At 33.3% G+C, this 230,686-nt stretch carries 183 protein-coding genes, 7 pseudogenes and 3 riboswitches (1 of these 193 running past the window's edge); of the genes and pseudogenes, 161 read left to right on the forward strand and 29 right to left on the reverse strand.

Going from position 1 to position 230,686, the window contains the following annotated elements:
- Positions 1-28, forward strand: the 3' portion of a protein-coding gene (locus HALSA_RS00530) for an IS256 family transposase (protein WP_013404695.1). The gene continues 1,154 nt to the left of window position 1, outside the view; 28 of the gene's 1,182 nt are visible here — the last part of the coding sequence; its start codon lies beyond the left edge, outside the window; it ends in the stop codon at positions 26-28.
- A gap of 163 nt (positions 29-191) precedes the next feature.
- On the opposite strand, the gene HALSA_RS00535 is transcribed toward HALSA_RS00530, so the two are convergent.
- Positions 192-1,910, reverse strand: a complete 1,719-nt coding sequence (locus HALSA_RS00535; RefSeq protein WP_013404696.1) for a methyl-accepting chemotaxis protein — start codon at positions 1,908-1,910, stop codon at positions 192-194.
- Between the two features lie 267 nt (positions 1,911-2,177).
- On the opposite strand from HALSA_RS00535, the gene HALSA_RS00540 reads away from it, so the two are divergent.
- The 5 genes from HALSA_RS00540 (at position 2,178) to HALSA_RS00560 (ending at position 6,116) form a co-directional block, all read left to right on the forward strand.
- A complete protein-coding gene (locus HALSA_RS00540; RefSeq protein WP_013404697.1) occupies positions 2,178-3,344 on the forward strand; it encodes a transposase in 1,167 nt (388 codons plus the stop codon).
- A gap of 346 nt (positions 3,345-3,690) precedes the next feature.
- Positions 3,691-4,113: a NusG domain II-containing protein gene (locus HALSA_RS00545; protein WP_013404698.1), complete on the forward strand. Its 423-nt coding sequence runs from the start codon at positions 3,691-3,693 to the stop codon at positions 4,111-4,113.
- 28 nt (positions 4,114-4,141) lie between these two features.
- On the forward strand, positions 4,142-4,831 hold the full coding sequence (locus HALSA_RS00550) for a phosphoribosylaminoimidazolesuccinocarboxamide synthase (protein ID WP_013404699.1): 690 nt from the start codon (positions 4,142-4,144) through the stop codon (positions 4,829-4,831).
- A gap of 127 nt (positions 4,832-4,958) precedes the next feature.
- On the forward strand, positions 4,959-5,639 hold the full coding sequence (locus tag HALSA_RS00555) for a hypothetical protein (RefSeq protein ID WP_013404700.1): 681 nt from the start codon (positions 4,959-4,961) through the stop codon (positions 5,637-5,639).
- Positions 5,640-5,792: 153 nt separating this feature from the next.
- Complete coding sequence (locus HALSA_RS00560; RefSeq protein WP_013404701.1) at positions 5,793-6,116, forward strand: J domain-containing protein; 324 nt, start codon at positions 5,793-5,795, stop codon at positions 6,114-6,116.
- Between the two features lie 351 nt (positions 6,117-6,467).
- On the opposite strand, the gene HALSA_RS00565 is transcribed toward HALSA_RS00560, so the two are convergent.
- Positions 6,468-6,695 (reverse strand): hypothetical protein, encoded by a 228-nt coding sequence (locus HALSA_RS00565; protein WP_013404704.1) that lies wholly within the window; start codon positions 6,693-6,695, stop codon positions 6,468-6,470.
- Positions 6,696-6,997: 302 nt separating this feature from the next.
- Between HALSA_RS00565 and HALSA_RS00570 the strand changes: the two genes are divergently transcribed.
- From HALSA_RS00570 to HALSA_RS00600, 7 genes are all read left to right on the forward strand, one after another.
- Positions 6,998-8,359 (forward strand): MATE family efflux transporter, encoded by a 1,362-nt coding sequence (locus tag HALSA_RS00570; RefSeq protein ID WP_013404705.1) that lies wholly within the window; start codon positions 6,998-7,000, stop codon positions 8,357-8,359.
- Between the two features lie 13 nt (positions 8,360-8,372).
- A complete protein-coding gene (locus tag HALSA_RS00575; RefSeq protein WP_013404706.1) occupies positions 8,373-8,828 on the forward strand; it encodes a deoxycytidylate deaminase in 456 nt (151 codons plus the stop codon).
- A gap of 48 nt (positions 8,829-8,876) precedes the next feature.
- Positions 8,877-9,392, forward strand: coding sequence for a tRNA (N6-threonylcarbamoyladenosine(37)-N6)-methyltransferase TrmO (tsaA, locus tag HALSA_RS00580; protein ID WP_013404707.1), 516 nt, complete (start codon positions 8,877-8,879; stop codon positions 9,390-9,392).
- On the forward strand, positions 9,385-9,723 hold the full coding sequence (locus HALSA_RS00585; RefSeq protein WP_013404708.1) for a hypothetical protein: 339 nt from the start codon (positions 9,385-9,387) through the stop codon (positions 9,721-9,723). The genes tsaA and HALSA_RS00585 overlap by 8 nt, the downstream gene beginning before the upstream one ends.
- A gap of 191 nt (positions 9,724-9,914) precedes the next feature.
- The gene (locus HALSA_RS00590) at positions 9,915-11,075 is read left to right on the forward strand and encodes an ATP-grasp domain-containing protein (RefSeq protein ID WP_013404709.1); all 1,161 of its coding nucleotides are present in this window, start codon (positions 9,915-9,917) and stop codon (positions 11,073-11,075) included.
- 11 nt (positions 11,076-11,086) lie between these two features.
- Positions 11,087-11,836, forward strand: a complete 750-nt coding sequence (locus tag HALSA_RS00595; RefSeq protein ID WP_013404710.1) for an esterase family protein — start codon at positions 11,087-11,089, stop codon at positions 11,834-11,836.
- Between the two features lie 86 nt (positions 11,837-11,922).
- Complete coding sequence (locus tag HALSA_RS00600) at positions 11,923-13,251, forward strand: alpha/beta hydrolase (protein ID WP_013404711.1); 1,329 nt, start codon at positions 11,923-11,925, stop codon at positions 13,249-13,251.
- A gap of 213 nt (positions 13,252-13,464) precedes the next feature.
- Here HALSA_RS00600 and HALSA_RS13395 read toward each other — a convergent pair.
- A pseudogene (locus tag HALSA_RS13395) lies at positions 13,465-14,786 on the reverse strand (ISNCY family transposase).
- Between the two features lie 168 nt (positions 14,787-14,954).
- Between HALSA_RS13395 and HALSA_RS00610 the strand changes: the two are divergent.
- The 12 genes from HALSA_RS00610 to HALSA_RS00665 all read left to right on the forward strand — a co-directional run bounded on the left by HALSA_RS00610 (position 14,955) and on the right by HALSA_RS00665 (position 29,361).
- A complete protein-coding gene (locus HALSA_RS00610; RefSeq protein ID WP_013404712.1) occupies positions 14,955-16,112 on the forward strand; it encodes an ROK family transcriptional regulator in 1,158 nt (385 codons plus the stop codon).
- Positions 16,113-16,138: 26 nt separating this feature from the next.
- The gene (gene galE, locus HALSA_RS00615; protein ID WP_013404713.1) at positions 16,139-17,122 is read left to right on the forward strand and encodes a UDP-glucose 4-epimerase GalE; all 984 of its coding nucleotides are present in this window, start codon (positions 16,139-16,141) and stop codon (positions 17,120-17,122) included.
- Positions 17,115-18,284 carry a galactokinase gene (locus tag HALSA_RS00620; RefSeq protein ID WP_013404714.1) on the forward strand — a complete coding sequence of 390 codons (1,170 nt, stop codon included), beginning with the start codon at positions 17,115-17,117 and terminating at the stop codon, positions 18,282-18,284. Before galE ends, HALSA_RS00620 begins: the two co-directional genes overlap by 8 nt.
- 25 nt (positions 18,285-18,309) lie before the next feature.
- Positions 18,310-19,890, forward strand: a complete 1,581-nt coding sequence (locus HALSA_RS00625) for a UDP-glucose--hexose-1-phosphate uridylyltransferase (protein ID WP_013404715.1) — start codon at positions 18,310-18,312, stop codon at positions 19,888-19,890.
- A gap of 105 nt (positions 19,891-19,995) precedes the next feature.
- On the forward strand, positions 19,996-20,931 hold the full coding sequence (locus HALSA_RS00630) for an ArsR/SmtB family transcription factor (RefSeq protein ID WP_013404716.1): 936 nt from the start codon (positions 19,996-19,998) through the stop codon (positions 20,929-20,931).
- A 219-nt stretch (positions 20,932-21,150) separates the two neighbouring features.
- Positions 21,151-22,434: an ABC transporter substrate-binding protein gene (locus HALSA_RS00635; protein WP_013404717.1), complete on the forward strand. Its 1,284-nt coding sequence runs from the start codon at positions 21,151-21,153 to the stop codon at positions 22,432-22,434.
- A 73-nt stretch (positions 22,435-22,507) separates the two neighbouring features.
- A complete protein-coding gene (locus HALSA_RS00640) occupies positions 22,508-23,398 on the forward strand; it encodes a carbohydrate ABC transporter permease (protein WP_013404718.1) in 891 nt (296 codons plus the stop codon).
- Positions 23,395-24,225, forward strand: a complete 831-nt coding sequence (locus HALSA_RS00645) for a carbohydrate ABC transporter permease (RefSeq protein ID WP_013404719.1) — start codon at positions 23,395-23,397, stop codon at positions 24,223-24,225. Before HALSA_RS00640 ends, HALSA_RS00645 begins: the two co-directional genes overlap by 4 nt.
- A 23-nt stretch (positions 24,226-24,248) precedes the next feature.
- Entirely contained in the window at positions 24,249-26,021 is a 1,773-nt protein-coding gene (locus HALSA_RS00650) for a glycoside hydrolase family 2 protein (protein WP_013404720.1), read from the forward strand.
- 214 nt (positions 26,022-26,235) lie between these two features.
- The gene (locus tag HALSA_RS00655) at positions 26,236-27,990 is read left to right on the forward strand and encodes a diguanylate cyclase domain-containing protein (protein ID WP_013404721.1); all 1,755 of its coding nucleotides are present in this window, start codon (positions 26,236-26,238) and stop codon (positions 27,988-27,990) included.
- A gap of 164 nt (positions 27,991-28,154) precedes the next feature.
- A complete protein-coding gene (locus tag HALSA_RS00660; protein WP_013404722.1) occupies positions 28,155-28,718 on the forward strand; it encodes a DUF4126 domain-containing protein in 564 nt (187 codons plus the stop codon).
- Positions 28,719-28,842: 124 nt separating this feature from the next.
- On the forward strand, positions 28,843-29,361 hold the full coding sequence (locus HALSA_RS00665) for a fasciclin domain-containing protein (RefSeq protein WP_013404723.1): 519 nt from the start codon (positions 28,843-28,845) through the stop codon (positions 29,359-29,361).
- A 118-nt stretch (positions 29,362-29,479) separates the two neighbouring features.
- Here the strand turns inward: HALSA_RS00665 and HALSA_RS00670 are convergent, their stop codons facing one another.
- From HALSA_RS00670 to HALSA_RS00685, 4 genes are read right to left on the reverse strand one after another with little or no spacing between them, the layout of a single operon-like run.
- Positions 29,480-30,157 (reverse strand): fructose-6-phosphate aldolase, encoded by a 678-nt coding sequence (locus HALSA_RS00670; RefSeq protein WP_013404724.1) that lies wholly within the window; start codon positions 30,155-30,157, stop codon positions 29,480-29,482.
- A 21-nt stretch (positions 30,158-30,178) separates the two neighbouring features.
- Positions 30,179-30,964 carry an aminotransferase class IV gene (locus HALSA_RS00675; RefSeq protein ID WP_013404725.1) on the reverse strand — a complete coding sequence of 262 codons (786 nt, stop codon included), beginning with the start codon at positions 30,962-30,964 and terminating at the stop codon, positions 30,179-30,181.
- Between the two features lie 11 nt (positions 30,965-30,975).
- Positions 30,976-32,340, reverse strand: coding sequence for an aminodeoxychorismate synthase component I (gene pabB / locus HALSA_RS00680; protein ID WP_013404726.1), 1,365 nt, complete (start codon positions 32,338-32,340; stop codon positions 30,976-30,978).
- Positions 32,330-32,911 (reverse strand): anthranilate synthase component II, encoded by a 582-nt coding sequence (locus HALSA_RS00685; RefSeq protein ID WP_013404727.1) that lies wholly within the window; start codon positions 32,909-32,911, stop codon positions 32,330-32,332. Before HALSA_RS00685 ends, pabB begins: the two co-directional genes overlap by 11 nt.
- A gap of 252 nt (positions 32,912-33,163) precedes the next feature.
- Here HALSA_RS00685 and HALSA_RS00690 point away from each other — a divergent pair, with 252 nt between their 5' ends.
- From HALSA_RS00690 to HALSA_RS00795, 22 genes are all read left to right on the forward strand, one after another.
- The gene (locus tag HALSA_RS00690; protein WP_013404728.1) at positions 33,164-34,417 is read left to right on the forward strand and encodes a GntP family permease; all 1,254 of its coding nucleotides are present in this window, start codon (positions 33,164-33,166) and stop codon (positions 34,415-34,417) included.
- Between the two features lie 104 nt (positions 34,418-34,521).
- The gene (locus HALSA_RS00695) at positions 34,522-35,217 is read left to right on the forward strand and encodes a 2-phosphosulfolactate phosphatase (RefSeq protein ID WP_013404729.1); all 696 of its coding nucleotides are present in this window, start codon (positions 34,522-34,524) and stop codon (positions 35,215-35,217) included.
- 226 nt (positions 35,218-35,443) lie between these two features.
- Complete coding sequence (locus tag HALSA_RS00700; protein WP_013404730.1) at positions 35,444-37,468, forward strand: BglG family transcription antiterminator; 2,025 nt, start codon at positions 35,444-35,446, stop codon at positions 37,466-37,468.
- A 5-nt stretch (positions 37,469-37,473) separates the two neighbouring features.
- Complete coding sequence (locus HALSA_RS00705; RefSeq protein WP_013404731.1) at positions 37,474-37,956, forward strand: PTS sugar transporter subunit IIA; 483 nt, start codon at positions 37,474-37,476, stop codon at positions 37,954-37,956.
- 78 nt (positions 37,957-38,034) lie between these two features.
- Positions 38,035-38,322: a PTS sugar transporter subunit IIB gene (locus HALSA_RS00710; RefSeq protein WP_013404732.1), complete on the forward strand. Its 288-nt coding sequence runs from the start codon at positions 38,035-38,037 to the stop codon at positions 38,320-38,322.
- A gap of 25 nt (positions 38,323-38,347) precedes the next feature.
- Positions 38,348-39,706: a PTS galactitol transporter subunit IIC gene (locus tag HALSA_RS00715; RefSeq protein ID WP_013404733.1), complete on the forward strand. Its 1,359-nt coding sequence runs from the start codon at positions 38,348-38,350 to the stop codon at positions 39,704-39,706.
- A gap of 219 nt (positions 39,707-39,925) precedes the next feature.
- Positions 39,926-40,258 (forward strand): P-II family nitrogen regulator, encoded by a 333-nt coding sequence (locus HALSA_RS00720; protein ID WP_013404734.1) that lies wholly within the window; start codon positions 39,926-39,928, stop codon positions 40,256-40,258.
- Positions 40,259-40,416: 158 nt separating this feature from the next.
- Positions 40,417-43,122, forward strand: coding sequence for a sigma-54-dependent transcriptional regulator (locus HALSA_RS00725; protein ID WP_202943508.1), 2,706 nt, complete (start codon positions 40,417-40,419; stop codon positions 43,120-43,122).
- 258 nt (positions 43,123-43,380) lie between these two features.
- Entirely contained in the window at positions 43,381-43,638 is a 258-nt protein-coding gene (locus HALSA_RS00730) for an HPr family phosphocarrier protein (RefSeq protein WP_013404736.1), read from the forward strand.
- Between the two features lie 31 nt (positions 43,639-43,669).
- Positions 43,670-43,975: a PTS sugar transporter subunit IIB gene (locus HALSA_RS00735; protein ID WP_013404737.1), complete on the forward strand. Its 306-nt coding sequence runs from the start codon at positions 43,670-43,672 to the stop codon at positions 43,973-43,975.
- A 49-nt stretch (positions 43,976-44,024) separates the two neighbouring features.
- Positions 44,025-45,302: a PTS sugar transporter subunit IIC gene (locus HALSA_RS00740; protein WP_013404738.1), complete on the forward strand. Its 1,278-nt coding sequence runs from the start codon at positions 44,025-44,027 to the stop codon at positions 45,300-45,302.
- A 27-nt stretch (positions 45,303-45,329) separates the two neighbouring features.
- Positions 45,330-45,671, forward strand: a complete 342-nt coding sequence (locus HALSA_RS00745) for a PTS lactose/cellobiose transporter subunit IIA (RefSeq protein ID WP_013404739.1) — start codon at positions 45,330-45,332, stop codon at positions 45,669-45,671.
- Positions 45,664-46,977 carry a 6-phospho-beta-glucosidase gene (locus tag HALSA_RS00750; protein WP_013404740.1) on the forward strand — a complete coding sequence of 438 codons (1,314 nt, stop codon included), beginning with the start codon at positions 45,664-45,666 and terminating at the stop codon, positions 46,975-46,977. The genes HALSA_RS00745 and HALSA_RS00750 overlap by 8 nt, the downstream gene beginning before the upstream one ends.
- Positions 46,978-47,007: 30 nt before the next feature.
- Entirely contained in the window at positions 47,008-48,420 is a 1,413-nt protein-coding gene (locus HALSA_RS00755; RefSeq protein ID WP_013404741.1) for a glycoside hydrolase family 1 protein, read from the forward strand.
- A gap of 115 nt (positions 48,421-48,535) precedes the next feature.
- Positions 48,536-49,414: a Cof-type HAD-IIB family hydrolase gene (locus tag HALSA_RS12250; RefSeq protein WP_013404742.1), complete on the forward strand. Its 879-nt coding sequence runs from the start codon at positions 48,536-48,538 to the stop codon at positions 49,412-49,414.
- Positions 49,415-49,504: 90 nt separating this feature from the next.
- Positions 49,505-50,563, forward strand: coding sequence for an OmpA family protein (locus tag HALSA_RS00765; RefSeq protein WP_013404743.1), 1,059 nt, complete (start codon positions 49,505-49,507; stop codon positions 50,561-50,563).
- Between the two features lie 343 nt (positions 50,564-50,906).
- Complete coding sequence (locus tag HALSA_RS00770) at positions 50,907-51,770, forward strand: BglG family transcription antiterminator (RefSeq protein ID WP_013404744.1); 864 nt, start codon at positions 50,907-50,909, stop codon at positions 51,768-51,770.
- A gap of 197 nt (positions 51,771-51,967) precedes the next feature.
- Positions 51,968-53,374, forward strand: a complete 1,407-nt coding sequence (gene nagE, locus HALSA_RS00775) for an N-acetylglucosamine-specific PTS transporter subunit IIBC (RefSeq protein ID WP_013404745.1) — start codon at positions 51,968-51,970, stop codon at positions 53,372-53,374.
- Between the two features lie 128 nt (positions 53,375-53,502).
- Positions 53,503-53,982 (forward strand): PTS sugar transporter subunit IIA, encoded by a 480-nt coding sequence (locus HALSA_RS00780; RefSeq protein WP_013404746.1) that lies wholly within the window; start codon positions 53,503-53,505, stop codon positions 53,980-53,982.
- A 44-nt stretch (positions 53,983-54,026) separates the two neighbouring features.
- Positions 54,027-54,797 carry a glucosamine-6-phosphate deaminase gene (gene nagB, locus HALSA_RS00785; protein WP_013404747.1) on the forward strand — a complete coding sequence of 257 codons (771 nt, stop codon included), beginning with the start codon at positions 54,027-54,029 and terminating at the stop codon, positions 54,795-54,797.
- 15 nt (positions 54,798-54,812) lie between these two features.
- Entirely contained in the window at positions 54,813-55,955 is a 1,143-nt protein-coding gene (nagA, locus tag HALSA_RS00790; protein ID WP_013404748.1) for an N-acetylglucosamine-6-phosphate deacetylase, read from the forward strand.
- Positions 55,956-56,328: 373 nt separating this feature from the next.
- On the forward strand, positions 56,329-58,260 hold the full coding sequence (locus HALSA_RS00795) for an NAD(P)/FAD-dependent oxidoreductase (protein ID WP_013404749.1): 1,932 nt from the start codon (positions 56,329-56,331) through the stop codon (positions 58,258-58,260).
- Positions 58,261-58,457: 197 nt separating this feature from the next.
- Here HALSA_RS00795 and HALSA_RS00800 read toward each other — a convergent pair whose 3' ends face one another.
- Positions 58,458-59,819 carry a DDE-type integrase/transposase/recombinase gene (locus HALSA_RS00800; RefSeq protein ID WP_013404750.1) on the reverse strand — a complete coding sequence of 454 codons (1,362 nt, stop codon included), beginning with the start codon at positions 59,817-59,819 and terminating at the stop codon, positions 58,458-58,460.
- Between the two features lie 184 nt (positions 59,820-60,003).
- Between HALSA_RS00800 and HALSA_RS12255 the strand changes: the two genes are divergently transcribed.
- From HALSA_RS12255 to HALSA_RS00840, 8 genes are all read left to right on the forward strand, one after another.
- Positions 60,004-60,384 (forward strand): cupin domain-containing protein, encoded by a 381-nt coding sequence (locus HALSA_RS12255; protein WP_187323461.1) that lies wholly within the window; start codon positions 60,004-60,006, stop codon positions 60,382-60,384.
- Between the two features lie 28 nt (positions 60,385-60,412).
- Positions 60,413-61,339, forward strand: coding sequence for an AEC family transporter (locus HALSA_RS00810; RefSeq protein ID WP_013404752.1), 927 nt, complete (start codon positions 60,413-60,415; stop codon positions 61,337-61,339).
- 227 nt (positions 61,340-61,566) lie between these two features.
- On the forward strand, positions 61,567-61,842 hold the full coding sequence (locus HALSA_RS00815; protein ID WP_013404753.1) for an HPr family phosphocarrier protein: 276 nt from the start codon (positions 61,567-61,569) through the stop codon (positions 61,840-61,842).
- Between the two features lie 73 nt (positions 61,843-61,915).
- Positions 61,916-62,638 (forward strand): GntR family transcriptional regulator, encoded by a 723-nt coding sequence (locus HALSA_RS00820; RefSeq protein ID WP_013404754.1) that lies wholly within the window; start codon positions 61,916-61,918, stop codon positions 62,636-62,638.
- Between the two features lie 214 nt (positions 62,639-62,852).
- Positions 62,853-63,590: a GntR family transcriptional regulator gene (locus tag HALSA_RS00825; RefSeq protein WP_013404755.1), complete on the forward strand. Its 738-nt coding sequence runs from the start codon at positions 62,853-62,855 to the stop codon at positions 63,588-63,590.
- 141 nt (positions 63,591-63,731) lie between these two features.
- The gene (locus tag HALSA_RS00830; RefSeq protein ID WP_013404756.1) at positions 63,732-65,240 is read left to right on the forward strand and encodes a sugar ABC transporter ATP-binding protein; all 1,509 of its coding nucleotides are present in this window, start codon (positions 63,732-63,734) and stop codon (positions 65,238-65,240) included.
- Positions 65,227-66,201, forward strand: coding sequence for an ABC transporter permease (locus tag HALSA_RS00835; protein ID WP_013404757.1), 975 nt, complete (start codon positions 65,227-65,229; stop codon positions 66,199-66,201). The genes HALSA_RS00830 and HALSA_RS00835 overlap by 14 nt, the downstream gene beginning before the upstream one ends.
- Before the next feature lie 76 nt (positions 66,202-66,277).
- Positions 66,278-67,243, forward strand: coding sequence for a sugar ABC transporter substrate-binding protein (locus HALSA_RS00840; protein WP_013404758.1), 966 nt, complete (start codon positions 66,278-66,280; stop codon positions 67,241-67,243).
- Between the two features lie 221 nt (positions 67,244-67,464).
- Here the strand turns inward: HALSA_RS00840 and HALSA_RS00845 are convergent.
- Positions 67,465-68,781: pseudogene (locus HALSA_RS00845) on the reverse strand (ISNCY family transposase).
- A 341-nt stretch (positions 68,782-69,122) separates the two neighbouring features.
- On the opposite strand from HALSA_RS00845, the gene HALSA_RS00850 reads away from it, so the two are divergent.
- The 27 genes from HALSA_RS00850 to HALSA_RS12265 all read left to right on the forward strand — a co-directional run bounded on the left by HALSA_RS00850 (position 69,123) and on the right by HALSA_RS12265 (position 102,837).
- Positions 69,123-70,085: a thiamine pyrophosphate-dependent dehydrogenase E1 component subunit alpha gene (locus tag HALSA_RS00850; protein WP_013404759.1), complete on the forward strand. Its 963-nt coding sequence runs from the start codon at positions 69,123-69,125 to the stop codon at positions 70,083-70,085.
- Positions 70,086-70,115: 30 nt separating this feature from the next.
- Positions 70,116-71,099 (forward strand): alpha-ketoacid dehydrogenase subunit beta, encoded by a 984-nt coding sequence (locus HALSA_RS00855; protein WP_013404760.1) that lies wholly within the window; start codon positions 70,116-70,118, stop codon positions 71,097-71,099.
- Between the two features lie 41 nt (positions 71,100-71,140).
- Positions 71,141-72,430 carry a dihydrolipoamide acetyltransferase family protein gene (locus tag HALSA_RS00860; protein ID WP_160143034.1) on the forward strand — a complete coding sequence of 430 codons (1,290 nt, stop codon included), beginning with the start codon at positions 71,141-71,143 and terminating at the stop codon, positions 72,428-72,430.
- 84 nt (positions 72,431-72,514) lie between these two features.
- A complete protein-coding gene (locus tag HALSA_RS00865) occupies positions 72,515-73,495 on the forward strand; it encodes an ABC transporter permease (RefSeq protein WP_013404762.1) in 981 nt (326 codons plus the stop codon).
- Entirely contained in the window at positions 73,492-74,430 is a 939-nt protein-coding gene (locus HALSA_RS00870) for an ABC transporter permease (RefSeq protein WP_013404763.1), read from the forward strand. Before HALSA_RS00865 ends, HALSA_RS00870 begins: the two co-directional genes overlap by 4 nt.
- A gap of 143 nt (positions 74,431-74,573) precedes the next feature.
- Positions 74,574-75,530 (forward strand): sugar ABC transporter substrate-binding protein, encoded by a 957-nt coding sequence (locus tag HALSA_RS00875; protein ID WP_013404764.1) that lies wholly within the window; start codon positions 74,574-74,576, stop codon positions 75,528-75,530.
- Between the two features lie 120 nt (positions 75,531-75,650).
- Entirely contained in the window at positions 75,651-77,186 is a 1,536-nt protein-coding gene (locus HALSA_RS00880) for a sugar ABC transporter ATP-binding protein (protein ID WP_013404765.1), read from the forward strand.
- A 34-nt stretch (positions 77,187-77,220) separates the two neighbouring features.
- Positions 77,221-78,252 carry an inositol 2-dehydrogenase gene (gene iolG, locus HALSA_RS00885; protein ID WP_013404766.1) on the forward strand — a complete coding sequence of 344 codons (1,032 nt, stop codon included), beginning with the start codon at positions 77,221-77,223 and terminating at the stop codon, positions 78,250-78,252.
- Between the two features lie 29 nt (positions 78,253-78,281).
- On the forward strand, positions 78,282-79,091 hold the full coding sequence (locus HALSA_RS00890) for a sugar phosphate isomerase/epimerase family protein (protein WP_013404767.1): 810 nt from the start codon (positions 78,282-78,284) through the stop codon (positions 79,089-79,091).
- Positions 79,092-79,138: 47 nt separating this feature from the next.
- The gene (locus tag HALSA_RS00895; protein WP_013404768.1) at positions 79,139-79,933 is read left to right on the forward strand and encodes an SDR family NAD(P)-dependent oxidoreductase; all 795 of its coding nucleotides are present in this window, start codon (positions 79,139-79,141) and stop codon (positions 79,931-79,933) included.
- Positions 79,934-79,978: 45 nt separating this feature from the next.
- On the forward strand, positions 79,979-81,190 hold the full coding sequence (locus HALSA_RS00900; protein WP_013404769.1) for a M24 family metallopeptidase: 1,212 nt from the start codon (positions 79,979-79,981) through the stop codon (positions 81,188-81,190).
- A gap of 136 nt (positions 81,191-81,326) precedes the next feature.
- Entirely contained in the window at positions 81,327-82,688 is a 1,362-nt protein-coding gene (locus tag HALSA_RS00905) for an aldehyde dehydrogenase family protein (RefSeq protein WP_013404770.1), read from the forward strand.
- 30 nt (positions 82,689-82,718) lie between these two features.
- Positions 82,719-83,900: an ADP-forming succinate--CoA ligase subunit beta gene (gene sucC / locus HALSA_RS00910; RefSeq protein WP_013404771.1), complete on the forward strand. Its 1,182-nt coding sequence runs from the start codon at positions 82,719-82,721 to the stop codon at positions 83,898-83,900.
- Entirely contained in the window at positions 83,881-84,750 is an 870-nt protein-coding gene (gene sucD, locus HALSA_RS00915; protein ID WP_013404772.1) for a succinate--CoA ligase subunit alpha, read from the forward strand. The genes sucC and sucD overlap by 20 nt, the downstream gene beginning before the upstream one ends.
- Before the next feature lie 90 nt (positions 84,751-84,840).
- Positions 84,841-86,211: a dihydrolipoyl dehydrogenase gene (gene lpdA, locus HALSA_RS00920; protein ID WP_013404773.1), complete on the forward strand. Its 1,371-nt coding sequence runs from the start codon at positions 84,841-84,843 to the stop codon at positions 86,209-86,211.
- Between the two features lie 200 nt (positions 86,212-86,411).
- Complete coding sequence (locus HALSA_RS00925) at positions 86,412-87,638, forward strand: NAD(P)-dependent malic enzyme (RefSeq protein WP_013404774.1); 1,227 nt, start codon at positions 86,412-86,414, stop codon at positions 87,636-87,638.
- A gap of 125 nt (positions 87,639-87,763) precedes the next feature.
- The gene (locus HALSA_RS00930; protein ID WP_013404775.1) at positions 87,764-88,996 is read left to right on the forward strand and encodes an NAD(P)-dependent malic enzyme; all 1,233 of its coding nucleotides are present in this window, start codon (positions 87,764-87,766) and stop codon (positions 88,994-88,996) included.
- A 159-nt stretch (positions 88,997-89,155) separates the two neighbouring features.
- Positions 89,156-89,620: a PH domain-containing protein gene (locus HALSA_RS00935; protein WP_013404776.1), complete on the forward strand. Its 465-nt coding sequence runs from the start codon at positions 89,156-89,158 to the stop codon at positions 89,618-89,620.
- A 112-nt stretch (positions 89,621-89,732) separates the two neighbouring features.
- A complete protein-coding gene (gene larAH6 / locus HALSA_RS00940) occupies positions 89,733-90,986 on the forward strand; it encodes a nickel-dependent malate racemase, LarAH6 family (RefSeq protein WP_013404777.1) in 1,254 nt (417 codons plus the stop codon).
- Between the two features lie 44 nt (positions 90,987-91,030).
- The gene (gene ppdK, locus HALSA_RS00945) at positions 91,031-93,652 is read left to right on the forward strand and encodes a pyruvate, phosphate dikinase (RefSeq protein ID WP_013404778.1); all 2,622 of its coding nucleotides are present in this window, start codon (positions 91,031-91,033) and stop codon (positions 93,650-93,652) included.
- A gap of 41 nt (positions 93,653-93,693) precedes the next feature.
- Positions 93,694-94,482: a fumarylacetoacetate hydrolase family protein gene (locus HALSA_RS00950; protein WP_013404779.1), complete on the forward strand. Its 789-nt coding sequence runs from the start codon at positions 93,694-93,696 to the stop codon at positions 94,480-94,482.
- A 232-nt stretch (positions 94,483-94,714) separates the two neighbouring features.
- The gene (locus HALSA_RS00955) at positions 94,715-95,143 is read left to right on the forward strand and encodes a universal stress protein (RefSeq protein ID WP_013404780.1); all 429 of its coding nucleotides are present in this window, start codon (positions 94,715-94,717) and stop codon (positions 95,141-95,143) included.
- A 192-nt stretch (positions 95,144-95,335) separates the two neighbouring features.
- A complete protein-coding gene (locus HALSA_RS00960) occupies positions 95,336-95,821 on the forward strand; it encodes an inorganic diphosphatase (protein ID WP_013404781.1) in 486 nt (161 codons plus the stop codon).
- Between the two features lie 124 nt (positions 95,822-95,945).
- Positions 95,946-96,365, forward strand: a complete 420-nt coding sequence (locus tag HALSA_RS00965; protein ID WP_013404782.1) for a YlbF/YmcA family competence regulator — start codon at positions 95,946-95,948, stop codon at positions 96,363-96,365.
- A 219-nt stretch (positions 96,366-96,584) separates the two neighbouring features.
- Positions 96,585-99,485: a PAS domain S-box protein gene (locus tag HALSA_RS12260; RefSeq protein ID WP_013404783.1), complete on the forward strand. Its 2,901-nt coding sequence runs from the start codon at positions 96,585-96,587 to the stop codon at positions 99,483-99,485.
- 147 nt (positions 99,486-99,632) lie between these two features.
- A complete protein-coding gene (locus HALSA_RS00975) occupies positions 99,633-99,917 on the forward strand; it encodes an HPr family phosphocarrier protein (protein WP_041595738.1) in 285 nt (94 codons plus the stop codon).
- Between the two features lie 223 nt (positions 99,918-100,140).
- Complete coding sequence (locus tag HALSA_RS12265) at positions 100,141-102,837, forward strand: diguanylate cyclase (protein WP_013404785.1); 2,697 nt, start codon at positions 100,141-100,143, stop codon at positions 102,835-102,837.
- 101 nt (positions 102,838-102,938) lie between these two features.
- Here the strand turns inward: HALSA_RS12265 and HALSA_RS00985 are convergent, their stop codons facing one another.
- Positions 102,939-103,244: a late competence development ComFB family protein gene (locus HALSA_RS00985; protein WP_013404786.1), complete on the reverse strand. Its 306-nt coding sequence runs from the start codon at positions 103,242-103,244 to the stop codon at positions 102,939-102,941.
- Between the two features lie 169 nt (positions 103,245-103,413).
- On the opposite strand from HALSA_RS00985, the gene HALSA_RS12270 reads away from it, so the two are divergent.
- Together HALSA_RS12270 and HALSA_RS00995 are read left to right on the forward strand one after the other, a co-directional pair.
- Positions 103,414-106,017 carry a PAS domain-containing protein gene (locus HALSA_RS12270; RefSeq protein WP_013404787.1) on the forward strand — a complete coding sequence of 868 codons (2,604 nt, stop codon included), beginning with the start codon at positions 103,414-103,416 and terminating at the stop codon, positions 106,015-106,017.
- 346 nt (positions 106,018-106,363) lie between these two features.
- The gene (locus tag HALSA_RS00995; RefSeq protein ID WP_013404788.1) at positions 106,364-108,430 is read left to right on the forward strand and encodes a methyl-accepting chemotaxis protein; all 2,067 of its coding nucleotides are present in this window, start codon (positions 106,364-106,366) and stop codon (positions 108,428-108,430) included.
- On the opposite strand, the gene HALSA_RS13095 is transcribed toward HALSA_RS00995, so the two are convergent.
- The 3 genes from HALSA_RS13095 to HALSA_RS01000 form a co-directional block, all read right to left on the reverse strand.
- Entirely contained in the window at positions 108,427-108,558 is a 132-nt protein-coding gene (locus HALSA_RS13095; protein ID WP_274377467.1) for a hypothetical protein, read from the reverse strand. The two genes, HALSA_RS00995 and HALSA_RS13095, sit on opposite strands and share 4 nt — an antisense overlap.
- A 72-nt stretch (positions 108,559-108,630) precedes the next feature.
- Entirely contained in the window at positions 108,631-108,702 is a 72-nt protein-coding gene (locus tag HALSA_RS13280) for an HD domain-containing phosphohydrolase (protein ID WP_420795048.1), read from the reverse strand.
- Positions 108,703-108,719: 17 nt separating this feature from the next.
- Positions 108,720-109,334, reverse strand: coding sequence for an HD-GYP domain-containing protein (locus HALSA_RS01000; protein ID WP_049773798.1), 615 nt, complete (start codon positions 109,332-109,334; stop codon positions 108,720-108,722).
- Positions 109,335-109,570: 236 nt separating this feature from the next.
- Between HALSA_RS01000 and HALSA_RS12275 the strand changes: the two genes are divergently transcribed.
- The 4 genes from HALSA_RS12275 (at position 109,571) to HALSA_RS12280 (ending at position 116,450) form a co-directional block, all read left to right on the forward strand.
- Positions 109,571-113,131 (forward strand): PAS domain S-box protein, encoded by a 3,561-nt coding sequence (locus HALSA_RS12275; RefSeq protein ID WP_013404789.1) that lies wholly within the window; start codon positions 109,571-109,573, stop codon positions 113,129-113,131.
- Positions 113,132-113,233: 102 nt separating this feature from the next.
- Complete coding sequence (locus HALSA_RS01010; protein WP_013404790.1) at positions 113,234-114,262, forward strand: SAM-dependent methyltransferase; 1,029 nt, start codon at positions 113,234-113,236, stop codon at positions 114,260-114,262.
- Positions 114,263-114,380: 118 nt separating this feature from the next.
- The gene (locus HALSA_RS01015) at positions 114,381-115,496 is read left to right on the forward strand and encodes a cobalamin B12-binding domain-containing protein (protein WP_013404791.1); all 1,116 of its coding nucleotides are present in this window, start codon (positions 114,381-114,383) and stop codon (positions 115,494-115,496) included.
- Between the two features lie 3 nt (positions 115,497-115,499).
- Complete coding sequence (locus tag HALSA_RS12280) at positions 115,500-116,450, forward strand: GGDEF domain-containing protein (RefSeq protein WP_013404792.1); 951 nt, start codon at positions 115,500-115,502, stop codon at positions 116,448-116,450.
- Here the strand turns inward: HALSA_RS12280 and HALSA_RS12285 are convergent.
- Both HALSA_RS12285 and HALSA_RS13100 read right to left on the reverse strand, forming a co-directional pair.
- Complete coding sequence (locus tag HALSA_RS12285) at positions 116,447-116,842, reverse strand: LysE family transporter (RefSeq protein WP_049773799.1); 396 nt, start codon at positions 116,840-116,842, stop codon at positions 116,447-116,449. The genes HALSA_RS12280 and HALSA_RS12285 overlap by 4 nt on opposite strands.
- The gene (locus tag HALSA_RS13100; protein ID WP_049773801.1) at positions 116,832-117,098 is read right to left on the reverse strand and encodes a LysE family transporter; all 267 of its coding nucleotides are present in this window, start codon (positions 117,096-117,098) and stop codon (positions 116,832-116,834) included. The genes HALSA_RS12285 and HALSA_RS13100 overlap by 11 nt, the downstream gene beginning before the upstream one ends.
- 167 nt (positions 117,099-117,265) lie before the next feature.
- On the opposite strand from HALSA_RS13100, the gene carB reads away from it, so the two are divergent.
- From carB to dptG (HALSA_RS01120), 19 genes are all read left to right on the forward strand, one after another.
- Entirely contained in the window at positions 117,266-120,472 is a 3,207-nt protein-coding gene (gene carB, locus HALSA_RS01030) for a carbamoyl-phosphate synthase large subunit (protein WP_013404793.1), read from the forward strand.
- Positions 120,473-121,128: 656 nt separating this feature from the next.
- A complete protein-coding gene (locus tag HALSA_RS01035) occupies positions 121,129-123,618 on the forward strand; it encodes a sensor domain-containing diguanylate cyclase (RefSeq protein WP_041595739.1) in 2,490 nt (829 codons plus the stop codon).
- A gap of 590 nt (positions 123,619-124,208) precedes the next feature.
- Positions 124,209-125,657, forward strand: a complete 1,449-nt coding sequence (locus HALSA_RS01040; RefSeq protein WP_013404795.1) for an HD domain-containing phosphohydrolase — start codon at positions 124,209-124,211, stop codon at positions 125,655-125,657.
- On the forward strand, positions 125,650-125,970 hold the full coding sequence (locus HALSA_RS01045; RefSeq protein WP_013404796.1) for a nucleoside triphosphate pyrophosphohydrolase: 321 nt from the start codon (positions 125,650-125,652) through the stop codon (positions 125,968-125,970). Before HALSA_RS01040 ends, HALSA_RS01045 begins: the two co-directional genes overlap by 8 nt.
- A 270-nt stretch (positions 125,971-126,240) precedes the next feature.
- Positions 126,241-127,614 (forward strand): glutamine synthetase family protein, encoded by a 1,374-nt coding sequence (locus HALSA_RS01050; RefSeq protein WP_013404797.1) that lies wholly within the window; start codon positions 126,241-126,243, stop codon positions 127,612-127,614.
- Positions 127,615-127,640: 26 nt separating this feature from the next.
- A complete protein-coding gene (locus tag HALSA_RS01055) occupies positions 127,641-128,546 on the forward strand; it encodes a class II glutamine amidotransferase domain-containing protein (RefSeq protein WP_013404798.1) in 906 nt (301 codons plus the stop codon).
- On the forward strand, positions 128,534-129,265 hold the full coding sequence (locus HALSA_RS01060; protein ID WP_013404799.1) for a GltB/FmdC/FwdC-like GXGXG domain-containing protein: 732 nt from the start codon (positions 128,534-128,536) through the stop codon (positions 129,263-129,265). The genes HALSA_RS01055 and HALSA_RS01060 overlap by 13 nt, the downstream gene beginning before the upstream one ends.
- Positions 129,262-130,542, forward strand: a complete 1,281-nt coding sequence (locus HALSA_RS01065) for an FMN-binding glutamate synthase family protein (protein ID WP_013404800.1) — start codon at positions 129,262-129,264, stop codon at positions 130,540-130,542. Before HALSA_RS01060 ends, HALSA_RS01065 begins: the two co-directional genes overlap by 4 nt.
- 27 nt (positions 130,543-130,569) lie before the next feature.
- Positions 130,570-130,899 (forward strand): (2Fe-2S)-binding protein, encoded by a 330-nt coding sequence (locus HALSA_RS01070; RefSeq protein WP_013404801.1) that lies wholly within the window; start codon positions 130,570-130,572, stop codon positions 130,897-130,899.
- The gene (locus HALSA_RS01075) at positions 130,886-132,463 is read left to right on the forward strand and encodes an FAD-dependent oxidoreductase (protein WP_041595870.1); all 1,578 of its coding nucleotides are present in this window, start codon (positions 130,886-130,888) and stop codon (positions 132,461-132,463) included. The genes HALSA_RS01070 and HALSA_RS01075 overlap by 14 nt, the downstream gene beginning before the upstream one ends.
- A 50-nt stretch (positions 132,464-132,513) precedes the next feature.
- Complete coding sequence (locus tag HALSA_RS01080) at positions 132,514-132,846, forward strand: (2Fe-2S)-binding protein (protein WP_013404803.1); 333 nt, start codon at positions 132,514-132,516, stop codon at positions 132,844-132,846.
- 32 nt (positions 132,847-132,878) lie between these two features.
- On the forward strand, positions 132,879-134,000 hold the full coding sequence (locus HALSA_RS01085; RefSeq protein WP_013404804.1) for an NAD(P)/FAD-dependent oxidoreductase: 1,122 nt from the start codon (positions 132,879-132,881) through the stop codon (positions 133,998-134,000).
- A gap of 25 nt (positions 134,001-134,025) precedes the next feature.
- Complete coding sequence (locus HALSA_RS01090; protein ID WP_013404805.1) at positions 134,026-134,421, forward strand: Rid family hydrolase; 396 nt, start codon at positions 134,026-134,028, stop codon at positions 134,419-134,421.
- Positions 134,422-134,655: 234 nt separating this feature from the next.
- Positions 134,656-135,192: a hypothetical protein gene (locus HALSA_RS01095; RefSeq protein ID WP_013404806.1), complete on the forward strand. Its 537-nt coding sequence runs from the start codon at positions 134,656-134,658 to the stop codon at positions 135,190-135,192.
- Positions 135,193-135,201: 9 nt separating this feature from the next.
- Entirely contained in the window at positions 135,202-137,640 is a 2,439-nt protein-coding gene (locus tag HALSA_RS01100) for a DEAD/DEAH box helicase family protein (protein ID WP_238524764.1), read from the forward strand.
- A 10-nt stretch (positions 137,641-137,650) separates the two neighbouring features.
- On the forward strand, positions 137,651-138,028 hold the full coding sequence (locus HALSA_RS01105) for an HIT family protein (RefSeq protein WP_187323467.1): 378 nt from the start codon (positions 137,651-137,653) through the stop codon (positions 138,026-138,028).
- Positions 138,029-138,177: 149 nt separating this feature from the next.
- The gene (locus tag HALSA_RS01110; protein WP_041595740.1) at positions 138,178-138,564 is read left to right on the forward strand and encodes a hypothetical protein; all 387 of its coding nucleotides are present in this window, start codon (positions 138,178-138,180) and stop codon (positions 138,562-138,564) included.
- A 113-nt stretch (positions 138,565-138,677) separates the two neighbouring features.
- Positions 138,678-140,864 carry a DNA phosphorothioation-dependent restriction protein DptF gene (gene dptF / locus HALSA_RS01115; protein ID WP_013404810.1) on the forward strand — a complete coding sequence of 729 codons (2,187 nt, stop codon included), beginning with the start codon at positions 138,678-138,680 and terminating at the stop codon, positions 140,862-140,864.
- Between the two features lies 1 nt (position 140,865).
- The gene (dptG, locus tag HALSA_RS01120) at positions 140,866-141,594 is read left to right on the forward strand and encodes a DNA phosphorothioation-dependent restriction protein DptG (RefSeq protein ID WP_041595741.1); all 729 of its coding nucleotides are present in this window, start codon (positions 140,866-140,868) and stop codon (positions 141,592-141,594) included.
- Positions 141,595-141,648: 54 nt separating this feature from the next.
- Here dptG (HALSA_RS01120) and HALSA_RS12560 read toward each other — a convergent pair.
- Positions 141,649-142,916 (reverse strand): annotated as a pseudogene (locus tag HALSA_RS12560) (IS3-like element ISHahy4 family transposase).
- On the opposite strand from HALSA_RS12560, the gene dptG (HALSA_RS12565) reads away from it, so the two are divergent.
- A complete protein-coding gene (dptG, locus tag HALSA_RS12565) occupies positions 142,824-143,645 on the forward strand; it encodes a DNA phosphorothioation-dependent restriction protein DptG (RefSeq protein ID WP_238524788.1) in 822 nt (273 codons plus the stop codon). The pseudogene HALSA_RS12560 and the gene dptG (HALSA_RS12565) overlap by 93 nt on opposite strands.
- 309 nt (positions 143,646-143,954) lie before the next feature.
- On the opposite strand, the gene HALSA_RS01145 is transcribed toward dptG (HALSA_RS12565), so the two are convergent.
- On the reverse strand, positions 143,955-145,082 hold the full coding sequence (locus HALSA_RS01145) for an IS3 family transposase (protein WP_083789279.1): 1,128 nt from the start codon (positions 145,080-145,082) through the stop codon (positions 143,955-143,957).
- Between the two features lie 68 nt (positions 145,083-145,150).
- On the opposite strand from HALSA_RS01145, the gene dptH reads away from it, so the two are divergent.
- The 3 genes from dptH to HALSA_RS01160 all read left to right on the forward strand — a co-directional run bounded on the left by dptH (position 145,151) and on the right by HALSA_RS01160 (position 152,171).
- A complete protein-coding gene (dptH, locus tag HALSA_RS01150) occupies positions 145,151-150,043 on the forward strand; it encodes a DNA phosphorothioation-dependent restriction protein DptH (protein WP_013404813.1) in 4,893 nt (1,630 codons plus the stop codon).
- A gap of 75 nt (positions 150,044-150,118) precedes the next feature.
- Positions 150,119-150,718, forward strand: a complete 600-nt coding sequence (locus HALSA_RS01155) for an HhH-GPD family protein (protein ID WP_160143036.1) — start codon at positions 150,119-150,121, stop codon at positions 150,716-150,718.
- 22 nt (positions 150,719-150,740) lie between these two features.
- On the forward strand, positions 150,741-152,171 hold the full coding sequence (locus HALSA_RS01160; protein ID WP_013404815.1) for a Sau3AI family type II restriction endonuclease: 1,431 nt from the start codon (positions 150,741-150,743) through the stop codon (positions 152,169-152,171).
- Positions 152,172-152,297: 126 nt separating this feature from the next.
- Here HALSA_RS01160 and dcm read toward each other — a convergent pair whose 3' ends face one another.
- A complete protein-coding gene (dcm, locus tag HALSA_RS01165; RefSeq protein WP_013404816.1) occupies positions 152,298-153,518 on the reverse strand; it encodes a DNA (cytosine-5-)-methyltransferase in 1,221 nt (406 codons plus the stop codon).
- A gap of 474 nt (positions 153,519-153,992) precedes the next feature.
- Here dcm and HALSA_RS01170 point away from each other — a divergent pair, with 474 nt between their 5' ends.
- The 3 genes from HALSA_RS01170 (at position 153,993) to HALSA_RS01180 (ending at position 156,264) form a co-directional block, all read left to right on the forward strand.
- Positions 153,993-154,229 carry a hypothetical protein gene (locus tag HALSA_RS01170; RefSeq protein WP_013404817.1) on the forward strand — a complete coding sequence of 79 codons (237 nt, stop codon included), beginning with the start codon at positions 153,993-153,995 and terminating at the stop codon, positions 154,227-154,229.
- A gap of 438 nt (positions 154,230-154,667) precedes the next feature.
- On the forward strand, positions 154,668-155,741 hold the full coding sequence (locus HALSA_RS01175; RefSeq protein ID WP_013404818.1) for a hypothetical protein: 1,074 nt from the start codon (positions 154,668-154,670) through the stop codon (positions 155,739-155,741).
- The gene (locus HALSA_RS01180; protein WP_013404819.1) at positions 155,728-156,264 is read left to right on the forward strand and encodes a replicative helicase loader/inhibitor; all 537 of its coding nucleotides are present in this window, start codon (positions 155,728-155,730) and stop codon (positions 156,262-156,264) included. The genes HALSA_RS01175 and HALSA_RS01180 overlap by 14 nt, the downstream gene beginning before the upstream one ends.
- 79 nt (positions 156,265-156,343) lie before the next feature.
- On the opposite strand, the gene HALSA_RS13105 is transcribed toward HALSA_RS01180, so the two are convergent.
- Entirely contained in the window at positions 156,344-156,532 is a 189-nt protein-coding gene (locus HALSA_RS13105) for a YvrJ family protein (RefSeq protein ID WP_337998472.1), read from the reverse strand.
- Positions 156,533-156,931: 399 nt separating this feature from the next.
- Here HALSA_RS13105 and HALSA_RS01190 point away from each other — a divergent pair, with 399 nt between their 5' ends.
- A complete protein-coding gene (locus HALSA_RS01190) occupies positions 156,932-157,984 on the forward strand; it encodes a PIN domain-containing protein (RefSeq protein WP_013404821.1) in 1,053 nt (350 codons plus the stop codon).
- Between the two features lie 105 nt (positions 157,985-158,089).
- Here the strand turns inward: HALSA_RS01190 and istB are convergent, their stop codons facing one another.
- Both istB and HALSA_RS01200 read right to left on the reverse strand, forming a co-directional pair.
- Entirely contained in the window at positions 158,090-158,845 is a 756-nt protein-coding gene (gene istB / locus HALSA_RS01195) for an IS21-like element helper ATPase IstB (protein ID WP_013404822.1), read from the reverse strand.
- A gap of 14 nt (positions 158,846-158,859) precedes the next feature.
- A complete protein-coding gene (locus HALSA_RS01200) occupies positions 158,860-160,026 on the reverse strand; it encodes a DDE-type integrase/transposase/recombinase (protein WP_041595744.1) in 1,167 nt (388 codons plus the stop codon).
- 73 nt (positions 160,027-160,099) lie between these two features.
- Here HALSA_RS01200 and HALSA_RS01210 point away from each other — a divergent pair.
- Positions 160,100-161,367, forward strand: a protein-coding gene (locus tag HALSA_RS01210) for an IS3-like element ISHahy4 family transposase (RefSeq protein ID WP_095522092.1) whose coding sequence is annotated in 2 segments (ribosomal slippage) — positions 160,100-160,400 and positions 160,400-161,367 — 1,269 coding nt in all. Because the reading frame shifts where the segments join, the coding sequence is not laid out codon by codon here.
- A 32-nt stretch (positions 161,368-161,399) separates the two neighbouring features.
- Here the strand turns inward: HALSA_RS01210 and HALSA_RS01215 are convergent.
- Positions 161,400-161,915: an IS110 family transposase gene (locus tag HALSA_RS01215; RefSeq protein WP_049773804.1), complete on the reverse strand. Its 516-nt coding sequence runs from the start codon at positions 161,913-161,915 to the stop codon at positions 161,400-161,402.
- A 378-nt stretch (positions 161,916-162,293) separates the two neighbouring features.
- On the opposite strand from HALSA_RS01215, the gene HALSA_RS01220 reads away from it, so the two are divergent.
- From HALSA_RS01220 to HALSA_RS01250, 7 genes and pseudogenes are all read left to right on the forward strand, one after another.
- Positions 162,294-163,295, forward strand: a complete 1,002-nt coding sequence (locus HALSA_RS01220; protein ID WP_013404825.1) for a DUF2971 domain-containing protein — start codon at positions 162,294-162,296, stop codon at positions 163,293-163,295.
- Positions 163,296-163,339: 44 nt separating this feature from the next.
- Complete coding sequence (locus HALSA_RS01225; RefSeq protein WP_013404826.1) at positions 163,340-164,053, forward strand: DUF4238 domain-containing protein; 714 nt, start codon at positions 163,340-163,342, stop codon at positions 164,051-164,053.
- Between the two features lie 63 nt (positions 164,054-164,116).
- Positions 164,117-165,477, forward strand: a pseudogene (locus HALSA_RS13285) (DDE-type integrase/transposase/recombinase).
- Positions 165,478-165,623: 146 nt separating this feature from the next.
- Positions 165,624-166,178 carry a YecA family protein gene (locus HALSA_RS01235; RefSeq protein WP_049773805.1) on the forward strand — a complete coding sequence of 185 codons (555 nt, stop codon included), beginning with the start codon at positions 165,624-165,626 and terminating at the stop codon, positions 166,176-166,178.
- A 518-nt stretch (positions 166,179-166,696) separates the two neighbouring features.
- Positions 166,697-169,450, forward strand: a complete 2,754-nt coding sequence (locus tag HALSA_RS12295; protein ID WP_013404828.1) for a diguanylate cyclase — start codon at positions 166,697-166,699, stop codon at positions 169,448-169,450.
- Between the two features lie 229 nt (positions 169,451-169,679).
- Positions 169,680-170,804 carry a glycerol dehydrogenase gene (locus tag HALSA_RS01245; RefSeq protein ID WP_013404829.1) on the forward strand — a complete coding sequence of 375 codons (1,125 nt, stop codon included), beginning with the start codon at positions 169,680-169,682 and terminating at the stop codon, positions 170,802-170,804.
- A gap of 64 nt (positions 170,805-170,868) precedes the next feature.
- Positions 170,869-171,051 (forward strand): hypothetical protein, encoded by a 183-nt coding sequence (locus tag HALSA_RS01250; RefSeq protein ID WP_013404830.1) that lies wholly within the window; start codon positions 170,869-170,871, stop codon positions 171,049-171,051.
- Between the two features lie 355 nt (positions 171,052-171,406).
- Here HALSA_RS01250 and HALSA_RS01255 read toward each other — a convergent pair.
- Positions 171,407-172,661 (reverse strand): annotated as a pseudogene (locus HALSA_RS01255) (RNA-guided endonuclease InsQ/TnpB family protein).
- A gap of 40 nt (positions 172,662-172,701) precedes the next feature.
- Between HALSA_RS01255 and tnpA the strand changes: the two are divergent.
- The 13 genes from tnpA to HALSA_RS12305 all read left to right on the forward strand — a co-directional run bounded on the left by tnpA (position 172,702) and on the right by HALSA_RS12305 (position 200,246).
- Entirely contained in the window at positions 172,702-172,962 is a 261-nt protein-coding gene (gene tnpA / locus HALSA_RS13290) for an IS200/IS605 family transposase (protein ID WP_041595879.1), read from the forward strand.
- Between the two features lie 321 nt (positions 172,963-173,283).
- The gene (gene deoC / locus HALSA_RS01270) at positions 173,284-173,973 is read left to right on the forward strand and encodes a deoxyribose-phosphate aldolase (protein WP_013404831.1); all 690 of its coding nucleotides are present in this window, start codon (positions 173,284-173,286) and stop codon (positions 173,971-173,973) included.
- 30 nt (positions 173,974-174,003) lie between these two features.
- Positions 174,004-175,542, forward strand: coding sequence for a xylulokinase (locus HALSA_RS01275; RefSeq protein ID WP_013404832.1), 1,539 nt, complete (start codon positions 174,004-174,006; stop codon positions 175,540-175,542).
- A gap of 157 nt (positions 175,543-175,699) precedes the next feature.
- Complete coding sequence (locus tag HALSA_RS12300; protein ID WP_013404833.1) at positions 175,700-177,247, forward strand: alpha/beta fold hydrolase; 1,548 nt, start codon at positions 175,700-175,702, stop codon at positions 177,245-177,247.
- Positions 177,248-177,457: 210 nt separating this feature from the next.
- On the forward strand, positions 177,458-178,228 hold the full coding sequence (locus HALSA_RS01285; protein ID WP_013404834.1) for a sulfite exporter TauE/SafE family protein: 771 nt from the start codon (positions 177,458-177,460) through the stop codon (positions 178,226-178,228).
- Between the two features lie 124 nt (positions 178,229-178,352).
- The gene (locus tag HALSA_RS01290) at positions 178,353-180,179 is read left to right on the forward strand and encodes an ABC transporter ATP-binding protein (RefSeq protein ID WP_041595746.1); all 1,827 of its coding nucleotides are present in this window, start codon (positions 178,353-178,355) and stop codon (positions 180,177-180,179) included.
- Positions 180,176-181,996 (forward strand): ABC transporter ATP-binding protein, encoded by a 1,821-nt coding sequence (locus HALSA_RS01295; protein ID WP_013404836.1) that lies wholly within the window; start codon positions 180,176-180,178, stop codon positions 181,994-181,996. The genes HALSA_RS01290 and HALSA_RS01295 overlap by 4 nt, the downstream gene beginning before the upstream one ends.
- 48 nt (positions 181,997-182,044) lie before the next feature.
- Complete coding sequence (locus HALSA_RS01300; protein WP_420795042.1) at positions 182,045-182,329, forward strand: ArsR/SmtB family transcription factor; 285 nt, start codon at positions 182,045-182,047, stop codon at positions 182,327-182,329.
- A 249-nt stretch (positions 182,330-182,578) separates the two neighbouring features.
- Positions 182,579-183,649, forward strand: coding sequence for an IS30 family transposase (locus HALSA_RS01305; RefSeq protein ID WP_013404838.1), 1,071 nt, complete (start codon positions 182,579-182,581; stop codon positions 183,647-183,649).
- A 139-nt stretch (positions 183,650-183,788) separates the two neighbouring features.
- Positions 183,789-183,872, forward strand: a riboswitch (cyclic di-GMP riboswitch).
- An 82-nt stretch (positions 183,873-183,954) separates the two neighbouring features.
- Complete coding sequence (locus tag HALSA_RS01310) at positions 183,955-186,615, forward strand: hypothetical protein (protein WP_013404839.1); 2,661 nt, start codon at positions 183,955-183,957, stop codon at positions 186,613-186,615.
- Positions 186,616-186,666: 51 nt separating this feature from the next.
- The gene (locus HALSA_RS01315; RefSeq protein ID WP_013404840.1) at positions 186,667-197,976 is read left to right on the forward strand and encodes an Ig-like domain-containing protein; all 11,310 of its coding nucleotides are present in this window, start codon (positions 186,667-186,669) and stop codon (positions 197,974-197,976) included.
- A 177-nt stretch (positions 197,977-198,153) separates the two neighbouring features.
- Positions 198,154-198,981: an SDR family NAD(P)-dependent oxidoreductase gene (locus HALSA_RS01320; protein ID WP_013404841.1), complete on the forward strand. Its 828-nt coding sequence runs from the start codon at positions 198,154-198,156 to the stop codon at positions 198,979-198,981.
- Between the two features lie 214 nt (positions 198,982-199,195).
- A riboswitch (cyclic di-GMP riboswitch) is annotated at positions 199,196-199,285 on the forward strand.
- Positions 199,286-199,388: 103 nt separating this feature from the next.
- Positions 199,389-200,246 carry a sensor domain-containing diguanylate cyclase gene (locus HALSA_RS12305; RefSeq protein WP_049773807.1) on the forward strand — a complete coding sequence of 286 codons (858 nt, stop codon included), beginning with the start codon at positions 199,389-199,391 and terminating at the stop codon, positions 200,244-200,246.
- A gap of 128 nt (positions 200,247-200,374) precedes the next feature.
- Here the strand turns inward: HALSA_RS12305 and HALSA_RS01330 are convergent.
- Positions 200,375-201,692: pseudogene (locus HALSA_RS01330) on the reverse strand (RNA-guided endonuclease InsQ/TnpB family protein).
- A 472-nt stretch (positions 201,693-202,164) separates the two neighbouring features.
- Here HALSA_RS01330 and HALSA_RS01335 point away from each other — a divergent pair.
- From HALSA_RS01335 to HALSA_RS01420, 20 genes are all read left to right on the forward strand, one after another.
- On the forward strand, positions 202,165-202,989 hold the full coding sequence (locus HALSA_RS01335) for a response regulator (protein ID WP_013404844.1): 825 nt from the start codon (positions 202,165-202,167) through the stop codon (positions 202,987-202,989).
- A gap of 13 nt (positions 202,990-203,002) precedes the next feature.
- Positions 203,003-205,096, forward strand: a complete 2,094-nt coding sequence (locus tag HALSA_RS12570) for an HD domain-containing phosphohydrolase (RefSeq protein WP_160143038.1) — start codon at positions 203,003-203,005, stop codon at positions 205,094-205,096.
- 140 nt (positions 205,097-205,236) lie between these two features.
- Complete coding sequence (locus HALSA_RS01345) at positions 205,237-205,434, forward strand: hypothetical protein (RefSeq protein ID WP_160143039.1); 198 nt, start codon at positions 205,237-205,239, stop codon at positions 205,432-205,434.
- Positions 205,418-205,540 carry a hypothetical protein gene (locus HALSA_RS12575; protein ID WP_083789282.1) on the forward strand — a complete coding sequence of 41 codons (123 nt, stop codon included), beginning with the start codon at positions 205,418-205,420 and terminating at the stop codon, positions 205,538-205,540. Before HALSA_RS01345 ends, HALSA_RS12575 begins: the two co-directional genes overlap by 17 nt.
- Positions 205,541-205,570: 30 nt before the next feature.
- Positions 205,571-206,116 carry an RNA 2'-phosphotransferase gene (locus HALSA_RS01350; RefSeq protein WP_013404847.1) on the forward strand — a complete coding sequence of 182 codons (546 nt, stop codon included), beginning with the start codon at positions 205,571-205,573 and terminating at the stop codon, positions 206,114-206,116.
- Positions 206,117-206,226: 110 nt separating this feature from the next.
- Positions 206,227-206,847, forward strand: coding sequence for an alpha-ribazole phosphatase (gene cobC / locus HALSA_RS01355; protein ID WP_013404848.1), 621 nt, complete (start codon positions 206,227-206,229; stop codon positions 206,845-206,847).
- Between the two features lie 14 nt (positions 206,848-206,861).
- Entirely contained in the window at positions 206,862-207,887 is a 1,026-nt protein-coding gene (locus HALSA_RS01360) for a branched-chain amino acid aminotransferase (protein ID WP_013404849.1), read from the forward strand.
- A 39-nt stretch (positions 207,888-207,926) separates the two neighbouring features.
- Entirely contained in the window at positions 207,927-208,256 is a 330-nt protein-coding gene (locus HALSA_RS01365; RefSeq protein WP_013404850.1) for a hypothetical protein, read from the forward strand.
- A gap of 2 nt (positions 208,257-208,258) precedes the next feature.
- Positions 208,259-209,356: a chorismate synthase gene (gene aroC, locus HALSA_RS01370; protein WP_013404851.1), complete on the forward strand. Its 1,098-nt coding sequence runs from the start codon at positions 208,259-208,261 to the stop codon at positions 209,354-209,356.
- Between the two features lie 95 nt (positions 209,357-209,451).
- A riboswitch (cobalamin riboswitch) is annotated at positions 209,452-209,683 on the forward strand.
- A gap of 99 nt (positions 209,684-209,782) precedes the next feature.
- Positions 209,783-210,832, forward strand: coding sequence for an alcohol dehydrogenase catalytic domain-containing protein (locus tag HALSA_RS01375; RefSeq protein WP_013404852.1), 1,050 nt, complete (start codon positions 209,783-209,785; stop codon positions 210,830-210,832).
- Positions 210,832-211,944, forward strand: coding sequence for an anthranilate phosphoribosyltransferase (trpD, locus tag HALSA_RS01380; RefSeq protein WP_013404853.1), 1,113 nt, complete (start codon positions 210,832-210,834; stop codon positions 211,942-211,944). The genes HALSA_RS01375 and trpD overlap by 1 nt, the downstream gene beginning before the upstream one ends.
- Positions 211,945-211,956: 12 nt before the next feature.
- Complete coding sequence (locus HALSA_RS01385) at positions 211,957-212,160, forward strand: hypothetical protein (protein WP_013404854.1); 204 nt, start codon at positions 211,957-211,959, stop codon at positions 212,158-212,160.
- 132 nt (positions 212,161-212,292) lie between these two features.
- Positions 212,293-213,162, forward strand: coding sequence for an ADP-ribosylglycohydrolase family protein (locus HALSA_RS01390; RefSeq protein ID WP_160143041.1), 870 nt, complete (start codon positions 212,293-212,295; stop codon positions 213,160-213,162).
- Between the two features lie 238 nt (positions 213,163-213,400).
- Positions 213,401-216,010: a PD-(D/E)XK nuclease family protein gene (locus HALSA_RS01395; RefSeq protein WP_013404856.1), complete on the forward strand. Its 2,610-nt coding sequence runs from the start codon at positions 213,401-213,403 to the stop codon at positions 216,008-216,010.
- Positions 216,007-219,126 carry a UvrD-helicase domain-containing protein gene (locus tag HALSA_RS01400; RefSeq protein ID WP_013404857.1) on the forward strand — a complete coding sequence of 1,040 codons (3,120 nt, stop codon included), beginning with the start codon at positions 216,007-216,009 and terminating at the stop codon, positions 219,124-219,126. Before HALSA_RS01395 ends, HALSA_RS01400 begins: the two co-directional genes overlap by 4 nt.
- 98 nt (positions 219,127-219,224) lie before the next feature.
- On the forward strand, positions 219,225-220,289 hold the full coding sequence (locus tag HALSA_RS01405) for a metal ABC transporter substrate-binding protein (protein WP_013404858.1): 1,065 nt from the start codon (positions 219,225-219,227) through the stop codon (positions 220,287-220,289).
- A 139-nt stretch (positions 220,290-220,428) separates the two neighbouring features.
- Positions 220,429-221,175: a metal ABC transporter ATP-binding protein gene (locus HALSA_RS01410; RefSeq protein ID WP_013404859.1), complete on the forward strand. Its 747-nt coding sequence runs from the start codon at positions 220,429-220,431 to the stop codon at positions 221,173-221,175.
- 4 nt (positions 221,176-221,179) lie between these two features.
- Positions 221,180-221,992: a metal ABC transporter permease gene (locus HALSA_RS01415; protein WP_238524765.1), complete on the forward strand. Its 813-nt coding sequence runs from the start codon at positions 221,180-221,182 to the stop codon at positions 221,990-221,992.
- Between the two features lie 463 nt (positions 221,993-222,455).
- On the forward strand, positions 222,456-222,602 hold the full coding sequence (locus tag HALSA_RS12765) for a hypothetical protein (RefSeq protein WP_013404861.1): 147 nt from the start codon (positions 222,456-222,458) through the stop codon (positions 222,600-222,602).
- 10 nt (positions 222,603-222,612) lie between these two features.
- A complete protein-coding gene (locus HALSA_RS01420) occupies positions 222,613-222,798 on the forward strand; it encodes a hypothetical protein (protein ID WP_013404862.1) in 186 nt (61 codons plus the stop codon).
- A 29-nt stretch (positions 222,799-222,827) separates the two neighbouring features.
- Here HALSA_RS01420 and HALSA_RS01425 read toward each other — a convergent pair whose 3' ends face one another.
- Complete coding sequence (locus HALSA_RS01425) at positions 222,828-223,388, reverse strand: HD domain-containing protein (protein ID WP_013404863.1); 561 nt, start codon at positions 223,386-223,388, stop codon at positions 222,828-222,830.
- Positions 223,389-223,486: 98 nt separating this feature from the next.
- Positions 223,487-224,754: pseudogene (locus HALSA_RS01430) on the reverse strand (IS3-like element ISHahy4 family transposase).
- Positions 224,755-225,020: 266 nt separating this feature from the next.
- Between HALSA_RS01430 and HALSA_RS01440 the strand changes: the two are divergent.
- The 5 genes from HALSA_RS01440 to HALSA_RS01460 are packed head-to-tail and all read left to right on the forward strand — an operon-like array spanning position 225,021 to position 227,821.
- On the forward strand, positions 225,021-225,503 hold the full coding sequence (locus HALSA_RS01440) for a cation:proton antiporter regulatory subunit (protein ID WP_013404864.1): 483 nt from the start codon (positions 225,021-225,023) through the stop codon (positions 225,501-225,503).
- A 2-nt stretch (positions 225,504-225,505) separates the two neighbouring features.
- Positions 225,506-226,642: a cation:proton antiporter gene (locus tag HALSA_RS01445; protein WP_013404865.1), complete on the forward strand. Its 1,137-nt coding sequence runs from the start codon at positions 225,506-225,508 to the stop codon at positions 226,640-226,642.
- A gap of 33 nt (positions 226,643-226,675) precedes the next feature.
- On the forward strand, positions 226,676-227,074 hold the full coding sequence (locus HALSA_RS01450) for a molybdenum cofactor biosynthesis protein MoaE (RefSeq protein ID WP_013404866.1): 399 nt from the start codon (positions 226,676-226,678) through the stop codon (positions 227,072-227,074).
- Positions 227,075-227,102: 28 nt separating this feature from the next.
- Positions 227,103-227,459, forward strand: a complete 357-nt coding sequence (locus HALSA_RS01455; protein WP_013404867.1) for a putative signal transducing protein — start codon at positions 227,103-227,105, stop codon at positions 227,457-227,459.
- Between the two features lie 59 nt (positions 227,460-227,518).
- Positions 227,519-227,821: an MTH1187 family thiamine-binding protein gene (locus HALSA_RS01460; RefSeq protein ID WP_013404868.1), complete on the forward strand. Its 303-nt coding sequence runs from the start codon at positions 227,519-227,521 to the stop codon at positions 227,819-227,821.
- Positions 227,822-227,987: 166 nt separating this feature from the next.
- Here HALSA_RS01460 and HALSA_RS01465 read toward each other — a convergent pair whose 3' ends face one another.
- From HALSA_RS01465 to HALSA_RS01475, 3 genes are all read right to left on the reverse strand, one after another.
- Positions 227,988-229,415, reverse strand: a complete 1,428-nt coding sequence (locus HALSA_RS01465; RefSeq protein WP_013404869.1) for an MATE family efflux transporter — start codon at positions 229,413-229,415, stop codon at positions 227,988-227,990.
- 71 nt (positions 229,416-229,486) lie between these two features.
- Positions 229,487-230,065 carry a TetR/AcrR family transcriptional regulator gene (locus HALSA_RS01470; protein ID WP_013404870.1) on the reverse strand — a complete coding sequence of 193 codons (579 nt, stop codon included), beginning with the start codon at positions 230,063-230,065 and terminating at the stop codon, positions 229,487-229,489.
- A gap of 102 nt (positions 230,066-230,167) precedes the next feature.
- Complete coding sequence (locus tag HALSA_RS01475; RefSeq protein ID WP_160143042.1) at positions 230,168-230,521, reverse strand: hypothetical protein; 354 nt, start codon at positions 230,519-230,521, stop codon at positions 230,168-230,170.
- Between the last annotated feature and the right edge of the window lie 165 nt (positions 230,522-230,686).

A 230,686-nucleotide genomic window follows, 5' to 3' on the forward strand; every position in this document is an offset into this window, starting at 1 on the left:
CCATCAACTATTTAAAGAACGATACTGATTTATTTACACAAGATTCTTGACGTTATCGGTGATTTTAATTAATACTCTTAAATCTAATTATATTATATATCTTAAGTCTTTTTTATACAAATATTTGCAAGTTAAAAGAAAAAACTCCCTACAAAATGCAGAGAGTTTGTGAATAAAATATAAGAGATTTCTTATATTTTATAATCATCAGTTATGTCTTTTAAATCATGGGATGATTGAGCTATTGATTCAGCGAAGCTTGCTAATTCCTCTGAAGAGGCTGTCTGTTCTTCAGTAGAGGCAGAAACCTCTTCCGCATTAGCTGAGAAATCTTCACTCATTGCTGATATCTCTTTTATAATCTCATTTACTTCTTCATTATTTTTAACCATAATATCAGATCTTTTCACAATATTTTCTACTGATTCAATCAAATTATTTATTACTTCTGAAATATTATTAAAAGTTTGTCTGGTATTATTTATGGCCTGGAAGCTTTCATCTACTTTTTTATTAGAATCTTCCATTTGAACTATAGTATTATTTACTTTATTTTGAATTTCTTTGATTCGCTGGCTGATTTTTTCTGTTGAAGCTGAAGATTCTTCTGCTAATTCTCTGATTTCATCTGCTACAACACTAAAACCTCTGCCTGCCTCACCAGCTCTAGCAGCTTCAATAGCAGCATTTAAAGCCAGCAAATTGGTTTGATCTGCTATATTATTAATCGCTTCTACAATATCATCTATTTCCCTTGAAAGATCACCTAACTCATTAATATCTTCTGACATTTTAGTAAAACTATTAAATACTTTTTCTGATTTATCTTGAGATAGATTTATTGCTTTATTACCTTCTTTTATGAATCCATCAACTTCGTTTGATTTATCATTCATATTAAATATTATTTTTGTTATATTATCAATATTTTCATCCAGATTATTTATATTTTTTTCAGCTATTTTAACTAATTTAGATTGTTCTTCAGCACCTTCTGCTACCTGCTCAACTGATCTACTTATTTCTTCTGATGAAGCAGAAAACTCTTGACTGCTAGCAGCTAATTCCTGGCTGGCAGATGCTAATTTGTTTACTATCTCTACTTCGCCTTTAACAGCTTTTATTAATTCATCTCTGATTTTAATAAATGAATTTGCTATTATTCCAACTTCATCTTTTCTTTCAGAAAATTGATCCACTAGATATGCATTTTCATCAACCAGCTCAAACTCACTTAATTTATCAGCAGATATCTGGATTGTTTTAAAATCTTTAGAAATAATATTACTTAGATAATAGCCGAATCCTAATATAATTATCGATAACACCAAAAATACAATAAATATTGTTCTATATGTATCACTAACTATTGTACCAATAAACTCCTGTGAAACTCCTAAAAACCAGATACCAATAACATCTCCTTCTTGATTTCTTATCGGAGAGTACCCGGTTTGAAAATCCTCGCCAACAACGTTTGCACTGCCATAAAAATTATTACCATTAATTAAAACCTCTTCTTTTACTTCATCTGAAACTGTTGTCCCTACAACTCTTTCGCCATTCTGTCTTATACTTGTACTAACCCTGGTATCATTTTTAAATATTGTTACCTGATTTTCTAAATTTCTTTCTATATAATCTACGAGCTCATAATTGCCATCTATTTTTAAATTTCCTTTATATAAATCTCCGTTTCTGAGTGTCCAATCTCCAGGATATTTACTATCTAACATCTCATAACCTGCATCTAAATTTGTTCTTACTCTATCCATAACCTGTTCTTCAATAACCTCAGTAATAATGCTCCCTACAATTATAGATGATGCTGTTAAGAATAATAGAATACTAATTACTAATAACAAAACAACTTTTCCTTTTATAGTGATATTTTTATATTTATTCAACATCTAAATTCATCCCACCTCTGCCTTAATTTTTTAATCTTCTTAAGTTTATTATCGTTATTTTTAAAAAAATATTAAATAAGCGAATTTCATAAAAATAAGCCTTGATATACCAAAGATTTTAATGATATAAAAAGGGCTTCACCCCATCTTGTCGAATTTAATAGTAGCACCTAAAAAACCGAAAGAAGGTGAAGCCCTATTAATAATATTCGACAAGAGTGTCTTTTTCCCTTTGAAGAATTGCTAAATTTATCGGAAACAGACAAATTGATTTGTATTTTAGATCCTATTGATTTTAAACCTGTTGTTGAAAAGATAAAACCTAAGTCTAATAAAGGACCAATTGGATATAATCCAGAAGCTATTTTAAGAGCTTTTTTTGTCCAACAGATTGAAAAGATTCCCACCAGAGCAGACTTAGTAAGCAAAATTGATAGAAGTCCTTATCTCAGATATGTTTGCGGTTTTTCTACCACTGGTAGGGTGCCCAGTGAAGCAACATTTAGCCGATATTACAGTAAATTATCCGAGACTGATGGACTGGAAATACTGATGAATAATCTTTTAGATCAGAGTATAAAACTCAATTTATTGGATACTGAAACAATAGCTATTGATGCTTCAAAACTGGAAGCATATGAGCGAGCTAAACCAAGGTCAAAGATAGATAAGGAAAATAATTTTACCCCTGACTGGGGAACCAAATTTGATTCCCATAAAAATCAGATAACCTGGTATGGCTGGAAGATACATGCTGCAGTTGAAACTAAATCTGAAATACCAATAGCTTTAACTTTAACTCCAGCTAATCATGCAGATAAAACTCAGGCAATACCATTAGTTGAAAAGGTTAGTGAGTTTTTAGCTAAAAGAGATTTAATTAAACCTAAATATTGGACTATGGATTCAGGCTATGACTACACTGATATCTATGAGTATATTCTCTTTGAGCAGGAATCTCAGGCCATTACCCCTATTAACAAACGTAATGCTAAACAACCACCAGCTGGATTTTATGATTTTAAAGGAACACCAGTCTGCAGCGGTGGTTACAAAATGTATTACTGGGGTCATTACAAAGGAGTCAACAAATTCAGATGTCCACATGTATGTGGTAAAGTTGACTGTATTCACGGTACTAAGTGGTGTTCTGACAAAGATTATGGTCGAGTAACAAAAACAAGACCAAAAGATAATCCAAGGTACATATCAACTCCACATAGAGATTCTAGAACCTGGAAAAAGATCTACAACAGAAGAACTAGTGTTGAAAGAACTTTTTCTAGATTGAAAGAGCATCTGAATTTAGCCAACTTAACTGTAATGGGAGCCAAAAAAGTTAAAACTCATTTACTGTTAAGCTCAATCAGTTTGATAGCCGCAAGAATAGCAGCAGAGAAAATCAAGCTGCAAAATCAGGTTTTAGCTGCTTAAATAGCTTTTTAAAACATGATTTTAAAATACCCAAGCTAAGTGCGTCTAATTTTAGCAGTAAATCTATGGTAAATCATTAAAATCTTCAATTTTAAGTTAAAAGGCTTGTTTTTATGATTCGCAGACAATATTTTTTTGATTAAACTAAATTAAGCGTATTATGAAATTCGCTTAAATAAATAAAAAGCTCTTAAAAATTCTCTGAGACTTTTATACAGCTGAGGCTTGCTTAAACTATAGTTTTCATTAATTTGCTTGCTTATTAAATATTATTAATTTGAAGTGGTTAGTAATATCTGTGTATAATAGAAAGAGAAAAGAAAATCTAAAATATTAAGGAGCAGAAATGAGTATATTTAAAATTTTAACTATATATGATAAGATATTAATTGTTTTAATTGTAGTAGTGTCATTCTTATCTATAATATTCTTTATTATATTTGCTGGAAATAGTGTCGCTGGAGAAAAATATGCAGTTGTAAAAATTAATAATCAGGAGGTTCAAAGATATCAATTAGATGGAAGCAGTAGGACTGAGAAGTTTGAAATTGAAGTTGAAAATGAAATTTATCTAGGTGAGTTAGTTATTGATGATGAAAGTGTGAGACTTAAAAGACTTTCTAAAGAAATATTACCATTATCAATTCATTCAGACACTGGTTGGATTAACAATCAATTTCAAACTATTATAGCTTTACCTATCAAATTAACTATAGAAATAGAAACTATGGAGGAAAATGACTTAGAATATGATGGCATTGTGTATTAATATTAATAATTGAGGGGGAAAATAAGCAGTGGAAATTATTTATGAAGGTAAGACTAAAGATGTGTATAAATTAGAGAATGGGAATTATCTATTAAAATTTAAAGATGATCTAACAGGTGAAGATGGAGTTTTTGATCCAGGAGCTAACTCAGTTGCATTATCTATAGATGGAGCAGGTCAGGCAGGGCTTGGACTTACTAAGTTTTTCTTTGAAAAGCTAGCAGAAAAAGGAATACCAACCCATTATATAGATGCAGATATTGAAAAAGCAACTATGACTGTTAAGGCTGCTGAAGTATTTGGTGAAGGACTGGAAGTTATCTGTCGTTATAGAGCAGTTGGAAGTTTTTTGCGCCGTTATGGTAAATATGTTGAAGATGGGGAACAGCTTGATGCTTATGTAGAAGTTACCTTAAAAGATGATGAACGCGGTGATCCTCTGATTAATAAAGATGCTCTTGCCATGCTTGATATATTGTCTAAAGCTGAATATAAGAAATTGAAAGAGCTGACAAAAAAGACAGCAGCTGTTGTTAAAGAAGAACTAGCTAAAAAAGATATAGAATTATTTGATATAAAATTTGAGTTCGGCAGAGTTGGAGAAGATAAAGAAATTGCTCTTATCGATGAAATTTCCGGTAGTAACATGAGAGCATATAAAGATGGAGAGTATATTGAGCCTTTAGCTCTATCAAAAATAATGCTCGAAGAAGAATAGTTCAGTTATTTTTATAAATCCAACTATCATTTTGTTCTTTGATGCAGGATTATTTTAGCAAATATTCAATTATAAAATAAGAAGTAATTTAATTAAGGGCTTTATATCATTTGGAGGGGAAGCCAAAATGAAAAAAAATGCTAATATTTTAATCATCTTGTTTGTCCTATTTCTTACCCTAGCAGGTTCTTCAATCTATGCTGATAGTGGTCTTGATGAAGATATTGCTCAAAGAATTGATAATCCCAGTGATGTCTATGAACTACTTGATTCTTTTAAAATGATGGAGGGAAATTGGTTTGTAGAAAGAAATAGTGATGTTTTAGAAGAAGTCGATTTTATTTATAACTATTTAGGAAGTGAAACAATTCAGGGTAGAGAAACTGAAAAGATATCATTAGAAATAATAGATAGGAATAAAAACTCAAATCTAATGTATTTTTGGCTTGGTGATGAAGAGGTTCAGCAGATTGAAATTGAAGGTCAAATAATCCCCAAACAAATGGCTGATATGATGACAGATGATCTTTTGGCAACTGTGTTTTCTCCAATTACTTTTTTTAGTAGATCCCAAATAGATCAGATTAGTCAATTTGGAGAGGTAGACAGACTAAGTGAAAATATCGGTGGTAATGATTTAGATATAATTAGAGTAAGAGCTGATGAATTGCCAGAATATGAACTTGAATCTGCAGAAATAAAACTCGCTGATTTTGAAGATTTTCTAATAGTAGTTTTTTATGAATACTATAGATCAGATATTAATGAAAATGTTCAATTTGAAGTGACAGATTTAGAGCTTCGTTAAAACATTTACTTTACAGTCAGCTTAAGGCTGGCTGTTTTTTCTTTTCCACAGATTATAGCTGATTCTTATTTTGTTATAAATTGTAGTTTAATTCATAGTTTCTTATTTAGTCAGCAACTATAATAGATATAAAGCACGAGGGAGGAAGTAGCTATGAATGATGATCAATTGACTCCAGAAAATATCATAAAAGCTGCAGAAATATTGAAACTAAAAAATAAAGAATCAATGTTAGAGATAAAAAATAAGTACAGAAGCTTGGCTAAAAAGTGGCATCCAGATACCTGTCAAAAAAAGCAGAAAGTATGTGAAGAAAAAATTAGAGAAATCTCATGGGCCTATAATATTATTAAAAATTATTGTGATAAGTATTTATATGATTTTAAAAAAGGGGAGATAATCGATAATCTTCCCAGAGATATTCAAGCCCAGGAAAAACTAAAAAGGCAGTTCAAAAACGGTCCACTCTGGAGTTAAAGTTAAAAATATAAAGATTCTTTAAAAATGTAATGTATTATACATTAATCTTGCTCAGATTGTTTATAATGTATTTATAATATAATTAGCCTATAAGATTATAAAACTATAAGAGGTGATAAAATGATAAAAGAAATTCAAAGATTTATTTTCAAAATGGCTGAAGCAGAAATGCAGGCAAGAGGTTATAAGGTTGATCATAATAAAAACAGAGAAGAGGTATCAATATAAGATGAAAAAAACAAAAGAATTTACATTAACAATGATGCTGCTTAATCCAAGCTGGACAGTAAATGGTGCTGACAAAGATAGCTGGAATTTTTAATAACAAGCAAATAACTAATGAACTTATTAGAACTCCCTTGATGAAGAGTTTTTCTCTTTCCAAAGGGAGTTTTTAAAATTTTTACTCCCATAATAAGCCTGTACTTCTTGCAATTTTTTTAGCTTCTTCATAAGAATTTTAATCCTTTCTTCAGAACTTTTTGCCTGTTTGAACTCATCATCAGGTGATTGTTCTTCAGATATATTTTTTTCTAAATTTTTATTGTTTATTTGAATTTTTTCTTTTTTATCCATGATAATTAGCTCCTTTCTTATCTTAATATTTTTAATAAATATAATTATATCTACTTTTAAAAGGTAAAAGCAATATAATCTGAATTTATATAACGGTATACACATATTTTTCTGAAAATTAAAATTATCTTTACAGATCAGATTTTTTTAAGTGGTACAACAGTCAAGCTTTAATTGCTTTATTCGTCTAAGCTTGATAAAATTATATAAGCACTTTTTAAGATCTTAAGTTAAATAGAGTTTATAACTTTATTGAGAACAGATATTTTTAGTTTATTTATATTAGAGAAAGGATTGGTATTTTGAAATCGTCAACTAATAATCAACAGCAAATAATCGGTCAACCTATACTACCGACTTTATTGAAATTATCCTGGCCGATAATAATTGGTCAGGGGATGCACTTGATGTATCAATTAGCTGATACTTTCTGGGTAGGTAGATTAGGACCAGAATATCTTGCTGCAATTTCACTTTCATTTCCACTATTATTTATAGTTTATTCTATGGGAGCCGGGTTTTCTGTGGCTGGCGTAGCTTTGGTTTCACAATATACTGGGGCCGAAAAGCCTAAAATGGCAAGTAGAGCTACCGGACAAATATTTGTAGTGGCAATCCTTGTTTCTATTATTTTTACAGCTGCAGGACTATATTTTAGTGAGCCTTTGTTTATTTTGATTGGGGCAGAAGAAGAGGTTTTACCTCTTGCTTTAGAGTATTTTAGAATCTATGTTTCAGGTATCCCGATAATTTTCATTTATTATATTTTCTCATCAGTTTTAGAAGGAATAGGGGATACAATTACACCAATGAAGATTAAAATGTTTACGGTTGTTTTAAATATTATTTTAGATCCATTTTTAATCTTCGGTTGGAGTTTTTTCCCGGCAATGGGGATCGGCGGAGCAGCTCTGGCAACGGTTTTATCAAGGTTAGCTGCCGGAATAGCTGGAATCTATATAATGTTTTGGGATTTATCAGCAATTAAATTAAAGCTTAGAGACTTTTTTCCTGATCCAGCAATGATAAAAAAGATTTTTAAGATTGGAACTCCAGCAGCTTTGGGGGATTCAGCAATGGCTGTAGCTTTAACCGTAATGACTGCTATTGTTGCTGATTTTGGTACATTGACCCTTGCTGCCTGGGGGATAGCTAATAGGATTACTGCTGTAATAAGAATGCCAGCCTTCGGTATGGGTAGAGCTACCGGAATAATGGTGGGCCAACATCTAGGAGCTGAACAACCCTCTGAAGCTAACAAGGTATCATGGTTGGGAACCGGAGTGACCTTTGGGGTGATGTTAGTTGTGGCAGTGATGTTTTTGTTTATCTCACCCGGGTTGGTGGGCTTATTTACCGAAGATAGTTCTGTAATAAGTATTGGGGCTGAATATCTCAGAATTTCAGCTTTTGCTTTTGCCTTTTTAGGTGCCCAGATAGTTTTAAGTGGAGCTTTAAATGGTGCCGGGAAGACTATTTCCCAGACATTTTTTAGGCTTTTAACTCTATGGGTATTTCAGATACCTTTATCCTATTTATTTGCAAATCAATTTAATTTTGGGAGACAGGGTATCTGGTGGGGTATTTTTATTGCAAAAGTTGTTGGCCTACTGATTTTAATGGCCTGGTTTAAAAAAGGAAGCTGGCAGACTAAAGAAATATAAGGGAGTGATTTATTTGGAGAGACCGGATTGGCATGAATATTTTATGGAAATGGCTAAATTAGTTGCCAAACGAGCAACCTGTCTCAGGCGCAGGGTAGGGGCAGTCTTAGTAAAAGATAGAAAAGTATTAGCAACAGGATATAATGGAGCTCCAAAAGATATAACTCATTGTGAAGTTACTGGTTGTTTGAGAACAGAGCTGGATATTCCAAGTGGAGAAAGACATGAAATCTGTCGGGGTGTTCATGCAGAACAAAACTTAGTTGCTCAGGCTGCTTTTCATGGTGTTAAAACCGAAGGATCAACAGTTTATTGCACAAATCAACCCTGTATAATTTGCACCAAAATTTTGATAAATGCTGGGGTTAATAAAATATATTATGAAAATGCTTATGCTGATGAATTTGCAGAAAAACTTTTAAATGACTCAAATGTAGAGTTTATTCAGTATGAGAAAAAGAAAAGCTAATGAAGTGAACTACTTAGAAAATTAGTTAATTTAGAAAGGAGCAATTTAATGGAGATAACTTACAGAGAAATTGGAAAAGTCAGATCGGCTTTTAAAAACGCAGAGGGAACACCTATTCAGCCAACCGCAAAAGGTTCAGGAAAAGGAAGAATTGAATTAAAACCTGAATATAAGCCTGGACTAGAAGATTTAGATGGTTTTTCACATTTAATATTGCTATACCACTGTCATAAAGCTGGGAAGCCTTCTTTAACTGTTAAACCATTTATGGAAGATAAGCCTCACGGCATATTTTCTATTAGAGCTCCCAGTCGGCCTAATTCTATTGGCCTTTCTGTTGTTAAGCTAGAAAAAATTGAGGATAATATCATATATATTAAAGATGTAGATATACTTGATAAAACACCTCTGCTTGATATTAAACCCTATGTACCAGAATTTGATAGAAGAGAAAATGTTAAAATAGGCTGGTTAGAAAAAAATGTTGATAAATTATCTTCTATGGAAGATGATGGGAGATTTACAGATAAGTATAAAGATAAAGGGGATGATAAAAATGAATAAAACTGTCTTTTTCGCTTTTACTGGAAACATGATGTGTTTTCAGCATATTTTACTTAATGCTTTAGATTTGGATAGCAAAGGCAAAGAAGCGGCAATAGTTATTGAAGGAGAGGCTGTAACTTTAATGCAAAAGCTGGAAGAATCAAATAATAAGCATTATTTTGAGGCCAAAAAAAGAGCTTTAATTGATTGTATATGTAAGGCTTGTTCAGCTCAGCTTGGTGTATTAGAATATAATCAGGAGTTGGACATTCCTTTAAAGGGTAATATGAGTGGACATCCGGCAATGGAAAGTTATATTGAGCAGGGTTTCCAGGTTATAACCCTGTAAATATAATTTAATTTTATTCCCTGTCAGCTTTTAGGATTAGTCTGACAGGGTTTTGTTCTTAAAATAAAGTTTTAAGCTTAATATTGGGATTAACTGGGATATTTTATTTACAATTATTTAAATTAATGATAGAATTTAAATAATGCTATTAATAATAATTTTTAATTAGGATAAAAGAATGGAGGAGTTTTATGAATTTTGTATTTATATCGCCATATTTTCCGGGTAATTTTTATAAACTTTGTCAGGGTTTAAAAGCTGCCGGGATTAAAGTGCTTGGAATTGGAGATCTGGCATATGATGATTTAAGGTTTGAATTAAAAGAGGCACTAACAGAATATTATAAAGTGGATAATTTAGAAGATTATTCACAGCTTATTAGAGCATGTGGCTATTTCACCTATAAATATGGTAAGATAGATAGAATAGAAGCTAATAATGAGTACTGGCTGGAAACCGATGCCAGGTTGAGGACCGATTTTAATGTAGAAGGTTTAAAATTAGCTGATATTGAAAACATGAAATATAAGTCAAAGATGAAAGAGGTATTCAGAAATGCCGGGATTAATGTAGCCAGAGGTAAGGTTGTAGAGAGCATTGAGCAGGCAAAAGACTTTATTCAAGAAGTTGGCTATCCGGTTGTTGTTAAACCAGATAAGGGTGTAGGAGCAGCTGATACCTATAAACTTAATAATGAGCAAGATTTAAATGAATTTTTTGAGAATAAAGTAGATGTAGATTATATTATGGAAGAATATATACAGGGCGAGATTCACACCTTTGATGGCCTGATTGATAAAGATGGAAATGTAGTGTTTTCTTCGTCAATGGTTTATAAAGATGGAATCATGGAAACTGTAAATGAAGGACTTGATATGTTTTATTATATTCACCGTCAACTTCCAGAAGATATTGTAGAGGTGGGAATGAAAACAGTTGAAGCCTTTGATCTTAAAGAAAGATTTTTTCATTTTGAATATTTCAAAATGGATGATGGAAGTATAATAGCATTAGAGGTCAATGTAAGGCCTCCCGGTGGTTTAACCCTGGATATGTTCAATTATGCAAATGATATTAATATTTATAGACAATATGGAAATATAGTTGCTAATAATACTTTTGATGCTGATCTAAGTAGAAAATATAATTGCTTTTTTGTAGGCAGAAAGAATTTCATAGATTATAAAAACTCTATAGATGATATTTTAAACAACTATGGTGAATATATTTCTTTTCATGAACCTATAGCACCCATACTGGCTCCTGCTTTAGGAGATTATGGTTTTGTTTTGAGAACAAAAGACTTAGAAAAAGGTAAAGAAATAGTTCAATATGCGATAGAGAAAGTTTAGGAGGAAGTTTAGTGAAAATAGAATACAGAAATTTTTACAGTTCACATTTAAATAGAGATATGCCTTTTAAAATTTATGGGCATGCGGGGAAACCGATGCTTGTTTTTCCTTCATCAGGAGGAAGTTTTCATGAATATGAAGATTTTAATATGATCGATGCTATCTGGCCCTATATTGAAAATGGTAATATTACAGTTTATACAGCCAGTAGTGTGGATAATGAATCCTGGTTGAACCATGGCATGAACCCTCACGATATGGCAGTAATCCATAACAATTATGATAAATATATAATCCATGAACTACTGCCCTTTATTAAATATCATTCTGACTGGCAGGGAGGCCTAATGGCTTCCGGTTGTAGTATGGGAGCTTATCATGCTCTTAATTTTTATCTGCGCCATCCAGATGCCTTTGACACTGCAGTTGCTTTAAGTGGTATTTATGATGCAAGATTTTTTACAGGTGGGTATATGGATAAAGAAGTATATTTAAATTCACCGGTAGATTATTTAAAAGAACTAAATGATCAGTGGTATTTAAACCATTATCAGAAAAATAATCTAATAATTGCTGCTGGCCAGGGTCGTTGGGAAGAAGACACTCTCAGAGACACCCGTCTTTTGGATACGATTTTTGCTGAAAAAGGACTGCCAGCCTGGTTTGACTACTGGGGTTATGATGTTGATCATGATTGGCCTGCCTGGAGAGAGCAGATGCCCTATTTTTTAGAGAAACTTAAAGAAAATACTGTTATATAAATATTTAATAGAAAATAAAAGCCCTGGGCCAGCAAAAAGTTCAGGGTATTTTTTTAATTTTAAGCAAAAGGGGTTAAAGATAAATAATGTTAATAGATAATAGAGAGATAATATTAATCGACAACTTTTATTCCCATCTACTTGATAACTTTAGAAATATTAGGCTCTATTTACCACCTTCCTATGATAATTCTCCCAACAGAAACTATCCAGTATTATACATTCATGATGGACAGAATGTATTTTCTTCTGAGCATTCATATTCCGGTCAATCCTGGCAGCTTCACAAAACAACAGATGCTTTGATCAAAAACGATTTGATTGAAGAAATAATAATTGTGGCGATTGATAATATGGAGGAAGAAAGACTGAGTGAATATGCTCACGAGGATGGCTCATTTAAAGGAGAAGCTATCAAGGGAATAGGGGATAAATATCAGGCTTTTGTCATCGAAGAATTAATGCCTTTTATTAAAGAAAACTTAAGAGTTAAAACAGCTCCCAAAAACACTGCTTTGATGGGCTCTTCTATGGGAGGATTAATAACATTTAATATGGGTTTAAAGAGGCCGGATATTTTTGGCAAGTTAGCTGTAATGTCACCTTCTTTTTGGTGGGGTGATAGTTCACCACTGCAGAAATTAAATTTATATGATTTTGATAAACTCAAAAGCAGGATCTGGCTTGATACCGGTGATTCAGAAGGTAAGTTTATGGCTTTATCTGATAAAGAAATTGATAAACTGTTGGCAATAAGAGCCAACACCTCAGTAGACCTTTTTTATTATCTTGCTCCAGATGCGGTACATAGTGAAGAAGCCTGGGCCAGCCGGGTTCACTGCCCACTGCTTTATTTTTTCGGCAATATAGGTGAAAAAGAAAAACTTAAACTCCACGGGAGAGAAAGAATAGGTCTCAAAGGACCAGGGTTTAAAATTAATCCGGTTCTCTATTTTAAAACAGGCTTTAAACACACCATATTAGATGGGACATTTTCGTCCAGCAATAAGGATATAGTAGATATTGATCAAAAGGGTAATCTCTTGCCTCGAAAAAAAGGTAGAACCCAGATAAAGTTTAAAGCATTAGGGTTTAAGACATCTAAAAATATTGAGGTAATCGAAAAACTAAGCAGAGATGTTAAAGTTAAAATATCTCTCGAAGTAGCAAATGATTTTCAGGATGATATATATTTAGCTATTTCTGAGCCCCGGGAAATCAAATTGCAAAAAGTTAAAAAAAATAACTATAAAACAGAGTTAAAACTAAACAGAGATGAGATGATTAGCTTCAAGTTTAGTTTGGGAAGCTGGGAATTGATCGGAAGAGATGAAAACGGAGAAGAAGTAGGAGCTTTTTCTTTTAAGGCTACGAAGAATAAACGGCTTAAATTTAAAATTATAGATTTTAATTAAATAGAAATGCTATTAAACAAGTCATGACAGCAATCCTGTATAATTCCTTTATGATGGACAGATTGAATAATAAAAATCTGTTCCATTAGAAAGGGATTTTTTTTATGTTTTTCTGTCAATAACTTTTGAAAATGTCACTTTTTTATACCAATTTTATCTTGAGAAAATGTCACCCCCAAAGGGGAGATATGTTTGGGGTTTAAACCAAACATATCAGGCAATTTGAGTGAGAAATATTTTTTCCAGCATTTTCAGTATATCGTGATCACTGTCTTCAAAAGTTACTTTTGGCCAGGCTTGATGTCCATATTTATAATAATGCCCATCGTCTGGTCTGTATTTGTTATTAGAATTAGTTTTACTCTTTTTAACTTTTGATTTTTTATGTTCAGTCCAATGGATAACATCATAAATTTTTTCACCATATTGTGCTTTCACACCGAATTTAGGACTAAGAAGAACTTTGATTTTCGATTTTGGATAGACTGACATACTATTAGTAACGACCTTGAAGCGCTGATTATAAAAAGAAAAAGTTAGTCCATTATCAAGTATTCTTTCTTCCTTAACGCAAAGTATATTATCTATACAAATTTCTTCAGGAAGAGTTCTAAAAGCGCAAATGGTGTCTTCAGGTGCTACAGCAAATTTTTCATTAAATTTGATTAAGTAGTCAGCAAAAAACTCATTAGCCTGCTCGATAGTGGATATACCTGCTATCTTAAATTCAACAGGCAGTCTGCTTTGGAGAGTATCCCATAATCTTTCAATACGGCCTTTAGCTTGCGGTGAGCGTGCAGGGATCATAGTAATTCCCAAGTTCTTTCATGGCTCTTCCAAACTGAGTATCTTTAACAGTTTTACCCAGCAAGTTGTTCTTCAATTGTAAGTTTGTCTGCCTTAGGTGAACGGAAGATAGTATGTCTATCGGTATAAATACTGACGGGTATACCATAATTTAAGACCACAGATCTTAAAGTTTCAAAATATCCCTGTCGGCACTCGTTTTTAGTCATGTAAAGGCCCATTATTTTACCGGTAGAATCATCTATGGCACCATGAATGTCATATTTCTCTCCAGTACCAAACCAGTCGTGTGGACTGGCATCAATTTGGATTAATTGGCCTTCTTTTGCTTTGCGTTTACGACGGTGATGAACTTTCTTTTTGCGATGCTTTTTGGGACTTTTGACACCATTGCTGCTTAAAATAGTGTGAAGTGCGTTGTAACTAATGGTGATGTTTTCATGTTCTTCTAGTAATTCTTGAAAATGCATGAAGTTAGCACTTTGATACGAGTCTGATTTTTTCAGGGCAACAATTTTACTGACGAAATCCTCAGAAAAAGCATGACTAGGTTTACGACCTTTATTTTTATGAACTAAAAATGATGGACCTTCTTTTTTCACACCTTTCTTCAAACGAATTATTTGGCGAACACTAAGGTCTAAAGCCTGTGCAGCTTCTGAGTTGGTCATACTTTTATCAATGACCATAGAAATGACATGATACCTATTCAATTGTGTTTGGGACATAAGATAATATTTTTCTCCTCTCATAGTGACATTTTATCAAGATAATTTCACTATGACATTATCACAAGATAATCACATTTTTTTTATGTTTTTCTTTACATTTAAAATATTAAATGCTATAATATACTTAGTTAATTAAATTAATTAACAAAGATAGGAAGTGCTAAGGTGATAAAAAAAGGTAGTTTTAAAAATATGAAAAACTTAAATATGAAGAATGTTTTAACTTTGATTAAAGATCATCAGGGAATATCTAGAGCAGATATTGCTAAAAAAGTTAATCTTTCTAGAGCTGCCGTAACAAATATAGTAAACGAATTATTGGAATTAAAACTTGTTAAAGAGGTAAGAGCAGGAAAATCAAGTGGTGGTAGAAGACCAATATTACTTGATTTAAATCCTGATGGAGGCTATGTTATAGGTTTAGAATGGGGGATTTCTAGGCTTAAAGCAGTACTTTTAAATCTTGAAGCAGATATTTTAGCTGAAGAAGAAATAATCCCTATTGATAATAGTTTAAAAGAATACACTAAAAAGAGCTTTAATTTAATTGATAAATTCATATCTACTATAAAAGATGAGGATAAAATTACTGGAATAGCAGTTGGGATTCATGGTTTAGTTGATTCCCAAAAAGGAGTTTCACTTTTCACACCTCATTTTGGCTGGGGCAGAGTAGAAATTGAAGAGATTATTGCAGAAAAATTTGATTATCCAGTTTTTATCGATAATGATGTAAGGATGATGGCTGAAGGAGAGATCTGGCAGGGTAAAAAAGATTTTATTTTTATCAATACCGGTTCAGGTGTTGGGGCAGCCCTGGTTTTTAATGCTAAACTTCACTATGGGGTTAATAATGCAGCAGGAGAATTCGGTCATATTAAAATAACTGATGATGGCCCGATATGTGAATGCGGAAAAAAAGGCTGTTTAGAAACCCTCATTGCAGAAGAGAGAATTTTAAACAAATATTATAATAAATTAAATGTTGATATTAAAAGATCTGAGTTGAGTATCACCCAACTGCTTAAAGATTATAAAAAAGGTAGCATTAAAGCTGTAGAAACTATTCAAGAAACATCAGAATATTTTTCGCGGGGTATAGCAGATTTAGTAAACTTATTAAATCCAGAGGCTGTTGTAATTGGTGGTTTGTTTGCCAGTTATCCGGAAATCTTTCTAGATGAATTAAAAACCTCTGTTAGTGATAAAGCACTCGATTTAGCGGTAGAAAATTTAAATATTACAACCGCTCATTATGGTGAATACGCTGGAGCAGTTGGCGCGGCAGAAAAAGTTCTCAACAATTTTTTTGCGGTAGATTAAGATAATCGTTAAAGGAGGAAAATAAAATGAAAATTTTGCTTACTGGAGGAGCAGGTTATATAGGAAGCCATGTTTTAAAAAGGCTGCTGGATGCCGGTCACGATACTGTTACCATCGATAATTTAAAAAAAGGACACAAAGAAGCAGTTTTGGGTGGCGAATTCATTGAGGGTGATATCGGAAACAAAGAGCTTCTTCACAGGGTTTTTGCTGAGCATAAAATCGAAGGAGTAATTCATCTGGCAGCAGATAGCCTGGTTGGAGAATCAATGAAAGATCCAGGCAAATATTATCATAACAATGTTGCTAAAGCCTTAAATTTATTGGAAGTAATGGTTGAGCATGATGTAAATTATCTTGTTTTTTCTTCAACTGCAGCAGTTTATGGAGAGCCGGAATCAATTCCGATTGCAGAAGATCATCCAACTAATCCAGAAAATGTTTATGGTGAAAGCAAATTATTTTTTGAGAAAATTTTAAAAAGGTATGATCAAATCCATGGTTTGAAATATATTTCTCTGCGCTATTTTAATGCAGCTGGAGCAGATCCAGAAGCTAAAATTGGAGAAGCCCATGATCCAGAAACACATTTGATCCCAATAGTTTTAGAGACTGCCCTCGGAATCAGAGATAAAATCTATATTTTTGGTGATGATTACCCAACCAAAGATGGCAGCTGTATAAGAGACTATATTCATGTTAACGACTTAGCCGATGCGCATGTATTAGCAGTTGAAGCTTTAGCTGAAGGCAAAAATAGTGATATATATAATTTAGGCTGTGGAGATGGCTATTCAGTCAAAGAGGTTATTGCAGCTGTAAAAAAAGTTACTCAAAAAGATTTCGAAGTAGAGCTTAGTGATAGAAGAGCCGGAGACCCAGCAGTTTTAATTGCAAGTTCTGATAAAATAAAAAATGATCTTAACTGGCAGCCTCAATATCAGAGTTTAGAAAAGATAATTTCTACTGCCTGGAAGTGGCATAAATCAGGAGGTTTTGTAGATGAATAAAGAATTACTATTAGAAAAATATCACAGCAAATTTGCAGATACATCATTAGCTAAAGGAGTTTATGCAGCCCCAGGCAGGGTTAATTTAATCGGTGAACATACAGATTATAATGATGGATTTGTAATGCCTATGGCAATAGAAAAAAATATCAGAATGGTTATGCAGCTCAGAAATGATAAAAAGGTTAAAGCTTATTCTCTTGATTATGATAAATTAATTGAATTTAATATAGATAACTTACTTTATGATAAAGAAAACATCTGGGTTAATTACATTAAGGGAATTATAGATGAGTTACAAAAGTTGGGCAATAAGCTGCAGGGATTCAATTTGCTTTTTAGTGGTAATATTCCACAGGGTTCGGGTTTGAGTTCTTCTGCCGCTTTAGAGGTAGTTACTGCTATGGCTATTACTGATTTACATAATATAAAGTTAGAAGCGGTCGAATTGGCTTTATTAGCCCAGCGAGCAGAAAATAATTTTGTTAATGTACAATGTGGAATAATGGATCAATATATTTCTCGGCTTGGTAAAAAAGATAATGCCCTATTAATTGACTGCAGAAGCAATCAATATCAATTAGTGCCTTTTGCCAATGAAGACTATCAGATTGTAATCTGTAATTCAAAGGTAGAAAGGGGATTAGTTGATTCAGAATATAATAAGAGGAGAAAAGAATGTAATCAGGCAGTAGACTTTTTTGCCAAAAAACTGGATAAAAATATAACAGCGCTGCGTGATTTAGATTTAGATACTCTGCATGAATACAAAGAAGAACTTTCAGACACAGTTTATAAAAGGGCTCATCATGTAATAAGTGAAAACCAGCGAGTACTGGCTGCTAAAAAAGCTTTGGAAAAAAATGATATGAACAAATTTGGTAAATTGTTTTATGAATCACATCAGAGCTTAAGTGATGACTATGAGGTTAGCTGTCAGGAACTTGATTTATTGGTTAAGCTGGCTTCAGAAGAAAAAGGAGTTAAGGGAGCTCGAATGACCGGAGCTGGTTTTGGAGGTTGTACAGTTAATTTAGTAAAGAAAGAATTTGTCGATACTTTTGTTGAAAATATTAAACAAGCATATTATGAAAATACCGGAATCGATACAGATGTCTATATCACTAATCCGGCGGCTGGAGCAAGAAAGTTAGAGAAGTAAATAAATTTTAGAGGGAGGCTTATTAGTGAGAGAACTTAAAGCAAATCAACTGATAGAAAAACTTTTAGCCTATGGTGAAAAAAACAATTTATTGGTTGAGTGGGATAAAATAGCTGCTAGAAATGAAATTAGAGATATTTTAGAGATCAAAGAAGCACCAGCAGAAGCATTGGATTCGGAATCAGAGCTTGAATTAGCCGATAATCCCCAGCCAATCCTTGATGGTCTGCTTGATTTTGCAGTGGCTAAGTCTTTAATCAATGATAATCTGACTGAAAGAGACCTTTTAGATACCAGGATCATGGGTGCCCTAACCCCCAGACAGTCAGAAATAGCCAAGCGTTTTTATGAGACCGCTGAAGAGATCGATGTCAAAGCTGCAGCCGAGCAATATTATAATTTTGCTCAAAAAAGCAATTACATCAGGCTTAAGAGAACTTCTAAAAACTTAAACTGGAAGGCAGACAGTGATTATGGTCAAATAGAGATCACAATCAACCTCTCTAAACCAGAAAAGGATCCAGCAGAAATTGCCAAAGCCAAAGCAGAACCACAGAGCAATTACCCTAAATGTTATCTCTGTTTAGAAAATGTTGGTTATGCAGGTAGTTTAAATCATCCTGCCAGGCAGAATCATCGGGTAATCCCCTTAAAATTACAGAATGAAGACTGGTTTTTACAGTATTCTCCCTATGTTTACTATAATGAACACTGTATAGTTTTTCACCGGGAACATAAGCCGATGAACATCAACAAAAACACCTTTGCGGTTTTGATGGACTTTTTAGATCAGATACCCCATTATTTTATCGGTTCTAATGCAGATTTACCATTAGTGGGTGGATCAATCTTAAACCATGACCATTTTCAGGGGGGCAGACATATATTCCCGATGGAAGAAGCAGAAAGTGTTGCTTATTATGAACACCCCACTTTTATGGATGTTGAGATATCGAGGCTTAAATGGCCTTTATCTGTAATCAGGCTAAGGTCAGCAGAGCGGGGAGAGCTTATTAATCTGGCCGATAAGATACTGCAAAACTGGCGTGAATATACAGACCATGGTTTAAAGATCAAGGCCTACAGCAAAGAAGATGGCAAAAAAATAGCGCATAATACAGTTACTCCAATTGCCCGGAAAAGAAAGTATGGTGGTGAAGAACAGGCTGAACAGTATGAGCTTGATCTGGTACTGCGCAATAACCGCTGTAGTGAGGAATACCCTTATGGTATTTTCCATCCTCATCAAAAGCTGCATCATATTAAAAAAGAGAATATAGGTTTAATAGAAGTAATGGGAAGGGCTATTTTACCGGGGCGTTTAAAAAAAGAGCTTAACCTTATAGCTGAATATCTAAGTGCAAAGCTTAGCCTTGAGGAACTTAAGGCTGCAGAAGGAATGGCAAAACATTTAGAGTGGGTAGAAGAACTGGAAAGTACTTATGGAAATGAGCTTCAGTTTGAGCAGGCAGAAAAGATCTTAGAAAAAGAAACAGCTAAAAAATTCAGCCAGGTTTTAGAAAGGGCTGGAGTTTTTAAGAATGATCAAAAAGGAAATGATGGATTTAATAAATTCCTTCAAACAATTGGAATCAAAAGAGTATGAAGTGTTTTAAAAGCTGATTAATCCAATTACCTCTTCTTTTATTTATTTTTAATTATTGCTTTTTAATTTAATAATTGTTAAAATAAAAGTACTGGAGGGGTTAAAATGAAAGGTAATATACTTGAATTAAAAGATGAAGAACAGATTATCGATGTTTTTAAAGCATTGGGATCTGAACCAAGAATGAAAATTATCGAAGTTTTACAAAATGAAGATATGAATTTAAATCAGATTTCCCAATATATAGATATGCCTGCATCTTCTGTAACAGTTAATATTAAAAAGCTTGAAGAAGCCGGATTAATTGAAACCGAATATAAGCCGGGTAATCATGGCTCTCAGAAAATTTGCAGCCTTAATTATGACAAAATTTTGATTAATTTACCCGGCTCAAGAGATCTAAAAGATAAAAATTTAATTGAAACATCTATGCCTATAGGTAATTATAAGGATTTTGAGGTTACACCTACCTGTGGTCTGGCTTCAGAAAAAGGAGTAATTGGAGAACTTGATGATGTTAAATCTTTTTTAAATCCTAATCATACTCATGCACAGATACTCTGGTTTGGTAGTGGATATATTAAATATGTATTTCCTAATGATTTGCCAAAAGGTTCTCAGGCCAGTAAATTAGAGTTAAGTATGGAAATCTGTTCAGAGACCTCAGATTATGATGAAGATTGGCCTTCTGATATTTCTATCTGGATTAATGGGGTAGAAATAGGGGTTTGGACCTCACCAGGAGATTTCGGAGAAAAAAGAGGTATTTTAAATCCTGACTGGTGGTATTTTGATCAAACTCAACATGGCTTATTAAAAATTTGGAAGGTAACTGAAGAAGGAACTTATATAGATGGCAATAAAATTTCTGATGTAAATTTGGCTGATATCAATATCGAAGAAAATGATTTTATTGAAGTAAAAATTGGTGTAAAAAAAGATGCTAGAAATGTAGGCGGAGTTAATTTATTTGGCAGAAAATTTGGTAATTACAAACAGGATATTATGCTTAGATATAGATATAACTTTAATAAAAAGTAAAATAAATCAAAAAAATCTAAAATAAAAGCAGGAATTTTTATTTATACCAAGAACATTTTAAATAGAGAGAGTTTTCAGAATATTTTTATGTAATTTAATTCAACTTTTATTAAACTAAACTAATTATATATAAACTAAAGGGGAGGGATCAAGAAAAAAATAATATTCGCAATATTGTAAATCTAATTATTTGTAAGCAAATTAAAAGGAGGTTTTTAGATGTTATCTAAAAAAATGCTAACAGTTGTTTTGGTGTTGTTCCTAATTATCGGTTTATCATTTAGTGTCAATGCTTTTTTTAGTGGTGGAGACAGTGGAGAAGATGGGGTAGTAGAGGTTGAATTTTGGAACCTGTTTGGTGGTGGAGATGCTGACTTTATGGATGAAATGATAGAAAGTTTTAATGAGAGTCAGGATGAAATTGTTGTAAAACAGACCAGACTTGAATTTAGTGAATATTACACAGGTTTAATTACAGCTATAGCTAGTGGATTTGGACCAGATATTGCAATAACACATATTTCAAGGTTAGAAGAAATGGTAAATGAAGGATTGGTTATTTCATTAGATGACACTGCAGAAGAGATAGGTCTTAATTGGGAAGATTTTAATCAAAACATTTTAGATGGAGCTTCAGTAAATGATAATTATTATGGGGTGCCACTGGATACTCATCCCCAGGTTTTATATTACAACAAAACTTTACTGGCAGAAGCAGACTTATTAGATGAAAATGATGAGCCCATAATTGATGAGACTCCAGAAGGCTTTATGGAATTTTTGACAAAAATTCAAGCTGAATCTTCAGTTCGTTATCCAATGTCATACTGGACTAACTTTACTGAAGATGGACATTATAGATTATGGTGGGGACTTTACAGTCAGTTAGGTGGTAATCCTATAGTTTCAGATGGTGAGTTGACTATTGATGTAGATAAAGCTATTCAAGCTGCAGAATATATGAAATCACTTTATGATAATGGCTTTACACCAACTAATGCTGAATATGATGAAAGTGTTAACCTCTTTAGAAATGAGGATACCGCTGTATTGTTAACAGGTGTCTGGATTACTGGAACTTTAGAAAACACAGAAGATCTTGATTTTGGTGTTGTGCCAATGCCTAAAGTATTTGAGAATCAGGCTGTCTGGGCAGATTCTCATAGTTTAGTATTACCATATAATGATAGTGATCCAATTAAAGAACAGGCAGCATTAACCTTTGCTAAATGGTTAACTGATAATGGTGAGATGTGGGCGAGAGCAGGTCACATACCAAGCAAAAAAATGATCATTGAAAATGAATCATTTCAGGAGATGCCTTACAGGATGGATTATGTAGAAGCAGCTGATTTTGCAAGTTTTGATAGTGCAGGAGATAATACCTGGGGTATTAGAAGTGAAATCACAACAGCATTGAGTGAATACTGGCGAGATAGAACCACAGCAGAAGAAGCTTTTACAGAAGCTGTTAGAAGAATTGAAAGAACTTTAACAAGATAAATTTTTACTCAATTAATAGCGGGAAATTTTTCCCGCTATTAAAATTAAACTTCTTAAAGGAGGTTCGATATAATTGGAATTTAACAGCAACAAAAAAAAGAACTTCGTTAAAGCTTTACCTTTTATTCTGCCATTTATGATAGTTTATTTAGTTTTTTTGGTATTTCCCATTATTCGAGGTTTTTGGATGAGTTTGCATCGCTGGACAATAGTTAGAAAAATGCACTTTGTAGGTTTAAGTAATTATATAGAAATGTTTCAAGATTCGTCTTTTTGGAGTTCATTTGGCAATACTATGATCTTTGTTTTAGTGAGTACACCTACTATAGTTTTAGCGGGATTAGTTTTAGCATTAATTTGTAATCAGAAAATAAGAGGCAAATTATTTTTAAAAATTGCTTTTTTTCTTCCTTACGTTTTATCAGTGGCGGTAATTTCTTCAATAATGGTATATTTATTTCAGACTAACAATGGCTTTATTAATATGTTTTTAGAAGACATCGGAGTTATTTCTAATGGGATTCAGTGGTTGAGCCAGGATCTTTTAGCATGGTTTGTAATAGTATTTGCGACTCTATGGTGGACAGTCGGTTTTAATATGATCTTATATCTGGCAGCATTACAGGATATACCAGAATCATATTATGAAGCAGCCTCAGTTGATGGAGCAACACAATTAGAGCAGTTTTTGTATATCACCTTACCTCAATTAAAGCCGATTACCTGGGTAATAGTATTATTGCAGATCATATTTTCCTATAAGGTTTTTGCCCAGATTTGGTTGATTACAGGAGGGGGACCTGGTACATCTACCCGACCAATAATTCAATACATCTATGAAACCAGTTTTAGACAGAACAGTCTTGGCTATGGAGCTACAATGTCCTTTACAATTTTTGTGATTTTAATTATTATTTCAGTAGCTCAAATCGTGATTAGAAGAAAGAGAAGTGATGTTCAATGAAAAGAGAAAATTCACCTACAAAGAAAGCGGTAAAATATATTGTTTCTTATGGCATAGCAGTCTGCTTTTTACTGCCAATCATCTGGATGTTATTTGTTTCTTTAAAATCAGAAGGCTTTAGAGTGGTTAGGATAATAGATTGGTTTACACCACCATATTCCTTAGCTAACTATTTTTCTGTAATCCAAAGAGCACCAATCTTTAGATGGATGCTCAACAGTTTTATTGTTGCTTCTAGTGCTACTTTTCTGGTAATATTATTGAGTTCGTTAGCAGCTTTTGCTTTTTCAGTTATTGATTTTAAATTTAAGAGTGCATTATTTGTATTTGCAATGGCAGGTTTGATGGTTCCAACAGAGGCTAATGTAGTAGCTTTATTTGATATTGTTGGTAATTTAGGTTTAATCAATACTTATCCAGCCTTGATATTTCCCCAGGTAGCAATTCCTTTAGGGGTAATTATTTTAAAAGAATTTTTTGATGCAGTGCCAAGAGATCTTATCGATAGTGCACGGATAGATGGATGTGGATTATTTCGAATTTACTGGAATATTTTTATGCCACTATCTAAAGCTGCAATAGCTGCAATAGCTATTTTCACCTTTATTCAAACCTGGAATGAGTTCCTCTGGCCTTTTATCGCAGTAATGGAGCAGTCAATGTTTACTCTGCCTTTAGGTGTTCCTACCTTTACTGATGCTTATACACCAGATTATACTATACCAATGACAGTCAACATGCTAGCATCTTTGCCAGCAATAGTAATATTTTTATTTTTCCAAAAACAGATTATTAAAGGTATTAAATTTACAGGAATCAAAGGTTAAAATCAGATGACAGGAGGAGACAAATGGAGAAAAACATACCACGGCCTGAATATCCAAGGCCACAATTTAAGAGAAAGAAATGGCAAAATTTAAATGGAGAATGGAGTTTTGCCTTTGATGATAATAATCAGGGTGAAAAAGAAAGATGGTTTAAAAATGAAGGTTTTGATAAGCAAATATTAGTACCCTTTACTTTTGAAAGTAAGGCGAGTGGAATTGAAGATCGTAAAGAACATAACTATGTTTGGTATCAGAGAACTTTTAAAGTTGAAGTAGAAAAAGATAAAAAGGTAATTTTAAACTTTGGAGCAGCAGATTATATTACCAAGGTCTGGCTAAATGGCAATTTTATCGGCAGTCATGTTGGAGGATATGATGCTTTTTCCTTTGAACTCAGTGACTATCTTAACTATCAGGCTGAGAATAATCTTGTCATAAAAATTGAAGACACATTGAGCAAATTTCAGCCGCGTGGCAAACAGAGTTATAAAAAAGATAATTTTTTGTGCTGGTATACCAGAACTACAGGAATCTGGCAAACAGTCTGGTTAGAATATCTAGCTAGAGAAGCCTACTTAGAAGATGTTAAATTAACTCCTGATATAGATGCTCAGGAAATAGATATAAGATATAATTTTACAACTGGTGACTTAGAAGCAGCAGACTATAAATTATTGACCGAAATTAAATATAACGATAAAGTTATTCAAAGTTTTAAATTTGATATCAATAAAGAAAGCTATAATTTCAAAATCAATGTAAGTGACAAAAATAATGAAATTAATTTATGGAGTCCAGAAAACCCAAATCTGTATGAGATTGATTTTTATCTCTATAAAGACGAGCAGCTAATAGATAGTGTAAGTTCCTATTTTGGAATGAGAAAAATATCTATTGAAAATGGCAAAATACTATTAAATAACAAACCATTTTATCAAAAGCTAATTCTTGATCAGGGTTATTGGCCAGATACTATTGCAACACCTCCTTCTGATCAGGCCCTAAAAAAGGATATTGAATTAATCAAAGAAATGAGTTTTAATGGAGCCAGAAAACATCAAAAAATAGAAGATAACCGCTTTTATTACTGGGCGGATAAAATGGGGTTGGTGATTTGGGCCGAAATTGGCTCAACTTATGAATATGCTGATCAGGTAGTGGCTGAATTTAGCAGTCAATGGTTGAGAATTGTCAAAGAACTTTATAATCATCCATCTATAATAACCTGGGTTCCTTTTAATGAATCATGGGGAATTGAAGCTATTAAAACTAGCCGAAAAGAACAGCAGTTTACAGAAGGAGTATATTATTTAACTAAAAGCATTGATCCCGAGCGCCCTGTAATTACAAATGATGGCTGGGAACATACCATCTCAGATATTATAACTATTCATGATTATGAGGGTAGAGGTAATGATAAAGAAATAATTGAGATTTATAAAGATAACAAAGTTAATTTAGTTGAAAACAAAGAAGTTTTTAATGATGGCAAATATTTGCTGGCAGATAATTACAGCTATCAGGGACAACCAATAATTTTTAGTGAATTTGGCGGTCTTGCTTTTCAAAATAAAGATGGCTGGGGTTATGGCAAAGGGGTAGCAGACCAAACAGAATTAATCGAAAGAATAAATATTATGCTGGAAGAAATCAAAATGGTTGATTATTTTGAAGGCTACTGCTATACTCAGTTAACCGATGTTGAGCAAGAAAAAAATGGTCTTTTAGATGAAAATAGAAATTTCAAAGCTCCTCTTAAAGAAATAAAAAAAATTAATCAAATAATCAATAAATAATCCTCTTTTTTCCTAATAGAGATAGTTCTAGAAACCCTTTTTGCTGACAGACTAGATTTTAGTCTGCACAGAAAAAGGGGTTTTCTTTTTAATCTTAATTTTGATATAGAGGAAAAAATGTTTTTGTGTTGAAATAAGTTAATAATGGGAGTTATTATATTAATAAAATAAAATTTGTCAGAAATAATGCAGTGTCAATATGAGGGGGGCATAAATGTCTAATTTTGCTAAGAATAAGTTGAGACTTTTATTAACAGTTTTGAATCAAATTAAAGTGATGATCTGTTTATTTACTCCTCAGGGAGAGTTTGTATATACAAATAAAGCTGCTGCTGATATATTAGAGTACAGTCAGGAAGAAATTTTAGATTTAAATATCTGGGATATAGTATCTGCTTATGATAAAAAAAAGCAGCCAGCTCTCTGGAAGAAAGTAAAAGAAAATGAGGTATTAGAAGCCGAACTTTGGCTTGAAAGCAAAACTGGCAAAAAATATTTTTTAAATGCTTCATATCATTATATAGAATATGGAGAAGAGGAATACCAACTATTTTTCGTGAATAACATCTCAGAAGAAAAAAAGCTGGAAACAGAATACAAGAAGTTAATAAATGGAATGAATGATACTGTCTGGGTTATAGATCTGGAAGGTAGGATTATCGAAGCTAATAATAGTGCGGTCGAACTGCTTGGTTATACTCAGGAAGAATTAAAAAATATGCCTTTAGATAATATTGATTGTCAGACATCTAAGAATGATATTTTATTTCTTATCAAAAACCTACCTGAAGAAAAAAAACAAGTTTTTGAATCAGTTCACTTAAGCAGAGAAGGAGAAAAAATTCCTGTAGAAATAAGTTCCAGCCTTATTACTTATAAGGGAGAACTTGCTGTATTAAGTATAGCTCGTGATATTAGAAGACGTAAAGAAAACGAAGCAAAGATCAAATATATGACATTTCATGATCAACTAACAGGTCTTTATAATAGACATTATTTAGAAGAAGAAATACAGCGGATAAATACTAAAAGACAGCTGCCGATTAGTGTGATAATTGCTGACTTAAATAATCTAAAAAAGGTTAATGATAACTATGGTCACCAAAAAGGAGATCAACTACTGCAGAAAGCTGCAGAGCTTATCAAAACTTCCTGCAGAGATGAAGAAATTATTGCCAGGATGGGAGGAGATGAGTTTATCATCTTACTGCCCCAGACTTCTCAAGCTGCTGCTGAGATAATTAAAGAGAGAATAATTAATAATTTTAAAAATCATAAACTAGAAGAAGAGATTCCACTCTCGATTGCACTAGGAATTGCCAGTAAAAACAAAGAGTCTGAGTCTTTTGAGGCGATTATTACAAAGGCAGAAGAAGGAATGTATATCAATAAGCTGCAAAGTAAAAGTGATCAGGGTAGAAATATTTTAGCTTCAATTATGGAAAATCTTCAAGAAAAAAGTGATGAAAGCAGCTGCCATATTGAAGGTGTTCAAAAATACAGCCTGATGTTGGCTGAGAAATTAGAGCTCAGTAAAGCAGAAATAGATAAATTAAAAATGGCTGCTCATTACCATGATATAGGTAAAATAATTATTCCAGAAAAAACATATAACAAAGCAGAAAAATTGAGTGCAAAAGATTGGGAGAAAATAAAGATGCATCCAGATCTGGGAGCTAAAATAATTTCCTGGACAGAAATGTATGAAGATCTAGGAGAAGCTATAAAATACCATCACGAAAAATGGGATGGTAGTGGTTATCCAGCTGGAATAGCCGGAGATAATATTCCACTTTTTCCCAGAATCATCTCAATAGCTGACGCTTTTGAGGTTATGATCTCAGGCAGAGTATATAAAAAGAAAATGAGTTTAATAGAAGCTGTGAAAGAGCTGCAGAGATGTGCTGGAACTCAGTTTGATCCAGAGTTAGTAGAGATCTTTATTGAAATAATTAAAGAAAAACAATAATTATTTAATGAATAAATATATTTATTCCTGCTAAAAGTTCAGCAGGATATTTTTTTGTTACCAGCAATTTATAAAATATAGACTTTTTAATGAAGTTTTTATCTCTAAAATTAATGCTCAGTAGGAGATAGCTAATTAAAAAAGAGATTTAGGGGCTGATTAAGTTGGAATTATATTTAAGTGTTTTAATGGGAATAGGTTTAAGTGCTGCCAGTGGCTTTAAGCTTTTTGTGCCTCTTTTAATTATTAGTTTAGCAAGTTTGAGTGGGCATTTAGAATTAAGCAGCGGTTTTGAGTGGATTGGAACTTATCCTGCATTTATAATATTTTTAACAGCGACAGTTTTAGAAATTGCCGCTTATTTTATACCAGGGATAGATAATTTACTTGATACCCTGGAGGGACCAGCTGCTTTTGTTGCAGGAACAATTATAACAGCTGCTTTTATCGGTGAAATGAGTCCCTATTTAAGAATAACTTTAAGTATTATTGCAGGTGGTGGAACAGCTTCAGCAGTACAGTTTTCCACAGCTACAGCTAGAGGTGGATCTACTCTCACAACTGGTGGAGCAGCAAATCCATTTTTAAATATTTTTGAAATAGTATTTTCAGTTTTAATTTCAATATTTTCTTTGTTATATCCTATTTTAGTTATTGTACTTTTAATATTTATGGCTTATATTTTCATCAAAAAGTTTTATCCAAAAATCAAGCAATGGAGATTATAAAATGCAAAGTAGGATACAATTTTACAAATAGTAACAATTACTATTGCTTTTTAATAAAAATAGTGGTAGAATTAAATTAAATTAAAATATCGTAAAAAGCAAATATATCAAGGAGGTTTTTATAATGAAAAGATTAGTTTTTAAAAATGGTTCATTTTTAGTTGGGATCCTTGTTGTGGCAGTATTAATGAGTTTGGTATTTACTTCAGCTGTTTTTGCCCACGGTCATATGAATAGATCTGATGTACTGGAAGTTGCTTTAGAAGCAGATGACTTTAATACTTTAGTAACTGCTGTTATTGAAGCAGACCTAGTTTTTGCTTTAAAAGGTGAAGGACCATTTACAGTTTTTGCCCCAACAGATCAAGCTTTTGCTAATCTACCAGAAGGAGTTTTAGAAAGCTTGCTGGCAGATAAAGCAGCTTTAGCAGATGTACTACTTTATCATGTTGTAGAAGGTAAAGTAATGGCTGAAGATGTAGTGACTCTTGATGGTGCAGAAGTAGCAACCCTACTGGGTGAAAATATAAGAATTACTGTTGAAGATGGAAATGTATTTATCAATGATTCTCAAGTAATAACTACAGATATTGAAGCCAGCAATGGAGTAATCCATGTAATTGATGAGGTATTAGTTCCCTAAATATAATATTTAAGTAATTTAAAAATCAAAATATAATTTTAAAGTAAACAAACCGCATTTTGACTTATAAGCCATAGATGCGGTTTTGTGTATGTAAATATTAGCATTTAAAATGATATCATAGTTCATAAGTTAAAATATCTTTTCCATAAACAGCTTCCCAGTCTTTTATGAACTGCTCAACACTATTTTTAGTCCCTGAATGTTCCAAAAGCTTTCCGGTTAACTCTGCTCCTGCTGTAATAGCCTGAGCTCCATTAAGGGTAACTTCATGAATCTGCTGGATATTTTTAAATGAAGCAGCTAAAACATTTGTTTTTAAATTATTTTCTTTTATTAATTGGACAATTTCTCTTACCACTTTAATTCCACTAACATTTGTGTTAGCAATTCTATTAACATAGGGAGCAACAAAATCAGCACCTGCTTTAGCTGCCATCAAAGCCTGTTGAGGAGTGAAAATAGCTGTGGCAGTTATCTTAATTTTTTCGGTTTTTAAATTTTTTATCGCTTTAATTCCCTCTTTTGTAACAGGTATTTTAATAAAAAGATCTCCAGAAATTTTATCATTTAGATATTGAGCCTCTTTTATCATTTGCTCAGCTTTTTCAGCTAAAACCTGAACATGTAACATTTTCTTTTCACCAATTATATTTCTAATTTCTTTTAATAAGGGAATAAAGTCCTTATTTTCTTTGGCAATTATACTGGGATTTGTTGTTACCCCATCTAATGGATAAAGATCAAAAGCTTTTTCTATTTCTTCTATTTTTGCAGTGTCTAATAAATACAGCATTATTATCTCCTTTCAATTTAATTATATTATTTGGCTTATTTTTTCGCTAATCTTAAAATTGTTATTTTCAAATTCAGTATTTTTAATGGTTCTAACAGGCATGATTTTTAATAAAGAATTTGTTATAAAAATTTCATCAGCTTGATTAATTAAATCTAGCTTAATGTTTTTTTCTTCAACCTCAAATTTTTTTTGTAAAATCACCTGTCTTCTTAAAATTCCATTTAGCAAACCATTTTCAAGCCCGGGTGTATAAAGTTTTTTTTCTTTTACAATAAATATATTAGAAATTGCACCTTCAGCTAAATAACCTTTTTCATTAAAGAAAATCACTTCATCAAAGCCTTCGGCTTTAGCTTTTCTGAACTCCAGTATATTTTCTAGATAATTAGCAGTTTTATGTTTAATGATTTTGGAAGTTGAGTTTCTTAAAACCTGGCTTATTTTTAAATTAAAACCTTTTTGATAATCTTCAGCTTGATATTCTTTCTTCTTCATAGTGATAATTAAATCACTGGAATTTATATTTTTTGCTAATAATATTTTTAAAGCTCCATTAAAGGCATTTTTTTCAATTAATTTTTCAACATAATATTTAAGTTCTTGATCTGAATAATTTAGATTAATATTTAAAGCAGTAGAACTTTTGCGTAAACGCTGGAGATGAGCATCAATATATTCTGCTGTTAGATTTGTGACCTTTATAGTTTCAAATAGAGCATACCCGTAGTTGAGAAAGTCGCTAAAAGGATTGCTATCGAATTTATCATCATTTTTATAAAAACTATCATTATGGATATAATACATAATGTCACCCTCTATTCCATTTTTAGTGCTTCCACTAAGGCTTTGCCTTTATCTAATGATTCCTGATATTCAGCTGCAGCATCAGAATCCCAGACAATTCCTCCACCTACCTGGAAATAGGCTTTTTTATCCTTTGTTACCATAGTTCTTATAACTATATTCAAATCCATATCACCATTAAAATCAAGATAACCAATTGATCCTGTGTAAATATTTCTTTGGGTAGGCTCTAATTCATCAATGATTTCCATGGCTCGAATTTTAGGAGCGCCTGTGATTGATCCGCCCGGAAAGGTATTTCTTATACAGTCTACAGCATCATATTTTTCATCTAATTCACATTCAACCTGTGAAACAAGATGAAAAACAGTAGGATATTGTTCTAAAACAAATAATTCTGGGACCTTTACTGTTCCAGTTTTTGCAACCTTAGAAAAATCGTTTCTTTCCAGGTCAACAATCATTAATAATTCTGCCTTGTCTTTCTCACTATTAATTAATTCCTGTTTTAATTTCATATCTTCTGCTTTGTTTTTACCTCTTGGTCGAGTGCCTTTAATTGGTCTGGTAAAAAGCTTTTTATTTTTTGACCTTATAAATCTTTCCGGGGAAGAAGAAAGAATCTGATAATCTTGAAAATTAAGATAAGCAGCAAATGGAGCTGGATTAACCTGGCGCAATTTTGAATAAAGAGTTAGAGGTTCTTCTCTAAGTTCTGTTTCGAATCTTTGAGTCATATTTACTTGATAAATATCCCCGTTTTCAATGTATTTTTTTATTTTATTTATTGCTCTATGATATTCTTTTTTTGTGATATTAGATTTGATCTTAATATTGCTTTTGCTTTGTCCAGTTTTTAAATCTGGAACTTTAGCATCTTTTAGTTTTTTAATCATATAATCAACTCTTGCTTTGGCTTTACTGTTAACCTGGGCATCAGTTAGAAAATATTCTCCTGTCTGATGGTTAAATACAATTCCACCATTATAAAAACCAAGGTTAAGATCAGGTATCTTAACATCATCTACAGCTGTTCTCGGGAGTTCTTCAAAATGATGACAGAGATCATAAGAAAAATGGCCCACAGCTCCTCCGATAAAAGGCAAATTACTTTGATAATTTTTTCTATATTTAGCCAGGTATTGTTTTAAAAGTTTAATTGGTTCTGTTGTCTCAATTATTTCATTATCTTTTTCGATTATGACCTGATTATTTTTCGACTTTATTTTAATAAAAGGATTGAAACAAATAATAGAATATTCACCTAACTTTTTATATTTATCACTGCTGTCTAAAAATATTGCCTGGTCTTCCTGGGCAAAGATTTGAAAAACTTCAAATGGTTGCAAATCAATTTGCAGTTTTTTAACTATCATATTCTTTACCTACCTTCAAAAAATTATCTAGTAATTTTAAACCCTGTTCTGTTAAAACAGCTTCCGGATGGAATTGAACTCCTGCAATAGGATAATATTTGTGACGGATTCCCATTATTTCTCCCTGTTCTGTTTGGGCGCTAATCTCTAATATTTCAGGCAGATTAGTTTTATTGATAACTAAAGAATGGTAACGGGTTACTTTTAAAGGATTATTTAAATCTTTAAAAAGGCCTTTGCCATCATGTATCACTTCTGAAATCTTCCCATGGACTGGTTCAAGAGCTTTTATGATTTTTGCTCCAAAAGCTTCTGCAACAGCCTGATGACCGAGGCAGATGCCAAGAATAGGATAATCAGCTTTTAATTCTCTGACAACCTTTTTGGAAATACCTGCTTCTTTAGGTGTGCATGGGCCAGGTGAAATAACAATTGTCTCAGGATCTAGATCAATAATTTCCGAGATAGTTATTTTATCATTTCTGGCTACTTTTACTTCCTGATTTAATATTTTAAAATATTCTACTAGATTGTAAGTAAATGAATCATAATTATCTATTATTAACATCATGATATAAGATATTTCACCTTCTTTCTGCTTTTTGTAATAAAAAATATTTTTTATTACAAAAATCAAATTAAAAATACCTCTAGTTTCTAAGCTATATTTTAATATTTCAAGATTAAATAGCATTGTCCTTTTTAAAAAAATAAATTAACTTGACCTAAAACAGCCCTCAAATTGACAAAAATGTTTAAGAAAGTTACAATAGAGCTATGTTTCTTAACACAAATTTATATATATGGTGGAAGGAGAAATATCTTGTTAAGTATCATAATAGGATTTATAATTTTAATTACTCTAATAGTTTTAAAAGTAAATATAGTTATTGTAGCTCCAATTTCGGTTTCCATAATAGCTCTCATGAATAATATGAATGTACTTGAGTTATTAAACAGTCAATATCTAGCTGGTTTCGCGAATTTTGTTCAGGATTATTTACTCATCTTTTTACTAAGTGCAATTTTGGGTAAAACAATGGAAGATTCGGGAGATGCAGCTGCAATTGGTGAATTTGTATTAAATGTACTGTCATATAGATATGCTGCGGTGGGAATATTTTTTGCCAGTGCTGTCTTAACTTATGGTGGTATTTCTGCTTTTGTATTGATTTTTACGATTTATCCTATTGCCAAATCTGTTTTTGAAGAAGTTAATTTATCAAAGTCCCTTATTCTTGCTTCAATAGTTGGTGGTAGTTTAATTATCGGGATGCCGATGCCTGGCAGTCCTCAGATTCATAATTTGATTATGATGGATTTTCTTGATACCTCTGCTGTTGCAGGTTTAGGGGTGGGGATTATAAGTATTACAATTGCTACTGGATTTGCCGTATATTATCTAATATTTAGAACCAGGAAATTATTGGGTGAACAATATTATGCTTCTCAGAGCAGTGTTTTCAAAAAACCAGATCCAAGAAAATTTAAAAATTTTATATTTTCTGTGTTACCATTATTAACCGTTTTTATTTTTCTGGCAGTTTTAGCCAAACCACCCGTTATCGCATTATTACTGGGGGTAATTGTTTCAATAATAAAAAACATTAGGGAAATAAAATTGCTTAGGGTATTAAACAGCAGTATCTCTAATGCTGTTGCACCTTTGATGTTTGCTGCTTCTGCAATGGGATTCGGCCAGGTGATTTCATCTTTAGATGTATTTATAAATTTTTTAGAAACATTATTAACTCTACCTTTGCATCCCTATCTTTTAGTAGGAATAATCACAAACATTGCTGCTGGTCTTTTAGGTAGTGCTTCTGGAGGAATGCTTCTAACAATCAGTACTGTAGGTGAAAATATCACTCAATTTGTAGAACCAGAAAAATTACACAGGGTCATTCTGATAGCATCCACTGGTTTAGATACTCTTCCTCATAACAGTGCTTATCTGGCCATGCTTGCTTATACTGGGCTTAAGTTTAAGGATACATATTTTGATTATTTTGTTATTACCATAATAGTTCCTTTTATTTCCCTAGCAGTTGCAATTTTATATTCACTTTATATTTAAATATCCTCCGTTTGTTTGAGAATTTTGTGTTGATTTTGTTCCAGGCTTTTTCTATATAGTAAAAAATAAAGTCATATAAAAAAAACAATTTAAAGGAGGAGCATATGAAGATTGATATATATCAATTTATAGAAGGCGCAAAAAAAGCAGAGGGGTTGGCGGTAATAATTGATGTGTTTAGAGCTTTTTCCACATCTGCTTATCTTTTGGCAAATGGTGCTCAGGCAATTTATACAGTTTCAGAAGTAGATACGGCTAGAAATCTAGCGAAACAGCTTGAAAATAATGTTTTAGTAGGAGAAAGAAATGGAATAAAATTACCTGGCTTTGATTATGGGAACTCTCCTTATTTAGTTTCCAGTCAAAACTTCAAGGAGAAAAACATAATTTTAACCACAAGTGCAGGGACAAAAGGGATAATTAATGCTGATCAGGCTGAAGAGATTATAACAGGTAGTTTTGTTAATGTATCAGCTGTAGCTGATTATATTAACCAGAAAAATTTTAAAAAAATTTCTCTGGTTGCCATGGGGGTTAATGCAGAAAAAACTGCAGAAGAAGATATGGCACTGGCCCACTATTTGAAAAACAAATTAGAGGGCAAAGAAAATCTCAATCAGAAACAATTAAGAGAAAAACTTTACAGTCCTGCCGGTGACAAATTCTTTAATAGCAACACCCAATCAGATATGCCAGAAGAGGATTTTAATTATTGTCTCAACATTGATAGATTTGATTTTGTTATTAAAGCGGAAAAGTTTGATAATGATATTTATCGCCTAAAAAAAGTTGAGCTATAACAATTAAATTCTTGTAGATGATTATTGATCCCTGTTGTTTTAAAGCAGGGATTATCTGCTTTTAGTACTAATAGTACAACTTTTCCACATTGAAACGGAAAAAAGGTTGATTGAGTTTAGCAAGATAATAATTTATTATAAACTTAAGTCAATACTGATCTTTAAAGTTGACTTATAAAAGAAGGTGATCAAAATTTTAAGAATATTAGGACAAAGAGTCACAAACTTGTTAATTGCTTTATTAGAATCTGATAAAGCGTTTACTACAGCTGAATTAGCAGAAAAGCTATCAGTTTCAGCCAGGACAATCCGGAGTGACCTAAAAAAATTACAGGATTGGATTAAAGAAAAAGAAAATATTGTTCTTTCCATAAAACCAGGGGTTGGGGTTAGTCTAGAAATATCTGAAGAAAAAAGAAAGAAACTTAAACAGAAATATTCTACGTATATGGATTATAGAGATCCTTATTCTCCTGAAAAAAGAAGACAGCTTATATTAAAATGGTTGCTTCAATCTGATGTTGATTATACAATTCAAAAATTAGCAGACAAATTATATTTAAGTAGAACTACTGTATATAAAGATTTAGATAAGGTTGAAGAGTGGTTAAATAAATATAATTTAAAGTTACAGCGAAAAAGGCGCTATGGCCTTAAGATTAAAGGTGAAGAAAAAAATTGGCGTAAGGCAGTAGCTGATTTACTCACTTTATTAAAGGGAAGTGAAGAACTAAAACATATACTGGGAGAAGATGATGAAATTTCTGAGATAGAAAATGAGAGTAGAATCGATATTAACACTTATCAAGATCTTAAATTATTATTTTCAGAAATAGATTTTAAAAAAATTGAAGATATATTAATTGAAGCTGAAAAAGAAGCAGATTTTTTATTTACCGATGAAACCTTAATTGGTTTAATTGTCCACCTTGCTATTAGTTTAGAACGCCTGCAGCAAGATAAAGATATCGAAATGGGAGAAAAGCAGCTGAACAAGCTGAAGAAAAAAGAAGAATTTAAAATAGCTAAATTTATTGCTAAAAAACTTGAAGATAAGTTTTCAATTTCTATTCCTGAAGCAGAGATAGCCTATATTTCTCTTCATATTCTGGGAGCAAAATATCAACAAAATATTAAACAAGCTAGATTAGAAGATATAGTAGAAGAAAGCAATTCGTCAATTGTCAAGATGTCTAAGGAAATCATAGATACTGCTGGCAAGGTTTTAGAAGTAGATTTAAGTAGAGATAGAGAAGTTTTGATTGGCTTAATTTTACACTTTAGAGCTGTTTTGAATAGACTGCAGTATGGTTTGAGTTTGAGGAATCCAATTTTAGAAGAAATCAAAGATAATTATCCAGATGTATTTGCAGCAGCCTGGAGCAGCAGTATAATATATGAAAAACACTTTAATATTCAAGTCAGTGAAGAAGAAATTGGTTATATAGCTCTTCATTTAGGAGCAGCATTAGAAAGATTAAATAAAAGCCGCAAGGTTTTAGTTGTTTGTGGTAGTGGGGGTGGGACAGCTCAACTTTTAGCAGAAAGACTAAAGAGGAGATTATCTGGACTTCAGATAGCGGGAGTGATAGCTGCTCATAAATTAGATGATTTTTCTTTTGCAGATATAGATCTTATAATCAGCACTATTCCATTGAATAAAGAATTTAAAGTTCCGGTAATAAAAATTAGTCCTCTTTGTACAGATGAGGATATCAAATTTATTCAGCAAGAAATAAATGGTTTAATTAAAAAAAATAGAAAACAAAAAAATCTTAGAAATAACAGGCTACATGATTTAATAGATGCAGACCTGATATTTTGTAGTTTAGATTTAAATTCTAAAGAAGAAATAATAAAATTTCTGAGCAGAGAAATGTTAAAGAGAGGAATTGTTAAAAGGGGATTCGAAAGTTCTGTTTTTGAGAGAGAAAGATTAACATCTACAGAGATGGGAAATGGAATAGCACTTCCCCATGCAGAAAAAAAGTATATTAATTCTTCTAAAGTGATAATTGCCAATTTAGCTAAAACAGTTCAGTGGGATGAGAGAAAAGTAAAACTTGTTTTTATGGTAGCTCTCAAATCAAAAGACGAAGCAGAGACATTTTTCAAAAAATATCTTCATATTATAGATAATGATGAACTGTTAAAAAAATTAAAGGAAACTAACTCTAAAAAACAGGTTAAAGATATATTTTTAGGAAGCATTTCTGGGAAAAACAATGATTTTTTTGCTGAGGAGGTATAATTAGAATGGCAAAAATTAAGAAAATAAATTTAGAAGATATGATAAGTGAAAAACTAATTATTTTTTCAAATAAAGCAAATAAAAAAGAAGATATTTTATTAGAAATGAGTGAACTATTATCTAAAAATGGATATGTTAAAAACAGCTTTTATGATGGAATTAAGAACAGAGAGGAAAGTTTCCCCACAGGATTAATAACACCTAGTGGAAATGTAGCGATTCCACATACAGATAGTGAACATGTAAAAAAACCTGCTATTGCTGTAGCAGTACTTAAAAGCCCAGTTAATTTTTATAGAATGGATGATGCTTCAGAAAAAATTGAAGTAGATATAATTTTTATGCTGGCAATTAAAGAAAAGGAAAACCAGGTTGGTGTTATTAGCAATTTAATTTCTGCCTTTAAAGGCTCGAATTTATTGGGTGATTTAAAGAAATCAAACTCAAAAGAAGAAGCATTTAAGTATATGAAAAATAACCTTGAATAATAAAAAAGTTTATCTAAATGGGAGGTGAATAAAGTTATTTCGTTTTAGTGCATTTAATAATTAGGGGAGGTAAATTAAATGAAAAAAAAGGTTTTGATAGTTTGTGGTACAGGGATTGCAACGTCAACAGTAGTAAACGAAAAAATAAAAACTTTAGCTAAAAAAGCGGGAGTAAAAGTAGATATTAATCAGGCGAAAGTAACAGAGGCTAAAAGCGAAATAGAAAACAGTAATTATGATTTTTTAGTTACTACAACTAGTTTTTCCTATAAAGTTGATCTTCCGGTAATCAATGCAACTGCTATGATAAGTGGTATAGGTGAAGAAGAAGTAGAAGAAAAGATTATAGCTAAACTCAAAGAATAAATGGAAAAAGGAGGGGCCTTAAAAAATGATTGAAGCATTAGAGATATTAGCAGGATTTTTCGAGATTTTAACAGATCTTGGCGCAAGTGTGATGCTACCCATAGTAATATTTATCTTAGGAATTATATTTGGTCAAAAAATTGGCAAGGCTTTTCATTCTGGTTTATTAATTGGAGTAGGTTTTGTAGGTATCAATCTAATTTTAGATCTTTTGGTAGGCAACTTAGGGCCTGCAGCCGAAGCAATGGTAGAAAGATTTGGAATTGAATTGGGAATTATAGATGTTGGTTGGCCTGCTTCTGCAGCTATTGCTTTTGGAAGCCAGGTTGGGGCATTAATTATACCCGTAGCTTTGGGTGTCAATATAATTATGATCTTATTTAAATTAACGAAGACAGTAAATGTAGACATCTGGAATTTTTGGCATTTTGCATTTACCGGTGCTTTAGTTGCCAGATTAACTGATAGCTTAGTTTGGGGTTTAATTGCTGCTGCAGTTAATGCGGCTGTTGTACTAGTACTTGCAGATTGGACTGCACCAATGGTTCAGGACTTTTATGATCTCCCGAATATCTCGTTACCCCATGGTTTTTCTGCAGCTTTTGTACCTATTGCAATACCACTTAATAATTTGATAGATAAAATACCTGGGTTGAAAGAAATAGATGCAGACCCAGAAACAATTCAGAATAAGTTTGGAATATTTGGTCAACCTGTAATTTTAGGTTTAATTTTGGGTTTAGTATTAGGAGTACTTGCCGGATATGGAGCACAAGAAGTTCTTAACTTGGGAGTTACAATGGCAGCAGTAATGCTCCTATTCCCAAGGATGGTTAAAATTTTAATGGAAGGTTTAACTCCGCTTTCTGAAGCAGCTAAAAAGTTTATGAAAGAAAAGTTTGAAGAACGTGAAATCTATATAGGACTTGATTCTGCGATAGCTATTGGTCATGCTTCAGCAATATCGACAGCACTAGTTTTAGTCCCAATAACTATTTTGCTGGCAGTTATTTTGCCAGGAAATTCTGTTCTTCCATTCGGAGACCTAGCTTCACTACCGTTTCTTGTAGTAATGATCATACCAATTACTAAAGGTAATATTTTCCGTTCCACTTTAATCGGTACTATTGTAATAGCGGTGGGTTTATATATTTCTACTGCTTTGGCAGAATTACACACAGCAGCAGCTCAGGCTGCAAACTTTGAATTCCCAGAAGGTGCTGCAATGATTTCTAGCTTAATTGATGGAGCCAATCCTTTAACCTGGATTTTGGTTAGAGCGACTGGTTTAGGGGCCTGGGCAATTGGTTTACTTGGAGTACTAACTCTGGTAGCTGGATATTATGTATTTAAAAATTACAGTGCTAGAGATGATCTTGCTTAAATCGAATTTAATTTAATATAGAACATTCTGAGGGGAGAAATCCCCTCTTTTTTACGCTTAGTTTTAAATTCTATTATCCCTGTATCCAGTTATAATAGTACTGAAAAATGTATACTTAATCTTCTTTCTGCATTATACTTAAATTAGAAGTAATATTCAGACTTTTTAATTGATATTAAGTTCACCAATAAAGCCAGTTAAAAGAAGGGGGTTGTTAAAATGAAAAAGATTGAAGCATATATTCGTCCTGAAAAGTTAAATGATTTGATTGATATTTTAGAATCATTGGGACTTAAAGAGCTTAGCTTAAGTGAAATAAAAAATTATAATTTCAAACAGATAGACCCCAGAACTGATTATTTTGACATTGATAAATTGAAGAGAAAAATCAAGGTTGAGTTAATTATTAACTATAATGAAGTTGATAAATTTGTGGATGCAATTAAAAAAGCTGCTAATACTGGTAATTTTGGTGATGGGAAAATTTTTGTCTATGATATAGAAAATGCAGTTAGAATTAGAACTGGAGAAGAAGGAGTAAAAGCCCTCTAAAAAAATAATTAACCCAGTCCCTGCTGAACTGATTTCAGCAGGGTTTTTTCTATTTTATAATGATATTTAACTTCAAAAATGATATACTAAATAATAGCAAAATTTTGGAGGTGCAAAATATTAAGAAAAAAGACAAAATATTTAAGTTATTTTTAAAATTGTCAGAAAAAAATGAAATCGATGGAATAACAGCTCAAGAAATCGCAGAGAAAGCAGATATTTCACGCTCTAATGCAAGTCGTTATTTAAATCAATTAGTTAAAGAAAACAAAATAATTAAAAATAGTGGAAGACCTGTAATTTATAAAAAGAAAAGAAAAATTAGTACTGACCCTATAAATACAAAAATAAAAAGTTTAGAAGATGTAATTGGTGCTCAAGAAAGTTTGAAAATTCCTGTACAGCAGGCAAAGGCAGCAATATTATATCCACCTAAAGGACTCCATACATTAATATTAGGTGAAACAGGTGTAGGAAAATCAATGTTTGCAAAGCTAATGTATAATTTTTCCATCAGCGAAGAAGTGTTAGAAGCAGATGCTCCTTTTATTCAGTTTAATTGTGCAGATTATGCAGATAACCCTCAACTTTTAATGGGTCAGCTCTTTGGAGTAAAAAAAGGTGCTTATACTGGAGCAGATAAAGACAAAGTTGGTTTGCTAAAAAAAGCAGATGGGGGAATTATATTTTTAGATGAGGTACATCGGCTACCTCCTCAGGGCCAGGAAATGCTTTTTACCTTTATTGATAATGGTTTTTTCAAACCATTAGGAGAAACCAGTCAAAAGATAAAAGCAGATTTAAAAATTATAGCTGCCACTACGGAAGCACCGGGCTCCTATTTACTGCAGACATTTCAGCGTAGAATTCCAATGGTTATTGAACTACCGAATTTAGAAGCAAGAACACTTAATGAAAGATATAAATTAATCGAAGAATTTATAAAAAATGAAGTACAGCGGGTCACAAAAGATATTTATATTTATAAAAATGCCTTAAAGTCTTTTCTGCTTTATGACTGTCCAAATAATATTGGTCAGTTAAAAAGTGATATTCAGCTAGCCTGTGCAAAAGCCTTTTTAAATTATAAGGCCAGAGAAGACAGTAAATGTGATATTTTAAAAATTGGTCAGGAAGAACTTCCCTATCATGTCAAAAAAGGCATAATGAATCTACCAGAAAACAGGGAAAAAATCAATGATTTAATCGCTGATAAAGGGAATTTAATTTCTTTTAGCAGCAATCAGAGCGGAGATCTTGAGACTGTTGATAAAGAAGAGATACCTGATAGTGATAAAGATTATTATTTTTATGATAATATTGAAGAAAAAATAAATTCTTTAGAAAAAAGCGGGATGAACAGAGATGAAATCAGTGAGATTTTGAATATAGATATAGAAAAACATTTTCAAAAATATATAGGTAATATCTCTAAAAATTTTAAGAAAAGCAAGATCAATAAAATTGTTGGCGAAGATATTGTAAATATTGTTGACAGAATTTTTACTCTTGCCAGAAGCAGATTAAATAGAGATTATGATGAAAAAATATATTATGGTCTGGCCCTTCACTTAAAAAGAAGTATAGCCAGGATCAAAGGTGGAGAAAAAATATACCACCCTAAACTAAATGAGATTAGGATTAATTATTCTAAAGAATTTATTACAGCTATGGAGATAGCCTCTCTAATAGATCAGGAATTTTCAGTAGAGACTCCTCTTGATGAGATCGGTTATTTAACCATGTTTTTAACAGAAAGACCATATAATTTTCATGGAGAAGAAGAGGTTAAAAAAGTAGGAATCATAGTTGTTATGCACGGCAGTTCAACTGCAAGCAGTATTGCTGAAGTAGCTAATAATTTAATCGGAGAAAACCATGCTGTTGCAATAGATATGCCTTTAGAAATGAATCCTCAGGAAGCTTATAAAAAAACTAAAAACAAAGCCCAAAAAATTGCTAATGGCAGTGGGATTATTTTGATGGTAGATATGGGTTCTTTAAATAGCTTTGCAGAAATGATTAATAATGAAACAGGTATAAATGCTAAAACAATTACTATGAGTAGTACCCCACAGGTTTTAGAAGCCTGCAGAAAAGCAGTATTGGGAGAGAGTATAGAAGACATAATCAATTCTGTACAAAAAATTGGTGCAGAAAGCTATCAACAAGAATTTGAGGTATCATCTGAAGAAGAGCTAGAGTCTGAAGACAGATCTGATAAAAACTTTGCCCTTGTAACAGCCTGTTTTACAGGAGATGGAGCAGCAGTGCAGATCAAAGAAATATTGGAAAAAGAAATAGAAAGCTCACTGGATATCAAGGTTATTAATTTAAACCTACTTGATCAGGAAGAGTTCGAAACAAATATCGAAAGGTTAAAAGAGAGTTTTAAAATAATATCCATTATAACAACTATCAATAAAAAAATCGATAATATTCCTTCTTTTTCAGCTTCAGATATAATTATAGATGATGGAATTGATAAAATAAAAAATATTATTGAAAAAGAAGAGATGTACCATAAAATAAAGGTATCAATAGATAAGCATCTAAAGAATCTGGATAGTTTTGTGATTGTGGAAGATATTAGAGATCTTATTAAAGAAACTAAAAATAATTTTAATAAAACTCTTGATTCTGGTGTTGAAATTGGAATTCTAATGCATATGGTTTATATGGTTGATAATCTACTTACTGGAGGTAGAACAGTTAAATTTGATAACTTAGCAGAGTATAAACAAGCAAATAAAGAGAAGTTCAAGGAAATCAAAAATATAATTAAAAAATTAGAAAGAAAATATAAAATTAAGATAACTGAAGATGAATATGCATATATACTTGAAATGTTTAAAAATAACTAAAATCTAATAAGCTAATAAGGCAACAAATAGTGTGCAGATTGTTTGCACACTATTTGTTTCTTTAAAAAAACATTTATTTTTAAAAAAATAATTATTTAATTTAGAATTATAATCCCTTTCATAACAGCTATTATAGCGTTTTTTAATAAAACAATAATAAAAAATCTAGAAAATAATCAAACTCTGGCATCTTTTATGCATTATATTATAGGTGAGCAAAACAAAAAACAATATTATTTCATGAGGAGGTTAGTTAGCTTGAGAGTTCTTGAAATTAAACTTGAAAACAAATCAGGTCTTCATGCAAGACCAGCATCACAGTTCGTATCAGAATGTCAGAGTTTTGAAGCAAAGATCGAAGTAGAAAAAGAAGGTCAAACTGTAAATGGAAAAAGTATAATGTCATTGATGACTCTGGGAGCTTCTTATGGTGATTCCATAAAAGTAAAAGCAGAGGGAAAAGATGAAGAAATAGCAGTAAAAAAACTAAAAAATTTAATTAAAACTTTTAAATAATTAAAAGCAAAAATCTAAGGAGGAAATATTTATGAAAATTTTATTGGTCTGTAATGCCGGAATGAGCACAAGTTTATTGGTGGAAAAAATGAAAGAAGCTGCTGAAAACAGAGAGTTAGATATTTTAATTAATGCAGTCTCATGTGGAAAGTTCGAAGACAGTTTTGAAGAATATGATGTTGTTTTATTAGGACCTCAAATAAAATATAAAGAAAAATCTATGCGAAAGATTGCAGAAGCAAAAGGAACAGCTCTGGATGTTGTTGACTCTGCCGCTTATGGAATGGTTGATGGAGAAAAAGCACTGGATCAGGCAATACAACTTGTAAAGCAATAATATATTATCAAAATATTTAAATCAAAAAAATTAGAAAAGGGTGAAAATAATGAGTAATAAGTTTTATAGTTTTTTAGAAGATAAGTTTTTACCATTAGCTGGAAAAGTAGGAGAACAGAGACACTTGCAGGCAATTCGTGATGGCTTGATTGCAATCTTACCAATGCTTATTATAGGTTCTGTAGCTTTAATCGTTGCTTTCCCACCTATACCTGCCTTACAGGAATTAGTGGACCCTTATGTAGGTAGGATATTGATGATCGAGAGCGCAACATTTGGTTTAATGGCACTTTTTGCTGCTTTCGCTATTTCTTATGCATTGAGCAAGAAATATGATATGGATCCACTTGAATCAGCAGTTTTGGGGGTTGCAGCATTTATTCTGTTAGTTCCAGCAAGTGAGAATGGAAATATTATTTCTTCCTGGATGGGTTCAGATGGATTATTTATAGCTATTATAGTTGCACTTTATTCTGTTGAAGTTCAGAGATTTGTAGTCAAAAAAGATCTTGTTATTAAAATGCCAAAAACCGTACCACCAAATGTTACAAGATCATTTACTGCTTTGATTCCGGGTTTTATTATATTATTCTCTCTCTGGGTATTTAATCAGCTTGCTGTAACATTTACCGCTACTACAATTCCAGAGTTAATAAACACCGTTATTACAGCACCTCTTTTAAGAATAGGTGGAACCTTTCCCGGAGTTGTATTTTTGGTCTTAGCTATTAGTATTTTCTGGTTTGTTGGTATTCATGGCTCAGCCCTTGTAATGGGTACTGCTGGACCTGTACTTTTAACATTATTAGATCAGAACACAAGCGCTCTAGCTGCTGGAAGGGATGTATTGCCCAATATAGTTAATACACCCTTTATAGATATATTTATCAATATGGGAGGTTCAGGCTCTACCTTTGTGTTAGCTTTATTATTGCTATTTGCTGCTAAGTCTAAAAGATTTAAAGCGATTGGTAAAACAGCGATTGGGCCCGGGTTGTTTAATATAAATGAACCGATCATTTTTGGAATGCCGATAGTCATGAGCCCGGTTATGCTAATACCATTTATTCTGGCTCCACTTTCTGCAGCCACCATAACCTATATCGCAATGGCTTTAGAACTTGTAGCAAGACCATATACTTTAATTCCCTGGACAACACCACCTTTAGTAAGTGGGTTTTTAGCTACTGGTGATTGGAGAGCAGTAATTTTACAGTTGATAACAATGTCAGTTGCAGGTTTAATTTATTACCCATTCATGAAAATACTGGATAATAAAAATTTAAAAGAGGAAAAAGCTTTAGCAGAAGAAGCTGAGGCAGCTTAATAAATATACACTTTAGGAGGAAAAATAATGGATTACGAACAGTTAGTATTTACGATCATATCAAATGCAGGTGATGGCAAGAGTTTTATTTTTGAAGCATTAAGTCATGCCAGAAATGGAGAATTTAACTTAGCTGAAGAAAAGCTAGAAGCAGCTAATGATAGCTTAAATAAAGCCCATGATAAACAAACAAATCTACTGACACAAGAAGCAAAGGGAGATAAAACTGAAATTGGATTATTAATGATCCATGCTCAGGATCATTTAATGAATGCTCTTCTGGCAAAAGATCTAGTAGAAGAAATGATAGAAACACAAAAGCAATTGCATGAGTTAAGAAATCAAAGGAGGCAAAAAGAAATTGGTTGATAAAAAAGGTCTAAAGGTAGCAACAATTGGTGGAGGGAGCAGTTATACTCCAGAAATTATAGAAGGTTTTATAAAAAGACATGATGAATTACCCGTTAAAGAATTATATTTAGTGGATATTGAAGAAGGAAAATGGAAATTAGATATTGTTGGTAATCTGGCTAAAAGAATGGTAGAAGAAGCCGGGATAGATATGGAAATACATCTTACACTGGATAGAAGAGAGGCAATTAAAGATGCTGATTTTGTCACAACTCAGTTTAGAGTTGGTCTATTAGATGCAAGAATTAGGGATGAAAAAATTCCTTTGCAATATGATTGTATTGGCCAGGAAACAACAGGAGCCGGAGGTATGGCTAAAGCATTAAGAACAATTCCAGTTATTTTAGATATAGCAAAAGATATGGAAGAATTGGCTCCTGATGCCTGGTTGATCAACTTTACAAATCCCAGCGGTATTATAACTGAAACTGTTAGTAAATATACTGACATCAATGTTTTAGGACTTTGTAATGTGCCAATAGTGATGGAAAAAATGACTGCAGAAATTTTAGATGCTGATGCAGACAAGCTTAGAATGGATTTCGTTGGCTTAAACCACCTTGTCTGGGGTAGAGCTGCTTATTTAAACGGTGAAAACAAAATTTCGGAAGTGCTGGATGAACTGGCCACCGGGAACTTTAAAGATGTTGAAAATGTTCCTGATTATGAATGGGGAAAAGAGTTTCTTCAGTCACTGGGTATGCTCCCCTGTCCTTATCATAGATACTATTACTTAACTGATTTAATGCTTCAGGAAGAAATTGAAGCAGCAAAGAACGAAGGTACAAGAGGTGAGGTAGTTAAAGGATTAGAAGCAAGCCTTTTTGAGCTCTATAAAAATGAAGATTTAAAAGAAAAACCAGAAGAGCTTGAAGAAAGAGGAGGTCAGTATTACTCAGATGCTGCCTGTGATTTAATCAGTGCTATTTATAATGATAAAGGTACTCTGCATTATGTAAATGTCAAAAATAATGGAGCAGTTAATTGTCTACCAGAGGATTCTGTTATAGAAAGAACATCTTTAATAGCTAAAAATGGAGCAACACCTCTTAATGTAGATCCATTACCTCCTCAGGTTAAAGGCTTATTACAGGTTGTAAATGAATATGAGACTTTAACCATAGAAGCAGGTGTACATGGTGATTATGGTGCTGCTGTACAGGCACTCACTATTCATCCACTTGTAGAAAGCAGTGTAGTTAAAGATTTATTAGATGATATTATTGAAAAAAATATTAATTATCTACCTCAGTTTAATAAATAGTCAATTATAATATCTAAAAGGAGGAAAATCATGCAGCATGAAACATTAAAAGAATTTCCAGAAGATTTTTTGTGGGGAGCTTCTACCTCTGCCTATCAAGCAGAAGGTGCCTGGAATGAAGATGGAAAAGGTTTATCGGTTATAGATGTTGGTAATCACCCTGAAGATGTAAGTGATTTTAAAGTAGCCAGTGATCATTATCATAATTATAAAGAAGATGTTGCCTTAATGGCAGAAATGGGTCTTAAAACTTATAGATTTTCTATTGCCTGGACCAGAATCATCCCTGACGGTGATGGTGAAGTTAATCAAAAAGGAATAGAATTTTATGATAATCTAATTGATGAACTACTTAAATATGATATAGAACCACTTGTAACTATGTACCATTTTGATCTGCCACTTGCCTTACAGAAAAAAGGTGGTTGGTCAAATAGAGAAACAGTAGAAGCATTTGTTAATTATGCCGAGATACTCTTCGACAATTATGGTGACAGAGTTAAATACTGGCTGACAATTAATGAACAGAATGTTATGATAATGCATGGTGATGCTCTAGGTTTACTGGAAGATGAGTCAGATAATATAAAGGCAGAGTTATATCAGCAAAATCATCATATGCTCTTAGCACAGGCTAAAACCTTTAACTTATGTCATCAAAAATTACCTGAAGCAAAAATAGGTCCAGCACCCAGTATTGCAGCCGTTTATCCAGCTAGCTCAAAACCAGAAGATGTACTGGCAGCAGACAATTATTCTGCAATTAGAAACTGGCTTTACCTTGATGCAGCAGTTTTTGGCAGGTATAATGAAATTGCCTGGACTTATATGGAAAAGAATAACTGTACTCCAGAGATTGAAGAGGGAGATATGCAGATATTAAAAGATGGTAATCCGGATTTTATTGCTTTCAATTATTATAATACACTTGCTGTAGAAGCTGATTTTGCAAAAGAGGATAAAGAGAGCAATTTTTCAGGTGATCAGAAGACAGTAGACAATCAGCCTGGTTTTTACAGAAGACATGAAAATGAATTTTTAGAACAGACCGAATTCGGCTGGGAAATTGATCCGGTAGGTTTTAGAACAACTATGAGGAGAATTTACAGCAGATACCAGTTGCCTTTAATCGTAACTGAAAATGGCTTAGGTGCTTATGATGAACTGGAAGCTGATGATACAATCAATGATGATTACCGGATAGACTTTTTAAGAAAACATATCAAACAGGCACAACTGGCTATCAGTGATGGTGTAGAATTATTTGGGTATTGTCCCTGGTCTGCAATTGACTTAGTTAGTACTCATCAAGGCATAAACAAGCGCTATGGATTTATATATGTTAATCGGGATGAATTTGACTTAAAAGATCTGCGCAGGATAAAAAAGAAAAGTTTTAATTGGTATAAAAACCTTATAAAAACTAATGGCAAAGAGCTTTAAAACAAATAAAAGCTTTTAAATATAGATATGAATACCAGCCTGGCTAAAAAAGCAGGCTGGTATTATTAAATATTTCACAGATATCCTCAAGTAGATTGAGGAGGAGGTTTTCTGAATGAATAGTTATAAAAAAATGATTTTTATTGATCTTGATGGAACCTTATTAAATTCAAGGTCTGCAGTATCAAAAACAAATAAAAAGATTATAAAAAAATTAATAGCTTTAAATTATGCAGTAATAATTGCAACTGGAAGAAACTATCATGAAGCAGCAAAATTAACTAAGGATATTGAAGGACTAGCATATATAACTACAAATGGCAGCCATATTGTTGATTTTGATCAAAGCGAAATCTTTAATAAGCCTCTGAACAAAAAGATTTTGATCTCAGTAATTAATAATTTAGAACAATATCAGAATCTAATTTATTATATTACCTCCCCCGATGAAATTATTGCTAAAAATAAATATAAAATCTTTAAAAATATTTTGTTCATGGAGGGCTTTGGAAAATTATTCTCTTTAGATGGTATCATCAGATTGATAAATAATTATAAGCTTATATCTGTAACAGAAAAAGATGATATAATAAATTTTTTAGATCAAAGAGAAATGAAAGTACAAAAAATCTATGTAATGGGTAGAGAAGAAGAACTTAAAAAAGCCAAAAAAAATATTTGTCAAAACTTTAATGGAAGGATAAAAGTTGCCACTTCAGGAAATCATAATCTTGAGATTAATGCTGCAGAGATATCAAAAGGCCATGCACTAAAATTCCTTTCAAAAAAATGGGGAATACCTCTAGAAGAAACTATTGCTTTTGGAGATGGAAATAATGACCTGGAACTTCTGGAAACAGCCGGAACCGCTGTTGCAATGGAAAACACAGATTCAAAAGAACTATTAAAAAGAGCAGATTTAATTGCTCCAAATAATGATCATGATGGAGTAGCTAAAATGCTGATCAAACTAATTCCCGAAGATCTTCTTTAAAATATCAAAACTACTTCCCCAATTTGCAGGAGAATATATTTTTATGTCGAATTTTAAAGTATATTAAAATTATGACAGGGGGAGGTAATTATGTCTAAAAAAAGCATTATTTTTTTGATGCTGATTTTTTTATTATTTAGTCTTATTTTGCCGGGGGCAATTTTTGCCGGGGAGGATGTTGAGGGCAGCAGTGATCATCCGTTGATTTCCCGTTTTCAGGACTCTTATATAATCGGCTATGAGAGTGTTTCTTATGATGAATATATTATAGCTCTTGATGGTATTATTACAGAAGCGGTGCAGGAAGGTGAAACAACAGCAGAGCATGAAGTAATTAGGGGTAGCAATAAGCGTTTTCCTGCTGAGCATGAAAAACTTGAAGGAGTAATTACAAAAATTACTTATCTGGCACCTGAAGATCGTTCATCACTGGAAATATTCCGCAATTATGAGATGGAATTGCAAAATGCTGGTTTTGAAATAATTTATCAAAGTAGTGGTGATGAGATTAGGCATTATGGAGACTGGCATGGAAGAAAATATCCTTATGAACTAGATTTTTCTAGAGGCTATTCTAGACATACTTATTTAGATGCACCAGAAAATCCTAGATATTTAGCAGCTAAATTAGATAGAGCAGAAGGAGATATTTATCTAGCTTTATTTGTCCATACTGCTAACCGCTTTGCCATGGCTCCATCTACTGGAGCTAAGGCTAAAATACAATTGGATGTTGTAGAATTAGCACCGATGGAAGAGGGCCTGGTTAGTGTAGAAAATATGGAAGATGATCTCAGCAGAACTGGTAAAGCTGCAATTTATGGGATTAATTTTGAGTTTGACAGTTCTCAAATTCTAGCTGACTCCCATGATGTTTTAGCTGAGATAGCAAAATTGCTGCTCGAAAATCCAGAATTAAGATTATATGTTGTTGGTCATACAGATGATCTCGGTTCACTACAGTATAATAGAAATTTATCTGAAAGAAGGGCAGAGTCTGTTGTAGATTTTTTAATTGACAATCATGATATTGCCAGTGACCGTTTAATTTCTGCTGGAGTTGGTCCTTTAGCTCCAGAAAGCACAAATAAAACTGAAAGTGGAAGGGCTTTAAATAGAAGAGTAGTTTTGGTGGAAATAACAGAGTAGTAAAAATTATAATAATTAAATAAGACTTGAACTTGTGAACCTCACCATCTAAATATTTCATTTGTTTGGAGAGGTTCACTTATTATCGTCAAAAATAATATCATAAGAAAGAGTCAAAAAACATATTTATTCGACACAAGAAAAAATATCTCAAAAGCTTGCAAAAATAAAATAATAATGTTACAATTAAGAAAATTGAATAAATCTGAAGAGTGTTACTGTTAAATCAGGCATAATCTAGGGGAGAATATAAATTTCTTTAATTTAAATGTTTATTAAAGGAAATTATATTTTTTTCTAGATTTTTTTATTTATTAAAATTTTAGCTACAAGGAGGAATTTTATGGCTGCTAGAGATTTTTATAGGGTGAAAAAAGTTTTTAATAATAATGTTATTCTAGCAGAAAAAGCAGAAGAAAAACAGGAATACATTTTAATTGCTAAAGGAATAGGCTTTTCTAGCAAAAAAGGAGAAGAAATTGACAGGAGTAATTTTGAGATAGAAAAAGAATTCATTCCTTTAAGGGGTGAGAAAAGAAAAAATTATTTACAACTTTTAGAAGAGGTTGAAAGTAAAGTTGTTGCAGTAACAGAAGAAATAATAACTATGGTAGCTGATGAACTGGAAGAAGATATCAATCAGTATATTAGAATCGGACTTACCGATCACATAGCATTTACTCTTAAACGAATTAGAGATGGAATAGAAATAGCCAACCCTTTTTTAGCTGAAACTAGAACCCTCTATAATGAAGAATACAGTCTGGCTAAAAAAGCGGTAAAGATGATGGAAAAAAGTTTTAATCTAAAAATTCCAGAAGCTGAAGTAGGATTTATAGCTTTTCATATTCATGGAGCTAGAAGCAATAGTGAGGTTTCTAAAACAGTTCAAAATACCTCTTTAATAAAAAAGCTAGTATCAAAAGTTGAAACTGAGATAGGCCATAAATTGGCTTATCAAAGTTTAAATTATGCCCGTCTGATTAATCATTTACGTTTTGCTTTAGAAAGAATTGAGAATAATAATGATGATAATATAAACCCTCTACTTGATAATATTAAAGATAATTTTGCTGAATCATTTAATTTAGCTGCAAAACTGGCAGAAATTATAGAAAACCGTCTGGACTGTAAGATAACTGAAGATGAAAAAGGCTATCTCGCTATTCATTTGCAGCGTTTAAAAAGAGAAGTTGGAATTAATTAAAATAGTTAAGATAAAAATAATATTTAAGGCGTGTTACTGTTAAATCAGGCAAGAGCCGAAGAGATAATATCACATTATATAGTGGTAGATCTCTTCGGCTTTTCTATTTGCTTAAATTAATTGAAGATAAAATTACAGTTTAACTGTAATTATTATATAGATTTGTTTGGTTAATAATAAAACAGGAGGTTTATAAAATGAAAAAAGTATTTTCACAATTACAGAGAATAGGTAAATCTTTAATGCTACCCATTGCAGTTCTTCCAGCGGCAGCTCTGCTGCTCAGATTTGGTGCTCCAGATGTTTTTGATATTCCCTTTATAATGGCTGCAGGAGGAGCAATTTTTGATAATCTTGCCATATTATTTGGGATTGGTGTTGCCGTAGGTATAGCTCATGATAGTTCTGGTTCAGCTGGTCTTGCAGGTGCAGTAAGTTATTTTATAATAACAAATTCAACTGAGGCTATTAATCCTGATATTAATATGGGAGTGCTAGCGGGTATAATTGGTGGTTTGACAGCTGGATTTCTTTACAACCGTTATTATAATATTGAGTTACCTGATTTTCTAGGTTTCTTTGGTGGTAAACGTTTTGTTCCTATAGTTACAGGTGCAGCCAGTGTTATTTTAGCAGCAGTGTTTGGTTTTGTCTGGCCCCCTATTCAGGAGACAATCCATCTGTCAGGACAGTGGATAATAGGAGCAGGTCCGATTGGAGTATTTGTATATGGATTTTTAAATAGATTATTGATTCCAGTTGGTCTTCATCATGTTCTTAACAGTTTTATCTGGTTTGTTTTTGGAGAATTTACAACAGCAGCAGGTGAGGTAGTAACAGGAGATTTATCACGGTTTTTTGCTGGTGATCCTTCGGCTGGATTCTTTATGTCAGGATTTTTCCCGATCTTTATGTTTGGTCTTCCAGCAGCAGCATTGGCCATGTATAACTCAGCCAAAGAAGCAAACAAAAAAGCCGTTGCCGGTATATTTTTAAGTGTTGCTTTAACAGCCTTTTTAACCGGAATAACTGAGCCAATAGAATTTGCATTTATGTTTTTAGCTCCTGCCCTGTATGTTATTCATGCTGGACTGACTGGATTATCACTGGTAATAACCTATATTTTTGGGATTCAACATGGTTTTGGCTTTTCAGCCGGTGCAATAGATTACTTTTTAAACTATGGACTTGCCACAAGACCATTGATGATAATTCCAATTGGAATCGCAGTCTTTGCAATTTATTATTTTCTTTTCCGCTTTGTAATAGAAAAATTTGATATTGCCACACCGGGACGATTGGATTCAGAAGGTGGAGGTAATGAGATGAGCGTTATGCCAGAGAGTCAGCGCAAAAAATCTCAGTCTTCTTCAGATATAACAATGCAGTATATTGAAGCTCTTGGTGGTAAAGAGAATATTAAAAAAGTAGATGCTTGTATTACAAGATTAAGATTAGAAGTAAATGATTCAGATAAAATAAATGAAAAAGTTTTAAAACAGATGGGTGCTTCTGGAGTATTAAAAGCAAGCAAAACCAATGCTCAAATTGTGGTCGGTACCAAAGCAGAAATGATTGCAGATAAGATCAAAAAAGAACTGTAAATATTTCTTATAAGCTATTTATTTAAGCCGGAGCATCAAGCTTCGGCTTGAATAAATGAATTATTAAAGATAAGATTATAATTAACAACTTTAAATCATTATAAAATTAAAGCAGAGGAGGCATTTGAATGTTTAATATATTCAAGCAAAAAGAAATATATATAAATGCTCCTTTTAAAGGAGAGATAATTCAGCTGCAAGATGTAGCTGATCAGGCATTTGCTCAAAAAATGCTTGGGGACGGTTTTGCAATTATTCCAGAAGAAAACATTCTTCAATCACCAGTCTCAGGGGAGATAATTCAGATTTTTCCAACTGGTCATGCACTAGGAATAAAGACTAAAAATGATTTAGAAGTACTAGTTCATATTGGAATTGATACTGTAGAACTTGCCGGGCAGGGCTTTAAGAAATTAGTTAAGCAAGGAGAAAAGGTTGAAGTAGGTAGGGCATTAATTGAATTTGATTTAGATTATATTAAAGAGAATTCTCCTTCAATTGCTACACCTGTAATAATTACTAATATGGAAAAGGTTAAAAATATGGAACTATTAAAAACAGCTTCTGTGAGAGCAGGGGAAAAGGTATTAAAAATTATTTTGGCTTAATAAATTAAAATATTTTGAGATATAAATTTGAGGAAGTGATAGAAATGAAAATTATTGTAGAAGAAAATTATGAAAAGATGAGCAATAGGGCAGCTTTACTGCTGGCAAGTCAGGTTCATTTAAAAGAAAATAGTAAAATTGGTCTGGCTACTGGTGGAACACCAATGGGGATGTATAATAAATTAATCGAGATGTATGAAGCAGAAGAAATTGATTTTTTTCAGGTAACTACTTTTAATTTAGATGAATATTGTGGTTTGAGTAAAGAAAATCCCAACAGCTATCATTATTATATGTTCGATAATTTTTTTAACCATATAAATATAAAAAAGGAAAATATAAACATTCCAAATGGGATGGCTGCAGATTATAATAAAGAATGTAGAGATTATGAATCTTTGATAGAAAATGCTGGGGGCATAGATCTGCAGGTTTTAGGAATCGGGGCCAATGGACATATTGGGTTTAATGAGCCAGCAGAGAAATTAAATGTAATGACAGAGGTAGTAAATTTGCGGGAAGAAACTATTAAAGCAAATAGCCGTTATTTTGAAGCTGAAGAAAAGGTCCCTAAACAGGCTATTTCTATGGGGATGGCAACAATCTTAAAATCCAAGCGGATCATTTTATTGGCCAGTGGTAAAAATAAAGTTGAAGCAATTAAAGCAACAGTAAGTGGTAAAATCTCTACCAGGGTTCCAGCTTCATTACTACAAACACATCCAGAAGTTACCATGATCATTGATAAAGATGCCGCAGCTTTGATTTCAGAAGATAATATTTCTGCTAACTGTCAGCTTGAAATTAAATATTAGTGAGGGATGATAGCTATGAAAGCAATTAAAAATGTTAATATTATTTTGCCAGACAGGATTATAAATAATGGAGCCTTAATTTTTTCTGAAAAAATCAAGGCTGTAAATAGCTTTTTTCTAGAAAAAGACTATTCTGAACTGGAAATTATTGATGGGGGAGGTGCTTATTTAAGTCCAGGCTTTATTAATATTCATATCCATGGTGCAGGTGGTATGGATACCATGGAAGCAACTACTGTTTCTTTAGACAAAATAAGTCAAACAATTATCAAAGATGGAGTGACTTCCTATTTACCGACCACAATGACGATGAAGTTAGATAATATTTTTCAAGCTTTAGATAATGTAAAAAATTATCTTAATAAATCTACCACTGGAGCTCAGGTATTGGGAGTACATTTAGAAGGACCCTTTATAAATGAAGCCAAAAAAGGTGCTCAATCAGCAGAATATATAATCAATCCCTCCCTGGAAATCTTTGTTGATTATTTAGATATTATAAAGATTATGACCCTGGCAGTTGAAAAAGAAGGAGCATTAGAGCTGATCGAAAAAATTCATCAAAGGGGTATTATAGGTTCACTCGGTCATTCTGAAGCAGAATACGAAGAAGTTATGACAGCTCAAAACCATGGTTTGTCGTTAATAACTCATCTTTATAATGCAATGTCAGGACTTCATCACCGCAAACCGGGAATAGTTGGAGCAGCCTTAAACTCTGATATAAAATGTGAAATAATTGCCGATGGAATTCATATAGACCCTGCAGTTATAGAGTTAACAACAAAAATCAAAACAGCTGAACAGCTTATTTTAGTTACAGATGCAATGGAGGCTTCAGGCTTAGATGAAGGCGAATATAATTTAGGGGGTCAAAAAGTAACTGTTGAAAATGGTAGTGCCAGACTTAAAAATGGCACTCTAGCAGGTAGTGTGTTAACAATGGATCAGGCGGTTAGAAACATGTTAAAATTCAGCAATTTAGAACTACCGGAAGTCATACGAATGGCTACCTTAAACCCTGCGCGTTTATTAAATCTGGACTATAAAATTGGGCAGATAAAAGTTGGTAAACAGGCAGATTTTGTGCTCTTAGATAGAAATCTAAGAGTAAAAGAAGTCTATCTTAAAGGTAAAAGCCAAAATATACAAAAGTGAGAAAATTAAAAAAACACTTGACAAATAAAAATCAATAGATTATACTTTAAATAAGTTAAATGTTAATTGTTAACAAAAACCGAATATCGTTTAACTCGTATGAAGCTTAGAGGAAAATACTAATTCATATATGAATTATGTTGCCAACGGGGGAAGGAAGTAAAACTTCTGAATCTGACCAGGTAGCCGAAACTTTAAGTGGACGACCCTTTGAACTATAACTTTATGGGACTGAGGAAAATCATTTTTAATGATTTTTCTGAGTCCCTTTCTCAATTTAAATTCTTCGTTTTATTATTTTGCTCAACAGGAGGTGAAGATTACTATAATTTAGGTAGAAATCTTTTAGATATTTAAAAAAGAGGTGAAAAATATGGAAAAAAAGATAATGCAGGAGATAAACATTAATGGTATGAAATTAAAAAATCGTATTTCTATGGCTCCAATGTATAGCAAATATGCAAGTGAGTCAGGAGAAGTTAGCGATAAATTAATTGAGTATTTTGTTCGGAGAGCTAAAAATGGGGTTGGCCTAATTATATTAGAAAACACATGTATAGAATGGGAACAGGGTAGGATTTTCGGAAACCCTGTAGCAATATATGATGATAGGTTTCTGCCTGGTTTAAATGAACTTGTTAAGGCTGTTCATCGTTACGGTACTAAAATCATTCCAGAAATACATCATGTCGGTAGACAGGTATTTAGCGATCACATAAATGGCAAGCCACCTTTGGCCCCATCAGCTGTAAAATCTAAAGTTGGTGGAGATATGCCTAAAAAAATGACAGAAGAAGAAATTATATCAACCATAAAAGCTTTTGGGGATGCAGCTCTTAGGGCAAAAAAGGCTGGTTTTGATGGAGTTGAATTACATGGAGCCCATGGATATTTAATTCAAGAATTTATTTCACCTTTAACTAACCTTAGAAATGACAGATGGGGAGGAAGTTTTGAGAACAGATGTAGATTTGCTATAGAGATAATCCGTGAGATTAGAACTAAGGTTGGAGAAGAGTTCCCGCTCTTTTTTCGTTTTAGTGCAGAAGAATCTTCACCTGGAGGATTAACTTTAGAAGAAGGATTAAAATACGCAAAAGTATTGGAATCAGAAGGGGTAGATTGTCTTGATGTAACTCATGGCAATTATGAAAGTTTAAAACATTTTCCGATGCAGGGTGATAGTTTTGATCAGTTAATTTATTTATCAGAAGCTGTAAAAAGTGAGGTTTCGATTCCAGTTATTGCAGTTGGTAGTCTTGGTATAAAACCTGAAATTGCCAACAATGTTTTAGAAGCTAAAAAGGCTGATCTAGTAAATATTGGGCGAGAACTTCTGGCAGATTCTGAGTTTGCCAAAAAAGTTGCCAATGACAATTTTGATGAGATTAGAACCTGTCTTAGATGTAATGAATGTACAGGTAGTGTTGATACAGGGAAATATTTAGCCTGTGCAGTTAATCCTGAATTAGGATATGAATATAAGGATTTATTGAAGTCAAGGCAAAAACGAAAAAATATAGTTGTTGTTGGTGCTGGGCCGGCTGGATTAGAGTATTCAATAACTGCTGCTAAATTAGGTCATAAAGTAACAATTTTAGAAAAAAATGATTACATTGGTGGGCTAGTTAAAATAGCATCAATTCCAAACTATAAAAATACTGAATTTAGTGGTTTATTAAACTATTACATGACCATGATTAAGAGATTAGGTATTAATCTTAATTTATCCATTAAAGCAACGGCAGAAATAATTGAAGAATATTCACCTGATCTAGCCGTGCTGGCAGTTGGATCAAAAGCAGTCAAATTACCGATAAAAGGTAATCAATATTCTGAGATAGCAGTTGAAAAATTGTTGGATAATGGACAGGGTCTGGGAGAAGATATCTGTGTTATTGGTGGTAGTGGTGTAGGAATTGATATAGCTATGTTTTTAAGAGAAAAAAATAAAAATGTTAAGATATTAGAGATGCAAGCAGAAATTGGTGGTGAGTTAAGTCCTATGTTATCTACTCATCTTAAAGAAGTCGTTAAAGCAAATAATATTGAGGTATTAACTTCACATTTGGTTAAAGAAATAAAAGAAAATAGTGTTATTGTAGAACATAATGGTCAGGAAAAAGAAATCAATTGTGACAATATCTTAAGTGCAGTTGGATTCAAAAATTTAGATACAACTGGACTAGAAAAAAGTTTAAAGGATAAAGATATAGAAGTTCAAACTTTAAGTGTTGAAAATGGTTGTGGTCATATAATGGATGCTACTAGAAATGGTTTTTGGAGCGCTTTGGAATTAGATTAAAACTTTGATAACGTCAAATAAAATATGATAGTTACCATAAAATGTAAGCAAATAGTAATAGAGCACCACTAATTACGATTATAATGAAAATGATCAGAATGTCAAAAGTTTAAAGTTGTAAATAAAGTAAGAAAATGGTATTTAGTGATTATAAATATCTAAAGAGATAAAACATGATTTTTCTAAAAGATATTTAATTACCTATCAGTTTTGGTGATCCATCTGATAAGTTGGGCCCAGGATTCGATAGGCTGACCTCTTGCTCCTTCCACTATCAGTGGTGGTTTATCATTAAAGGAACTATGAGGTTTTAAATAATTAAAATAGAGCTGATAAAGAGTTATATGAGTAAGTGCACCATCAAAAGAGCTAAAGCTTTTATGGCGTTTGTAATGGGCTTTATAAGTACCGAAAAACCTTTCAATGATGTTTTTATAAGGTCTGTAAATTTCATCTGAGTTATCATCGTTAGCAAATAGCCCCTTAAGTTGTTTGTGGTCAATATTGGTTTTCAAAAACACTTTAGCAGCATGGACAGCAGCTCTGTAAATTGGAGCCATATCAGTAACTAGAACAAATTTTTGGTCTTGATATTGGTCGATTATTCTTTTTAAAATGGTTATTGCACCTTTAGCGTCGCGATTTTTAGAAAGATGCTGAGCGATAACACAGCCATTTTCACCATCTATGGCAGTAAAAAGATAATGCCAGCTGCCTTTTATTTTAATATATGTTTCATCAACAGCAACAATACCAGATAAAGGCAGATCAAGCTCATTGATTTTAGGAGCAAGTCTGTAAGCTAAAGAGACAGTCCAATTTTGGATGGTTTGAGCTGAAGGTGAAACACCATAGGCAAGTTTAAGAGCTCTTTCAGCCTGTCTTAAAGAAAGACCAAGACTGACATAAAAGTCAATAGCCTTAGAGATGGTAAAGTTTCCATAGTGAGAATGATCAAGGTTAACAGGTTCTTTATCAGGTCTGGAAAGTTCAAGCTTATTGATATCAAAATTATAGGCTCTGTAGCGATAACGCTTATGTTCATTTTTCCATTTAGAACAGTCATCATTGCGGCATTTATACTTGGTAAAATGCTTGCGCTTTTTCTCTTTAGCAAGAGCATAGTTGCAGAAAGGACAGCGATATGTAGGGTGGTTCTTAGGTTTTTTAGGTTTCTTAGGAGCCCACTGATGTTTACAGAGTTTACACTGGAACTTTTGGTATCCATCTGGATCATGACCGAAACTGTAGAGATATTTTTTGGGAGCTCCACATTGAGAGCACTCCTCAACCTTTACAGTTAGAGGTTTATTGCGATTAACAGGCTGAATAGTTTCACCATTTTTTTCAGCTTCAGCTAGAATATCGCGATAGTCAACCTGATTATATTCTATAATAGGTTGTGGGTCATCAAAACTGTTAAATTTAGTATAACTATCATCGAGTTTATTATTGGGTTCAAAATCAACCTGGAAAAGTCTGGCGAAAAAAAGATAGGTCAAAAGAACAAAATTCATGATAGGTTTAAGCAGGAAATTAGGTATTTTTCGAGAAAACATAACTTACATCCCTTCCTTTCTGGGTCTAGTAGGTTGTGACTTTCTCAATTACTATTTACTAGCTCAGGGGGAGGGATTCCTTCTTTTTATGGAGATTCCTAGCCTGACAACTATGATAACTATTAATATTTTTGAAAAAACTATTAGATTTGACGTAACAAAAACTTTTAAAGGAGGAAAAAGCATGATTAAAAGAGGTAAAGATGATGTAGAACAGGTATATATTGAGACTCTCGGTGGAAAGGGAAAAATGTATATCACACAGTTAATGGGTAAAGATGCTGCTCTACCTGATGTAGATGGTTTTCCGGATGATTTTGATTCCTCACTCCATTTTTTACATGAACTAATTTTAGAACCAGGAACACAAATTGGAGAACATACACATGAGGGAAGTGAAGAAATATATTTTATGGTAGAAGGAACCGGAGAAATGACGGTTGATGGCAAACTGGTAAAAATGAAAGCTGGTGATGCTGTTTTAACCAAAAATAACAGTACCCATTCCTTCGTAGTTACCAGTGATGAGCCTGTAAAATTGTTTGTTGTAGAAGCAGGAGTTTAAAATAATAATAAAAGGAGACATTGGTCTGATGGAAAGTATTTATCCAATATTAGAGCAGTTATTATTAATGGCAGTATTAATTTCGCTTGGCTTTTATTTGAAGCGCTCCGGTAAAATCAACCAGGCAGCTGAAAAAGGAATAGCAGAACTGACAATTGATATTGCTTTTCCGGCCTTAATATTTACAAATATAGTTAAGGATTTTAACTTAAATCTATTGAAAAGATATTTAATTATACCCTTGTCTTCTTTTATTATAACCGCTAGTTCCATTTTAATAATTCTCTTGATAGCTAAGTTATTTAGATATTCAAAAAATGAAAGCAAAGAGATAGCTTTTGTCAGTTCTTTTAGTAATAATATTTTTGTCGGTGCACCAATAGCCATTGCAATTTTTGGTGCTCAGGGTTTGATCATAGCCATATTTTATGATTTTGGTATGCATTTAGTGGTATGGAGTTTAGGCGTTTGGTTATTAAATAGCAGTGGACAAAAGAAAAAAATAAATTTTTTCAAAAATATTTTCTCTGCTCCAATAGTAGCACTTTTATTTAGTATAGCAGTTGTAATTTTAGGTGTTGAAGTTCCACAGACATTAATTAATATCAGTGAAAACATAGGTAATATAACAGTACCTTTGGCCATGATATTTATTGGTTTAAAACTTGCTCAAAGTAGATTTAAAGATCTACTGGGCAATAAAAAAATATATTTAGTATCATTTTTAAGGTTATTGTTAATTCCAATTCTAGTATATTTGGGAACTGGGTTATTTGCATTGCCAGAGTTATATAGAGGTGTAATAACTATATTAGCATCAATGCCGGTCTTTGCTACTTCACCAGTAATTATGCAGAAGTATGGTCATAAAGGAGATTTAGCCTCAGAAGCGATTTTTGCAACTATAGTTTTTATGATCTTTACACTACCATTTTTCATTTTCATGATCGTATAATTGATTCAAATAAAGGAATCATCTAAAAAAATTGTTATATACTAAGATTTGTGAAATTTTTCTTAAAGAGTAAATTCGTATTTTTTTACAGCTTAATTAAACGTATTTTTAACATCAACAGGCAAAAAATCGGTTAAATAACTTGACCTTTAAGTAACTTTGAATTATTATTATAATATGATAACAGTTATAAGTTAAATTATATATAAAAATAGGAGGTAATAATAATGGCTTTTGAAAAAGATGTAAAAATTAAAAACAAAACAGGTATGCATGCTAAACCAGCAGCAGACTTTGTGAAAAAGGTGAACAAATATTCCTCAAAAATAAGTGTGATTTTTGAAGGGAAAGAGGTTAATGCCAAAGATGTTATGGCAGTAATGGGTTTAGGTGTTGCTAAAGGTAATCAAATTACAATTAAAGCCGAAGGAGATAATGCCAAAACAGCGGTTGAAGAAATAATTGATTTTGTAAAAAATGATATGGTTACAAATGATTACTAAAGATTTAAGAAGGTAAAAAATAGACTTCTATAATTGATTATCCATAAAATATAAAAGAAAGGGGGAGATGTTTATGGATAAAATTAAAAGAAATATATCTAGATATGTGAATAATGAATATAAATTCTCTGAAAAGCTAGGGCAAAAATATAAAAATCTGGGTGATGAAGTATATGAAACAGTAAAAAATAAAATTATAAATCATGAAATTAAACCCGGAGAAAGAATTATTGATAAGAACTTAGCAGAACAGCTAGGTGTGAGCAGAAGTTTAGTTAGACAGGCTTTAACAATACTTGAAAAAGAAGATCTTGTAACTTCGGTTCCAAGAAGTGGATTTTATGTAAAAGAAATAAAAGAAAGAGATGTTGTGGAAATATATGAGATAAGAAAAATATTAGAAAAAGCCGCCACCGAAAAAGCTGTACCAAACATACCAGAAAAAGATATAGCTAAGCTGAATACTATATTTGAAAATGCCAAAAAAGATTTAGACAAAGATAAAGTAGTTGAATTTATAAAAGCTGATAGTGAACTACATAAGGTAATCATTAATAATTGTGGTAATCAAAGATTGATCAAATTAATAAATAGTTATAATACTTATATTGCATTTTATAGAGTGGTTGATTTATCGAGGGTAGAGAGGGCAAAAGAAGCTTATTTTGAACATCTTGAAATTTTCAATGCTGTTAAAGAAAGAGATGTTGAACTAACCGTAGAATTAATGGCTAAACACATTGATAATGCTAAAAATATTATTATTGATAATTTCTATGAATACACGTATAAATAAAATTTGTATTAAGCTATTATAATTAGCTAGAATGAGTATTAAAGATATAATCGCTTCTAGAAGCATTAAATTTTTTATAAATTCTTATAAATTAATTGACAAATTAGAAAAATAAAAATATAATATCTGTATACAAAAAAACTGTTAACAGTTAAAAGAAAACAAGATATTGCTAATGATCTGTTAACTTATAAGAAATTATGAGGTGCTAGATATGGAAGTAAAAAGCGATATAAAAGAAAATCTTTTAAATTTATACACTAAAGAGCAATTAAGTAATGAAAACAATAAATTAGGAATGAAATATCAAAGTTTAAGTGATCAAATATATGAATTGATTAAAAAGAAAATCATATGTCATAAAATAAAGCCTGGAGAACGAATTATTGACCAGGATATTGCAGAAGAGTTTGGTGTGAGCAGAAGCTCGGTAAGACAGGCTTTTAATATACTTGAAAAAGAAGAGCTGCTTACCTTGATTCCAAGGAATGGATTTTATGTTAGGAAAATTAAAAGACAAGATGTAAAAGAGATATATGAAATAAGAAATATATTAGAGACATCAGCAACAAGACTGGCAGTTGAAAGAATTCCAGATAATGAAATAAAAAAAGTTGAGAAAGTTTTTAATGCTGCAGAAAAAGATCTCAAAAATGATAAAGTGAAAAACTGTATTAAAGCAGATGCATTTTTACATGAAATGATTAACAGCAATTGTGGAAATAAGCGCTTAAATAAAATGATTAATAAGTATAATGGTCATTATGTATTCTATAGAATTATTGATTTATCAGGAATAGAAAGAGCTAAAGAGGCATATTATATGCATCTAAAAATTTTTGAAGCAGTAAAAAGTAGAGATGTGGATTTATCAGCCAATTTAATGAACCAGCATATAAGACAAGCAAAAAAAATAATTCTTGAAAATTTCGAAGAATATACAAACTATTGAATAAGGTATTTTATTTTTCTTTAATCATATGTGTTAACTGTTAACACAACAGTTAACACATATGATTAACTGACACTATTATTTTAACAATATTCAGAATATTTTTTATCAGGTATTGTTATCAAAAAGGGGAGCTAAAAATTGGCAACAGTTTTGCAAATGAAAAACATATCTAAATTTTTTCCAGGTGTTAAAGCTTTAGATAATGTTGATTTCTCTCTTGAGTCAGGAGAAATCCATGTTTTGGCAGGAGAAAATGGTGCTGGGAAATCAACTTTAATTAAAATACTTTCTGGTGCCTATACAAAAAGTGAAGGAGAAATTTTTCTGCATGGGGAAAAAGTAGATATAAATAACCCGATTAAAGCCAAAAAATTAGGTATCAATGTAATTTATCAAGAGCTTGAATTAGCATTAAACATGACAGTGATGGAAAATATTTTTCTGGGCAAATTACCTCTTTCAAATAGAGCATTGGGTACAGTTAATTTTAATAAAATATATAAAGAGACTCAAAAAATACTGGATAAGCTAGGTTTAGAGTTTAGCCCTAATGCAATAGTAGGAGATTTGAGGGTTGCTGATCAACAGATGGTTGAAATTGCCAAAGCCTTATTAGGAAACCCAGAAATATTAATTATGGATGAACCAACTTCTTCTTTATGTGATAGTGAGATAGAACGTTTATTTACTGTAATGGAGGATCTAAGAAAATCTGGTAAAAGCATTGTTTTTATTTCACACAGGATGAAAGAGCTCTGGGAGGTTGGAGACAGGATTTCCATTCTGCGCAGTGGCAAAATGATTATTACGGAGTCACTAGCTAAAATTGATGAAAATGGTGTTACTAGTGCTATGGTTGGAAAAGAAATAGAAAATAAATTTCCCAAACAAAAGGTGAGTATGGGAGATGAAGTTTTAAGAGTAGAAGCTTTGAGCAGCAAAAATGGTATTAAAAATATTTCATTTAATGTTAAAGCAGGAGAAATTTTAGGAATATCAGGACTAGTGGGTTCGGGAAGAACCGAAATATTAAGGGCAATTTTTGGTGCTGATAAAACAGAAGAAGGAGAGATATATGTAAAAGGAAAGAAAGTTAATATCAAGAACCCTAATGATGCAGTTAAATATGGAATAGGACTTATACCTGAAGATCGCAAACAACAGGGATTAGTTTTAGATTTAAATGTAAAAGATAATATTACTTTATCAATTTTAAAAAAACTGGCTAATACCGGAGTATTAGATCAGAAAAAGATGAAAGAAGTATCAAAAGAATATATTGAAAAATTGAGCATTAAAACCCCGAATATGAATTTTAAGAGCAAGTTATTAAGTGGGGGTAATCAACAAAAAGTTGTATTAGCAAAATGGTTATGTGCCAAATCGAATGTATTTTTATTTGATGAGCCTACTCGTGGTATAGATGTAGGAGCAAAAGTTGAGGTGTATGAATTGATGATAGAATTAGCTAAAAATGGAGCTGCTATTATTATGGTTTCATCAGAGATGCCAGAGATATTAAATATGAGTGACAGAATATTGGTTATGCATGAAGGCAAAATAACCGGTAAATTCAGGGCAGAGGATGCAAAAGCAGAAAATATCTTAAATTGTGCAATGGGCGGTGAATTAAGTGATAACGAGTAATCAAAGTACAAGTGCAAATAATAATTACAGTAAATTAAAAAGCTTTACCTACAAGTATATATATCTAGTTATAATTCTGGTATTTGTTGTTGCATTAACATTTTTATCACCTCATTTTTTTTCTTATAATAATTTTATAAATATATTTCGCCAGGTGTCAGTAAACTTTATTTTGGGAGTAGCATTAACATATGTTATTATTACAGCGGGAATTGACTTATCGGTTGGTTCAATATTAGCTTTTGCTGGTGTTACAGCAGGCTTATTTTTAAGAACAGGTGGCAATTTTATTTTAGCAATATTAATTGCTTTATTAATCGGATCAATCTGTGGTTTGATCAATGGTATTTTAGTTTCGAAAGCTAAGTTAGCACCATTTATAGCTACTCTTGGTATGATGAGTATTGCAAGGGGATTAGCTTTAGTAGTTACTTCAGGGAATTCAATTACTATAGATAATGTTAATTATACTTTTTTGGGCTCTGGTATTATTTATTCTATTCCAATGCCTGTTATAATTGCAATTATTGTATTGCTTATTAGTTCTTTTGTACTTAAGAAAACATGGTTTGGGCGCTATTTATATGCTATTGGTGGGAGTCATGAAGCCTCTCGACTTTCGGGAATTAAAGTAGATAAACTTATAATGATTACCTATACTATTTCTGGATTTCTGTCAGGATTGGCAGCAGTAGTACTTACTGCAAGACTTTGGTCGGCTCCTCCTATCGCCGGTCAGGGATATGAACTAGATGCAATTGCAGCAGCAGTTATTGGTGGAGCAAGTTTAATGGGAGGAAAAGGGACGATTTTAGGAACCCTTTATGGGGCTATGGTAATAGGAATTATTAGAAATGGACTTAATTTATTGGGTGTATCTTCATTTTTGCAGCAGGTTGTTATAGGTGTAATTATCATTTTGGCAGTTTTCCTGGATAAAATGAGAAATAAAGGTGAATAAAAGTCTAGCTTAAAGGAGGTGGGGATTTAAAAAGGTCGATTTTTTGGAGATTAGTACAATAAATGGGGGTATATAAATGAAAAAAACAAATACTTTAATTATCTTTTTAGGTTTGATGCTTATAATCACAGGCTTTTTAAACATAACTGTTCAAGCACAAGACGATGTAATTGGTGTTGCTGAAGAAGATGCAGAATATAATATTGGTTTTATAGTTAAAACCATGGCTAACCCTTATTTTGCAAGAATGAAAGATGGTGCTGAAGAAGCTGCTCTGGATTTTAATATTAATCTAACCTGGGTATCAGCTCAAGAACACACTGATGCAGAAGGACAGCTAAACTTAGTTGAAGATATGATTCAAAGAGAAATGGATGCGATTGTGATAAATCCAGTTGGACCCGAAGCTATTGTTCCGGCAATAAAACAGGCTAATGAGCGGGGTATACCGGTTGTTATTGTAGATACAACTGCAGCCGGCGGAGATATAGTTACTTTTGTAGGAATGGATAATGTTGATGCTGCAAGTGATATAGCAGAATATGTAGCTCAAGAAATGAATGGTAAGGGTAACATTGCCATACTAGAAGGTGTAAGAGGGCATTCAACAGCCGAAGAAAGATTAGTTGGCTATAATAATGTTATCGATCAGTATCCAGAATTAAATGTAGTTGCTTCACAAGCTGCAAATTATGATAGATCAGAAGGAATGAGAGTAACTGAAAACTTTTTAGTTAGCAACCCAGATTTAGATCTTATTATTAGTTCAAATGATGAAATGGGACTTGGCGCAATAAGAGCTATTATGGCAGCTGGAAGACAAAATCAAGTTAAAGTTGTTGGTTTTGATGCAATTGATGATGCTTTAGTATCTGTCAAAAACGGAGAAATGTTGGCCACTGTAGAAAGTGTTCCAGACATGCAGGCTTATGAATCTGTAAAAGCAGCAGTTGATTATCTTAATGGTAAAGAAGTACCATCAGAAATTATTGTTCCCTGTGTTGTAGTAGACCAAAGCAATGTTGATGAGTTTTTAGACTAAAAATTATACTTCAAATATAAGCGGGATTTTACTTGATTCAATAAATTCTCCTTCTTGATTTTATAAGATAATCTGATCTTATAAAAAAATAAAATCCCGTTTATAAAAGTGTCTAATAATTTGTCAATAACTTTTGAAAATGTCACTTTTTTATACCAATTTTATCTTGAGAAAATGTCACCCCCAAAGGGGAGATATGTTTGGGGTTTAAACCAAACATATCAGGCAATTTGAGTGAGAAATATTTTTTCCAGCATTTTCAGTATATCGTGATCACTGTCTTCAAAAGTTACTTTTGGCCAGGCTTGATGTCCATATTTATAATAATGCCTATCGTCTGGTCTGTATTTGTTATTAGAATTAGTTTTACTCTTTTTAACTTTTGATTTTTTATGTTCAGTCCAATGGATAACATCATAAATTTTTTCACCATATTGTGCTTTCACACCGAATTTAGGACTAAGAAGAACTTTGATTTTCGATTTTGGATAGACTGACATACTATTAGTAACGACCTTGAAGCGCTGATTATAAAAGAAAAAGTTAGTCCATTATCAAGTATTCTTTCTTCCTTAACGCAAAGTATATTATCTATACAAATTTCTTCAGGAAGAGTTCTAAAAGCGCAAATGGTGTCTTCAGGTGCTACAGCAAATTTTTCATTAAATTTGATTAAGTAGTCAGCAAAAAACTCATTAGCCTGCTCGATAGTGGATATACCTGCTATCTTAAATTCAACAGGCAGTCTGCTTTGGAGAGTATCCCATAATCTTTCAATACGGCCTTTAGCTTGCGGTGAGCGTGCAGGGATCATAGTAATTCCAAGTTCTTTCATGGCTCTTCCAAACTGAGTATCTTTAACAGTTTTACCAGCAAGTTGTTCTTCAATTGTAAGTTTGTCTGCCTTAGGTGAACGGAAGATAGTATGTCTATCAGTATAAATACTGACGGGTATACCATAATTTAAGACCACAGATCTTAAAGTTTCAAAATATCCCTGTCGGCACTCGTTTTTAGTCATGTAAAGGCCCATTATTTTACCGGTAGAATCATCTATGGCACCATGAATGTCATATTTCTCTCCAGTACCAAACCAGTCGTGTGGACTGGCATCAATTTGGATTAATTGGCCTTCTTTTGCTTTGCGTTTACGACGGTGATGAACTTTCTTTTTGCGATGCTTTTTGGGACTTTTGACACCATTGCTGCTTAAAATAGTGTGAAGTGCGTTGTAACTAATGGTGATGTTTTCATGTTCTTCTAGTAATTCTTGAAAATGCATGAAGTTAGCACTTTGATACGAGTCTGATTTTTTCAGGGCAACAATTTTACTGACGAAATCCTCAGAAAAAGCATGACTAGGTTTACGACCTTTATTTTATGAACTAAAATGATGGACCTTCTTTTTTCACACCTTTCTTCAAACGAATTATTTGGCGAACACTAAGGTCTAAAGCCTGTGCAGCTTCTGAGTTGGTCATACTTTTATCAATGACCATAGAAATGACATGATACCTATTCAATTGTGTTTGGGACATAAGATAATATTTTTCTCCTCTCATAGTGACATTTTATCAAGATAATTTCACTATGACATTATCACAAGATAATCACAAAAAGTGTCTAATAATTTTGACAAAGGAAGATTATTACGATATAATCAATTTAATATAATATTAATAATTAACTGTTAACAGTTATTAAAGAAGAAAATAATAATAATAAAAATAATTATTTTGGATACTACTAATATTAAAGAAGAGCTGCTATATAAATATTTTTTTATCATTAACTGTTAACAGTTAATGATTAGATTACACAATTAATAACTGTAGTTAGATTTTTATAGTAAATATTTTCTTAATAGGGGGTTATTTTAGTGGAGAAATCAAAAGAAACATTACTTGATATGTATGAAAAGATGTATAAAATAAGATTGTTTGAAGACAATGCCGTAAAATTATTTAATCAAGGTCTTGTAAGAGGTCCAATGCATGTTTATACAGGTGAAGAAGCAGTTGCAGTTGGAGCCTGTAGTAATTTAAATGATGATGATCTTATAACAAGTACACACAGAGGGCATGGGCACTGTATTGCTAAGGGTGGCCGAGTTGATAAAATGGCGGCAGAGTTATTAGCAAAGGGTACCGGATACTGTAAAGGTAAAGGTGGATCAATGCACATAGCTGATCCTGATATAGGTATCTTAGGAGCAAATGGTATTGTTGGTGCTGGTTTACCGATAGCTACCGGATCAGCTTTATCATCTAAGATGAGAGGGACAGATCAGGTTACTATCTGCTTCTTTGGAGATGGAGCTACAAATGAAGGTGCTTTTCATGAAGCATTAAATATGGCAGCTATTTGGGATCTGCCGGTTGTATTTGTTTGTGAAAATAATTTATACGGTTTAACTGGCCCTGCTGATGAGATGGTTTCTGTTAAAGATGTAGCTTCAAGAGCTGCCAGTTATGATATACCAGGTGTAGTTGTTGATGGTAATGATGTATTAGATGTTTATGAAACAGTTGGTGAAGCAATTAAGAGAGCCAAAAATGGTGGAGGTCCATCATTAATTGAGGCCAAAACATATCGGATAAAAGGTCATTTTGTTGGAGATCCACAAGTTTATCGTGATGATGAAGAAGTTGAGAAATGGAAAAAAAGATGTCCAATTAAAAAACATAGGAATTATTTAATTGAAACAGTAGGAGTTGCTTCTGAGGAGCTGGCTGAAATTGAAGCAAAAGTAAAAAAAGAAATAAAAGAAGCGGTTAAATTTGCTAAAGAGAGTCCAGATCCAGAAATTGAAGTTGTATTTGAGGATGTCTTTTCTAAATAAATTAATTTTTGGGGGGAAGGAGTTTAGATTATGAGAACAATAACTGTAAAAGATGCTTTAAAAGAAGCAATAATAGAAGAAATGGACCGTGATGAAAATGTATTCGTTATGGGAGAAGATATTGCAGAGCACGGTGGAATTTATGGAGTGACAGCAGGTTTGTTAGATAAATATGGTAAAGAAAGAATTAGAAATACTCCTATTTCTGAATCTGCTTTAATAGGTAGTGCTTTAGGAGCTGCTATTACAGGTATGAGACCAATTGCAGAATTGATGTATATTGACTTTACCGCTGTAGCAATGGATCAAATTGTGAATCAAGCAGCTAAAATGAGATACATGTTTGGAGGTAAAGTTGACGTACCACTTGTTATTAGAACTCAAGGTGGAGGTGGAAGAGGTAGTGCTGCACAGCACTCTCAGAGTTTAGAAGCATGGTTTATGCATGTTCCAGGACTCAAAGTTGTTATGCCTTCAACACCATATGATGCCAAAGGTTTATTGAAAACAGCTATTAGAGATGATAATCCGGTAATGTTTATAGAACAAAAGATGGCCTATAGTTTCAAAGGAGAAGTTCCAGAAGAAGAATATCTGATTCCTTTTGGGCAAGCTGATATAAAAAGAGAGGGTAGTGATGTTACCTTAGTTGCAAATTCCTATTTATTACCGAAAGCATTAAAAGCAGCAGAAATAATGGAAAAAGAAGAGGGGATAAATGTTGAAGTTATTGACCCATTAACTTTAGTACCTTTTGATGAAGAAACAATAATAAAGTCTGTGTCAAAAACCGGCAGGCTTATCGTTGTTCATGAGGCGGTTAAAAGGGGAGGGTTCGGTGCAGAAATAGCGGCTAAAATTTTTGAAAGCGATGCTTTTTATTATCTGGATGCACCTCTACAGAGAGTAGCTGGATTAGATGTACCAACTCCATATAATGAAAAATTAGAGAATTTTGCGATGCCAGACCTAGAAAACATTAAAGAAGCAATTAAGAAGACTTGTTATTTATAAACTATATTAAAGAGGTGATTTAGTTGGCTTATGAGGTGAAAATGCCTAAATTTGGAGAAACAATGACAGAGGGTACAATCTTTACTTGGTTCGTAGAAGAGGGTGATAGTGTAGAGTCAGGCGATCCTCTTTTTGAAGTAGAAACAGATAAAGCTAGTTTGGAAGTTGAAGCAGAGCAAACAGGGGTATTGGCAAAAATTTTGATTAAAGAAAATGAAACTGCTCCAATAGGAGATGTTGTTGCTTTAATTGCTGAAGAAGGTGAAGATATAGAATCACTCGATTTCGGTGCAGAAAGCAGTAAAGAAGCTGCTGAAGAAGAAAGCACAACAAAAGTAGAAAAAACAGCTGAGAAAATCGAGAAAGTAATCCGGGCAGAGGGCGAAAAAATTAAAGCTTCACCAGCGGCAAAAAGACTTGCAAAAGAGAAAAATATTGAATTAAATAAAGTTCAAGCAGGTGATGGCAGAGAAGCGATTATAGAAGCTGATGTTAGAGATTACATAAATACAAATCTACCTTCAGCAACTCCAACAGCTGAAAAGAAAGCTGCAGCACAAGGGATAGATTTAAGTAAACTCGAAGGAACAGGTGCTGGAGGAAGAATTCAGAGCAGTGATCTTGACAGCTATACTGTAGAGAAAACTGAAACTGATCAGGAGATTCCATTTACCGGGTTGAGAAAGGTCATTTCAAAGAGAATGAGCCAGAGTTTTCAGGAAGTACCACAGGTAACTACAACAGTAAAAGCTGATATGAAAGAAATTAAAGATTTAAGAGAAAAGATTAAAGAATTATCAGAAGAACATATTTCCTATACCGATATTTTGCTATTAATTGCTTCAAGGATGCTTAAGAAATATCCTAAGATAAATTCTCATATCAGTCAGGATAAAATGATAGTTAAAAGCAGTATAAATATTGGCATTGCAGTAGATGTTCCAGGTGGCTTAGTAGTACCAGTAATTAAGAATGTTGGAAGAAAGAGTTTAGAAGAGATTGCAAAAGAAAGAAAAATTTTAGTTAAAAAAGCTAGAGAAGGTAAACTGAACAATGACGATCTAAGTGGTGGAACCTTTACAATCACTAATCTTGGTGGATTTGAAACAGAGATATTTACACCAATTGTAAATCAACCAGAAGCAGCAATTTTGGGAGTAGGGCAGATTTCAGATGAAGTTGTTCCTGTTGATGGAGAAGTTACAATTAGACCTATGCTATGGTTAAGTATGGCTTATGACCATCGTGCAGTTGATGGGGCACCAGCTGCAGAATTTTTACAGAAGATTAAAAATGCTCTGGAAAATCCAGTTAGCTTATTATTATCATAATTATATAAAAATCATATCGGCAAAATATGATTAATTATTTAGATAATAAGTTAAAAGAAGTATTACTACAGAGGGGGACAGGTAATGAGTACTGGCAAATTGGGTAAATTTGACAAAGAGAGGGTACTAGAGATAATTAAGGATCAAGGGATATTAATATTTTTTGCTTTATTATTATTTAGCGTTTCTTTGTTATCAGACCGTTTTTTAACTACGAGAAATATTATCCTGGTTTTGAGGCAGGTTTCAATTACAGGGGTAATGGCCTGTGGAATAACATTTATCTTAATCAGTGGTAATTTTGATTTATCAATTGGTTCACTTTTATCACTTACAACTGTTGTTGTAATTAACTTACATGATACTATTGGTCCGGTTCCAGCAATTATAATCACTTTAGCTGTAGGTGTTATAATAGGTATTATTAATGGAACTCTAGTTGGTTATTTAAAACTAAATTCCATGATTGTTACTCTTGGAATGCTTACAGCTTTACAGGCGGTGACTTTGATTTATACGGGTGGTACTTATTCTGCAATTTCGAGGCCAGATGAAGCCTGGTTTAGATTTTTTGGTAGAGGATATATATTAATGATCCCAACACCGGTTATCATTTTTGGGGGCCTGGTAATATTATTCCATATAATTCTCAATAAAACAGTCTATGGGAAATATTTGTTTGCATTAGGTGGAAGTAGAACTGCAAGTGAGTATACAGGTATAAACGAGAGTTTTATTACATTTATAACATATATAGTTGTTGGTTTAACAACTGCTTTAGCAGGTATTATGATGGGCTCAAGAATGATGGCAGCCCAAAACTATATAGGTGAAGGTTATGAATTTACCGTTCTTACAGCTGTTGTTCTTGGTGGGACCAGTTTATTTGGAGGATCAGGTAGTGTTATAAAAACTTTAATTGGTGTTTTAATATTGGGTTTTCTTAGCAATGCATTTATTATGTTAGGTTTTCCCTATTATGTTCAATGGCTTGTTCAGTGGGGAATTATAATTGGCGCTGTCTGGATGGACGTTGCCTCTAAAAGGGGGAAACTATGGGCATGAAAAAGCAAATAATAGATTTTATAAAAAACCAATCTATCTGGATCATATTAATTTTAAGTGTAAGCTTTTTTGGAGTTATGACAGCTAATTTTTTAACATTAAGAAATTTTCAGAATATATTGTTACAGATTTCAATTAATGGTTTAATGGCGATAGGAATGACATATGTAATTATTAACGGAGAAATTGATCTTTCAATCGCTATGATATATGCCTTATGTGCTGCTCTTGTAATTGGGTTTCAACCACTTGGTATTTTACCCTCAGTCCTTATAGCAATGGCAACGGGAATAATTATCGGAGCTATAAATGGAATTTTTGTGGCAAAAGCAGAAATAAATTCTTTTATTGTTACTCTAGCTGCAATGATTGGGGTAAGAGGATTATTATTCATCTATACAGGTGAAAGGGCAATTCTTGGAACTGATTTACGATTTACCCTTCTTGCTTCATACAGGGTAGGAGGCCTTATCCCACTACCGGCAGTGATATTTATAGTATTCTTAGCAATTGGAGAATATGTGTTGAGAAATACATCTCATGGTAGAAATGCATATGCTATTGGAGGGAATAAGGATGCTGCTGAAAAAGCTGGGATCGCAGTAAAGAAACATATAATAATTAATTTCATGTTATGTGGGGCTATGGCTGCAACAGCCGGTATAATAGCTGCATCTAGAATGAATACTGCTACAACTACTTTAGGGACAATGAATCACCTCTGGGTAATTATTGCTGTGGTTCTTGGTGGTACAAACCTTAAAGGTGGATATGGTAATCTAGTTCGGACTCTCGGAGGTATTTTTGTTGTAGGGATCTTAGATAATGGTTTGAATCTGATGGGTGTTCACACATTTTATAATATGCTTTTTATGGGGATCATCTTAATACTTGTAATTTATCTTGGCAAAAAATTAGAACCAGTTAAAACTTAAATGAACTTAGATTGTTAATTAGTAGCAATTATAAGAATTGGGGGTGGTTCAATAAAATAGTGGGGAGAAAGGTTATTTGGATTTAGCTGCCGGGTATTAATAGCAAAGGGACAATCTTTAAAAATAAGAGGAGGCAAATTAAATTGAAAAAATTATTTATAATATTAGCTTTAAGTTTGATTTTATTGGCAACTAGTGGTCTTGTTATGGCACAGGAAAATGAAGATATTGTAATCGGAATGACTGCTAATAATACTGGGGTAGACAGTTATCAAACTTTACATGATCAAGCATTTAGAGAGAAAGCTGATGAAATGGGCGTAGATTATATAATTTTGGATGCACGTGGAGAACCAATGAGACAGGTAGATCAAATAATGGATTTAATGACACAAGATGTTGATGTAATTGTTGTATGGCCTGTATCTGGACAAGCTATAGTTCCAGTATTACAGCAGGTTGAGCAAGCAGGTATCCCAGTTTTAATTGCTAATTCAAAAGTTGATGAAAGTGGTTTTGATTTAGTTAAAGGATTTGCTGGCCCTGATAATATTACACAGGGAGAATATGCTGCTCAAATGATGGCAGAAGCACTAGATGGTGAAGGTAAAATAGTTGAAATAATGGGTGCTCCAGGTTATATCACAGCAGAAGAAAGATCACAAGGATTCCATGATGAAGTTGAAGCTAATTATCCTGGTTTAGAAATAATCGAAACTCAACCAGCAGACTGGAATAGAGAAAGAGCCCAAGAAGTTATGGAAAACTATTTAACCAAATATGATGACGGAGAAATTGATGGAGTTTATGTTGGTGATGACAACATGGGTGTAGGTGCGATTAATGCTATACAATCAGCAGGTAGAGGCGATAACTTAAAGATGACCAGTGCTACAATGTTTGCAGATGGTTATGATGCAATGCTCGAAGGCGATATTCTTTATGGAACTCTATATCAGTCACCAATTGATGATGCTAATTACACAGTAGAAATTGCAGTTAAATTGGCTAGAGGAGAAGAAGTGGAATTCTTTAACTATTTCGAAACTCCAAAAGTTACCAGTGAAAACATCGACGAATTTGAAAGACCAACCTGGTAAATATAATATAATTACCTAAAATCATATATTCTACAGAAAGAGTTAAATCTTTCTGTAGAATATATTTAAAAACATTTTTTATCATTATTTGTAAATTGGTTTTATTTAAAAAGAAAGTAGGTGATTTCCATTAAAAACACAAAAGATAAAATCTTAGAGTTAAAAAATATTACTAAAGTTTTTCCCGGTGTAAAAGCTGTTGACGATGTTTCTTTTGAAGTAAATGCTGGAGAAGTTCATGCTTTAGTTGGTGAAAATGGTGCCGGGAAATCAACTTTAATGAAAGTAATGGCTGGTATTCATATTCCTGAAAAAGGAAATATTATTTACAATGGGGAAAAAGTTAAATTTAAAAATCCTCTGGATGCTAAGAAAAAAGGAATTATTTTAATTCACCAGGAACTGTCACTTGTTCCTAAGATGACCGTCGCTGAAAATATTCTTCTTGGAAGTTTACCAAACAAAAAAGGTGGTAGAATTGACTGGAAAGAACTGCACAAAAAGGCAGAGGAAGCTATAGAAAAGTTGGGCTGTCAGTTTAAACCTAAAGATTTAGTAGAAGATCTTACAATTGCTCACCAGCAAATGGTTGAGATAGCTAGAGCTATTTCTTATGATGCAAAAGTTGTAATTTTTGATGAGCCAACTGCATCTTTAACCCAGGAAGAAGTTGAAGTCCTCTATAAGAATATTGAATTACTAAAAGAGCAAGGGCTTGGAATAATTTATATTTCACATAAATTAAATGAAATTTTTGAGGTCTCTGATAAGATAACAGTTTTAAGAGATGGTAAATTAGTTGATACATTAGATACAGATAAAACTGATGAACCAGAAATTACTAAAAAAATGATTGGAAGAGATATTGAAGATTTTTTCGATTCTAAAAAAATAACAGAATATGGTGAAGAAGTTATAAGAGTTGAAAATTTAAGCAGAAAAGATGAATTTCAAAATATTAATTTTAATATAAAAAAAGGTGAAGTTTTAGGTCTTTACGGTTTGTTAGGTGCTGGTAGAACAGAAATTGCAGAAACTATATTTGGTATAAATAAACCTGATTCTGGCAAGATATATTTTAAAGGTCAGGAAGCAAATATTAACAATTCAAAAAAAGCTGTTAAACTGGGAATTGGGTTAGTACCTGAAAGTCGAAAAGAACAGGGTTTAGTTCTTGGGATGAGCACTCTTGATAATATAAGCCTTGCTAAAATTCCTTATGCCCACAATTATGGATTTATTAAAAATGCAGAGGTAAAAGCAATTTTTAATAAGTACAGAGATAGATTGTCGATCAGTACAACTGGACCTAAACAAAAGGTAATGAATTTAAGTGGGGGAAATCAACAAAAGATAGTAATTGGAAAATGGTTATGTTTAAATCCAGATTTAATAATTCTTGATGAGCCGACCAGAGGAATAGATGTTGGTTCTAAAGCAGAAATTCATAATTTAATAGCTGAACTGGCAGAAACAGGTATGGCAGTTCTAGTAATATCTTCTGAAATACCAGAGATATTGGCTGTAAGTCATCGTATTATAACTATGCACCAGGGTGATCAAACAGATGTGTTTACTGATGAAGAGGTTACAGAAGAAAAGCTAATTAAATCCATAACAAGTCATGCCAAAACAGAAGAGATGTGCAAAGTATAAGTCAGATTAAAATATTTTAAAGAGGAGAGCTATAATGAAAAAAACTTTTAAAAGTGATAAAGAAAAAATTAAAGTTGCTGTTTTGGGGATGGGGAGACAGGGCCAGATTCATTCCAAAAATATAGCTTATAAAATTCCAGAAGCTGAGTTAGTCTGTGTCTCTGATATCTCCATAGAAAGAGCAGAAAAAGTTGGGATTGAAGGTGTAGAACTTTATGATGATTATAAAGAAATACTTGAACGCGATGATGTTGAAGCTGTAGTAATAGCAACCTCTACTGATACACACGAACAGATAATTAAAGAAACAGCTAGAGCAGGGAAAGATATTTTTTGTGAAAAACCTATTGCATTATCTCTTGAAGCTATAGATGAAGTTTTAGATATTGTAGATGAAAATGGAGTAAAATTCATGGTAGGTTTTAACAGACGTTTTGATCCAACATTTATGAGAGTTAAAGAACACCTAAGTAATGGTAATATTGGAGAACCACATATTGTAAATATTACCAGTAGGGATCCTAAGCCACCTCATTTGGAATATTTAAAAGTATGTGGAGGAATATTTTTTGATACCTCTGTTCATGACTTTGATATGGCTCGTTTTCTATCTGAAGAAGAGATTACAGAAGTTTATGCCACAGGTAGTGTTTTAGTTGATGAAAGAATCGGTGAACTTGGTGATTTAGATACAACTATGATCACCCTAAAATTTGCCAATGGAGCTGTTGGCTCTATCAATAATTCCAGAAAAACTGGTTACAGCTATGATCAAAGAGTAGAGTTATTTGGATCAAATGGTTGTGCAATCGGAAATAATGAGAGACCAAATAGAGTGGAATTAACAGATCCTGAAGGGACCCATAAAGATGTTCCACTTTATTTTAATATAGAGAGATATCCAGAAGCTTTTTTTGGAGAAGTAAATGCATTTATCCAGGCAGTATACAATGACGAAGAACCTCCTGTAACAGGTAAAGATGGAAGAACAGCGGTAGTTTTATCAATTGCTGCCCAAAAATCTTATGAAGAAAATAGACCTGTTAAAGTTTCAGAAATTGGATAATAAAATTAATAAAAGGCAGGTGATGGTGGATGGATAACAAAATTGGTATTTGCCATTGGTCTTTGCCAATGGAAGGACCATTGGGCTGCAGATTAGCAGCAATAATAGGTTTAGACGGAATACAGTTAGATATCGGACACAGTTCTCGAGGTTTTATGCTTTCCCGTGATTTTGTTCAGGATGCTTATCTGGCTTTAGGTGCAAAATATGGTATTTCATTTCCTTCAATAACAATTAGAGAATTGGATGAAGTTGCAATGACAGATCCAGAAGGAACAGAATCCAGGGAATTGATGAATGAAGCCTTAATTAAAACTATTGATGCAGCAGAAGCGATGAACATACCAATAGTAATGGTGCCAAGTTTTGTAGAAAGTGAAATTACCAATGAAGAAGAATTTCAAGAAGCTGTCAGTTATCTTCAGTATGGTTGTGATTATGCTCAGGGAAAAAGAATAACAATAGCAACTGAAAACACACTTTCTGTTGCAGAGATAAAAAGATTAATCAAAGAAGTTGATAGAGATAATATTAAATTATATTTCGATTCCCAGAATCATTTTTTGCATAAAGACTATAATATTGCAGAAATTCTAGAAGAATTAATTGATTATGTTTGTCAGGTACATCTTAAAGATGGTAAGGATAAAGATTTAAGTGGTGCCTTATTGGGTGAAGGTGATACAGGCTTTTATGAAACGATGGAAGTTCTTAAAAAACATAACTATTCAGGTTGGTTAGTTTTTGAAAATTATTATGACCGTAAACCTCTCAGTCTTGAAAATGATAATCCTGTAGAACTTATTAAAAAAGATCTACAGACAGTAAAAGAGGTTTAAAATAAATTTCCAAATAAATCATTAAAAAATCAAAAGGAGTGACTAAAATGAGTGAATTTACAAGTGTTGAAGGTAAAGTTGCAATTGTTAATGGTTGTGCACAGGGTATTGGTGCTGGAGCAGCAAGAAAACTGGCAGAAGAAGGTTGTATTGTTGTAATGGGTGATATTAAACCTAAGGTAAAAGATACATTTGAAGAAATTAAAAAAGATAACCCAGGTTTAAAAGGATTTGCTAAAGTCGTCGATGTATCTAAAGAAGAAGAAGTAAAAGCGATCGTAGAAGAAACAATTGAAAAATATGGAAAACTAGATATCATGTTTAATAATGCTGGAATTCATATCGAAACAGGTAATGTCTGGGAAACTCCGGAAGAAACAATTGATAAAATTTTAGCAGTTAATTTTAAAGGTATGTTCTTTGGTTGTAAACATGCTGCAAAACAGATGAAAAAACAGGAAAGTGGTACTATTGTTAATACAGGCTCTTTCTTCGGTAAAGTAGGACATGCTGAATCAGCTACTTATGGTGCTTCAAAAGGTGCAGTTCATACAATGACCCAGTCACTTTCATTAGAAATGGCTCCATACAATGTTAATGTTAATGCTTTATGTCCTGGTTTAGCAGCTTCAGAAATGCACTGGGCATTTGTTGAAGCAGATGCAGAAAAAAGAGGTATCACTTTTGAAGAAATGAAAGAGGTAGAATTAGAAGAAATTCCTTTAAGTAGATATGGTTATGGTAAAGATATGGCTGGAGCAATTGTTTGGTTAGCCAGTGAAGCAGGATCTTATGTAACTGGACAATTAATTAATGTTAATGGTGGCTTAGACTTTTCATAAAAAGAAAGAATAATTTAAACTATTTGAACTATAGGAGGAAAATAAATGACATATGGAACAATGGCAGTAGATCATGAAATGAGAGTTGACTATGCTAAATTAAGAAAAGATAGACTTCGCAAAGCAAGAGAACAGATGGAAAAAGATGGAGTAGGAGCAATGCTCGTCTATGATCCAGATAATATAAGATATATCACCAGTACTAAAGTAGGTGAGTGGTCAAGAGATAAGCTTGGTAGATATGCACTTTTACCAAAAGGACATGAACCAATTTTATTTGAAATCGGTAGTGCAGTTCCTACTAAAAAACTGATGACTCCCTGGTTAAAAAATGAAAATATCAGACCAGCAAGAACCGATATGAGAGGTACAATTCCCGGTGGTGGAGCTGAAGCCGGTATCAAAGAAATCTATGAAATCCTCAAAGACCTTGGACTTGAAAAAGAACCGGTTGGAGTAGATGTGCTTACCGTACCGATGATGCAGGCATTTATGAAGTTTAATATGAACATTGTAGATGGTCAGCAGACAATGCTTGATGCACAAACAATCAAAACTGATGAAGAACTTCAACTTATTGAAATGTCAGCTGCAATGGTGGATGGAGCTTATGCAGATATAGTTGAATTCTGTAAACCAGGAGTTAAAGAAAATGAACTTGTTGCATTAATGAGATACCGTCTGCATGAACTTGGTGCAGAAAATGTACTTAATGTTAATGCAATTTCTGGAGACAGAGCATTCCCACACCCCCATGATGCATCAGACAGAATTATCAGACCTGGTGACTTAGTATTTATGGATGTTGTAAATGACTTTAATGGATATAAAACTTGTTATTACAGAACTTTCTCCTGTGGAGAACCAACAGAACAGCAGAAAGAGATTTATCAAAAATGTTCAGATCTTGTTAATGCTGCTATTGATAGAATTAAGCCTGGCGCAACAACAGATCAGGTTGCAGGATGTTGGCCTGACTGGAAAGAAATGGGCTTAGATAACAAATATGAAGGTTTAGCCTTACAGTTAGGACATGGAATTGGTATTTCTCACTGGTCAAAACCAACAATTACAGTTGGCCATTCCCATGAAAATCCTGTAGAGATTAAGAAAAACATGCATTTTGCTGTTGAAACTTATTATGGAGAAGAAGGTAATGCTGCTAGAATTGAAGAGCAAGTAATTGTAACAGATGATGGCTGTAAAGTAATTACTAAATTCCCATCTGATAGATTGATCAACTGTTGGGATTACTAAAGACTAGAATATTATAAGAAAAAAATAATCCCCTCGATCTCAGAACTCGATTATAGCGAAGAGTTTGAGGGGATTTAATCTTTTATGTTAACAGTTAACAGTTAAATTAGCACAAAAACAGAAAGGGGTAAATTTTATGAGTACTACTATTCAAGCAATGGTAGAAAAATCTAAAAAAGCACAAAAGGAATTTGAAAATAACTTCGGGCAGGAAGAAGTAGATCAAATAATTAAAGATATCACAAAATTAGTATATGACAGAGCAGAAGAATTTGCGAAAATGATTCATGAAGAAACCGGTATGGGTGTTTATGAAGATAAAGTTAAAAAACATTTAGGAAAATCTAAAATCATGTGGAAAGGTCTTAAAGGAAGAAAATCGATGGGGATAATCGAAAGAGATGAAGAAAAGGGAACAGTTACTTTCGCCAAACCTGTTGGGGTTGTTGCCTCACTTAGTCCGGTAACTAATCCTGTTGTAACTGCGATGAACAATATCGTGAATGCAATTAAAGGCAAAAATTCCATTATTGTTTCTTCTCACCCTGCTTCTTTAAATTCCGTTGTTTATTCAATTGATCTTTTTAATGATATTTTAAGCAGCTATAATGCACCTGAAAATCTAGTGCAAATTATTAAAGAACCTTCTATAGAGAAAACCAATGAACTGATGGCAGCCTGTGATGTTGTTGTAGCAACTGGTGGTCATGCTATGGTTAAAGCTGCTTATGGTAGTGGTAGACCATCTTATGGTGTAGGCCAGGGTAATGTACAGTGTATTGTGGATAGAGATGCTGATCTTAATGAAGCTGTTAAAACTATTATAAAGGGAAGAATATTTGATAATGGGATCATCTGTTCTGGAGAACAGACTTCTATTCTCCCTGCCGAAATGTATAATGAAGCAATTGAAATATTTAAAGAAAATGATGTTTATTATGTAGAAGATGATGAAGAAAAAGCTAAATTAACTGAACTTTTATTCCCTGAAGGTCATCTTAATAAAAAAATGGTTGGTCAGCCTGCCAAAGATATAGCAGCAGAAGTAGGAATTGATGTTCCCGAAGATACTGTAATGCTCTTAATTAAGGGAGATAAAGAAGATAAAGAAGATCTATTAAGAAAAGAGAAAATTTTCCCTGTAAATGTTGCTTATAGCTATGATGATTTAGATGAAGCAATCGATATAGCCCAAACTAACCTTGCAATAGAAGGTATAGGGCACAGTGTATCTGTTCATTCACACAATGAGGAAAATATAGAAAAAATTGCAGCAGCAGTTAAAGTTTCAAGAGTAATTGTTAATGCAGCCTGTTCACTTACAGTTGGAGGTAGCTTTACAAACGGTTTAGAACCTACTACTACACTTGGTTGTGGAACCTGGGGTAATAACAGTATATCAGAGAACTTTTATTTCAAACATCTCTTAAATACAACTAAAATAGCTTATTTACTTGAAGATGTAGAAGTTCCAACAGATGAAGAGTTCTGGGCATAAATATATTATTTATAGAAAGGAAGTGTTAGATTGAAACTATTAGAATATAAATCAATGGAATTGTTCTATGATTATAATATTCCTTCAAATAAGGGAGTTGTTATTGATTCCCTTGCAGATTTAGATAATACACAACAGGATGATGAACCTACTCGAGGTAGTAATGTTGGTGCAGAAATTGAAAATTATCCTGTAGTTGTAAAGGCCCAGGTGCAGACCGGTGGCCGAGGTAAAGCTGGAGGAATTAAATTTGCAGATAATGCTGAAGAGGTAAAACAAATCAGCAAAGATTTACTTGGTAGTGAAATTAAAGGCTTAGAAATTAAAAAACTTTTTGTTGTAGATATGATTGATGTAAAAAAAGAATGGTATTTAAGTATAACCCTTGACCGCAAAACAAAAACTCCTTTACTTATCTTTAGTACCGAAGGTGGAGTAGATATCGAGGAAACCGCTCACGAAACACCAGAAAAAATCGCAAAAATACCGATAAATCCAATGATGGGTATTAAAGCATATATGTTGAGATATCTGATCAATTATTTTGATGTTGATCCAAAATATTTAAAAGAGCTTACTGAGTTAGTAGAAAATCTCTATAAATTATTTAGAGAATATGATTGTCTGCTTGCAGAAATAAATCCACTTGTAATCACCGAAAATGAAGAACTTTTAGCACTAGACGGTAAAATTGATATTGATGATAATTCACTCTTCAGACATGATGATATTTTGAAGTTTAGAGATGAACTTACTGAAGATGCAAAAGTAATTGAAGCAAGAGAATATGATTTTCTCTATATACCGATCAGGGATACTGGAAACATAGGTGTTATAAGTAATGGTTCTGGTATGATAATGTCATCTATGGATTTAATTTCTCAAAGAGGTATGGAAGTAACCTGTGCACTCGACCTTGGTGGGGGAGCAACAGCAGAAAGAGTTAAAGAAGCGATTAAAATTGTGCTCTCAAATGATGATGTAGAAGTGCTGTTAATAAATATTTTTGGTGGAATTACCCGCTGTGATGAAATTGCTAATGGATTAAAGATGGCAGCTGATGCAGTAGGAGACAAAAAGGTAATTATTAGAGTTGAAGGAACTAACAAAGAAGCAGGACTAGATATAATTCATGGTATGAAGGATACTGTTGTTTCTGCTGACAGCATACTGGAAGGAGTGGAGAAATTATATGAGCATTTTAGTGGATGATAATACGAGATTAATTGTTCAGGGAATTACAGGAAGAGAAGGGAAATTCCACGCCGAGCAGATGCTTGAATATGGGACCAATGTAGTAGCCGGGGTTACACCTGGTAAAGGTGGTCAGGAAGTCCTGGGAGTACCTGTTTATGATACAGTAGCAGAAGCAGTCGAAAAACATGATGCAAATGCAACAGTATTATTTGTACCACCCAGATTTACAAAAGAGGGTGCTTTTGAAGCAATGGATGCCGGACTTAAATTAGTGATTACAATTGCTGAAGGGGTACCTGTACATGATATGTTAGAAGTGTATCATCATTCTAAAAAGTATGGTGCTACAGTTATTGGACCAAACTCTTTTGGAGTTATTTCTCCCGGGAAATCAAAAGCTGGCTTTATGGCACACAGAATCTTTTCTCCAGGCAAAGTTGCAGTTTTATCTAGAAGTGCAACTAACTGTTATGAGACAGTATTTATGATGAGCAACCGAGGAATCGGTCAGTCTACCGCAATAGGTATTGGTGGAGATATGATACCTGGCTCACCTTTCGTTGAGATGCTGCCTCTGCTAGAAGAAGATCCTGACACAGAAGTTATAGTTCTGATCGGGGAAATTGGAGGTAGTGATGAAGAAATTGCTGCAGAATATATAAAAGAAAATGTCAGCAAACCTGTGGTTGCTTTAATTGCCGGTAAAAATGCTCCTAAAGATACAAGTATGGGTCATGCTGGAGCAATTGTAGCACCTGATGGTACAGGTAGTGCAGAAAATAAAGAGAAAGTACTCAAAGAAGCTGGAGCATATATAGCAGAAAGTACTGAGGGTATAGTTGATATATTAGAAGAAATTCTTTAAAAAGCCACAAAAATAGCAAATCAAAGAAATTCTGAGTTTAAAATGGGCAGATAAATTTGGCTTAATTGATAATGCTGGAGGTTAAAGATAATGGAAAAATATGATATAGGAATATTAGGAGGTGGCCCTGGCGGATATGTTGCTGCAATAAGAGCCGCTCAGTTAGGGCTCAAAACTGCAGTCATCGAAAAAGATGTAGTCGGAGGTACCTGTTTAAATCGGGGTTGTATACCAACAAAAGCTTATCTAAAACATACAGAACTAATCCATGAGTTAAAAAGAATGGATGAGTTTGGAATAATGGTAGACGGATACAGCCTTGATTGGAAAAAGATGAGAGAACGCAAAAATAAAGTTGTTAGCAAATTAACCGGTGGTATCAGAGGCCTCTTCAAAAAAAATGGTGTAGATTTAATCAAAGGCATGGGAGAAGTAATAAATGAGCATGAAATCAAAATAACTGGTGAAAAGGATAGTAAAATTTGGGTTGAAAATATAATAATTGCTACAGGCTCAGCTCCCATTATGCCAGGATTAAAAGGTATAGATCTTCCTGATGTTATAAGTAGTAAAGAGGCTCTTGATTTAGATGAGCTTCCAGAAAGAATTGTAATCATCGGGGGAGGGGTTATTGGGGTTGAAATGGCTTCAATCTATTCCAGTCTGGAAGTAGATGTTACTATAGTTGAAATTTTGGATGATATATTGATTAATTTCGATAAAGAAATGGTTAAAATCCTTAAGAAAAGTCTAAAAAAACATGGAGTTAAATTAATGACCAGTTCTAAAGTAACTGAAATTGCTGAACAGGATGATGAGCTTATAGTAAAAATTGAGTCTGAAAAAGCAGATCAGATAGCTACTGACAAAGTACTGGCAGCTGTTGGACGCAAACCTGTATTTTCCGGTATAGAAAATTTGAACTTAGAAAGAGAAAATGGTTTTATCAAAGTTGATGCTCACATGGAAACAAGTACTGCTGGTATTTATGCGGTCGGAGATGTAACAGGTGGAATGCTTTTAGCTCATGAGGCCTCTGCTGAGGGTATTGTTGCTGTAAAAAATATAGTAGGTGAGCAGGAATTGAGAGATAATTTAATTCCAAACTGTGTTTACTCACTGCCAGAAATAGCGAGTGTTGGCATGACTGAAGCTGAAGCGAAAAAAGAGGGTTATGAAATAAAGGTTGGACGTTTTCCATTTATGGCCAGTGGAAAGGCAATTGCAATAGGTTCAGAAGAAGGTTTTGTAAAAATTATAGCAGATAAAAAATGGGATCAAATCCTGGGAGCACAGATAATTGGACCACATGCAACAGATTTAATTGCAGAAGCAGCAATTGCAATAAAACTGGAATCAACAGCAGAAATATTGGCCAATACAATCCATGCCCATCCCACACTTTCAGAATCAGTAATGGAAGCTGCTGAAGATGTAAATGATCTTGCAGTACATTTTTAATTAATGATATAAAAATAAGTAGATTATTAAAGCTGAATAATAATATTCGTTTTATCGGGGGAGAGGAGTAAGTCTTTGTTTATTATTATTCAGCTGCTTACTACTTTACTTATACTATAAAATTTGCTTCTACAATATAATATATTATAATAGTTTAGAAGGAAAAATCATCTGTAAAATTAAAAGGAGATGTAAAATATATGAACTTAAAAGAAGAAGCCCTAAAAATGCATAAAGATAATCAAGGTAAATTAATGGTTCAAACAAAGGTTGCAGTTAATGATGAGCATGACCTTTCTTTAGCTTATTCTCCGGGAGTTGCCGAACCCTGTTTAGAAATAGAAAGAAATCCAAATACTATTTTTGATTATACAAATAAAGCAAATTTTGTTGCTGTAGTCACCGATGGTAGTGCAGTTTTGGGATTAGGAGATATTGGAGCTGCAGCATCAATGCCTGTCATGGAAGGTAAGGCAGTATTGTTTAAAGAATTCGGTGGAGTAGATGCCTTCCCGATCTGTCTTGATGAATCTGATCCAGATAAACTGATAGAGATAGTTAAAAAGATGGAATCTGTCTGGGGTGGAATCAACTTAGAAGATATAAAAGCACCAAAGTGTTTCTATATTGAAGAAAGGTTAAAAGAAGAACTTGATATTCCCGTATTTCATGATGACCAGCACGGTACAGCAATTATTACACTGGCCGGGCTTATCAATTCATTGAAGATAGTTGATAAGAAAATTGAGGATATCAAGGTAGTAGTTAATGGAGCTGGAGCTGCAGGAGTAAGTATTATTGATCTTCTTATTGCTGAAGGGGTAGAAGATATTATAGCACTTGATAGTAAAGGTGCGATTTATGAAGGCAGAGATAGATTAAATGACAGCAAAAAAGAGCTGGCTAAAATAACCAATAAAAACAATAAATCAGGGGACCTTGCAGAGATAATGAAAGGGACAGATGTCTTTATTGGAGTTTCAATAGCGAACCTTGTTTCAAAAGAGATGGTAAGATCAATGAATACAGATCCGATAATTTTTGCAATGGCAAATCCAGTTCCAGAAATAATGCCGGAAGATGCATTTGAAGCCGGAGCAAAGATAGTAGGTACAGGAAGATCAGATTATCCCAATCAGGTAAACAATGTATTGGCATTTCCGGGTATTTTTAGGGGAGCACTGGATGTAAGGGCTAGAGAAATTAATAGAAAGATGAAGCAGGCGGCTGCTTATGCATTAGCAGACTTAATTGCTGAAGATGAGTTAGAAGCAGATTATGTAATACCAAAACCATTTGATCCGAGAGTTGGACCATATGTGGCAGCAGCAGTAGCCCAGGCAGCAATAGATACAAATGCTGCAAGAATAAAGTTGAGTTATGAAGAGGAATTAGAAAAAGCCAAAAAGATAATGAAGAAAAAATAATTAAATAGAATATCTAGCTTTAAAAAATATCCAGGCTAAAAATATATTTAAGTAGGCTTTTGGGCAGAGCAATTTTAATAAAAGATTTAAAATTCTATATTTAAACTTTGAGAGGATGTAAGGCAATGAATTTAAAAGAAGAAGCATTAAAACTGCATAAAGACAATCTGGGGAAATTGATGATTAAATCAAAGGTAGAAGTAAAAGATGAACATGATCTTTCTCTGGCCTATTCTCCGGGAGTAGCTGAACCCTGTTTAGAAATAGAAAAAGATCAAAATAAAATATACGAATACACAAACAAATCTAATTTTGTCGCTGTTGTTACTGATGGCAGTGCAGTTTTGGGATTAGGCAATATTGGAGCACCAGCTTCTTTACCGGTAATGGAAGGTAAAGCAGTATTATTTAAAGAATTTGCAGGTGTTGATGCTTTCCCAATCTGTTTTAATGAATCAGATCCCGATAAACTGATCTCATATGTTAAAAAAATAGCTCCTGTTTTTGGTGGTGTAAATTTAGAAGATATTAAATCACCTGAATGTTTTTATATTGAAGACAGGTTAAAAGAAGAACTTGATATTCCTGTATTTCACGATGACCAGCATGGAACAGCCATAATTACACTTGCAGCTTTAATTAATTCTTTAATACTATTAAAGAAAAATATTGAGGATATTAAGGTAATAGTAAATGGGGCTGGTGCTGCTGGAGCAAGTATTATTAAACTGCTGCACTCCGAAGGGGTCGAAGAAATTATTGCCCTTGATATTAAGGGAGCGATATATGAAGGAAGAGATAGCCTTGATGAAAGCACAAAAGAAATTGCAAAAATAACAAATAAAGACAACAAAAAAGGCGATCTGGCGGAAATGATAAAAGGAGCTGATGTATTTATTGGAGTATCAGCTGCCAATCTACTTTATAAAGAAATGGTCAGAACCATGGCAGATGATCCGATAATTTTTGCAATGGCAAACCCCGAACCTGAGATATGGCCTGAAGATGCTTTAAAAGCTGGAGCAAAAATTGTTGGAACTGGAAGATCAGATTATCCTAATCAGGTTAATAATGTACTTGCTTTTCCAGGCTTATTCAGAGGAGCACTTGATGTGAGGGCAAAAGAAATCAATGAAGAAATGAAAAAAGCAGCAGCATATGCCCTGGCCAACTTGATCGATGAAAATGAATTAGCTCCTGATTATGTTATTCCAAAGCCATTTGATCCCCGAGTTGGACCACATGTAGCTGCAGCTGTAGCTCAGGCAGCAGTTAAAACCGGAGTAGCTAGAATTGAAATAGATTATGAGGCTGAGTTAGAAAAAGCAAAAAATATAATGAAAAAGATTAATAAATAAATTTCATCTTAATTTTTATCTATTGCAAATTGTAAATCCAATGATTTTTTGTTTTAAGCCAGGTAAGGTAATGTCAAAAAAACTATGGAAAAGTGATATGAGATTAAAGTTTGTTTGCATAATATATAAACTTGCACCAGGCAAGTGAGGAGTGAAAAAATGAAAACTTTAGAAGAAAAAATTAAAGAGATTACCGAGGCTGATTTTGATGTTCATCATATTTTTAAAAAGATTGTTAACAAACAAACTGGGTTTACTGAAAATGAAGAGATCGTAAATCTTGTTTTTGTTAAAAGAAAACATTTAGATGATAGAGATAAATCTTCATCTATAATATCACCGGCTAAACTTATTGTAGCAACAACACAGGGTATAATATTTGTCGAAGAGGGTTTTGAAGAAATAAGCGAAAATTACTTAGGTTACAAAATAAAGCATATTTATTATGATAAGATTAGCAGTTTTGAATTGGATATTTGTTTGCTTGAAGCTAAATTTATGGTAGTAGCAAATTCTGCAAAAGATCCAGAAATATATATTAATTTTAATACAGCTCTTTATTACAAAAAATTCGAGAAATTTGTAGATGTTGCCAGACAATGTAGAATTAAATGTAGTGACTAAATAATTCTCACCATAATGGCAGTTTTTTTCTATTTTAGTAGTTTTGTAGAATTAAGCAATACTATTATTAATTTTTGAGTACAGGGGTATTTTAAATAAGGAAGTGAAAAAAATGTTATTAAAATATGGTAGAAAAAAGTTATCACTTGATTTACCCAAAGAAAATTTACTGAAAGTTTTAAAAGCAGCTGAAAAAAAAGGACTCAAAGACCCTTTAAAAGAGGTTGAGCATTCACTTGCAAACCCCATTGCTTCTAAACCACTTTTGGAGTTGTTAAAGGCAAAAAAGATAGAAGATCTGGTTATAGTTGTTAATGATGTAAGCAGATATACTCCCTATGAATATATGCTGCCCCCCATTTTAGATACCATAAAAAAGGCAGGATTAAAAAAAGAACAGATTACTTTTATTGTTGCAACAGGAGTCCATGCTGCTCATTCTGAGGCCCAGAACAGGGAGATTTTCGGTGATGAAATTCATGAGAACTATTCTTTTCATCATCATGACTGTGATGGAGAGCTTGTAGAATTGGGAACTTTAAGTACCGGCAATAAAGTGAAAATAAATAAAAAAGCAGTAGAAGCTGATTTTGTGATCACAACAGGAGTAATATTACCCCATTATATGGCAGGTTTTTCAGGTGGTAGAAAATCAATCCTGCCTGGTATAGCAGGTAGAGAAACGATAGAAAAAAACCATTCTCATATGGTTCATGTGATGGCAGAAAACCCTCCTTTAGCCGAAAATCCGATCAACCAGGAGTTATTTGCTGGAGCAGAACTTTTGGGTGTTGATTTTATAGTCAATGTTGTCACTAACAGTAATCGCGAGATAGTAAAGGTTGTTTCAGGTGATCTACGGGAAGCCTGGTCAGCAGGAATAGAGAGTTCAGCTGAGATGTATGAGGTAGAGATTGCAGAAAAAGCAGATGTGGCAGTAGTTAGTTCAGGTGGATTTCCTAGAGATATAAATGTTTATCAGGCCCAAAAGGCCCTTGACCATGCAGACCATGCGGTAAAAAAAGGTGGAACGATAATCTGGGTTGCAGAATGTACAGAGGGTTTAGGAGAAGAACGTTTTGAACGCTGGATGGATGAAGCCGAAAAACCAGAAGATAATATAGAGAGAATAAAAGAGAAATTTTTAATCGGTGGTCATAAGGCATTTGCTATCTCTAAGGTGGTAAAGGACAAAGAGGTTATTCTGATATCTGATTTATCTAAGGCTCAAAGTGAGAATATGTTTCTTAAAAAGATGAGAAGTTTAGCAGAAGCTACAAATTATCTTGAAAATAAATATGAGGGCAATTATAAGGCATATGTTATGCCACAGGGCAGTTTAACAGTTCCAATTGTGAAAAAGTAAAAGTCAATTTTCGATGACTTATATTAATAAACGGAGGGTTTTTATTGCAAAAATTTATCTATAATTTTCAAGAAGGAAAAACAGAAATGAAGGCACTATTAGGTGGTAAAGGTGCCAATCTGGCTGAAATGAACAAGATTGGATTACCAGTTCCTCCAGGATTTACAATTACAACTGAAGCCTGTATTAGATACCTTGAAATGGGTGAAAAGTTAGATGAAAATCTTCAAAAAAGTATTTTTGAGTATTTAGAAGAATTGGAGAAGGAAAATAATAAAAAATTTGGTGATCTAAAAGATCCATTATTACTTTCAGTAAGGTCAGGAGCAGTAACCTCAATGCCCGGGATGATGGACACGATTTTAAACCTGGGCTTAAATGATAAAAGTGTTAAAGGATTAGCTAAAAAAGCATCAAATCCAAGGTTTGCTTATGACAGTTACAGGCGTTTGATCCAGATGTTTGCTAATGTAGTCTTGGATATACCGGGTTATGAATTTGATAATTTGTTGGAAAAGAAAAAAGAGAAAAATGATTATAATAATGATACTGAACTAAATGTTGATGACTTAAAAGAGATAATTGAAGAGTATAAAAGTTTAATTAAAGAACGAGAGCAGATAGAGTTTCCGCAAAAACCTGGGGAACAACTTTTAATGGCGGTTAAAGCTGTTTTTAGTTCCTGGAATAATCCAAGGGCCAGATCATACAGAAATATAAATGATATACCCCATGATTTAGGGACAGCAGTAACTGTGCAGACTATGGTTTTTGGTAATATAGGTGAAAATTCTGGCACAGGTGTTGCCTTCACCAGAAACCCGGCAACCGGGGAAAATAAAGTCTTTGGAGAATTTTTGCTTAATGCGCAGGGAGAAGATGTAGTTGCCGGGATAAGAACCCCTAAAGATATCAATGAGCTTGAAAAATTCCTGCCCGAGGTATATACTGAGTTGATGGAGATTACCAGAATATTAGAAAAACATTATGAAGATATGCAGGATATAGAGTTTACAATACAGGAGGGTAATCTATACCTATTACAAACTAGAACCGGCAAAAGAACTGCAGATGCAGCGGTTAAAATAGCAGTTGATATGAAAGATGAAGGCTTAATCGATAAAAAAACCGCGATTTTAAGAGTAGATCCAGAAGATATAAATCAGCTGCTTCATCCTAATTTTAAGGAAGATGAACTTAAAAAAGCTGATCTTCTTGCCATAGGACTTGCAGCTTCACCAGGTGCGGCCACAGGTAAAATATATTTTAGATCTGAAGATGCGGTTCAGGCTGTTACAGATGGTGAAGATGTTATTCTGGTCCGTAAAGAGACCTCACCTGAGGATATTGAGGGTATGGCAAAAACTAATGGAGTATTAACTTCTAGAGGTGGGATGACTTCTCATGCAGCTGTTGTAGCTAGAGGGATGGGCAAATGCTGTGTTGCAGGAGTTGGAGATATTAAAGTTGATGAAGCTGCAAAGAAATTCTATATAGATGATAGGGTATTTAAAGAAGGTGATTATATTTCTCTTAATGGTAGTTTAGGAGAAGTTTATGCTGGTATTGTTGAAACCACAGATGCACATCTAAGTGATAATTTCAAGAAGTTGATGCAGTGGTCAGATCAATATAGAAAACTTAAGATTTATACAAATGCAGATAACCAAAAAGATGCTGTAATAGCCCTTAACTTTGGGGCAGAAGGAATTGGTTTATGTAGAACTGAGCATATGTTTTTTGATAGTTCCAGGATTAATTCTGTCCGGGAGATGATAGTTGCAAATACCAGTAAAAAACGCAAAAAAGCTTTAGATAAGTTATTTCCCTATCAAAAAGATGATTTTAAGGAACTCTTTAAAGTAATGGAAGCTAAAGATCTTACGATTAGGCTTTTAGACCCACCATTACATGAGTTTTTACCCCAGGAAGAAAGTGAGATTAAATCACTGGCAGATGAGCTTTCAATCTCAATTCAAGAACTTAAAACAATAACTGAAGAGCTTGCAGAAGTAAATCCAATGTTAGGTCACAGGGGCTGCCGATTGGGTATCAGCTATCCTGAAATATACAAGATGCAGGTCAAAGCAATTATTTCTGCCGCTCTAGAGGTCAAAGCAGAAAAAGGTTATGATGTTAAAGCAGACATAATGATTCCACTAATTGGTACCGAAAAAGAACTTGCCATCTTAAGAGAACAGACCTTAGAGCTTGCCGAAGAATTAATTGCCAAGTCAGATGCTGAGCTTAACTATAGTATTGGTACTATGATAGAAATTCCAAGAGCTGCATTGCTGGCTGATGAAATTGCTAAACATGCGGACTTTTTCTCATTTGGAACCAATGATCTTACACAGATGACCTATGGATTTTCTCGTGATGATTCCGGTAGATTTATTAATCATTACTTAGAACAGGAAATATTTAAAAAAGATCCATTTACCGTTTTAGATCAAAGTGGTGTAGGTAAATTGCTAAAGATGGGTGTTGAATTAGGCAGAAAAACAAAAGAGGACCTTAAAATTGGTATCTGTGGTGAACATGGTGGGGAGCCAGCTTCTATAGATTTCTGTCATAAAATAGCTTTAGATTATGTTTCCTGCTCACCATATCGAGTACCGATCGCCCGTCTTGCTGCTGCTCAATCTGCAATAAAAAATGATTAAAAAGCAAATTAAAAAAATATAAAAGAGAGAGGTGAAAGTTATTGAAAATTATTAGATATAAAAAAAATGAGGAAATAAAGCATGGTATCTTGAAGGGGAATGACATTTTTTCAATCAAAGGAGATATATTTAAAGATTTTGAGATCGGAGAAAAAATTGCTAAATTAAGCGAGGTAGAACTTAAAGCACCAATAGAGCCTCCAAATATTATTGCAATAGGTCTTAATTATCGCAAACATGCTGAAGAGAGTGGCCTGAGAATTCCTGATAAACCGATTATCTTTATAAAGGCCACCAATAGCTTAACTGGACCAGATTCAGAAATTATATTGCCTAAATTAGCTCCAGATGAAGTTGACTATGAAGCCGAACTTGCTGTAATAATAGCAAAAGAAGCGAAAAATGTTGAAGCAGTATCCAGCCAGGACTATATACTGGGTTATAGTTGTGCCAATGATGTTAGTGCAAGAGATTGCCAAATCCGAAAAGATAAGCAATGGGCAAGAGCAAAATCTTTTGATACATTCTGCCCACTTGGTCCGGTAATAGAAACTGAACTAGAAGCAGATAATTGCAAAATAAGCTCTATTTTAAATGGAGAAGTAATGCAGCAGTCAAACACCTCTTATATGATATTTTCTATAGACTGGTTAATAAGCTATTTATCCCATAATATGACCTTAAAACCCGGGACAGTTATTTTAACCGGGACTCCAGAAGGGGTAGGTTTTGCCAGAGAAGAAGCTGTTTTTTTACGAGAAGGGGATGAAATTGAAATCCAAATAGAAGGTATTGGTAGTTTGAAAAATAAAGTTGTTAAAGAAAAATAGAATATAAGTTGTTGGAAAAAATGCTCTCCTTTCAAAATAGCCTATTTTAAAAGGAGGGCTTTTCAAATATAAACTTTTTTAATTATGCAGTTGACGAATTTATTACCGAATTATCGCCAAGAAAGCCTTGCTCTTGAAAAGGGCGGGGAGTATGTCAAAAAAAAGGATTTTTATAAATAATTAAGAATTATATATATAGGAGTAGAAAAGTAAATAGAGGAGGGGATTTCTAATGAAGAAGATTCTTGTGGCTGTTGATGGTTCTGAAAGTTCTAAGAAGGCTGCTAAAGAAGCTGCTGATTTTGCTGATCCTGGCTCTCATATTTTTTTAATTAATGTTGTTACTGGTTTGGTAGAAATCCCAGAAAAAACCAATCCGACAGTAAAAGAAATAATGGAAAAAAACAAAGAAGAGTTAATCAAAAAATCTCAGAAAATATTGGATGAAGCTGCTGGACTTTTTGCAGAAAAAGATTTAAAAGTAGAGAAGAAGATAAAAGATGGTAATCCAGCAGATATTATTTGTGAATTCGCAGAAAAAGAAGATTGCGATATTATTGTGCTTGCTGATAAAGGTAAAGGAATTAAAAGATTTTTGCTCGGTAGTGTCAGTGATAAGGTTGTGCGCCATGCTAAAAAAACGGTGATGGTTGTCAAATAATATAACTTTAAAATCATTAAGATCTTTAATCCACCTTTGGGTGGGTTTCTTTTTAGGTAGTCACAACAAAGGAATTAAGCTCAGTTTATAGAATATGTATATAATAGCCATCAATTTACAAGTCTCAGGTGAGCTTTAATTTACTCTGGATACTTTTAATGTCACTAAGCATATTATATGAGGAGGATTAAAATGAGTAAGAATATAATCGATGTTTTGATTGAAATTCCCAAAGGTAGTAACAACAAGTATGAGTATGACAAGGAAAAAGGTGCTTTTAGGCTTGACAGAGTAATGTTTTCCCCTGTCTATTATCCGGCTGATTATGGTTTTATAGAAAACACTCTTGCAGATGATGGTGATGCATTAGATGCAATGGTGCTTACTACTTTCCCAACATTTCCAGGCTGTATTATTACAGCAAAAGTAATTGGGATGTTTATAATGGAAGATGAAAAAGGTATGGATGAGAAGATTATGGCGGTTTCTGAGTATGATCCCAGATATGAAAACGTAAACACACTCTATGATTTAGAGGAACATATTTTAAGAGAATATAAACATTTCTTTTCTGTATATAAAGATTTAGAAGAGAAGAAGGTTGATATTCACGGTTGGGCTGGTATAGAGGATGCACTAAAAGTAATAGAGTCAGCCAAAAAAGCATATGATGGCTAATAAGTATAAAATAATTAAATTAACTATTTGTAAATACTGAACTTAACTTAAGCAAGCAAATGTGTTAAACTTAAATTTAGTTCAATGAGAAATCTATATTTTTAAATAAACGGAGGTTTTTAAAATGTCAAATGTAATTAAAAAAGCAGAACAATTGGGAGATGCACTAGTAGAGTCGGAACAGTTTCAGGAAATGGTTCAAGCTGAAAACACTTTAGATGCAGATAAAGAAGCATCTAAATTAGTAGAAGAGGTAGAAAGACTTCAGCATATGATTGATACAGATAGAGGGAACGATGAGCTAAAAAAAGAAATGGCTGAACTACAGAAAAAAATCTGGAGTACTCCTACAACTAAAAACTATTTGCAAAAACAGCAAAAATTTAGCCAATTAATGAAAAAGGTTAATGATGTACTTATGAACGCTATGCAGCCTGAACATTCTCACGAAGGCCATGACCATGATCATGCTGGACATGGGCACTCTCATAATCACGATCATGGTGATCATGGTTGTTGTTCTGGTGGCGGAGGTTGCTGTTAGTTTCTAAAACTCACAAAGATTAATATAAATATATATTCCGAGTTATTAGACCTGCCAATTTGAACTGACTCTTGTCAATCAATTAGGTGGGTCTTTTTTTTGTCGATTAATAAATTAATATTAGATTTTTTGTATAATAATTGATATAATAATTATATAATTTATCCAATTTTTACATTCTTCTATAATTAAATATAATTTTGGGGAGGACTATATTTAATGAAAAAAATAAGCAAACAAAAGGCCTGGCATAATTTAATAAATTTACCTTTTATGGTAATTTTATTAAATGAAAAAGGTGATATAGAAGCTATAAATAAAGACTGCAGCACTTTTTTAAATAAAATTTACAATAAAAACAGCTTAGATTGGATATTAAATTTGTCGGCAGAAGATTTTTTGCTTAAATTGAAAGTTGTTAGTTCTTTTAATAGTCATAATTTTGACATTTTTAATTCTGAGTTTAAGAAAGTACTTAATAAGGAAAAAGATTTATTTAAGGCAGAAGTGATTTTAGATAAATTGGAAGAAAATATATATTTAAGTATGAAAATAAAATCATTTACAGAAGGCAGTTTGATTATATTTGAAGATATTACGCAAAGAAAAGAAGCAGAACTTTTATTAAAAAAAGAGAAAAATTCATATTTAAATTTAATTAACGGTCAAAAAGAAATGGTCTGCAGATTTGAAGAGGATACAAGCCTTAGCTTTGTTAATGATTCCTATGCTGAAAATATAGGTATGGCCAAAGAAGAATTAATAGGTAAAAAATTTATTGAATTTGTTCCTTATGAGGATAAAGAAATAATATATAATATTCTATCTAAAATAAAAAAAGGTGACTTCTCAGAAGAATATGAACATAAGGTTATCAATAATAAAGGTGAGCTTAGATATCATAAATGGAAAGATTATTCATTATTTAATAAAGAATCTCAAAAGAGGTTCTTTCAGGCAGTTGGACGGGATATAACTCAAGAGAAGTTGAAAACTAAATTTGCTGAAGCTTTGTTTGAGAACAGTTCTTCTGCTATTGTAATGCTCAATAATAAGCATCAAATAATGAAAGTTAACAAAATATTTGAAAAGAAATTTGGTTTTAAATCAGAAGAAATTATTGGGGTAAATTTAGATGATCTGCTTGAAAAAAATAAATCTGGTATTTCTGATAGAGCCTTATCAGAAAAAGTCATTTCAGGCGAAAAGGTAATCACAAAAGCTATCAGGTATGACAGCTCAGGGAAAGCTAGAAAATTTTTGATCAAAGCAATACCAATCAAAATAGAAGGTGATATAAAAGGTGTTTATGTAATATATGATGATATCAGTAAACAGGAAAAAACTAGAAAAGAGCTGGAAGATACCAAAAAAGAACTAGAAAGCATCTTAGAAAGTATTGAGGATGGAATAAGTGTATTAAATTCTGATCTAACAATAAATTATACCAATCCCAAAATGCAGCAATGGTATGCTGAGAATAGACCCCTAAAAGGCAAAAAATGTTATGAGGTATACCATAACAGCCATCAACCCTGTGATAATTGCCCAACGATTAGAAGTTTAAAGAGTGGGAATGTAGAAAGTGAAATCGTTAGAGGCCTTAATGGTAAAAGCCAAAAATATTTAGAACTCTATACATATCCAATTATTAATGATGACAGTGGTGAAATTGAAGGTGTTGTCGAGTTCGTTAGAGATATCACCCAGAAAAAGCAATTAGAAAATAAACTAAAAATAAGAGAAGAACAGTATAGAAAAATATTTCATAAGTCACCGATCGGTATGATGCTTGAAGACTCAGAAGGGAATATTTTAGAGGTTAATGACAGCCTTTATGAGGTAACTGGTTTTAAAAAACAAGAATTAGAGGGCAGTAGTATTTTTGACAAATTGGTTCCTCCAGATCATCAACAAACTGCCAGAGAGAATATAGAAACAATACTTAATAATGAAGAATTTGAGTTTATTACAGAAAATAGAAAACCTAATGGAGAAGCATATCATCTTAAACTTAAGGAAACAAAAATAAGTTTAGCAGATCAAAAAGAGGGTATTTTATCGATGCAGTTGGATATAACTGATATAATAAACAAAGAAAAAAAATTAGAATATTTAAGCTACCATGATGACTTAACCGGTTTATATAACCGTAATTTTTTTGAAGAAGAACTGCAGAGGTTAGATACAAAAAGACAGCTACCTTTAACATTAATTTTGGTAGATGCTAATGGTTTGAAATTAATTAATGATACCTATGGTCATTCTACAGGAGATCAATTTTTAATTAAAATTGCAGAAGTTTTAAATTCGGTTATGAGAGAAGAAGATATAATAGCCAGGTTGGGTGGAGATGAATTTGTTGTTATTTTACCTAAAACCGATGAAAAAGATGCTCAACAAATAGTTAACAGAATATTGGCTACAAGTAGAGAAAAATATATAGAGGATGTTAATCTATCTATTGGTATTGGAACAGCAGTAAAAACAGATTGTAATCAGGATATATATGATATTCTCAACCAGGCTGATAAAAAAATGTATCAGGATAAATTAACCAATGGAAGAAGCGAAAAAAACAAATTAATTCAAAACTTATTAGAAACTCTCGGTGCAAAAAGTAATGAAAGTCGAGAACATGCCGAAAGAATGGCGGAGTTAGCTCTAAAATTGGGAGAAGAATTGAATTTAAACAATGAAGATTTAAAAAATCTAATTTTACTGGCGACCATCCATGATATAGGGAAGGTAACAATTCCAGAAAAAATATTAAAGAAAACTGAGAAATTGAATAAAAAAGAATGGGAAGAAATAAAGACCCATCCCGAAAAAGGTTATAGAATAGCTCAGGCTACAGATGAGTTTTCTGTAATTGCAAAATTGATTCTTCATCATCATGAAAGATGGGACGGTACAGGTTATCCTGGTGGACTTAAAGGCAAAGAAATACCACTTTTAGCAAGGATAATAACTATTATAGATGCCTATGATGTGATGACAAATGACAGAAGCTATCAAAAATCTATCAGTAAAAAAGAGGCTCTAGCAGAAATCAAAAGATGTTCTGGCACACAATTCGATCCCGAATTAAGCAAAACCTTTTTGTCGATGATGTTATAGGTACCTGGTACCAATGCACCAGGTACCTATGTTGCATTGGTAACAGGTTTGGGTGAATAAAAATGTTGACAATCTAAAATAAATCATATATAATCCTAAATGAAAACAAACAAGCAGAAACAAACAAAAACTATTAAAGAAGGGATGATGCTTTTGTCACATGAAAAGTCTGTAGAAGTCAAAAATAGAACAGGTTTACATGCTAGACCTGCGGCTCAGTTGGTTGAAATGGCTGGTAAGTATGATTCTAAAATTAACATTATTCATGAAAATAGAGAAGTCAATGCGAAAAGTATTATGGGTGTGATGAGCCTTGGTCTTGTTAGGGGAAGCAAATTTACTATTAAAGCTGAGGGCGAAGATTCTGAGCAGGCAGTAAAAGAATTGGTTGACTTTGTTGAAGTTGAATTGATGAAAGAAGATGAAGAGTGATTTGATATATTGAATCGGAGAATCTTTAATAATTAAAATTGGGCCTGCCTCTGGTAGGTCTTTTTTAATTAATTGTGAATTAAAGCTGTTTCCAGAATATGTGCTAATATATTTGTAATAAATTAGTAGATATAATATAATTAAGGTATAATATCTACTTTTGAGGTTTTAAGTCGATTTTTTAGTTATTCCAGCTATTTACTCACAAAAAGGGGGCATAACAATGAAACTGCAGGCGAAAAATATTGAAGTTCCAAAAAAAACACTAAAAAGATGGCAAAAAGTTGTAGATATCATGGCTTCCTTACTGGATGTTCCTGCAGCATTAATAATGAAGGTTGAAGCTCCCTATATTAAAGTTCTTCTGTCAAGCCAGAATCAGGCTAATCCCTATCTGGCCGGAGAAAAAGAAGAAATGGATGGTTTGTACTGTGAACATGTGATAAAAACGGGTAAAAAGCTGGAGATAGCAAATGCACTTAAAGATCGAAGATGGCAGGACAATCCTGATCTTGATTTAGGAATGATAGCCTATCATGGCAGGCCAGTATACTGGCCTGATGAACAGATATTTGGTACCATCTGTATTTTGGACAAAGAAGAAAATGAATTCTCAGAAGAAGTAGATAGCTTAGTGTTAAGCTTTAAAGAACTTATTGAATCCAATCTAGAAATCATCTATATCCAGAAAAAAATGGAGAATCTAAAAAATAAATTTTTTACAACTCTTTATTCAATCGGAGATGGGGTAATTACAACAGACCTACAGGGTAAAATAACCATGATAAATGCAGCAGCAGAGAAAATGACCGGTTGGAAGTTCAAAGAAGCTGCAGAAAAAGATCTAACTGAAGTTTTTAAAATCAGAAGTGCGGATAACGGAAATATCGTAGAAAACCCTGTTAATAAAGTTCTTGAGCAAGGTAAAACTGTTGGTTTGGCAAATGATACAACCCTGATTTCTAAAAATGGTAATACCCTACAGATTGCTGATACGGCAGCACCTATAAAAGACGATAAAGGTGAAATGAAAGGAGTTATTTTAGTTTTCTCTGATGTAACTTCAGAATATGAATATAAAAATGAGCTGTTAAAATCTCGCAATTTAATAAACTCAACCCTGGATTCTCTTTCTGCACATATATGTGTATTAAATGTAAATGGCGAAATTACTTATGCAAATAAATCCTGGTATGATTTTCTTGAAGAAAATAATTTTGAGCAGAAAAAATTAACTGAAGGTAACAACTTTATCGATAACTTCCAGATTGCATTGGAAAAAAAAGATGGAGTATCCCAAAATTTTATAGACGGGGTTAAATCTGTAATCAGTGGTGATAGAGAAAAATTCACCATGGAAATTTCCCGCGATTCAACAGAAGAAAAAAACTATTATTTTGTGAGAACAACTTCACTCTGTAATTTTGATGATGATTTTAAAAATTGTGGTGCGGTAATCGCAATTGAAAATATAACAGAACGTAAATCAGCAGAAAATAGACTTATTAAAGAAAAAGAATGGTTAAAATCAATCTTTGACTCAGGTATTGATTCAATGGTCCGGGTAGATAATAAACATCGAATTATCGATGTAAACGATAGATTTGAAGAAGTATTTAAATATAAATTAGAAGAAATTAAAGGTTTAAATCTTGATGAAGTAATGGATCAGGGAAAATCTAATACAGCTGATAAAGAACTCACCTGTAATTTTTTGGAAGGCAAAGAAGTACATGCGGAATCAACCCGCTATGATAAGTATGGTAATCCCATTCAATGTCTTGTTAGGGGGATACCTGTTATTGCTGACGGAGAATTTTTAGGTGGTTTTGCAATTTATATAGACATTACTGAAAGAAAAGAAAAAGAGAAAAAAATTACTCATATGAGTTTTCATGATAGATTAACCGGTTTATATAACCGCCTTTATTTAGAAGAAGCTTTTGAAAGGTTTAATACAGGTCGGCAGCTTCCAATCAGTATTATCATGTTTGATTTAAATGGTTTAAAGATAATAAATGACAGTTATGGTCATAAAGTTGGAGATCAAATGTTGATTAAAGCAGCCCATGTTTTTAAAGAATCTTTCCGCCAGGAGGATATAATTTCTCGTTGGGGTGGAGATGAATTTGTGATTTTGCTGCCTAAAACCACTAAGGAGGAAGCTGAACAAATCTATCAACGCTTTAAAGAGGTGGAGATAGAAATAGAGGTAGGCAAAAATGAATATATTCCGGTTTCGATTGCAGGTGGAATAAGTACAAAGTATAAATTGGATAATGATATTTACAATGTACTACAAAAAGCAGAAGATAAGATGTATAAAAATAAGCTACTCAAAAAACAGAGTGGCCAAAACAAAATGGTAAAATCGATGCTCACAACCCTGCAGGAAAAAAGTCAAGAAAGCGATTTGCATGCTCAACGGATGGAAAAATTAGCGCTTTTATTGGGCGAAAAGCTGGGTTTGTCTATTGATGAGCAGAACCGACTTTCACTCCTTACCACCCTGCATGACATCGGGAAAATTACCATTCCGGAAAGTATATTGCAGAAACCAACTAAGCTTAGTCCGAAAGAATGGGAAATCATAAAAAAACATCCGGGAATAGGTTTTAGACTCTGTTCCGCTATAGAAGATTTTTCTCATATTGCATATGATGTTTTTTCCCATCATGAAAATTGGGATGGCAACGGTTATCCCAGGGCTATTAAGGGTAAGCAAATACCGCTTTTAGCCAGAATACTTGCAATTGTTGACAGTTATGATGTGATGAGAAATGGTAGACCATATAAAAAAGCATTGAGTAAAAAAGTAGCACTGGTGGAAATAGAAAAAAATGCCGGAACTCAGTTTGACCCTGAATTGGCATCAAAATTTGTAGAAATGATGAGAGAAAAAAACGATTTAAATTTCTAAACTTAAAAGCAAAAATAAGACTTTCCAAATCAATAAGATTGTCCCCCTCCTGCTGCGCAGATTAAATGTTATAATCTGTTTTTCCAGAAGGGGTTTTTTATCTAATTATTATTTTGGTCTTCACTTACGACTTTAATCGCTTTTGTTACAACAGATAGTATATCTACAGAATGCTGCTGCTCTAATTCTTCCGTTTTTGTGTAAACTTCTCCTTTTTCTGTAGCAACATATTTAGGAGCTAATCTATTTAAGGCATAAGTTGCCATATCTAGCAAAGCCTCTTCCGAATCTGAAACATTACTGAATTCCTCTCTTTTTAGTAAATCTTTTAAGGTCTGCATCACTATATCTTCTGTGTGATTATGTAGTCTAGATTTTAGTTTATTAATTTTTTTATCATCTAACACAGTAATTCCCCCTCTATTATAAAATATTATTTCTATTTAATTCATATTTCTTTATTGATTTTAAAAAACCTGCTTTTACCAAAAAATAAAACTCGAATAATATTATTTAATGTTATATTTTGTCATATTAATAAAAATATTACTAAATAATAAAGGAGAAATAGACTTAGTGTACAAATTACTAAATAGGAAGCATTATTATCAGATAATTAAAAGAAAGGAATGGCAAATAGTGAGAAATAAGAGGCAGACTAAAATTAAGGAATATGAAAAAGTGTTCGGTAAATTTCCTGCTGCTGTTGCCCATCATAAAGTTATATATGATAAAAATAATAAGGCAGTTGATTATATCTTTTTAAAAGCGAATAAACAATTTGAAGAAATGACAGGTTTAAAAATAACAGAAATAATAAATAAAAAAGTCAGCCAGGTTTTAAAAGGTATAAAAAAATCTAAGTTTAACTGGATAGAGTTTTATGGTCAGATAGCACTTAGTGGAGAAGAAAAAAGTTTTGAACAGTATTCTGAGCCATTAGACAGGTGGTATGAGGTAACAGTTTTTAGCCATAAAAAAGGTTATTTTACAACAATTTTTTACGAGATTAGTGAAAGAAAAAGAAAAGAAAAAGCATTAGAAGATAAGCAAGAAAAACTGGAATTATTATTAGACACTATAGATACCCAGGTCTGGTATTTGAAAGATGAAGTTACTTATGGAAGGCTTAATCAAGCCCATGCTGATTTTATGGGGGTAGAAAAAGAAGTGTTAAAAAACCAAAAATTGAGTAATTTTCTCACCCCCGCAGAGGTTGAGTCCTGTCGTAAAAGCAATCAAAAGGTGTTTAAAGAAAAAGAAAAGCTAATTACAGAAGAATGGGTATATAGTGGTCAGAAAGAAAAAAGGCTGCTTTCTATAACAAAAAACCCCAGGCTTAATGAGGCAGGAGAAGTAGAATATGTAGTTTGTTCTGCTGATGATATAACTGATAACAGGCGTAAGGATCAGAAACTAAGTCATGCCCTTAGCTTTTCAAAAATGGGTTTTTGGGAATATGATATTGCAACTACAGCTCTTAAATGGTCTCCGGAATGTGAGCAAATTTTTGGCTTAAAACCGGGAGAATTTGAAGGTCGATTTGAAGATTTCCTAAAAAGGGTGGCTCCTGAAGATCGAGTTTATGTGAGGAGAATGAATAGTCCTATTATCGACATGAAAAAAGGCATTCCTTTAGAATATGAGCACAGAATAATAAAAAAGAATGGAGAAAAATGCTGGGTTAAAGAATCAGCTAATTTAAATGATGACAATAAAATTATTGGTCTGGTCATTAATATAACAGAACAGAAAAACATCGAAGCAGAGCTTAAAACAAATAGAGAAAAACTTGAACATCTGATTTCAGAAACTACAGCTGTAATTTATTCTTATCAAGTTATCGCTAACAGTCATAAAATACTGTATATAAATAAAAATGTTAAAAATGTACTCGGCTTTAGTGCAGATGAATTTATAGATAATGAAGAATTTCATTTAAACTGTGTTCATCCTGATGATAGAGAGATAGTAAAAGCAAAGATGATGAATGTCAAAAAAACAGATAGCTCTGTAGATGAATATAGATTTAAAGATAAAGAAGGTAAATATCACTGGCTTTATGATCAGCAAAAAGTTAGCCGTAGAGAAAATGGAGTGATTACGGTTGTTGGATCCTGGTGGGATGTTACGGAACAGCGCCGTGAACAAAAAGAAGAAGTAAGTAATTTATTGGACAAAGATAATTTAACAGGACTTTATAACAGAAGATATTTTAAAAATATTATGACAAATTTTGATTTAAAAAACAGTCTACCTACAAGTATGATTATTGCTGATATAAATGGTTTAAAGATAGTTAATGACAGTTATGGCTTTGAAAAAGGGGATCAACTGTTAAAACAAACTGCAAATATTCTGGAAGATATTATCAGAGAAAAAGATCTTTTAGCCCGCTGGGGAGGCGATGAATTTATAATCCTGTTACCAGGCTGCAATATGGCTCAAGCATTAAATATTATAAGTAGCTTAAAATCTCATTTTGCAGAAAGTAAAAAATTGGATCTTCCGATCTCAATTTCTTTTGGAGCAGCGACAGCAGAAAAAAAGTCTGATCAACTTTCAGAAGTATTAAAGGTAGCTGAAAAAAATATGGATCAGAACAAATTACTTGAGAGCAGCAGTGCTAAAAGTAAAATTGTAGAAAATATTTTGAGTACCCTGGGAGCTAAAAGTAATGAGACAAAAGAACATGCTTTAAGGATGAGCAAGCTTGCCGGTGAACTCGGTAAAAGGGTGGGTCTTTCCAACTATGACTTAAATAGGTTGTCACTGCTGGCAAGATTACATGATATAGGTAAAACAACCATTTCTGAGGCCATCTTAACAAAGCCCGGGCGTTTGAGCAATGAAGAATGGCAGATTATGCAGGGCCATCCTCAAAAGGGATTTGAGATAGCTTCAGCTTCAGCAGAGTTTGCGGTGATTGCAGAAGAAATTTTATCTCATCATGAACACTGGGATGGCAATGGTTATCCCCGGGGATTAAAAGGCAAAGAAATCCCTTTGCTGGCCAGGATAATTTCTATTATTGATGCCTATGATGTAATTACAAATGATAGACCATATACCAGTGCACAGCCTCCGGAAAAAGCCCTGGCAGAAATAAAAAGGTGTGCAGGTTCTCAGTTTGATCCACATCTTGCTCAAGAATTTTTGCAAATGATGGAAGGAAAATAGCATATTTAGCAAAAAGAACGAATATTTTTTTAACAGCTTTCTAAGTATTTTAGGAGGCTGTTTTTTTATTTGTAAAAGAAATTTCAAAAAGATGGCATATTGTCGAAAAATAGAGTTTTAAAGCATATAAGGTGGCTAAAATAATTTAATCAGCTATCAGAACTTTTAATTATTTTAAAATTTAGATAAAAGTGACGATAATAACTATTGAAGAAGATATTTAGTAAAACTTCAAAAATAACAATAAGTGAATATAAAGAAAATCAAATCTGATAGGGGGTATTGCGCAAAAATAAAAACTTAAAAGCTTTATTTAAAGGATAGTTTAAAAAAAGGGGGAAAATTAATGTTTTCAAAAAAAGAAAATAAAAACAATAAAATAAAAACCAAAGGTTTAAGTTTTTCTTTTAAATTAATAGCTGTCTGTTTATTGATTAGCATTATTCCTGCCCTGGTGATTGGATTTTTAAGTTTAAATAACTCATCAGAAGCATTAGAAGAACAGGCTTTTAACAATTTAAGGGCTGTTAGAGAGATTAAAGCTAACCAAATAGATGCTTTTTTTGCTGAAAGATTAGGTGATGTAGAAATATTAAGTGCTTCTATGGATGTTCAGTCGGCAATGAATACTATTCCAGAGCTTTATGAAGCTGGTGGTCTAGAAGGAAGTTTATATGAGACCGTGATAGAGCGTTTTGATGGTTATTTTAACAACTACATAGAAGAATATGGTTACTATGATTTGTTCTTAATTAATAATGATGGAGAAGTGGTCTATACTGTTGCCCAAGAGGATGATCTCGGGACAAATCTCATGAATGGGCCTTACAGTGATAGTAATCTTGCTGAAGCATTTAGAGAAGGAAGAGATAATACTACCCTGGTAGACTATGAACATTATGAACCATCAGATGAACCAGCTATCTTCATTTCCAGCCCGATTATGGAGAATGGTAATCTTCTGGGAGTTTTAGCATTACAGGTAGCTGATGAAGATATCAATGCAATTATGAATGAGCGAACAGGACTTGGTGAAAGTGGAGAAACCTATCTTGTTGGATCTGATAAATTGATGAGATCTAATTCACGCTTTTCTCAGACAGCAACAATATTAGAACAGAGTATTGATACAGATGCAGTTAATGAATCATTAGCAGGGATGGAAGACAGTAAGGTGATTGAAGATTACAGAGGTGTTAATGTTTTGAGTTCCTATACTCCTATAGAAACAGCTGGATTTAATTGGGCTTTAATAGCAGAGATCGATGAAAATGAAGCTTTTGCTGCTGTTGATCGCTTAAGAACATTTTTGATGTGGATAATACTAGTAGTAGTAATTTTATCTGCTTTAACTGCATATTTCTTTTCTAAAAGTGTGACTAATCCGATCTCAAAAGCGGTTAGTTTTGCCAATAATATCGCTGAAGGTAATTTAAAAACTTCTAATTTAAATATCAATCGCAAAGATGAAATTGGAGTACTGGCAAATTCCTTAAATAAAATGAAAGATGATTTAAACAAAGTTATAAGAAAAGTAGCTGATATTTCCAGTAATCTTTCCGCTTCAAGTGAAGAATTAACAGCTTCCGGTGAAGAAGTAGCTACAGCAGCTCAACAGGTAGGCGATTCTATCCAACAGGTTGCTTCAGGAGCTGAAGAACAGTCAGCCCAGGTAGAAGAAACAAATTCTAAAATTAATGAACTAATAACTGAGATAGAAGAAGTGACAGGTATGTCTGAAGAAATGGATCAGCAGGCTGATAAGGTTATGAATAATATAGAAGCTGGTAATGATTCAATAAATAATTCTGTTAATCAGATCGAAGATGTGAAAAATAATTCGAAAGATGTAGCTTTTACGATCAACAATTTAGGTGATCTTTCGAATAAAATAGGTGAAATTGTGCAGATGATCAATGATATAGCCTCTCAGACAAATCTCTTGGCCTTAAATGCAGCTATCGAAGCAGCCAGAGCAGGAGAAGCAGGAAGAGGATTTTCGGTTGTTGCAGATGAGATTAGGGAGCTTTCTGAACAGTCCGCTTCTGCTACAGAAGAGATTACAAAGTTGATCAATTCTATTCAAAAAGATGTAGAAAAAGCTGTTAGCAATATGGATGAAAACAAAGGAGCGGTAGAAGAAAGTGTTGGTGCAATCAAACTTACTGCCAACTCCTTTGAAGAGATAACAGAACAGGCTTCAGAGCTTGAAAAACTAATTAACAATATTAAAGCTCAGGTTTCTAAGATGAACAAAAACAGCCAGAATGTAGAAAAAGCTGTTAAAGAAATAGCTGCTGTAAGTCGACAATCAGTATCTAATGCAGAAGAAGTTGCAGCATCAAGTGAAGAACAGGCAGGGGTTGTAAATCGCCTGAATAAAATAGTCAATAATTTTCAATTGCAGAATTAAAAAGTTAATATAATCTCTGAGCCATTGGGATAAAAAGAGATTCTGGGCAGCATCTTTTTTGCTATCTGATAATCAAATAATCTTTCTGTATGGTGCATGATATATTCAAGGGCTTCATGGGTCGGCATCTTATCCCTGTAAACCCTGCTGCTGGTAAGGGCATCAAAAACATCTGCAATAGCAGCTATTCTGATAATTTTTTAGGTTTCTTCTCCTTTTAATCCTCTTGGGTAGCCGCTGCCATCCCACCTTTCATGGTGAGAAAAGACCATGATTCTAGAGAGGGGGCTTATGCTATCCAATTTTTATAGGTATTCAAAGCCAAGTTCAGAATGTTTTTAACAATCTCATATTCAGAATCACTTAAAGAACCCTTTTTTTGGAGTATTTTTCCCGTGATTATTGTTTTACCAGTATCATGGAGCAGTCCTCCCATACCCAGCTTAAATATATCATTTTGGTTATAGCCTAAAATTTTTCCGATAGCTATACAGATCACACCAACATTTAAAGAATGTTCATAGGTATAATCACTTGTTTTTTTAAGGCTGTGCAGGTTGAGCAGCACCTCATCATTTAAGATGATTTCTGAACTTATCTCATCTACTAAATTCTTTAAAGCTTTGATTTCTACCTCACCTAATCCATCAGATATTTTGTCCAGGGTATTTTTAACGATCTTTTTACCCTGGCGTCTGGTCTGATCTTTGATCACTTGATCTATTTCTATTTCAGCTGAATATTTATCTTCAACATATAGATGATCTATCCCCAGTTCCAGCAGCCTTTCTTTATAATGGCTTAAGTTTTCTACTCCCTGATTGAGAAGTATACTACCATTGTCATAGATTGCTTTTGCTAATTTCATATTTTCTGTAATATCTTCTGTTAATATCAGGCGCATAATTTATGTCCTTTCCATTGATTTAATGCTTTAATTATTAACATTATTTCTTCTAATGTTAATAATTCTACAAAAACAGTTTAAAACCTTTAAATTCAAGTCGAAGAAAAAAGGTATTTATCATTTATTGTAGAATAAATAATAAAGGTTATTATTTATTATAAGAAATGTAATTTTCAAGCAAAATAATGTATAATAAAAAGAGATTAATGCATTAAAGGAAGGAAAGATGTTTGATGGAAGAACTCGATTATAAAAAGCTATTTACTCAATCACCTACAGCAATTGCCTATCATAAAATTATTTTAGATGGAGAAAATCGCCCCTGTGATTATGAGTTTTTAGAGGTCAATTCAAGTTTTGAAAAATTAACAGGCCTAGAAAAAGAAAATATAGTTAATAAAAAGGTTAGAGAAGTATTTCCCGAGGTTGAAAGCGGAGAATTTGACTGGATAGCTTTTTATGGAGATATTGCCCTCAATGGTGGTAGAAGAGAATTTGAGGCGTTTTTTAAACCTTTGAACAGCTGGTTGAGGGTGAGCGTTCATTCTCCACAGCAGGGTTATTTTATCACCCATCTGAGAGAGCTTGATAAAAACAGGTTGGCTGATACCACTGAGGTTGATCATTCACTTGATATAGATATAAAAAGGCTTGATTATCAGATGATCACTGATAGGGTAAAAGAGCTTTCCGGGGCCAAATATGTGGCCTGTAACATCTATGATAAAGAAGAAAAAATTTATGAAACGAGGGCTATCTCTGGTGATGAGCAAAAGATCCAGGAGGGTCTTTCTATGCTGGGAATAGATCTTTTTAACTGGAAGTGGTCTGCTGAAGATTTTGGAGATTTCAAGGAAAAAGACGAGCAAATCATCTCTTATCAGAGCCTTAATGAACTGGTTGAAGGGCTTATCCCAAAAAAGATTATTTTAAAACTTCAACAGCTTTTCGGACTGGGTAATAGCTATTTCTTTAAAATCATTAGAGATGATTTTTTAAGCGGCTACTTTGTTATAATGATGCCAGAAGATAAAGATTTAGAAAATAGAGAGCTTTTAAAGCTCTATTCAAGACAGCTAACGTTATTGATTGAGAGCAGAGAAAACAAAAAACTTCTCAGTCAGGCCAATCAAAGATTAAAGCTGGCTATGGAAGCTGCAGAACACACTTTCTGGGAGTGGAACCTCGAAAATAATAAAGCCTATTTTAGTCCTAACTTTTATAAAATGCTCGGTTATAAAGATGATCAACTACAGATAGATATTGATAGTGCTTTTAAAATAATCCATCCCGAAGATAAAAAAGAGACTTTAAAAATCATCGAAAAGGCTGTTGAGGAACTTGAGCCTTTTGCTGAAGAATTAAGGGTTAAATGTAAAAATGGTGGGTGGAAATGGGTCGAGGTCAGGGGAAAAAGTTATCAACTTGATCCGCGAGGTAAAGCAAAACGGATTTTAGGAATCAACATCGATATAGACCAAAAGAAAAAACAGGAAGAAGCACTTAAAAAAAGTAGAGAAAAATTCAGCCGCTTGTCTGAAGAGGCGCCGATCGGGATTTTAAGTGCTGATCGAAATGGTAATATTGATTATGCAAATTCCAAGATGATCGAGATACTTGGTTCACCAGGTCTAATTGAAACCAAAAAGATCAATCTACTTAAGTTTCCTCTACTGATAGAAAGAGGATTTTCTCAAAAAATAGAAAAATGCATGACAGAAAATGAGCCTGCCACCTATGAGCTTAATTATAGTACAAAATGGGGTAAAAATATCTGGTTGCGGGTCCATCTTACCCCCCGCCATGAAGATGACAAAGTGACAGGGGTTCAGCTGATCGTTGATGAAATAACCGAAAAGAAAGAAATTCAAGACAGGCTTAAATTAAGCGAGAGAAATTTTAGAACCTTTTTTGAATCGATGGATGATATGATATTCATCTCTGATTACAGGGGAGAGATCTCCCATACCAATCACCTTACTATAGAAAAGCTTGGCTACAGCAAAGAAGAATTGGCAGCTATGAGTTTTGCCGATATATATATTCAAAAAGAGGGTAAAGAGATCCAGCAGCTTTTGGCCGATATGGCTGCCGGAAAAATAATGTCTTTAGAAAGCAAAGATGGGCGTTTAATTCCATCAGAAACCAGGATCTGGTTTGGAAAGTGGAACGGAAAAGAGGTAATCTTTGCGATTGCCAAAGATGTAAGTCGACAGCAGGAAGCTCTCCAGAAATTTAACAAACTTTTCAACAATAATCCTGCTCTGATGACCGTCAATACCCTTGTTGATTTTAGTTTTATCGAAGTTAATAGTTCTTTTTTAAGTAAAATGGGTTATTCTAAAGAAGAGATAATCGGTAGAAATTGCCGAGAATTAGAACTATTTGCAGATAAAGCAAAGCGCAGGAAAATAATCAAAAAGATTATTAAAGAAGGCAGTGTAAATAATATAGAGCTAAAACTCTTAAATAAAAGAGACGAGGTACTGGAGCTGCTGTTTTCCGGTGAGATCATCGAAAGCCAGGGCCAGCAATTTATTTTAACCGTAATGACAGATATTACAGTCCAAAAAAGAGTCGAAGAAGAACTAGTAAAAACAAACCAAAAATTGCAAGAATCGATGGATAAAGCAAACAAAATGGCTGTTAAGGCAGAAAAAGCCAATGAACTTAAAAGTCAGTTTTTAGCGAATATGAGCCATGAGATCAGAACCCCACTCAATATAATAATGGGATATACCGAACTTTTAGCCAAAGACCTAGAAGAAGATAATTATAAGCGCTATATAAAATCTATTCGCTCGGCCGGAGATAGCCTTTTAGATCAGGTCAATGATATTCTGGACATGTCTAAAATTGAGGCAGGAATAATAGAGATAAATTATGAATATATAGATCTGGCAGCATTGCTTGAAAATATTACCGCTATCTTTGCCGATAAGGTTAAAGCAAAAGGTCTAGATTTTCAGCTTAAGATGGATAACCTGCCACCCCTGGTCAAAATGGATGAGTTCAGATTCAGACAGATCATGATCAATCTCCTTGATAATGCAGTTAAATTTACAAAGAGTGGTCATATCTTCATCGGTGTTTACTGCCGTCCTGTTTCAGGAAAAGGTAACAACAATATCAAGCTGCGGATAATAGTTCAGGATACTGGGATCGGAATCAAAGCAGAAAAACAGGAAGAAATATTTAAGGCTTTTTCTCAAGAAAACGCAGAAAGCACCAGGGAGTTTGGTGGTACAGGACTTGGGCTTTCTATCACCAGGCGTTTGGTCGACATGATGGATGGGCAGATTTCACTTCAGAGTACAGCAGGAAAGGGAAGTGTTTTTAAAATAGAATTTTCTTCTCTAGAATCTGCGAGTGGAAATGAGATTAAGCTTTCAGAAAATAAACCGCATTTTGAAAAACAGTTTAGAAATGCTACTGTGCTTGTTGTTGATGATGAGAAATTAAACAGGGAGCTGCTTAAAGATCGCCTTAACAGAAAAGGTATTAATGTTATCGAGGCTGCACATGGTAAAGAAGCCTATCAGCTCAGCAGAGATAAAGAATTTGATTTAATCATCATGGATTTAAAGATGCCGGTTATGGATGGCTATCAGGCCTTAGCCAGGATACAGGAAGATCAGAGTATTAAAGATTTACCGGTGGTGGCTTTAACCGCTGCTGCTACGGAAGAGGAGCAGAAGAATGCCAATCAGGCAGGTTTTGATGATTTTATCTGCAAACCACTTTTAGAAGAGGATCTGCTTAAGATAATCAACAACTTTTTAGAGGAAAATTAAAAGAAAATTTAAACTGAATATAGAACAGCCTCTTTGAGGCTGTTTTGCCTTTCAAATCATTTAATTAATTTGAAGATCAAACAAAGAAAGAAGGTGTGCTTTATGAATTTAGATAAAATACTGGCAGAAGGCTGGCTGCCCGATTTTCTACTCCGCTATTCGATCAGGAAACTTTTAGCACATAAAATCAAAAATCAGCAGATTACCGATGTAGAAAAGCGTTCTACAAAACTGAATGAATTTATTGCAGAACTCAAAGAACAGCCGATCGCAGTTCAAACTGATGCTGCCAATGAACAGCATTATGAACTACCACCCGCTTTTTTCGGGAAAATTCTGGGAGATAATCTAAAATATAGCTGTTGTTATTGGGAAGATTTTAAAAAAAGCACTTTAGAAGACTCAGAACTGGCCATGTTAGAGTTGAGCACTAAAAGGGCAGAGATAGAAAATGGGCAGGAGATCATGGATCTCGGCTGTGGCTGGGGTTCATTGAGCTTCTATATCGCCGAAAATTATCCAGACTGCAGTGTTACAGCAGTTTCTAATTCCCAGCTGCAGATCGATTATATTCAAAAAAAGGCCAGGGCCAGAAAATTAAAGAACCTAAGAGCCCTAAAAGCAGATATCAATAATTTTCAGCCGGAAAGAGAATATGACAGGGTTCTTTCTATAGAGATGTTCGAACATATGCGTAACTACCAGCTGCTCTTCGATAAGGTCAGCGACTTTTTAAAAACAGATGGCAAATTATTTGTTCACATCTTTTCCCACCACACCTATCCCTATCTTTATGAAGACAGGGGAAGTATGAGCTGGATGGCCCGCCATTTTTTCTCTGGTGGGACAATGCCCAGCCAGGACCTGCTCCACTACTTCTGTGGTAATTTAAGTTTAGAGAAACAGTGGGCGGTTTCCGGAAGCCACTATCAAAAAACACTGCTCAGCTGGCTGCAAAAGATGGATGAGCAGAAAGAAGAAATCAGAAAAATTTTCGAGCAAACCTATGGTGCTGAACAGGCCGAAAAATGGTGGAACTTCTGGCGGACCTTTTTCATATCCTCTGCAGAGTTTTTCGGTTATAATGATGGTAATGAATGGTTTATAAGCCACTACCTATTTAAAAAATGAGCAAAACTCGGGCCATAAAAGCAAGTTTTATGTCGAATAAAGTAAAAAATGCAGGATTTTTAAGAGTTAAAGGGAAATTATATAAGTAGAGTACTTAAATTTATGAAGAGGTGATCAGATGTCCGGAAATATTTACAATGAACTTGTCAACCTAGCAGAAATCACAGCAGCTGCAGCAGCAGAATACAGAGAAAAGAAAGAAATACTACGAGATGCGGTAAATAAGCAGTTAAGCAATCGAGATGATATTTATGAGCTGATTGGACATAATCCCATCTCTAAAATGCATAATAATCATGATAATCATGCCAGATTTATGGCTAATGTTTTTAAGCTCAACAGCTATAAACTGCTTGTCAGAACGGTTATCTGGGTTTATATGACCTATTACAGTCACGGCTTCAGCTTCGACTATTTTCCAGCAGAACTGAAAGCGTGGATTAAGGCAATCGAAGAGAAGCTCAGTTCTGAAAATGCAGAAGAGATAATCGAAATCTATAATTTTATGCTGAATAATCATCAAAGATTTATTGAATTATCAAGAGAAATTGATAATGATCAGATAGATATTCCGGAAGATATGAAAACAGTATATAATTTATTTTTTAAATATCTCCTCAATGGAAATCATCAAAGTGCTTTAAAACTTGCTAAAGAAGAGATCGAGCAAAAAGAAGATTTGCAGCGCTTTTTTAATCATATAATTAAGCCGGCAATGTATGAAGTCGGCTTTTTGTGGCAGAAAGGTGCAATCTCGGAGGCTGAAGAACATTTAGCCACTTCGATTGTGGCCCGGGTAATCTCCGGTCTTTATATCTATGTGATCGATTTAGAAGAAGCTCTTAAAGGTAAGGCCGTTATCTCAGCTGCTGCCAATGAATACCATGAGATTGGTTCGCGGATCATCGCAGATTCTTTAGAAATGGATGGCTGGGATGTTGATCATCTGGGTGCTGATACGCCTATAGAGGCACTGATAGATTTTTTAAAAATGCAGCAGCCTTTTTTACTCGGCTTATCTGCTTCGATGGCCTTTAATATAGATAATTTGAATGATACGATCAAAAAAATTAAGGAAAATGAAAAATTGGCTGATTTAAAAATCATGGTTGGTGGCAAAGTTTTTAATGAAAATCCTGAGCTCTGGAAAAAAACAGATGCTGATGCCTGTGCACAAAATGGAGAAGAGGCGGTAGAGATTGCAAAAAAATGGTGGGAAAACTGGGAGGGATAAATTATGTTCGATGATCTTTATTCGAAGTGTCCCTATCCTTTAGATTTATTTTTAGAAAAAATTAGTTCTTATCTTCTGGTTAATTTTGATGAGGACTTATATATCAGGGGCTGTAATGAAAAATTTTTAAAAACGGTAAATATGGATAAGCAGGAGATAAAAAACAAAAAAATGGATGATATCTTTAGAGCTTCCAGCCTAAAAACTCTCGATTTTGATTCAAAAAGGAGCTATCAGAAGGTCAATCTCTGTTTTGAAGAAGATGTTATAATCGACAGGCTCTATAATCAGTATAATTCATACTTTTTTATTTTAGCAGATGGCTATTATTTGATAGCCAAAGAAAACGCTCCCGATCAGGGTGAGATAATAAATAAGATCAGTCGTTTAAATAATGAGCTGGCAAATAAGACCAGAGAATTGAGCAGGAAGAACGTTAAATTAGAGAAGGCAAATCAAAAAATAGAGGAATTACTAAAAACCGATAAGTTGACCGGTTTGAGCAACCGGAGACATTTTATGGAATACTTCGAAAAGATGATAGCCAATGCCAAAAGACACTCACTTTCACTTTCGCTGGTGATGTGTGATCTGGACCATTTTAAAAAGATCAATGACAATTATGGGCATGGTGCAGGTGATAGAGTTTTAGAAGAAGTCGGTGAATTATTGTTAAATGAAACAAGGCAGGGAGATTTAGCCTCTAGAATAGGTGGAGAGGAATTTACGATCATCTTAAATGGGACTTCACTTAAAGAGGGAAAAAACTATGCAGAGCGGATCAGAAAAAAAGTCAGTAATTTGGAGTTTGCCGAAATCAATAAAAAAGTAACCATCAGCATGGGGATAACGGAGATACAGGCAGAAGATAATGCCGAAAGCTTTTTAAAAAGGGCAGATAGGGCTCTCTATAAAGCCAAAAATAATGGCAGAAACAGGGTGGAAACCCTTTAAATAAAATATTGAATAGAGTCGATTAAAAAGGAAACCCCAAAATATATTAAAAACAGAGAAAAAACTATTATCAATTTATGATAGATGCTGTCATTTAAAAATTTTCTTCCCTTTGAGATAAAAAAGGCGATCAGGGCATACCAGGCAAAATCGGCAGAAATATGGCCCATAAAAAAGGAAGCAGTAGCCGTATTTCCGTACTGGGATGCATTTGCCAGATAGGTCATTCCGATCGTTGCCCACCAGATCGTCCAGTATGGATTGGCGATGCTGATCAGTGCCCCTGGCAGGATCAAAGCTCTTAATTTTTCTTCCCCGTCTGAGTCTTTTTCTAAAGCTTTTTCGAATGATATCTTTTTACTTAGGGCAGATTTTATCATATCAGCTGCCATCAGGATTAAAACTAACCCCCCGACTATTTTGATTACAGCAGCAAATAGTGGGCTGGCAAAAAGGTCTATTCATCTCGGAAAGAAGCAGTACAACCAGAATAAGCTCCAGGATGGCATGGCCGGTGATGATCAGTGGACCAGCTATAAAGCCTTTTTGTAGACTGCCGTTGATCACATAGGTTAAAAGCGGACCCGGCATCATGGCTCCAGAAAGCCCTATTATAAATGAGGAAAAAGCAAGTTCTAATTCAACCATTATCTTCAGCTCCAGAGTAATTTTTTTTGCATAATTTGAACACTTTTATTTATTGTACAACGAAGAATTGATTTCGTCAAAAAAATAGTGAAAATTTTAAGCAGGAATATTAAAGCTAACATATAAAGTATAATACAGCATTAATATATTTGAGGAGGAGAGCAGTTATGCCAAAACGAGAAGATATTAAGAAGGTGTTAATAATTGGGTCAGGCCCAATTGTTATAGGACAGGCCTGTGAATTCGATTATTCAGGTACACAAGCATGTAAAGCATTGATGGAAGAAGGATATGAGATAGTCTTGGTTAATTCGAATCCGGCAACTATTATGACAGACCCGGAGATGGCAGATAGAACATATATTGAACCGTTGAATGTAAGCAGTTTAGAGAGGATAATAGAAAAGGAAAAACCAGATGCCCTACTTTCTAATCTGGGTGGACAGACAGCTTTAAACCTATCATCAGAACTTTATGAAGCAGGAATACTGGAAGAACACGGTGTGGAAATCATCGGTATTCAACCAGAAGCGATCAAAAGGGGAGAAGATAGAATTTCCTTTAAAGAGGAGATGGAAAAACTGGATGTTCCCATGCCCCGCAGTCTTCCTGCCTATTCTGTAGATGAGGCCGAAAAAATAGCCCATGATCTCGGTTACCCGGTTGTGGTTAGACCTGCCTATACGATGGGTGGAACCGGTGGTGGACTTGTCTATAATGTAGAAGAACTGAGAAATATAGCTGAAAATGGACTTGCAGCCAGCATGATCAATCAGGTTCTGATCGAAGAGGCGGTAATCGGCTGGCAGGAATTAGAATTAGAGCTGGTTAGGGATGATAATGGCAAAAAAATATCGATCTGTTTTATAGAAAATGTAGATCCGATGGGTGTACATACAGGTGACAGTTTTTGTGTAGCTCCGATGCTGACGGTTTCTCAGGATGTACAGGATAGAATAGAAGAATACAGTTACAAAATAGCAGATGCTATTGGAGTAATCGGTGGAGCTAACTTTCAGTTCGGATATAATCCGGAAGAAGACAGGATGGTTGTAATCGAGATGAACCCCAGGACCTCGAGATCTTCGGCTCTAGCTTCAAAAGCAACCGGTTTTCCTATTGCCAGGATTTCTACCAAACTTTCGGTAGGTATCACCCTGGACGAACTTCCCTACTGGAAAGAGGGAACCCTTGATAAATATGAACCAAGTGGAGATTATGTAGTTGTTAAATATGCCCGCTGGTCTTTTGAGAAATTCCCAGGTGCAGAAGATAAGCTGGGAACCCAGATGAAAGCTGTAGGTGAAGCGATGAGCATCGGTAAGAACTTTGCTGAAGCCATGCAGAAAGCAATCCGTTCTCTGGAAATAGGGAGATATGGGTTGGGTAATGTAGCTGAGCTGCAGAACTTGAGTACCGAAGAGATAAAAGAAAGATTGCGTACTCCTTCCAGTGAAAGATTCTTCTTGATCTATCAGGGAATGCTGAAGGGAATTACCATTGATGAGATCTATGAGATCACCTATGTTGATAGATGGTTTTTAACTGAGATGAAAAAACTTGTTGAGCTGGAAAAAGAAATCAGAGAATATACAGGAGAAAAACTTCCCGAAAAACTTTTAATAAAGGCAAAAGAAAATGGTTTTTCAGATAGATATATAGCCGAGATAACCCAGGCTGAAGAAGTAGAACTTAGAAATGAGCGGCTTAAAGCCGGCAAAAAAGGCAACTTTGATATCGTTCCCGTAAGTGGAGCAGATGGAGAATATTATTACTCCTCATATAATATGGAAGCTAGCCCGGTTGGTTCTACAGATAACAAAAAGGTAATGATCCTCGGTGGTGGGCCAAACAGGATCGGCCAGGGAATAGAATTCGACTATGCCTGTGTTCACGCAGCCTTTACCTTAGATGATCTTGGCTACGAATCGGTTATGGTCAACTGTAATCCTGAAACTGTTTCAACCGATTATGATATTTCAAATAAACTATATTTTGAACCTTTAACCACAGAAGATGTATTGAGAATTTACGAAAAAGAACAACCGGATGGGATGATAGTTCAGTTTGGGGGTCAGACACCGCTGAATATCGCCGCAGAATTAGAAGAGGCTGGTGTCAATATTCTGGGAACCTCACCGGCAAGCATCGATTTTGCTGAAAACAGAGAAGAGTTCAGAGCTTTAATGAATAAATTAGATATTCCCCAACCAGAAAGCGATATTGCAAAATCTGTTGAAGAAGCATATGCAATTGCGGAAAGTATTGGCTATCCGCTGATGCTGAGGCCTTCTTATGTACTTGGTGGTAGGGGAATGGAGATCGTCTATGATGAAAAAAGTCTGACTAAATATATCAATACTGCAGTAGCAGAAGTATCAGCAGAACACCCTATCTTGATCGATAAATTTTTAGAAGATGCCTTAGAAGCAGAAGTTGATGCTCTAACAGATGGTAAAGAGACATTTGTTGCAGCAGTGATGGAACATATAGAAGAAGCCGGTATCCACTCCGGTGATAGTGCCTGTGCGATTCCTTCTATTAATATTACAGATGAGCAGCTGGAGACCATTAAGGACTATAGTGCCAAAATAGCCGAGGGATTAGATGTGGTCGGTCTGATGAACATCCAGTTTGCCATTTATGAAGGAAAAGTATATATTATCGAGGCAAACCCAAGGGCATCCAGAACGGTACCCCTGGTGAGTAAGGTGACAGGAATTAATATGGCCCGTCTGGCAACCAGGTTGATGTTAGGAGAACCACTTGCAAATCTGAATCTTAAAGACAAAATAATACCCTATACAGGTGTTAAAGAGGCGGTATTCCCCTTTGATAAGTTCGATAATATTGATCCTGTCTTAGGACCGGAGATGAAGGCAACCGGTGAGGTAATGGGTATCGCGGAGAGTTATTCCCATGCTTTTTACAAGGCTCAGACGGCAGCAGGTTTAGAACTACCGCTTTCAGGTAAGGTATTAATTACCGTCAATGACAATGATAAGCCGAAAATAATATCTACTGCTAGAAAACTCGTAGAGCTGGGTTTTGAGATAAAAGCAACTCAGGGAACCCATCAGTTCTTAAAAGGCAGTGGTATAGAAAGCAGTGTAATCAACAAATTGAACAAGGGCAGACCAAATATTATCGATGCCATTAAAAATGGCGATCTGCAGCTGATCATTAATACCCCGATCGGTAAAGAGGGTATAGAAGATGACAGCTATATTCGTTCTGGAGCTATTAAGTATAAGATACCATATATCACGACAACCACAGCTGCTAAAGCAAGTGTTGATGGTATAGAAGCAGCAATCAAAAGTGATTACAAAATTAAAGCAATTCAGGATTATCACAAACTGCTTAAAGAATAGTTGATAAAAAAATATAACAATTGAATAAAGTAATAGAGTAGTGAATATAAAAATGCCCCTTAATAGGGGCATTTATTTTTTCTCAGCAATAATTTAATTAAAATTAGACAAAAAATAACAAGGTTCTGACGAATCTTCTTCGATTTCCTGTTTGTAGTTTGTTTTTTTACTCTTCTTATTTTTTCTTTTTCTTTTTGATTTAGCCCTCCATTACTAATTTTGATTTCCTTAAAGTTTATTATTAAAGAAGGCTATCCCTTAATAATTACTTTTTGGTCTTCTCTGTTAGTAATTTCTTCGGCTTTGATCTTACTAAATCGCCAGGAAATTTACTTAAATAAGAATTTCAAAATACTACTTGCAAACATTCAATCTTAGGACTTCCTCAGAACCTTGTATAAGTATTATATGCTTAAAGTGATAGAAAAGCAAAACCCTTCAGCAACCATTATTGTTGATTAAAGTCTATTAGAATCAATTAAAAAACAGATACTCCTAATATTATAAATTTTCAGAATTTAACAAATTATATTACGATGAGCTTTTTTTGTTCTAGAAAAAATAATTTTCTTGCAGGATAATAAAAATATTACTTGAATTATAATTATTAAGCATAGATGGTAATTTTAGTTAAAAATATAATAGTGGTGATAAAAATGGATAAAATTAAGTCATACAGCAAAATATTCGATAAGTTGAAATTAGGGCTCGCTGTACTTGACCAGGAGGGCAATTTTCTTTTCATAAACAAAACTGCAGTCGAGATAATAGGTTACAGCAAAAAAGAACTAGGTCATATAGAAGAGTGGCTTGAACTTGCCTATCCAGATGAGAAAATAAGAAGCAGAACCAGTCAGAGATTCTATAGAGAGATAGAATCGGGTGTTTACAGCAACCTGACCAAAATTAGATGTAAGAACGATCAGGAGAAATATGTAGAATTGAGAGTTAATCAACTAGAAGATGGTCTTCTTTTAGTAAATCTGCTTGATAGAACTGAAAACCATAATTTAAACAAAAAATTAGCAGATAAGACTAAGTACTTAAATAAAATAGTTTCTAATATACCTGAAGTAATAATTTTACTTGATGAAAAGCAGAGGTTTTTAGATATTTGGTCAGGTTTAGAAAAAGAATTGTACAGAAAAAAAGATGAGATTATCGGTAAGCAGATATCAGAAATATTCTCGGGTGAGCTACTTAAAAAGCTGCGGGATAATTTAAAACTGGCAGAACAAACAAATCAAGTGCAAAATTTTGAATATCAGTTGGAGATGGAAGAAGGTCTGGAAGATTATGCCGGCAGATTGCTTAAAATTGAAAAAACAAAAGGAAATGAATTTTTACTTGTCAGCAGGAATATCACCCACAGGGTTAAAAAAGAAAAAGAATTAGCCGAAATTAAAGAAAGGCTCGAGTTGGCTGTAGATGCTGCTAACCTGGGTATTTGGGACTGGAATTTAAAAAGCGATCAGATTAAAAACAATGACAATTTTAAAGAAATGGTCGGCCTGGAAGCAGAAAAAATAGCTAAAGAAGATTTTTCTTTTGCAGACTGGGAGTCTTTAGTCCATCCTGATGACAGGGAAAAGGTTAAGTATTTAATTGCTGAACATCTTCAGGGTAAAACGGATTTCTATCAAAGTGAACACAGGATTAAAACTGTTTCTGGTAAGTGGAAGTGGATTAAAGATCGAGCCAGGGTAAGTGAGTGGGATGCCGAGGGTAACCCGGTACGTATGGTAGGGATCGATATAGATATCGATAAGCGCAAAAGAGAAGAGCAAGAAAACATTTATTTAAGTGCAGCCATGAAAAATATTTCTGATGCTGTTTTCCTACAGAATAAAGATTTTGAGATAATTTTTATGAACAAAAAGGCCGAAGAATTATCAGGCTATAGTTTAGAAGAACTTAAAAACAAAACGGCTATACAGCTTATAGCAGGTGAAAATGCAGCTGAGATCCAGCAGAAAATCCAGCAAAAAGTTGCTAAAGGTGAGCTGTATTCAGGTGAACTAAAAAACAAAAGAAAAGATGGGAGTACCTTTGATGGCGAATTAAAAATTACTCCAATCTGCACCAAAAACTCAAAATGTAATTATGTAAGTATCTTAAGGGATATCTCAGCCAGAAAAATGCGGATAAAAAAGCTTAAATTTCAATATCGATTGGAAAATTTAATTTCTAAAATTTCAACTAAATTTGTAGGAGCTGATCAACAAAGTTTAAAAGAGGCTTTAAACTACAGCCTGGAAAAGTTAAGCTTATTTTTAGCTGCTGATCGAAGCTATATCTATAGATTTGAAGATTTCAGCACAAATATTTCTAAGTTGGGAGAATGGAGACAAAAGCAAACAATAGCTCAGTTAGAAAAAAGAAAGGTTGAGCAGCTTTTTACAAGCAGTAATCTGCTTGAAGCAATATTAGATAAAGGCTATTTTTATGTTTCTGAAGTTGAGAAATTATCAAATCGGCGCCAAAAAAAGTTTTTTCAAGAAGAATCTATCAAATCAAGTATTTATTTAGGGTTATTTGAAGACCAGAAACTATTAGGGTTTATAGCTTTTGATTTTTTAAGGGCAGAGAAAGATTTAACAGACGGTTATCTTAAAACACTTGATATAGCAGCACCTATTATTTCAAATGCGATAATTAAAAATGAAAAAGAAAGAAAAATTAAGAACTTGACTTTCCGGGACAATTTAACCGGACTTTATAATAGAACATTTTTAGCTGAAGAGATAAAGAGACTTGATAGGGAAAGACAGCTGCCGATCAGTGTTCTGATCTCTGATATCAATGGCTTAAAAGAGGTTAATGATAAATTTGGCCATACTGTTGGTGATAAGTTAATAGTCAAGATGGCAGAAATATTAAAATCGGTCTTTAGAGAAGAGGATATTATAGCCAGGTGGGGTGGAGATGAGTTTATTATTTTCCTTCCTCGAACAGCAAAATCTGAAGTAGAAAAAATGGCAGAAAGATTGGAATTAGAACTTAAACGAACCGAGCAGGATGAACTGAGCGTATCAGCAGGGATAGGTACTGCGGTTAAAGAAAACCCAGAAGAAGATATTGATCTTTTAATCAATAGGGCGGATAAGGCCATGTATGAAGATAAAGCACAAAAGAAGTTAGACTAAAAAAAACAAAAAAATAACAAGGTTCTGACGAATCTTCTTCGATTTCCTGTTTGTAGTTTGTTTTTTTACTCTTCTTATTTTTTCTTTTTGTTTTTGATTTAGTCCTCCATTACTATCTTTAACTTCCTCAAAGATTATTATTAAAGAAGACTATTCCCTAATAATATCTTTTCAGTTATCTTAAATAGTAACTTCACTGGTTTTAAGCTTGCGCCTAAATCTCAAACAAACTTACTCGAATAAGAATTTCAAAATACTACTTACAAACATTTAATCTTAGGAGTTCCTCAGAACCTTGTATAAGTATTATATGCTTCTTAAATAGAAAAAGCAAAGCCATTCAGGGGTCAAAATAAGTTATCATGGCTATTTAAGTCTTTATATGTCGATATTACTTTAAATATTATCAACTTTCAGAAAATTAAGTTATATATTGTGAAGAAAAACTTAAAGGGAATTCTTTTTTTATCTGTGAGTATCTGATATAATAAATTCAAAGTATAACAATAATTTCTAAAACTTTAAATTAACTCTAATTCTTAAACGATAAATGTTAAGTATTATAATCGGAAGCTAGAGGAGGAATAATCTTGGCTGAACAGCAAATGATCATCGATAGATTTTATAAGACTATAATTGATAGTGTTTATGACATGATTTTTCTGCATGATCTAGAGGGCAATATCCTCGATGTTAACAAGAAAGCAACGAATACAATGGCTTATTCCAGAGAAGAGTTACGTGGAATGCAGGTTTTTGATCTCCATCCTGATGATTCAAACGAAGATTTCTATAATCCGAAAAAAGTAAAAAAGCAGTGGCAGAACTGCCCGGTAGGTTCTTCAATCCATTTTGAACTGGAGCATGTAAACAAGGATGGGAGTAAAACCCCGGTAGAAATTAGTGCAGGTAAGGTAGAAAATGATGGTGAGCAATATTTTTTAGCTTTCGTGAGAGATATTTCTGAACGGAAGGAAAAAGAGGCTAAAATAAAATATCTCAGTCTTCATGACCATCTGACTGGTTTACATAATAGGCGCTATTTTGAGCAGAAGTTAAATCAGATAGATAAATCCATGCTGCCTTTGAGTATCTTGATGGCTGATTTGAACGGTTTAAAAATTGTTAACAGCAGTTATGGGCATACAATGGGTGATAAGGTTTTAATAAAAGCAGCTGAACTACTGGAGAAGAGCATTCCTGAATCTGCTGTTTTGGCCCGTTATGGTGGGGATGAGTTTATTATTTTAATTCCTAACTGTGATTCAGAAAGGGCCCATAAGTTTCTTTATGAGATTAAAGAACGTTTTAAAAAGACAAAACTAGCAGGAATCCCCCTTTCTATCGGGATGGGTCTTGCAGTAATGGAAAATATAAGTCGGGCGATAAGAGATGTCATAAAAATTGCCGATAAGGATATGAACCATAATAAGCTCTTAGAAACCAATAGTGCCAATAATAAAATAGTTAAGGGGTTGCTCAGTGCTTTAAGTGCTAAGAGTGATGAGACCGTCGAACATACAGAACGGATGACTGAATTAGCTATCTGTGTTGGTAGAAGATTGGGTATTCAAAACTCGCAATTAAACCGTTTATCTTTATTGGCTGCTCTACATGATATCGGAAAAACATCTATCCCGGGAGAGATATTAACCAAACCGGGAAAATTAAATGAAGAGGAGTGGGAGATCTTAAAAGCCAATCCATCCAGAGGTTATAAGATTGCTTCAGCCACCAGTGAATTTTCCGTAGTAGCAGAGGAAATACTATCTCATCATGAAAGATGGGATGGCAAAGGTTATCCCAGGGGATTAAAGGGTAAAGAAATACCCTATCTGGCCAGGATAATTTCTTTGGTAGATTCATATGATGTGATGAGAAGTGGGAGACCATATAAAAAAGCGATGAGCAAAAAAGCAGCTCTAGATGAGATTGAAAGATGTAAAGGCACCCAATTCGACCCTTATTTAGCAGAAGAATTTATCAAGATAATCAAGGAAGAAAGCTTTGTTTATCAGAAGGAAAAATCTATTGGTTAAAGAAATTAAATATAACAAACTTATAAGGGATAAGATTCCGGAGATAATAGAAGCAGCCGGTAAGGACTATGAACTTCACAGGGCTGATGATGCAGAATATCTGCAGAGTTTGTTTGCAAAAGTTAGAGAGGAACTGCAGGAATTTGAACAGGAGCCTTCACTGGAAGAAATGGCCGATATTTTAGAGGTCCTGGCTGCTATAATTGATTATTTTGATTTCGATAGGAAGAAAATAAGGGAGTATCAGGAGAAAAAAAGAGAAGAACGAGGAGCCTTTAAAAAAAGATTGATCTTAGATAAGGTCATAGAATAAGATATTATATTTGCTGAGGTCTGAAAAGACTTCAGTTTTTTTATTTAAAACATTGGTTCGTGACAGTAAAATATTATCTGAAAAACCTTTTTGAACTAAGCAGTTGTATTTTTTTGCTTAGGGATAAAAGGTTTTTGTCTTTTTTAGCAAATATAATTGGATACAATTATATTAAATTTTAAGTGCTTGTATTTAGATTGATAAAGAAATATAATCGGATTAATTAAAATAGCTGACATCAAGATGACATTAGATTAGAAAGGAGTAAAAATGACACAATTAACTAAACAGACAAGTGGATATCCAAGAATTTCTGAACGCTATATTAAATATAGGCTTAAAGAAGAGAATATCAAGATGATTAGAGTAGAGTACACCGATCTCAATGGAGTAAATAGGAGCAAACTGCTGCCTGTTGATATGATCGACCATGTTTTTGAAGAAGGAATATCTTTTTGTACAGCTATTATGTCGATGTCTTTTGACAACAAAATCGCAGAGGTTGATTATATTGAGGAAAACAACTACGATGATTTTAAAATATTTGCAGATCCATCTACATTTAAAATCCTGCCACATATCGATAATACCGCCTTATTATTAGGTGATCTCTATCATAATGGAGAAAAAATGAAACAGTCACCACGCTGGTTTTTAAAGAGGATGATAAGAGAATATCAAAAATTAGGCTATAATCCTATCTCTGCTAATGAGTTGGAATTCTTTTTGTTCAACAGAAAAAAAGATGGAGGTTTTGTTCCCTATACAAATAAGGCTGGTAACTGCTATACAAGTGATTACAGGATAGATCCCAATCAATTTTTAGGTAAGATGACAGAAACCTTTAAAGAGATGGATTTTCAGGTCTTATATATGAACCACGAGTTTTATCCAGGTCAGTACGAATACAACTGGAAACATGGCTCGGTATTAAGGAATGCAGATGAAGGGGTTCTATTTAAAGGTATTAGCAAAGAGATAGCCCATCAAAATAATCTCTTCATAACCTATATGGCTAAACCCCTTGATGATAATGGGGGTAGTGGAGGCCATTTTCATTTTTCAATTGAAGATATTGTTTCAGGAGAAAATCTATTTTATGACAGGGATAAAGAAGATGGGATGTCAGAGTTGATGCACAATTTTGCGGCAGGAATATTAAAACATGCTAAAGCTTTAACAGCTTTTTTAGCTCCCACAATCAACTGTTACAAAAGGTTTCAGCCCAATTCTTTTGCCCCCTATTATATCGGCTGGGGTTATGATAATAGGACCGCCTTTTTGCGGGTTCCTAAAGAAAGAGGTGGGGCAACCCGACTTGAGGTTAGGGCAGGTAGTGCTGCTGCAAATCCATATCTGGCTCTGGCTTCCATTCTAGCGGCAGGTTTAGATGGAATTAAAAATGAATTAGAGCCTGAGCCTATTTCTGAAGAAGACCTCTATTATCAGGATATTGATGAACGGGAAAGAGTACCAAAAAGTTTAGAGCTTGCTTTAGCTGCTCTAAAAAAAGATCAGTGGCTTAAAGAATGTGCAGGCCATGATTTAGTCGACAATTTCGTTAAACTAAAAGAATTGGAAGTTAATAAATTTTTTAATTCGGTTACAGACTGGGAATGGGATTTTTATGCTTATCATGTTTAGCAGTCACTTTTAGAGGAGGAAAAATAGTGTGTGGAATAGCAGGAATTATCGACAAAAACGAATCTAAACTATCGGATACTATAATAGATATCCTATCATTGATTCAGCACCGGGGACCTGATGCTACCGGGATAGCTTTTTATGACCGGGATGATCAGCAGCAAGAAAAGTCCTTAAGGCTTAGTTTAACTGACAGCAAAGCCAGGTTAAAGCTGAATGATATTATTAATGAATATGGAGGCCAGGTGAGCAAAGAAAGTTCTGAGATCAATAAAAATTTCAGTTTTTTAGATATGAAGCTTAAATTAGCCGAAGAGAATATTAGCGGTCTTCACAAAGCGATCAATCAAACTGAAGCCCTTTATGTTCATTCTATCGGCAAAAAATGCAGAGTATATAAGGATAGTGGAACCGCAGTTGAGCTTTGTAAAAATCATCAGATCGAAGAAAAATCAGCCAGCCATGGAATCGGGCATGTAAGGATGGCTACAGAGAGTGCAGAAGATATTAATGCAGCTCATCCCTTTGTTTCACCATTTTATTCCGACTTAACGATAGTTCATAATGGCCAGCTGACAAATTATTTTAATTTAAGAAGAGAACTGGAAAGCAAAGGAGCTATCTTTAAAACCATGAATGACTCTGAAGCTGCCAGTCATTTAATTTCCTACAGAATGAAAGAAAATGGTGGGGACTTAGAGGATGCCCTCCATTATAGCCTGGAAAAATTAGATGGTATTTTCTGTATAATAGCAGCAAGTTCTGATCAGATGGGATTTGTAAAAGACAAGATGGGCGTTAAACCTTTATTAGTTTTTGAAAAAGACGGGGTCATATTAATGGGTTCAGAACAGATAGAATTCACCCCAATTTTTGAGGATATATATGCAAGAGAAATGGAACCATCTGAGGTGAAAGTATGGAGTATCTAGATGCAGCTCAGCTGGGGAGCAGAAAGATCAATGCTCTGCTTAAAGAAAAATTTAAAAGTGAAAAGAAGATTAAAGTTAAAAATCCTCATTCACTGCATAATATTGCAGTTGGTTTAGAGGCAGGAGAGCTTATCATTGCAGGTAATACAGGTTTTTATGCAGGTGGCTTTCTTGATGGTGCCAGTTTGACTATTGAAGGTAATGCCGGCTGGTATACCGGTGACAATATGATGGATGGAGAAATAATAATCAAAAAAAATGCCGGTTGCAACCTTGGTGTATATCAGGGTGGAGGCACTATAGTAGTATATGGAAATGTAGGCAGCCGGGTGGCTTATGGTATGAAAGGTGGTACCACCATAGTCTGTGGCTCAGCCGGAATGTGGGCCGGGAAGATGATATTAGGTGGTAGGTTAATTATACTCGGTGAGATCGGCAGAGAGGTAGGAGAGTCGATGTATAAAGGAGTAATCTATCTAAAAGATAAAGCGGCCGAATCTAAACTGGGAGGTAATGTTTTTATCGATGATTTAAAAGCAGCGGAAATAACTGAAATAAATCAGCTTTTTGCCAGCTATGATATAGATGCTGAAGCATCAGAATTAAAGGCTCTAAGACCATTGACCTCAGGTAGACATCAATATCAACTTTTTGAGCCTGATTTAAAAGCAGAAGCTGCCAGAAAATACTGCAGCAAATCTCTGGAGGAATTGTTATGAAAACAAAAAGAGCAAAAGATGTGCAGCGGGGAATCTGGAATAAAGAAACCCTTTCTGCAATAGATAATAAAGCAACTAGTGGTAAACACCGGATTAGAGGCTGTGGTTCAACCAGGAAGATGCCTAATTTTGATGATATAGTTGTTCTTCCTTCACAGTTAAGCAGGATGTCTATCGATACCTATAGGGAAAAATGTGAAACCAGAACTGTTTTAGGAAAACGCAATGCTAAAAAACCTCTGGTGATAGAAACACCGATTATGATAGCGGGGATGTCTTATGGAGCATTAAGTAAAGAGGCAAAGATAGCTCTGGCGAAGGCAACTGCCAGCACGGGAACCGTGATCAGCAATGGAGAAGGTGGGTTGTTAAAAGAAGAGCTGCAGAATTCATATCGGCAGTCTATACAGATTTTACCAAGCCGATTTGGCTTTAGTAAAGATAACCTTGATGTCGCAGATATGCTGGAATTCCTGGTCGGTATAGGTGCTAAGCCCGGTCTTTCCGGGCATTTGATGGGAGAAAAAATAACCGAGGAGATCGCAGAATATAGGCAGCTGCCGGTCGGAATAGACCTGCACAGCCATCCCAGGCATGGTGATGCCTTCGGGGCAGATGATATGGTAATCAAGATGGAACAACTCAGAGAGTTGACCAATGATGAGGTACCAATTTTTATGAAAATAGCGGCAGGTAGGGTTAAAGATGATGTAAAAATAGCTGCCAAAGTTGGTGTTGATGGAATCATAATAGATGGTGCTCAAGGTGGAACAGGTGCTGCCCCGGTTATGGCCTCAGACCATCTTGGTATACCAACCATGCCGGCTCTGGTTCAGGCGGTTAAAACATTAGAGGAAGCAAATTTAAAACAGGAGATCGATATAATCATCTCCGGAGGGATAAAAGATGGAGCTGATCTGGCAAAAGCGATTGCTATGGGAGCTGATGCAGTAGCTATCGGTACTGCTGCCATGGTAGCAATGGGCTGCAGGGTTTGCCTGCAGTGTCATCTGGGTAGATGTACATTTGGAATTGGAACCCAGGATGAAAAACAGCGAGAAAACTTAAATATAGAGCAGGCAGCTCAAAAAGTAGCCAATTTCATCAAAGGAATGACCCATGAAGCGGTGCTGCTGGCAAAGGCAGCAGGTAAAAGCAAACTGAAAAATTTAGAAAGAGAAGACCTGAGAGCAATTAATACAGAAGCTTCTGCTGTGACCGGCATACCATTGATAGGAACTGATTATGTGGTTTCAGAAAGCTTCGGCTATTTTTAAATAATTATCTGAAAGGAGTTCGAAGAGGTGCGCATAAAAAATCATCCAATTATAGAAGACTTCAAAAAAGAAAAGTTAGTTGAATTTAAATTTGATAACAAAGTACTCAAAGGATACTCAGGAGAGAGCATAGCTGCAGCCTTAAAAGCAAATGGGATAATGGTCCACCGCTATACCAGAAAAAAGTCAAAGCCTAGAGGAATTTTTTGTGCTATCGGAAGATGTACTGATTGTGTAATGATCGTTGATGGTAAGTTCAATGTAAGAACCTGTGTTGAACCTCTTAAAGCAGGCATGGTTGTAGAAACCCAATATGGATTATCCAGGAAGGGCGATAATGACAATGAAAAGATATGAGCTAATAATTATAGGAGCAGGCCCGGCTGGATTATCAGCTGCAATAGAAGCAGCAGCTGAAGGAATGCAGGTAATAGTTTTTGATGAGAACCAGAGACCAGGTGGTCAATTATTTAAACAGATCCATAAGTTTTTTGGTTCTAAACAACATCGTGCCAGAGAGAGAGGCTTTAAAATAGGTGAAGATCTCCTCAAACAGGCAGAAGATTATGGGGTAGAGGTCAAATTAAATGCAACCGTAATAGGACTTTTTGAAAATAAAACCATCTCTGTCAAAATAGCCAACAGGATCGAACATTATTCAGCTTATAATATTATTGTTGCAGCAGGTGCCTCGGAAAAAATGATTCCTTTTCCTGGCTGGACACTTCCCGGGGTGATAGGGGCAGGTGCAGCCCAGACCATGATGAACATAGAAGGTGTTAAACCTGGTAACGAGGTTCTAATGGTCGGTTCAGGTAATGTAGGGCTGGTAGTAGGTTATCAGCTCATCCAGGCCGGCTGTAATCTTAAGGCGGTGGTCGATGCTTCTCCCAAGATTGGTGGTTATGGTGTTCATGCCTCAAAACTGAGTAGGACCGGTGTCCCTTTTTATACCTCCCATACAATTAAAATGGTAAAGGGAGATAAAAAAGTAGAAAAAGCTTTAATATCTGAAGTAGATGAGAACTGGCAGCATATTGCTGGAAGCGAAAAAGAATTGAATGTTGATACAGTCTGTCTGGCTGTAGGACTTTCTCCGATGGCTAAACTTTTAGAGATGGCAGGCTGCCAGATGGAAAGCTCGGCTGGAAATCTGATTCCTGTCTGTGATGAATATGGGAAAACATCTGTTGAGGGGATTTATGCTGCTGGAGATGTCGCCGGTATAGAAGAAGCCAGTGCTGCCATGATCGAAGGTAAAATAGCAGCAGTTTCAATACTTAAAAAGCTCTGCTATCTTGAGCAAGTAGAATTCGAAACAAGATTTCCTGCTTATAAAGATTCCTTAGAAGAGCTAAGACAGGGTATGTTCGGAATCGGAGAAGGGAGCTGGGATTATCCATCTCAAAGCAGAGAAGGTTATCCCTTATCAAAAAGCTTGCTTAAAAAAGGTTATCTTGAAACAGAGGAAATCAAACAATTTCCCGGGGTGGTTAAAGAAAAAAGTGCTGGGGTAGTACCTGTTGTGGAATGCACCCAGAATATTCCCTGTAATCCCTGTCAGGATATCTGTCCTAATGATTGTATCAAGGTAGAGGGAGATATAGTCACTTTGCCTGAGCTAGATAAAGACCTTAACTGTTCTGGCTGTGAACTTTGTGTTTCAGGCTGTCCAGGCCAGGCCGTATTTTTAATCGATCCGGATTTCAGTTCTGATCATAGTGCTGTTTCTTTTCCTTATGAATTTTCCCCTTTACCTGAGCTAGGCAGTAAAGGTAAGGCATTAGATAGATCCGGAAAAATCGTTGGTGAAGCAGAGATAATCAGAATCAATAAAGCTAAAATAAATGATAAAACAGCTGTTTTAACGATCAAAGTTAAAGATGAAATTGTGGATCAGGCCAGATTTTTTAAAGAGTAGAAAAGTAAAATTTAGCTTAAAGATATTTTAAGCAGGGGGAGGGTTGAAACATGGATAAAAGGCTTGTCCGCAGCTTCAAAAAAGAAGCTTTTATTAAAAAAGATGATGACCAGATGATAATTTGCCGTTGTGAGGAGATCACAAAAGGAGAGATAAGAAAGGCTATTCATCAGGGAATGCTCAAAATTGATGAACTTAAAAAGTATTTAAGAACAGGGATGGGATTATGTCAGGGGAGAACCTGTACAAAGCTTATTAAAAGGATAATGGCAGAAGAATTAAAGGTAGCAGCTGATGAATTTAAAGATATTACAGCAAGGGCACCTCTGCGTCCGATTAAGATGGAGGTATATGCCAATGATGACCTTAATAATTGTGGTTAAAAAATGTAATTAAATAAAGGCAGGTAATTTAAGTGAAAAAATATGATGTAATAATTGTGGGAGCAGGTGTTATAGGTTCTGCTATAGCTTATAATCTAGCAGAAAAAAATTTAAAAGTTTTAGTTTTAGAAAAAGAAGAGATCGGGATAGGTGGTTCAAGCAGAAATGGGGGTGGGGTTCGTCAATCTGCTCGTAAAATAGAAGAACTTCCCCTGGCTATGTATGCTGTAAATAATATCTGGCCAACTCTTGATCAAAAATTGGGTGTTAATATCGAATATCATCAGGAGGGCAATCTGCGCCTGGGAAAAACAGAAGCTCATCGCAAAATACTAGAAAAAATAGTGGCTGAAGGTAAAAAACAGAGCTTAGAATTGGATTTACTTGATAAAGACGAGGTCAAAAAAATATGCCCATATATTTCTGATGAGGTTAAATATGCCAGTTATTGTCCCACGGATGGTCATGCAAATCCAATGAAAACAACCCTGGGCTATTATAAAAAGGCACTAGAACTAGGAGTCAGTTTTATTACCGGGGAAGAAGTTGAATCAGTTTTGATAGAAAAAGCTAAGATCGCAGGGGTTAAAACAAAAGATAATTCTTATTATAGCAGCAAGGTGATTTTAGCTGCTGGTTATGAGTCTAAGTATATTGCAGCTTCTGTGGGGGTTAATATTCCGATGCGCAAGCTTTTGGTAGAGGTTATGGTAACAGAGCCCAGAGAATTAATGTTTGATCAGATGATAGGAACAGCGGGTTCTGATTTTTACGGACATCAGAGTGAACATGGTTCATTTGTTTTTGGTGGAATGACCGGTAATGAACCCTATAAATTTGATCAAAAAAGACGGGTCACTTTAGAAAGAACAGCACCATCAATTTCACGGGCTATTTTAAATTATTTTCCAGTTTTGAAGGACTTAAATGTGATCAGAACCTGGTCAGGTTTTCTTGATCAAACTCCTGATCACCTCCCAATCTTAAGTAAAGTAGAGGCAATTGATAATTTTTATTTAGCCTGTGGATTTAGCGGCCATGGTTTTGGTATTTCTCCAGCTGTTGGAGAATTGATGGCTGACCTGGTAGTTGAAGAAGAACCTGCATTAGATCTGGCTAATTTCAAATATGATCGTTTTCATCCTAAGTCTTAATTTAGAAAACAAGGAGGTTATTAAAATGGATTTCAAAAGAGAAAATTTTTCTTCCGGGGCACCATTAGAAGAAAAGGTTGGTTACAGCAGGGTGGTAAAGGTAGGACCTTTGGTTCATGTTGGTGGAACAACGTCTGTACAGTCAGATGGCAGTGTTTTTGGAGTAGATGATGGTTATGCTCAGACCAAATTTATTTTAGAAAAAATAGAAGATAATTTAAATAAAGCCGGGGCAGGCTTAAAAGATGTAACCAAAGTAAAAATGTATGCTGTCGATATGGGTAGAAGTTCTGAATACATAAAAGCCTATTCTGAATTCTTCAAAGAAATTAAACCCTTGTTTACCCTGGTTGGAATTAAAGAATTGAACCGTGAAACACAGCTGCTTGAAATAGAGGTTGATGCTTTTATTAATGCTTAAATTTAATAATTTAATTATTTTTAGTCCTGAAGATCTTCTTTTAACTTGCTGGGGCAAACTGCTAATTTGCAAACTCTACTATCTCATCCCCACCCTTCTCAAAGTTAATTGCAGATTTTCAGGACTTTTTTATTTTAAAAACATTAGTTCGCGACAATAAGGTGTCATAGTCTTGTGATATAATCACATCTGTAATACAATATAAGTAGTGCAGATATTCTGGGGGTGGAAAGCTTGAAAAAATTTTTATTGATATTAATTTTGCTCTTAATTTTTTCTCGGTCAGCAGCTGCTCAAAACTCCAGTTTTAAATTTGACTTAAATTATGGCTATGGTGGAGAATATGAAAGTCATAGTTTCGGGATGCAGATAATTAACCGGGATGATTCTGGTCTGATAAGGGGCTTTGGTGTTTTTAGTATAAGCACTGATTCTGATTATGACAAGCCAGGTAGAGATGATCTACCTTCTAATCATCAAGTTATTGGGAGCCATGTTTCTTCTGAAACCGGCCTCTATTTCATTTTAGGAAGGCAGTTAACATCTAGGAGCAGCATCAGGGTCAATCTTGGTGGCAGTATTATTGAAGAAACTGAGGTGCTCGCTGATCCTGATAGTGGAAGTGCAATGACCTTTAAGGGAGCTGTAGATACAGAATATTTTTGGGTCTATGGAGCTGAGATAAGCTTTGGATTAACTCCAAGGCATGATCTGGCCCTAGGCTATAATAATCGGAGAGGTTTAACTACAAGTATAGCTTTGAGTTTTTAGATGGATTAAGTGAAAAATAAATGGAATTTAGCAGGTGAAATTATGATAAATGCTATTACAGGTCGTGATGTTTATTTATATGATTCTTTAATCAAAGAACTTAAAAAAGCAGAAGAAATTAAAATTATTGTTTCTTTCCTTAGAGAATCAGGAGCCCAATTGCTTGTCAGAGATTTAAAAAAACAGGCTTTAAAGGGAGCAGATATCAAGATTTTGACTTCAAGGTATTTAAATATTACAGAACCTTCTGCTATTTATCTTTTAAAAAACGAACTTGGGGATCTTGCAGAGCTGAAATTTTTTGATGATGAAGAAATATCTTTTCATCCTAAGGCATATTTTTTTAAAAATGAAACAGAAGACGTGCTTTATATTGGGTCTTCCAATATTTCTTTTTCAGCTCTTCATTATGGTGTAGAATGGAACTATCGTCTTCAGAAAGAAAAAGACCGGCAAGCTTTTGATAATTTTTTAGTTGAATTTAATGATTTATATGATAATTATTCTATCCCTATTAGTGATAAAGTGCTAAAAAAATATGCAGATGATTGGAAAAAACCGAGTATTAGCAGAGAAATAGATAAAAAAAGTTATATTAAAAAATCAAAAGAACAAATATTAGAAAAAGAAAAACCACATCCGCGTGGAGCTCAAATAGAGGCATTATATGAACTTGAACTTGCCAGAGAAGAAGGGATCTCAGAAGGAATAGTTGCTGCTGCAACGGGGGTTGGCAAAACATATTTAGCCGCTTTTGACTCTATTGATTATGATAAGGTTCTTTTTGTCGCTCATAGAGAAGAAATACTAAAACAGGCTGCCGATACATACTTAGCTATAAAGCCGAATAAGAAAATATCATTTTTTAATGGTCAAAATAAGGATAAAGGTGGAGAGGTTGTTTTTGCCAGTGTCCAGACCTTACATAATGAAAGATATCTAGAGGAGTATTTTTCTCAAACAGAGTTTAATTATATAATCATTGATGAATTTCATCATGCAGCAGCTGATAGTTATCTAAGTGTTTTAAGCTATTTTGAGGCTGATTTTATGCTTGGTTTAACTGCTACTCCTTATAGAATGGATAATAAAGATATCTTTGACTTATGCAATAATAATCTTATTTACGATTTGGACTTAAGAACTGCTATAAACCGTGATCTTTTAGTTCCTTTTAGATATTTTGGAATATATGATCAAGAAGTAGATTATGAAGAAATTAATTATCAGAATGGTAAATATAACAGCAAGGAACTGGAAAAAGCTCTTTCTACTCACAAAAGAGCTGATCTTATTCTGGATAATTATAAAAAACATGCCGGAGCAAGAACCATAGGTTTTTGTGCTTCTATTAAACATGCAGAATATATGGCAGATTATTTTAATCAAAATCAGATAAAAGCGGTTTGTGTACACAGTTCTAATGAAAAAGGCCCATATTATATGGACAGAAACAAAGCGGTAAAAAAACTAAAAAACAAAGGAATAGAAATTATATTTGCTGTTGACATCTTCAATGAAGGTGTTGATATTCCAGCTCTTGATACAGTTCTCTTTCTTAGACCAACAGAATCTTATGTAGTATTTTTACAGCAGCTGGGAAGAGGCTTAAGAAAATATCATGATAAAGAATATTTAAAAGTGTTAGATTTTATAGGTAATTATAAGCGGGCCCATTATCTACCCTTGCTACTTTCTGGGCAAAATCCTATGGAATTTGATAGTGAAAGTTATCAGAGCAGTGGGGACTTTGAATATCCAGAGCAGTGTCAGGTAAATCTAGATTTACGGCTCATTAATTTATTTGAAGAAATGAAAGAAAATGATCCACTTGAAACAAGAATGAAAGATGAGTATTTCAGGCTTAAAGATTATTTAAGTAGAAGACCAATGCGGCTTGATATCTATAATGGGAGTGACATAGAAGTAAAGAATTATTTAAAGAGTAGATATTATAAAAAAGGTTATCTGAGATTTTTAGCTGAAATTGGAGAAATAAATGACATAGAAAAAGCCTGGTTGGATACAATTGTAGAAGAGTTTTTGCTTGAATTAGAAAACACAAGGATGAGCAAATTATATAAAATTCCAGTCCTGTTATCTTTGCTAGAGGATGGAGAACTTAAAGCAGAAGTTAGTATTGAAGAGGTAGGTCTTTCTTTTATGAACTTTTATAAGAATAATAAGCGATTTCAAAAAGATTTAAATAATAAAAAGCATAAAGGCTGGAAAAATTGGGATAAAAAAAGATTTATTCGGGAAGCCAGAATTAATCCGGTTAAATATTTGAGCAAAAAGAAATATTTTATTTATGATGAAATCAATAAGAAATTTCTTTTACATGAAGATATAAAAAGCTATTTAAGTCATGATTTAAGTAGACATTTTAAAGATATAGTTGATTTTAGAAAGATGAGATATTACAATAACAGGCTAAAAAATATTTAAGGGGCAAAAAATAATGGGATGTATATTTTGTGAATATGATAAAGATAAATATATAGCTGAAAACGATCTTGCATTTGCGATTTATGATAACTTTCCGGTCAATAAAGGACATATACTTGTTATTCCAAAGCGTCATTTTAGCAGTTATTTTGAGGCAAAAGCAGCTGAAATAGAGGCAATATTTAAACTAACTAAAAGGTGTAAAGAGATACTTGAAGTTAAATATGATCCAGATGGATATAATATTGGTGTTAATGTTAATTATCCCGGTGGTCAGACAATAATGCATCTACATCAACATATAATACCAAGATATAAAGGAGATGTAGAAAACCCAAGGGGTGGTATTAGAAAACTAAAACCAAACCTGGTTGAATATGACGGCTAAATAAAAGAAAATTGTTATTGTTAATTATTTCACTTTAGCAAATTAAAGAAGGGTTTAGTCGATATTTGTTGAATAATAAAATAAGGGAAATAAGATTAATTATTCAATATATTGCTAAAGTTTTATGTTTTATCTGGGGGTGAATTTAGTTGGTGACAGTACAGCCTGAAAATTCAGAAAAATATGTCAAAAGAGTTTTGAATATGCTTTTAAAACAATATGTTTTAAATTGGCTCGGTGAGTCTCAATATCGCTCTACTTTTAAACTTTCAGAAGCTATTAATTTTTGTGGTCAGCACAAAATGGAACTTATAAAATATCATGTTGATTCACTGCTCGAGGAAGAGGAAAATTTGGAATATGTACATGAAACAATAATGGATTTCAAAGAATTTAAAGATTTACTTAATTTTTTAGGTTCACATAAATATGATACACCAGAGTCAACCCTGCTTGAAATATTAAGAAATCATGAACAAATTACTATTGTTGAGCATAAAGAAAATGATAGATTTAAATATTATATAGGGGATTGATGAGGTTTGATGTGAAAATTAAATTATAATAATTATTTTGAAAAAATAGTTAAAAACTCATTAGAAAACATGGAGAATAACTTTAACAATTTTGATTTAAGGTGGGTGTTAAGATGAATACTTTTAGTTTTTTAAAGGAATATGAAGAATCCTTATATGTAATTGCAGAAGATATAGAAAACTTGATATATGACCATCCTAATAGTGCTGCTAATAAAATGAGGATATTCATCGAAAAGATGATAGATATCATTATAGATATCGAAGGCTTTGATGAGGATGGTTTTGCCGGGAGAAAACTATTCGAAAAGATAAAGTTGATGGGACAAAATTATCTAGAAGAAGAAACCATTTCAAAATTACATAAGATAAGGAAGATCGGGAACAGGGCCTCGCATGATTCAGATGTAACCCAAGAAGAAGTTTTGGAAATACATGAGGATATATTCTCTTTAGCAGTTTGGTTCGTAGAATTATATATCGATTATAGTTTTGAAGAACCAAAATACCAAAAACCTAAGAAGAAAGAAGAAAGATATGAGATACATAAAAAGATCAAGGGTAGCCATCTTTTGTATCAGTTAACAAGGTTAAGTATACCGGCTAAAGAAGCGGTTGTAGGACCAAATCGGTTCAACGATTTTAAAAAATATCTTCATGTAGAAACTAAAATACAAGAAGAGATGGAGAATATTCTCGAGAAAGCCAAGGAAGGTAATCAAAAAAAATTAGTGCTATTGTGCGGTAGCGTAGGTGATGGTAAATCACATTTGATCAGTTATCTGAACAATTTCAAGAAGTCTCTACTAGAAGATTTTCATATACATAATGATGCTACAGCGAGTTTTAATCCTGAGGATACCGATATCGATACACTATACAGATTATTATCCTCATATAAAGATGAAAAGATAGAAGGTTCGAGAAAAAATATTTTATTGGCGATAAATATTGGCGTTTTGAACAAATTTTTAGAGGATGACCGGATTGAAGAATTTGGTGAATTCGAAAATTTTATAGAATCTTCACAATTATTTGAGGAGAATAATTCAACCTTAAATATTGAAAGCAAATATTTTGAGATAATAAATTTCACGGATTATTTTCCGTTCGCAATCGGTGAAGAAGGTGCGACATCCGATTTGATGGACGGATTGCTTGAAAGATTGTGCTATGAAGATGAAGAGAATCCTTTTTATGCTGCATATTTAAAAGATGTGGATAAGAACGAATTTTACACTATATTAAATAATTTTGAGATATTAAGTCAACCTATCTTTAAGCGTAGGTTGATAAATTTGATCATTAAGGTGATAATAAAGGATAAAATATTCTTGCCTATAAGAAATTTATTGGATTTTTTCTACAACATAATAGTACCTCCCGAATATGAGGGGGATGATATGATAGTTTCTGATTTTGAAAACATCAAAGAAAAAGAAATTGAAAAAAAATTGAACAATCACATAGTAAATTTATTGTTCGATTTTTCCAATCGTTCCGACTTTTTGGAGGGATTAAACGGGAACGATCCTTATAATACGAATAATAAAGTATTGGACAATAAAATTTTATCCTTATCAAACTCGAACGATATACATGGTTTTTTCTCTGAGAACCTTGATATTGATTTGAACATTCTAGGAATAGATTATCTAAAAAACCTTGGTGATTTCAAAGAACTCGATGAGGGCTTACAAAGTCAAATATTTAAAACATTTATAAGATTATTTTATTTTTTTAATAGAGAGAGTAATTTTCATTTTGATGATGAGGAATATAATAATTTCATGAACTACTTGTTCTCTTTTTATACGGGTAATAAGAAAGGATTAAAGGATATACAAAAAAAATTGATAGATACCGTATCGCGTTGGAATGGTGAAGTACCAGGGAATGAAAGATATAAATACATGGATTCAAAATTCAAAAAGATAAAAATAGCTCAAAAATTAAATGTCGAAAGCTACACCGAACACATCGAACATGAAAAGAAAGCAAAAGTGAACAAATTTAAATTATACTTCACCTTGGCATTGAAGAATAAAAACACAAAAAATAAAATAGCGAAAATCAATATAGATTTCCCCTTATATGATTTTATAGAAGATATCAACAAAGGATACATCCAGACTTCTTCAGATAAGGAGGAATCCATCAAGTTGGTAAAATTTATAGAGCAGGTAATGTCATTCGGTGATGGAGATCAAGAGGTTTTATTAAATGATATAGAAGATGACGGTTTCTATATTTTCGAATATGATGAAGCCTTCGAATATTTTAATTTCAAGGAGTGTTGATATGTACGCTAAACGTTTAGAAGAATTAAAGAAATATTTGAATTATGACAAGAAATTAAAACATAATAAGGGTAAAAAAGTAAACCTTTTTCCTTTTACAACGAGAAATCCTGAAAGGGCTAAATTTAAAAAAGGTTTTGATGGTGTGACTGGAGAGTTTTGTCGTTTAATAACTGATAAGAAACTCGAAGATGATTATTCTATAAAATCATCTATTAAGAAAATGGTAGATAACGAAAATTTAGATATCGATGATGGATTGGAAAAAAAGTTCGAGAACATGTTACTCGAATATGTTTATCCCGAAGGAGAGCTTGAGATTTTATCGCCTCAGCTTTTCTCTTATCTACCTTTGAGCACTGGTAATGAAAGCAAAGGGGAGACAGATATAGCTTTATTCATACGAGATGTTCTCTGGGAAGAAAAAGATGAAATCAAAAATGTTATATTGAACTCTGAACCGGATATTGTGCTTACAAAATTTTTTATTCAAAATTTTGACCTATTAAAAGATAACAAAGAAAAGAAGAAAAAATATGACAAAAAACTTGATCATATTTCAGATCTTTTCATGGAAGATTTTCAATATTTATTGAAAGATGAGGATTATTTTATCGATAATTTCAACCGACTTTTATCATATTACTATTTTTATTATATAACCCAACTTTATTTGAACCTTAAAAAAGAATCCGAGGAGAAAAAACATGAAATCGGTTCAACCCCCTAAATATGGAAAATATGTTTGTTAAGCTCGCTCATTCTTAGTTTCTCATTTTTTGATTTAGGCGAGTACTGGTTCAGCAACTATTTTTTCTGCTTTAGCCAGTTTATAAAATTTTGCTGGAGGCATATCATTAAGACTGCCATGACGGTATCTGTTGTTATAATAATTCATATACTCACTGTACTTTTTTATAGGCGTCAATAAAACTACTGAATTCATTAATTGAATAACAATCTTTTTCTAAAACCGAATGAAATGATTCTATATGAGCATTCATATTAGGTGTTCTAACTGGAATTCTCTGATGCTCTACCCCCAGTTTTTCACAGGTGTCTCCAAATAATTTAGAGACAAATTGTGGTCCATTATCTGTTCTAATTTTAGGCAAATTCATGCCTTTATACAGCTTTCTTTTATTTAAAGCAGCCTTTAATACCCTGCAGGTATCTTTAGCTTTACAGCTTAGTCCCAGGTGATAATCTATAACAGTCTTATCAAAGACATCAATTACTGACATCTGGAAAAAGAACTGATCTGTTCCATTTATGTAGCCGTATTTTAAATCCATCTGCCAGAGTTGATTTGGTTCTGTAATTTCTTCCTGTTTTGCAATCTTTTAGGTCTAAATTTTTGATTTTTCTTTGCGATCTTAATATATCCAGTTCTTTGCATAACCTGTATACTTTTTTCTTATTTATTTTCAAGTTATAGTCTTCTTTTAAACAGACTGTAAGTTTCCTGTAACCATAAGGGAAGCCATCTCCTGCAACCAGTTCTAAGAGCCATTCTTTAATCTGTTCATCAGATATTTTTTCACCTGATTCAGTTAGAGAATACCCAGGGACAGGTCTTCCTTGAGGATTATTGGAATTGCTGCTATTAGTACTTTCACTCTCAGTTTTTCTATTTATATTACTGTAGTAAGTGGAAGAATTAAGCCCAACAAAGTCTAAAACAATAGAGATTTTTATACCCTTTATTTATCCACTTTGATGCAATCTGAACTTTGAGGGCTATCGGGGGTTTACTTTATCTCTCAACTCCCTTAAAATCGCTAATTCTAATTCTTTTTCTGCTACAATTTTTCTGAGCTTATCATTTTCATCGCTCATTTTACTTAATCTATTTTCTATCTCTTTCATTTGCTTTTTTTCATCTTTAGGAAGAGATCTAACTGATCCTGTTTCTTTAGCTTTTTTGACCCAGCTGTAAACAGTATGCTTAGAAATATTATGTCGTCTTGCTACAAGAGCTGTGTTACCTATTTCGCGACATTCTTTTACAATTTGTTCTTTAGTTTCATCGGAATATTTTCTGTTTGCCATTGGTGTTTCCCCCTTGTAATTAGAGTATATCACTTTCAAACTTTTTCTCCAATTCTGTTAGGGGGCTATATAGAAATCTATTATATTCTTAATTGGGAATCGGCAAGCAAAAAGAGGAAGTCATATGAACATGGATACACAAAATTAATCAAATCGGGATCAGATAAATTATTATTATGGATGTATGCATTAGAGCATTTGAATTTTTTGTTCGATGAGGAAGGTAAGACCTTTTATGAATTGAGGAATCTTTTTTATGAGATGTCTGAGGATGTTCAAAAAGAATTATTGGAAACCGTTAAAGCTTGGATTTTTGCATATAGAAAGAAAAGAGGTTTAGATAAGAAAACTTTAGCAGATGACTATGAAGGACTGGAAAATGCGCTTATAGATTCTTTAGGTGAGGTGCACGAAAACCCTAAACTAAGCGGTACCCAATCGAGATATTTTCTGCCGTTCGACGAAATAGGTAAAAGATTCTTTTTAAAAAGCAGAGGACCTTTATCTTATGTTGGTAATATAACGCAAGACTTCCTTTTGTTTTTGACTACCATATGTGTCAAAGATAAAAGGATAAAAATTAAAGAACTTTTTCTAAGGTATGAAGAAAGGGGTATTTATTTGGACAGATATTCTAAACATGAAGTAATAGATTTTTTGAATAAGATAAACGTATTAGACAAAAAAAGTGATAGTGGTGATGCCCAATATGTTAAACCAATCTTATAAGCAACAATTTTATGAATATTTGATCGAGAAAACTTTCGAAAGTTTTGAGAATAATCTAGGTAGTGGTGAGAGATATTATATACAATTCGAAGAGAAAGACGATGTAAAAAGTTTTTATCAGACCTTATGTGAAAATGATAGAGCGAAAGATTTCGTATATGAACATGAGCATGATGGGAAATCTTATGAGGTTTATACCACAAAATCGATCGATTTAAACGGAAAAAAGCTTATTATAGCTGCCACCGTTGATGGTATAACTCCCAATTATTTGATAATCTTAAGAAATATGTGGATTGTCAACCCTTTTTACAACAATTTTTTATCGAACATTAAATATCTATATTCAACAGGTGTTAGGTAATCTAATGACCCGTGGATTCTGTGGTTATTATACCAGTTAACATAGTCAAATAGCTCATATTCCAGCTCTTGAAAACTATTAAAGATTCTATCATAAGCAAATTCAGTCTTAACTACTTTGAAGGCTGCTTCTGCAACTGCATTATCATAAGGACAGCCTTTATTGCTTAAAGAACGCTCAATATCGAAGTTGTCTAAAATATCATCGATTGCTTTATTTTTAAATTCATTACCTCTGTCAGTATGTAAAATATTAATTTGATCCAGTGGTCTTTTAATACTTTTAAAAGCCTCAGTTACTAATTCAGCATTTTTCTTTTTGCCTGCTGCATAACCAACAAATTCGCGGTTAAAGAGGTCAATTATCAGGCAGATATAGTTCCATTTGCCCTTTACATTAACATAGGTTAGGTCACTGACAACAACATCTAGAGCTTCTTTTTTATCAAATTCTCTGTTTACAACATTAGCTATTTTATCTTCATTACAGCTTGGAGAATGGACTTTGTATTGCTTTTTAGTGTAAGTGGAAACCAGATCATATTTTTTCATTATTTTACCTATTCTGCGTCTGGATACCTGATAGCCTTTTTTAGCTAGTTTTCTTTTGATTTTTCTGGTTCCATAATGAGTTTTATTTTCTTTAAAGATTCTAATTATTTCACTTTCCAGTTCAATGTTAACCTGTTTTTTCTTAGGGGTATAATAGATCATACCCCTTGATATATTGAGTGCTCTGCACATGGCGCTAATACTGTATTTATCCCTGTTTGCCTTAATGACTGCTACTTTCGTCCCATTATCAGCGCCGCTTGTCTTTAAAATATCATTCTCCATTTTAAGCTGCTTGTTTTCTTTTTGTAATTTAATTAATTCTTTTTCTTTATCAGATCTATTATCTTTAGCGCTGAATGACCCTGAGTTATTATAGTCTTTTATCCATTTATGAAGTGTGGACCTTGCCATTCCATATTCATTGAGTATTTCAGTTTGATTTTTACCATTATTGGCCAGAGCAACAACCTTTCTTTTGATTTCTTCAGGATATTTTGTAGGCATGATATTTTCCTCCATTTTAGTTTGTTATTATCTTATTATATCATGTCCGAGAAAAAACTGTTTAATTAATTATACCCGATCCAATGCTTTATGAGGACCATGATAAATTCGAGGATGCCGCTATATTATTCGTATTCAACGAGGAGGTAGACAGCATACTAGGTGGAGCAAAAGATCTTCTGGATGAGGGACAACCCCTATACTATGGTAGCATTTACGAGAATTTAGTAGAGGATATGGCAGAATCATCTTTAAAAAAACATGAGGAAGAGATATTGAAATTCCATATGGAGAATATTTCGGTAAAGAACCAGGGTAAAGGGTTCATTTGGGATCTTGAGGAGGTATTATCTTTCATACAAAAAGGGAATATCGAAAATATCGAATATCAAATTTTCGATATTTTTCCAGATCATGATTTATCAGGATTCCCTCCGGCCAAGATGAAAGAACGTCTGATAGATAATAACAAGATTTATGAAACGGTAGAATCTATAAAGAAGAATAGAAATTCAGATGAGGAGTTAGCAGATAAATTTGATTCGGATGGTGCGGAAAAGTTATCAGGTGATGATTGGAAATTGAGCAACTACGGTGATTTGAAAAAGTCATTGGATAACAAAAATAATTTTGAGCCTCTGGTTTATCTTGGCTTGGATGATAAAAGACTTCATGGAGATTTAGATATTTGGGAAAAACCAGGTAGCCAAACAAAGGCGGGACAAAGAAAAAGACATATAGTGGTTTTCAATAAAGCCGGTTTGAAAAACTATACGCTGGAGTTTGAATTCGATCAATATTTAGGAAAAGAGTTCATTGCCCCTAGAAGTGAAGATGTTATAGAAACAAAGGGAGGTAAGCGTTTATATTTTGAAATCGAAGAAGCGGATGAACCAAAATTCATGAGCGCTATTTATAGGCATAAAGGTAAAACCCATTCAACTTATAAATTTTATGTTGCTAATTTACCAATTTCTGAAGAATCGTTAAGAGATATAAAGACTGATTATAGAATTAAAGCTTCGAATAGAAATGAATATATCGAATTGGAAGATAAATATGACGGCTTCAAGATCCCTTTAGATTATTCTGTTGTTAGTAAGAATGAAGGGGTTGAAATCATAGAAGAAGATGCTTCTTTTATAGATTTAAACAAAGAATTTTGGGAGGGTGACGAATTTCGATTTGATCTTACGATAGATGGTCATCAGGTACCATTTCTGGTAAAAGATGAGGATAAAAAAATCGTTCCTAAACCATCCAAATGGATATGGAAAAAGAAGAGGGAGGAAAGTTCTCATTTCGAGTTTATTGATGGGAAGGTTAGGTTCCAAAACCAGGAATTTTCATTATACTCTGAATTCAAGAAATATATCCAATATGAAAAGTATATGATAGATCAAAATATCATATATGGATCGCTTAGAGATCAAAAAATTTATGGTGAAGATCTTGAACTGCCGAATGAGGTCAAAGAAGGTTTTTTTAGGATAACAGATTATTATAAAGAAAATGAATTGATTCCTAGCTTGGCATATATGGATGATAGTTTGAAAGAACTGGTTATAGACTTTATAAAGATCTTTAACAAAAGAATTAACGATATAGCGGAAGGATCTATTTTGCAAAATAAAGAAAAAAACCTTTTCAAAATAGGTACAATCGAGACAAATAATAAAGTCTTATTTACACCCTTGCACCCTTTGAACCTGATATATCAGATCAAGGTAAACGATTATTTAGATGGTGAGATAATAAGTTCTAAAATATTGGACCAATTGAATCCCATGAATCTTATCCCATATATGGTCGATGGTGAAAGGAAGATGAAACCTGTAAATCAAAACGATGCAAAAGAATGGATCATATTCGAAGATATCCAGAACCTAAAGAATGAATATTATCATGATTATATATCATTGATTATAGATGAAAAGATAGATCAATTCTTTAAACATTTTAATTATATATTCAAAGGCAAGGTCCGTCCAACGATTAAGATAAATATCATAAATGTTGAGAATGATTTAAATATTCTGGTGGGAATCATCCAAAACTTATTGAAACAATTGGAGCATAAAAATATAAATAAGGTGACCAAATTTGAGATTAAATTTTATGATGAAGATAATAAAAATTCTTTCGACAAATTATTTTCCTTGGATACCATCGAAGAAATAGAAAAGTTCCTTGGTTTAAAATTAGATGTAAAAACCTACAGTAAATACGATGTGATCTTGAACATAAGAAAATCTATCAAGTATTATTTTGTGGAAAATAATAATTTTAAATATGCTCACATTTCTTTTTATGAATTTAAAGAAAAGAATAAATTCGCAGCTTATGGTATGGATAACTTGGAATCTGGATTATCCATGGAAGGTCTTAAAGCATCGATAAAGTCACGTTTTGAAGATGATGATTATAGGATGGGTTTCGGTCTGAAAAACTATGATTATAAAAATAATCTATTGGTAGAGACGGCAAAAAATTTGAACGAACTTACGAGAAATTTGGATAATCAGGCCAAAGATCCTTATCACAAAAATGAAAGCCTGGTTTCGATATATTCGCTCGAAAAGGAAGACCGGATCAAGAAAGCTTTGGATGAATCTATGTGGGTCACCTTCATAAATCCAATCGTCGACATAGATTTTTTTCAGAATATAGATGATAAGACAATTGTATTACATTACAGTGATCAGTATACAGATTTTGATAGGTTGGATGCTATCACGATCACCAATAAATCTAAACAATATAAAGATATTATAGGGTCATTTTTGGATGATTATGAAGGTGTGGAATATAATGATGAAACTTTGGAAGATATAATCAACATCTTTAATTCTATTAATGGAGATTGGCTGTTGAACATTTTAAGGGAAAAAAATGATTATAAAAGATCTAAGTTGAGCGAGATAGTTGCGATAAAATATATGCTCGCTTTTCTTGAAGAAGATAACATATTATGGGTTCCTATTTCTTTGGAAGAGATATTAAGGATAGCCGGTATAGCAGGGATAAAGAAGAAAGATGGATTGTTTTCCGCAAGCAATTTAAATGTAAAAGGAGAAATGTCCGATGATCTTTTGTTCCTAGGTATAGATACCTATGAAGATAACTTAAAATTATATATTTATCCCGTTGAGGTAAAGGTTGGCACCAATAAAATCAGCAAAGGTAAAAACCAAGTTGGCAAAATATATGATGTGTTTCGTCAAAACCTTAGTTTTAAACTAGATTCAGGAAGAAAAGTTTTTATAAACCAGTTTTATAGAAACTTTTTCATGCAACTATACGTCTCGAACGTAAAAAATATGGTAAGGCTAGGTATTTTTGATAAAAATAAACTTGATGTATTGAACGATGTAAAGAATAGATTGGCTAGTGATGATTATATCATAAGTGATGAGCTGGAAGGTTTGATCGGTAAAGGTACCGTGATTTCATTCGAAAGCCAGCTAAATTTCAGCGCCTGCAACCTCGAAGGGGATATGAACATTTTAAGATTCAGTGAAAAACATATTTATACAGGTTTAAGCATCAAAATTGAAGATATTAGGGGACGCTTCGTCGAAGATGTCTACGATATAAGATCCGAGGATGTATTATCTAATAAATTAGCAAGGACGTCCTCTAAGGGGAAAGATACGAACCGGGAAGGGAATGATATAGAAGATGAAGAATTTAACACTGAAACGGATGGGGGCGTAAAAAAACTTGGGGCTGAAGATTCGGGGAATGATGAATTGCCTGGTGAAGATGAAGAGGAACTTAAAACCGGAGCATCTGTTGAAGGAGATGACGATGAAGACCAGGTTGAAGAATCCAATAAAAAATCAGATATTACAAACCTTTCCGATATCCGCGTTTATTTGGGGGCGGTTAAAGGCTCAAAAAAGAAGATATATTGGGAATTTGGCCATCCCAAACTTCCGAATAGGCATCTTCTTATCTCGGGGAAATCTGGACAAGGTAAAACTTATTTGATTCAGACCATCTTGTACGAATTATCGAAGAACAACATTCCTAGTTTGGTAATCGATTATACAGATGGTTTCAAGTCAGCGCAACTTGAAGAACATTTCAAGTCAAGAGTTGGTGACAGATTGAAACAATATTATCTCATCAAAGATAAGATAGGAATAAATCCTTTCAAGAGGAACGATATCGTTTTAGATGAAGAGATGACTTTGAAAGAAGAACCTTTCGATGTAGCCGAGCGCATAAAGTCGGTAATATCTGCGATATATCCAACCTTGGGTATACAACAATTGAACAGCATATATAATGCGGTCCAAATCGGTATAGAGGAACATGGAGATAAGATGGATTTCGATATACTAAGAGAGAATCTGGAAAAACAAGAGTCGAGATATTCTAAAACGGCCCTTTCGCAATTGAATTCATTCTTTAACAAACATCCTTTTAAATTCGATGAAGATTTCAGCTGGAAAAAAATAGATCAAAATGATGGGAACATCAGCATAATTCAATTGATGGGATTTCCCCCGGACATTCAACTCTTGATAAGCGAGTTTCTGTTGTGGGATCTTTGGTATTACAAAAAACAACATGGTTCCGAAGCTAATCCTTTGACTTTGATCATAGATGAGGCACAAAACCTTGATCATAGTTCCAAATCTCCCACAGCAAAGATACTTACCGAGGGGAGAAAATTTGGGTTTTCTGGTATTTTTTCAACCCAGTTTTTACAAGGACAACTGAACAAGGATGAGATTTCAAGGTTACAGATGGCCAGTCAAAAGATATACTTTAAGCCTCCTGATAATGAGATCAATTCGATTGCTTCAGATTTCGAAGATAAAAATAGTTGGAAACAAGAACTTAAGAATTTGATAAAGGGAAGATGTGTGAACAAAGGACATGTGTTCGATGAAAGGTCTGACAGTTTACTGGGGGTTAGGAGCATGGTCGTCGACATAGAATCTTTCAAAGGGCGACAGGATTGATATTATATATTGGCTCCGCGAGGTTATAGCTTCTTCGTGGAGCTTAAATAAACTTATATGAATGTGGTGTTAAAGTTGAAGATTTCTGATATTTTGTTGGAATGGTATGTAAATAATAAAAGAGACTATCCTTGGCGTGAAACGGACAATAGCTTTCACGTTCTGATTGCAGAACTTTTTTTGCAGAGGACGAGGAGCGATAATGTCGTAAAGGTTTATCGTGAGTTTATAGATAATTTTGGTTCTCCTAAAGATATTTTAGAAGCAGATAAAGAAGAAATCATGGGGCATCTTTCACATCTGGGTTTGCAGAATAGGCGATATGAGGTTCTTAAAAATATTTGTTTGGCATATGAGGAAAAGGACCAAGAAAATTTTTTCACAAAAGATGTTTTATCGAAAATAGATGGTTTGGGTGACTACATAGTTAATGCGACCTTGTGTTTCGGTGAAGAAAAAAGGTTACCCATAGTAGATACCAATACATCCCGTATAGTGAAACGATTTTATGGGATTGATAAACACGAAGTCGAGAGCAAACTGGTAGAGATTCTACCGAATGATAGATATGTTGAGTTCAACTATGCATTGTTAGATTTCGCTTCCCTGATATGTAAAGCTTTATCACCCAAATGTTCTGAGTGTTTGATAAGTTCTGATTGCTCATATCCTTAATAGTTAATGAGGTGTATAAAATATGGTTTATTATGATATAAGTTCCTCCGAATCCATAGAAAAACATGCGAAAAAACTCGAAGGTAGTAGCATAAATGATCTTTATTCGAGATACGGCTGTTTGAACGAAAAGAACAAAGGGCGTTTGGGTTTATTGGTCGAAAGGTTACATTTTGGATTCGAAAATAATTCCGATGAGAGGCCTGATTTTCCTAAAGCTGGTGATAACGGTGTCGAACTGAAGGTGGTTCCGATCAAGAAGATCAGGGAAAACAAGTCTTCTGATATGATCATTAAAAAAGAAGGGTTATCCGTTAAAGAAAGATTGGTTATAAAAAAAATAGATTATTTCAAGTTGGCAGAGGAAGATTGGGATGATAATACTTTGCTTCCCAAGATAACCTTGTTATTATTGATGTTCTATATGTATAAGGAAGGACTTAATGTTGTTGATTATAAATTTTTGTTGGTCAGTTTATGGACCATACCTGAGAAAGACATGAATATAATTAGAGATGATTGGAAGAAGATAAAACGCAAAATAGAGAAAGGAGATGCTCACAAAATATCTGAAGGAGATACTCTATATTTGGGTGCCTGCACGAAAGCAGCATCTTCTTCTGATAGAACAGCCCAACCTTATTCTGAACACGAAGCAAAACCGAGAGCGTTTTCTCTTAAAAGAAGCTATATGGATGAAGTGTTTAATAGTTTGTATAAAAAAAGAAGTGATAGGAAAGAAAAGGCGCTTTTGGATACAGAAATGTCATTAAAAGAAAAATTGCAAGATATATTTGAACCTTATATTGGAATGAGGGTTGATGAGATAGAAAAACAACTCGAAGTTGACTTAGGTACTTCAAAACAATACCTAAATATTTTGGCTAATGAAATAATGGGAGTAGATTCAGAAGATAACATAGAGGAATTCAATAAAGCGGGAATCAAGATTAAGACTATGCGTCTGAATAGAAAAGGTATACCTATCGAGAGTCTGTCCTTACCGACATTCGACTATATAGAACTGAAAGAATCGGATTGGTTGCATTCCGAATTGTACGAAAGGTTAGAAAATACGAAATATTTTTTCGTGATATTCGATAAAATAGGAGTACAGAATACTAAGAAAAATTTAAAGCTTAAAAAAGTTAAATTGTGGAATATGCCTGCAGAAGATATAGAAAAAGCTCGACCTGTTTGGGAAGAAATGCATGATATAATGGTGAAAGGTAAAGACGGGAAGGGGATAATAAAAAAGGTAACGAAAAACGGTATTAGACGGACTAATTTTCCCGCCAAAAGCCATAGATTAAGCGAGGTTATACATGTCAGACCCCATGCTAAAAACAAAAAAGACACATCTCCACTACCCGACACATTCGATATGCAAGGATACACTAAACATTCCTTTTGGTTCAACAACGACTATATTGCCGAACAAATAAATGCATGATATTTTTAAATGAGCTAATTTAATGATACCTAATAAGTAAATCATTAATTCTTGAATAATTTGAATGCAAATGGAAAAATATATATGGACAAATAATATAAAGAAGGGGTTATTACCTTCTTTATATTATTCATTTTCGATAATTTGTTCAAGTTTTTCTCCCATCAATTCGATTAAACCAACAACCAATGCATTACCCATCGCAAAGTATCTAAATGAGTGGGACATCGTTTCGGTGTTCGTCCAACCATCGGGGAAGCAGTTTAACCTTTCACACTCTTTAGGTGTTAATTTTCTTAATTTGCCCGTATCTTCATCTTCAATTATATGTGTGCTCCGATTTTTAGATCTTTCGCTGGTCAATATGGTCCTTGCAGGTTCATCAACCGAATCCGGAAATGGGATAGCCCCTTCTCTGAATGTATATTCATGACCATTTTTGGCTACCCTTTTTTCGGCTTTAGCACCTTTCATGTATTCCCAATCTTCAAGTTCTTTATCAGATAAATAATATCTTTTTGGCACATTAGATTCCAGGATATCCTTAATCTTAGTTTTTTTTGCCTCGCCCACCTCTTTTGGATCAACTGCACTTGTATATATCTCACCATCTTTTTGAAATCCAGCTATTTCAAAATCGAACTCAAATTTTTTTGTAGCATCTACAAGATTTTCTGGAACCTTTGTAGAATTCATCTCGTATTTTTCATTTTCGACTATGGGAAAGATAGAAGAAAAAAATCCATCTTTAGTGATTATCTCCATACCATTGTTTTCGAAATATATTTTGGCATAATTGGTGTTCTTCCTGGTTGCAAAAATGAAAACTCGTCTTCTTTTTTGTGGGAAGCCATAATCGGCAGCATTTATTACACGCCATTCAACCGTATAATCAAGGTTGTTTAAAGAAGAAAGCATAATACCAAAATCCCTACCTCGCTGATCGGAAGGTGATCTCAATAATCTATTTACATTTTCAAGCAATACGAAGGGCGGTTTTTTAGCTTTTAAAATCCTATGAATATCCCACCACAATACCCCTTTTTTGCCTCGGATACCTTCAGCATTAGTCCTTGCAACGGAATAATCCTGACAGGGGAATCCACCTACCAAAAGGTTATGATCAGGGATGACCGAGGTATCTACCTCGCTTATATCTGTATTACTAAAAAGGTTGATAGCCTTATCTTTGCCGAAATTTTCTATGTAGCATTCGTAAGCCCATTGTGATTTTCTTGTTGGTTCCCATTGGTTCATCCAAACGGTTTTCCATTCTTCTGAGCTTTTTTCAAGACCCAACCTGAAACCACCAACTCCTGCAAAAAGTTCACAAACTGTTTTTTTCATTTAATATCAAAACCCCTCATATTAAAACATTTATGTATATAATATTATAATAAAATAATAATAATTACAAATTGTTTCTTCGATAATTATAACATAAAAAAAAACTTAAATCAAACACATGTACATAAAAATCAAGCGTTCGTTATTAGACTCCAATTATCCACTTATAAGCAATAAAAGGTTTGCATAAAAATATATTAACTTGGTTAATTATATTTTTGATATGCAAGCATAAGATAGGTTCTCAATCCTTGTAAGAAATTTTTTCCTTTTAAATTATAAATAAAAAAATAACATCAAAAACGATAAGGATGTCAGTGTTATTTATTAATCAAATTAGTTTGGTTAATGGCAATAGGCTTAGCACACACAAAAAATTAAATGATTTATATATAGAGCAGGACCATCATAAAATAATACTTATTATTTATATGGTGTTATGTTATAATATATAATTAATAAGGGGGAAATATAATGGATGATCATTTTGAATTATTAGAAGAAATAGTTGATTATAATAGAGGTTTATTAGAACAAGCAGATGGCGAGTTTGATGAAGTTATCAATAAAATGATAACTTTTAGATTTGAAGGTTATGATATTTGGAATCCGCTTACAGATGAAAGTTCCAGATTTGCAGTGGATCCTTTTAAAAAATATGGGGACAAAAATATCGAAAAGATGATAAATGAATATAGGAACTTGGATTAAAAATTAAAATTGTTTTTTTGCAAGTTTAAATTCCAGATTTTTGCAAGTCTTTTTAACAGTCTCCCAATTTGGGAAAATTAAAGTTAATTTTGGGCTCTTTTAATTAATGAATATTTGTTTCTCTGAGACTTTCGCGAGGAAGGACAAGCAAAAGGTCGGGGTGCACCAATCTATGGATTGAAGCACCTGAAATTTGCTCATCAGAGAAAATATTACCGAACACAACAAATGCTTTTTTGTTAAGCTAAATATTAAATTTAAGCAGTTCTTTTTTTATAAAAGAGCTGTTTTTTTATGAATAAAATTACAAAAAAATGGTCTTGAAAACATAAAAAAGAAATGGTATAATAAATTTAATGGTAAAAAAAGTAAATAAAAGAATAAAATACTAAATAAGGAGGTGCGGTGTTTTTAATATAATAAGGAAGGGTGTTTATTATGAAATATAATAAAGTTCAGTCAAATTTTTGGATAAGTAACAAAGTTATAAGATGGGACAAAAACACAATATTTATTGCCCTTTATATTTTAACCAATCAACATCGCAGTTCTGAAGGTATTTATAGATTACCAAAATCATATGTTTCTGAAGATACAAATTTTACAACTCAAGAAGTTGAAGAAGCCTTTGAAGAACTTATTGAATCTGATTTCGTAAGGTATGATATTGAGACTTCAGTAATAATGATAACTAAAGCTTTAAAATATCAATCAATAAATAATCCTAATCATCAAAAAGCAGCATTGAAAATATTAAAAGCTCTACCAACAAGTTATTTATTGATCGATTTTTTAGAACAAGCTGATAAATACTGCAGATTATTCAAGGAGTTTCTATTAGAATTCTTGGAAGATGAACTTTTGTCTGAAGCACAAAATAAGAAAGATAATATCTTTAAAAGCGAAGACAATGGTTTATCCGATGGTATTAATAATGCCATTACTGATCCACCATCACTAACTCCAGCACTAACAACACAAACACAAAAACAAAAACTATCACAAGAACGTTGCCAAAAAAAATTTTTGGCTAATTCAAATACTGAAATTGATGAAAATGATCGCTTTTATGATGTGAAATTAAAATCTAACGACCATCTTTATAAGAAAAATCAAAAAAGTCAAGCATTAGAGTTAACTAAATATTTGATAGAGAAGATAAAAGATAATAACCATAGGGCGAGAGTTCCAGAAATTGACCTCAATAATGATTTATTCATTAAATGGATAAAAGAAATGGAAAAACTTAATAATATCGGCCCTGTTGGAGCTAAAAAAGATGATAACAAAGGTTACAGCTGGCAAGAGATTAAAAAGATAATAGATTTTAGTCAGGATGATGAGTTTTGGAGTTCAAACATTTTAAGTGCTAAAAAATTAAGAAAACAGGTTATTAAACTTGAAAACCAGATGAACAAAAGCGGGAAATCTGAGTCAACGAAAAGAATGGATATGCTTGCCGAGTTATATGTCGAATACTTAAACGAGGAGCAAAATGATGACGAAGAATAATATAATTGAACTATTAAGTTATTTAAGCAATTGTTATTCTGGAAGAATGAAATTTCCTAAGAGCGATAAAAGAGAAAATAAAATGATGGTAGAAGTTTGGTATGATTTTTTGAAATCTTATGACCGTGAAATAATAGATCTTGCAGCAAAAAAATTAGTTATTAATAATTCTAAATGGCCTCCATCCGTAGGAGAGATAATAAAAGAAGTCAAGAACCTTCAAAAAGCTCCAGAAGAAAAGCTGAGCCCAGGTATGGCTTGGAGTTTAGTCTTAAGTGCCGTCAGAAAATATGGATATTATAATTCTAAAGAGGGTATGGAATCCTTGCCTCCTAAAGTTAGAGAAACTGTAGAACACTATGGAGGATTTGCTTCAATCTGTCATAGTGAGGAGAATAATGTATATGTTAAAAATCAGTTCTTTAGACTTTTTAAAGAAGTCAATCGACACAATAGAGATTTAGAGTACCTTCCTCCGGGATTGAAAAAAGAATTATTTTTGATTTCCAGTGATATGGGTTGACAAAAAATTCAATAAAATAATACAGGTTTATTTACCCCACCCCTTAGCGGCCTCTATATAATGGAGGCTGCTTAATCAATTAATGGAGGTGTTTTTGTTTTTGAAGACTTGTTTTATTATACCGGTCTGAATTATTAATGAATATTAGTGTGTCTATCGATTTCTTAAGTTCTCGAATCAAGGTTTCAAAACGCATAAGCAAGTAAATACAGAGGACCATCGGAAAACCATATGTGCTTATCAGGCTAAATAATTCTTCCATTTTCATTCCTCCTTTTTTGAACTTATGTTTTATTAATCTATTATATCACTTTTTAAATGGAAATAAAAGTAAAAATATAAATTATTTTCTTTAATTATGTTTTTTATATCTAATTCTTGCTTTTATCAATCTGCTTACTATAGCGTCCATCTTTTTCCAGTTATTTCTCGGATTACAGGCTGGGTTTAATTAATTTTTCGCTTGGCAAATGCAAATGGAATTTCTGTTTTTCGTTAACTATAAAAAGGACTTTTAGTTTTATTAATGAATTAGTAATATATAGAAAATTCAGCTTCAAATCAATTATGGAGTATTATTTTACAACTAATGGTGATATTCACGAAAGTTAGTACGTGAATATTAGAGTTAGGCGGAATTCCTTAGTTTAATAATTGGAGGTTTAATATGAATGAAATAAAAAAGAAGGGTAAAGACAAAAAAACATGCATAATATTAGATACAAATATTTGGATTTATAGGACAAAGTTATTGAGAAGTATATTAGGAGCAGCTTTTCTTTATGTATTATATAAAAGTGATAATTTATTATTAGGGTTGCCGGAAGTTGTAGAGTTAGAAATGAAAAAGCATGCTAAAAAGTCTGGGATGAAAGCTTCAAAAGAAATCAAGGAACAATATTCAATAATTGAAAAATTAATTGGTTCTAGAGATGAATATAATTTACCTTCTATAGAAGATTTTGAGCAAGCAGTTGAAGATAGAATAGAAGAATTGAAAGAAAAGATATTTGAAATACCTTTTAAATTTTCACATGCTAAAGGAGCTTTAGGAAGAGTTATGGATGAAACTGCACCTAATTCTTATAAAAATCAACAATTTAAAGATTCAGCTATTTGGGAATCAATCCTAGAAATTAGTAAAAAATATAATATTATTTTTATAACTGAAGATAAATCATTTTTTAAAAATAGAAGTTATAATAAAGGGTTAGCTTCGAATTTAGAAGAGGAAGTTAAAAAAAATAGAACTAATATAAGGATTTATCATAGTATAGAAGACTATTTAAAAGAAATTAAGCAAAATCCACCTAAGCTGAATGAGCATAAAATTATTAAATTAATAGAGAAATTATTGACTCCTGAAATTGAAAATCAAGTAGAAAATGCAAAAATTAATGAAATTTCTAATTTTACTATTTCACCATTTTTAACGGAATCACCAAAAATAGTAGCATTAAATTTCAATGTTACTTATGATTTAACTTTAATTGATGACTTAAATGAAGATGAATGGATCGGGACATTAACTGTTGAAGGAGAATGCTTATTGGATATAAAAAAATATTCAATTTCAAATTTACAACTTAATTCATTTATAGTAACTACTCCAGAAAATTGTCCAATTCCTAATAAAAAAACTGCTTATTCAAGACTATCAACAATAAATTCAGGACAAAGAAAAATTAAATATACATTTAAAGAACCTTTAGATTTATAAATAATTATGAAATTTTTAATTTTTAGTCATGAACTTCGCCTAACATGAGATTGGCTGTGAATGTCAAATAATATTTTACACTTTTCGTTAAATAAGATTTTACACCTAAGATTTTCCAAAAATGGTTTCTCTGTGAGTCAATCTATAGCTATCACCATCTAAATTGATGATTTCGCACTTATGAATTATGCGATCTAAAATTGCAGCTGTAATTGCTTGATCACCTATTAATTCACCCCAATCTGAAGGACCTTTATTCGAGGTGATAATGATTGAGGTCTGACCATACAGTTTGTTTATCAGCTGGAAAAATAGATTAGATTCCTGTTTCTCCATTGCCATAAACATGATATCATCGATAATTAGAAGATCACACTTTAAAACTCTATTGAGTTTAGTCTTAGAAGATCTAATCATTTCAGCAGTTTTAAGCCAGTAAATTAAATCACTGATTGCTGCAAAGATTACTTTGTAACCTTCATTAATGGCATGAATTCCCAGACCTATGCTTAATAATGTCTTGCCAACTCCTGTAGGTCCGAGCAGGACTATGTTGTAGCCCCGCTCAAGCCAGGATAGTTCTTTAAGCTGGTTAAACTGTTTTTTAGATAAAGTCTGCTGTTCTTCAAGATTAAACTCAGCCAGAGTTTTATACTCTGGGAATGCAGCCTGTTTTAAGTATTTTTCCAGTCGAGCTGCTTCTCGTGCTTTAATTTCTTGGTCTAATATATATTCTATTAGTTTTTCGCTAGAAAAGGCATTTTCAACAGCATGAGATAACATTTCTGATATATTTTCAGAGGCGTTTTTTAACTTTAAAACTTTAAATTTATCTTTTAGATTTTCAATTGTGGTTGTCATTTATACCTCCAAATTTAATTGTCAAATATCTTTTGATACACATCAAGATCTCTTACTGCTGGTTTAGCAGCAAGTTTGGCCTTATCTTTTTCATTTAAGGCTATATTATCAGCTACCAGTAAAATATCATCATTTTTAGACTTGAATTTTTCTTTATCGTAATAACTGATGATATCCCTAAAATCACTGGCACTGTAGAGTTTATTACCTATACAGTATTCTAATGCTTTTGTGATAGTTTCAGAAACTTTATCTTCTAAAGCTTTTTCTATTACCAGCAGTTGATCCCTGATATATCGCTGTTTTTCTTTTCTGATTATGGATAAAAATTTATCTGCTCTTTTGTGTTCAGGGAAGAGAAAAGTTATCTTTTCTATCAGTTTGTCTATATTATCAGATTTCTTTCTGCCGTGATCTCTATTTTTAGAGAGTTTACCTTTAGTTCTTATTATTTTATGTTCTGCCAGTTTAGCTGTACTTTCAAAATCATATATCAGGTATTTATCACTGTCTTCAAGCACTTTAACATAGCTTTCAGGCCCTTGATAGGTGCCTAAAGGAACAGAATATCTGTTACCTTTTATCGGGATAGTATTGTCTTTTCTCACCTGATAAGTTATACTTAAGTCAGAAGAATTATTTTTAATTTTTTCGGATACTGGCTTCAGGTATTTCTTTTCGACGGTGAATACCTGAGCTGGTATTTTTTTCGTTGTGCCATGTATTTTCCCATTAGCACGGCGTTCAAGCCACTTAAGACAATCCTCATTCCACTTTTCTAAATTGATAAATGTTCTATGAGCTGCAAAATTATTTTTTACATAGCCAACAACATTTTCAATACGGCCTTTAGATTCAGGATCAGCTGCCCTACACATATATACCTTGAATTTTCTTTCAAGCCTGTATGATGCAAATTGATGAGTGTAGATTAGATCACCATAGTTTTCACTGTACAAGATTAAACTGTCCTGATCATATACTGCCTCATTAGGCATACCTTCAAAGTATTCAAATACATTTTCATGAGCTGCTACTACATCAGCTGTAGTTAATGGTCTGTCAAACCATTCTACATACTTGAAGCGAGAATTAGAAAGAACAAAGGCAATGAGATAGAGCTTAACTCTGGTGATTTTATCTGATTTGTAGACCCATTTTTCACCCATATCAACCTGCATCTATATAGCCCCCTAACAGAATTGGAGAAAAAGTTTGAAAGTGATATACTCTAATTACAAGGGGGAAACACCAATGGCAAACAGAAAATATTCCGATGAAACTAAAGAACAAATTGTAAAAGAATGTCGCGAAATAGGTAACACAGCTCTTGTAGCAAGACGACATAATATTTCTAAGCATACTGTTTACAGCTGGGTCAAAAAAGCTAAAGAAACAGGATCAGTTAGATCTCTTCCTAAAGATGAAAAAAAGCAAATGAAAGAGATAGAAAATAGATTAAGTAAAATGAGCGATGAAAATGATAAGCTCAAAAAAATTGTAGCAGAAAAAGAATTAGAATTAGCGATTTTAAGGGAGTTGAGAGATAAAGTAAACCCCCGATAGCCCTCAAAGTTCAGATTGCATCAAAGTGGATAAATAAAGGGTATAAAATCTCTATTGTTTTAGACTTTGTTGGGCTTAATTCTTCCACTTACTACAGTAATATAAATAGAAAAACTGAGAGTGAAAGTACTAATAGCAGCAATTCCAATAATCCTCAAGGAAGACCTGTCCCTGGGTATTCTCTAACTGAATCAGGTGAAAAAATATCTGATGAACAGATTAAAGAATGGCTCTTAGAACTGGTTGCAGGAGATGGCTTCCCTTATGGTTACAGGAAACTTACAGTCTGTTTAAAAGAAGACTATAACTTGAAAATAAATAAGAAAAAAGTATACAGGTTATGCAAAGAACTGGATATATTAAGATCGCAAAGAAAAATCAAAAAATTTAGACCTAAAAAGATTGCAAAACAGGAAGAAATTACAGAACCAAATCAACTCTGGCAGATGGATTTAAAATACGGCTACATAAATGGAACAGATCAGTTCTTTTTCCAGATGTCAGTAATTGATGTCTTTGATAAGACTGTTATAGATTATCACCTGGGACTAAGCTGTAAAGCTAAAGATACCTGCAGGGTATTAAAGGCTGCTTTAAATAAAAGAAAGCTGTATAAAGGCATGAATTTGCCTAAAATTAGAACAGATAATGGACCACAATTTGTCTCTAAATTATTTGGAGACACCTGTGAAAAACTGGGGGTAGAGCATCAGAGAATTCCAGTTAGAACACCTAATATGAATGCTCATATAGAATCATTTCATTCGGTTTTAGAAAAAGATTGTTATTCAATTAATGAATTCAGTAGTTTTATTGACGCCTATAAAAAAGTCAGTGAGTATATGAATTATTATAACAACAGATACCGTCATGGCAGTCTTAATGATATGCCTCCAGCAAAATTTTATAAACTGGCTAAAGCAGAAAAAATAGTTGCTGAACCAGTACTCGCCTAAATCAAAAAATGAGAAACTAAGAATGAGCGAGCTTAACAAACATATTTTCCATATTTAGGGGGTTGAACCGATCTTTCTCTGTGAGTCATTGCTACTCTTAAATCTGCATATTCTTTTTCTGGCATATGCGGTATTGAATATCTACCATCTATTACAAGTTTGGCGATGACTTTAGCATCTTTTCTGTCAGTTTTAGTTGGTGAATTATCATCTAAAGACTTGCTCTTTTTGACATGAGCAGTATTTACAACTACTCTCATAAAGTTTGTCTTTCTTCTTAGATATTCTTCTAAAGGTAACCAGTAATGACCGGTTGGCTCCATTCCAACTATTACATCAGTTTTATTTTTCTTCTCACTTACTTTTTTTATCCAATTTAGAAGTTTCTTAAAACCAGCTTCATTGTTTTCAAAAAAGATTACTTTATCATATTCTATCCCTCTAAAATTGAAGGCTCTTGCTGCATGTTTATCCTTTGCGATATCCACTCCCACTACCAGTGTTGAAACTTTTACTTGCATAATCTTTTTGTTTTGAGTATAATTCATATTAGATACCTCCTTGGTTTTTTAGAGATCAGAATGACCTCTGATACTCCGTATTATACCAAGGGGGTATTTTTTTGTCGATATTGATTTTTATTCATTACAGGAATGCTCCTATAGAATGATACAAGTCAAAACACCGTGGTAGTAACTAATGAATAGAATTAAATAAAACACCGCACTTCACCTAACATGGGATTGGCGTCATGCCTTCTGTCATAAAGCTTGCAGGTTAACCAATTACGGATATGAAAACGCAAACTTTACGCCAGTTCCTGAGGGAACCAGGCACGAGCGCAAATCCCAGGAACGTTAGGTGACATACTAGTTATTATTATTTAACGAGCATATATTATTTTATAAAATAAGAAGGGGATTTTTATGCAGAATAAAACAATATGGAGATATATGTCATTAGCAAAATATATTGATTTATTAAGAACCGACTCTCTTTATTTTCCAAAAGCATCTTGTTTTAACGATGAAACAGAAGGAAAATGGGCACTTCATTCTTTCTTGATTGCCAACAAAATTAGATTGACTAAAATGAAAGAAAATAAAAAAGTAATAGAGAGAATTCTTGATAAAACAAATAATAATGTTCAATTATATAACCAAGTTATAAAGGCATTAAATGAAGGAGAGATAAATGATAGGCTCAAAGAAACATTAGAAAGATTTAAATTCTACCATAATAATAATCCAGAGCATAAAGGAAGAAAACATTTAGAAAACTTAGTTAGTGGATGGAGCAAGCAAATTAATAATTACTCTGAAACTAAAGAAGAACATATTTCACAGGCGGCGACCCATAGAGAGTCAACATATATAAGTTGTTGGTATAGTGCTGATGAAATGTCTTTGGCTATGTGGAAATTATTTGGAGGTGGAAAAGAATCTGTAGCAATCCGTACTAAAATAAATAAATTAAAAGATATTATTGAAAAAAATGATGATTGTTTAAATAATAAGGGGTATGAGGGTGATGTTTCAGAGGTTGAATATATTTCTGACTTAAAAGAACCAGATGAGAAAACGAGAGAAAAAATTATAAGTATTCTTACGAAAGGTAAGACTGCTAATGTTGGACAATTTTGCATAAAACCTAAAGAATATGAATATGAAAGTGAAGTGCGGACGATTATTTATCCTAAAAAGGATATATATGATAAAGTGGTTGATCCTGACCCTGATAAAGATAGTTTTAGTATTCCTATTGTAACTGGTATGGAACAATTTATTGATGAGGTTTATATTCATCCTTTGGAAGATAAAGATTCCATGATATTTAAAGTGATTAAAGAAATAAACAAATCATTTGATGTTGAAATTCCTATAATATCAAACTCTATTGAAGCTTTTGGGGATGAGATAGATCTTTAATATGATTTTTGAATAGTTAAAAACATTTTTTTGAGGTGTAAAATATGGAAGAAAGCTATGTTAAAAATCAACATTATATATCTCGGGGTATTTTAAAAAACTTTGCTTATGATAATTCTCATGTATATGAGTGCTTAGTTGAAAAAGAAAGAATCTATCCCACCAATTATGCAAATTCAATGTCAGAGAAATATATCTATGAGCATTCTAAAATTGAAATAAATAAAGTAGAAAAATTTTTTAGTAGAATAGAAAATTATATTTGCCCAGCAATAAATAAATTAATAAATAATTTGGAAAGTGAAAATCCTAATTTTAAAAAAATCAAAAGCAAAATAGAATATTATATGAGAGAATTTTTAATCTTTTATTATAGGAGTGGAGCATTACTCCATGAGTTTTCATATAATATAAAAAATAAGAAAAATAAGATATTTTTATTACTTGAGAACATATTAAATTCTAATTATTTAGAAACTCTTAAAAAAGTAATAATAAATAATTATAAGTTTGCAATACTTAAGAGTGATAATGATTTTATTATGAGTGATCAATATTTTTCTACTGCAACATTAGGGATTAAAGGCAGATTCACAAATATTAATAATAGATATATAGGACTAAAAGATGTAATCATTTTTATTCCTTTATCAAGTAAATTTGTTACGTCAAATCTAATAGTTTTTTCAAAAATATTAATAGTTATCATAGTTGTCAGGCTAGGAATCTCCATAAAAAGAAGGAATCCCTCCCCCTGAGCTAGTAAATAGTAATTGAGAAAGTCACAACCTACTAGACCCAGAAAGGAAGGGATGTAAGTTATGTTTTCTCGAAAAATACCTAATTTCCTGCTTAAACCTATCATGAATTTTGTTCTTTTGACCTATCTTTTTTTCGCCAGACTTTTCCAGGTTGATTTTGAACCCAATAATAAACTCGATGATAGTTATACTAAATTTAACAGTTTTGATGACCCACAACCTATTATAGAATATAATCAGGTTGACTATCGCGATATTCTAGCTGAAGCTGAAAAAAATGGTGAAACTATTCAGCCTGTTAATCGCAATAAACCTCTAACTGTAAAGGTTGAGGAGTGCTCTCAATGTGGAGCTCCCAAAAAATATCTCTACAGTTTCGGTCATGATCCAGATGGATACCAAAAGTTCCAGTGTAAACTCTGTAAACATCAGTGGGCTCCTAAGAAACCTAAAAAACCTAAGAACCACCCTACATATCGCTGTCCTTTCTGCAACTATGCTCTTGCTAAAGAGAAAAAGCGCAAGCATTTTACCAAGTATAAATGCCGCAATGATGACTGTTCTAAATGGAAAAATGAACATAAGCGTTATCGCTACAGAGCCTATAATTTTGATATCAATAAGCTTGAAGTTTCCAGACCTGATAAAGAACCTGTTAACCTTGATAATTCTCACTATGGAAACTTTACCATCTCTAAAGCTATTGACTTTTATGTCAGTCTTGGTCTTTCTTTAAGACAGGCTGAAGAGCTCTTAAACTTGCCTATGGTGTTTCACCTTCAGCTCAAACCATCCAAAACTGGACTGTCTCTTTAGCTTACAGACTTGCTCCTAAAATCAATGAGCTTGATCTGCCTTTATCTGGTATTGTTGCTGTTGATGAAACATATATTAAAATAAAAGGCAGCTGGCATTATCTTTTTACTGCCATAGATGGTGAAAATGGCTGTGTTATCGCTCAGCATCTTTCTAAAAATCGCGACGCTAAAGGTGCAATAACCATTTTAAAAAGAATAATCGACCAATATCAAGACCAAAAATTTGTTCTAGTTACTGATATGGCTCCAATTTACAGAGCTGCTGTCCATGCTGCTAAAGTGTTTTTGAAAACCAATATTGACCACAAACAACTTAAGGGGCTATTTGCTAACGATGATAACTCAGATGAAATTTACAGACCTTATAAAAACATCATTGAAAGGTTTTTCGGTACTTATAAAGCCCATTACAAACGCCATAAAAGCTTTAGCTCTTTTGATGGTGCACTTACTCATATAACTCTTTATCAGCTCTATTTTAATTATTTAAAACCTCATAGTTCCTTTAATGATAAACCACCACTGATAGTGGAAGGAGCAAGAGGTCAGCCTATCGAATCCTGGGCCCAACTTATCAGATGGATCACCAAAACTGATAGGTAATTAAATATCTTTTAGAAAAATCATGTTTTATCTCTTTAGATATTTATAATCACTAAATACCATTTTCTTACTTTATTTACAACTTTAAACTTTTGACATTCTGATCATTTTCATTATAATCGTAATTAGTGGTGCTCTATTACTATTTGCTTACATTTTATGGTAACTATCATATTTTATTTGACGTTATCAGTAAATTTTATGCTGTATATTTTAATGGTAATAATCCTAGCTATATTAAAGCTAATAAGATAAATAACTTAAGTAAACTAGAGGTTGAAGAAATAAACAATACTATTATCAATAACTCATATGTAAAAGTAGTTGGACAAAAAAAGAACTTGTTAAAAAAAGCATTATCAAATTATACTTATCATTCCCCAATAGGTAGTATTGCAAAATATAGCTCAGGTAAAGTCTCAAATGCAACAGTAAAAAAAGAAGTCTTTTTTTATAAGAAAGATAAAGAGATATTTGATTTTTTTACTTCACATAAATGGATTGAATATAAAGATTTAGGAAGAAATGATAAATGTTTATGTGGGAGTGGTGAAAAATTCAAAAGATGTTGCTTAGATAAATATGATGCTGTTAAGTCAGTTATTAATAATATTCAAATGAGAAATCCTAGAAATGAAATAGTGGTTAATAAAAATGCTATGTTTGAAAAAAGCATAGGTGAATTTATCTATTATGAATAATTATATTTTAACAATGTGATAATCAAAATCATGGGGAACGTCACCTAGCATGGGATTGGCGTCATGCCTTCTGCCATAAAGCTTGCAGGCTAACCAATCACGGATATAAAAAAGTAAACTTTACTCCAGTTCCTAAAAGAACCAGCCACGAGTTCAAATCCTAGTAACCGTTCTATGAATGTCCAATAATGCTTTCTCTGTAGATTAATCTGTAGATGTCGCCATCTAAATTGATAATCTCGCACTTATAAATTATGCGGCTTATTTATTTCATAATATAATTACCTGGACATTCACAGAAGCATTCCTGTAAGTTGCAGATTAAAAAATCATTGATGAAAGTAACCCAAAATTCACTTTAATTTTCCTTTGTTGGGTGACTGACGAAAAAAATGCAAAAACCAGGAATTTTAACTTTTTAAAAAATTATTTAAAACAAATATTTTGTTAATAAACAGGTACTCCCATATTTACATTGAATAAAATACATATAAAGGGTCTTGAGAGGGGGTTTCCAGGTGAAGACTAAAGTTTTTTTAAAAGAAGAACAGGAATTTAAAGAAGTTATGATTACAGATCCAGCTAAACCAGAGATAAAAGATGAATTTTTAAGTAAATGGCAGAATCTAATTAATATAGCAGCTAATATTATCGGTGTATCTGCTGCTTTAATAATGAAAATAAATCAAGGGTCGATGGAGGTTTTTTTAAATAGTCAAAACAAAGATACCCCTTATAAGGCAGGCGGTAGTTATTCATTAGGCCATGGTCTTTACTGTGAAACCGTTATTGCAAAAAATAAAGAACTTTATATTAAAAATGCTTTAGAAGATGAAACCTGGAAGGACAATCCAGATATTAATTTAAATATGATTTCCTATTATGGATTACCTCTTAACTGGCCAGATGGTAAGTCTTTTGGTACAATTTGTATTCTTGATGATAAAAGTATGGACTTAAATCAAGATAACAGACAATTATTGAAAGAATTTAGAAGTGTTATTGAAGCTGATTTTAGCTTATTGATCAAACAACAAGAATTGAAAATCAAAAACAAAGCAATTGAAAATTCTTTAGCTGGTATAGCATTTTCAAATATGCAGGGAGAAATCTTTTATGTTAATGATTCATTTTTAAAATTGTTTGGACATAAAACACCCGAAGAAATTTATGATGCTAAAATTACTCCTTTAGATTTAATCCCTGAAACAGAATTCGATAAAATCAAAAAAGCCATCGAAATTACCATAGAAAAAGGAAAGTGGAAGGGTGAATCAAAAGCTTTAAAGAAAAGTGGCGAACAAATTCACATTCAAATTTCTGCAAGTTTGGTCAAAGATGATAATGGGCATGAAATTTGTATGATGGCTTCATTTGAAGATATTACTGAAAGAAAAGAACAGGAAATAAACCTTAAAAAGCAAAAAGACAAATTAAACTTTATAATCAAGGGAACAGATGCAGGAACCTGGGAATGGAATGTACAGACAGGTGAAATAATTTGTAACGAAAAATATGAAGAAATATTAGGTTATGAATTAGAAAAACTAAAGCCAATTACTATTGAAACCTGGATAGAGTTGACTCATCCAGAAGATTTGAAAAAAGTAGAGCAGCTTTTAAAAGACCATTTTAAAGGAGAAATAACTCAATATGATTTAGATATTAGGATGAAACACAAAAAAGGGCACTGGGTTTGGTTGAATGCTCGTGGTAGATTAATTTCGTTAACAGATACTGGTGAACCTTATAAAATGTTTGGTGTTCATATCGATATTTCTAAACAGAAAAAACATGAGCAGATTATAAAAGAACTTCATAAAGTAGCTATTGAGTTTCAAAATCTTGATAATGAAAAGGAAATATGTCAGAAAACTATTGAAACAGCCAGAGATATATTAGATTTCGATTTATCCCACATAAGCTTAGTTAAGGACCAAAAATTTATTCCAGCAGTTGTTACTGAGGGCATGAAACCAGAAATATTGTCTTTAGATTATGGAGTTATTGGTAAGGCATTTAAAAATAACAAAAGTTATCTTGTTTTAGATGCAGAAGAAAATCCTGATGCTAAACCAACAGATAAAACATATAGGTCAGCTATAGCAGTACCTATTAAAGATATTGGTGTTTTTCTTGCTATATCTACTAATAAAAATGGTTTTAATCAAAAAGATTTAGAACTTGCTGAAATTCTTATTTCAAATACTAAAGCAGCTTTAGATAAACTTTACTATCAAAAAGAATTAGAATATAAATCTTTTCATGATAGCTTAACTAACTTATATAACCGCAGGTTTTTTGAAGAAGAAATAAAAAGGTTAGATACCAAACGACAGCTGCCAATCAGTATTATTATGGCTGATCTTAATGGTTTAAAATTAATCAATGACAGCTACGGCCATGATGTAGGTGATGAATTGCTAAAAAAGATAGCAAAAATTTTAGAAAGTTCTATTCGAAAAGAAGATATTGCCGCCCGCCAGGGTGGAGATGAGTTTGCAATTTTGCTACCTAAGACAAACAGAGAGCAATTAAGCAAGATAATAAAACGGATTAAAGATAAAGTAGAACGGATAAATCATCAAGCAGATATTCCGATATCTATTGCTCTAGGTTCAGCGATTAAAGAAGATTCTGCAGAAGATATCAATGAGATACTCAAAAAAGCAGATGACAATATGTATCAAAACAAATTATCAGAAAGCAGGAGTACTAAAAGCAGGATAGTCCAGGGATTATTAAACAGTTTAAATGCAAAAAGCAATGAGACCAAAGAACATGCGTTAAGAATGCGCGATTTAGCTGTTAAATTCGGTAACAAATTAAAGCTTACTTATTCTGAAATTAATAGGCTTTCATTGCTGGCGACAATGCATGATATTGGCAAAACCACAATTTCAGAAGAAATATTAACTAAAGCTGCTAAGCTAGATGAAAAAGAATGGATGATAATGAAAAAGCATTCAGAACAGGGATATAAAATAGCTTCTGCATCTGAAGAGTTCATATTGGTAGCAGAAGATATATTAGCTCATCATGAACACTGGGATGGCAGCGGCTATCCTCGAGGTTTAAGTGGAGAAGAAATTCCTTATTTAGCTCGCATAATTTCTATAGTAGATGCTTATGATGTCATGACTAATGATCGCCCATACAGTAAAGCTATTTCTATGGAAGAAGCTTTGAAGGAAATAAAAAGTTGTGCTGGTAGTCAGTTTGATCCAGAATTAGCAGATAAATTCATAGAAATGATGAATAATGAGTTTTAAGATTTTTTCAAAAATATGGCTATTTGCAAAAGCACCTCTTGATTTGCAATGATAGATATTATTTAAATAGAAAGATTAGCTGAAAGAGAATTAATTTCACAATTTTATGAAATTAATTCTCTTTATAACCTTGACAGCTTGTATAGTTCTTTTTTATAATAAAAACAGAAGATATTTTTTTAATCATAATAGTGAATAATTTCACAATTATTTCTATAAGGAGGAGATAATGATGACAAAAAGATCTTCTATAACAAGAGCTTTTTCTTCACCTGGCAAGTACATTCAGGGTCCTGGAGAACTGGATAGGCTTACAGAGCATACAGAAAAATTTGGTGAAAATGTTTTTGCCCTAATTGATCCTTACTTTTATGAATCCATGTCAAAAAAACTTGAAAAACAGTACAACAATTCGGATTCATTTATCGAAACAGAAGAATTTGGGGGAGAAATATCTGAAGCTGAAATTGAAAGACTGACAGAACTTGCTAGAAAAAAAGATTTTGATGTTGTCCTTGGAATCGGTGGTGGCAAAACATTAGATACAATTAAAGTTGTTGGAAACAATATAGATGCTAAAATTGTTATAATTCCTACAGCTGCTTCAACTGATGCTCCTACCAGTGCTCTTTCCGTAATATATACAGAAGAAGGAGTTCACAGTCATGAAATATTCTTTGAGAGCAACCCTGATTTAGTATTATTAGATACCGAAATTGTTGCTAAAGCTCCGGTGAAATTATTAATAGCTGGAATTGGTGATGCTTTAGCTACTTATTTTGAAGCTAGAGCAAACGAAGAAGCAAACTCAAACAATTTAGTTGGAGATGGTTACAAAAGAACTTTAACTGCTCAAGCAATTGCTGAATTAGCTTACAATACTTTACTGGAAGAAGGGGTTAAAGCTAAATTGGCCGCTGAAGCTGGTGTATGTACTGAAGCTTTAGAGAATGTTATTGAAGCTAATACTTTGCTTAGTGGATTAGGATTTGAAAGTACAGGTGTAGCTGGAGCTCATGCAATTCATGATGCCTTTACAATTCTAGATGACTGTCATGATTTGTATCATGGAGAAAAAGTTGCATTTGGTACTATCTGTCAGCTAGTTTTAGAAAATAGATCTAAATCAGAAATTAAAAAAGTAATTGAATTTTGTCAGGAAATAGGTTTGCCAACTACCCTAAAAGATATGGGTATTACAGAAGATGTAAAAACAAAAATAAAAGCTGTTTCTGAAGAAGTAATCAATTCACCTCTAATAGATTCTGAACCTTTTGAGGTAAGCACCGAACAGGTATTAGGAGCAATTTTAACCGCTGATGCTTTAGGAAAACATTTTAAGGATCAAAAATAAGTTTGGCTTTCACTTGAAAAGTCAGATAGATAATTTAGTTAAAAAAGGAGGCATCACGGGGGCAATGAAACCAAGCAAAATTATGATTGTTATATTAGGAGTTATTTTTGTTCTAGCATTTAATATTGCAGTTGCTTCTGAAAAAGACATTACAATTACAGAATCAGTTATAGCAGTTCCAAAAAATAATGCAACTTCCGAAGGTGAATCTTCACCAAATTTAACAGTCTGGATCATTAACCCTTAATAAATAGCAGAGACCTCCCGCTTTTTACGGGAGGTTTCTGCATTAAATTTTATAATTTTTCTGCAGGACAAACTGAAATGCAGTTGATAGCCTACGGTGATTAAAATAATAAACGCCAGCATTATTAATGCTGACGCATAGGGGAGCTTATATTAAACTGTCATTCCACCATCAATTACATGTTTTGCTTCAGTTGTGAACCTCTCCACCTAAATCAAAACCAAGATTTGCATCAAAAGAGATGCTAGCTTCGCGTCGGATGGAGCTTCTAACTGCTTCATATAGATTAAAGTTCAACCTATATTACTAGGTCAGTTTACAAGATGTTTGGCTTTTAAGTTTTGCTCCTAATAGTTTAGGATACCCTTAATCTTGAAGGATTGTCCACAAATCCATTATCTCTCGCCTCTTTGATAGGTCTGAGAATACATTTATCGTTATGGTATTTACGAAGTATATTAAAACTACCATTCTGATCAGCATTAATTAATAGGCCCTCGTTAGTTTTAAAGAGACCTCTAGCAATTCTTCTGGATTTATCATAGTTACTTTTATTTATTTTTTCCAGATCTACTGAACTACACCCAGAAGTATAGCTTTCATCAATTTCAACAACTTTGATACCTTTTAGTTTAGCTTTGTATTCAATTAATTTTTTTAATCTCTGGATTGGTATTTGGACAAAAGATTTAAGTTTGCTGCATTGTTTAATATTTTTTATATCTCCAATTACAATAGTTTCTACTTGATTTTCAATTGCTAAATCAACTATTTTGCAACTAGCTTTATGGAGATAATCTCTAATATAATTTCTTCTCTTTAATCTCAGATATTTTATTCGTTTAGTATCTCTAATTTTACTGGTAGCTAACTGCCTCATTCTAATGCTTTGTAGTCTGGCAATTTCTTTATTAAAATAAGAATTTTTGGATTTAATAGTTTTACCATTGATAATATAACAATCAGAATTGTTTTTAAATGTTAAAGTAGCCAAATTATCAAGGCCTAAATCAACTGCCATTATGTTAGGGTTATTATTTTCTTTTATTTCCTCGGTTTTATAGATGATTAGTAGATACCATCTTTTAGAAATACGGTCCTGCTTTATCTTTATCTGCTGGACAGCATCTAAATCTATAATGCTTTGAACTGCTTTCAGGCAGCTCAAATTAAGAGCTTTTCACATTATATTTAGATTGTATCTTTTTAGATAAGGATAAGAGTAATTTGTTATCTCTAATTCTAACAGCTAAATTGGTAAAAATTATTTCACAGGGATTGCTGTTCATATGTTTAAAATTAGGTGGTCCTGGCTGACCCTTATATTTTTGAGGATTCTTTTTATAATCTTTGAGAGAATTAAAAAAACTTTTCCAGTCCTGAGCTAACTGCTTTAATGCCTGCTGTCTGTTATGGGAGTGAAGGTAGTCATTATGCCAGTTATTTTTATATCTAGTTTCTAATTCAGTATAGACAACTTTTACATCTTTATTATTTTTAATCTGATAATTGACTATATTATATAATTTAGAGCAATGCCAGGCTAATTCATTAATTATTACTAATTGCTTATGGCTTAATTTAGGCTTGAATTTAAATGATAATCGCATTGATTTTTCACCTCCATCCTACTATAATTATATCATACATATGTTTGCTTGTAAAAGAAAAAATGGAGGAGAAAAAGATCATGTGCATATCCTCTTTGAAACTCCATCTCAGGTACAATTATCTAAGTTAGTTAATATATTAAAAACTGTATCTTCAAGACTTATCAAAAAGCAATATGAACACCATCTGAAAAAATATTATTGGAAACCTGCTTTTTGGTCTAGAAGCTACTGCATTTTGTCTACTGGTGGTGCTACTATTGAGACAATTAAAAAGTATATTGAAAATCAGAATAAATAGCCAATTCATCTCCACCCAATGCATAGCTTGGATGGGGTTTTCTTGGCAGTTTTAGATAAAGCAAGATCTGCCATTTCTTCATTCTTGCCATAACGTCCTAGTGGGATAGATTTTTCAAATTGTTCTTTAGCACCTTTAGTTAACATTTTTTTCAAGTTTATGAAGTTAAATATAATACTATCAATTTTTGAATGCTTGAGTGGCATATTCTGATATAGTAATAGAGAATTTAAATCTAAATATATATTCATTTTTTGCAGGTTATTTTTCGCCTTTATATAATCCTATAAATATAAGTATTATTTAAAAGGGGAGATTAGCATGAAAATTACGGTTGATAATATTGCTCAAATGATTGATCAGAGTAAACTTGATCCCTATGTGACAGAAAAAGAGATCATAGAATTTTGCAAGGAGGTAAACGAATATGATTTTATCGCTGCATTTGTGCTGCCAGCAAACCTGCCCATAGCAAAAAAAGAACTTAAAAATAGTTCAGTAAAACTGGGGACAGGGATAGGCTTTCCTTTTGGGACTACGACCACTAAATCTAAACTACAGGAATGTGAAGAAGCACTTGGGTTAGGAGTGGATGAACTGGATACCGTAATAAACATTGGTGCTTTGAAATCTGGAAAGTATGAATATGTATATAATGAACTAAAGCAAATGGTAGAGCTAATAGCACCAAAACCCTTAAAGGTAATTTTGGAAGTATCTTATCTTACTCCCGAGGAAATCAAAGAAGGTACCAGAATCGGCTGTAAAGCCGGTGTAGAATATGTTAAAACCGGTACTGGCTATGGGGGAAGAGATACAAACCTCTTTGATATTAATTTAATTGCTGAAGCTATTGATGAAGATACTAAGATCAAAGCAGCAGGTGGTATAAGGGATATCTATACATTAATTGAAATGTATAAACTAGGTGTGCGTCGTTTTGGTGTAAGCAGAGGACCGAAAATTGTAGAGCAATTCAAAAAATATTTTCCTGATGGGATTGAAATCTAGTCAAACAACCATAATAAAAGGAGGATACAAATGTCAAAAAAAATTATCGCCTGGGACTTAGGAACTGGTGGAAACAAAACCTCACTTTATGATATTGACGGTAATTGTTTGGAGGAAACCTATCAATCTTATGAGACAAGCTATCCACATCATGGCTGGCATGAACAAAAGCCTAATGATTGGTGGCAGGCTGTAGTTAAAAGTACAAAAAGGTTATTAGATAAAGAAAATGTTGATAAAGATGAAATTGTAGCCTGTGGTATTTCAGGTCATAGCTTAGGGGTAGTTCCTGTGAACAAAGAAGGAGAATTGTTAAGAGAAAACACACCTATTTGGTCAGATGGACGGGCTGTTAAACAGGCTGATAAATTTTTTGAAAGATATGATGAAAGCAAATGGTACAATATCACCGGAAATGGTTTTAGTCCACAGTTATATTCCGTTTTTAAAATTATGTGGTATAGAGATAATGAACCTGAAATGTATAAAAAAATAGACAAAATAATCGGAACAAAAGATTATATAAATTATAAATTAACAGGGAAGATCGTGACAGATCAATCTTATGCATCTGGCTCAGGAGTATACAACTTAAAAGAAGGAACATATGAGAATGAGTTAATAGAAGCCAGTAATTTACCACCTTCTATATTCCCTGAAATTGTTCCTTCAACAGAAGTAATTGGAACAATCAAAAAAGAAGTTGCTGAAGAAATCGGGCTTAATGAAACAACAAAAGTTGTTGCTGGTGGAGTTGATAATTCCTGTATGGCTTTAGGTGCTCTAGCTTATAAAGAAGGACGAATCTATAACTCATTGGGTTCTTCTTCCTGGATAGCGGTTTCTTCAAGTGAGCCCTTATTGGAAGCTAATTCCAGACCATATGTTTTTGCTCATGTTGTTCCCGGTATGTTTGCCTCCGCATTAGCTATTGCGTCTGCTGGAACTAGTTTTGAATGGGTAAAAAATAATATGGCAAAAGATCTTATAAATAGAGCCGAAAAAGAAAATATAAATGTATATGATTTAATAGATGAAGAGGCATCAACTTCACCTGTTGGAGCGAATAAACTACTTTTTAACCCCAGTTTAGGTGGTGGCATGCCGATGGACAAAAGTCCTAATATAAGAGGTGCTTTTATAGGTCTTGACTTAAAACATACTCGGGCAGATATTTTAAGGTCTTCTATGGAAGGTATTTCCCTGGGTTTAAGACTTTGTCTGAACAAATTAAGAGGAATGACAGATATCCATGATGAAATCCTATTAGTTGGTGGGGGCAGTAAAAGTCCACTCTGGCGGCAAATATATGCTGATGTATATGAGATGAAAATTATCAAATCAAATATTGACCAGCAGGCAGCTGCTTTAGGAGCAGCAGCAGTAGCTGCAGTTGGAACTGGACTCTGGAAAAACTTCGATAAAATTGATGAAGTTCACGATATTTCAGAAGAAGTTCCCCCTATTTTAGAAAATGTGAAAAAATATAATAAACTTTTAAGCATTTACAAAAAAGCAGCAGTCTATCAATCTGAATTGGGAGATATGTTAATACCATTAGAACTTTAAGTTTTCTCTATTAAAATATTTTAGCTAGCTTTCTCTGTTGTAGTGTTGTTTTAGTTCACTTGACAGCATTTAATGCACCATTTATAATAAATATAAATAATATTGGAATAATTGCAAAAAATAAAAATATTAACACAAATTAGAAAGGGGTATTTTCATGAGAGAAAAACAATTATTAAGTCTGAAGATACTTATTACTTTGCTGACTGTTGTTATTATTTTTAGTGGGGGAATGAATGAGGCTTCTGCTAATGCAAATAGGATGAGTATAAGTGGGGAGATATCGCTTTATGAAGGAACAGCTGATTTAAGCGAAGCTACAGTTCAATTAACAAAAGATGGAGCTGAAGTAGGAGAACCAGTTCATCCTTCAGCAGATGGAAGTTACAATATTCCTTCAGTAGAACCTGGTGAAGACTATAATATTACAGTAAGTTTGGATGGATACTATGATGAAACCACTCTACAATTTGAAGTTGTGAATCAAAATGTGACAGGTAAGGATATTATTTTGCAAAGAAGAGAACCAATTATTGTAACTCCTACTCCTACTACTATATCAAAAGGTGATTCTGGAGTAAGTTTAGTAGTTGAATTATCAGAAATATCTGGTCTGGAAAACACATATGAAGATGAAGAAGTGGTGACTGATTTATCTAACTGGGAAATAGATACAAACGATACAGGCTTAACTGTAAATAGAATAATTAGAAATAGCGATACCAAGGTTACAATTGATTTTATTGGCACCGCTTCAAAAGCTAGAGCAATTAAAATACAAGCTAAACCAGAGGTAATAAATAACGCCCAGGGGCTTGCAAGCAACGATATTAATTTAAGTGTTGTTGAGGATGAATATATAACTTCATCTAATCCGGATTTACAAACATATTATACAAAAAATGTTGATGTTGATGGAGAACTTAATGGTATAGTAGTTATAGTTCACGGGTTAGCTGAACATCTTGGCAGATATAATTATACAACTGAAAAATTGAATCAAGCAGGATATGGAGTTTATAGGCTTGATAACAAGGGGCATGGGAAAACAGAAAAAACGGTAATTAATGGACGAGCTGTAGATGGTTATGTGGAAGATTTTAATGAGTATTTAGATGATCCAAATATAATTGTGAATATGATCAAAGAAGATTATCCTGACCAAAAAATCTTTATGTTGGGTCACAGCATGGGGGGAAGAATAGTTGCTTCCTATGGAATGAAATATCCAGATCAATTAGATGGACAACTTTTTACAGGAGCTGCAGTAAAATACCAGGATCAGTTTGTAGAATATCGTGATAGTGAAGAGCAGTCTCCTTTCGAGGGTGAAAAAGCCACCGAAATGATTCCTAATGAGTTAGCGGATACAATTTGTAGAGATGCTGCCATTAGAGCTCAATATAGTGCTGACCCTCTTAATCTAAATCAATTTGCAAACAAGTTGTTGCATGAATATAGAGTTGAACTGGGAGGTTATTTGAGTGATCATATCGAGGAATATGAATATCCTGCTTTGATTTTACATGGGGCGGATGATAGGATTGTACCTAAAGAATTCTCTGAGTGGTTCTATGAAGGAATTGCTTCTAATGACAAGGAAATAAAAATGTATCCAGATGCTTATCATGAAATACTGAATGAAAGAAAAGAGAAATATGAAGTATTTGAAGATATGATTGATTGGATGGACGAAAGATTGTAAGCTTATAGCTTATTTGATGGTTAAATGTTCGAATGACAATTCTAATATATAATAAGATGAGCTCAGGTCTTCCTGGGCTTATTTTTTTTTGAATTATTAAAGTGTTTCAGTGAATATTTAGCCGAAAGATGTTATTTTTTACTTGTTTTAAAATTATTTTTATTCTATAATATTTATATATTATAAATAAATAGGAGTGATTTTTTCAAGATGTTAGAAATTTTTATTATACTTATTGCAGGTTTTGGAGCTGGAGTGGTAACCGGATTAGTGGGCGCTTCGGCAGTAGTTATTGTAACACCCTTTTTAGTGACCTTTTTAGGCTATGATCCCTACTCAGCTATTGGAATTAGTCTTGCTACTGATGTAGTTGCTTCTTCAGTTTCTGCTTATACATATAAGTCTCATGGTAATATAAATATCAAGGGAGGACTTTTAATAGCTATCAGTGCGGTAACAGCTGCGATTATTGGCAGCTGGTTCTCGGGTGGTATGAATTCCACTACTTTAGGTGGTATGACCGGGGTGATAATTTTGCTGACAGGGATTTCGTTTACCAGAAAGCCTATCAATCAGCGAGTAGAAGAATTCAAGAATAAATTTGATTTAAATTTTTTTAGAGAAAGAACAAGATTTTCTTCCATTTTATTTGGAACATTAATTGGTTTAATGACAGGTGTTTTTGGTGCCGGTGGTGGAGTAATGATCTTAATAGTTTTAACCTTTGTTTTAGATTATAAAACTCATATTGCAATTGGAACTTCTGTTTTAATTATGGCCTTTACCGCCTTTTTTGGTTCAGCAAGTCATTTTATAGTTGAACAGCATTTTCCCTATCTTGAATTAATTTTAAGTGGTTCCGCTGCTTTTTTGGGTGCTTTAACCGCAGCAGCTTTTGCCAATGGAGCCTCCGAAAAGAAATTGTCTAAAGCTATAGGTACTGCTTTTATTTTTCTGGGTCTGGTAGTTATTTTAAATTAAAGATTTCCTGATCAGCATAATAATTAATCAGATCTCCTCATTTTGAGGAGCTTTTTTTTGACAAATTTGATTAAGTAAAGTATAATTTAATTTAGCATATACTTAATTAAATTGGGGTGAGAAAATGAATAAAAATCAGGAGAATACAGTATTGAGAATTATTAGTTATGCATTCAACCATCAGAAAAAACTATTCATTACTGCAGCAGCAGTTATTATTTCGACTTTGCTGGGTTTAGTACCTCCACTTTTTATCAGACAGGGGATAGATGAATACATAGCTCAGGGAGAATTAACTAAACTTTTTATTGCTGCAGCACTGATGGTTTTTGTGATCTTAATTAAAGGAATTTTTGATTTCATCAAAAGTTATTTTGCAGAATACATAGCTCAAAATATTATTCATGATCTCAGGGTCGAATTATATCAGCACTTAAACAGTCTTTCTTTTTCTTTTTTTGATAGTTCTGAAACAGGTGATCTGATGTCCAGGCTGACAGCAGATGCAGATACTTTAAGGAAGTTTATAAACCGGGGCAGTACATTTATTACCGCCAATCTTTTGACTATAGCAGCCATTTTTTTTATCAGTTATTCCTGGGATTACAGGCTTGGTTTAATTTATCTCTTAATGCTGCCTTTAATGATTTTAGGAATAACCGTTTATGCCAGAAGGGTAAGACCGATGTTTAAAATAGTACGCAAAAGTTTTGGCAGACTGACCGGTATGATCAGAGAAAGTTTTATCGGGATCGAGGTAATCAAACTTTTTGGTAGAGAAGATTATGAATTTGAAAAATTTAAAAAGGAAAATCAAAAATATCTTAATATCAATCTTGAAGCAGCAAAGGTTTCTGCTTTCTGGATGCCCTATGTTAATTTCTTTATGGGGCTTGGTACAGCAGCAGTAATCTGGTATGGAGGTAGGCTGGTAATTACCGATCAGATATCTCTGGGTATTTTAGCAGCTTTTATCAGCTATATTTCTATGCTCTTGCGTCCGGTTAGACAGACCGGGATGTTAATAAGTTTTGGCAGTCAGGCTTCAGCGGCAGCAGAAAGAATATTCGAGGTTTTAGATCGTGAATCTGATGTTAAAGAAGCTGAAAAACCACTGGAATTAGATAAGATTAATGGTGAGGTAGAATATAAAGATCTGAGCTTTTCCTACCAAAAGGGAAAAGAAGTCTTAAAAAATATTAATTTGAAGGTTAAAGCCAAGGAGACGATCGCTGTAGTTGGTCCTACAGGAGCCGGGAAAACAACCCTGCTCCATCTTTTACCTCGGTTTTATGATCCAGATCAGGGGCAATTATTAATCGATGGTCATGATATCAGAGAGCTTAAGCTTGACTCACTGAGGCGGGAGATCGGAATAGTGATGCAGAAGAGCTTCTTATTTGCTGCTTCAATCAGAGAAAATATTTCTTATGGTAGACCTGAAGCCAGTTTTGATGAGATCAAAAAGGCTGCTCAGGTGGCCCAGATTGATGATTTTATAGAGTCACTGCCTTTAGGATATGAAACTCCGGTTGGAGAAAGAGGTGTCAGCCTCTCCGGTGGTCAGAAGCAGCGGCTTGCTATTGCCCGGGTATTATTGACTAAGCCTTCACTGTTGATTTTGGATGAGCCAACTTCCAGCATCGATGCTGCTACAGAAGAAAAACTTAATCAAGCCCTAGATAAGGTTTTAGAAGACAGAACAAGCTTTATCATCGCCCACAGGCTCTGGACGGTAAGAATGGCAGATAAGATTATTGTAATTAAAGATGGGGAAATAATAGAGTCAGGTAGTTATCAGGAGCTGAAGTCTCAGGATTCCTACTTTAATAAATTAGAAAGCAGCTTAAGAAGTGATTCAGCTAATGAGGACAATAATGATTTGAAAAATATTGAAAAAAGCCAAAAAAGTGGACAAGGAAAAGAAGGTAAGGGAGGTGGTTTAAAATGAGAGGTGGATTTGGGAGAAGAATGACTTCTGAAGGTGAAAAAGAATTTTCGCTGCAGGAATTGGATAAACAAACGATTAAATTCTTTTTTTCCTATTTAAAAGCATATAAGCTAAAAATTATCTTTGCAGTACTGGCAATGCTGATGGTTAGTCTGGCCTCTCTAGCCGCTCCTTATTTATCAAAAGTAGCAGTAGATGACTATATCGCACAGGGAGATTTGGGAGGTTTAAATTTAATTGCGCTTTTGATCGTTTTATCTTATCTTGTCTACTGGCTTTTTTCCTATCATCAGACATATTTAGCGAGTTATATCGGTCAGCATGTTATAGCTGAGATCAGAGAAGATCTCTATCAGCATCTTCAGGATCTTTCGATGCGTTTTTACACAAAAGAAAGTACAGGTAATGTCATGTCTACTGTAACCCATGATGTAAATGAACTGACTGACCTTTTATCTACAGGCTTTATTCATCTGCTCAATGACTTCTTTACGATCAGTGGGATTGTAATCGTGATGCTTTATTTAGATTACAGGCTGGCTCTACTTAGCTTTATAGTTATTCCCTTTGTACTATTTTCTGTTAGATTTCTCGGGAAGAGAATGCGCAGCGCTTATAGTGATGTCAGACAGAAACTGGCAGAGTTGAATGCCGATGTAGAAGAAAATTTATCCGGGATCAGGTTGATCCAGGCACTAAATAGGGAAGCTAAAAATGAAGGTGATTTTAAAAATTTAAGCTGGAAAAATTTCAAGGCCAATCTGGCAGCAGCATCCTATTTTGCCCTGCTTTTTCCTTTGATGGAATTGGCAAAGGTTTTAGGGGAGGCTATCGTTCTTGCAGCAGGTGGGGCAGCAGTGATCAGCGGCAGAATATCTTTAGGTATTATAATTGCCTTTATGGCTTATGTGCGGAGATTTTTTGCTCCTTTAGCTGATTTAAGCCAGGTCTATAATACATATCAGTCGGCTGGGGCAGCTCTCGATCGAATTAACGGTTATCTTAAAGTCGATGATAAATTACAGAAAGCAGAGCAGGGAGAATTCGCAACAGCAGCTGGAGAAAAAATTAAAGCTGAATTTAAACCTGAGATTAAATTCAAAGCTATTAGTTTTGCCTATGAAAAGCAGAAGGTAATCGATAATTTAAATCTCGAAATAAAAGCTGGGGAAGTTTTTGCTCTGGTAGGTGAAACAGGGGCCGGCAAATCCACCCTGGCCAAGTTATTAGCCCGCCTTTATGATGTTGATCAAGGTGAACTACTGCTTTCTGGAATCAATATCAAAGATATTCCACTTGCCGTTCTTCGCAAAAAAATTGCGGTTGTTCCGCAGAACGTATTCTTATTTGATACTACGATTTTAGAAAATATTCGTTATGCTGCTCCAGAAGCAACCCAAGCAGAGGTGGAGGCAATTTGCAGGAAAATAAATGCCGATCATTTTATTCAAAAGATGCCTGAAGGGTATCAGACAGAGGTTGGTGAAAATGGTGTTAAACTATCAGGTGGCCAGAAACAGCTGCTTTCTTTTGCCAGAGCAATGCTGGTTGACCCGGAAATATTGATTTTAGATGAAGCCACTTCAAGTGTTGATCTTTACACAGAAAAGCTGATCCAGGAGGCTATGGATGAACTTCTGGCAGGAAGAACGGTTTTAATAATTGCCCATCGTTTTGCAACCCTAAAGAAGGCAAAAAGAATCGGGGTTCTTAAAGCAGGGAAACTGCTTGCTGTGGGAGAACATGAAAACCTTGTGAAAGAAAATGAGATATATATAGAGCTGGTAGATAAGCAGTTGCTCAAAAATGGTCAGTAGAATATGACAATCTGCTTGGAGTAAATAACATATGAAACTAGGAAAGAGGTGTTAATTTTGGCGAAAATAATTGAGCTACTTAAAGCTTTAGGAGATAAGAGACGGCTGGAAATCATAGAATTGCTTTTGCAGAAAAGGTTCTGTGTCAGGGCCCTGGCAAAAAGATTGGATATATCGGAATCAGCAGTCTCTCAGCAGCTAAAAATTTTAAGAGAAACTGGTCTTGTCCTTGGTGAAAAAAAGGGTTATTTTGTTCATTATACTGTCCAAAAAGAGCGTTTAAAAGAAGCAGCTCAGTATTTATATGAACTGAGCCAAAAAAACAGTAGATAAAGAGAATTAATATATAAATTATCTTTGATATACTAATGAGTTTGACTAACTCAAATTCTTTTACTCAACAAAGATTAGCTAGATATTTCCAAACGAATTTATTGTACAATAATCACTATTAAGTAAATAATCTTAATAATATTTGAATTGTATAATTAAATGCACGCGGTGATTAGATAAAAAAATAGACACATACCTGTACCTTTTGTATAATGTTAATAGCGACAAAAACATTAGGAGGTACAGAATATGTGTCAAAGTAATTGTAACACAAAACGAAGCAAAGGAAAACACCTGAATTTTGATGATCGCAAATTAATTAAACATTTATATAATGTCCAAGAAAAAAATTATACTGAAATAGGCGAAGAATTAAACTGCCATAGAACAACAATCAGTCGAGAAATAAAAAAAGGTGAGGTAGAACTTGATAATGGTGATGGAACAACCAGAAAAGAATATGTACCAGAGATAGCACAGAAAGTATATGAATTTAATAATTCGAATAAAGGCCCTGATTTAAAAATCGATAAAAATAAAGAGTTAGCAGAATTTATAGAAGAAAAAATCAAGGAATTAAGATCTCCTGCAGCAGTGGCAAAAGACATTGAAGAATCAGATAAATTTGAAATTCAATTACACTGGAAAACAATCTATAATTACATAGATAAAGGTGTTTTGAATATAGACAGAAGCGATCTCCCACATGGTAATTATAAAACTGGGAAAGACAGACCAAAAGAAAGTGAAAGCACTACGAGGCGTAAGGAAGGTCGTACAATTAGAGATAGGCCTGAAGGAGCTGATACCAGGGAGGAATTTGGGCATTGGGAGATGGACTTAGTAGAAGGGTTAAAACAAAAAGATGAACCTGCCTTACTAGTGCTGACAGAAAGACAAACTAGGCAGGAAATCATAGAAAAAATACCAAACAAAAAAGCAAAGTCAGTGGTAAAAGGACTTGATCGTATAGAAAGACGATTTGGGGTTGTTAATTTTAGGGAAACATTTAAATCGATTACTACAGACAACGGTTCAGAATTTGCAGATTATGAAGGTATAGAACAATCATATACAGGTAGCAGTATACCTAGAACTAGTTTGTATTATTGTGATGCATACTGTAGCTGGCAAAGGGGATCAAATGAAGTAGCTAATAAGTTTATCAGAAGATTTTTACCTAAAGGCACAAGTTTTAAAGGTATTAAGAGAAAACTGATAAAAAAGATTCAGGATTTTATAAATACTTATCCTAGAAAAATGTTTAACTATGAAAACTCAGATAAATTATTTAAAGAGAAATTAAGCTTTAGTGTCTAGAAGTAATGAAGGTACAGGTGATTTTAAGAAAGATTAAAAAAGCGTGCATTGCATGTTGCAATTCACCTAATCTTAATAATAATAATTATTTTTTGCAATCTGATTATTTTTTATGTATAATTAACTAATAATAAAATAAAAAAATAAAAGGCAATTCAATCGAAAGGTTGTTACGCAAAAGTCTGAATCTACGGGGGTACCCTATGATTGTCAGCTTGCCTCAGGCTATAAACTGTCAAAGTGATTTCACTTTGGCTTTTTTGATGTCTATATAATTTTTTAACAAGGGGACAGGAGATGAAATTATGAAAACAAAAAAAATATTATCAAGCATTATAATAACTTTTCTATTTTTATTATTCTTTTCAATGTTGATTAGTGCAACAGAAACTAACAACAATGATTTTTATAAGGGAGAATTCTTTGTTGGTTTTGCAGAATTATATTTTGGAGAAAATAACTTATCTGGAGATATTGAACTCATTGAAGATAGTGATCGATTTCAGGAAAAAGTTGATATGGGGAGAATTAATTTTTATCTTCGCGGCAAAATTAGAGGTAAATACTTAATTACTGCCTGGCTTGATACAGAAGAACAAAGTTTAGGTGAAATTTTTAAGAATTTGGGTGATCGTAAAGTTAACACTCCTTTTGAAAAAATAGATGCAGAAAAATATTACCCTGTTTACGGTGATGATTCTTCTGTGGTTTCCGAGATTGATACAGCAGGTAAATTATATTTAAAATTAGAATCTGAAGAATTAAATGCTATATGGGGTAACTATAATTTAACTTATAACAACAATGAATTAATAAATCTTAGAAAAAATATTTATGGTGCAAATATAAATTATCAAAATGATCTAGCTATTAATACACACTGGTATCAACCTTTTTCAACTCAGACTAGAGATGAGTTGGAGTTAACAGGGGGTATATTATATTATTTGAGGCAGGATGATTTAATAGCAGGTAGTGAAAATATTAAATTAGAGCTGAGAGATTCCAGTACAGATAGGGTTTTAGAAAGCATAAATTTAGTTGCTGGCAGAGATTATGAAATTAATTACCTGCAGGGAAGAATTATTTTAAAAAGAAATATAAAAACTTTAAGAGATAATGGTTTAATAAAAGATAAAGATGGAGAAAACAAATATTTTATGATAGTAGATTATCAATATGATTATGATAGTAGTGATAACCAGCAGAACAATTATGGTTTAGAAACAGAATATAATATTACAGATAATTTATCATTAGGTGCTAATTATCTGGAAGAAAGTAATGATGAAATAAACGAATACAGTCTTTGGGGATTAAATTTAATTTATCGAACTCCTGAAGGCACTTTATTTAGAGTTGATTATGCAGAATCTGAAAATGCAATCACCGATAAATATTTTTCTGATGATGGTGGGATAAGTTATCAAAAGATAAATCTTAATGATGATGAAAAAGCACAAGCCTGGAATATTGAATTTAATAAAATGCTGGCCGAGGAACGAGACCTAGAATTAAAAACTTTTTATTCTAATAAAGAATCAGGCTTTAACAGCGGGAGCCAGTACTTAGAAAATGATAAAGAAAATTATGGTCTGGCTCTAATTCAAGATAAAGAGAGAAAAGAGAATCAGGTATCATATGAAAAAGATATAAGTGGAGAAAATGAAACGGATATCTATAATTTGAGATTCTGGAGACAGCAAACTGAGCAAAGAAGCTATGAACTTGAGGTAGAAAATAAAGTTAAAACTGCAGAAGATAAAGAAGATGCAAGAACCCTAAATAGTGCCTTTGGTTTTGAGCAGCAATTTGATAGTGGGAACAGAATTTATGGTAGTCAGCAGTTTACATTATATAAAAGTGATGAAGCTGAAAGAAATAACATAACAACCTTAGGTGGAGAAATAAAGAGAGAAAAATGGCGCTACAGTGCTGAAGGTAGTGTAGGCGACAAAGAAAAAATACTGCTTGGAGCAGGATATATGCTCAATGAAAATAGTGAAATATATACAAATTTAGAAAGAGAGTATAAAGATCAGACTTCAACAGAAACTACTTTTGGAGCTAAGAGTGAATTAACAGAAAAAACCACTGTAAGTGCCGAGCATAGAATATTTGATAATGAAAATAAAAATGAGACAAGTAATGTTATTGGTCTTGATTATTTAGCTTCTGATAATCTTGTTCTTGCATTTGATTACAGTCGCAGTGATGTAGAAAGAGATAATTCTGAAGATTTCAAGCGCGACATTATTGGTGGAGCTGTAAATTATACGAAAAACAACTTCAGAACATCTAACAGGATTGAATATAGAATTGATGATAAGGTTCAAGATTTTGAACAGATTGTTTTCAAATCTAATTCAAAATGGAGATATAATGATGAATTTAATTATATCTCAGAAATAGAATATTCAAAGGAAAAAGAAGATAGTGAAGACCGCTATTTTGAAGGTACTATAGGCATGGCTTATAGGCCGATTGAAAATAATAGATTAAATTATTTATTTAAATACACATACTTGGACCAAAAGAATTACTTAAACCAGGATTCTATTCCAGAACTGGGAGATTATGCAGCTGAGAAATCACAGATTTTTTCCTTAGATTTAATCTTTGAATTTAATCCAAAGTGGCAGCTCACAGAAAAAATAGCTTATAAAAATTCTGAAGTTAAACTTCATAGTTCTGAAGATAGCTGGGCAAGAAGCGAAACTTATCTCTGGGTTAATAAATTAGATTATACTTTAAGAGATGATTTCAATCTTTTTGTAGAATATCGGATACTGGAAAATAAATTGGCAGATGATAGACGAGATGGTTTCTTGCTTGGAGCATATAAAGATTTTGATAACAATACTAAATTGGGAATCGGATATAATTTTACCGACTTTAATGATGATTTAACTAACTTAAGTTATGAAGCAAAAGGCTGGTTTGTCAATTTGATTAAAGCCTGGTAGATTATAAAATCCGAAGATATATAAAATGGTTTAAAGAAAGAGGGGAAAAGCATGAAAATTAATAGTAAAAATATATTAACTATTTTAATAGTACTAGTTATGATATTTACTCTTAACTCAGCAGTTATGGCACAGAATGGTGGAGTAACTATTGAGCAAACTATACCAGATGAGATATATCCAAATGATGATCTAGGGCAGGAGTATGTGATATCAATAACTAATGACTCTGGAGAAGAAATTGATAATCTAGAGGTAGTACTGGATATTGCAGATGGTTTTATTTTTGATGAAGATAAGATAAATTCAATTACAATAGAAGGAAATACAGTATCTGATTATACAGTATCTGAGGATACTAATAAATATACAATATCTTTTGAAGAAAATGACATTGATGATATACCACTAGCAGATGGTTCAAGTCTGGAGATTGATTATAAACTTTCTACAGCTGATGACTTAAATGATCAGGAAAAAGACCTTGAGATAACTTTTAAATATGAAGATGAAGATAATGAAAGACAAGAAGTAACAGATACAGAAAACCTTAATGACAGAATTTTATTTGGTGAACTAGATATAGATTTATCTTTAAACCCTCAGCCTATGCATAGAGGTGGCGAATTTACAGTTACAGCAACCATTACTAATGAAGGCGAAGGGAAGCTATTTAATACTACTCTAACACCTAATCAGAGTTCTGGTTTTAGTGAACCTTTATTTGATGATGGAGATGGAGATAATTATAATGAAGAAAATTGGCCTGAATATTTAATACCAGAATTAGAAGCTAACGATACTTATACATTTATTAAATATACCTATACTGTTGTTGATAAAGAGAACTTTGAAACTTTAGAGCTTAAAGCTGAAAATCCTGCGACAGAGGTTTCTGATGTAACTGAATCAGCTAACTTTAGATTTAATCCACGGAAGCCATTTATAGAGATAGATCCTCAAACTGATCCAGCAACAATTGATTTTGATACTTCAGAAGAGATTGATATTGAAATAACAAATACTAATGTAGGTGATGGTCCTGCCAGGGATTTTAAGATTAATACTAATATTCCTGCATCTTATGATGTAATTGAGCTTTCAGAGGGTTGGTCATATGCAGATGGTGTATTTACTTATGATGCAGAAAATTTTCCTCCAGGCGAAAATGATGAAGGCTATTCTGAAACCCTATCTTTTAAGTTACAGACAGATGACCCTTTAAACCAAAGTGCTGGAACAATAACTTTGCAGGCAGAATACACCGATGATGAAGATAATCCATTTAGTAGGCCTTTTGAGACCTTTGATTATAATGTTACAGGAATTCCGACTCTGAATATTGAAAGCACAGCTTCTACTACAGCGGATCATGGTGATACTGATCGGATGTATTTAGGAGAAAATATATCTTATGAATATACTTTGTCTTTAACAGAAATTGATAGATTTGCTGATGATGAAGACATTGTTGTTGAGTTAACTGAATTTGATGATGATAGATTAACTATTTCAGAAGACACACCAGACCCTGATGCTGGAACTTTCAATAAAGATAATAAGACCTGGACTTTATCTAAAGATGATTTTTTGGATAATGGAGAAGTTCAAAATTTGTCTATCAAAATGGATTTTGAAATAACTGAAGATATAAATAATGCTAAAAGCATTGTTACAACTACTGCTAATGCCAGTGGTAAACTAGAACTTACTGTTGACGAGGAAGATTTAATAAGTATAAATGATACAACATCCGATTCATTTTACCTTCAAAGCAGGTATGAGGAAGTAAAATTAGGCGAACAGACTAAAGAGATAGATAATCTGCCGGATGAAGGTAGTTTTGATTACACCAGAACTGATGATAAACATAGGGTGGAGTATATTGTAAGTTATAGCTTTGAAGAGAATTCTGCTGGTACCTGGACAGGGAGCATTATAACCGATGATATGGATAATGATCAGATTTATAATGACGATGATGGATTTATTCAATATTCAACTGATGGTGGTTCGACATGGGAGGATGTTCCAACAGTCAATATTATTTCAACAGAAGGTGATTTACAGTTTGAGCTTGACTTTCTAGCAGATGACGATAATTTTGATGATGATGATGTCGCCGGAGAGACTGTCCATTTTAGATATAAACTTGAAGTTACTCAAGCAGGAGATATTGATTCCTGGACTACCCTTAATCTAAATGGGGTTAATGGTTCAACCGAGTTTTATCAGGTTGTCAGAGTTCCTGTAAGTGGAGCTTCTGCCAATGTTAGTGTTGAGGTTCAAAAAGATGCCAGTAGAGCTAATGATATAGATAGAGGAGAATTAGTAGATCTTGTAATTAATGTAACTAAGAATCCTTGGTTGATAGACAATTTGATAGTTGAAGTTGATCCTGGTGGTTACACTTATATTGATTACAGTGATATAAATGACTTATATATAGAAGTAACTGGCTTTAAAGAGCATGATCCAGAAATTTCTTATGAAGATGGAATATTTACTTTTAACTTTACTGGTGCTGGAAAATTTAAAGATGAAGATCTTGGTACTATAAAACTAAATAATATCGCAAAAGATTGTTCTGATAATTTCAAAGCTAGTGCAGACATATCGTATAAACACGGGCTTCACAGAGATGCAGTTGAAGATGACTTTAAAATAGATGAACCTATTGAAAAAACTAGCAATTCATCTGAGCCTACAATCAAAAGAAAATCAGATTTAATAATAAGAGCAGTTAATCCAGTTATTGTTGACGAGAAGCAAGTAACCTGGGAAATTAATGTTACCAATACTGACATTGGAACTGCTCGTAATGTAGAATTTATAGGAACTTTTGGAGAAGTTTTTGCTTATGAATCATCAAAAATAGAAGGAGTAGAAGCTGAACTCTCAAACTCAAATGATGAATATACATGGGATTTGGATGAAATTGAATCTGGTACAACTAAGACAATTGAAATAACAGCAGACATAACTGATGCAGATAGTAGGGATGATTTTCTTGAAGAAGCCTTTGATTCCACAGTCAAATGGTATACAGCTGAGGTTAATGGTCAAAAGGAAGAATGTGGTGAAAATGATAAAGGGTTTTTCCCAAGATTCGTTGAACCCAGTCAAGATACAGATATGACAGTTAGAAATAATTTAGAATTACCTTCAGAGCTTAATATCTGTGATGAAGGAAGACTTGAAATAATTATTAAAAATAGAGGAGAAGTAACAAATTACAATGTTGAAGTCATTCAAGATTTTTTAGATACAGGTATAAGTTATGATAGTGATAAAGATATTGAAGTTGACGGAACATCAATTAATTCAAATGGTGATCCTGAGATTATAAATGATGAGAGCAAATTAATCTTTGATGAAGAATTGATATCTGAACTTAATGAAATGAGTCCAGGAGAAGAAGTGAAAATTAGTTTTGGAATAAAGACCGGTACTAATTTCAATGATAATAATATCGTTCAGCCTACAGTTAATTGGAATCCACCTTCTTATTACGATCAAGATGACCAAGAAAAGTCTAGAGGAGGTAGAGAATATGCTATTCCACGGATCAGACCAGAGATTAATCTTGAACTTAAGGGAAGAAATGAAAGTATAGATGAGACAGAATTTGTTGATAATCCTGCTGCGTTTGCTGGAGAAGATAAAGTTCTCTGGAGATTTGAGATTGAAAATGTCGGCGATGGAGAAGCAAAAAATGTCAGGTTGAATAGTAGTGATTTTGGCAATGATGTTGAACTTTATAATGATGAAGAATTAAGTAGTAATGGAATAACAAATGAAAATGGCTACTGGGAGATAGAAAATATTGCTGCCAATGATACTAAAACTTATTATCTTGCATATGTAGTACCTTCAGATAGTAATGACACTGTAGAATTTAATGCTAATGTAACTTGGGGTTGTGAGGATGATGACAACAGATTGAACAGTCCTGGTGATCCAGATGATTATAACATACTCACTACAGTTCCTGCTATTGATATCGATCACTCAGTAGAAGAACTAACCAGAAAAGACGGTACAGTTAGAATTACTTTAGAAAATACTGGTGCACCTATATATAATCTTGAAATAAATTATAATCTTGATGAAAGATACCAGCTCAAAAAAATTGCTGAATATGAATCTGAATTAAATAATGAAGATACAAGTTCAGCTAATACCTGGACTGATATTGAAGGGACTGATGATGAACCTTCCACAGGAACTGACGATGATAGTTTTGTTCAAGGTGGTTCTGCAGATGATTTAACCTGGAATTGGGATGGCCCGATACCAGCCGGAACTCATAAAATCACTTTTGAATTAGTAGATTCTGGTGAGAATAAAGTTGATTTAGATGCTGCAAAACTAGAATCAAAAGTTACTGCAGAAGTTTATGATATAAATGAAGAATCAATTATATCGAATGAAGATATTTTAAATATAACACCGGAAATAGTTAATCTAACTGCAACTATGACTCCAGAACAACAGGTCATATCAGATATCAATTTGGATGAAAATGTTGAGTGGGATATCACTGTAGAGAATGAAGGTAATGCTCCTGCAGAAAATGTCAAGATTGAGTTAGATCTTGGTGATGGTTTCAAAAGTACTGATTCTGATATAAACTACAGTTTTGAAAATGATAATGAGCCTATTGAATTTGATGATAATGATTTTAAAATTGAAAATGGAAAATTAATCTGGGAAAATCTTGACTTTGGAGATTCTGATCAGATAGATATTAATGTTACTACAAAAATGAATGCTACTGGAGACCATTCTGCCCAATTAAACGCAGAAGAGATTTCACCGCATACTGGAGCTACAGAAGACAGTATTGAAGAACAGTCTGCTTATGCTGCTGCTTTTTTACTGGAGAAAGAAATAACTGATGAACCAGAGTCAAGCTATTATACTCCAGGCGAGAAAGTAGAATATACTCTGACCATGAACTTTATTGGTGAGGTTGAATATGAGAGCTTCACTTTAGAAGATATTTTGCCAGATGGTCTTGAGTATATTGATGATAGTCAGAATAAACCTGGTGATTGGACTTTTGAGCAGGATGATAAGAGTTTATCCTGGGATATAAATGAGTTGGATATATCTGATTCAGAAAATGAAAGGTCAATAAATTATCAGGCAATAATTGTAAAAGATGGAGATGTTAGTAAAGGCAGTAATGTTGAGAATACTGCTAAAGCAGAATTTAATATTGAGTATGGAGATGGAATAAAAAAAGCATATGATAGTGATGAATTTGATAGTCTAAAAGCTTCTGAAGAATTCAGATTTCAGGAACCAAAACTCACTATTGTAAGAAGTGCTGAAAATGAGAATACTAATATAGTTGCTGGAACAGTTATAAATCACACTATTACTGTTTCTAATGAAGATGGTGATCAATACTCACCTGCTTATGAAACTAAAATAATCGAAACTATTCCAGAAGGTTTTAGAGATAAGGCAGAAAATATTAAAGAAACAGTTGCCATAGAAAAAAATAATGAAAGTTTAGAAGAAGATACAGATTTTGATGTTAGTTATGATAGTGATAGTGGTGAGTTAACTATTACTTTTGAAGATACTGATAAAGGAACTCTTGAACCTGGTGAAGAATTCATAATAACATTCAATTCTGAAGCTAATAATGCAGAGAATATTGAATCAGGAACTGAATATACCTTTAGCGCTGAGATTCAAGAATATTATTCATTAGAGAGTAATACAGAGGATGTTGAAGATTACCCCGATGAAGTAGTTAAAGCAGAAATAACATTTAATGCCACTAGTTCTGTATTTGAGGCAACTGCAGACAAAGAAAATGTTGCTCCAGGAGATTTAGTTACATTTACACTTGAATTTGAAGTCCCTGCAAATACAACCATTAATGAATTTGCTCTAAGTGGAGAACTCCCAGAAGGATTGGAGTATGAGGGTAATGTTTCTGGACCGGGAACTCCTGAAGATAATGAGAATGATAATGATCTTGGCCAGTGGGATGTTAACACAAGTGGTGATCCAGAAGCTGACGGTCAAGATATAATTTTTGATGCTAACGAAGCTTCTATAACTAATGATACAGATGAACCTTATGAATATGAAATAACATTTGATGCCAGGGTCTTGAATATAAGTTCAATACAAAAAAGCACAGATTTAAATGCGAATTTCACTTATGAATATAATGAAAATCAAATTGAAGATAGTGTTGAACTTTCAGTAATAGAACCAGAACTTGAAGTGAATAAGAGCTTTGAAGAAGACAGCTATGAAGCAGGAGACACAGTAGACTATACTATAACTATCAATCACACGGGCGCTTCAACAGCAGATGCCTATGATGTTGTAATAGAAGATGTAATACCAGAGGGCATGAGTTATGTTGAAAACAGTATGACAGATGATTACGATGATTTGAATATTACAGTAAGCACAGAGAATGATGATGAGAAGTTAATTTGGGAGATTGAAGAGATTGGTAAAGATAGCTATGGTACAGGAAATGAAATAGAGTTGACCTATCAAGTTACAATAGATGACAGTGTAGAGCCTGCAGAAGTGTTAACCAATGAGGTTGAGCTTACCTGGACATCACAACCTGGTGACGATAATACTGAGCAAAGAACAGGTATTGAAGATGATGAATTAAATGATTACATCCAAACAACTGAGACTGATCTTACTATCAATGATGCTATTGATATCAGTAAAGAAATAACCAGTACAGGAACTGAATATGCAATTGGAGATACCGTAGGCTATAGAGTAACAATAGACCTTATTAAAGGAACAATTCAGGAAGGCTTAAAGGTTACAGATTTAGTTCCTGAAGGTTTGAAATCAGATGGTTTCACCTTAAAAGACGGTAATGGTGATAATTTAGAGATATCAAATTATCTAAGTGATGATGATATAACTGATAACGAATTAGTATTCAATGAGATTGTTAATTCAGCTGATAATGGTATAGCCGGTGATGAGATACAAATTGAATTTGATGCAGTAGTTGAAAATATTGAAGCTAATCAAAATAATGATGAAATAGGAATTGCTTCTAAACTGATTTATACTGATGGTCAAGAGATCGAAAATACAATAACTTCAGAAGATCAAGCAACTATAAGAATAATTGAACCAGATCTTGAAGTGAGTAAGGACTTTGGAGATGGAAGTTATGAAGCAGGAGATACAGTAGAATATACAATAACTATCAATCACACAGATGATTCAACAGCAGATGCCTATGATGTTGTAATAGAAGATGTAATACCAGAGGGCATGAGTTATGTTGAAAACAGTATGACAGATGATTACGATGATTTGAATATTACAGTAAGCACAGAGAATGATGATGAGAAGTTAATTTGGGAGATTGAAGAGATTGGTAAAGATAGCTATGGTACAGGAAATGAAATAGAGTTGACCTATCAAGTTACAATAGATGACAGTGTAGAGCCTGCAGAAGTGTTAACCAATGAGGTTGAGCTTACCTGGACATCACAACCTGGTGACGATAATACTGAGCAAAGAACAGGTATTGAAGATGATGAATTAAATGATTACATCCAAACAACTGAGACTGATCTTACTATCAATGATGCTATTGATATCAGTAAAGAAATAACCAGTACAGGAACTGAATATGCAATTGGAGATACCGTAAGCTATAGAGTAACAATAGACCTTATTAAAGGAACAATTCAGGAAGGCTTAAAGGTTACAGATTTAGTTCCTGAAGGTTTGAAATCAGATGGTTTCACCTTAAAAGACGGTAATGGTGATAATTTAGAGATATCAAATTATCTAAGTGATGATGATATAACTGATAACGAATTAGTATTCAATGAGATTGTTAATTCAGCTGATAATGGTATAGCCGGTGATGAGATACAAATTGAATTTGATGCAGTAGTTGAAAATATTGAAGCTAATCAAAATAATGATGAAATAGGAATTGCTTCTAAACTGATTTATACTGATGGTCAAGAGATCGAAAATACAATAACTTCAGAAGATCAAGCAACTATAAGAATAATTGAACCAGATCTTGAAGTGAGTAAGGACTTTGAAGCTGGAAGTTATGAAGCAGGAGATACAGTAGAATATACAATAACTATCAATCACACAGATGATTCAACAGCAGATGCCTATGATGTTGTTGTAAAAGATGTTATACCAGAGGGTATGAGTTATGTTGATGAAAGTATGACAACATCAGTTGGAGATTCTAATATAATTACAAGTACAGAAGTTGATGATCAGACTTTAAACTGGAATATTGAAGAATTTGGGCAGGATGATGGTCCAGTAGAGTTGACCTATCAAGTTACAATAGATGCAGATGTTAGAGGTTCAATAGAACTTGAAAATCAATTTGTAGTAAACTGGGATTCACAGAGTGGTAATGTAGATGAACAAAGAGAATATAGTGAAAGCAGTTCAGTTATATTGACTACTATACCGGATTTAACTGTAAATGATAAATTAACGAATAATAACACACCGACAATTTCCGGTACAACAAATCCAGAACAGGAAGGAAGCACAGTAACAATAACTGTAGACGGCGAAGAATATACAGGAACAGTTGAAAGTGATGGCACCTGGTCGATAGAAGTAACAGATGAGTTAGACGATGGGGATTACACTGTGGATGCAGAGATTACTGATGAAGCAGGGAACAAAACAGAAGCTGAAGGTGACCTTACAATAGATACGGAGGCCCCAAGTTTAACAGTAGAAGACAAAGTTACCAATAATACAACACCGACAATCACAGGAACAACAGATGAGCCGGAAGGAAGCACAGTAACAATAACTGTAGACGGCGAAGAATATACAGGAACAGTTGAAAGTGATGGCACCTGGTCGATAGAAGTAACAGATGAGTTAGACGATGGGGATTACACTGTGGATGCAGAGATTACTGATGAAGCAGGGAACAAAACAGAAGCTGAAGGTGACCTTACAATAGATACGGAGGCCCCAAGTTTAACAGTAGAAGACAAAGTTACCAATAATACAACACCGACAATCACAGGAACAACAGATGAGCCGGAAGGAAGCACAGTAACAATAACTGTAGACGGCGAAGAATATACAGGAACAGTTGAAAGTGATGGCACCTGGTCGATAGAAGTAACAGATGAGTTAGACGATGGGGATTACACTGTGGATGCAGAGATTACTGATGAAGCAGGGAACAAAACAGAAGCTGAAGGTGATCTTACAATAGATACGGAGGCCCCAAGTTTAACAGTAGAAGACAAAGTTACTAATAATACAACACCGACAATCACAGGAACAACAGATGAGCCGGAAGGAAGCACAGTTGATGTTGTTATAACTGACGAAGAGGGTGATGAAGTCTTCTCAGGTGAAGCAACAGTAGACGAAGATGGCAACTGGTCAGTAGATGTTTCTGATGAAGATGAATTAGCTGAAGGTGATTATACTGTAGAAGCAGAGATTACCGATGAAGCAGGGAACACAACAAAAACTGAAGGTAGTCTTGAGATAGATACAACACCTCCAGGTCTAACAGTAGATGACAAAGTTACCAATAATACAACACCGACAATCACTGGTAGAACTGATGAGCCAGATGGTAGTGAAGTTACTGTTAGAGTTAATGGTAAAGAATATACTGCTATAGTAGAAGATGGTGGATGGAGTGTTGAGATACCTGAAGGGAATGAGTTAGCTGAAGGTAATTATACTGTGAATGCAGAGATCACTGATGAAGCAGGTAATACAACGACTTCAACTGGAAATCTAAGAGTTGATACAACACCTCCAGAACTCACAGTTAATGATAAGATAACCAATAATACAACACCGACAATCACAGGAACAAGTGATGAGATAGGTGGTACTGTAACCATAACTGTAGACGGCAAAGAATATACAGGAACAGTTGAAAGTGATGGCACCTGGTCAATAGATATAGATGATGAACTAGAAGAAGGAATATATGAAGTGTTTGCAGAAATTACTGATAAAGCAGGTAATACAACAAATGCTGAAGGCAGACTTGAGATAGATACAACACCTCCAGATCTAACAGTAGAAGACAAAGTTACCAATAATACAACACCGACAATCACAGGAACAACAGATGAGCCGGAAGGAAGCACAGTTGATGTTGTTATAACTGATGAAGACGACAATGTAATTTTTGAAGGTGAAGCAGTTGTAGAAGAAGATGGTAGTTGGTCTATTGATACCAGTCAGGAAGGTGATTGGTCTGAGGGGGATGATGAATTCCCTGAAGGAAATTATAAAGTTGAAGTAGAGATAACAGATGAAGCAGGTAATACAACAAAAGAAACTGGAGAGTTAGAAATAGATTTAACTGATCCAGAAATTGAAGTAGAAGATAAACTCACAAATAATAATACACCAACAATTTCAGGAACAACTGACGAACCAGCAGGAAGTACAGTTGATGTTATTATAACTGACGAAAACGGCAATACAGTCTTTGAAGGTGAAACAACAGTAGATGAAGATGGTAATTGGTCAATAGAAGTTGATGAACCTCTTGATGTTGGTAAGTATGTTGTTAAAGTTGAAATAACTGATCCGGCTGGGAATACAGCTAGTGATACTGCAGAACTTGAAGTCTATCCTACCAATATAAGGGTTAGAAAAACTGCAGCTGAAAAGCAGGTCTCAATTGGTGATTTCATAAGCTATAAAATTGAGATTATAAATGAAACTGATTTTGATCTAGAGTCTTTCACTCTTTATGATAAACTACCAACTGGCTTTAAATTTGTAGAAGATTCAGCAGTGATGTTTGCTGGTAATGGAAGTGAAATTGACCTTGTAACTAAAGGCGAGAACCTCATAAATTGGGATGATCTTGAGCTAGCTGCCGGGAAAAGCTTGGAGCTTAGATATACACTAGTTGTTGGTAGTGGTGTGGTCAGCGATAGCTATTATGTTAATGAGGCTTATGCTCAATTTAAAGATAAGTTAATTTCCAATGTTGCTGAAGCATCAGTCTTAGTTATTGATGATCCTCTCTTTAATACTTCAACTATAATTGGAAAAGTCTATCTTGATCAAAATGAAGACGGAATTCAAAATGAGGGTGAAAAAGGGCTTGGTGGAGTAAAAATTATTTCTACCACAGGTCAAGTTGTAGAAACAGATGAATATGGTAGATTTCATTTCATAATAGAACCTGGCAAAACTATTCAAGCAGCTCAGACTGTTGTTTTAAAACTTGATAAGAGCAGTCTTCCCCAGGGTGCAAAGATACTAAGCAAAAATCCGGTTATACTAAAAATATCAGAAGGATTAATGGAAAAAGTTGATTTTCGGATAAAACAAACTGAATAGTTGAAGATGATATTAAGAGTGGGATAGTTACTATCCCACTCTATTTTTAAATATTTTAAATTAATATTTTTTAGTATTTACATTAAAAAAGTTGCAGCTAAAAGAGCTGTTGTTGACTACGAATTTTAGATTATAGCGGGAAGAACTAAATTTTTATCTGAAAGAAAGGTGGTAATAATGAAAAATATCTTAATAACGGGTGCAACAGATGGTATCGGTAAAGAAACTGCCAGACAATTAGCCGAAAAAGGCTATAGAATAATAATCCATGGCCGCAGTGCAAACAGAACTCAGAAAGTTTTAGAAGAACTTAATATGATTAATTCTCAGGCTAATCATAAAATAGCCTTAGCAGATTTAGAGTCACAAAAACAAGTTTTAGAGCTAAGTATCAACTTAAAAGAAGCAGAGGACAAAATAGATGTTTTAATCAATAATGCTGCTTTACACAAACAGGAGCTGGAGCTCAATGAAGCAGGTATAGAAAAAACAATTGCGGTTAATTATCATTCCCATTTTATTTTAACCCTGCTGCTTATTCCATTATTAGAAAAATCAGAAGATAAGCGCATAATTAATCTTGCTTCTATGGCCCATTCCGATAATATAGATCTTGATAGGGTCTGGAATCCAGATAATTATGAAGGCAGTCAGGCTTATTATGATTCTAAATTGGCGATGCTTTTATTTACTTTTAAATTGGCAAAAATATTAGATGACTATGATGTTAACACACTTCACCCTGGTGCGATAAGTACCAAATTGCTGCATCAGGTTTGGGGTGCAGGTGGAGACTCTGTCAAAAAAGGAGCAGAAACACCGGTTTTTCTAGCCACTTCTGATAGGGTAAAAGGCGAGAGCGGTCATTTTTTTGTCGACAAAAAGAAAAAGGAAGCCACTGCAGCTGCTTATGATCAGGATCTGCAGGAAGAATTGTGGGATCAAAGCATAAGAAAAATAAAGTACCAGGAAATATTAGATAAAATTCCTGACAGATTAATCTAAGCTGTCTGAAGAATCGAAGTTAATTTTAGCCAGTCAATTTAATTAAATTAGCTATATCTTGTTAGTATTGAGCACTTAATTTAAGCTAATCGGCTTTATCAGTCTATTTTGGAGCTTTAGCAGTTTAATTGTCGACCTTTCTTTTCGATACTAATACTAGATAATAAACTTCAATCGACTGGTAAAGCTTAATCTAATTTAAATTTTTAGCAGTTAAATATAAAAGCAAAATAGTTGAAAGACTATCACGCAAAAGCTTGAGTCTAAAGGGTTTTAATATTCTATGATCGTCAAGCCTGCCTCGGGAATCAACAGCCAGTGCTTTTATTTCGCTGGCTTTTTTTGTTTATATATGAATATTAATTATTAAAATTATGATTTCAAAAGGAAGTACTGGAGGGAAAAATATGCCCGATAAAAGTTATAATCATAGAAATATTATTGAAAATATGCCTCTTGCTTTTGCCTATCATAAAGTTATTTATAATAAGGACGATAAAGCAGTGGATTATATTTTTTTAGAGGTAAATAAAAAATTTGAAGAACTAACCGGTTTAAAAAGAACTGAGATAGTTGGTAAAAAAGTAACAAATGTTTTAGAAAACATTATTAAAGATGATTTTGACTGGATTAAATTTTATGGAGAAATAGCACTTTCTGGAGCAAGTAATAATATAAGACAATATTTTGAGCCTTTAGATAGGTGGTATAAAATTAAAGTTTACAGTGATGAAAAAAACCATTTCACAACAATTTTTTCTGATATAACAGATGAAATAAAAAAAGAAGAAGAAAAGGTGAAATATCTGTCATTCCATGATGAAATGACTGATTTATATAATAGAAGATATTTTGAGAATGAGTTAAAACGTTTGGAGTCTTCCCGTAAATATCCAATAACAATTGTGATTGGAGATTTAGACAGGCTTAAAACCATAAATGACAGTTACGGTCATAAAAAAGGTGATAAATTCCTGATTAATGCAGCAAATATCTTAAAATCAACTGCTCGTACAGAAGATATAATTGCCCGCATCGGTGGTGATGAATTCGCTATAATTTTGCCATCAACAAGTGAAAAAGAGGCAGAAAGTTTCTGCCAGAGAATACAAAATAATATTAAAGACTTTAATAATGATCATAAACCGGTAAAACCATTATCAATTTCTTTGGGGGTTGCAGTAATGTCTGACAGCAGTCAGAAATTATGTGATGTTTTTAATGAGGCAGATCAAAAAATGTATGCAAATAAAGGAAGGAAGTGAACCTCTCCACCTAAATCAAAACCAAGATTTAGAGGGAGCTTTTAACTGCTTCATATAGATTAAAGTTCAACCTATATTACTAGGTCAGTTTACAAGATGTTTGGCTTTTAAGTTTTGCTCCTAATAGTTTAGGATACCCTTAATCTTGAAGGATTGTCCACAAATCCATTATCTCTCGCCTCTTTGATAGGTCTGAGAATACATTTATCGTTATGGTATTTACGAAGTATATTAAAACTACCATTCTGATCAGCATTAATTAATAGGCCCTCGTTAGTTTTAAAGAGACCTCTAGTAATTCTTCTGGATTTATCATAGTTACTTTTATTTATTTTTTCCAGATCTACTGAATAGCGGCCAAATCGAATACGGTCATACTAAAGCTTACCTTGCGTAATTAAAATTAAAAGCTTTAGTACATCCAGAAGTATAGCTTTCATCAATTTCAACAACTTTGATACCTTTTAGTTTAGCTTTGTATTCAATTAATTTTTTTAATCTCTGGATCGGTATTTGGACAAAAGATTTAAGTTTGCTGCATTGTTTAATATTTTTTATATCTCCAATTACAATAGTTTCTACTTGATTTTCAATTGCTAAATCAACTATTTTGCAGCTAGCTTTATGGAGATAATCTCTAATATAATTTCTTCTCTTTAATCTCAGATATTTTATTCGTTTAGTATCTCTAATTTTACTGGTAGCTAACTGCCTCATTCTAATGCTTTGTAGTCTGGCAATTTCTTTATTAAAATAAGAATTTTTGGATTTAATAGTTTTACCATTGATAATATAACAATCAGAATTATCTTTAAATGTTAGTACAGCTAAGTTATCAAGGCCTAAATCAACTGCCATTATGTTAGATTTCTTACTTTCTTTTGCCTCTTTAACTTTGTAGATAATTAAGAGATACCATTTTTTAGAGATATGATCTTGCTTTATCTTTATCTGCTGGACAGCATCTAAATCTATAATGCTTTGAACTGCTTCAGGCAGCTCAAAATTAAGAGCCTTCACATTATATTTAGATTGTATCTTTTTAGATAAGGATAAGAGTAATTTGTTATCTCTAATTCTAACAGCTAAATTGGTAAAAATTATTTCACAGGAATTACTGTTCATATGTTTAAAATTAGGTGACCCTGGCTGCCCCTTATATTTTTGAGGATTCTTTTTATAATCTTTGAGAGAATAAAAAAAACTTTTCCAGTCCTTAGCTAACTGCTTTAATGCCTGTTGTCTGTTATGGGAGTGAAGGTAGTCATTATGCCAGTTATTTTTATATCTAGTTTCTAATTCAGTATAGACAGCTTTTACATCTTTATTATTTTTAATCTGATAATTGACTGTATTATATAATTTAGAGCAATGCCAGGCTAATTCATTAATTATTACTAATTGCTTATGGCTTAATTTAGGCTTGAATTTAAATGATAATCGCATTAATTTTTCACCTCCATCCTACTATAATTATATCATACATATGTTTGCTTGTAAAAGAAAAAATGGAGGTTTGATCTTTATGAATAGAGACTTAAATAACAATTATCATTCTGTTTATAGTCTACAATATCATTATTGTATCTTCTGGTGGTGCTACTATTGAGACAATTAAAAAGTATATTGAAAATAAGAATAAATAGCCAATTCATCTCCAGCCAATGCATAGCTTGGATGGAGTTTTCTTGGCAATTTTAGATAAAAAATTTGAGTTTTAAATATAAAATAATTGCTCTTGTGCTTACAATCATCATAATTCTAACTGTGACATTATTCAGGGCTATTATTATAGCAAACCTTTAGCAGCAGAAAAGATAATTAAGAATATGAAGATTCAAGGATATTACAAAAAGCAGTGAACTGGCAAATAATCTTTGCAGAGAACTAAAAATAAGAAATTGTAGAGGAGATAACCATGGCTAATATTTTAATAATTGATGATGCTGCACTGATAAGGAAAAGGATGAAAAATATTTTGCTCTATGATGATCACGAAGTATTTGAACTCGATACCGGCAAATCTATTAGAAATAATTCTTTTTCAGAAGAATTTAGTTTAGATGATATCGATGTAATATTTTTAGATATTTATCTTAAAGATGAAAATGGTTTCGATATACTGAAATATTTGAGCAAAAATAATCCTGATATCGATGTTATAATTGTTAGTGGTGAAAATAAAATAAGTACTGTCACAAAAGCAGTCGAATTGGGTGCTAAAGATTTTTTAGCTAAACCCTTTGACAATCAAATGATACTAAAAAAATTAGAAAAGATCCTTGATAAAAAGGCTATCAGCAAAAGCAAAAAAAGTCTGGTTGAAGATTTAAATAATGAATTAAGCTCATTTAATACCGACCTAAATCTTGAGTTAAATAGATCTTTAAGATCAGGTTTGGCTTTATCAATTATAAAAGTTGATTTTCACAACATAAGCCAAAATGACACTTTTTTAAAAATAAAAAATGATATCACAACCAGCATTAGAGATATAGATAGAGTATATTTTGTTGATCATAAAGAATTATGTTTTTTGCTTCCATTAACCGATAAAGAAGGCAGAAAAGTTTTTCGTAAAAAATTAGAAAATACAATTTTAGAAAAAGATGTTTTAATTCAGTATATTACCTTTCCTGCTGATATTATTGGAGAAGAATCGTTAGAGTTAGATTTTTCCCAGCAAAATGATTACAAAAAAGTGATTTTAAATAAGTTGGAGATTAATTTTGATGACAAATAAAAGGTGGTTTGAGATGAATAAAGTAGAATATAATAGAGATATTCCAGTTGCAACCCAGGCTAAGTGGCAGAAAATTTTAAATATACTTGTTAAAACAGCAGATAGTTCAGATGCTTTAATCACCAGGTTTGACCCCCCATTTCTTGATGTTTTTAAAGCGAGTGAGAATATTGAGAATATATTTAAAGAAGGTATGAGAGTTAAAGTATCAGGGCATTATTGTTATGATGTTATTAAAAATGATAAGAAAATTATGATTGTAAATGCTTTAGAAAATAAAAAATGGAAGGATTATACTGATGCTCAATCTGGTTTTAATGCCTATCTAGGATATCCTTTGAAATGGCCTGATGGCAAAATATTCGGTACGCTTTGTATCCATTATAAAAAAGCACATAGTTTTTCTGAGCAAACTCAAGAGGTTATGGGGGAATTTAAAGAACTTATAGAGTCTCAACTTGAGATTATCGATAAAAATAAAAAAAATGAAGTATTTCAATTAATTCACAATAATATAAAACAAGGAGTATGTTTACACAAATTAATTTACAAAGATGATAAAGCAGTAGATTATAAGATAATGAACGCTAACCCTGCTTATGAAAAAATATTGGGTATTCCCTTAAAAAAAGCAAAAGGTTCTTTAGGGTCAGAGATTTATAAAAATGATAAGGCACCATATCTTAAAACTTATTCCCAGGTTGCGGAGACAGGTGAATCGCTAACTATTGAAAAATATTTTTCTCCTCTGAATAGATATTTTAATATCACTGTTACTTCTCCAGAAAAAGGAAAATTTATCACCCTGTTTGAAGATATTACAGAAAGGAAAGAGAAAGAAGAAAAAATTAGTGAACAAAAAGAACAGCTTTCTGTTTCTTTTGAGCAGCTAAGCGCTTATAATGAAGAAGTTATGGCTATGAATGAAGAGTTAGAGCAATCTTTTGAAGAAGTAAATTTACTTAATCAAAGATTTGTGAATATGATTGAGCTTGTATCTAATATGGGAGACAAAACATTGCTCAGTAAAAAAGAATTCTTTTCTGATTTACTAAAAAAAGCTATAGAGATAATTCCAGAAGCTGATTATGGAAAATTATGCATAATAAATGATCAGGGCAAATGCCAATTTATAGATGCAGTTGGGCATGATATAAAAGCTCTGGCAAAAATAGCTTTTGATAAAAATTTGCTGTTTAATATTGAGAGTAAAGATATAAATGAGTCTCAAGGTTATTTTTTTAATTTAGATATGATGGAATCAGATAAAAAAGAACTCTTTTTGAAAGCATTAAAACCGATTAAAAGTTCTTTATATATAAATATTGTGATCGATGAGCAAACTTTCGGTCGAATCGGTCTTGATATTAAAAATAAAAGCAGCTTAGATTTTAGTGATACAACTAAAAAAGTTTTAAAATCATTTTCAACTTTAGCTTCTTCTTTTTTCGCTTTTAAAAGATTCGATGATTTACAGACTAATTTCACTAAAGAATTATTAACTTCAATTATAAAAATCATGGAAATGTATGATCTTTATACTAAGGGTCATTCAGAAAATGTAGCAAAGTTAGCTTCAGCAATAGCTGGAGAGATGAAGTTGTCTAAAAAAGCAATCAAAGATACTTACTGGGCAGGGTTGGTCCACGATATAGGTAAATTACTTATTCCCCTTAATATTATTAATAAACAGGAAAAATTAACCGATCAAGAATATGAATTAATAAAAAAGCATCCAGTCTGGGGAAATAAGGCTTTAAGCAGTTCTAAAATATTAAAACCAATTGCTTATTTTATTCTGCATCATCATGAGAGATGGGATGGCAGAGGTTATCCTGAAGGGCTTGAAGAAAATGAGATTCCTTTAATTTCACAAATTTTAGCAGTTGCAGACGCCTGGGATGCTATGTTATCTAAAAGAGCCTATCGTCAGTCATTAAGTTTTGAAGAGGCATTAGGGGAAATAAAAAAGAACAAAGAAACCCAATTTTCTCCTCAAGTCGTAGATGCATTTGTGAAAATTCTTGAAGATGATAAAATCGAAACTCTTCAACAAGATGTTTTAGATAATGCAATTAATAAATCTAAAAATAGTGTTTTCTTTTAAAAAGCAGAAGTTGGTATATTAAGCTTGGATGAAAGATCCAATATAATTAGGGCAGATAATTATTCTATTATTCATCAAAATAAAGAGATTAAAGTCATTTTTGCTATTTACATTTTATGTTTAGAGATATTATAATAATATTGAAATATCAGAATAAATTTGAAGAAGATTTTATCTGGATTTCTGCCTGGATATTAGGGAATAAGCTGGTTAAAGACAAAATATGTGATGAAGAAATAGAACAAAAAATATTTGATGGATATGGAAGTTTAAAAAACAATAAAATAACAGAAGCTTTTGGTTCCTGGCTTAAGTCAGTTCATGGAAATAATTTCTGATCCTGACCATGAAGATCATGAGATGATGACTGAGTGGGCTGAGAGTCAGGGTTTTAAAGAATATGACTCTGAGCAAATAAAAAAGAATTTAAGATTTTATCTATAATATTAGAAATTGTTAAGGAGTGGTAGCAGGATGGATAAAATAAAACTATCAAAAACGCTTTCCTATATTCTTCGCCACCATCCAGAATCATTTGATTTGAAATTGGCTGCTGATGCTTCAGTAGAAACAGATGAGCTTTTAAATTCTCTAAAAAATAAATTTAAAAAAATAACTAAAGACGACCTGATCAAAGTGGTAGAAGCTGATCCTAAAGGTCGTTTTAGCTTTTTAGATGAGCAAAAAAGGATTAGAGCAAACTATGGTCACAGTATAGAAGGTGTCAATCCAGAATATGAGGCGGTTAAACCACCTGAGTTCCTTTATCATGGCACAACACCTGAGGCGAAAAATAAGATCTTAGCTGAAGGAATTAAACCGATGGGTAGAAATTATGTCCATCTAAGCGTAAATATTAAAGAGGCAAAAAAGGTTGCTCAGAGAAGAACAAATAATGAGCTAATATTTAAAATCAGGGCCTTAAAAGCCTATCAAGCTGGACAGGAGTTTTACAAAACTGCTGAAAATATATATTTGACCGATCAGATTGCTGCAAAATACCTCTTTTTTATAAAATAATAAATGGAGATAGCAAAGGTTAATATATTTTTTTATAGAATATGTTTTATATAGCAGATTTTTGTGAAATAGATTAATCTTAAAAAGTAAAAGGCAGGAAGGTGAAAAAAATGGCCACAAAAACAGAACTTCTGCTCATCAGACATGGTGAAACAGACTACAACAAAAACTCTATTATCCAGGGCCAGACGGATACAGAGCTTAATGAAAGCGGCATCATAAAAGCTGAAGAAACAGCTGAATTCCTAAAAAATTATGAATTTGATCATATTTACAGCAGTGATCTTAAGCGGGCTAAAAAGACTGCATCATTTATTGCAGATAAGCTTGAGCTTGAGATCAAAGAAAGTAAAAAGATAAGAGAAATAGATTTTGGTGATTGGGAGGGCTTAAAACTCGAAGAAATAGTTGATCAATATCCTGATGATATGGAAGCCTGGAGAATTGATCCGCTGAACAATGGAGCACCTGGAGGAGAGAATATCACCCAGTTTGCAGCCAGAATAAAATCTTTTTTTGATCAGCTTTTAGAAAAACACAGGGGAGAAAAACTGATAGTTGTCACCCATGGTGGTGTGATAAAATTATATTTGCGAGAAGTTTTAGCAGTACAATCTAAAAGTTTTAAACAGTTTCAGGTAGATAATACATCGCTTACCGAAATTAAATTTTATGATGATGATGCTATTTTAAGCAAACTGAACTACGTGGTTGGAGAAAATTTTAAATAAGGAGCGAACTATCCATGAAAAAGAAAGAACTAGATTGGGAAAAACTTGGCTTTGATTACCGAGAAATTGATAAAAGATATGTAGCTAACTATAGTGACGGAAAATGGGAAAATGGTACTTTAAGCTCTAAGTCAGATATTGTAATTAATGAAAGTGCAGGTGTTTTACAGTACTGTCAGCAGGTATTTGAAGGATTAAAGGCCTTTACTACTAAAGATGGAAGTATTGTTACATTCAGGCCTGATTTAAATGCGGAGCGGATGATGGATTCTGCAGAAGTACTGCAGATACCACCTTTCCCCAAAGAAAAGTTTTTGGAGGCGGTTGATCTGGTTGTAGAGGCTAATGCTGAATGGGTTCCACCCTATGGAACAGGGGCAGCATTATATCTACGTCCCTTTATTTTTGCTTCAAAACCTGTGATCAGTATTGAGCCTGCTGAAGGATATCAATTCAGGCTTTTTGGAACTCCAGTTGGCCCCTATTTTAAAGGAGGAGTCAATCCTTTAACCCTCTGTGTAAGTGAATATGATAGAGCAGCTCCCAGGGGTACAGGTAATATAAAAGCAGGCTTAAATTATGCTATGAGCTTAAGGGCCCATATTGAAGCACATGAAAATGGTTTTGATGAAAATATGTATTTAGATGCTGAAACTAGAACATTTGTCGAAGAAACAGGTGGAGCTAACTTCATCTTTGTAACAAAGGATAAGGAGATTGTTACACCAAAGTCAGAAACTATTCTTCCTTCCATAACAAAGAGATCAATCCTTTATATAGCTGAAAATAGGCTTGGTCTAAAGGTAAGCGAGCGGCCTGTAAAGTTCGAAGAATTAGAGGAATTTGCAGAATGTGGAGTTTGTGGTACTGCAGCAGTTATCTCACCGGTCGGAAAAGTGGTTAATGAGGATAAAGAGATCACCTTCCCAAGTGGTATGGAAGAAATGGGAGAGGTTACTAAAAAGCTCTATGATACACTAACTCAAATCCAGTTGGGAGATATTGAAGCACCTGAAGGCTGGATCAGGAAGATTGTTTAAGCAGAGATATTAAAATAATGATGCTAAAAGGAGAAAAAGATGCAGAATTATAGTAAAGATTTAAAAAAAGAAATCAGGCAACTAGCAAAAATAGCCCACAAAAGGGAACTGGAAAATGAACTTTCAGATCTGCAGGAGAAATTTAAAGAATGGGAAGATAAAAAAATGAATGTCTTTGAATTAGACCATGAGATCTACATCTATCATGTCAAAATCTCGAGGGCTATTTTCAAACGCTATAATAATGACGGCCAACTAGATATGGTAGTAGCTTCTGCAGTGGCAAGGGGTATTATTGAAATTGAAGAACTGAGTGAAAAACTTCTTGATAGTCTTAAGGCTATCATAAATAGATTTGGTGGTGTTTAAAGATGTCAGGTTCAGTATTAGGTGATTTGTTTAAAATTTCAACCTGGGGTGAATCTCATGGCAAAGGCCTTGGTGTAGTTATAGATGGCTGTCCCGCCGGCCTGGAATTGAATGAAGAAGATATACAGTCTGATTTAGATAGGAGAAAACCCGGGCAATCTCCTTTTACAACCCCAAGAAAAGAAGGAGATAAGGTAGAAATCTTATCAGGGGTATTCAAAGCTAAAACAACAGGCACCCCGATTTCTCTTATAATATATAATAAAAATCAGCGTTCCAAAGATTACACAAAGCTTAAAGATGTTTATCGACCCGGACACTCTGATTATAGCTATGATCTAAAATATGGTTTTAGAGATTACCGGGGTAGTGGTCGGGCTTCAGGCAGAGAAACAGCAGCCAGGGTAGCAGCAGGAGCTGTTGCCAGGAAAGTGCTGGCGGAACTGGGAGTTAAAATCAGGGCATATACTGCCTCTATAGGTCCGGTGAAGATCGATCCCGAGAACACAAAGATTGAAACCAGGCTGGATAATTTTCTCTATATGCCTGATCAGAAAGCCGCCAAAAAAGCCGAAAAATACTTAACAGAGCTGATGGAAGATAATAATTCCTCAGGTGGAACCATTGAATGCAGGGTTGAAAACATTCCAGAGGGACTGGGAGAGCCTGTTTTTGATAAAAGTGATGCTCTACTGGCCAGGGCAATCATGTCGATTGGAGCGGTAAAAGGTGTTGAGATTGGGAGTGGTTTTAAAGCTGCTGAGATGACAGGTCATCAGCACAATGACTTTTATCAGTACGATGAGGATCAAGAAATAAGCAAGCTGACGAACAATGCCGGTGGTACTTTAGGTGGGATAACTGATGGTAGTGAAATAGTTTTAAGAGCTGCGGTTAAAGCTACTCCGTCAATAGAGAAAACACAATCGACGGTCAACAAAGCTGGAGAAAATATTGAATTGAATATCCACGGTCGTCATGATCCGGTAATAGTACCGAGAGCTGTTGTTGTGGTGGAAGCTATGACAGCTTTGACCCTGGTTGATTTACTTTTAAAACAGATGACAACTAGACTGGAATATATTAAAAAGGTCTTTTAGAATCTCAACTTAATTGCTAGAAATTATTTAAAAGTTGTTGTAATAGTTTTTAAATTATGATAATATTTTTTTAGATTAGGAATTTTTGATTAAAAATTAAATATAATTAAATGGGTGAGCGGTTAATTCAAAAAGAAAATTTTTAAGTTGACTGCTTTAAAAGGGAAATCTGCATGAGTTAAAGCTGAGTGCTGCTTGTGACAGTGCGGTCCCGCCACTGTAAGCGATAAAAGGGTCTTTCAATTACCACTTGATTATTAAAATAATCGGGGAAGGTGAAAGGTTAAGGTCGTGAGCCAGGAAACCTGCCTATTTAATCTGCAGTTTATTTAAATTGCTAGTGAATTATGGAAAAGTTCACAGCTCCTTAAGGGAGTTGTGGACTTTTTTTGATTTTAATAACTAAACTAGATGAGGAGGCCAATTATGCAGGCAGCAATATTAAACGAAAAAAAACAATTAGAACTAAGAGATCTGCCCAGACCAAAAATTGTACCAGGTGGTGTTTTAATTAAAGTAGTGGCAAGTGGACTCTGCGGTGCTGATTTAAAAATGATCGATAAAGGCCATAAAGCACTCACTTACCCCAGAGTTTTAGGCCATGAGATCACAGGGATTATAGTTGAAAGTGAAACTAAAGAATTTAATAAAGGAGATAGAGTTCAAATAGCACCAGGTATAGTCTGTGGGGAATGTTATTTTTGTCAGCAGGGGATTACAAACCACTGTCAGGAGATTGAGATCTTTGGATTTACTGTAGATGGTGGTTTTAGGGAGTACATAGCTATTCCAGAGAAAGCCATCAAAGCTGGAGTTTTAAATATAATTCCTGATAACTTAAGTTTTTCTGAAGCGGTTTTTGCCGAACCATTAGCCTGCTGTATTAATGGATTGGAACTGGCTCAATTTACTGAAAATGAGAGTGTTTTAATAATTGGAGCAGGTCCTATCGGTTGTTTAAAGGCAATGCTGGCTAAAAGTTATGGGGCAAAAAAGATAATCCTAGCCGATAAATTAGCTAAACGGCTGGACTTTGCAGCTTCTCTAGAGCTTGATTCTTTGATTAATGTTGAAGAAAAGGCATGGCATGATATCGTAAATAAAGCGACTGATGGCCGGGGGGTTGATTTGATAGTTTTGGCATCAAGTCATGTAAGTGTTGATCATTCTTTAACAGGATTATTAAATAAGCGGGGTAAGATCTTATTGTTTTCGGGTTTTGCTGATGGCAAAGAAAACTTAGAGATCGATGGCAACTTATTTCATTATGGTGAAATGGCTTTAATTGGAGCTTATGGCTGTACTGTTAAACAGAATAAAAAAGCTTTAAAGCTGATGGCTAAGCAAAAAATAGCAGTAAAAAAATTGATAACAGATCAAATTTCATTAAACGAAATTTTTAAAGGTGTAGAAAAAGCAAGAAATAAAGAAACAATCAAAGTTATCATCAAAGAAAATGAAGGAGGAAATGGATGATGAATGAAGTAGTAAACAGCAAGCAGTTTGGCCAAAGTATAAGTGGATTAATCGAAGGAAAGGATTTTTCCCGAGCAGAGATGGAAGGACTTTTTACTCAAGTGCTTTTAGACCAACAATCAGAAATGCAGCAGGGAGCTTTTTTAGCTGCATTAAAAGCAAAGGGAGAAACGGTAGAGGAAATAGCTGGAAGCTGGGATGCAATCTATAATTTAGATACCATCAAATTAACTCCTCAGCTGGAACAGCCTTTAGTAGAAAATTGTGGGACAGGAATGGATAAGCTAAATACTTTTAATATCAGTACTGCTGCCTCAATCGTTGCAGCAGCTGGAGGTGTAAACATGGCCCGGCATGGTTCAAGAGCGATCACTTCTAACTGTGGTACAATCGATATTTTAGAAGAATTAGGGGTTGGAGTTGAGTGTGCCCCAGAACTTATAGTAAAAAGCATCGAAGAAGTTGGAATTGGAGTCTTAAATGGTATGGACTCTAAAATACACCCTACGGCTTTAGGCAGGATACTTGCCAGAATTTCCTTTGGCACAACTTTAAATATTGCAGCTTCTTTAGCGAACCCTGTTTATCCGAAATATGGGGTTCGGGGAGTATACAGCAGAGAGCTATTAAAACCGGTAGCAAAAGTCATGCACAAAATAGGTTATAAAAAGGCCATAGTAGTTCATGGTTTAGCAGAAGATGGAATAAGCGGGATGGATGAAGCCTCAACTCTGGGCAGAAATCATCTGGTTGAAATTGATGAAACAGGTCAGCTCAAAGAGTACTCCATTGATCCACGAAGTCTGGGGATAGAAAAAGCAAGTAGCAAAGATATTCTTCCCTGCCAGGATAGGCAAAGTGAGGCTTTAGAGCTGATTAAAGTATTAAAAGGTGGGGGAGAAAAGGCCCGCTCAGATATTATAGCCCTCAATACAGCTCTGATCTTTTATCTAATGGATTATCATGATCAGCTTAAAACTGCCTATGAGGCAGCCAAAGAGATCATTAACTCAGGTAAAGCAATTAATAAGCTTAAAAAATGGGTTCAGGTGCAGAATTCAGAGCCTGAAAAGGGATTAAAAAAGCTGGATAGATTATTGGCAAAAATCTAAAGGAGGTAAATAATGCAGCTCTATGCTCTAAAATCTGAACAGGGTTATTTAAAAGCTGACAAAAAAGATGGTTATCAACTCGTTAATTTAAATAAAGCTTCAGTGTTTTCCAGTCAGCATTCTAAAAAATTAATTGAGCTACAAGAAAAAGCTAAGCACGATAAGCTAGCTAATTTGAGATTAGTAGAATTAGAGATCAGAGAAAAAGAACTTTAAGCTATTAAATAAATGTAGTTTAACTCAGTGTTAAATATTGAAATTGTAAAAAGCTTAATTTAATTTTTTCTGATAGAAGAGTATAATACTATCTGAAATAGCATAGATTATTTATTTGAGGAGGGTCTAATGATGGATAAGAATAGATTGTCAGCAATATATCTAAGTTTGATTGGAGACGCAATTTCTTTAGGTTCCCACTGGGTTTATGATACAGATAAAGCAAAAAAACATTTTCCAGGTAGAATAACCGAGTACACCTCACCTGAGATTGCTAAATTTCATCAAGGTAAAAAGGCTGGAGACTTCACCCATTATGGTGAGCAGTCTTTTGCTCTGTTGAAATCGATTTATAATAATGAGGGTTTTGAGCTGGAAAAATTCAGAGAAGACTGGATGGAATATATTCAAGAAAATGAGATGTTTATGGACCATTCGATGAAGGATGCCCTGCAGAAATTCAAAGGATCTGATAGTCTTGTTGGTACAGAAAATGTAGAGCTGGGAGGTCTGGCCCGCAGTGCCCCTATGTTTCTTGATAATAGTATAAGTAAAGAGGATTTTTTAGCTCAGATACATCTAACCCATAATGGAGAGATAGTAGAGCAGAGTTCTGAATATATCTATGAGGTTATGGAAGATATTTTAAATGGTAAAGATTACAGAAAGGCTTTACTCGATAACAAGGATGTAAATGATTATATCAGTGAACTCTTTGAAAATATCAGTTCAAAAGACGAAGTAGTAAAAATGGCAGATAAAAGAGGACAGGGTTGTTCTACTGCCCAGGGATTCCCGATTGTGCTTGATGTTCTCTTAAATTACTCTGATCCTGTAGAAGCATTTTCTGTAAACATCAGGGCAGGTGGGGATACTGCCGCTCGGGCAATGATAATTGGAATGATCCTTGGTGCCGATCAGGGTTTAAAAAATCTGCCTGATAATTTGATCGATGGCTTTAACAGAGCCGGTGAGCTCAAAGAAATGATAGTTAAACTATAGCTTAAAAAAGAGCAGCTCAAGAATAATGTTAAATTCAATGGCCTCATCTACTGGAATTTCAATCAAAGTAGATGGGGTTTTATATTTTTTGGATATAAATTGCAGGACTTTACTGGTTAATTGAGGAATTAATTAGCTATGACACCATGCTGTCAGAAGAGTATGTTATAATTATAGTTGAAGTAAAATTAATCTTTTGAAATTCGGTAAAAACCAAGCTGAAAAGGAGATGTTTAGTTTGGAATTTAATTATTTAGATTATGGAGAAGATCTAATAGAAGAAAGTGTTTCTTTAAAAAAACCGGCTGTTTATGTTTTTGATAACTTTGCAACAATGGTTGAAGCTCAGGGCTATTATGATAAAAACAAAGAACTTTTCAGTTCTGATAGTCTATTTATAATGAAAGAAGATTTATGGGATAAATTGTTTTTCAGTGATAAAACTCTTATCAAAGAAGACAAATTAAAACTTATTTTTTATGGTATTTTAAGTCAGAAAGATAAAGAATTTTTTAAGATAGATAATTATTCTGAAAGCATAGATACAGCATATGAATTCTTTCATTTTTATGATTTTTTAAGTCAACATAAACTTGAGCCAGCTGAATTTAAACTACAGGCAAAGTGGCAGCAGCAAAGATTGGAGAGATTTGCAGAGATAAGAAAAAGATATGAGGCTTATCTGGAGGAGAATAATTTAATTGATAGAAATTTAAAAAAAGATTTTAAGAACTTTTCGACTCAATATATTGATAAATTTAAGCATATTAATTTTATCAACATCCTTTATTTCAACAACTTTGAGGAAGAGCTTTTGCAAAGCTTAGAAAATGACGGTAAAAATATCACCCATATTTTACAGCTTAAAGAAAGTGATTTTGACAAAAATAAGTTGAGGATGAACGCTTTAAGCTTCCCTGGAAGTCTTGATACTGAGATAAAAATCTATCAAAGCAAAGAAAGAATACTGGAGTTAGTTAATGCCCTGGCAAAAATCGATCTGGAAACAGATATAACTGAAATAATAGATTTGAGTGATCAAGAAGATAGTTTGGAGAATATACTTTCTCCAGAATTGATTAAATTTGAAAAACTTTTATCTTTTAAAGAGAGCGGTATTTACAGATTTTTAGAGGAGCTTTATAAAAACAGCTTGAGCTTTAAGATCAATAGAGATGGTTTTAAGCTTGACTTAAATCAACTGCTTAAAAGCAGCTATAATAAAAAATTCCAGCTTTACTATAACTTGAATGAAAAAGATCTTCAGGATTTGAAATCTTTTTCTAATTATGAATATGTATATCTTGACCGAGAAAAAATAAATTATTTGGATAATGATAAATTTAAACGGATAATTTCTGATCTTAAAACTTTAAAAACGATCAATAATATTGATGATCTGATAGATTATTTAAAAGAGCTGAATTTAGAAGTTCTCAAAGAGGATAAATATCAAAACAGGGATTTAGAGCAGCTTTATGATTCACTGATGGAGCTTAAAACCATCTCACTGCTGGAGTTAGATAATTTTTTAAAGTCGGAAAGCAGTAAAGCAGTACAGTTATTTAAATTAATGCTTGATTATATTGGCTTTAAAAAACTAAAAAGCAGAAGCAATGAAGAAAGTCTTAAAGCGGTAGTAAAAAAAATGGAGCAGACCCCCTATAAAAGCAGGGAAAGAGTGCTGATGATCAATGCAAATCAGGGTTGTTTACCCAAAGAATTTAGGATCGATACTTTTTTAAGTGAAGCTGACCTAAAGGGGCTTGATCTGGAATTAAAAGAAGTAAACTACCTTAAACAAAAGTATGATTTTTTCTCTCATATTTTTAATGCAAAACAGAGTGAATTATTCTATATTGAAAATATAGATAATAACACTACTTCCAGTCCTTTTATCGAAGAACTTAAATTGAGATATCAGATAGAAGATACAGAAAGTGAATATCAGAGCAGCAGACAAAAAGAAATTCTGGCCCGGTTATTTAAAGCAGATGGTTATAAAAACTATCAAAGTCAGTTTAGTAAAAAATTACTGCAGGAAGATGAAATGCTTATAGAGCTAGAAGATTTCCCCCAGCAGAAACTTTCTATAAGCCATTATCGCTTGGAAAATTTAAAGCGCTGTCCTTTTAAATTTTATATGAATGATATAGCCAATATAGAGTCAGAAAAGCTTGAGGTGGACAGACAGCTAAGTATGCTGATGATCGGCTCTATAGCCCATGATTTTTTTGAGCACTGTATAGAAGAGTTCGGTATACCACTTAAAAACTGCAGCAGGACTAAATTAGAAGCAATCTTAAAAGAAAAGTTGGAAAAATATGACCTGCAGATCCACGACTATTTTAAAAAATATTATCATGCCATCCTATTTGATAATTTAATCGATTCTCTTTTTAGTTTAGATAAAAGTATTAGCAGTCGAATCGAAAAAATTGTTGAAGCTGAAACCGAGCTTAATCTAAAAAAACATGATATCTTCAAAAGTGAAGAAGGTATCTCAGCCTATATAAGTGGTCGACCAGATATATTGATCGAGGCTGAAGATGGCAGCAATTATATAATCGATCTTAAAACCGGGAGCGGCAGCATGGAACAGCTGGCCCTTTATTCACTGATGTTGAACTTTAAAGACAGGGATTTCAGCACGACTGTAAAAGCTATTTATAAGATAATGGATAATGAACTGGAGATCGACAGAAAAGACCGAGAAGAGAAATTAGAAATTAAAATTAAAGAAGAATTGAGCGAACTTTTCGAAGAACAGAGATATAAAACGATCTATAAATCGGACTGCAAGAAACATTGTGACTACTATGAAATATGCAGGGTTGTGGTAAAATGAATAAAATATTAAAGGCAAGTGCAGGTACAGGTAAAACTTACAGGCTTTCTCTGGAATATCTTAATGCTGTATTTGAAGGCACAGATTTTAGAAATATTGTTGTGATGACCTTTACCCGTAAGGCAACAGCAGAAATACGGGAAAGAATAATAGAACATCTGAAGAACTTAAAAGAAAATGGAATAGATTCTGATGTCTACGAAGAACTTAAAAAAATAAGCTCACTTACGGGAGAAAAAATACTGCTGCAGGTGGACAGTGTTTTTGAAGAAATATTGAGCAGCAAAGAAAAAATAAATGTCTATACAATAGACAGTTTTGTCAACAAAATTTTCAAACGTTCTATAGCTCCTTATTTAGGTATCAAAACCTATGAAGTAACCGATAAAGATGAAGAGAGTGCGGAAAAAGTATTTAAAAAAATCTTAGAAGATGAGCAGGTCTTTGCTCAAATGGAAGGTTTTCTAACAGAGAACAGGAGTCGGAGGATAAAAGATTATACCGATATCATAGCTGATATAATCAATCAGCGCTGGAAGTTTGAACTGATAGATTATCAGCCGAGAAAAGCTAAGACCAATACTGATTTTGTCAGCAAGCTTGATAATTGTCTAGATATTATCATTGAGATAGCTGAAGCAAAGGCTAAAGAATTTGACAGCAGCTATTTTAGAAAAGAATTTAAAAGAAGCTTAGAAAAATATCTAAATCTCAAAAGCAAGGCTGAGAAAAAAGAGTTGATCTATAAAGAACATAAGCTATTTTTATCAAAGCACTTTTGGAATGGTCGTAAATTGAGGGGTAAGGCTGTTCAAGAGCTGAAACTTGAGTTGGAAAATGAATATGCTCTGATGCAGGAATCACTGGCAAATAAAGCCTTTAATAAAGAGGTTATAGAATATGAAAAAGAGGTCTTTAGTTTTATAGAAAAGATATTTGAATTTTATGATCAGATTAAATTTAAAGAAAAGATATTTAGCTACAGTGATATCAGTAATTACACTTATCAATATTTAAGAGATGAAGATTTAAATCTTTTAGAAGGCCAAAAAACAACCCAGTATTTTAATGATCTGCTGGGGATAGAGATAGAGTACCTCTTGATAGATGAGTTTCAGGATACCAGTGTTCTACAGTGGAAGCTCTTAAAACCAATTATCAATAATACTGCCAATAAGATCATCGTCGGTGATGAAAAACAATCTATTTATGGCTGGAGGGGTGGAGAAAAAGAACTCTTTGCAAAGCTAGAAAATATAATAGCTGCTGAGGTAGCTAATTTAAATCTCTGTTATAGAAGTGATGGTAAAATTCTTGATTTTGTAAATATTTTTTTTAAAAACCTTCATCCAGACTGGGACTACGAGAATGTAGATGTTAGTTCCGAAAGAACCGAACTGGGTTATGTACAGATCTTAGTTGGAGGGAAAAGCAGTATAAGTTATTTTGATAAAGACATAGAAAATGCAGGATCTGCTGAAGAAAAGAGCCGACTGGAAAATATTCAAAATACAATAGTCAAAGACCTCAAATCTGAAATAGCCTCGCAGATAGAAGAATATAAGGATGATTTAGGAAACATAGCAGTAATAGCCCGTAAAGGTTCTGACCTGGAAGAAATAGCTGAAGAACTAGATCGGAGAAATATCAAATATATTCGGGGTAGTTCAAACAGCATCATAGAACATGAAGCTGTAAAACCGATTTACAATCTGCTTAAATATCTTTATGCAGGTGATTATCTGTGTTTGCTTAAATTTTTAAGAAGTGACCTGATAAAAATTAATCACCAGACTTTAAAATATTTACTTAGAAATAAGGCAGATATAGAAAAAGCATTAAACTCTGAAAAAGAAATAGTTCATCAGGATATTTCAGAACTGCTCAACTTGATTAGAGATCTTAAAACAATGGATTATGAAGAAGTTATTCACAATCTTTTCAATAAGCTGGCTTTGTTCGATATCTACCAGGATCAGGCTTCAGCCCTTAAGAATATCTACTTCTTTTACGAATTATTAAATCGATTTAATTCTTTAAATTTATTAATTCAATATGTTGAAGAAAATAAAGAGTCAGAAGAACTGCAGCAGCTGGGAATAGAAGATGAAGATGCAGTTAAACTTTCTACAATTCATAAAGCAAAAGGCCTGAGCTTTGAAAGCGTATTTTATTATTTTTCACCTAAACTATCAGCTGGGAGCAATAATAACAGCATTAAAATATATATTGATTTTGATGAAAGTTATCAAGAGATTGAAGAGTATTTACTTACAAATACAAAATATAATTTCATTTTAGAAAGTCTCTCCTATAATTTTATCGAGGAAGAAAATGAAAAAGAACTGATGGAAGAGATCAATAATGATTATGTGGCGATGACCAGGGCCGTTAACAATCTCTTTGTTTATGTAGAAAACCCCCGCAAACTTAGACTGGATCAGAGTTTGTTCTGGGAAGGCAGTAATTATGAATTTTATGAAACAGCTCTACTCAATGCAGCTAAAAGCAATAATTTGATAGATTTAATCGAAGTTAAAAAATTTGGCACACTGGATAGGGTTGATAGTAAAAGCATAGAAGCAGAAGTTGATTTAAAAGATTTAGCTAAATACTTTAGATTTGAAATAACAGAAACTCCAGCCGAAAAGAAGAGCTTAAGTTATGAACAGAATAAGTATAGACTGTTGGGGACAATAGTCCATGACTATCTGCAGCATATTCATTATGATAAAAAAGCAGAACATAAGCTAGCTGCAAATATTATCAGTGATAAATATGTAAATATTCTTGGCCAAAAAGTAATTGCTGAGCTGATAGATTCACTGCAGAAGTTTACCGCAGCCAATCCAGAACTATTTGCTGAAAAGTATGATGTTTTTACAGAATACACCCTTTTTGATGGAGATGAAATGAAACGAATAGATAGGTTGATGATTGATCAAAAATCTAAAGAAATTTTGATTATAGATTACAAAACAGGTCAAAAGTATCAAGATGAACAGCTTGAAGATTATGCGATGTTGATTAAGAGCAAGCTTAAAGAAGATTATGATATCAAAACAGAATTTATAGATGTTAAGGTAATCAAAGATTTAAAAATTATTGATTTGTAAATTGATTTACTGATAAATCAGGAAATATTAATTAAAATTATTTTTATATTTACATCTTATACTAATTATACTAAAATTTTAAAGAAGGAGTCGATAATATGAAAAAAATTCTATTTTTTCTTTTTCTTTTTTCACTGCTTATTCTGCCGTTAAGTAATGTTCAGGCAGCAGGGGCAGATGTACATGTGAGTATTTATCCGATCTACGAAATAGCTGAGAGAGTTGGTGGAGAAAGATTGAATATCAATCAGGTTACTCCAGATGGAGTAGAGGTCCATGGATTTGAACCTTCACCAAGAGTTTTAGCTCAGCTTGAAAATACTGATCTATTTATTTATATTGGTCAGCAGCTGCAGGGATGGACTGAAAATGTAGCGGATAATTTAAGAGATGAAGGGATCAAAGTCATCGACCTAACTGAACATGTAGATCTAATTGAATATGATGGACACCACCATCATGATGATCACCACCATGAACATGAAGAAGATGCACACCATGATCACCATGAACATGAAGAAGATGCACACCATGATCACCATGAACATGAAGAAGATGCACACCATGATCACCATGAACATGAAGAAGATGCACACCATGATCATCATGAAGATGGACATCACCATGATCATTCTCATGGAGAATATGATAACCATATCTGGCTAGATTTTAATAATATGATTGTGATAACAGAACTGATGGTAGAAGAATTCTCTCAACTAGATCCAGAGGGTGAAGAAGTATATAGGGCAAATGGAGAAGCAGTTATCGAAGAACTAAAAGCACTGGATCAAGCTTATGAAGAGGGGCTTCAGGATTTAAAAAATGATACTATTATTGTTTCTCATGCTGCTTTTGGCTATCTTGCAGAAAATTATGGTTTAAAACAAAGAGCAGTAACAGGTTTAGATCCTCACTCAGAACCATCATCACAAACCATTAGAGAGTTAATTGATCTTTCCAGGGAAACAGGTCAGGAATATATCTTTTTAGAAGTTCTTGCCAGTCCTCGGGCAGTGAATGTAGTTGCTGAAGAAGCTGGTTTAGAGATATTAACCTTAAATCCGGCTGCTGGTTTAAGAGAAGAAGACATTGAAAATAATGAAAACTACTTTACAATAATGTATGATAATCTTGAAAACTTGAAAAAAGCATTAAAATAATTATAGATAGAGCCTGGCTTGTTGCAGATTTAATTTAAGCCAGGCAATTTTTTTGATTAGAAAGCTGCTTTTTAAAGGAATGTTGTTAAGTTTATCGAAATTTAAATATAGCAGCTAAAGAAAATTTGGGGGAAATCATATGAAGGTTCTAGAAATAAATAATGTTAGTTTTTCCTATGAACAGGAAGAGGTCATAAAAGATATTACATTATCTTTTGCCAAAAGTGATTTTGCGGCTTTTGTTGGGCCAAACGGTTCAGGGAAAAGCACTTTAATCAAAATGATCACCGGTAATTTAAAGCCCGATCAGGGAGATATAAAAATCTTTGGAAAATCGATTACAAATTATAGTGATTGGAGTAGGATAGGTTATATATCCCAACAGGTTAGGGATTTTAACCAGAGTTTTCCAGCTACGGTTAGGGAGATAATTGCCAGCAATCTCTATAATAAAATGGGATTTATCAAAATAATGAATTCTGAATTAGAAACGAAGATAAATAAAGCTTTAAAGCTTGTAGATATGGAGAATTATTTAAATAGAAAGATCGGGAACTTATCTGGTGGTCAACAGCAGAGAGTTTTTATCGCCAGGATGATGGTTAATGACCCGGATCTTATTTTACTTGATGAACCCTTAGTTGGGGTTGATATAAGGGCTCAGGATGATTTTTATCAGATTATTGGTGAGATAAATGATAATCTGGAGAAAACGGTTATTATGGTATCCCATGATGTTAATTTAATCAGTAAACAGGCAAACAAAGTTATCTGTTTTGATAATGGTGAAGCATATTCTCATGATTCAAGTGATTTTAGTTATCAAAATTATATAGAAGGATTAAGAGATACATCGATAAGAATTATTCCGGAACATGGTCATTAAGGAGGTGTTGTTGCTGGAATTTTTAAATTATAGATTCATGAAAAGAGCTTTGCTTGCCGGTAATCTTGTCGGCATAGTTGCTCCACTTGTGGGAGTTTTTTTGAGTTTGAGAAGACTTTCTTTAATCGGTCATGCTCTTTCACATGTGGCACTGGCAGGGGTAGCTATAGGTCTTTTTGCAGGATTTTTACCGATTTATTCAGCAATTGTAGTTTCGATTATCGCTGCTTTAGCAATAGAGAAATTGCGTAGGGATTATTCTGATTATGCCGAATTATCACTTGCAATAATTCTTGCTGCAGGTTTAGGGGTTGCAACGATTTTAATTAACCTTTCTCAAAGAAGTGCTGGGATTCAGAGCTATTTATTTGGCAGTATTTCTTTGGTTGGAAGCAGAGATATTTATATTATCTTATTTTTAACTATAATAATAATTGCAATTATTGTTAAATTTTATTACGGTTTTTTCTTTCTAGCATTTAATGAAGATGAAGCCAGGTTGGCAGGGGTCCCGGCCAAACCATTAAATATAATTTTTATGATTGTTACCTCACTTACTGTAGCACTTTCAATCCAGATAGTGGGAACTTTATTAATTGCATCTTTAATCACAATCCCGGTTGCAACGGGGATGCTTTTGGGTAAAAGCTTTAAAAACACTATTTTTTACAGCATCTTTTTTAGTTTGATTTCTGTAAATTCTGGTATAATATTATCTTTTTATTATGATCTTGCTTCAGGAGGAACGATTATTTTAATTAGTGTTTTTCTTTTATTGGTCGTGATTTCTATAAAAAAAGTATTTCATATAAATTAAATTATTTAAAAGCTTTATTAACAGCTGATACTCCTGCAAATTAACAAAGTGTGAAATCTAATATATTTACAATCAGACCTGCTGAAAAGCAGGTTTTTTTCTTATATCAGTTATTAATTTACATCATAATTTTTGAAATATTGATACAATTTTAATAACATTATCGAATAATAATTATTTAGTGAGGGAGGTGAAATTTTTATATAGTTAGATTTTCGTTAGGAAAATATACATCTAAGTCAGAAATAGATCAGGTCTTAAGCCAGTTAAAATTATTAAGTTGATTTATTTCTGGAGAGGATGGATGAGGATAAATTAGCTGAGCACCTAAAAAAAGCGGAAGAATTTTTAGCAAAAATATAAAAAAACATTAGTTTGTGACATAATGCTGTCAGACTGCTGTGTTATAATAATATTAAGCTTGATTAGATTTTAATTTAATTAACTGCTGAGGTGAAATAAGATGGCAAAATTGGTATCTTTTCTTTACAAGCTGGCCAGGAAGGCAAATGATGTGGAGACTTTGAGTAGTGGAGATCCCAAGCGGGTTGCAAAAAGAGCCAAAAATAAAGTTATTGGCAGATCATTGATCAAAAAACTAATGAAATAGGGGGCTAAGTATGGAAGAAATTTTAGATGAACTCAAAATCGGCGAAAAATTAACTATGGGTGTAAGTGCTTCAGAAGATGAAATCGGTCTTTTTTTAGCATCTGAAGATATTTCAGCAAGCTGTGCTTTTAGAAAAGAAGAATGGGATAATTTTGTAGCAGCAGTGAAAAAAGCAGACAAACAAATCAATTCTTAACGAGATGAGCCGGGATTTCCCGGCTTTTTTCAACTAAATATCTGGGCTACAGTTATTTTAAATTCTCTGTACATTTCCATTCCTTCCAGTGATTCTAAACTATTAATTAAAGCCTGATAATACCACCTTTGATCTTCTTTTCCGGCATTAAATTTCACCCAGAAAGATTCTATATCCTCTGAATCTAGATTTCTCAGCATACTTCTGCTATTGCTTAACTTATCTGCACAGGCAATGGCCTTAACTTTAAAATTGGCTTCATTCTTTAAGTAATTTACAGTGTGTTCTTTTCGCTTTTTCCAGGAGCGGTTTTCTCTACCTGCCAGTTTTTCGGAGGCAGCTATAACAAGATTTAAAATTTCTTCACCAAATTCTGCTTTGATATCTTCTTTTTTTACTGCTGTATCTTCTAAAAGATCATGGAGAAGTCCGGCAGCTATAACTTCTTCGGTAAATGCATTTTCTTTTAAGATCATTGCAACTTCAAAAGGATGAACTATATAGGGTATTTTACTCCCTTTTCTATTATCACCTTTATGATTTAAAGCTGAATATTCTAAAGCTTTTATAACTAGTTTATTTTTTAGCATTTCAATCATCCTCTCCTATATGTCTTTTCGGTTCAACCCCCTAAATATGGAAAATATGTTTGTTAAGCTCGCTCATTCTTAGTTTCTCATTTTTTGATTTAGGCGAGTACTGGTTCAGCAACTATTTTTTCTGCTTTAGCCAGTTTATAAAATTTTGCTGGAGGCATATCATTAAGACTGCCATGACGGTATCTGTTGTTATAATAATTCATATACTCACTGACTTTTTTATAGGCGTCAATAAAACTACTGAATTCATTAATTGAATAACAATCTTTTTTCTAAAACCGAATGAAATGATTCTATATGAGCATTCATATTAGGTGTTCTAACTGGAATTCTCTGATGCTCTACCCCCAGTTTTCACAGGTGTCTCCAAATAATTTAGAGACAAATTGTGGTCCATTATCTGTTCTAATTTTAGGCAAATTCATGCCTTTATACAGCTTTCTTTTATTTAAAGCAGCCTTTAATACCCTGCAGGTATCTTTAGCTTTACAGCTTAGTCCCAGGTGATAATCTATAACAGTCTTATCAAAGACATCAATTACTGACATCTGGAAAAAGAACTGATCTGTTCCATTTATGTAGCCGTATTTTAAATCCATCTGCCAGAGTTGATTTGGTTCTGTAATTTCTTCCTGTTTTGCAATCTTTTTAGGTCTAAATTTTTTGATTTTTCTTTGCGATCTTAATATATCCAGTTCTTTGCATAACCTGTATACTTTTTTCTTATTTATTTTCAAGTTATAGTCTTCTTTTAAACAGACTGTAAGTTTCCTGTAACCATAAGGGAAGCCATCTCCTGCAACCAGTTCTAAGAGCCATTCTTTAATCTGTTCATCAGATATTTTTTCACCTGATTCAGTTAGAGAATACCCCAGGGACAGGTCTTCCTTGAGGATTATTGGAATTGCTGCTATTAGTACTTTCACTCTCAGTTTTTCTATTTATATTACTGTAGTAAGTGGAAGAATTAAGCCCAACAAAGTCTAAAACAATAGAGATTTTGTACCCTTTATTTATCCACTTTGATGCAATCTGAACTTTGAGGGCTATCGGGGGTTTACTTTACCTCTCAACTCCCTTAAAATCGCTAATTCTAATTCTTTTTCTGCTACAATTTTTTTGAGCTTATCATTTTCATCGCTCATTTTACTTAATCTATTTTCTATCTCTTTCATTTGCTTTTTTCATCTTTAGGAAGAGATCTAACTGATCCTGTTTCTTTAGCTTTTTTGACCCAGCTGTAAACAGTATGCTTAGAAATATTATGTCGTCTTGCTACAAGAGCCGTGTTACCTATTTCGCGACATTCTTTTACAATTTGTTCTTTAGTTTCATCGGAATATTTTCTGTTTGCCATTGGTGTTTCCCCCTTGTAATTAGAGTATATCACTTTCAAACTTTTTCTCCAATTCTGTTAGGGGGCTATATAGTTTTTTGATATTTCCCGATTATTTGTGAAAGTTGTCTTATCATTTTGTTTAGATTGTGGTATAATTTTCATAATGTTAAACTCTATTATGATATATTATTGTTTGATTACTTTAATTATATCAGATAGCAGGATTTGATGCTATTTTAGCAAATTTAATTTGATTTTAAAATCTACAAACAGGAGGTTTTATAATGAATATCCGGCATAGTGAAATACCTCGAGTTGGTCATAAATATACAATAAGTACTAAGAACGGTTCACAGTTAGTTTTGATTTTTTATCGTTCTGGAAAAAGAGAATTTTATTTTAATAAGGCTAAAGGTGATGAACCAGAATTAGCTTTAACTATAAATGATGAGGAAGCTAGAATTTTAGGTGCTCTACTATTAGGAGTAGACTATGAGGCTGATAAAAGTAGTATTGATTCTAACATAAGTGATAATATTGTTGTTGAATGGATAGATCTTTCTCCTAACTCTAAATTTGCTAATAAGAGTATAATAGATTCAGAAATCAGAAGTGAAACTGGAGTGACTATTATTGGAATTAAAAGAGGTGATAAGGTTCATGGAAGTCCAAATATAACTGAAAAGCTTCGTCCCAATGATAAATTAATGGTCACTGGAACTGAAGAAGATATCAAAGAGTTCGAAAAAATATGTGAAGGAGAATAAGGATGTTAGTCTTAGACTATCCGATCTTGCTTGATTTAGGAATTAAAACTTTAATATTTGCTTTTGTACTTTTAGCCTGCTTAAAACTCAAGATAACAACCGTCCCTGTTTTTATTCTTGTGGGCTTAATATTAAGTCCTGTAATCATTAGAGAAGGAGCACTGTTGGGAATAGCAGAAACCGGTATAGTTTTACTTTTCTTTTTGCTGGGCTTAGAATATCCTTTATCTAAAATGATTAAAATAGCAAAAAAGATATGGTTTGGGGGAGTGCTTGATTTTGCAATAAACCTTATTATCCCAATGCTTGTAGCCTACTTTTTTTCTTTAAGCTGGCCGGCTGCATTTCTACTTGGTGGAGTAACATATGCCAGCAGTTCTTCTATAACCCTAAAAATGCTTGAAGATAAAAAACGTTTTGCTAATCCTGAATCTGATTACATGATAGCCCTTTTGATTTTCGAAGATATAGTAGCTCCAATTGCAGTAACTTTGATTACTGTCTTGTATGTTCAGGGTGATTTTACCCTTATTACAGGAGTAGGAGTATTTGCAAGAGTAATTGCTTTAATTGCATTTTCATTAATTTTAGCAAAATTTCTTTTTGCTCGTTTTGCTGATCAATTTGATCATAGGCTAAATGAACAATTTGTACTTTTATTTGGTGCTTCAATGGCTTTGATATTTTCAGGTTTGGCTTTGTTACTTGGTCTTTCAGAACTTTTAGGTGCTTTTTTAGCTGGAGTTATGCTTTCAGAACTTGAACATCCGGAAAAGTTTGATAAGGTTATTCTGCCGGTCAGAAATATAACTTTACCCTTCTTTTTTGTTTGGTTTGGAGCAGGAATAGAACTTGGTGCAGGAATTTTATCAATTCCACTTTTAGTCTTTTTGCTTGTCTGGGCGATAGTGGGTAAAATAATTGTTGGTATCATCGGAGGTAAAGCCTTTGGGTTAAGCAAAAAAGCTGCAATGAGAGGAGGCTTTTCTTTAGTACAGAGAGGCGAATTTTCTGTTGTTATTGCTGCTCTGGCTGCGGCAGAGTTGAGAAGTTTTAGTGGTATTTATATTGTTTTAACAGCTTTTATTGGAATGCTCTTTTTTGCTAAAGCATCAAGCTGGACAAATTATATAACTTAACAGAACGATTATTTCATAAAGGAGCTGTTAATTATGGTAAAAAAAGAATCTCCCTCAATAGATCAGTTGCTTAAAGAAGCAAAAGCAGATCCTGATGCTTCAGAAGTAGGAATGTTTTTAGTCCATAATGGTGTTGTGCGCAAAACCCCAAGAGCCAAAGTCCGCCAAGGAATAGATGATGGTTCAGAAGTAATGGGGATGGAATTTGATTATGATCCCCTCAAGGTAGAAGAGGCTATCGCAGAAACCTACAAAATGGATGGCATTTTTTATGTAAAGACCTGGTTAAACAAGGGGCAGCTTGAAGTTGGGGATGATATAATGTATGTTTTAATTGGAGGAGATATTAGACCTAATGTTATCGCTGGCCTGCAGTTTTTGGTGGGCAAAATCAAAAATGAATGTGTGAAGGAAATCGAGCAGAAAAAATAACTGCTTTCAAAGATGAGGAGCATCTAAAATGAGTAAACTTAAATTGAGGCATCTCATAACCACAGGTGCACAGGAAGCAGAGATGATTAAAGCGCTACTGGAGGATAACGAAATAGCGGTAATAGAAAAACATCATGAGGTTGGTGCTTACGCCAATATTTATATGGGCTTCTCTGCTTTTAATGTGGAACTCTATACTTCAGTAGAGGATTATAAAGAAGCTAAAAAATTAGTTTCTGAACTGGAATTCGTTGATGATCAGATGCTGAGGGAAGAAGCAGAAAACTCAGATCAGGATAAAGAAGTATCTTATTATCTAAAAAACGCAGCAAAAATAATAATAATTTTGTTTTTGCTGATCAGTTTTTTTTTCTTATTCATTTAATTATTATTGTTGAAGCTGATTAATGTTTTTGGCTCAATTTAATAAGGAGGTCGTGAATAATGCCTATAGCAGAACTAACAGTAGTACCTTTAGGAACAAAGGAGACCAGTTTGAGTAAATATGTTGCCGACTGTCATCAAATCTTAAAAGAACAGGATAAGGTAGAATACCAGTTGACACCGATGGGGACAGTACTTGAAGGTGATTTGGAAGACATTTTTGCCATAACCCAAAAGATGCATGAGGTACCTTTTGAAAATGGAGCCTTAAGGGTTACCACCAGTCTTAAAATTGATGACCGCAGAGATAAAAAAGGCAGCATGAAACAAAAATTAGATTCAGTAGAAAGCAAACTCAAGTGAAGTATTAAGTCTGGCTAAATTTTAAATAATTATATTAAAAGCTTCCTGAAGTACAGCGAACTTTTTAAAGCTGGCTTCAGGAAGCTTTATTTTTTAGAGCTGCTTATCCATTCCATCCATGAAAAGGCTATTTGAAAAGTTTCAAATACCTTTGAATGCTTTATTCTTAAACTAATCGCTTTGAGTAAATTTGATCCCGATTGCTATAAGCTTTTAAAAGAACAGGATTTGCACTTTTAAAAAGAAAAACGAATACCATAATTCCGGTAACTCCTTCTGCGAATAATGTAGTTAACCAAATGCCGGTCGCTCCCCAAAATATCGGAAATACAGTTAAACCAATTATAATCAATATTAGCCCTCTTAAAAGTGCTATCGTTAAGGATTTTAATGCCTGTTCCAGGGCTGTGAAATAGGCAGAGCCAAGAATTCCTATAGACATAAACAGAAATGACCAGCTTATATAACCTGCTACTTGAATAGCTAAAGCTAATGTTTCTGGATCATGTGGGATAAAGATTCCAAGCAAGTTCTCAGTCTGAAAACGAATAAGCAGAAAGAAGAACAAAGAAATTATGAAACCTGTACCCATAACTCTTTTCAATGTTCCCCTTACTCTTTCATGGCAACCTCCACCATGGTTATAACTTAAAATAGGTTGAACACCAGTTGCCATTCCCATAAGAATCTGGGATGCAAGAGCTAGAAAATACTGGATTATAACAAATGCTGCCAGCCCTGATGTGCCAGCATATTCAATAATTTGACGATTATATAATAGAGTTGTAACTCCAACAGCCAAAGCACTAAACAATTCAGAAGATCCGTTGGCAGAAATTCCTACTATTTCAGACCAACATCCCTTGGGAGATCCTATTTTCAGACCCTGATGATTTTTCAAGGTCTTACGAATAAAATATGCTAAAAAAATAGATGCCCCAAGTGATTGGGAAATTCCTGTTGCAATTGCAGCTCCACCAAGTCCCAGGTTTAATGGGAACAAAAATAAATAGTCCAATCCTATATTAAGCAAAGATGTGAAAATCATTACTCCGGTTGCAAGCTTTGGACGACCATCAGTTCTAACGGAGCGTTCCAGAATGAAAAGTAGAATAATCGGTGCAAAAAATAAATAAAAGCCTTTTAAATATTCTCCTGCATAGGCTCCCAGCTCAGCGTTAGTGCCAAGAAAATTGAGAATTCTATCAAATCCCAAGTGAATGCTAAGACTTGTAAATAATCCAATAACAATACCTAAAATGAGCACAACACTGAACACACCTCTTGCTTTAGAAATCTTTCCTTTTCCCAGAAGAACTGCAATTTTTGCATTTCCACCAACACCTACCATTGTAGCCAAACCGATGGCAAGTGCCAAAACAGGAAATAACAGGTTCACTGAGGCCATAGGTCCTGGCCCCAAACGTCTGCCAATTAAAATACCGTCCACAATTCCATAGAGACCCATCATTACCATCGCAGCCATAGAAGGTAGAAGATTTTTTGTAATTAATTTAGCTAAAGGTTCAGTCAGAAAGCTTTCTCTTACAGGATCATAATTAGTTTTTATTTCTTCGAATTTATTTTTTTTCAACTTTTTTCCTCCTTACATTTTAGTGAATGAATATTATTTTATTCATTCATATAAGTTTTTAAAAAAAGGCCTTATGGTTCAAGACCCCTGACAATGAATTTTATGAGATCTTCAAGGAGTTCTGGAAAATATTCCTCTCCAATTTCATCTTTGTGAAGATCAATAAATGCGACAGAGTTGAATAAGGCCAGAATATACTCTTTATCCCAATGCTGATCTAACTTTCCTTCAGATTGCCATTTTCCTACTATTTCTAAAAAGAAAGAATAAAATGCATCTCCCTCATTGACCTCATCTACATAAGGCTCTCCCACTTTTTTAGTGATAGTTTTAAAATCTTCTTTTTTATACCACTCAACTAATATTGGGTTGTTTTTCATTCCTTCATGCAGCTTTTTAATAAGCTCTTTAACTACAGTAGAGATATCTCCGTCAAAATTGATAGAATTTTTAATACGTTTTTTCAGTGCCTGATCTTCTTTGACAAAAACATCCATGAATACTTCTTCTTTTGAAGAGTAAAAGTTGTAAAAGCTTCCAACTGCAATCCCAACTTCAGCTGTAATTTCTGATATATTGGTTTTTTTAAATCCTTTTTCAATAAATAACTCTCTTGCTGCATTAAAAATTTCCTGTTTCGTTGTTTGCATAAGAATAACACCTCCAGAAGAATATGAATGAATATTTATTTATTCATTCATATAATATCATAAGAAATTTCTTCTGTCAATAAGGTATGAAGAAATATTTTATTAGAAATTATTTCTTAGAGCTGCTATTAAAAGAAGTAGAGAACCTAATATTAAAAAGATCCAGCCGTATTCATAAACAAGCAGGTCCACATTTTCACCAGCATTTTCTCTGAGCTGGACAAAAGTATAGGTGTTGAAAGCTAAAGCACTTAAAGCGGTGATCACTAGATGTTTGTAATATTTTTTTATAGTTAAAAATAGGGAAATAAGAGCCAGCATAAAAATAAAGAAAGCTCCACCTAAAGCATCTCTGAAATATGTAATTTGTCCGATCATCGGAGCAGTAACTAAAGGAGTAAAAATACCAATAATCAATGTAACTATACCCAGTAAAGAAATATATAATTTCTTCAAATTATCATCCTTTCTTTCACTATAAAAACAGTATATTATATTTAACTGTAACTTGCAATTGAGAGCAAATTTAACTCTTATTATATATCTCAAGTAAAAGCTCCAGATATAATTTTCAGAAAAATTACTCAATAACTCTTGACAGCCTTAAATAAATATAATATA

Source organism: Halanaerobium hydrogeniformans (assembly GCF_000166415.1).
Taxonomy (GTDB): Bacteria; Bacillota; Halanaerobiia; order Halanaerobiales; family Halanaerobiaceae; genus Halanaerobium; species Halanaerobium hydrogeniformans.

Bases quoted from the DNA above. Each gene is read 5' to 3' on its own strand.
- HALSA_RS00535 (WP_013404696.1), bottom strand. From the start codon at position 1,910: ATGTTGAATAAATATAAAAATATCACTATAAAAGGAAAAGTTGTTTTG.
- HALSA_RS00545 (WP_013404698.1), top strand. From the start codon at position 3,691: ATGAGTATATTTAAAATTTTAACTATATATGATAAGATATTAATTGTT.
- HALSA_RS00555 (WP_013404700.1), top strand. From the start codon at position 4,959: ATGAAAAAAAATGCTAATATTTTAATCATCTTGTTTGTCCTATTTCTT.
- HALSA_RS00560 (WP_013404701.1), top strand. From the start codon at position 5,793: ATGAATGATGATCAATTGACTCCAGAAAATATCATAAAAGCTGCAGAA.
- HALSA_RS00565 (WP_013404704.1), bottom strand. From the start codon at position 6,695: ATGGATAAAAAAGAAAAAATTCAAATAAACAATAAAAATTTAGAAAAA.
- tsaA (WP_013404707.1), top strand. From the start codon at position 8,877: ATGGAGATAACTTACAGAGAAATTGGAAAAGTCAGATCGGCTTTTAAA.
- HALSA_RS00585 (WP_013404708.1), top strand. From the start codon at position 9,385: ATGAATAAAACTGTCTTTTTCGCTTTTACTGGAAACATGATGTGTTTT.
- HALSA_RS00590 (WP_013404709.1), top strand. From the start codon at position 9,915: ATGAATTTTGTATTTATATCGCCATATTTTCCGGGTAATTTTTATAAA.
- HALSA_RS00600 (WP_013404711.1), top strand. From the start codon at position 11,923: ATGTTAATAGATAATAGAGAGATAATATTAATCGACAACTTTTATTCC.
- galE (WP_013404713.1), top strand. From the start codon at position 16,139: ATGAAAATTTTGCTTACTGGAGGAGCAGGTTATATAGGAAGCCATGTT.
- HALSA_RS00620 (WP_013404714.1), top strand. From the start codon at position 17,115: ATGAATAAAGAATTACTATTAGAAAAATATCACAGCAAATTTGCAGAT.
- HALSA_RS00630 (WP_013404716.1), top strand. From the start codon at position 19,996: ATGAAAGGTAATATACTTGAATTAAAAGATGAAGAACAGATTATCGAT.
- HALSA_RS00635 (WP_013404717.1), top strand. From the start codon at position 21,151: ATGTTATCTAAAAAAATGCTAACAGTTGTTTTGGTGTTGTTCCTAATT.
- HALSA_RS00645 (WP_013404719.1), top strand. From the start codon at position 23,395: ATGAAAAGAGAAAATTCACCTACAAAGAAAGCGGTAAAATATATTGTT.
- HALSA_RS00650 (WP_013404720.1), top strand. From the start codon at position 24,249: ATGGAGAAAAACATACCACGGCCTGAATATCCAAGGCCACAATTTAAG.
- HALSA_RS00655 (WP_013404721.1), top strand. From the start codon at position 26,236: ATGTCTAATTTTGCTAAGAATAAGTTGAGACTTTTATTAACAGTTTTG.
- HALSA_RS00665 (WP_013404723.1), top strand. From the start codon at position 28,843: ATGAAAAGATTAGTTTTTAAAAATGGTTCATTTTTAGTTGGGATCCTT.
- HALSA_RS00670 (WP_013404724.1), bottom strand. From the start codon at position 30,157: ATGCTGTATTTATTAGACACTGCAAAAATAGAAGAAATAGAAAAAGCT.
- HALSA_RS00675 (WP_013404725.1), bottom strand. From the start codon at position 30,964: ATGTATTATATCCATAATGATAGTTTTTATAAAAATGATGATAAATTC.
- pabB (WP_013404726.1), bottom strand. From the start codon at position 32,340: ATGATAGTTAAAAAACTGCAAATTGATTTGCAACCATTTGAAGTTTTT.
- HALSA_RS00685 (WP_013404727.1), bottom strand. From the start codon at position 32,911: ATGATGTTAATAATAGATAATTATGATTCATTTACTTACAATCTAGTA.
- HALSA_RS00695 (WP_013404729.1), top strand. From the start codon at position 34,522: ATGAAGATTGATATATATCAATTTATAGAAGGCGCAAAAAAAGCAGAG.
- HALSA_RS00705 (WP_013404731.1), top strand. From the start codon at position 37,474: ATGGCAAAAATTAAGAAAATAAATTTAGAAGATATGATAAGTGAAAAA.
- HALSA_RS00710 (WP_013404732.1), top strand. From the start codon at position 38,035: ATGAAAAAAAAGGTTTTGATAGTTTGTGGTACAGGGATTGCAACGTCA.
- HALSA_RS00715 (WP_013404733.1), top strand. From the start codon at position 38,348: ATGATTGAAGCATTAGAGATATTAGCAGGATTTTTCGAGATTTTAACA.
- HALSA_RS00720 (WP_013404734.1), top strand. From the start codon at position 39,926: ATGAAAAAGATTGAAGCATATATTCGTCCTGAAAAGTTAAATGATTTG.
- HALSA_RS00735 (WP_013404737.1), top strand. From the start codon at position 43,670: ATGAAAATTTTATTGGTCTGTAATGCCGGAATGAGCACAAGTTTATTG.
- HALSA_RS00740 (WP_013404738.1), top strand. From the start codon at position 44,025: ATGAGTAATAAGTTTTATAGTTTTTTAGAAGATAAGTTTTTACCATTA.
- HALSA_RS00745 (WP_013404739.1), top strand. From the start codon at position 45,330: ATGGATTACGAACAGTTAGTATTTACGATCATATCAAATGCAGGTGAT.
- HALSA_RS00755 (WP_013404741.1), top strand. From the start codon at position 47,008: ATGCAGCATGAAACATTAAAAGAATTTCCAGAAGATTTTTTGTGGGGA.
- HALSA_RS12250 (WP_013404742.1), top strand. From the start codon at position 48,536: ATGAATAGTTATAAAAAAATGATTTTTATTGATCTTGATGGAACCTTA.
- HALSA_RS00765 (WP_013404743.1), top strand. From the start codon at position 49,505: ATGTCTAAAAAAAGCATTATTTTTTTGATGCTGATTTTTTTATTATTT.
- HALSA_RS00770 (WP_013404744.1), top strand. From the start codon at position 50,907: ATGGCTGCTAGAGATTTTTATAGGGTGAAAAAAGTTTTTAATAATAAT.
- nagE (WP_013404745.1), top strand. From the start codon at position 51,968: ATGAAAAAAGTATTTTCACAATTACAGAGAATAGGTAAATCTTTAATG.
- HALSA_RS00780 (WP_013404746.1), top strand. From the start codon at position 53,503: ATGTTTAATATATTCAAGCAAAAAGAAATATATATAAATGCTCCTTTT.
- nagB (WP_013404747.1), top strand. From the start codon at position 54,027: ATGAAAATTATTGTAGAAGAAAATTATGAAAAGATGAGCAATAGGGCA.
- nagA (WP_013404748.1), top strand. From the start codon at position 54,813: ATGAAAGCAATTAAAAATGTTAATATTATTTTGCCAGACAGGATTATA.
- HALSA_RS00795 (WP_013404749.1), top strand. From the start codon at position 56,329: ATGGAAAAAAAGATAATGCAGGAGATAAACATTAATGGTATGAAATTA.
- HALSA_RS00800 (WP_013404750.1), bottom strand. From the start codon at position 59,819: ATGTTTTCTCGAAAAATACCTAATTTCCTGCTTAAACCTATCATGAAT.
- HALSA_RS12255 (WP_187323461.1), top strand. From the start codon at position 60,004: ATGATTAAAAGAGGTAAAGATGATGTAGAACAGGTATATATTGAGACT.
- HALSA_RS00810 (WP_013404752.1), top strand. From the start codon at position 60,413: ATGGAAAGTATTTATCCAATATTAGAGCAGTTATTATTAATGGCAGTA.
- HALSA_RS00815 (WP_013404753.1), top strand. From the start codon at position 61,567: ATGGCTTTTGAAAAAGATGTAAAAATTAAAAACAAAACAGGTATGCAT.
- HALSA_RS00820 (WP_013404754.1), top strand. From the start codon at position 61,916: ATGGATAAAATTAAAAGAAATATATCTAGATATGTGAATAATGAATAT.
- HALSA_RS00825 (WP_013404755.1), top strand. From the start codon at position 62,853: ATGGAAGTAAAAAGCGATATAAAAGAAAATCTTTTAAATTTATACACT.
- HALSA_RS00840 (WP_013404758.1), top strand. From the start codon at position 66,278: ATGAAAAAAACAAATACTTTAATTATCTTTTTAGGTTTGATGCTTATA.
- HALSA_RS00855 (WP_013404760.1), top strand. From the start codon at position 70,116: ATGAGAACAATAACTGTAAAAGATGCTTTAAAAGAAGCAATAATAGAA.
- HALSA_RS00860 (WP_160143034.1), top strand. From the start codon at position 71,141: ATGCCTAAATTTGGAGAAACAATGACAGAGGGTACAATCTTTACTTGG.
- HALSA_RS00865 (WP_013404762.1), top strand. From the start codon at position 72,515: ATGAGTACTGGCAAATTGGGTAAATTTGACAAAGAGAGGGTACTAGAG.
- HALSA_RS00870 (WP_013404763.1), top strand. From the start codon at position 73,492: ATGAAAAAGCAAATAATAGATTTTATAAAAAACCAATCTATCTGGATC.
- iolG (WP_013404766.1), top strand. From the start codon at position 77,221: ATGAAAAAAACTTTTAAAAGTGATAAAGAAAAAATTAAAGTTGCTGTT.
- HALSA_RS00890 (WP_013404767.1), top strand. From the start codon at position 78,282: ATGGATAACAAAATTGGTATTTGCCATTGGTCTTTGCCAATGGAAGGA.
- HALSA_RS00895 (WP_013404768.1), top strand. From the start codon at position 79,139: ATGAGTGAATTTACAAGTGTTGAAGGTAAAGTTGCAATTGTTAATGGT.
- HALSA_RS00900 (WP_013404769.1), top strand. From the start codon at position 79,979: ATGACATATGGAACAATGGCAGTAGATCATGAAATGAGAGTTGACTAT.
- HALSA_RS00905 (WP_013404770.1), top strand. From the start codon at position 81,327: ATGAGTACTACTATTCAAGCAATGGTAGAAAAATCTAAAAAAGCACAA.
- sucD (WP_013404772.1), top strand. From the start codon at position 83,881: ATGAGCATTTTAGTGGATGATAATACGAGATTAATTGTTCAGGGAATT.
- lpdA (WP_013404773.1), top strand. From the start codon at position 84,841: ATGGAAAAATATGATATAGGAATATTAGGAGGTGGCCCTGGCGGATAT.
- HALSA_RS00925 (WP_013404774.1), top strand. From the start codon at position 86,412: ATGAACTTAAAAGAAGAAGCCCTAAAAATGCATAAAGATAATCAAGGT.
- HALSA_RS00930 (WP_013404775.1), top strand. From the start codon at position 87,764: ATGAATTTAAAAGAAGAAGCATTAAAACTGCATAAAGACAATCTGGGG.
- HALSA_RS00935 (WP_013404776.1), top strand. From the start codon at position 89,156: ATGAAAACTTTAGAAGAAAAAATTAAAGAGATTACCGAGGCTGATTTT.
- larAH6 (WP_013404777.1), top strand. From the start codon at position 89,733: ATGTTATTAAAATATGGTAGAAAAAAGTTATCACTTGATTTACCCAAA.
- HALSA_RS00955 (WP_013404780.1), top strand. From the start codon at position 94,715: ATGAAGAAGATTCTTGTGGCTGTTGATGGTTCTGAAAGTTCTAAGAAG.
- HALSA_RS00960 (WP_013404781.1), top strand. From the start codon at position 95,336: ATGAGTAAGAATATAATCGATGTTTTGATTGAAATTCCCAAAGGTAGT.
- HALSA_RS00965 (WP_013404782.1), top strand. From the start codon at position 95,946: ATGTCAAATGTAATTAAAAAAGCAGAACAATTGGGAGATGCACTAGTA.
- HALSA_RS12260 (WP_013404783.1), top strand. From the start codon at position 96,585: ATGAAAAAAATAAGCAAACAAAAGGCCTGGCATAATTTAATAAATTTA.
- HALSA_RS00975 (WP_041595738.1), top strand. From the start codon at position 99,633: ATGCTTTTGTCACATGAAAAGTCTGTAGAAGTCAAAAATAGAACAGGT.
- HALSA_RS12265 (WP_013404785.1), top strand. From the start codon at position 100,141: ATGAAACTGCAGGCGAAAAATATTGAAGTTCCAAAAAAAACACTAAAA.
- HALSA_RS00995 (WP_013404788.1), top strand. From the start codon at position 106,364: ATGTTTTCAAAAAAAGAAAATAAAAACAATAAAATAAAAACCAAAGGT.
- HALSA_RS13095 (WP_274377467.1), bottom strand. From the start codon at position 108,558: ATGCCGACCCATGAAGCCCTTGAATATATCATGCACCATACAGAAAGA.
- HALSA_RS01000 (WP_049773798.1), bottom strand. From the start codon at position 109,334: ATGCGCCTGATATTAACAGAAGATATTACAGAAAATATGAAATTAGCA.
- HALSA_RS12275 (WP_013404789.1), top strand. From the start codon at position 109,571: ATGGAAGAACTCGATTATAAAAAGCTATTTACTCAATCACCTACAGCA.
- HALSA_RS01010 (WP_013404790.1), top strand. From the start codon at position 113,234: ATGAATTTAGATAAAATACTGGCAGAAGGCTGGCTGCCCGATTTTCTA.
- HALSA_RS01015 (WP_013404791.1), top strand. From the start codon at position 114,381: ATGTCCGGAAATATTTACAATGAACTTGTCAACCTAGCAGAAATCACA.
- HALSA_RS12280 (WP_013404792.1), top strand. From the start codon at position 115,500: ATGTTCGATGATCTTTATTCGAAGTGTCCCTATCCTTTAGATTTATTT.
- HALSA_RS12285 (WP_049773799.1), bottom strand. From the start codon at position 116,842: ATGGCAGCTGATATGATAAAATCTGCCCTAAGTAAAAAGATATCATTC.
- HALSA_RS13100 (WP_049773801.1), bottom strand. From the start codon at position 117,098: ATGGTTGAATTAGAACTTGCTTTTTCCTCATTTATAATAGGGCTTTCT.
- carB (WP_013404793.1), top strand. From the start codon at position 117,266: ATGCCAAAACGAGAAGATATTAAGAAGGTGTTAATAATTGGGTCAGGC.
- HALSA_RS01035 (WP_041595739.1), top strand. From the start codon at position 121,129: ATGGATAAAATTAAGTCATACAGCAAAATATTCGATAAGTTGAAATTA.
- HALSA_RS01050 (WP_013404797.1), top strand. From the start codon at position 126,241: ATGACACAATTAACTAAACAGACAAGTGGATATCCAAGAATTTCTGAA.
- HALSA_RS01060 (WP_013404799.1), top strand. From the start codon at position 128,534: ATGGAGTATCTAGATGCAGCTCAGCTGGGGAGCAGAAAGATCAATGCT.
- HALSA_RS01065 (WP_013404800.1), top strand. From the start codon at position 129,262: ATGAAAACAAAAAGAGCAAAAGATGTGCAGCGGGGAATCTGGAATAAA.
- HALSA_RS01075 (WP_041595870.1), top strand. From the start codon at position 130,886: ATGAAAAGATATGAGCTAATAATTATAGGAGCAGGCCCGGCTGGATTA.
- HALSA_RS01080 (WP_013404803.1), top strand. From the start codon at position 132,514: ATGGATAAAAGGCTTGTCCGCAGCTTCAAAAAAGAAGCTTTTATTAAA.
- HALSA_RS01090 (WP_013404805.1), top strand. From the start codon at position 134,026: ATGGATTTCAAAAGAGAAAATTTTTCTTCCGGGGCACCATTAGAAGAA.
- dptF (WP_013404810.1), top strand. From the start codon at position 138,678: ATGAATACTTTTAGTTTTTTAAAGGAATATGAAGAATCCTTATATGTA.
- dptG (WP_041595741.1), top strand. From the start codon at position 140,866: ATGTACGCTAAACGTTTAGAAGAATTAAAGAAATATTTGAATTATGAC.
- dptG (WP_238524788.1), top strand. From the start codon at position 142,824: ATGTCGTCTTGCTACAAGAGCTGTGTTACCTATTTCGCGACATTCTTT.
- HALSA_RS01145 (WP_083789279.1), bottom strand. From the start codon at position 145,082: ATGGAGGAAAATATCATGCCTACAAAATATCCTGAAGAAATCAAAAGA.
- dptH (WP_013404813.1), top strand. From the start codon at position 145,151: ATGCTTTATGAGGACCATGATAAATTCGAGGATGCCGCTATATTATTC.
- HALSA_RS01160 (WP_013404815.1), top strand. From the start codon at position 150,741: ATGGTTTATTATGATATAAGTTCCTCCGAATCCATAGAAAAACATGCG.
- dcm (WP_013404816.1), bottom strand. From the start codon at position 153,518: ATGAAAAAAACAGTTTGTGAACTTTTTGCAGGAGTTGGTGGTTTCAGG.
- HALSA_RS01170 (WP_013404817.1), top strand. From the start codon at position 153,993: ATGGATGATCATTTTGAATTATTAGAAGAAATAGTTGATTATAATAGA.
- HALSA_RS01175 (WP_013404818.1), top strand. From the start codon at position 154,668: ATGAAATATAATAAAGTTCAGTCAAATTTTTGGATAAGTAACAAAGTT.
- HALSA_RS01180 (WP_013404819.1), top strand. From the start codon at position 155,728: ATGACGAAGAATAATATAATTGAACTATTAAGTTATTTAAGCAATTGT.
- HALSA_RS13105 (WP_337998472.1), bottom strand. From the start codon at position 156,532: ATGAAAATGGAAGAATTATTTAGCCTGATAAGCACATATGGTTTTCCG.
- HALSA_RS01190 (WP_013404821.1), top strand. From the start codon at position 156,932: ATGAATGAAATAAAAAAGAAGGGTAAAGACAAAAAAACATGCATAATA.
- istB (WP_013404822.1), bottom strand. From the start codon at position 158,845: ATGACAACCACAATTGAAAATCTAAAAGATAAATTTAAAGTTTTAAAG.
- HALSA_RS01200 (WP_041595744.1), bottom strand. From the start codon at position 160,026: ATGCAGGTTGATATGGGTGAAAAATGGGTCTACAAATCAGATAAAATC.
- HALSA_RS01215 (WP_049773804.1), bottom strand. From the start codon at position 161,915: ATGAATTATACTCAAAACAAAAAGATTATGCAAGTAAAAGTTTCAACA.
- HALSA_RS01220 (WP_013404825.1), top strand. From the start codon at position 162,294: ATGCAGAATAAAACAATATGGAGATATATGTCATTAGCAAAATATATT.
- HALSA_RS01225 (WP_013404826.1), top strand. From the start codon at position 163,340: ATGGAAGAAAGCTATGTTAAAAATCAACATTATATATCTCGGGGTATT.
- HALSA_RS01245 (WP_013404829.1), top strand. From the start codon at position 169,680: ATGATGACAAAAAGATCTTCTATAACAAGAGCTTTTTCTTCACCTGGC.
- HALSA_RS01250 (WP_013404830.1), top strand. From the start codon at position 170,869: ATGAAACCAAGCAAAATTATGATTGTTATATTAGGAGTTATTTTTGTT.
- tnpA (WP_041595879.1), top strand. From the start codon at position 172,702: ATGTTTGCTTGTAAAAGAAAAAATGGAGGAGAAAAAGATCATGTGCAT.
- deoC (WP_013404831.1), top strand. From the start codon at position 173,284: ATGAAAATTACGGTTGATAATATTGCTCAAATGATTGATCAGAGTAAA.
- HALSA_RS01275 (WP_013404832.1), top strand. From the start codon at position 174,004: ATGTCAAAAAAAATTATCGCCTGGGACTTAGGAACTGGTGGAAACAAA.
- HALSA_RS12300 (WP_013404833.1), top strand. From the start codon at position 175,700: ATGAGAGAAAAACAATTATTAAGTCTGAAGATACTTATTACTTTGCTG.
- HALSA_RS01285 (WP_013404834.1), top strand. From the start codon at position 177,458: ATGTTAGAAATTTTTATTATACTTATTGCAGGTTTTGGAGCTGGAGTG.
- HALSA_RS01290 (WP_041595746.1), top strand. From the start codon at position 178,353: ATGAATAAAAATCAGGAGAATACAGTATTGAGAATTATTAGTTATGCA.
- HALSA_RS01295 (WP_013404836.1), top strand. From the start codon at position 180,176: ATGAGAGGTGGATTTGGGAGAAGAATGACTTCTGAAGGTGAAAAAGAA.
- HALSA_RS01305 (WP_013404838.1), top strand. From the start codon at position 182,579: ATGTGTCAAAGTAATTGTAACACAAAACGAAGCAAAGGAAAACACCTG.
- HALSA_RS01310 (WP_013404839.1), top strand. From the start codon at position 183,955: ATGAAAACAAAAAAAATATTATCAAGCATTATAATAACTTTTCTATTT.
- HALSA_RS01315 (WP_013404840.1), top strand. From the start codon at position 186,667: ATGAAAATTAATAGTAAAAATATATTAACTATTTTAATAGTACTAGTT.
- HALSA_RS01320 (WP_013404841.1), top strand. From the start codon at position 198,154: ATGAAAAATATCTTAATAACGGGTGCAACAGATGGTATCGGTAAAGAA.
- HALSA_RS12305 (WP_049773807.1), top strand. From the start codon at position 199,389: ATGCCCGATAAAAGTTATAATCATAGAAATATTATTGAAAATATGCCT.
- HALSA_RS01335 (WP_013404844.1), top strand. From the start codon at position 202,165: ATGGCTAATATTTTAATAATTGATGATGCTGCACTGATAAGGAAAAGG.
- HALSA_RS12570 (WP_160143038.1), top strand. From the start codon at position 203,003: ATGAATAAAGTAGAATATAATAGAGATATTCCAGTTGCAACCCAGGCT.
- HALSA_RS12575 (WP_083789282.1), top strand. From the start codon at position 205,418: ATGGAAATAATTTCTGATCCTGACCATGAAGATCATGAGATGATGACT.
- HALSA_RS01350 (WP_013404847.1), top strand. From the start codon at position 205,571: ATGGATAAAATAAAACTATCAAAAACGCTTTCCTATATTCTTCGCCAC.
- cobC (WP_013404848.1), top strand. From the start codon at position 206,227: ATGGCCACAAAAACAGAACTTCTGCTCATCAGACATGGTGAAACAGAC.
- HALSA_RS01360 (WP_013404849.1), top strand. From the start codon at position 206,862: ATGAAAAAGAAAGAACTAGATTGGGAAAAACTTGGCTTTGATTACCGA.
- HALSA_RS01365 (WP_013404850.1), top strand. From the start codon at position 207,927: ATGCAGAATTATAGTAAAGATTTAAAAAAAGAAATCAGGCAACTAGCA.
- aroC (WP_013404851.1), top strand. From the start codon at position 208,259: ATGTCAGGTTCAGTATTAGGTGATTTGTTTAAAATTTCAACCTGGGGT.
- HALSA_RS01375 (WP_013404852.1), top strand. From the start codon at position 209,783: ATGCAGGCAGCAATATTAAACGAAAAAAAACAATTAGAACTAAGAGAT.
- trpD (WP_013404853.1), top strand. From the start codon at position 210,832: ATGAATGAAGTAGTAAACAGCAAGCAGTTTGGCCAAAGTATAAGTGGA.
- HALSA_RS01385 (WP_013404854.1), top strand. From the start codon at position 211,957: ATGCAGCTCTATGCTCTAAAATCTGAACAGGGTTATTTAAAAGCTGAC.
- HALSA_RS01390 (WP_160143041.1), top strand. From the start codon at position 212,293: ATGGATAAGAATAGATTGTCAGCAATATATCTAAGTTTGATTGGAGAC.
- HALSA_RS01400 (WP_013404857.1), top strand. From the start codon at position 216,007: ATGAATAAAATATTAAAGGCAAGTGCAGGTACAGGTAAAACTTACAGG.
- HALSA_RS01405 (WP_013404858.1), top strand. From the start codon at position 219,225: ATGAAAAAAATTCTATTTTTTCTTTTTCTTTTTTCACTGCTTATTCTG.
- HALSA_RS01410 (WP_013404859.1), top strand. From the start codon at position 220,429: ATGAAGGTTCTAGAAATAAATAATGTTAGTTTTTCCTATGAACAGGAA.
- HALSA_RS12765 (WP_013404861.1), top strand. From the start codon at position 222,456: ATGGCAAAATTGGTATCTTTTCTTTACAAGCTGGCCAGGAAGGCAAAT.
- HALSA_RS01420 (WP_013404862.1), top strand. From the start codon at position 222,613: ATGGAAGAAATTTTAGATGAACTCAAAATCGGCGAAAAATTAACTATG.
- HALSA_RS01425 (WP_013404863.1), bottom strand. From the start codon at position 223,388: ATGCTAAAAAATAAACTAGTTATAAAAGCTTTAGAATATTCAGCTTTA.
- HALSA_RS01440 (WP_013404864.1), top strand. From the start codon at position 225,021: ATGAATATCCGGCATAGTGAAATACCTCGAGTTGGTCATAAATATACA.
- HALSA_RS01445 (WP_013404865.1), top strand. From the start codon at position 225,506: ATGTTAGTCTTAGACTATCCGATCTTGCTTGATTTAGGAATTAAAACT.
- HALSA_RS01450 (WP_013404866.1), top strand. From the start codon at position 226,676: ATGGTAAAAAAAGAATCTCCCTCAATAGATCAGTTGCTTAAAGAAGCA.
- HALSA_RS01455 (WP_013404867.1), top strand. From the start codon at position 227,103: ATGAGTAAACTTAAATTGAGGCATCTCATAACCACAGGTGCACAGGAA.
- HALSA_RS01460 (WP_013404868.1), top strand. From the start codon at position 227,519: ATGCCTATAGCAGAACTAACAGTAGTACCTTTAGGAACAAAGGAGACC.
- HALSA_RS01470 (WP_013404870.1), bottom strand. From the start codon at position 230,065: ATGCAAACAACGAAACAGGAAATTTTTAATGCAGCAAGAGAGTTATTT.